Raw genomic sequence first — 230,686 nt, 5'->3', positions numbered from 1 at the left:
TCTGCGGAGGGCAATCCCTGTCGATGTTATGCGGATGGCCGCGATCAAGAAGATCCATAGGATGAATTCGAGGGTAAGACCCAGATACGGATACAAAGTAAATAAGCAGATCCCGATTAGTATCGTGTCGGCAGCAGAATCCAGCTTTGCTCCGAGATTACTTGTTGTGCCTGATTTTCGGGCAATTGGACCATCTATCAGATCGGTGACTCCGCAAAGGATATAAATTGCAAGAAAGGCCGAACTTAGCGGCTCGAAGAATAACAGCATTATTGCCAAAATAATTCTGCCAAGTGTAATACAGTTAGGTATAACTTTCAACTTCAATCCCACCTTTGTTCATGACCTCATTTAATTCTATTGTACCAGAGGAAGAGTATATGCTATTTGGAAAAGGATTATAAGATAGTATTGAAGAAGTAGTGAAGTAGAAGTATAGATTAGGATTCTAGCGGTAAATTAGGAGGGATTTTATGAAGCAGAATACAAACTTAAAGGTACATACATTAGCTGATATCGAACATCTGAAAATTCACGGCAGAACAACAGGTTTACTTTCTCCACTAACGTTATTTTGGACAGGCAGTGCGGTCGAATTAAATGTTAAAAGTTCTGAGCTATGGCTTGAAGTAGAAGCAGATTATGATGTTTATGAACCCTGGATTAGCATCCTGATCAATTCCGTTCCTGTTAGCAGACAAATGTTAGTAGCAGGCAGGTATTGGATTTGTGTATTTAGAGGCATGAATGATCGTGTTGTCAACAATATTCGTATTGTAAAAGATGTGCAGGCAATGAGTGGAGATCCTGGCTGCTCTTTGCAGATACATGCGGTGAAGATGGATGGAAAATTCCTGCCGGTTGCGGACAAACCCCACAAGATAGAGTTCATAGGTGACAGCATCACATCCGGAGAAGGAAGTATAGGTGCCAAGGCTGAAGAAGATTGGATTCCAATGTGGTTTAGCGCCATCAACAACTATACCAGAATGACAGCAGATGCTTTAAATGCAGAATATAGAGTTATTTCTCAAAGTGGCTGGGGAGTCCTTACTAGCTGGGATAATAATCCGCACGGTAATATCCCTGATTGTTATGAGCAGGTTTGTGGTCTTCTAACTGGAGCAAAAAACGAAGCTTTAGGAGCTTTTCAAGAACATTCTTTTGAAACCTGGCAGCCAGATGTTGTGGTAGTTAATCTAGGAACAAATGATGGGGGCGCCTTTCAATCGCCAGAATGGAAAGATGAGGTAAAAGGGGAGAGCCATAAACAACGCTTAAATGAAGACGGGACCTATCATGAGGATGATATACAAGCTTTTGTCGATGCCGCTGAGAAATTTCTGATGAAGCTTAGAAAAAATAATCAACATGCACATCTCGTATGGGCATATGGGATGCTTGGTATCCCGATGATGCCAGCGATCTACCGGGCGGTCGATGTTTATAGCAAGAAAACAGGGGACAAGCAGGTTTCTGTATTGCAGCTTCCAAATATGACGGATGAGACCATAGGGGCAAGAAGTCATCCGGGAGCATTAGCTCATGAACAAGCGGCAAAAGAGTTGACGGGGTATTTGAAAGGGATTCTAGCGGGCGAAAGTTAATGATAAATTCATAAAAAACAAGCCGGAGCGAAAGGATCACGCTCCGGCTTGTTTTTATTTACTTTAGTCTATTTGGTGGATACAGACTTGAACCATTCGTTAACTTCTTTGGTGATTTGATCACCACCATTTGCTTTCCAGTTGGAAACAAAGGAGTCAAAGGCATCTACAGGAAGCTTACCGTAAATGATTTTGTTGAAGGTTTCCATTTCGGATTGACGAAGCAGATTCCATTTGGATACCATCGTTGGTGTCGCAGCGCCAGTGAAATAGTTCTGTCTACGAATGTCTATTTGTGACATAACAACTTTTGCAGCGGCCCAGTTTTCCGGTTTACGGAACTCAGCCATTTGTTTTTCATAAGGAGTTACAGGGGTTTCACCATCAGCAAGTTTAACCAATGTCTTCATGAACAGATCAGGAATACGAGCCGGTCCAGTTAAGAAAGGAAACTCATTGGAGAAGTCTTTAATCTTCTCTTTATCACTAGTAGGCTTTCCATCAATCATGTCCCAATCGTAGCCTTTAGCAAAGCCGTATTCAAATTCACTACCAGCTGCTGGATTAGCTAGGTTATCAAGCAAGTAGTTGTAGTATAAGAAAATTGCTTCAGGGTGCTTAGCATCTTTGTTAATCATGATACTAGCGTTTACCCCAGAGTTCTGCCATTTGGTACCGATGAGTCCGTCTGGACCTGCTGGAACCGGATAAGCTTTGATCTTCGCTCCAGGTACATTTTTCATAAGATCGGGAGCCGGCCAGTCTGGAACCCAGTTTGCTCCTGGTAGAATACCTGCGGCGCCTTTTGTCCAGCTTTCAGCAGATTTACCTTCATCCCAAAGTGCAGAGTCTGTGTGAATATAACCTTTGTCCATCCACTCACTAAGCTTAGCAAGGGCTTGTTTAGCACCAGGGTTAATGGAACCGTATTCCAGATTGCCGTCGGCATCTTTATTCCATTGTTCCTCAATCGTACCGTAAGCACCGAATAACCAGTCGAGTTGGCCCATCCAGGTGTTTGTATTATTTTTCAAAGAAATCGCAAGTGGGAAAACATCTTTAGGTGCTAGACCATCAGGGTTTTCGTTCTTAAATTTGTCCATGATATTCTCAAGATCGGCGATTGTTTTTGGAGCCTGAAGGTTCAGCTTTTCCATCCAATCTTCACGTAACCAGAGAAGAGTATCGTCATTATCGGTATATTCAAGGATCGGCATATTGTATTTCTTACCGTCTTTTGTGAATGGATACCAAAGTTCTGGGTGTGCTGCAGCATGATCTTTTAGAATTTTATTAGCATACTTGTCAAACAACTCATCGATAGCAATGAACTGACCGGAATCAATCAGTTGATTGGTCAACACTGCATTGGTTGGTACAGAAACGAAGTCAGGCAGCTTTTCGCCAGAAGCAATGGCAAGCTGAAGCTTTTGTCTGTATTGATCGTCATTGGCAGGATACCAAGTATCTTTATGCTTCATGCCCAGTGTTTCCAGCATCCAGCGATCGTGAACATTGTTTTCTTTTGTATCGCCTTGAACATATTTCTTCGGCATCAATACCGAACTGAACTCGATGGGTGGATCGTATTTACCTTTTTCAAAAGCAGCATCTGCTTCAGATAAACTAGTCTCAGACGATGTGGTATTGTTTTGTTTGGCGTTTTCATTATTTCCGCCGCCACTGCCACAGGCTGTGAGTGTGATAAGTGCTGTGACCGTTAACAACGACCACATTTTTTTGAACTTGATCATTCTTTAATTCCCCCTACTGTGTATGATCTTTACAAGTGTAACTTTAACAACTAGTCGGGGATGGCATCTATATGAGATTTTTAGTTTCGATAGGACTCTATCATGCTATTTATTATTGTCTCGATATTCCTGCGGTGTTACTCCGAACTGTCGTTTGAATACTTTTATAAAATAAGCAGGGTCCATATAGCCAATCTCCATGCTGATTTCATAGACTTTTTTAGAAGTGTTTTTCAGCTTATGGCAGGCCCGATCCATGCGCAGGCGCGAGATATAATCGCTTATTCCTTCACCCGTTTCAATCTTATAAATTTTTGATAAATGAGTCGGATGGAGGTTTACATGGTCAGCCAGAACCCGTAATGAAACATCTAAATGCAGGTTTTTGTCTGTGAAATCTTGAATCTTTTTCACATATTCAGACCTGATGTCCTTAATTTCGTTAGACGTTCCTTCTTTCAATTTGCTCAGGATGCTGAGGGACCATTTTCTAAGTTTACCGATGGTCGAGAACGCTTCACCGCTTTGCAACCAACCGAGATCGTCTCCCACTAAGTTAGCTAGAGTATGTCCATTTCGGTGTGCGAGATTCGTGAAGGATGCAGTGATTAAAAAACCGGCCTCCATGCAATGCTCCCACGATTCAGACCATTTCTCATCCAGCTCCGCGCAGACAGCGAGTAGTTTCTCTTCCGCAGCATCCCAATGCCCACTTTCAAGCAGGTGAATTAGTGTCGGCGGGGTGTAAAGGGCATCCAAAGGTCCTTGGGTGGTGGAAGGTTCAAATTCGCTGACCCGCATTACGAATTCGCGCTCGTCTCCCACGATCTGCCGGAAATAAGCTGTAGCCTGACGGAAACGGCTCGACACCTTCTCGGGAAACTGGAACCACTCGGTGATTACTATGGACAGGGAACCTTTCAGAAATTGCTTAACCTTATACTGAAGCTGTAAAGAAAGCTTTTCTAGGATGGTTTCTTTGCCGATGTCGGATCCTTTCTCTTTAAGCTGAAGCAGAAACACAAGATATCCATGTTCTTCTTTAACGCCCCAGACCTGCATGAATTCACCCATAATCTCTTCAGCCATATTGATGATGGCATATTCAATTAAGGTTTGATCATTATTGTTATAATGGCTAAATTCTTCTTCCATGCGTACAAGCATCAAAGCGCAATCGCCAGAATGGAAGGGCAAATCATAATTTACGAGCTTCCGTTCCCATTCGCCAGCTTGAAATTGATGACCTTGCAAGGCATCAAGCAGCAGTTGACCACGTAAAAGCGGCAGATTTTCCCGTAGGGTAAACTGGGTTCGTTTAAGCGAACTGATAAGTTCCCATTCTGTGTTCAATTGCTCGATGGCAGTTTTGACTGCACCGATGATTTCATCATCGGTAGGTGGCTTAAGCAAATAATCGACAGCATTATGCTGGAGTGCTTTTTTGGCGTAATCGAACTCCGAATGGCCTGATAAAATAATGCATTTAATCTTTTTATCACGTTTTCTTATCCGCTCTATTAATTCAATTCCCGTCATTTCGGGCATTTGGATATCCGAGATCACAATATCAATCGGGTTGGTATCGATAATTTGTAGCGCCTCACGTGCCGAATACGCTTTATGCACCTGTTCAATTCCTAGCGTATGCCAGGGTTTAGTCATGGCAAGATTATCTACCCAGTGCGCTTCATCGTCTACTATAATCATTTGCATGTTGTTATTCTCCTTGATGATTCTTAAATTTAGAATATTCATCCTCAGTAGGGATTTCCCAGATAATCTCTGTTCGGAAACCTCCAAGAGGGGATGGTTTAAAGGTTAGACAGGATTGATTACCGAACAGGTGCATGATCCGCTGATTCGTATTCCAGAGCCCACAGCCCATTTCTTCCTGCAATGGCTCCTGCATTTTACGATTCAAAGCTTCTAACTGCTCCGGATTCAAGCCAGGCCCGTCGTCATCAATATAAATCTTGCAGAAGCCGTTCGAAATCTCACCACTAATGCTAATCTCACCCGATGAATACGATTTGGCCACTCCGTGAATGACTGAGTTCTCCACAATAGGCTGAAGCATTAGACGTGGCACAGACTGGCTTAACATGTTCTCAGGGATTTCGATATGATAATCAATTCTGGCATTGCGCAGCTTTTGAATATCCAAATAGTTGACGAGCAGCTTGATTTCTTCATCCAGTGACGCGGTTTCCCGTTCCATTCGGGTAGTATAACGATAGTAAGCACTTAAATTATAAGCCATTGAGACGACAGCGTCCTCATCCTTCATTTGGGCCATATTGATAATATAACCAAGGCAGTTATAGAGAAAATGTGGATTGATTTGCGCCTGCAGTTGCTTAAGTGTAGCTTCGCGGGCACGGATTTTCTCATTGAACACATTCTCTATCAGGTCTTGAATTTGATGGGACATATCATTAAAGCGATGGAATAGAAACGAAAACTCGTTCCGGCCCTCGTTATGAAGACGTACAGAATAATCTCCACGCTGCACGCGCCGTAAGCCTTTAATTAGCTTTTTGATAGGATATTGAACATTTCTGTATAGTAATATGGAAGCGGAAATTCCCATAACAAACAGCAAAATCATCGAGATATAGAACAAATCCTGACTGAGCGAAATGGGTTTTAGGATTTGATATAGAGGGACAACATCTATTAAATTCCAATCCAAATAGGAGGACTTCACAGAGCTGACCAGGTAGTTCTTGCCATTGAGTTTGACTACATCCTGGGTAGTGTTCTCAGGTGAGTGTTTATCCAGGTAAAGAATGAGTTCTTCAGATAACTGCTTGTCCGCACTGCGATTCAGAATTGGCGAGTTCCCTTTATGATAGAAAAAAGGATCACCTTGTCCACCTTCCTTGTACGTATCCAGCATGTTCTGAATATTCTCATAACTGAAGCTGGCTTCAATCACCAAGTTGCTTCCCGTCAACATCCCCGGCTGAGCTAAGGAATCCGTATAGAACCAGTAAAAGGATTTTAGCTCGTCTTTAGATTCCAAGCTATGATCGCCATACGTCCATTTTCCACTCATATTTCTTTTTAAGTAATCCTCATCATACCCAAATGTCCGGTTGTAGTTGGAGATGACATCTTTATTTTGCTGTGAATGTACGGCATATCTGGCAGGCCAAATATCTGCAACCCCGGATTGAAGCACCATCTTTTCCTGAATGACATACCGGGTCTGCATCTGATCATATCGATCCGCCCAAATGTTTAATCCGTTGAAGGCTCTGACATTGGGATCTCTAGAAAGGATAAGGGCGAAGTCCATCATCTGATTAATACGCGAATCAATTTGACTGGACAGAAAAGTGAGCTGCTTCGTATTGGACACCTGCAGCTCTTTGCTTACAACATCGTATGTGACGTTATTTGAAAAGGTATACATGATAATGATGGGGATGAACAAGAGTATGATCAGGCAGTTTATTTTGGCAAACAAACTAAACCGGGATTGTGTTAATTCTCTCAGGGATGTAAAGCGCTTCCAAATATTCATAAATGTACCCTCCAGATGATGTCCTAATAAAACCATATCAAGCCTAACAATGTTATATAGTCAAACCTGAGAAACGCCTGATACTATTTATAGCAGAGATCCCCATCACACACAAAATATTTTTTTTGGGAACAGGAGAGAGCTATGGAGGCTAATTCAATACAGCAGGTAGGCCTGGAAAATAAACCAAGTATAAAAAGAAAAAGAAAAAAAGGCTATAAACAACCATGGGTGCTCCACTTCATGGTATTACCAGCGGCAATTATGGTTTTTATTTTTTCTTATATCCCCATGTCAGGAATACTCATGGCATTTCAGGATTATAAGCCTGCATTAGGATTTTTTGATTCCGAATGGGTCGGACTTAAGCATTTTAGGTACATGTGGGAGAACGATTATTTCCTGCAAATCACCTGGAATACACTGTTTTTTGCTTGCTCCAAAATTGTTTTGAACCTGATTATTCCTTTTATATTCGCTTTGTTGCTCAATGAGGTAAGGAATATGGGTCTTAAAAGATCTATTCAAACACTCGTCTATCTACCGCATTTCTTGTCTTGGGTTACCCTTTCAGGAATTCTGATCGATATCCTAGCACAAACAGGGATCGTCAATCAGTTTATTTCGTCCGTTTTCGGCATAAAACCGATCTTTTTTCTAGGGGACGGCAATTGGTTCCGATTTACCATCATAGCCAGTGATGTTTGGAAAGAATTTGGTTTCAACACGATCATTTTCCTAGCTGCGCTATCCGGCATTAATCCATCACTTTATGAAGCTGCTGAAGTGGATGGGGCAGGTCGCTGGAAGCAAACGATGTATATTACCATACCAGCACTTATTCCAATTGCTATTGTAATTGCGACCTTGGCACTGGGCAATGTATTGAACGCCAACTTTGACCAGGTATTTAATCTATATAGTCCTTTGATCTATCAACAAGGGGATATCATTGATACCTTTGTGTACAGAGAAGGTCTTCTCAGCGGACAATTCAGCTTTGCGACCGCAGTTAATCTTTTTAAATCGGCAATTAGTTTAATTCTAATCGTTATTTCATACCGACTTGCCTATAGATTTGCAGGGTACAGAATTTTCTAGAAAGGATGACAACAAATGTACCATAAAACCCTTCCATATCGAATATTTAGCATATTCAACAATGTGCTCCTAACTATCCTTTCGGTGCTCTGCTTGCTGCCATTGTATCACTTACTCATGGTATCTCTTAGTGCGTCCGCCCCAGCCAATGCTGGTTTGGTCACCTTTTGGCCAATTGGCTTCACTTTGGAGGCCTATGCAAAAACTTTTAACAACACTAATTTTCTTACATCCCTGTGGGTGTCGGTAGAGCGGACAATCCTAGGAACAGCACTTGCACTGGTAGTAAATACGGTTGCAGCCTATGCTCTTTCTAAGGAAACTAGAGTTTTCCGGGCGCGTAATATCTACCTTTGGTATTTTGTCGTAACCATGCTGTTCAGTGGGGGTCTGATTCCGGGATATATCCTGATTCTAAAGCTCGGGCTGATGAATTCTTTGATGGCACTTATCCTACCTGGATTGGTAGCCGTATTTAACATCATTTTGCTGCTGAACTTCTTCCGTGGTGTACCTAAGGACCTTGAGGAAGCGGCCTTTATTGATGGGGCAGGACATTTTAAGACCTTTTTGAAAATATATTTACCAGTCTCCTTACCAGTCATTGCAACGGTTTCTCTATTCATGATGGTGGGTCATTGGAACTCTTATTTTGACGGTATAATCTATATCAGAGATTCGGATAAGCTGCCGCTGGCGACGTTTATGCAGACCATTATCGTTCAGGCAGATATGTCCAAGCTTGATCCGTCAGCCGTAGCTAACTTGTCTCAACGGACCATACGGGCTTCACAGATTTTCATAAGTGCGCTACCGATATTGTTGGTTTATCCATTCCTGCAACGTTATTTTGTGACAGGGATCGTAGTCGGCGCTGTAAAAGAATAGTCAAAAAAGAGGGAGTTACTGGACTAGTCCATGTAGCTCCCTTTTTTTGTAGGTATGGCATGAAAAATAGACACCCGAGATGAATTGCGCCTTCTAAAATACGGTGCTATACTTTTGGCATGAAATATGCTCGGAGGTGGTACAGTGCTAATGTTGAAATGCCCATTAGCTAGAAGTTCCTCACGCAAAGCCTAATATAGGGCGATACTTTGCGTGAGGTGCGATGGATGGATATATCGCCCAACTTAATTTTATCGTTTCTATAAATGGGCTTTGCACCTTATGAACTTTTAATATAAATAAGGGGCTGAAAAGCGATGTGTACACCATTTATTAGAAACCATCAATATAACTTAATTAAGAAACAAACGAAATTTGTTCTGCATACCCTGCGAACCGTTGCGGATCGCAGAGTCTTGGAGACTGTAAGATATAGTGCTGCTACGAACATTATTGAGGCATTTCCTTCTCTTACGGAGAATCACAAGCAGATGCTGGAACAAATATCGACCTTCGAAACTGCAGAAGATTTCCAGAGATATCTTAGTGAATTAGAACCATACCTAGAGTCATATCCGACGATTACGCTGAAGCAGATTCAGAAGCTATTCCCTAAGAATAAGAAACTGAAAGTACCTGATCTACAACTCATCGACTATCGCAACATAACGTATTTGAGTTGGATAGATATTGCCAGTAATAAATTATTCATTATCTATCCGTACGAAGGACAGTTCATTGGTATAGAGGGTAGAATTACACCAACGCACAAAAAAGGGTACTGCATGTTCTGCAATCGGCATCAAGAGCTTGCATTCTTTTATGTTAAGACCAAGAATGTGAACGTTTCGCCGGATAATATTTCTGCTGTGGGTCAATACGTATGTTTGGATAATCAGGAATGTAATCGGAGCATAACCGATACAGCTAAGCTTGAGAGGTTCATTCTCTCTGTCCGCAAATAATGTTTAGAAAAGGCTCCCTTAGTGGGAGCCTTTTTTGTTAAAAGATATCGTCAGGATATAGACAATTCGTTTCATTGAAGCAATGAGGCACGACATTAGTGGATATAATGAGAAAGGGGAGTTAGTAGTATAATTCTTCGTAAGATTCAGTGACTGAATAAACAATATAAGCGTTTACAAACAGAAAATTTGAGTAGTTATAAGAATAGTCAGAAAATTTCCATATGACGTGCTTTGTTACTTAAGCTATAATGAGGTCTAAAAAAGAAAACGGGGCGTTATAATGAATCAAATTAAGGGTAACAAAAATCTTCTCTCGGAGAAGGAGGAACGCTTCTCTTCCGCGGGCTTTATTTTTGCCGCCATTGGCAGCTCGGTTGGGCTAGGGAATATGTGGAAGTTTCCTTATATTACAGGGGAAAATGGGGGGGCAGCTTTTTTCCTTCTTTTCATCGTCTGTTTGGTGCTGATAGGGTTACCGGTGCTGTTGGCAGAACTGGCTATCGGACGCAGTGGGCGTGGTAGTGCGGCGACCTCTTTTATGCGGGCTGGAGGCGGGAAGAGTTGGTTTGCAGCTGGAATGTTGCAGGTGCTTGCGCCGTTTCTAATTCTCTCCTTTTATATTATTGTTGCTGGCTGGACGCTGAACTATTCGATGATTGCTTTTAATGGACAACTATTCAGCACTACTGATTATGCAGGCGAATTCAATTCGTTTGTCTCTGGATATATGCCAATCGTTTGGCAGGGGATAGCCATTCTGATTACGGCGGGTGTAGTCATCCTTGGTGTATCAGGCGGGATTGAGAAATTTAACAAAGTATTAATTCCTGGTATGGTCGTACTCCTTGTAGTGTTAATGATTCGCGCGGTAACCTTACCGGGTGCATCCGCAGGGGTATCCTTTTTCCTAAAACCGGACTTTTCAGTGTTGACAGCGGAATCTGCGCTAGTTGCATTGGGACATGCCTTCTTTTCATTATCGCTCGGGATGGGGATTCTCCTGACTTACGGATCTTATGTTGATAAAAAACAATCGCTGGGTACCGCTGCCATCGCAATCGGTGCAGGAGATTTGTTATATGCTTTTATCGCAGGCTTGATTATTTTTCCGACGACGTTCTCATTTGGTATTGCTCCTGATCAGGGGCCTTCGCTGATTTTTATCGCTTTGCCAGCCGCTTTCTCGGCTATGCCTTTTGGTGCGCTCTTCGGCGGTTTGTTCTTTATCTTGCTGGCGATTGCTGCTCTAACCTCAGCTGTATCGCTGCTTGAAGTGCCTGTATCCTTCACAATGGAGCGCTGGAATTGGAGCCGGAAACGTTCGGTTTGGATTTTGACGCTGATCTGTTTCCTTCTTAGTATTCCTTTAGCGATGTCACTGGGAATGTTCCCGGAGCTAACGATTGGTGGCAAATCTCTATTTGATGGGCTGGATTTTATCACCTCTAACATTATGCTGCCGCTTGGAGGTCTGCTGATTACCATCTTCGCCGGTTATTTCTGGAAAGGTGCAGCGGAAGCCGCTGGACTACAGGCGCGCTGGTTCCGTGTTTGGCTGTTTATGCTCCGTTATGTGGCGCCGATCCTAGTGTTCCTAGTGCTGCTCCATACCTCGGGAATTATTTCTTTCTAATTCTGAAATTTATTTATTCAAAAATAGCTCTACGACCCTTGTTGGTTGTAGGGTTTTTTTGTGTTGAAAAGAGGGGATTAGATTGATTTTTAATTCCTACTTGACTAGGTGGAATAATTGGAATATAGTATAAAAAAGCTTGAACGGTATGGAAGGGAATGTAACTAACTAATCAATCCTTAACTAATAATTGTATACAATTATACAAATATATTATTGGGGTTCGGACCCCATAGATTATCGATGAGGAGCAGTATAGAAATGGCGATACGATCACGAAGGTTATCAAAGGATAATACCTACTATGAATTAAAACAAAAAATTATTGATAGCGAGTTTGAACCGAATCAACCTGTAAATGAAGAAAATTTGGCGGCCTTGCTCGGAGTCAGCCGCACACCTCTAAGAGAGGCGATACAGAGACTGGAGAACGAGGATTTTCTGGTTCGACAGCCAAATGGAAGACTGCGGGTAGCTTCAGTAACCCGTAAAGAGGTTGAAGAAATATTTCTTATTCGCAGCATGCTTGAAGGCTATATTGCAAGAAGTGCAGCTAAGCATGCCACAGAGAAAGATATTGTTAACTTAACGACGATGATTACAAAAATGAAACACTCGTTCCAGCTTGGTGATAATCAGAATTTTGTTACTTATGGATTTGAGTTCCATGATTATTTATCAGAAATCAGTGAACTTAAAACCTTCGAGAAGGTTCTGAATCAATTAAGAGATCATTCGCTTCGTTATTGTCGATTCGTCTCTATGCATGGGGATTGGAACACACAAGCGGATGAAGAACATGATCTTATTTTACAAATGATCGCTGCTAAAAATGAAGATGGTGCTGAAAAAGCCATGCAAGATCATATTTTAAGCAGTCTATCGACTGCGCTTGATCGCATCAAAGGGATTGAAGAAAAGCTGGAAGCATAACGAAAGGGGAGTACATCAGCTATGAAACCACTAAATGAGGTTGAGCAAGCTTTAGCTAATCAATTAATAGAGGTTCGCAGAAACCTGCATCGTGAGCCTGAATTAGCGTATGAAGAGTTTAAAACCACAACAAAATTACGGGAATGGCTGACCCAAGCCAATATTCACATCCTTGACTTGCCTTTACAAACCGGACTCATCGCAGAGATCGGGCAGGGTCACGGACCCATAGTGGCCATTCGTTGTGATATTGATGCACTTCCCATAGAGGAACAAACTGAATTGTCCTTTGCCTCAGAGATCCCAGGAAAGATGCATGCCTGTGGTCACGATTTTCACACGGCTACTATTTTAGGTGCTGCATTATTATTAAAGGCTCGTGAAAGTGAATTACCTGGAAAGGTTAGAGTATTGTTTCAACCCGCGGAAGAAACAGGGCATGGGGCGGAAAGTGTCTTAGCCTCGGGAGGACTCCAGGATGTGGCGGCTATATTTGGTCTCCATAATTCACCTGACTTGCCTACAGGAGCTTTTGGAACAAGAACAGGAGCTTTAACAGCCGGTGTTGACCGGTTTGAAATTACAATAAAAGGTGTCGGCGCTCATGCTGCTTATCCTGAAAAAGGTGTGGATACGATTGTAACTGCGGCTCAAATCATTACCGCTCTACAAACCATCGTAAGTCGCCAAAACAGCACCACGGAACCAGTAGTGTTAAGTGTTACCCGAATTAATGGAGGCTTCACATGGAATGTATTGCCGGAAAAAGTCGAATTAGAAGGTACAGTAAGAACTTACAATGAAGAGATTCGCCGCAATATTCCGATACAAATGACTCGTCTTATCGAAGGGATTGCTGCGGGAGCTGGGGCAGAGGCACAGTTACATTGGTATCCAGGTCCACCCGCAACGATAAATCATGGGGAATGGGCGGACTTTACCAAAAAGATCGCCTCAGATTTCGGCTATGAAGTACATGATATTCCTCCACAGATGGGTGGAGAAGATTTCTCTTTTTATTTACAACAGATACCGGGTGCTTTTGTGAATATAGGATCAGGTCCAGCCTATCCCTTACATCACCCTCGTTTCGATGTTGATGAAGCTGCGATATTACCAGCTGCTAAGTATTTCGCTTTATTGGCAGAACAAGCGCTGGTGAAGCAGCAAGAGGAAGCTTAATCCTATATATGATTGAGGGGAATGGAAATGATTGAATTAAAGAATGTTTACAAATCGTTCACTCGGAAAGGGACCACTATTGATGCTCTTAAAGGGATTGATTTAAAGGTCGAAAAAGGCGATATATTTGGGGTTATCGGCTATAGCGGTGCTGGGAAAAGTACATTAATTCGTTTAGTCAATTATTTGGAAAGACCCACCAAAGGACAAGTTATGGTCGCTGGACGTGATTTGGGAACATACAACGATAAAGAGTTGCGTACCGCTAAGAAAAATATCGGAATGATTTTTCAACATTTTAATCTATTAGAATCTAAAAAAGTTTTTGATAATGTGGCGATCCCTCTAGTTCTCCTAAAAAAGAATAAAAATGAAATCCGCCAACGGGTAATGGAGCTGCTAGAGTTTGTTGGATTAAGTGACAAAGCGGGGAGTTACCCGAGTGAGTTATCAGGTGGTCAGAAGCAACGTGTCGGGATTGCCAGAGCGCTTGCCTCGAATCCGTCTATCCTTTTATGTGACGAAGCGACCTCTGCCTTAGATCCACAGACCACACATTCTATCTTACAGCTATTAAAAAAAATCAATGCTGAATACAACATTACCGTGATGATCATTACACATGAAATGTCCGTGATTCAAGAGATTTGTAACAAGGTAGCGGTCATGGAAGAAGGCCGGATTATTGAGCAAGGAAGTGTTCTAGATGTATTCGGAAGTCCAAAACATCTGACCACGCAAAATTTCGTGAAGACGGTTATTCAAAATAGCATGACCTCTAGCGTGCGGAAATCTATCAAAACAGAACCCGGAAGTCAGCTGTACAAGCTTAATTTTGTGGGAGCAAGTGCCTCTGAGCCTATCCTGTTTGAAATGATTCGCTCCTGCGATATAAAGGTCAATATTTTATTTGCGAATACGACGGAAATTCAAGAAACAACACTGGGAACAGTGATCATTCAATTCGATGGTGAGGCAGCAGAGATTAACAATGCATTATCTTTCTTAACAAGAAATGGAGTCGGTGTAGAGGAGGTAGAATCTAATGTTTTCGACCACAGTAACAGGTGATCAATTTCTGCAGGCGATTATAGAAACAATTCAAATGGTAGGGTTCTCCTTGTTTGTTGGCTCCCTGATTGGGATCCCATTTGGGATATTGCTTGTCATCACTCGTCCGGGTGGGGTTTTGGAGAACAAAGCGCTTTACGCCGTACTAAATCCGATTATCAACATCATTCGCTCATTGCCTTTTATTATTTTACTGGTTGCGATTGTGCCTTTCACACGATTGATTGTTCATACTTCAATTGGGACAAGCGCAGCGATCGTACCCTTGATTATCTATATCGCACCTTATATAGGGCGGTTGGTAGAGAACTCACTGCTTGAAGTGAATCCGGGAATCCTTGAAGCCGCTGAGGCGATGGGAGCCACTCCTTTTCAAGTCATTTGGTACTTTTTATTGCCAGAGGCGGTTGGATCCTTAATCCTGTCTCTTACAACAGCGACGATTGGTCTGATAGGTGCAACTGCAATGGCTGGAACGGTAGGGGGAGGGGGCGTGGGAGACTTGGCGATCGTATATGGATACCAACGCTTTGACACTGTTGTCGTAGTAGCCACCGTGATTATCCTCATTATTTTAGTGCAAGGGATTCAATCTTTAGGCAACACGCTAGCAAGAAAAATTCGCCGTTACTAGTTACTACATATTCTGGGAGGGACTCGACAGATGAGTGAATGGAGTAAGCAAGATCGTTTTAACGCATTATTATCAGGAGAACGGGCGGATCGTCCAATCGGAAGTGGTTGGCGCCATTTTATCGACAAAGAACAAACTGCAGATGATTTAGCAGCAACTACGATTTCTTTTACGAAAAAATATGATTGGGATTGGGTCAAGATTAATCCAAGAGCGACTTATCTGGCGGAAGCTTGGGGGAATCAATACGATTTTACGGATTATCAGACCGTATTTCCGAGACAGCAAACGACGGCTATTCCAACAGCGGCTAGTCTGTGGGATATCGATGTTAAAAAGGCAGTCCAGTCAGCCCCTTTGGCAGAGCATTTAGATGCGGTTAGAAAAATTCGCCAAGGGTTACCAGATACCCCACTAATCCAGACGGTATTTTCACCATTAACAGTGCTGCTATTTATTGTAGGACGTTCTGCTTACGTTACTAAAACGGTGTTTGGTATTGAGCACCCGGTAACTTTGGAATCCTTGTTTAAAGAACATCGAGCGGCAGCACACCATGCGCTACATGCGATTTCCTTAACTTTAGCCGATTATGTACAAGAGTTACAGCAAGCGGGCTCTGACGGTTTGTTCTACGCAGTGACGGGCACAGCTCACCCAGGATTATTTGATGAAGCAATGTTTGATGAGCTGTCCAGACCTTATGATTCTATTGTGTTAGAAGCAGCAAGCTATGGAAAAAACATTCTTCATACTTGTGGAGCTTACGCCCAGCCTGAGAAGTTCAACGATTATCGGATTGATGGGATCAGTTGGGATACGATAGCCGAGGGGAATCCAGGGTTAGAGGCAAATCTCAAAGCTACTAAAGTGGGGGGAGTCGATCATGGGTTGTTTGCGGTAAACGATATTGCCCAAATCAAGCAGCAGGCTGAAGATGCATTAAAGTTAATGAAAGACCAGCCGTTTATTCTATCTCCAAATTGCGCAATCCCACTCAATGTGACGGATGAGGCGTTGGCACAATTTAAAAAATCTATATTGGAATAGGGGAAGTAAGTATGAAAAAGTTAATGTTAGTGATGATGATAGGTGTTCTTGCAGTGTTGACGGCTTGTGGCAATAAAGAGGCGGGGGATTCTGGAGATAAGAAAAAGCTTACCGTTGGATTTGGTGTTGGAACCTATGAGGAACAATTCCGCCAATCGATTCTACCGATTTTAGAGAAACAAGGGTATTCCGTTGACATTAAAACCTTCTCGCAAAATATGCAGGTCAATCCAGCAATGAAAGAAGGCTCCATTGACGCAAGTATATTCCAAAGTACAGCCTATATGGAGGCCATTAACGAAGAAATCAATGCAGATATGGTCGGAATTGCTTATGTTCCAGGTGCTCCACAAGGTCTTTATTCTGTAAATCATACCACGCTAGACGATGTTAAAGACGGTACAACCGTAGCTGTTCCGAACGATCCGGTAAACCAAGAGCGTGCACTACGTATTCTGGAAGAATTGGGTTGGGTCAAAATTAAAGAAGGGGCGGGCGTAGCGGATTTCAATATTAATAGTATGGAACCGGATAAATATAATATTGATATTAAAATACTGGACCCCGCTCAAATCCTTGTCTCCCTTCAAGATGTTGATTATGGCGTTGTAAACGGTAATTATATTGCCAATTCGGACAGAAAGATTACGGATGCTTTGAAAATAGAAAACACACCTATGGAACACAGAATTATCGTATCGGTTAATAAAAAGGATGAAAATTCTCAGTGGGCTAAAGATTTGAAAGCTGCTTATGAATCCAAAGAGTTTGAAGAATATATTCTTGGATTAGAAAAATATGATGGTTTCATTCTACCTGAAGCTTGGGACAACAATTAATTAAGGAAGTGAACGGAGTGACCAAAGAAAAGATTCATTTTATTGGTGGCGGACAGATGGCGGAAGCGATCATCCGCGCATGTATAGCGAATAACACCTTGTCTGTAAATCAAATTAGTGTATCGGATATTAATGAAGCGCGTCTGCAGTTTTTGAATACCAAATACGGTGTGGATACGGAGAGTTCGCAAGAGCATAACCTGTCTACAGCAGATGTGATTGTAGTGGCAGTTCGCCCACAGGATGATTTAACTACACTTGGTCAAAACGTACAACAATTCGCTACAGCTTCTGCCGCAATCGTATCGATTGTGGCGGGTGTGACAAATGATCAATTAGCTGGGTATTTTGGAGCTGAACGGTCCATTATCCGGGTTATCCCCAATACTTTAACCGATACAGGATATGGATATAGTGGTGTAGCGTTAAATGCTTATGCTACTCGTGATCAAGTGGAGCATTTCTTACTTGGCTTTGGAAAAGTACAATATCTGGATGAGGCGTTAATGGATGTTTTCACTGGATTTGGTGTGGCGGGTCCTAACTATATCTATTATTTCATTGAATCTCTCGTGGATGCAGGTGTACTTGCCGGACTGCCGCGTGAGCAAGCCTGGAAGGTTGCATTGGAGAATATGATGGGATCGGTAGCAATGCTGCAACAAACAGGGCTGCATCCACGACAGCTGCTGGATATTAATAATTCACCTGGCGGTGTCGGCATGCATGGCTTGTACGAATTAAACAACAGTGATTTCGCAGCGGGCCTGCAAAGAAGTGTTCTGGCAGCCGTAAAACGTACTACTGAGCTGGGAGTGAAGTAATCATGGCAACGATGAAATGGGATCATTTAGTTCACTATGTCAATGATTTGGCCAAACCGGTTGAGATCTTTGGAGCTCATGGATTGGTTGCTTTTAAAGGAGGATCTCATAAAGATTGGGGAACCTATAATGCCTTAAGTTACTTTGGGCTAACCTATCTCGAGTTTCTGGGCATTGAGAATCTTGAGCTGGCAAAGGCAACTGAACATAATCTAGTGGTGAAAGATGCAGTTGAACTTTTACCAGAACATGAAGTTCTAAGTAGAGTAGTTATCCGGACGGATGATATTGAAGAAGTAGCGGCTTCCCTGAAAGCAGCAGGCTTATCATTATCTCCAATTATCGATGGTAAGCGACTAGATAACGAGGGCAGATTAATAGAGTGGCGGATGATGACCATTGCTGGTGACTTTGGGGGACTGGTCTATCCGTTCATCATTCAATGGAGCGGAACGGATACAGAGCGAGTGGAAAGATTAACATCATCTGGAGTCATTAAGCCTCATCCTGCGGGAGAAGTCGAAATCGTCCGTGCTGTATTTCATGTCTCCGATCCTGAAGCTGCAGCCAACCATTGGGGAACCATATTCGGACTGCCTGTTACGAAGTCAGAGGATGATACCTTCAGCCTTAAGATTGGCGATAGATCATTTGCTTTCGTGCAAGGAGACGAGAACCAATTCAAGCAGGTGGTTTTTGAAACGGATTCGTTAGAGCTGAAAGGGAAGACGATTCGGATTGGTGATGGGGAGTATGTTTTCGTTTAAGGGACTAGTATCTTTATAACTTTAGAAATAAAGACTTACTTGAAGGGATCGATACCTCGAGTAAGTCTTTTTGCTATTCACCGAAGGTACTAATGATGCTGGCATTTTTTTGTTTTAATCAATTTGTAAGATTTATTGAATTCCATTATATGGTACGATATCCATGGTATAAAAGGAATGAAGATAATTTCTCTTGCTTGGCACTATGGATTTTGATAAACATAATGGATAATTTAAATATTACATATGGAGGTAATTACGGATGAAAACTCACTATTACTTGGATTGGTTTTATGATAAGGGTTTTTCTGAGAAGTTAGTCAATGTGTTGCATGAGGATATAACAGACAGAAAATCGCTGGTTATGATTAGCGCTGAATCGTCTGATTTTAGTGATGAACAAGTTAATATTGATAGTGTTTTTGAAAGGACATGGTTTAATCAGGCTAACATTTATTTTGATGAATATCATTTCATTGATGACCGCACGCAGAAGGAAGATGCCCAGCGATTAATTCAAAACGCCTCTGTCGTTTTTTTATGTGGTGGAACCGCTCGGAACCAAAAGCACCTTTTGACGGAATATGAATTATCGGATTTGATTAAAAAAAGCAATGCTGTTGTAATGGGAACAAGTGCTGGTGGGATGAACATGTCTGATGAATATGTGGATGAATGCACTGTTTGTGAAGGTATGGCTCTTAATCACTTTTCTTTTGAAGCTCATTTTGATCATGATAACACCGCGATGATTGAGGAGCGTTTCCCTTTATCGAATAAAATGGATATTTATGTGGCGGCAGACAAAGATGGTGCTGTACGTGTGAAGGGCAGCAAAATCGACATTATAGGCAATGTATATTTAATTTCCCACTCAAAGATTCAGAAATTGGCTGAGACGCTCTAATTATGGTTGAGTGGTTGTGACACTGACGGTTAACTGAATGGTATTTGTTTTGAGTCCCTATTTGATGACAGCACCTTACGAGCAAATCGAGTTGATTACTCCTGCGAAAAAGGAAGATTACGCATAACGCGCATACATGTTCAAGCCATCAACATTCAATCTTGAATTTATATCATTCGAGATCCATGTAAAGTTATCGGAATCTGCGATGGTAAGGATATGAAGTTTTAAGTGAAGAAGCGTTTGATACAGTGAGAGGAGAAATCAAGTCTCTTTTCTTATGTACTGGGTCTAGAAAGGAGTGAATAAGCAATGGAGTGGAAAGGCGATGCAAATGCCAATAAAAAAAGAGAGTCTCAGTTCACTGAGGAACTATCGGAGTCACAATTATCGGCTTTAGAATATGTTACGAATTACGCGCGAACTCGAAAAAGTGAAGCAGTTCAGACCATCCATGAAATTCTTCAAATGTCTAATGTGGATCGGGAAGAGTTTGAAGATGCTGTGGTCAAAATAAAGTCACATGCGAAGATTGCTCTACATTTCCATCCAGATCGACTAGATCCGGTAAAGAAAAGTGTTGCAGAGGCGCTATTGGAGCAAGGCGTGTACAAGAGCCAATTTGAGACCTTGTTATCCAGTGGTAGTGTATCAGCCTATTCTGGTGGTCCACGTGATTTGTGGGAGGAAAGACTATTTGGAGGGGCATACCAACAAGAGGGTGTTTCGAATAGCGAACGCCCTAAATATGGCGCTCTTGATTTGATGCGTCATTCGGATGGGCCAGCTCCGCGCTTTGGCTCCTGCTATTTCCTCCTATCCCCTGAGGTTTCTTATCGTAGTACATACACCTATATGGATTCGCATCAAAACCCTGTACAGAAAGGAACATTTGCAGAATTTGATGATATGATGGCGGCATTACTAGAGGAGATTTTCTTAAGAGATTCCGCTCTAGGGGAAAAAGATCTTCGATCACAAAAATTAGTTGACCATCTTCGGGACAACCTCACAATGCCGTTTTCAGACTCTTCAAAATGTGAAGCTAAACGTAATCTTAACCACTATATTGAAGCGCAAGTTCATGGAAACATCCGTCTAAAGGAAGATGTGGAAATCTTAGTAGCCGATCCTTCATTCAAGGGTACTCCAACAGGGCAAGTCCTGGAGCAAATATGTTTACAGTATGCCATCCAACTCTATTGGCATATGGGATTCGCGATGTGGGTAGACGAAGTGCCTTCAGATTTTAGAGGGCCTACGATGCCTTCCTTGGCTGAGCGTATTGCTCATCACGGTTATATTGATGCGAGCATGATTGGATCTGCTGCTATGCACTTAAAGCATGATCCTGCAGCATGGCGGGACCGAGGAACCGATAAAGAAGTACTTCAAGAATTAAAACTCTTATGGCATGTTTTGGTACGGTACGGAAAGCCGCTCCGAAACTTTAAGTTGTAAGAAGAGTTGGTACGCTTGAAGTTATGGGCATTTAAGTAAACAAACAAATAAATAAATAAGCGAATTTCCCTCCTTATGGGATATTTGATTTGTCATTGATGAGTAGTTTGTATGAATCAATGTTATTTAACTCCTCCTAATAAATATTGGTGGGAGTTTTTTTACATGTGGAAATTTTCTCAATTTGGTAGATTTACAAAATATGGAATATATGCTATCTTATCTATGAAAGCGCATCCAAGAGATGGTATATTGAACTTTTATTTACCATATTTAACATAGGGAGGAAAGGTGGAAATGAAAAATTTGCTCAAGAAGGCAATCACAATGATGCTGGCATTTACTCTGCTACTTGGATTGATGACAGCGCCGCCCGTTCATGCAGACAACGCACTTTTCACAATTGAAAGCGAAAACGCTCAGCTCACCTCCGATCTTCAAGTGACGACCCAAATTTACGGACAGCCCAAACCCGGATACTCTGGAAGCGGATTTGTCTGGATGCAGAATTCCGGTACAATTTCCTTCACAGTGACTGTCCCAGAAACCGGCATGTATACGATCTCCACACGTTATATGCAGGAGCTCAGTGCTGATGGCAGGCTTCAATCTTTAGCCGTTAACGGCGTTACGAAGGGGTCGTATATGCTGCCCTATACGACCACATGGTCGAATTTCGATTTTGGCTATCACAAGCTGAATCAAGGCAGCAACACCATTCAACTGAAGGCTGGCTGGGGTTTCGCTTATTTTGATACCTTCACTGTGGATTATGCCGATCTTGATCCCCTGGATGTGCAACCTGTCCTCAGCGATACTCAAGCGACTCCGGAAACTCAGCTTCTGATGAATTATTTAACGGAGGTTTACGGCAATCATATGATCTCCGGCCAGCAGGAGATTTACGGAGGCGGAAATGACGGCAATTCCGAGCTGGAGTTTGATTGGATTCACAATTTAACGGGAAAGTATCCGGCGATCCGCGGATTTGATCTGATGAATTACAATCCGCTTTACGGCTGGGAGGATGGTACGACCGCCCGGATGATCGATTGGGTGAATAACCGGGGCGGGATCGCGACAAACAGCTGGCATATCACTGTGCCCCGAGATTTCACCGCCTATCAGCTCGGGGAATTTGTAGATTGGAAGAAAGCCACCTACAAGCCGACAGAAACCAATTTTAATACAGCCAATGCGGTAGTTCCAGGTACGAAAGAATACCAATATGTACAACTGGCCATTGGGGATTTGGCGGAGCAACTGCAGATTCTGCAAAATAACAATGTGCCGGTTATCTTCAGACCCTTCCATGAGGCGGAGGGCAACGGCGGATTGAATGGAGAAGGTGCATGGTTCTGGTGGGCTTCGGCAGGCTCGGAGGTATACAAGCAGTTGTGGGATCTGCTCTATACTGAACTTACAGAAACGTACGGTCTGCACAATTTGATCTGGACCTACAACAGCTATGTCTACAGCACTTCTCCCGCATGGTATCCCGGCGATGATCAGGTGGATATTGTAGGCTATGATAAATACAACACGATCTATAACCGCTATGACGGTTTGTCTGGTGTTCCCAATGAGGACGCGATTACCTCGATTTTCTATCAGCTTGTTGATTTAACCGGCGGTAAGAAAATGGTAGCCATGACGGAGAACGACACCGTTCCAAGCGTTCAGAATCTGACAGAGGAAAAATCGGGCTGGCTCTATTTCTTACCGTGGTATGGTGAGCATCTCATGAGTTCCGCCTTTAATTATCCGGCCACCTTAACAACGCTGTACCAAAGCAATTATGTAATCACGCTCGATGAGCTGCCTGATTTGAAGGTTAACAATCCAATTCCAAGTGCGTCTATCACACCTGCGAACGTCGAATTTGATAAAAATGCCTCCAATGAGAATGACAAAGCCATCACCGTGAATTCAAACGGCAATACGTTAACCGCTCTCCGGGCAGGCGCAAATACATTAATAGAGACTCAGGATTATACCTTGAGTGGAAATACGCTGCTGCTCAAAAAAGCATTTCTGGCGACACTGCCGGTTGGCGAGCATTCGATCATCTTTGATTTTAATAAAGGACAAGATCCCGTGTTAAAAGTGAAAATTGTCGATTCCACGCCAAGCGCATCCATTGCGCCCGTGAGCGCTGCATTTGATAAAGCGGCGAATCTAACCCAGGATATTTCCGTAGCCCTTACCTTAAATGGACACCAGCTTGCAAGTATCACAAATGGAAATTCCACACTTTTAGCGAGTCAGGATTATACGGCATCAAGCGCTGCTGTTGTTCTGAAAAAATCCTATCTTTCCACGCTTCCGCTGGGACAGAATACCATAACCTTTCATTTTAATGGAGGAAATAATGCTGTTCTTACAGTGAACGTAACGGATAGCAGTGTTCCAGTACCCACTGGAGATTTGACGGTCCAAGCTTTTAATGGCAACACAAGTGCCTCCACTAACGGGATTTCACCCAAAATCAAAGTAGTCAATACCGGTGATTCAGCGATTCAACTAAGTGATGTGAAGGTCCGGTATTACTATACGATTGATGGCGAGAAAGATCAGAGTTTCTGGATCGACTGGGCCAGCATCGGAAATGCGAATGTAACCGGCAATTTCATTAAGCTGGCGACTCCTGTTGCCAGTGCAGATTATGTTTTGGAAATTGGTTTCACGAGTTCGGCTGGAACACTTAATCCAGGTCAGAGCGCAGAAATTCAAACCCGTTTCTCCAAAAACGACTGGTCCAATTACAACCAGGCTAATGATTATTCGTTCAAGGCATCCAGCAGTCAGTTCATCAACAATGAACAGGTCACCGGGTATATGAATGGTCAGCTTGTGTGGGGGATTGAGCCATAAGCTTTTAATGAAAAAAGGTATCTTTGTGTAAAACAAAGATGCTTTTTTTCATTTTGGGAAGAAGCAGGGAGTGCAATGGGAGAACCATTTCTGAAGTAGCCAGATTGCTCGATGATCAGTTTCTGGAGAAGGAAAAGCTTGAATTGAGCGAGATTACCATCGACTGTGTTGGCTATTTTCAGAAAAGGAGCAAAGGAATTTTTGTTAAAATTAGGGATTTAGCTGCTTGTGTGGAATTTTTGTAGTCAGTCACGATTCTCCTGAGTCGTTCCTATGGTGTGCAATGTCGCATTAATCCGGCTGTAATGTCGCAAAAGTACATGGAAATAGAGTATGAAGATAGATTATACTCGCTTTATTGATCTGATAATGAAAATCATTATCATACATAAGGGGGAGTCAGCATGAAAAGAACAAAGAAGAGGCAAGCAACCGGTAGAAAGGTAGATGCTGCCCAAAAAGCAGGACTATTAATGATATGGATGATGGCGCTGGTACTTGTGCTAACGGCTTGCGGTACTGGAGGGGGAGCAAATGCGGGCACTGCCGCACTGCCATCTGCTTCAGCCGAGCCGTCACCTACATCTGAGACACAGGCTCAGACTGCAGCCTTCCCGGTTACCATCTCGCATATGAAGGGCGAATATACGCTGACTGAGAAGCCGAAGGTCATCGCCGCGCTTGATGTGAAATTCGTCGATCAATTGTTAGCGATAGGCGAGCATCCGGCAGGCAGCGTTGTAGCTGGAGCGAAAGATGCAAAGTTTCCAGAATATTTAAGTGAACAATTGGGTGATGTGAAGGTCCTGGGCACACGCGATGAGCCCAATCTTGAAGCTATTGTAGCGATGAATCCGGATCTTATATTGATGACGGACTTTCAGGAGCAGGTGTATGACAGCGTTAGTAAAATAGCGCCCACAATAGTACTCGACTTCTATGAAGATTGGCGGGATACATCGGCTACCATCGGTATGATAACGGGCAAGCAGGCGGAGGCGAAGGTAGTGCGTCAAGCCTACGAGGACAAAATCGTCGGACTGCGGGAACAGCTGTCGGCGAAGCTGGGTGACGAAACGGTAGCTCTGATTCGCCCAAGACCGGAAGGTATTCGCGTACACGGTCCCGAACATCGGACCGGAAGCATTCTTTATGAGGATTTGGGATTGAATATTCCTGCATTCGTTCAGGAGATCAAAGATGATACCTCCGTTGAAATTTCGATGGAGACCATCGCTGATATCGGAGCAGATCACTATTTCCTGTTATCGGATGAATTGTTTGCCAAAGAGGCAGAGGCAATGGCGAACAGTCCGGTCTGGAAATCTCATGATGCCGTTAAAAATAACCGCGTATACAATGTGAATTCAACGCTCTGGATCGCTTATTATGGGCCAATTGCCCTCAATATTATTGTAGATCAAACCGCGGAAGCGCTGTTGGGATCGCATTAAAATGGACAACTATCTGTCGTCTGCCACCTGGAAGCAAATGGCGGAGGAATACCGTCTGTGGGTAGGTGAACTACCTGAAGGCAACGTTCGTACAATTGCCCTTAGCCAGTTGCACGAAGAAGCTGCATGCCGCGAATATGTAAGCTGGCTTAAAGGTTATATCGGTGCGCCTGATATGCAGGTTGCCGCTTCCATGCTGGCCAAGCGGATCGGTTATCTGTGGATCGCGCCGATGCTGACCGCTATGACCCTTCATAACCGGGAAGTCTCCATCCCGCTGGAGAACTGCTTCCTCTATCATCCGGCTTCCCCAGCTTTTAAAGGGGATACGCGTTTTCCTTTCCTTGCGCTGAACGGGCTTCGAGCGACGGCGGCACCGGAAGACAGGGAAGCGTGGCGAGAAGAGATCGTAGAGGAAATTTTCGCGGAACGTCTTGCGCCGCTGCTGCACACGCTTGCTGCAATTGGTCCCGTCTCCATGGCAGTACTTTGGGAGAATATTATGGTACGCATTGCCCCGTTGTATTCTCCTGGAACAGGTGAATTTGGGCAAGAGAGGCAACGAATGCAAGCCGATTTTGCCTTCCTGACCCGGATAGCTCCCGGACAATTGTTCGGCGCAAGACGCAATCCGTTTACCCGGTTCACAGAGAACAATGACCTGGCTCCGGTTGCAAAAAACAAGCGTATCACCTGCTGTTTTTATTACAGGATGTCGGCGGAATATTGCGGAAAATGTCCGAAAATTGACAATGAGAATGAATCTCAATTAAAATGACAACAGCAACGCACTCACTTATGTTGCGGACGCGCTTTCACTAAAGCATGTAATCCTATTCGAGTGCGCCCGTTTAACAGAGGATGCTATTGTCAGGAGATGAGAGAAATGCCGCTGAAAGAACAGGCAAGTTTATGGAGTGATACAACGATCAAGATGCTTGATGTGCGTAGCGGTACTTTGCCACCCGGCGGCGTTATGAGCGAAACCGGATTAACAGCCAATGTGTTGCTGCTGGCAGGCGGCGGGGAAGGTAGGCTTGTGATGAATGGCGAAATTTGCCATATCCAGGCCTATTTCGCTTGTCACGCAGTCAAGGGATCAGCATTTACTTTGACTGCTGGATCAGAAACCATTCATTATACTGTTATTATATACAAGGCTTTTCCAATGTTGGGGGCTGCCCATGTTCTGTTTCCGCAGCGCAATCACCCATTACGAACTTCATTTGTTCACCGTCCTGTGCTCCTGGCTGAACTGCATCAGACTGCGGAACAAATCGAAGCCAAATGGAGCCGGGGCGAAGGGCTGGAGCGTTTCCATGCGAATGCGCTACTGCAAGGAATGCTTTACGAGCTTATTATGGAGTATGAATGTGGTCAGAAAGGCACAGAGGCGGATATGGTGGATGTTGTCGCTGCCTATATAGCGGGGCATTATCGTCAGGAGCTGGAGCTTAAGGAGCTGGCAGCGCTTGCCGGATGCAGTACAAGACAGTTACAGCGGCGATTCAAACAGGAGAAGTTACTAGGACCGATGGAATATGTAATCCAGCTGCGGATGGAGAGTGCCGAGCGGATGTTGCGTCATACGGATGCTCCCATCGGCGAAATTGCAGAAAAAACGGGCTATCGCGACATGTATTACTTTAGCAGGGCATTTAAGAAATATCATGGAGTTCCCCCGCAGATCTACAGGCGCACTGCCGCTTCAGGGATCGGTGCTCTCTCAGCATATTCTGGGCTGCCGGATCGCCTGGCCTCATCGTACGAGTCGCTGCAAGGCCCGGTAATTTGTCATATGCGAGGCGAATATTGCGTCACCGCTTCTCCGAGGCGTATCGCCGTACTCGACGTTCAATATGCAGACCATTTGCTTGCGCTTGGGATATCTCCGGCAGGGAGTGTAGGAACGGGCAGTGCAGCGTTAAAATTCCCCCAATATATCAGGGAAAGGCTTAAGACAACGGAAATGCTCGGAACTTATGAGTACCCGGACCTGCAAGCTGTCGAACGGCTGCGGCCGGATTTGATTGTCTGTACTGAGGTGCATGCCCAGCATTATGAACGGTTAAACCGGATTGCGCCAACCCTAATGTTTCAACGGAATGAGAGCTGGCAGACGATTTTGAGCCTGTTCGGTGAATTGACGGACAAGCGGACAGAGGTGGAGCGTATTATTGCGGATTACCTGCGCCGAACAGCATTGCTGTCTGAGCAGCTTGCAACGGCGCTGGCGGGTCAGAGCGTGGCCTTGATCCGTCCGCGTGAGTCGCTGGTACGGGTACATACTGCCTCCCATCGCACAGGTGCCGTGCTGTACCGTGATCTTGGTCTGCCTGCTCCGCTATTTGTCGCAGACACTTCCGACACGGCTTATCATATTACAGTTGATAGACTGCCAGCTGTGCATGCCAGCCATTATTTTTTACTTAGTAACGAGATGATGCAGGAGGGGGTATCTGCGACAGAGCAAAGCGTCCGAGGGATGTTGGATTCCGATGAGCGGCCGTATATATACCCGGTAGATGCCGCTACATGGATCGGCTGCTACGGACCGACAGGTATTAATTACATTGTGGATCAGGTAGCCCGTACCTTGCTGGCCTGAGCGGTATCTAAGAGCATCCCCTAATTTCAGGCTATTTTTAGCCTAAACGTGAACAGCTCCTGTGATTATCACAGGAGCTTGTTTGTGCTGCGGATTATTATTTGTTGGGATAGCATTTGGAATTATCTGTCTGACCTAAAATATAGTCGATGCTTACTTTTTAGAAATTAGCTAGCGTAATTAAAACGGCGCTCGGAACATCCAAATTTCCATTTTCATAGCGGGAGTAGGTGGCTTGTGTAATATATAAAAGCTCCTCTATTTGTTGCTGTGTCAGATCTTTGTCTTCGCGTAAATCACGGATTCCTGTGTACAATGCTCATCAGCATAAGGATGAAATCCTTTGAAAACTGCGATATCTACTCATTCTTTTAATTTAACTTTTAGAGTAAGGAGTTTTTTGGTTCGTTCTGTTTAGTAAATAGTCAGTACTCGTCTTATGATAATCTGCTAGCTTAATCAGAATAGCCGTGGGAATATCAACATCACCGCGTTCATAATTACTATAAATCCGCTGGCTGCATTGCAAATACTCTGCCATTTGGGTTTGAGTCAAATCTTTATCTTCACGTAAATCTCGGATACGTTGATACATACTAAACACCTCCAAGGCAAGCATATCTTAGCGAATTATTCGCTATTTATTTTTAGCGATAAATTCGCTAAAATGATTGAAGAGATGATTTGGGAGGGATGACTGGTGAGTCTTTTGGAGGATTTATATTACGGGAAAATCTGTCCAAGTGAACTTTTGTGTTTACGCGATCCCGAGTATATACAGAACTCCAAGCTAATCTCAGAGTTTATGGACATCCTAAAAGCAAAGTTATCTATAGAAGACTTTACTATGATTGAACAAGCCTTGGATCTGAGTGGCATGCAGAACTCTATCTCATCCGCTTCCGCCTATACTCTCGGATTCAGAACGGGGGCTGCTATGATAATAGAAGTATTAGAACATAAGGATGAACTTATACACTCTAAGGGAGAAGCTATGTCTTGAAAAAATAAAGATAGAGCTATTAGAGGGTAGAAATCGAGAAGAGGAGAACAAAAATTGAACAATATCATTCCAAACCGCATATGTTGATAGACGAACTTCTTCAGGCAGAAAGTTGGGGCATTATTCAAGCGAAGTTGGTTCCTGCTATTAAGGAAGCTATCGCTATGGGAGAGGTTGAAAAACTCTCTAAACTTAGGGCTAAGTTTCCATATTCTTTCGAAAATTCATTAAAGCATTTGAAAAAAGCGGAGCGGGAATTCATTCGAAACGGATGACGGAAGTGGGGGAACCTCTTAACATCCGCTGGTTTTATGAAAAAGATAATTTTGACGATCAGTTTTACCGTAGTGAGAAATTAAGCCAGTCGGAGGCGTAGTTGATATACCGATTAGCTCTCTTTCTTCGCTTAGGACGGATAAAAATATCGGTATCGGAAGCAGTGAAAAGGATATCATTGCAGCTATCCCTGAGGCATCCCGCAGCGAAAAGAAAGTAGATGGTGTTGTTAACTATTGGGTGAACGGTACCAAGCTTGACTAAGGATTCTATCATCCTTCCCTTGCCTTTGTCGTCAAAGAAGACAAGGTTGAAAATCTAGAGTTAACCAATTTACTTATTGATCCGAGTGATTCGAGTGAATAAAGAAGGCAGGCTCACATGGCCAGCCTTCTTTATTTAACTTAACAAGTCGACTTCTTTTTGAGACCAGCCGGATGCTCCAATTGCTTCATTGGCTACATAAATTCCCGTTAGAACTGATCCTCCTGTTTCTAAGCTACCCTGGTTGATTACCGGAAGCAGCTTATAGCCTAGGGTCTTTTTTTAGTGTCTATAAAATCGGGGCCTGACCATTATGGGCAGGGCCTTCTTTACGTTATTCCAGACCATTGACAATTATTGTAATGATGGTGTATTTTAAGTGATAAGTAGTAAGTAGTAAGTAGTAAGTAGTAAGTAAATCAAACGCTCACCATACGGAATAAATATCTTCCTGTAAATACGAATTAATGGATAGGGGTGGATGGTTATGATGGATCTTAAATTAGCACCAAGTTTTTCATTGATCGCGCTTAATGCTCAGAGAAGTCTTCAGATGACTACTGTCAAGAAAGTGTCTTTGCGCTGCATGGCAGCAGCGGTTATATTGGAGCTTTACTTAGAGGGATGTTTTACACAATCTGAGAACAAGTTAACTTTGCACAAGGAAGCACTTGATCAATCTCATTCAACACTCTATAGAGAAACTGTTCTACAATCCTTACTTCATAATAGTGCTGAGGTGAAGGGTGACCTAAATTGGTGGTTAAAGAAGGCTTCGAGGAAGTCTAACCATCAATTAAAAAAGTTCGAAACCGCGATTTCAGATGATCTTCAAGCCATGAATTTGCTTGAAGATATACCAAGCCTGATAGGGAGCGATATGTATTTTGATTCTGCTGAAGTTGAAATTAGAGCCTATCGAAGTAATATGGAGGCATACACGAGCATTACAGAGAATATGCGCGCAGAGATTTTGGAAGAGGGCCCAGTTACGGATGAGGTCATTTGTATGCTATGGCTACTTCGTGAATGTGGATGTATGCAAGATTTCTTCTCACTGAACGAATTAGAACAGGTGAATATCAAATTACATGATCTATACCAAAGTAACTTATGGGCAAAGGCATTGTTTCCTATACAAATCCGCCAGGGAGTTGAGTTAGGCATCAAACGTTTTTTAGCATTGAAGACAAAGTTTGCGAAGACCTTTATCGGCAGTAGTCTCAATCTTATCTTCCCTGCCCTAGAGCGATCACGAGCTGTCTTTATAGAAACAGAGTCTTGGTTTGATAATTCTAATCAAAGGTTAGACGCAGTTATTACAAGATTAATGTCCTATGGTCATGAAGTTAAGGTGCTGGAGAGAGGATCAATTGCGACCCTTAAAATTGATAATTTGCTCTACGATGCGATCCCACATTTTGTAATGATGAAAGTGCCAATTCAAGGTGTGCGTCTTATTCCGAAACGCCCGCTGTAAAGGAGTTGGTTATCAATGTCTAGACAACGATCCATGGAGAATATTATGGCGTCAGAATATGTATCGATAGGGGAATTAGTAAGAATCACAAATGCTCGTTATAGTACACTCAAACATTACACAGAAGAAGGCATGCTGCCCTTTGAACAGGCAGAGGAGAACTTAACACGCAGATATAAAAGAGAAGAAACCGTCGCGCGCATTCTTTGGATCAAAGAAATGAAAGCAAACGGTTTATCTATCCCACAAATTAAAGAAGCTTTAGGAATGAATTAAATTTCTCTTCACCTTGCAGTCAAATCTAAACCTAACTCCGCGGGAGCTTCCCCCCATACTGCGCGCGCAATTGCTGCAATTTATCCAGCTTGCTTAGACTACTGTCCCTGTTCGCTAATCCCACTCCAAGGATCAGATTCTCAATAATATAGGTGGGGCCAACCATGGAGTGGAACTCCCAAACCTCACCTCTCCCGGCATAAAGCACGATATCTGCATCTTGCGATCGCGGGTAGACGAGTCTATCTGTGATCAGGATGACCTGGTAATTTACTTCACGTGCATGGTTCAGTATGACTTCAATCTCAGGCAGTATTTGCACAAATCCAAAGACAAGCAAGACATCTTGTTTGTCAGCATGCATTAAGGTCTCTAGCAGCTCATGGCCGCTGGGGGCCATTTTTTTCATTTGAAGACCAAAACGCGCCATTCGATAGATCATTAGCTCTGCTAATCCGGCGCAAGGGCCAGGGCTGTATACATAAATAATCCGAGCTGTTGATATTGCATCTACTGCACGCTTTAGTACATCGTCACTTAAATAGCGGCGTGTTTCTTGCAAATGATGTGAACAATTGTCCAGCAGCAGTTGAGGGAGTGAGGTATCGTCTGATCGCTGCATGGCATCACGCATTTTTACAGAAGGTGTGGATTCAAAGCGGAAACGGAGCCGGTTTTTAAAATCTTTGGCATGTTTATACCCCGCAGCTTTCCAGAACCGTGAAACGGAGGCAATGCTCAAATGCAGCTCGTCTGCCATTTCTTGTTCGGTCATATAGACCACACGTTGCTCATTTTTCTGAATAAAGTCGGCAATTATCCGTTGATTAGGCGAAAAAGCGCGATGGTTCCAATCTTTATACAATCTCTCAATCCTCCTATGATGATGCGATAGATAGAATATAACGTGCGAATATGTTGTAAATATTTTTACAACGTTAAAAATATTGAAAAAAATATTACTCTCATTTAACAAATGAAAAAAGCTGTGATGACATGGCCTTCTTATAATGAAGATAAATTCTTATTGGGAGGCCAAATATTTCATGAGCACGATAAAAACGCGTTACACACTGACTCAGTCACAAAAAATGATGATTTTTGTACTGTCGATGTCGCTTTACGGGTTGTCCAATATGTTTACCGAGCTAGTGCCTGGGATCAAACTGGGCCCGATTGAATTATCCATTGAATATTTCGCCTTCATTCCTTTGACATTATGTATGTTGTTTCACCCCTTATATGCGGCGGTCGGAGCAGCTGTTGGTGAGGTAATCTTCGGGGAATTGATGTTAGGCCAATTTGGAGGTTTAGGGGAGCTGGAGAAATTCATTACCTTCTCACTGGCGATGTATACCGCAGGCCGCATGGTATCTGATCCGAAGAATCGTAGACAGGTTGGAGTGGCTGCGATTACCGGCGTGGCGATTCACCAGTTTTTTAGCTCCGTTATAGATATTGTGAAGGTATGGGTAGGGGTAGAAGAGCTAGAGGCTGTTAAAGGGCTGGCTGAAAGCATCGTTGTAATTGAGGGAGTAGGGTTCCTGAATGATGTACTCTTCTCCGGCATTTTGTTCGCGCTAATTCCTACTATGTATCTGGTTCCGCGTTTATATGGAAAAATTGAACCATTGCTTGGCATGAAGCCGCGTGAGCGGAATATGAAATATGCAACAGGAGCGTGGCTATCTCCTAAGCTGGTCATTGCCGGAACCTTTCTAGTGATGGTAGCGGTGGGGTCAGAATTGTTATCGGAATCGGGCTGGAACTTCGGTGATTTTGAGCTTGCAGGAGCGGAATCGAATGAAAAGACCTTGATTTGGCTCAGTATGTTGGTAGCGGCTGTTGTAGCGGCAACGGCGATTATTACACTGCTTCGGCGTTCGACACGAAAAAGACAGGAAGCGGGTCAAGCAGATGCGTAATACAATTCTTGAATTGAACAAAATTAACTTTACGTATCCGGGAGCTGAACAACCAGTACTGCAAGACGTAGACTTACGACTGGGAGAAGGAGATTTTATTGCGATCATCGGCAGTAATGGCTCCGGAAAATCTACTCTCTGCAAATGCTTTAACGGCTTAATTCCTCATTATTACACGGGTGATTTCAATGGAGAGGTGACAGTTTGCGGCCAATCTGCGGATGGAAAAAGTGTAGCAGAGCTGTCCAAACGTATCGGTTATGTTTATCAGGATTTCGAGAATCAATTGGTAAGGCCGACGGTGCTTGATGATGTGTCTTTTACACCTCTGAATTATGGGTTTACGGATTACAAGGAACGGGGAGAGCGTGCGCTGGCGTTAACCGGACTTAGTGATTTGAGGCATGAATTTATTTGGCAGTTAAGTGGTGGGCAAAAACACCTGCTCGCTCTGGCCGGAGCCCTAGCTATGGATCCGGAAATTCTGGTTATCGACGAACCCGTAGCCCAGCTGGATCCGCAGCATGCACGTCATATCTATGATATTTTGCAGCGTTTGAATGAAGAGCATGGAAAGACCATTGTAGTGATTGAGCATCATGCGGAATTTATTGCGGATTATTGTAAAAATGTTGTCCTGATGGATCAGGGTAAAATGCGCTGGCAGAAGCCTGTGCGTGAAGCTTTGTCATCTGTAGAAGAATTGCTAGAGCTGGGCATTTACCCACCGGATGTGACCCGGGCGGCTTGGCTGCTACAGCCTGATGATCAGAAGTCAAAGCTGCTTCCCTTAAATGCTGAGGAAGGCAGTACCCGCATGATGCTTCGTCAGGATGCTAATGTGGAGACACTTCCAATCGGACGAATTCAAGAGCAGCTCCCCATAGCAGCAAAAGAAGAAAGTTCTATCGTTCAGCTGGAGAATGTCCACCTCTCTTATCGTACGATTCATAAGGTGCCGCATCCTGTACTGAATGGAATTCAGCTAGAACTGCGGCAGGGAGAGTCCATTGCTCTTATTGGCAACAACGGAGCAGGTAAATCTTCATTAATGAAGCTGATTGCTGGTATTGTCAGACCTATAGCTGGAACCGTAAAGGTTAAAGAAATGACGGTGAACGGGCTGCCGCCTGAACGTCTCTCCGGTACGGTAGCTTATGTATTCCAGAATCCGGAGGAAATGTTTATCGAGGATTCTGTGCGTAAGGAAATCGCTTATTATCTGAAGGCGCGGAAACTACCAGATACGGATGAAAGAGTGGATGAGATGCTAAAGGCGTTTCGCTTAAGCGAGCTGGCTGAACGGGATGCCCGACTGTTAAGTGGAGGGCAGCAGCGCCGGGTATCCTTGGCGATTGGTGCCGCGGTTAGGCCCGCCATCATGCTGCTTGATGAACCGACAGCTAATCTGGACATTTCGACCAAACAAGAAATGGTACATGTGCTGGAGACGCTTCGTAATCATGTGAAGACGGTCGTCATCGCAACTCATGATATGCAGCTTGTCTCAGAATGGGCCAGCAGAATAATTGTAATGCATCAAGGGCGGATAATCGCGGATGGGACGAAGGATGAAATTTTCGCTGACGGCCTTCTTTTACGGCGTGCGGGTCTGGCTCAGACCCAATTGATGGAGCTAAGTCGTATGCTCGGTCTCCCTAGAATTTGCAGTAGCTTAGAAGAGTTTGTGAGTTTAGTGGAAAAGAAGGAGGTAGCTGCAATCCATGGAAGCCGTTAAACGGGCACTTGACCGTATATCTGTAGAACAAATCAAATTGGAGTTACTCGGGACCGCATATAACAGCAGCAGCACTTTTCTGGGCAGGCTGGACCCGCGAACCCTGCTGCTCTGGTATCTCTTTTTTGCCATCGTGCCTTGGTTTGTACATAACCGGACAATCCTGTTAGGGATGTTCGTGCTTATGGTTTTAACGACCGTCCTCTCCCGGGTCAGCCCTTATATTATTTTTATATTATGTCTCGGCTTAATCAGCCAGATTGGCTGGATGTTTATATTGTCGCTCTTTTTCGGCGGGGGGATTGAATCCTTGCTGCCTATGCTGACACTGACGCTTAAGCTTTCGGTGATTTCGCTGGCAAGTATTACGGTTTTCTCAAGTCTTGATCCGGAACGACTTAGTGACGGCTTACTATCTTTAGGAATCCCTGATACCTTTGCGTTCAGCTTATCTTATGGCTATCGTATTTTGCCTACTTTACTGGAGGAATTCCATCAAATTCTACTTTCCTTTAGATTGAGAGGGCAACGACCGCTTCAACATGGAATTTTCTACTGGCGAACAATAACGTATTATTTGCGAATCGTCATTCTGGCATTTTACCCGCTCATGTTGAACACAGCTAAACGTTCTCGAACAACGATTGAAGCTCTTGAGACTCGGGGATTTAGCTACGGGCTTAATAATAAGAAAGTGAAGAAGATCAAGTTATCTTATTTGAAAATGAAGCGGTCCGACTGGTACTTTTTATCCGGATCCATTGCTTATGTCATCTTGATATTCTGTATTGGTTATCTCTACCCTGAACTGGTGTATTAACATAACTTACAAGCTCAAAGGAGACGAATTAGACATGATGAATATTGATCTGCATACCCATGGTAAATTATCTAAGAAATCTACGTTTTCCCCCGAATATTTTGCGGAGATGATGTTCGAAGCCAAGGCAAATGGATTACAGGCTGTAGCATTGACCGAGCATTTTAATACTTCTAATTTCTTTGCGATGTATGATGCGCTGGATCAGACTTATCCCTATAACGGGCATTATTACGATGTGAACGGACTTAAACTGTTTCCAGGCATGGAAGTGGATATCGCGGAGACAGGTCACATCCTGTTGATCGGACTGAAGGAGAATGTTCTAGCTGTCCGCGCTTTACTAGATGAACATACACAGGAGGGGAATTTCATACCTTTTAAGCAGTTGCTTGATATGGCCGACGAACATAATCTTTGGAAAATCGGAGCCCACCCCTTCCGAACTTCTACGCCTTTACATCAACTGGATCCGGCATTGCTTCAGCGATTAGACGCTTTTGATTTCAACGCTAAGGATATTTACATGCAGGGGGTGGAGACTTATAAAAACTTGATCACGCCCTTTGCTGAGAAGCTGGGTATGCCTGTGATTGCTGGCAGTGACAGTCATCAGTGTTTGCAGTATGGCAGTGTTGTGAATCGACTGCAAGACTCCTGCTCAACTGTGGAAGAATTGAAGGAAGCTATCAAACAAGGGAACTATGAAATAGAGGTTTCTCCGTGTCTTCATACCAAAGTAAAAGCTTCGGTAATGATGAAAAAACTATTGAAGCAGTTAATTGGCGAAGCCCCCTCCAGAGATGAAGCGGAGTTAGGATATATGGCGTAGAAAGTAGAAGAGGGTTGTTCCATAAGCCATGAAATGATGAAATGGCTACTGGGACAACCCTTTTTGTTGTTCGCTGGATTTCATTACTTTTGCATGTACAAAGATAACTATCGGACACAGATGACTCTAAACGCAGTTTTATTCCAGATTTGGGATGCTAACGGACCGCATAGTCACTAATGGCACGAAAAACACCATATATGAACCTCTTTCAACGGAATAACGGCTCTGGAGTCCGAAACTCTGCTCAGAAGGCTGGGAATTTGCCAATAACGTCATCTGGGTCCTCAAATCTTAGAATGTATGAATTATCGTTTGTCTTTCGAATCTTTATTGCTGACTCGGGTGGGTCTGGTCACCCAATTCGTGCGATTCATCGGTTTTACAGTATCAATTCTTGAATTGGAAGGTTCCTTCGAAGGTTCTGTGGATTCAGTTTCAGTAGAAGCTGTACCCTCTTGATCTACGGTTTTTTTTCTCGATAGTCCTGTACCATCATGTTTGCCTCTGTTCCATACTCTTCCCTTACTCATACATACACTCCATTTCTATACGCTTATTTATAAACCATATCATATAAGGACAAGTTAAGGAAGAAAGACATAGCACAGATCGAAGAATTTTTCAAGTTATAAAGGTTACTGGAGATTTCATTTTATGGTGGCTATAATAGTACTGATATTGAAAGGAGAGTACTTATATTATGGCAATCAAGATCATAACAGACAGCGGTTCAGACCTGCCCCTTGACTACATGGAGAAGTATAATGTTTCCGTGATCCACCTACCGGTTCATTTTGGGCATGAGTTAATGCCGGCAGATACGGACACGAAAAGCTTTTATGCTCAAATGCGCGAATCCAAGGAGCTGCCTACCACAGCTAGTCCAAGTCCCAACGAATTCCTTGAGAAGTTCAAGCAAGTGGAGGAGGGAACTGACATTATGGTCATTTGTATGTCCTCTAATATTAGTAGCACTTATCAGACGGCTATGATTGCTATGGAAATGTATAAGGATGAAGGACATACCAATGCAATAGAGGTTATAGATTCCAAAAACTTCTCAGGCGGGCTGTCATTGATTGTCGGCCTGGCGGCGCAGTGGTCCTTAACTTGTTCAAGCTTGCAAGAGCTCAAGGAAAAGGTACTTCAGCAGATAGAGGAAGTTAACGCTTATTTTACGCTGGACACTCTGGAGAATGTAATGAAGGGCGGACGTCTAAGTCGGCTCTCGGGAGCCGTAGCGTCTGTACTCAATATAAAGTTGCTGCTCAAAATCAGCGAAGAAGGCACTGTCGAAGTAGTGGAGAAGACCCGGGGTCTTCCAAAAGCACTGAATCGTCTGCTTGCGCATTTGGATGAGAAGCAGCATGATTACGAGAAAGCGGTTATCGCTATTGTACACAGTAATTGTGAGAAGCTGGCACTCGAGATTAAAGAACGCATTTTACTAAAGCATCCCTTCAAAGAAGTCTTACTCTCAAGCATGGGTCCGGTAATGGGAACCTATGCTGGGGAAGGCGGAATTGGCGTAGCTTTTTAAAGTAGTGATCCTCACAATCCAGACAAATTACGATCGTACATGGGACGGTTTCCCGTGTGCGATTTTTATTTTATTCCTATGTGATAATTTAGCTATTCTTTAGATTGTGTTTAGGCTCTGTTAATAATCACAGAATATAGTTAGATGGGGGGATTATCATGTATACAATATTGATCGCTGATGATGAAGCAGAAATTGTGGAATTGCTAAGATTATATTTAGAGAAAGAGTACAACATTTTGGAAGCGAACAGTGGAACTGAAGCCTTAACGCAGGTGCAGAACCATAAGGTTGATTTGGCAATACTAGATATTATGATGCCGGGTCTGGATGGACTGCAATTATTGAAAAAGATCCGCGAGGTGCATCATTTTCCAGTGTTATTTTTATCCGCCAAAAGTGAACATCATGACAAGATTCTGGGTCTTGAACTAGGAGCCGACGATTATATTTCGAAACCGTTTAATCCATTAGAAATAGTAGCCCGTGTTGGAGCACTGCTGCGGCGTGTACATCATTTCGATGCGCAAGTCGTTGAGGAAAAAGAAGCTGAGCAGATCGTATTAGGTGAATTAATGCTGGATCAAAGCCAGTGTCTGCTCTATCGATCAGGTGAACCTGTGGTGCTTACTTCTACCGAGTACAAAATTTTGGAACTAATGATGAAGCAGCCTGGACGAGTCTTTACACGCAAAAAAATATATGAGGCCGTGTGGGAAGATTTCTATGTGTACGAAGATAATAGTATCATGGTACATATCAGCAATATCCGGGAAAAAATTGAGGAAGACTCCAAAAAGCCAGTATATTTAAAGACTATTAGAGGGCTGGGATACAAAATTGAAGCGCCTATGGAGCAATAGAGATCAACGACCTTTACAATCATCGCTGACGCTGGATTTTTTGTTGTTTATCTGTATTTTGTTTTTTCTTGTGATTGTATATTATTTGTTTATTAATCTTGATGTGACCCATATTTTCGAAAAAAATAAAATCGCTGATCCTGATTTGAAGGTGGAAGCTAGTGCTTATCGAGAAAATCTGGAGCATGGGGTAGAAACCAAACGTCTTCTGCGTAGCGGGGGATGGATCGAGGTCTTGGATCAAGACATGAAGGTCACCAAGGTTGTTGGAGAAAAAAAAGACGGTGTAACCCAATATACCAGTAACCAGCTTTTAAAAAGTTTGGAAAATGGAGAAGATCAAGCTTACTTTTACTCGTTGACCACGCTAAATGCTCAGAGCGAATCGGAGTGGCTGCTGCTGAAGCTGCCGCGGGAAGCTATCACCATCACCATTAATAGTGATCCCTTCGTGGCCTACTTTAATCATTCGCTTTCATACTACGTCTTTTTGGGTGTGGTAATGATTCTTTTGCTAATTATCGTGTACAGCTATTGGGTAGCGCGGCGAATCAGGAAGCCACTGCGTATCATCACGCTTGGGTTGAAGCAGATGATTCAGGGGAATTATGATACTCGAATCGCTTTATATGCAGAGAAGGAATTTTCGCAAATTGGAGAGACTTTTAATTATATGGCAGATGTAATTGAAAAGACGACCAAAGAAAAACGCCAGGCAGAGGAAAGTAAGAAACGGATGATGGTTGATCTGTCCCATGATCTGAAGACGCCGATAACGAGTATACAGGGCTTTGCACAGGCGCTTGTGGAAGGTAGAGGCGAGGATGAAGAGCGCCAAAAAAGATATCTAAGCTATATTTATAATAAATCCTCACAAGTTACTAAGCTGATTCAGAACATGCTGGAGCTGTTAAAGATAGATTCACCGGATTTCTTGCTACGAATGGAGCGTCAAGAACTGGGCGAATTTATTCGTGAAATCATTGCAGATACCTACGGAGAGATTGAACAAAAGAACTTTGTTTTGCATCTAAATGTTCCCGAAGAGGATGTGTTCTTGAACTTTGATGCGGAGCTGCTCTCGAGTGTGGTTCATAATTTGATCACCAATGCACTGATCTATAATCCTCCAGGTACACATTTGCGTGTGGAGGTGATCCCTTTGGAGAAAGAAGTCACGATTGAAATCGCTGATACTGGAGTGGGTATTCCAGAAGAGCTGTGGTCCACAATGTTTGATCCGTTTGTTCGGGGAGATAAAGCGCGGACAGCTTCGGGAGGAACAGGGCTAGGTCTCTCGATAGCTATGAAAAATACAGAGAAAATGGGTGGTACACTTCATCTCAGTCGCCGAAAGAAGGAACCTACGGTATTCGCCATCCGGATTCCGAAATAACGAGCTGGAAGACATCCAAATCAGAAGACGGGAGAGAAACTATGGCTAAACTGAACAATTTCATCAGAGTTTGTCTAGCGATCCTTTTAGTGTTAGGCATTGTATTTTTAGGCTCACGCGTAGATTTTTTATTCACACCGATCCTGTCTTTGTTCAGTGTCATTATAGTGCCTTTAATGCTGGCGGGTTTCTTTTATTACCTGCTGCGGCCACTGATCGATACCTTGGAGAAATATAAGCTGAATCGTTCTTTGGCGATTATCATCGTATATGTAGTTATTTTAGTGCTTCTGTTTGCTTTTATTATCGGCGTTTGGCCTTCACTTCGCACACAATTAGTTAATTTCGTCGATAATATGCCAAATCTCATTGCCTCCTTGAATCAACAGCTATTGAAACTAGAAGATAATGAATTTCTGTCTGCGTTGATCCCTGCTGATGCGAATCCAGCCTCCACATTGACGGACTATTTGAATAAAGGGTTTACGCTGTTAACGAATTACGTTTCAGGACTGTTCTCTTTTGTTTCGAATTTTGCGATCATTTTATTCACCTTTCCGATTATGTTATTCTACATGCTTAAGGAAGGTGGGAAATTCGGACGTAAGATTGTAAGTTTCTTCCCAAAGAAGTATCGTGAAGAAGGAACTACAATGATGACTGAAATCGACAGTGCGCTTAGTGGCTTTATCGTGGGCCGGGTGCTTGTTAATTTAGCCTTAGGCGTTCTGATGTATATTGGTTTCCTTATTATCGGCCTGCAATATGCATTGCTGTTGACTGTAATCGCAGTTGTGATGAACTTCGTGCCTTTTATTGGTGCGATACTGTCTAGTATCCCTATTTTCATCATCGGATTCATTCAATCGCCGTCTATAGCCGTCTGGTCCATCATCATTGTTCTGGTAGCGCAGCAGATACAGGATAATTTAATCGCTCCCTACATCTTTGGGAAAAAGCTCGATATTCATCCACTGACAACGATTATCCTGGTATTGGTTGGCGGGGATTTAGGCGGGATCATAGCGATATTGCTGATTATTCCGCTGTATATGATTGTTAAAATCGTCTTGACCAAGGCCTATTATTTGTTTGTCAAGCAACGACGGGTAGAGATAGAGGTAGAGGAGAGTCCTGATATCTCTTAAGGTAATAAAACATTATGGAGGGATTTCTATGAATGAAGGAACGGAGCAAGGACTAATTCATATTTCAGATGATGTGGTGACTTCGATCGTCGGGCAAGTGGTTCTGGACACACCGGGTATTGCCGGCATGTCAGGAAGCAGTATCTCGGACAACTGGGCTAAACGTCTAAGCGGTAAAAATGTAAAAAAAGGAATGTCCGTTGAAGTAAAAGAAGTGGATGTTGCCATCGATCTTCAGGTCATAGTTAATTACGGATGTGTGATTCAAGAGGTCTGCTATATGCTACAGCAAAATGTAAGAAATGCTGTTGAAAATATGATGGGACTGTCTCTAGTTTCCGTAAATGTTAAGGTTGAGAAGGTCGCTCTGCCATTCTAAGAATAGCCCATTTAATAGGCACCGTAATCTAGGCTTCTGCATAGAATGGAGCAAATCCATTTACGGAGGTCAGAACATCCATGTCGACATTTAACACTGGGCAGCAACAGAATGTGATTTATCAGGCCGATCCTGCTGTGATCCGGCACCTGCACGGTGTCCGTGATTCCTTACATCAATCTTGCAAGCCATACCTTAACCATAAGGTGAACGTACAGACAATTGATGGCTTTGTACATGAAGGCGTTATAGCCGGAGTAGATAATAAACACTTGTATCTGAACGTTGCGGCTAATGGGCAAATGCCCCGCGGGTTTTACAACCCTCATCAGCCTTATCATCCTCATCCGGGCCCGGGACCTGGCCCATATCCAGGACCTTATCCAGGTCCTCCATACAATAATAATGTGATTTTACCGCTTGTGTTGTTTGAACTGCTTGCTATCTCTTTAATCTAGTGTTTGGGTTTAATTGAAGAAGGACATGTGCAGGATTTGTGGTCATACGTTGACGCATCCCGCCAGGTCCTTTTTTTGTAGGCGTAAAGTATGTGTTAGAAGGAGGTGTTCTCATTATCACTTTAGGGATATAATGGGTACAAACTCTGGGAGGTGGCATATGATTAGATACCCTTTTTTGAAAAAAAATGCGACGATAGGCGTTACAGCACCTTCATCTGGAGTAGGCATTCAAAATGCAGAACTTCTTACACTGGCCTCCAGCCGGTTGAAGTCGCAAGGATTTAATGTCATTATCGGCGAAACGGCATGGAAGCAAGATAAGGCTAAATCTGCACCAGCCAATGTTCGTGGTCATGAGTTTAATGAGATGATCAATGATGACGGAATCGATGCCCTTATTCCGCCTTGGGGCGGGGAATTGTTAATTGAAGCTCTGGAATATATTGATTTTGATGCTTTGCAGGACAAATGGATCGTGGGATATTCAGATATAAGCGTCTTGCTGCTTGCGGTCACGCTGACAACCGGTCTGGCTACTGCCCACGGAGCGAATCTCATTGATTTACGGGGAGAGTATTCAGATGATACTACAGCCCTCTGGCAGGCGGTTCTAGAGACACCAGTGGGTGAGTCCATTGTCCAGCATTCATCTCTTAAATATCAGCGGGAATGGCAGCATGATGTGCCTTCGCCATGCGTTTTTCATTTGACAGAGGAGACTTATTGGAAGTCTCTAACTACAGATGCTGTAACGATGAAAGGACGTCTGTTGGGTGGTTGTATAGATGTAATTAGGCATTTAATCGGCACACCTTATGGAAAGCTCCAGCATTTTCAGCAAGAAATGATTAATGACGAACCAATTGTTTGGTATTTGGAAAATTGTGAATTGAACACAGCGGATTTACGCAGATCGCTAGTGCAGATGAAGCTGGCAGGGTGGTTTGAGAATTGTTCGGGGATTATGTTTGGCAGAAGTCCAGCTAATAGGCCTGTGGATAACTATACTGCCGAGGATATCTATGCTGAACTTTTTCAAGAGCTTAAGGTGCCGATCGTTTATGATATCGATTGTGGTCATGTCCCGCCGCAGGTTACTTTTATTAATGGAGCTTATGCAGAAATTGAAGTGGCAGACGGGGTAGGGACGGTAAAGCAATATTTCTATGAATAGCGTTATATCAAAAAAGGACAACCCCTTGGGTTGTCCCTTTTACTATTATTAGTTCCCTGTATTTACAATCGCTGTGATTTCCTCATCCAGGTCCAGTCTTACATCTTCACGATAGGCGCGAACACCATATTCGCTGAGCATGTAACGCAGGATCGCTTCAATCATATTGGACTCCACTAGAAATTGACTGCGGCCCTGTACCCAAACCTCTGCAGAGTAACCGGTATCTTCTTCCCAGCTCAGTTCCACCTGAACATCCTCTGGGCGAACAGCCTTTCGTTCCGCCATGTGCAGACAGAGGGCATTGATGATCTCATCCATGCTTAGAACGATTGTAGACATTAGTAACGACCATCCTGTTCTTCTAAGCGGCGACGTTCTTTTCTACGACGGAAGAAGGACATCACGAGCATAACCAGTACATAGATAGCTAACATATTAACGGCAAAGCCTAGAAAGTCACCAAAAGCTCCCATTCCACCAAACATTCCACCGAATAATAATCCGGCCAAACCACCGATCATCATGCCCTTCATTAAGCTGCCGCCGCTGAAGAATCCACGTTTCGTATTAGCAGCAGATCCTGCTGTGGAGCTTTTAGTGCTGTCACTTTTTTTGATGTTATTTGTTGTTGTTGATTTTTTTGGAGTTGTTGAATAGCTGCGAGTGCCGGATTTGAAACCGCCGCCACCTCGACGTGCATCGGCAAAGTCTGGAGCAGCCACTGCAAAAAATAGAGTGAAGGCCATTAGAATCATCATTACGCGTTTCATTGGTTTCATTTAGTACGAAAACCCTCCTGTGAGCATGAATTTTTGTGTATGGTCGGTAATACGCAGACTTGCCCCACAAGGTTTCAATTTTATTTATCATAATTTATACTTTTATGCACAAAAAAAGCGTGGATCCAGGATCCACGCAAACAGCAGTTAGAGAGTCGTCATTCGTTACTTATACCCATCAGCGACAAGCTCAAGCGCTCCGGTTGCCGGATCGATGATCATGCCATGGATAGGTACATTAGGGGGAAGCAGTGGATGACGTTTAATCAGGTCCACAGTTTGAATTACCCCTTCTTCGACATTGTCAAACCCACGCAGCCATTTTGTAAGTTTGATTCCGGAATTCTCCAGTGTAGACAGCACTTCTTCAGATACGCCACGTTCTTTAATGGAATTGATCATATGGTCCGCATTGAGGGAAGCCATGCCGCATTCATAGTGTCCAACCACGATTACTTCTTCAGCATCTAGTTCATACAGAGCTACCATTACACTACGCATAACACTACCGAAAGGCTGAGAAATAACCGCACCAGCATTTTTGATAATTTTGACATCACCGTTTTTGAAATTCATGGCTTTCGGCAATAATTCAACGAGTCTAGTGTCCATACAGGTGATGATCAGCATTTTTTTGTCAGGATAACGACTGGTTAAATAAGCTTCATAGTCCTTATTCTCTACAAAACTTTTATTAAAGTTAATAATTTCTGATACGTGGCTCATATTAGCTTCCTCCCTTAAAATCCTTGAATTGTACTTACGTTGCGCATATCTCTTACCATGATATTGTTGCCATAAATCTGAGAATCACTGACCAGCTTATAGGAAGAGAAACGTTCCTCTGCATCGAGTCGCATCTTGTCTTCATAAAAGATTTCCTGTTGCCGGCTTACGATAAAGGGAAGAGAATTCGTCTCTATCCTAGAATCGCCTTGCTCCACTTCTGAAACAATCAGTAACACATTAATTCCGTCACACCCGCAGCCTACCGTATCATAAAAGAGCTTGAAAAATCCTGGCTGATCTCCAAGCCTTTCCTTCAACTTCCTTTCTGCGAGAGGTGTAACTTGAATCATCATAGCCCTGTTCACGCTCCTTGATTTTTGTTCGAAGCATGCTCTGCTTCTTATGTAACTCATTAAATATTTAAAATTAGAGATGTAATCTCTGAAGTTGATTATACTCATTCAAAAAAGTATCATCAAGAGGAGTCTGTAAAACAGAGAAAGCAGGTGGAGTAGAATGGAACAACAAGTAAAGGAACGATGGGAACAATTCAGCGAGTTATTGGCAAAAATTAGTGGATATTCAGAGGCCATAGAATTAATGCACTGGGATTTGCGCACAGGTGCACCGCGTAAGGGAGTAGAAGTTCGTTCCGGTACGATTGGGATGCTGAGTGGAGAATTGTTCAGACTTGAGATTTCACAGGAGATGGGTGACTTTACAGCATTTTTCAGCCGTCCAGAAGTGTTGAGCCAGCTTACAGCTAATCAACAAAAGATCGTCAACGATTGCCGCAAAGAGTATGAGCGCAGTAAGAGTATTCCTTCCAAAAGATTCGAAGAGTACGCTGTCCTGTCTGCTCATTCCCAAACGATCTGGGAAGAAGCTAAGGAGAACAATGACTTTGCTACATTTGAACCTTATTTGAGCAAAATCGTAGCTCTGAAACAAGAGTTCATCGATTATTGGGGTGTAAATGGCACACGTTACGATACGCTACTAGATATGTATGAGCCTGATCTCACGGTAGAGAAGGTGGATGAAGTGTTCAGTCGCCTCCGCAGCCGCTTGGTTCCGTTAGTGGAAGCTATCGCTGCTTCACCTAATAAACCTGATACCAGCTTCTTGCAGCAGATTTTCCCTAAAGAGCAGCAACAAAAGTTTGGTAACTTTATTCTGAAACAAATGGGCTATGACTTCGACGCAGGCCGCTTGGATGAGAGTGTGCATCCTTTTGCTACAGGGCTGAATCCAGGTGACGTTCGTATTACGACCGCTTATTTACTTGATAACGTGACTAGCGCCGTCTTCAGCTCACTGCATGAAGGTGGACATGCGCTTTACGAACAAAATATCAGCCAAGATTTAGTGGGAACACCACTGGCTCAAGGCGCATCGATGGGGATTCATGAATCTCAGTCGAGACTATGGGAGAATATGATCGGCCGCAGCCGTGCGTTCTGGCAACGTTATTACGGTGATTTGCAGCAGCATTTCCCAGAGCAGCTTGCTAATGTAGATGTAGAGGATTTCTACCGGGCTATTAACAGTGTGGAAAATTCATTCATCCGAATTGAAGCAGATGAGCTTACATACAATCTGCACATTATTGTGCGTTACGAGATCGAAAAGCTTATTTTTAATGAAGGTCTATCTGTCAAAGATCTGCCTCAGGTATGGAATGCTAAATATCAAGAATATTTAGGTATTACACCGCCTAATGATGCGCTTGGTGTATTGCAGGACGTGCACTGGTCCGGTGGAGACTTCGGATATTTTGCATCCTACTCTTTGGGAAATATGTATGCTGCCCAAATTTTGAATACACTCCGCAAGGAGCTGCCGAACTACGATGAATTGATTGCTGCGGGAAATCTTTTGCCGATTAAAGAATGGTTAACAGAAAAAATCTACCGTTTCGGAAAAAGTCTGACCCCTTCGCAAATTATCGAACAAGTAACAGGTGAGCCGCTCAGTCCAGATTATCTGGCTGATTATTTGGAGGAGAAATACACGGAGATTTACAAACTGTAATCCAGTGAGGTCCGCGTGGTATAATAGAAAGAAAGCTTAGACGGAAGGATATGGATATGGCAAATACTCACACCTACACCCGGAGAGAAGAAGTCGCGAATGCGATTACGCACGGGATCGGAGCTGTATTAAGCGTCGCTGCACTTGTCCTGCTTGTTGTTTTTGCAAGTCTGAAAGGAACGGCATGGCATGTAGTCAGCTTCTCCATTTATGGAACGACAATGCTGCTTCTGTATCTCAATTCAACACTTGTGCATAGTCTCAAAGAGGGCAAGGCGAAGGATTTGTTCGAATTTTTCGATCACTCCTCTATTTATCTGTTTATCGCAGGCACGTATACACCCTTTTTGCTAGTAGCTATTCGGGGAACACTTGGCTGGAGTTTATTTGGTGTTATATGGGGAATCGCAGTATTTGGCGTTTTCTTCAAAGCGTTTTTTGTTAAAAAGTTCTTGTTCATGTCTACGGTGTTCTACATTGCTATGGGTTGGCTGATTGTTATCGCCTGGAATCCTCTTTCAGCAGTGGTAGCGGACGGTGGTATGATTCTGCTGATGGCTGGCGGAGTGCTTTATACTCTAGGCACAGTTTTTTATGTGTGGAGAGGGTTTCCGTTCCATCACGCGATCTGGCATGTATTTGTTCTTGCAGGCAGTGTCACACATTTCTTCGCCATATTGATTTATGTACTGCCAATCCAATAATTTCAAGCGGATTTATCGCGGAAAATATGGATTTTTAATAAAGAAAGAGATGACAAGCAAAAGTGCTTGACATCTCTCTTTCTTTTAGGTATCATAAGGGACGTTGTGAAGGTGTAAAGTGTTTTTCCTTGACGAAGGGGTTGTCCTTAATGAGTCAGGAGAATAGGCTCGAGAAAACGAATCGTATCAATTTGCTTTTTGCCTTCTATGAACGACTGCTTACAGATAAGCAGCAAACGTTTCTTAAATATTATTTTCACGATGATTTTTCCTTGGGAGAAATCGCCGCTGAATTTGAAATCAGCCGCCAAGCTGTTTATGAGCATATTAAGCGGGCTGAGCAAGTCCTTGAGAATTATGAAGAAAAACTTGGACTATTAGTGAAACATGAGAGTCGTACTAAATATTTAGAAGAGCTGCGCAGACTGCCGGAGAATGGGATGCTGCCTGAGCAATATAAACTTCGGTTCGCGGAGATCGTGGATCGCTTGCAGAGGTTAGAGTAGCACGAAGGGAGAAATCTGCATATGGCGTTTGAGGGTTTAACCGGAAGATTGCAGAATGTGTTCAGCAAGCTACGCGGTAAAGGTAAAGTATCCGAAGAAGACGTAAACGAAGCTATGCGTGAAGTGCGGTTAGCCCTTCTGGAAGCCGATGTTAACTTCAAGGTAGTTAAAGAATTCGTGGCTAAGGTGAAAGAAAAGTCCATCGGCAAGGAAGTCATGGACAGCTTTACGCCTGGCATGGTAATTATCGACATCGTCAACAAGGAACTAACCGAGCTGATGGGCGGAAGCCAAGCGAAGCTGGCCAAGTCGAACAAGCCACCGACCGTCATTATGATGGCGGGTCTACAAGGGGCTGGTAAGACAACCACTTCGGGTAAGCTAGCTAAGCTGTTACAGAAGGGCAATCATCGTCCGCTCCTGGTTGCGGGAGATATTTACCGGCCTGCTGCTATCAAGCAGCTGCAAGTGCTGGGAGAACAGATTAAGGTTCCGGTATTCTCGCTGGGTGATCAGACTAGTCCGGTAGAAATTGCCAGACAAGCCGTACAACATGCGAAGGATAACGGACTGGATTATGTTATTATCGATACTGCAGGCCGTCTGCATATTGATGAAGAACTAATGGAAGAACTCAAGCAGATTCACAATGTTGTAAATCCTGATGAAGTACTTCTTGTAGTAGATGCTATGACGGGTCAAGACGCCGTGAATGTAGCCGAGAGCTTTAATAAGCAGCTTGAGCTTACAGGGGTCGTATTGACGAAACTCGACGGCGACAGCCGTGGTGGTGCTGCACTGTCAGTAAAAGCTGTTACCGGTTGCCCGATCAAATTCGCCGCTTTAGGGGAGAAGATCGACGCGCTGGAGCCGTTCCATCCGGAACGTATGGCTTCGCGGATTCTGGGTATGGGCGACATGCTGTCGTTGATTGAGAAAGCCCAGGCGAATATTGATACTGACAAGGCTAAAGAAATGGAACGTAAGATGCGTAATGCAGAGTTTACGTTCGATGATTTTCTTGAGCAAATGGATCAGGTGAAGAAGCTAGGTCCTATCGATCAAATTCTTGATATGCTCCCGGGTATGAACAAAGCCAAGGGCATTAAAGATTTAAAGGTCGACGATAAGCAAATGGGACGCGTTGAAGCCATAGTTCATTCTATGACTAAGGCGGAGAAGCAACAGCCTGAGATCATTAACCATAACCGCCGCAAGCGTATTGCAACCGGCAGCGGAACCTCAGTCGCTGAGGTCAACCGCCTCATCAAACAATTTGATGAGATGCGTAAGATGATGAAGCAATTCTCCGGCATGATGGGCGGAGGCGGCAAAGCCTCCAAGAAAAATGCCATGAAGCAGCTTAAAGGTCTTGGTGGTGGAAAAGGGCTGAAATTCCCTTTTAAATGATCTTGAATGTCTGTCCAACTAATGTTGGAAACTATTATAAGGAGGTGATTTTTCGTGGCAGTACGTATTCGTCTAAAAAGAATGGGAGCGCATAAAGCGCCTTTCTATCGTGTAGTGGTTTCCGATTCCCGGTCCCCTCGTGACGGTCGTTTTATCGAGGAAATCGGTTATTATAATCCGATTGAACAACCGGCAGTAGTTAAGATCGATGAGGAAAAAGCTCTTAAATGGCTTCAAACAGGTGCGCAAGCATCTGATACCGTCCGCAACTTGCTTTCCAAAGCAGGCGTGATGAAGAAGTTTCATGAGCTTAAGCAACAGAAATAATGACTGATTGCGAGGGTCCTCTATGGAAGAATTAGTTGGAGTAATTGCTAAGGCTTTAGTGGATCATCCAGAAGATGTGACGGTACGGGCAGTGGAGAAAGAACACTTGATTGTCTATGAGCTGTCCGTACATCCAGATGATGTAGGAAAGGTCATCGGCAAGCAAGGCAGGATCGCCAAGGCGCTCCGTACAGTAGTCACATCTGCAGCAGTCAAGAGCGATAAACGCGTAACTGTAGATATTTTATCTTAAATAATGCGTACAATGAGGGGCTAGGGATAGTATATCCCGGCTCCTTTTTGTTCAAATATATAGATGAAGCTTGTAGAGGAGAGGGTTATATGACGGAAGAATTAACCGTAGGCCGGCTTGTGAATACACATGGAATTCGCGGGGAGATTAAAGTATTATCCCATACCGATTTTCCTGAGGTTCGTTTCGCTAAAGATAAGAAGCTGTTCGTCATCCCTGCGGATGGCAGTGCAAAATTCGAAGTGACTGTAGAATCCGCTCGAGAGCATAAGGGTATGTTTATCGTTAAGCTTAAGGGATATACCAATATTAACGAAGTGGAAAAGTATAAGGGAAGTTTGCTTAAGGTGCCAAGTAAAGATCTGGTTGATCTGCCAGAGAACGAATATTACTTCCACCAAATCGTTGGCTGTGAAGTTTATACGGATGATGCTGGAAGTGAACCGCTTGGCACAATTACGGAAATTTTACAGCCAGGTGCAAATGACGTTTGGGTTGTTAAGCCTGCTAAAGGTCAAGACATCCTTATCCCTGTAATTAACGATGTAGTGCTGAACGTCGACATTGAGGCCAAACGAATTACTGTTCACTTGATGGAAGGACTATTGCCATGATCAGAATTGATGTGCTAACGCTCTTTCCGGAGATGTGCGAAGGCGTATTTAGCACAAGTATTCTTGGTAAGGCACGCGAAAAAGGGATTGTATCTTTGAATGCTGTGAACTTTCGTGATTTCTCAGGCAATAAGCACAACAGTGTGGATGATACACCGTATGGCGGGGGTGGGGGCATGGTACTGAAGCCTGACCCGATCTTTGCAGCGGTAGAACATGTATTGGGGATCGAGGCTAGTCCTTTGGAGAATGGTTCTGAATCTGCAGTCCCGACGCCTTCCTCTGTGAAGCCGCGCATCATTCTTATGTGCCCGCAAGGAAAGACGTATAATCAGAAGATTGCTGAGGAACTGGCACAAGAGCAGCATCTAATCTTTATATGTGGTCATTATGAGGGCTACGATGAGCGGATACGGGAGCATCTGGTTACAGATGAACTGTCGATTGGCGATTACGTGTTAACAGGTGGAGAATTACCGGCACTGACGGTTATTGATTCAGTAGTTCGGCTACAGCCAGGAGCGCTTGGAAATGAAACCTCTGCGATCACGGATTCGTTCAGTACAGGGCTGTTGGAATATCCTCACTACACTCGACCCGCTGAATTTCGCGGCTGGAAGGTACCAGATATGTTGCTGAGTGGCCATCATGCCAACATCGAAGTATGGCGGAGAGAGCAAGCGTTACAGCGTACACTTGAACGTAGACCTGATTTGCTCGAAAGTGCAGAACTAACGTTGAAAGACAAGAAAACACTGGAACGTCTGAAAAATGAAATCAAGCCGGAGTAAAATTTTAATAAAACAGGCATATTTTACGTCTTTTTAACGTATCTTACGTTAAGGAGGCGTTTTTGTTATGTTTACTTAAATATAAGAAGGGCTATAATCTCGTATTTTTTTTGCGTAATTTCCAAAACAAATGAGCATAGGTGCGTTGAACTCTTCTATTTGGGGTAATAGATAGAGGTGGCGTAATACTATATGCAGCTTACGATGCAGCAAGCTTAACTATTGAAAGGAATGAACTGAAGTGACTACGAAGACGCGTGAAGAATTCAAGCCTAGCGTGGACACGATCCACAAAGAAGCGGAGCCGCTCCGCACCGTGAATGATATTATCGATTATTATACAAATCGCAAATCGTAATTCCCATTCGCCCTTTAAAGCTTGAACATATAAGATTAATAATTAAGTATGAATAAGCAAGTCCAATAAAACCATTAGAGTATAGCGAACGAAAGTTCACTACATCTAATGGTTTTATTGTTCCTGCTAAGAGAGGTCAAACCCTGTGACTCTGATCAGAATGTAAACACCCCCTCTTCAAGGAAAATTAAAAATTCTTTGGAAAGGGGGTGTTTGGTTAACTATAAAAATTCGTGGAGGCGCATTCTACTCTTTGCGAAAGAGGCGATATACTCCTGTAAGTAGAGCGTAAAGCGCAAAACATACGAGAACAGTAACTGCCCATGCATAGTTGCGAACGGTATAGGTAAGCGATGATAAAATAATAAAGATGGTAATACGCAGTACGCCTTCCTTAATAAACTGTTTACGTGCTACATTCATTCGATTGGCCTCCTTGAATGGATAGGATGGTACGGATAACAAGCCGAAAATATGTCTTTCCTTATATATAACCTTTGGGAATACAAAAAATGCAGAGAACGGAAAGTAAATATCGATCCAAACAAATGACCTATGTAACTTAGCCGTTACCGACCTGTACTCCTCACCATAGAGTATATCATTACGAATGAGGAGGAGTACACTAGTGGAGGCTTATTATAATTGCTTACGTTGTAAGAATAGAAGGGTACGTATCCTGACTACTGATGGCAGACAGCATGAAGGTGTGATTACAGATGTGGACAGATATAATGTTTACTTAAGAACAGGATCCAATGGACCTGTGCAGACTTCTGCATTTTTTGGTTACCCTTATGCTGCTGACAATATTTTAACTCTCAGCTTGTTCACGCTGTTGGCTATTGCCTTAATCTGATATGATGATGTAAAAACAGACCGTCCGCTCATCCGGACGGTCTGTTTATTAGTGGTTGGTTACTCTACTGTAATTGCGCCTATATCAGAGCTTAAGGACAACAATGGACCTCCTCCGTTAACATCACGTTTGCCACCCTCAACCCCGGTGATCTGGCCTAGATCACTTTTAGCCACCAAGCTACATTTCACGCCATCGGCTAGAACAGCATTGAGGCTACCCACATTTGTTGTCGCTTTAAGGCGGCTATCACTCTTCATTCCGGCTATATCCATGCGTATGCTTCCTGTATTAGACTCTAGAGTGGACTTACCGGTGATGTTCGCTCCTTCGATATCAATAGCACCAACGTTGCTGACGATGCGGTAGTTTCCGTCCAGATTGCGGAGACGAATTTGTCCGACATTATTGGTGATTTGATATTCATCCATACTGGTGGGGATCTCTATAGTATAGTTAATACTAAAATCCGAATAGCCGTATTTATCTTGAGCCCAAGTCCATAAATCCTTCTTCGGATTTGATTTGGAATTTGTAGATACCTTCAAAGTATCGCCACTAACGTCTATTGAAATCTCAGCGTCATCCAAGATTTTCTGACGGTCAGCTTTATGGGCAGAGCCGTTATGCGCTAAGATTGTTGCACTTACATTAATTTGATCACCCGTAGTTGATGTAACTTCAATTTCTCCCACTGCATTGTTCATGCTAAGCACTGAAGCAGAGCCGATCTCTTTTGATAAGGATAGTTCTTTGCTAATGCTGTTTGCTTTAACTTCGTCGACCACCTTGGTAGCTGTATCCTGAACGGCTTGCTCCACGCTTGCAGCGGCTTTACCTAACTCTTGCTTCACAGCCTCACCAATATTTTGCTGCACATCTTCAGTAATATTCTTTCCTAGTTCGTTATTAGCGGATTGCCTACCCGGTAACTCTGTGCATCCTGCCAGAAGTACGATGGACAAGACGGCTACAGCTGCCATTACGCTAGTTGTATTACTCTTTTTCATTGAATAAAATCCTCCTTATTTTTGGGTATATGTGTTTTTCCCTAAGCGCTACGTTATGTACGTACTTCTGTAAGTATAGCCTACGGGGATTTATTGTAAAAACGGCTGTAGACGGGTTAATATACTGGACCAAAGACTAGGTATTTAAAAAGTGTTCACTACACTTCAAATTTCAATTGTGCTAAAATGTAATATAGATCTTACGCTGACATTAAAATGGGTAAGGATACATATAAAAAGAGCGAAGATGCTCTCATATATAATCTTCAGCAGCTACTGAAAAGCGCTTTTTAAAGTGAGATGTGCTAGGGCTAGTTTGCGAATACGATATAGACCGTTGCCTTACTTGCATCACAGGGCGGTCTTTTTATTTTCTTACCTCAATTAAATCATGAAGAGCGGAGGGAGCCAGATGCAATATGTAGTTATTTTGCTTGCCTTGCTAGCGCTGGGTGTTGTGTATTATATAGCTCAGAAAAAGAAAACAAGCAGCTCAAGCAATCCTTTGCGCACCACTAGCAGTAATGTGATCTCAATGGACAGTCATCGCAAAGCCAAACAGAGTCCAGGGGAGCAGCCTTGCTCTTCTTGCAAGAAGAAGAATGGAAAGTTGATCTTCTATGCTCAAGACAACGGAACCGTGGTCGGCTTGTGTAAAGACTGCCAGTCTAAGGCAAAAAAAAGAGATATGTTGCCGTTATAAAATAGAAAAATAAGTTGTATTAGCCCGTCCTTTATGATATTATTAACTCTGTTGTGTGGAATACGGTGGTCCGCTGCGGATAATGAGGGAGAGCTTAGATCTCTCCGGAAGAGGCAAGAACACCTGTACGGAAGGAGGAAGTCCTTAATGAATATCCTACAAGCTATTACGCAAGAGCAACTTCGTAAAGATATCCCTAGTTTTCGTCCGGGTGACACTTTGAAGGTGCATGTAAAAGTTATCGAGGGAACTCGTGAGCGTATCCAGTTGTTCGAAGGCGTTGTAATCAAACGTCGTGGCGGTGGAATCAGTGAGACTTTTACGGTTCGTAAAATTTCTTACGGTGTTGGTGTGGAAAGAACATTCCCAATCAACTCGCCTAAACTCGAAAAAATCGAAGTGGCTCGTCGTGGTAAAGTGCGTCGTGCTAAGCTTTATTACCTTCGTGAACTACGTGGTAAAGCAGCGAGAATTAAAGAAATTCGTCGCTAGAATAGTGACAGAGGAGAGGGGCTTGAGTTCAAGCCCCTTTCGCTTTATTTTTTTTTGAAAATATAAGAAAAGCATAAGTTTTACGTTATACATTATTCTTAAATTTCTCGCATAAACGCTTACCGTCCTTAAAAGGACGCTGAGGGCGTTTTAGCTTGGTATACAATGCGTGTGACATATACGCTTGGGGATAAGCTTCTCCGAAAAGGCCTCCTGAAGGAGTATCTGTGGAGGGGTTTTTGGCAGGAGTTTTTTTGTGTTGTATAGTAAGAGTAGTATTAAGAGAGGACGGTGAACTATGCAGCAGGAACAAAGCGAAACTTTGGAATCAAGCGAGCAGAACCCACGTAAACAGAAAAATGAAGTGCTGGAATGGGTCAAGGCCATTGCGATTGCTTTAGTTCTGGTTATACTGATTCGCTGGCTTTTATTCAAGCCTTTTATTGTAGATGGACCTTCCATGCAGCCTAATTTCCATACGGGAGAACGTGTTATCGTTAATGAAATTTTATACGATATAAGATCACCGCAGCGGGGTGAGGTTATTGTATTCCACGTGCCATCTGAAGGCAGAGATTTTATTAAACGTGTAATTGGTGTGGCTGGAGATACTGTGAAAGTAGAAGGAGATGTAGTTACAGTTAACGGTGAGGTTGTTAACGAGACTTACATCCAAGGCGCTATTGATGCTGCGCATAGTAACAACGCTCTGTATAATAATAAAGATTTCCCAAATGAAAAATTCACGGATGGTACTGTACCAGAAGGACATATTTTCGTTATGGGGGATAATCGCTCGGATAGTACAGACAGCCGGATGATTGGCTATGTGCCGCTGGGTGATATTGTGGGTCGTGCAGATTTAATCTTCTGGCCGATAAAAGATATTACACTGATTAACCATTAAGTTGACAGAAGTCAAAGGAGGTGACGGCAATGGCCATTCATTGGTTTCCTGGTCATATGACGAAGGCTAGGCGGCAAATCGAGGATAAGCTGAAGCTGATTGATGTTGTTATAGAGTTGCTCGATTCCCGTCTGCCGCTTTCCAGCCGCAATCCGATGATTGACGATATTTTGCGGGACAAGCCGAGATTAATTATTTTGAACAAAGCGGATCTGGCGGATCCGGAAATTACTCGGAAGTGGCTGGCTTACTTTAAGGAACAAGGGCATGTTGCCCATCCTGTGGATGCATCTACTGGAACAGGCGTCAAGGAGATTCCGGAGCAGGTCAAGCTGCTGCTGAAGGAAAAAATTGATCGGCAGATCGCAAGAGGAATGAACCCACGAGCTATGCGCGCATTGATCGTCGGTATTCCTAACGTCGGTAAATCAACGCTGATTAATCGAATGGCTGGTAAGAGTATCGCTGCTACGGGTGACCGCCCGGGGGTTACTAAGGGCCAGCAGTGGATTAAAACAGGAGGTAATCTGGAGCTTCTGGATACTCCTGGTATCTTATGGCCGAAGTTTGAGGATCAAGACGTGGGTTACCGCTTGGCAGTGACGGGTGCGATCAAAGAAGAAATCCTGAACATTGAGGACATTGCTTTTTATGCAGTGAAGTATTTGGTGAAGGATTATGGTTCCAGATTTCAAGAACGCTTTGGTATTGAGAAGCTTCCTGAGGATCTTGAGAACCCTGATGAGATCGTCGCAGTTATGGAAGCCGTGGGCCGCAAACGCGGTTGTCTGATTAGCGGTGGACGTGTTGATCTGGAAAAAGCTTCACGTGCTTTGCTGCATGAGCTGCGGGCAGGTAAGCTTGGTCGTTTTACGCTGGAAACACCTTAAAGGCGTTTAAATGAATGGGTATGGAAGAGCCATCCGGAATTTTTCGGGGGCTCTTTTTTTTGCCGATTTGGATCAAATTGGAGTGGTTATTTGTACATGACCATGTGAGCTTTACTATGGTAAGCTGACTTATGTAGTTTATAGAATAAATTATAATTGGCGGTGACAGATTCGTGAGTACGATAGATATGTTGAGCTATGAAAAAGAGGGCTGGGAACAGTCTTATCGCCGTATAGCCGGCGTAGATGAAGTAGGCAGAGGTTGTTTGTTTGGGGATGTTGTTGCAGCAGCGGTGATTTTGCCGGAAGGGCTTATTATTGATGGCGTCAACGACTCTAAGAAGCTTACAGCGAAAAAAAGAGATGCCTTATTCGAGATTATTATGGAGCAGGCGATAGCTATTGGTGTAGGTTATGTGGATTCCCGCATGATTGATGAAATTAATATTAAGCAGGCTTCTCGTCTGGCGATGAAAAAAGCGGTAGAAGGTCTTAGTCATACCCCGGACTATATGTTAATCGATGCTGAAAAAGTAGATCTTCCGTTGCCGCAGCAGGCGATCATAAAAGGGGATGCTAACAGCCAGTCCATTGCGGCAGCTTCGATTATAGCTAAAGTAACAAGAGATAGACTGTGTGAAGGGGTGTGGGAGGAATTATACCCTGATTATGGGATTGCGATACATAAAGGTTATGCGACCAAGCTTCACAGGGAACAAATTACGGCGTTAGGTCCGACACCTATGCATCGGCGCAGCTTTATTGGGAAGATTCTTGCTGAACAGCAAACCCTTTTTTAAAATATCAGAATATAAAAGACGCCAAAGGCGCTTGAGCTTGGATAAATTCACCGCTCAAAAAAGTCGGATTAATACCGATATAGTAAGAAGAGAGAAAATGGAGGGAGGAGAAACGGTATGAATATCGGAACATTGATCCGCGGATTGCTCGGGGATAATAAACCGGGAGCGGCCAAGTCTTTGGAATTAAAAGAAGGGCAAGTTGTACGTGGTGTTGTTTTGTCTGTATCGGATTCGGGAAAAGAAGCCGTTGTGCAGATTCAAGGTACACCTGTTCGTGCGGAGTTGGAAACACCACTACTGCCAGGAGAGACCCTGAACTTGCAGGTTGGAGCACCCGGAGAAGGCGGATTGCCCGTATTGAAGCCGGTCTCCCTCGGCGAAATGGTGTTAGCTACGCCGCAAAACATGGGCGAGGCGTTGGAATCGCTTGGGCTTACTGACTCCAAAGCGGGTCGGGAAATTGTGTTGGCGATGCAGTCGGGTGGTATTCCGCTTACCAAAGAGACAGCGGCGATTCTGGATGCTGTAATGAGTGCGAAACCTGCGGGCGTGCCGACCTCAGAGTGGCTTGATGCAGCTGTCATTTCTGTAAAGCGGGGCCTGCCGGTTACCCCTGAAAGTGTGAAAGGATTGCAGCAGGCGGTTTTTGGTCCGCAGCTTCATCAGCTTTTGTCAGCGCTCGAAGAACAGATTACGATTTGGGCAGGTCAAGTCGCCGGTGAAGAAACAACAACAGCTGAAGCTAAAGCTGAAATGGGTACCCAAACCGGAAAGCTGAATGCTCCTGTAACGACAGGTACAGGCGCTGTGATTAACGGGGAAGCGGTATCAGCAGGTGATGCTGATGCGGAAATGGACCAGGTGGCGGTTAAAGGGACTGGACAACCTGTAAGTAAACCTGCTGAAGGTAGCACTGGTGTTACTACTACAAGCGGAAGTGCTGCTGCAACGGGAGGGGCAATGGGAGCCGGAGTTATTTCTGACGAACCTGCAATTCCTTTGAATTCAGTGAAATCAGAAATATCGGGAAGTGCAGCTGCGAGTACAGCTGAAGCTCCTGAGAATGAAACCGGTATTGTAACTGCCAAGCCACTGGTGCCCGAAGAGGCTGGTGAGGTTGTTCAGCTCTTGAAGAGTGGAAATACTGGTGAACCTTTGGCTGGGAAGACAACTTCTACGATTGCTGCCGGGACTCAGAGTAGTGCCGCTAACACGCAAGGGGACGGGATTGTAAACAATCAAAATAGTTCTAATGGGAGCGAAACTCATGGCAATGAAATGAGTCTAAATAAAGATAGAGCGCAGGGCAGTGTCAGTGGCGCGAATACAAGCGCCACTGGATCAGCTGGTGCAGATAGCCAAGCTGCTGCGGCAAACCAAGCTGGTGCAGCAAGCCAAGCTGCTGCGCTTAGCGGGGCTGCCCTGCTCGCGAAGCTGCAGGGCGTGCTCACCGAGCTGCGCGGCAGCATGCCGCAGCTCGCGAACGTTCCGCCCGCTGACGCGGCGGGACAAGATCCTGCCCCCGCGCCGGCAGCGCCGCGCGGGGAGACCACGGCTGCTGCGGCTTCGCCGGTGCAGCCAGACACCGCCCCACCCGCGGATGCGGAGTCGTGGGTGGGGCGGGTGTTGAAGCTGCTCGGTGCGGAGCACGAGCAGCAGGCCGTGCGCGGCGGTGCTTTGCCGGCCGCGGAGACGGCGCGAGCGGCAGCGGGGACAGCTGCAGCCGCGCTAGGCAGTGTCGGCGGGGAGCAAGCTGCCGACACGTTGAAGGGCGTGCTGCTGCAGCTTATGAGCAGCAGCGAGGTGCCGCCCGCGGTAAAAGATGCCGCGAGCGGGCTAGTGCAGCAGCTGACAGGCCAACAGCTGCTGCTGAATACAGACCGGACTGCTCCCTTCGCGCAGGTTACACTGTTCTTGCCGCTGCAAGGTCCAGATGGGCAGGAAACTGCATCGGTTCATATCCAGTCCAGGCGGGGCCGCAAAGGGGAGTTGGATGCAGCTAACTGTCGATTATGGTTCGATTTGGACATGAAGCAGCTAGGGCAGACATTGGTAGACGTGCAGGTTGTAGATCGAATCGTTAGTCTTAAGCTTCATAATGATCATCCGTGGGTGCTTGAGCTGCTGGAGACGCGGCGTGATGATATAAAAACTGCAGTAGAATCCATCGGTTATCAATTATCAGGTTTAAGAACCGAACCCTTGCCAGAATTGAATTTACCTAAAGAGCTTGCTGGTTCCAATACTAATAAGTTTGTTGATTATGTTCCTGAGGCTTACAAAGGAGTGGATTACCGTATATGAATGAGCCTGTACAGCCAATTTCACAAGGGCTCAAAAAAGCGGTCGCTCTCAAATATAGTCCCGGACAAAACGAGGCTCCTGTCGTAGTAGCCAAGGGACAAGGCGCGATAGCAGACCTTATTCTGCAAAAGGCTAAGGAGAGCGGGGTTGCTGTTCAGGAAGATGCAGCCCTCGTGGAGGTTCTTTCAAAGCTTGATCTGGACCAACAGATTCCGTCTGAGCTCTATCAGCTGGTGGCGGAAATCCTCAGCTTTGTGTATCAAAGCGATCGTTCTGCTGGTGAACGGGGACAAGAATGAAAGAGCCATATGTAAGAAAACACTATAACCGCAAAGAGAAAGGAACTGCTGCAGAGAACGGAGCTGTGCAGTACCTATCTTCTAGTGGATATATGATATTGGAACGGAATTGGCGTTGTCGTACTGGAGAGCTTGATATCATTGCGGAGCGTGAAGACTGTATTGTTGTTGTCGAAGTTCGTAGCCGCAGTGGAGAGCTGCTTCAGGGAACTCCAGAAGAATCGGTGAATGCTCGCAAAATAAACCAGGTTCGGAATACAACACAGGTTTATTTGCATATGAAGGGTTATGAGGAACGGCGGGTTTCTTTTGATGTAATTAGCGTCTTGTTAAATGACGATCTTAGCCTAGCTTCACTTAGTCATATTCGCGAGGCGTTTTAAGAGTAACTCACTTTTCTCATGCGATTCTTTATGAATTTACTGCTGTTCTGATAAAAAAGTCTTTACATACCTTCCGCACTGTGGGTCATTTCTCAAAAGAAATGGGTAAACATTAGGAGTAACTTTTTAATGTCATCATGAGGAGGGCTGTCTAGTGAAGAATAAACCTTCTGAAATGCAGGTTAGTTTTACATGCCAATATTGCCAGCAGAAGATTGAAGTGAAATTTAAAGCAGAGCCAATATCTGTCGTCTGTTGCGATAATTGCAATAAGACCTTCACGGTAATGCGGCCCACTATAGCGGAGGAAATATTAATAGATTGGGAAAATGAAGCGTTATTTCAAAAAATCCGGGCTGAAAAGTCGCAAAACAGCAATAGCAGTCTCTTAGCGCTTGTAATTAGAGTTATTGAACTGCTTACATGGCGTGACAAAGGCAATGGACAGGTGGAAGCGATCAAGGAGATGCGTGGCTGGCTTATTGACAATGAGGAGGCGCCTCCTTTAGCTGAACTGATTCAGAGTGATGTTAATAAACGTTCGAGTAAGCGGCGCGACTGGGAAAAGTAACATTAACAATAAAGAGGTATTCCGTCATCGCCTCATGACATAGAATGATACGTATAATTTCGTGAGAAATTAGGCGGAAAAGTCCTCGGGGCTCCGACTTTCCTAGGGTTTATGGGTAGTCGGAGCTTTTTTCATACATACTGTCATTAGAATAGGAACAAAGGGAGGGTGCAAATGGCTAAGGTTTTTTTCACATCAGATCATCATTTTGGGCATAAGTTGATCATTGATTTTGAATCCAGACCCTTCAACGATGTAGAGCAAATGAATGAAGTTATGATTGAAAGTTGGAATTCGGTAGTGAATCCGGACGATAAAGTATTTCATTTGGGAGACTTTTCTTTTTTTAATAAGGAGGCGACTCGTGCGATTGTGGCCAGGCTGCATGGATACAAAATCCTGATCCTTGGCAATCATGATCGCGGCCGCAGCCGAAGCTGGTGGCTTGAGGCAGGTTTTGATGAGGTTAGTGAATATCCTTTGATTTATAAGGATTTCTTTTTCCTCTCACATGAGCCTATGTACATGAATAAACATATGCCTTACGTAAATGTGCACGGCCATATTCATGGGCAAAAATATGAGGGAAACAATCATTTTAACATTTGTGTAGAGCATTGGAACTATAAACCGTTGACTTTTGAGCAGATTAGGGACTCGGTCGTAGTTAAAGAAGGAGATTGATGTAGGTCTTTAGAGATGCGCTTTCGCTTTTATGTAAAACTTGAATTTCTTATTCTAAAGATAAATTGCTCACAGATTGCGTTAGGACACAACTTCTATAATGTACTTAACAGCTAATATATATTTGGAAAATAAGGAAGCACCTTTTTTCTTGAAGCTATGACACCCCAAATTAGGGTGTATTTCAGGAGATGAGGTGTTTTTATTATGTATGGGAAAATGTTTAGCGCGTGTCTGTATGGGATTGAAGGGGTAATGATTGGTGTGGAAATCGATCTTGCAAATGGATTGCCGCAGACGAATATCATTGGCTTACCAGATTCAGCAATTCGCGAGGCTGTTGAACGAGTTAGGGCTGCCGTTAAAAATTGCGGTTACCGCTATCCACAGCAGCGTATTACGATCAATCTTGCCCCAGCTGACCTGCGTAAAGAAGGTTCCGCTTTTGATCTAGCGATTGCTTTAGGCATACTGATAACTAGTGGCCAGTTGATTATGCCTTCAGCTCAAGAGATGCTTTTAATTGGAGAGCTTGCGCTCGACGGCAGTCTGCGTCCGGTATCGGGTGTGCTGCCGATGGTTGAAGCAGCGCGTAAAAGCGGGTTTAAAGCCGTTCTGCTCCCGCAGGGCAATGCGGCAGAAGCTGCTTTAATCAGTGGCATGAATGTTTACACCCTCAACCATTTGCAAGCGTTAGTGAATGCTGCTGAACCTGTGGCCAGCTTTGGTCCGATTATAGATAAGCTAGTTCCTATAGAAGAATCTGAAGGATCACTACTTCCTTTTCCTGTATCCGTGAGTATGGGGGCGGGGGCAAAAGAACAACCTCCGGTGCTTGTTCTTTCTGTAGAGCATCTCAAATATAACCCTATATATTCTGATTCTGAGGCTGCTTCTTCCGAAGCGAATGAAATAATGGATGATTACAGTGATGTGCTTGGACAGCAACATGTGAAAAGAGCACTAACTATCGCGGCTGCAGGAATGCATAATATTATGCTCATCGGTCCACCTGGCACAGGCAAAACGATGCTGATCAAACGCCTTCCCAGTATCCTTCCGCAATTGTCGGACAGTGAGGCGCTTGAGGTAACCAAAATTTTTAGTGCGGCTGGAAATTTGAAGGATGCACACAACGGTTTGCTGCGAAGTCGTCCATTTCGTTCTCCACACCACACGATATCTTCTGCCGGATTAATTGGAGGGGGCGGTATTCCCAAGCCAGGTGAGGTAAGTCTTGCACATCGAGGTATTCTGTTTCTGGATGAATTGCCAGAATTCTCCCGGAATGTACTTGAAGTGCTGCGACAGCCCCTCGAAGATGGGGTGGTTACTATAAGTCGTGCCCGAGCTTCCTTTACTTTTCCTGCCAAATTCATGCTCGCTGCATCGATGAATCCGTGCAGCTGCGGCTTTTTTGGAAGCGGTATCTCCCAGCAAAATTGTACCTGTAGTCCTGCCAGGATTGCCCAATATCGGGCAAAAATATCTGGTCCTTTATTGGATCGGATCGACTTACAGGTTGATGTTCCCCGCCCGAAGGAATGGGATCGGCAGGGGCATGTTTTATCGTCAGCAGATATGCGTGCGGAGGTGTTGGCTGCTCAGGCCATCCAAGCTAAACGTTACAAACGACTGGCGATTTCATGGAACAGTGAACTTTCCGGTGCTTCCCTTCGGAAATATGCGAGCCTAAACCGAGAGAGTGCTCAAATGCTGTATGACATTTTGGAGAATTTAGGTCTAAGCATGCGAGCGCATGATCGGATTATTAAGCTATCCCGTACCATAGCTGATCTAGAGGGTGCACAGGATATTTCTTCTGCACATCTCGCGGAAGCTGTGCAATACCGTAATCTGGATCGGCAGGTAATAGCGGAGGAATAAAGATAAAAGAGCAGCGATTCCCGTTATGGGAGAATCGCTGCTCTATATTATGGACCGTTAGTTACGAACACCGCCGAATCATTATTATCCTCTGATGTTTACGGAACGGACCTAGAGGACGTTATTTGCAAGTTTTTAGCCCTTGGAGCGTAGGGTCGGACTCTGGAGACGCTATTCCTTTGGAAGAAGGTTATTTTGGGTGATTTTCATTCCAATAGCTTCCATGAAGTCCGATAGCATTCCAAATATGGGATTAAGTTGCGTTTAAGATCAACTGTGTCCGTTAGCTACTTCGAATGCGAAATGCCACGTATTCAAACGAAGGTTAGATCGTTTAGCAAATTTCACATACATTTTTCTCTATAATTTCTTACAGTACATTCAATTCTACTTCGATATTGCCACGAGTAGCACGGGAGTAAGGACATGCGCCATGGGCAGCTTCTACCAAAGATGCTGCGGTTTCTCTGTCAACGCCTTTAACCAGCACGTCAAGCTTAACCGCAATGCCGAACCCGCCATCTTCAACTTTACCAAAGCTAACAGTAGCCGTAACTTCGCTGCCTTCAATCTTCACTTTGCCAAGTCGAGCAACCATGTTTAGGGCACTGTCAAAACAAGCAGAGTAGCCAGCTGCGAATAATTGTTCAGGATTAGTACCTTCACCACCGGCGCCACCCATTTCGCGTGGTGTACTGATCGTAAGGTTGAGTTTAGGACTTTCTGATTCTATATAACCGTTTCTTCCCCCAACCGCTTTAACTGTTGTTTCATACATCTTTTGTTGAATTGTCATCATAATAAATCTCTCCTATTCATTAATTAGTTTGTGTACAATCTAATTTATCACAATTAATATAAAAGTCAAATTAATTTTTTGCTATTATTATGATGTATGAGTGAATTATGATAAAATAAAGAGATAAGGCGGGTGAATAAATATGAAAATGAGTGAAGAAGATATGCAGAAAATGACTACAACCCCAGAGCTGCTGATCGAAAATCAGCTCTGTTTTACCATTTATGCTTGCTCGCGTGAGATTACAAAGCTGTACCAACCGTATTTGGATAAGATCGGTTTAACTTACTCCCAATACCTAGTAATGCTTGTGTTATGGGAACGGCAGCAATGTACAGTGAAAGAGATTGGTGAGGCGTTATTTTTGGATTCAGGAACGCTGACTCCGCTATTGAAACGCTTGCAAGCCGCAGGCCTGATTATACGTGAACGCTCGATGCAGGATGAGCGAAAAGTATTAATCTCACTAACGAAACAAGGCTGGGCACTTCAAAGTGATGCCGTGTGTATTCCCGGCAAAATGATGGAAGAAACGACACTGACTAATAATGAATCCATAGAGCTACTTGATCAGTTTAAAGACTTACTGAATCGTGTTCACGAAGCTAATATCCAAGATAGTAAAAAGTAAGCGTAGTAAGGAGTCAATGCGATCGTTCGCATTTCGGCATGAAATCAAGCGAAAAAATGTGTACAAATCATGAATATATTTAAGGTAAGCGTTTTAAAAACATGTTACACTATTCTGGGTTCCTTTGTATGGCATATAGGTAAATATAAGCTTAGTCTTATAGATTTACACAATGTCTCTTGCAGAAATAGTGCCATTCTTTTTACGAGTGGTAGATCAGTTTCTGCTGGTTCCGGAATAGTGCTGCATGTATAACATCAGCCTATCCCTAACCCCGCGGCAATCAAAACGGAAAGCGAGATGACGACAGGCTGCCTGTTTAGTCACCACGCTACTTTAGGAGGCTACCGCTATGAATATCCACGAGTATCAGGGAAAAGAAGTGCTTAAGAAGTACGGTGTAGCCGTACCGAATGGAAAAGTAGCTTATACAGTGGAGGAAGCGGTAGAAGCCGCAGAGTCACTGAGCACACCGGTTGTTGTAGTTAAAGCTCAGATTCACGCAGGTGGACGCGGTAAAGCTGGAGGAGTAAAGGTTGCTAAGAATATCGATGAGGTGCGTAGTTACGCAACTGAGATTCTTGGAAAGACTCTAGTAACTCACCAGACTGGACCGGAGGGTAAGGTAGTAAAAAGACTGCTCATTGAAGAGGGTTGTCAAATTGTTAAGGAGTATTACATTGGTATCGTAGTTGACAGAGGAACTGGCCGAGTGGTCATGATGGCTTCTGAAGAAGGCGGTACTGAGATTGAAGAAGTAGCTGCAACACATCCGGAGAAAATTTTTAAAGAGATCATTGATCCGGCAGTGGGTTTGCAGACTTTCCAGGCGCGCAAGCTGGCTTACAGCATCTCTATTCCCAATGAGCTGGTAGGCAAAACTGTGAAATTCATGCAAGCGCTATATTTAGCTTTCGTGGATAAAGATTGCTCTATTGCCGAAATTAACCCATTGGTAGTGACTGCGGATGGGAATGTGATGGCACTGGATGCCAAACTGAATTTTGATTCCAATGCCTTGTTCCGTCATAAGGATATTCTAGAGCTGCGGGATTTGGATGAAGAGGATTTAAAGGAAATCGAAGCCTCGAAGTATGACCTTAGCTATATTGCGCTTGATGGCAATATTGGGTGCATGGTAAACGGTGCAGGTCTCGCGATGGCGACTATGGATATTATTAAGTATTATGGGGGCGAACCCGCCAACTTCCTGGATGTAGGGGGCGGTGCAACGACCGAGAAGGTAACAGAAGCCTTTAAAATCATTTTATCGGATGAAAAGGTGAACGGGATTTTTGTTAATATTTTCGGCGGTATTATGCGCTGTGATGTTATCGCTAACGGTGTTGTAGAAGCGGCTAGTCAACTGGGTTTGACCAAACCGCTGGTTGTGCGTCTTGAGGGAACAAATGTTGGATTAGGCAAGCAGATTTTGGCTGGATCGGGACTTAATATTGTTGCTGCTGATTCTATGGCGGACGGTGCCCGTAAGATTGTGTCTCTTGTGCAATAATGGCCTGATTTAGGAAGCCAGTTATCGTATTTGACAATATAAGTAGGGATGTGACTTAAGGCATGAGCATTCTTGTAGATAAAAATACGAAAGTTATCACGCAAGGAATTACAGGATCAACGGGTTTGTTCCATACTAAAGGTGCGCTGGATTATGGAACACAGATGGTTGGAGGGGTAACACCGGGTAAAGGTGGAACATATGTCAATATCACGCTTGAAAATGGCAGTGAGGTTAGCCTTCCGGTATTCGATACTGTTGTAGCTGCTAAGGCGGCTACAGGCGCAACCGCTAGTGTAATCTATGTACCGCCAGCATTCGCAGCAGACTCCATAATGGAAGCCGTGGACGCAGAACTCGACTTGGTGATTTGTATTACCGAAGGGATTCCAGTGCTTGATATGGTAAAGGTGTCCCGTTATATGGAGGGGCGCTCTACTGTATTGATCGGACCCAACTGTCCGGGAGTTATCACTCCTGGGGAATGCAAAATAGGAATTATGCCGGGTTATATTCATATGCCAGGGTATGTAGGTGTTGTCTCGCGCAGCGGAACTCTAACCTATGAGGCTGTTCATCAGCTGACCACGCGTGGAATCGGGCAATCTTCAGCTGTAGGTATTGGCGGAGACCCTGTTAAAGGCTCGGAGTTTATTGATATTCTGAAGCTTTTTAATGAGGATCCGGGTACAAAGGCAGTCATCATGATTGGTGAAATTGGCGGAACCGCAGAGGAAGAAGCAGCAGAGTGGATTCGTGAGCATATGACTAAGCCGGTTGTAGGGTTTATTGGCGGTGCTACTGCCCCTCCTGGCAAACGTATGGGGCATGCGGGTGCTATTATTTCCGGAGGCAAAGGAACAGCGAGTGAGAAAATTGCCGTACTTGAATCGTGCGGAATCAAGGTCGCTCCTACACCTGCCGAAATGGGCTCAACGCTTGTGAGTGTGCTTGAAGAACGCGGTATTCTTAGCGCATTTACAACGCATTAATTATTTTATATAATTGAAGGAATTCACTCTACGCGAGTGGGCTTCTTTCGTGTATAATTATTTCAGAGGTAAGCAACCTTTTGTTCCTATCCAAGGGATGAAAGGTTGCTTTTTTTGTTTTTTAATATAGAAAAATATTGAATTAAAAGAAAATATTGCATTCGTCAAATTCATGTTACAAATAGGGAAGGCTAACCCTTCCATTAAAGGAGAGTAAACTTATATGGAAGAAAAAGATCTGCTGTTTGGTTTTAATGAAGTGGAGGGGATTGGCTGGAAGAGTATCGACAAGATCCGCAGAGCCGGCTTAATGTCAGAACGAGCATTTTCCTGTAGTGCAAAAGATTGGGAAACGATCGGATTGAACAGAAAGCTGTCGAATTATCTTGCTTCCATATATACGTTAGAGTGGATCGCCAAAAGGCGCTTATTAATGGAAGAATGTGCAGTGAAGATGGTAACTGTGTTTGATGCGGCTTATCCTGTTTTGTTGAAGGAGACGACACAGCCACCGTGGATCCTTTATTATCGAGGTCGATTGGAACTGTTATCAACTCCTAGTGTGGCGATGGTTGGCACTCGTGTGCCAACAGCATATGGACGAAAGGTAGGGGAGATTCTCGCGGAGGAGCTTAGTGCAGCAGGTCTAACGGTGGTTAGCGGACTTGCGAGGGGGATCGATAGCATTTGTCATGAAGCGGCGCTAAGAAGCGGTGGAGGGACGATAGCGGTAGTGGCAACAGGGTTGGACAAAGTCTATCCAACTGAGAATATTGAGCTGGAGCGGCGTATCTCTCAAAAAGGGCTTGTCATCACAGAGTATCCTCTTGGAACTAAAAGTCATCCTGGATTATTTCCACAGCGTAATCGGATCATAGCAGGTTTATCACGGGGGACAGTGGTCGTGGAGGCTGACAGTCGCAGTGGATCACTTATTACAGCCGATGCTGCCTTGGAAGCTGGAAGGGATGTCTTCGCAGTTCCCGGACCTATCACATCACCTAAGAGCAGAGGGGCGTTAGAGCTTATCAAACAGGGTGCAAAGCTGGTAACCAGTGGATTAGATATTATAGAAGAATATACTTCTTATTTGCCGACAAACGTAATAAAAACAGGGAATAATAGCACTACCGAACAGACAGCAGACGACTTTATGATTGAAAAGAAATTGACAAATGAGGAGTCTCACCTATACCATATACTGCATCAAGGCCCTTTTATATTGGACGATCTGCTTGTAAGAACAGGATGGGATTTTGGACATTTGCATTCAGTTCTGTTATCTTTAATCATAAAAAAAGCGGTAACACAATTACCAGGAGCTATTTATAAGGTAATTTAATATAGAGGTGCGAGTGTTAACGAGGAGGAAGAGTCTATGGCAGATGCATTAGTTATTGTCGAGTCGCCTGCAAAAGCGAAGACAATTGGCAAATATCTAGGTAGTAAATATATTGTAAAGGCATCAATGGGACATATTAGAGATCTACCGAAGAGTCAAATTGGTGTTGAGGTGGAGAATGATTTCAGTCCCAAATATATTACTATCCGCGGTAAAGGATCTATATTGAAGGAATTGAAAGACGCTAGTAAAAAAGTTAAAAAAGTTTATCTCGCAGCTGACCCCGACCGCGAAGGGGAAGCAATTGCTTGGCATTTGGCGCATGCGCTGGATTTAGATAATACACAAGAATGCAGAGTTGTTTTTAATGAGATCACCAAACAAGCGGTAAAAGATGCTTTTAAGACACCGCGTAAGATTAATATGGATCTCGTGAATGCACAGCAGGCTAGACGTATTCTGGATCGACTGGTAGGGTACAAGATTAGCCCTCTATTATGGAAGAAAGTCAAAAAAGGTTTATCTGCTGGACGTGTACAATCCGTTGCCGTGAAGATCATTATGGATCGTGAGAATGAAATCTCCGCTTTTGTACCCACCGAATATTGGAGCATAACAGCCAAGCTTGGAATACGGGATTCCGTCTTTGAAGCTAAGTTTCATAAGCTGAATGGTGTGAAAAAAGAACTGAACCAGGAAAGTGATGTTCAGGAGGTTCTTGAAGCCATTAAGAACGCATCTTTTAAGGTGAGTGATGTGAAGGAGAAGGAAAGACAACGTCATCCTTCGGCTCCTTTTACCACCAGCTCCCTACAACAGGAAGCAGCCCGTAAGCTTGGATTCCGTGCCGCTAAGACAATGTCTGTTGCACAGCAGCTATACGAAGGTGTGGAACTCGGTAAAGAAGGTACCGTAGGTTTGATCACTTATATGCGTACAGACTCCACGCGTCTCTCTGTCACCGCTCAGGATGAAGCTAAAGAGCTTATAACAGCTAAGTATGGTGAGAAGTTCTTGCCAGAATCCCCACGGCAGTATTCTAAAAAGGCAGCTGGAGCACAGGAAGCGCATGAAGCGATTCGTCCTACCTCGGCATTACGCGAACCTGAAATGGTCAAAGAGTTCTTGAGCCGTGATCAATTCCGTCTCTACAAGCTAGTGTGGGAGCGGTTCGTATCAAGTCAGATGTCTTCTGCCCTGCTGGATACGCTTTCGGTCGATATTGCTGCAGGTACTGCTACATTCAGAGCTGTTGGTTCGAAGGTTTCATTCCCCGGGTTCATGAAGGTTTATGTAGAAGGCAACGATGACGGAACTACAGATGAAGACAAGTATTTGCCGCCGCTTCAAGCGGGAGATGCTTTAAATAAGCAGGAGATCGAGCCTAAGCAGCACTTTACACAACCGCCTCCACGATATACGGAAGCAAGACTTGTAAAGACGCTTGAGGAGCTGGGTATAGGCCGTCCAAGTACATATGCCCCAACGCTGGAAACCATCCAGAAGCGTGGGTATGTGGCTATTGAAGAGAAAAAATTCATGCCAACCGAACTTGGCGAGCTTGTTATAGAGCAGATGGAGCAATTTTTCCCGGAAATCCTAAACGTTGAGTTCACGGCGAACATGGAAGGGGATCTTGACCATGTGGAAGAGGGCTCAGAAGACTGGGTAAAGGTTCTTGCAGAGTTTTACGAATCGTTTGAGAAGCGTTTGGTGTTCGCGGAAGAAGAGATGAAAGAAATTGAGATTGAAGATGAAGTCTCTGATGAGATCTGTGAGAAATGCGGCAAACCTCTCGTGTATAAGCTGGGTCGCTTTGGAAAATTCCTAGCATGCTCTGGCTTTCCTGATTGCCGAAACACAAAACCGATTATCAAGGATATTGGCGTAACTTGTCCTAAATGTCATGAAGGTAAGGTTGTGGAGCGACGCAGTAAAAAAGGGCGTGTTTTCTATGGCTGCGATCAGTACCCTGGTTGTGATTTCGTTTCATGGGATAGACCTTCTATAAAACCATGTCCATCATGTGGATCTTGGATGATTGAGAAACGTAATAAGCAAGGAACCAAGCTACAATGTACGTCTTGTGATCATACAGAGGCGGTTCTAGACAACGAAGAAGAATTAGCAGATTAATAGTCTCTATGGGAGGAAAAAAGACAGTGTCAGATACAGCAAAAGTAACAGTAATTGGAGCGGGTCTCGCAGGAAGCGAAGCCGCTTGGCAAATAGCATCACTAGGAGTACCGGTAAGATTATATGAGATGAGACCCGTAGTAAAGACACCAGCCCATCACACGAATCAATTTGCTGAACTGGTATGCAGCAACTCCTTGCGTGCGAATGGACTAGGAAATGCTGTAGGTGTATTGAAGGAAGAAATGCGGCGTTTGAACTCTCTTGTATTAGGTGCTGCTGACCGACACGCGGTACCCGCAGGAGGAGCACTCGCCGTAGATCGTGACGGATTCTCAGGTGAGATCACCCATACTTTGCATAATCATCCGCTCGTTGAAGTCATAAATGAAGAACTTACGCATATACCGGAGGAAGGGATTGTTGTTATTGCAACGGGCCCTCTAACTTCACCGGCATTATCTGCTGAAATAAAAGGGCTGCTGGGTGAAGAGTATTTCTACTTCTATGATGCAGCAGCACCGATTGTTGAGAAAGACACCATTGATATGAACAAGGTGTATTTGGCTTCCCGTTATGATAAGGGAGAAGCGGCTTATCTGAACTGTCCGATGACAGAAGAGGAGTTCGACGTGTTTTATGATGCGTTGATTTCTGCTGAAACAGCAGCTCTCAAGGATTTTGAGAAAGAGATATACTTTGAAGGCTGTATGCCTATTGAAATCATGATGAAACGCGGTAAGCAAACAGCGTTATTTGGCCCAATGAAGCCAGTAGGACTTATCAATCCGCATACAGGTAAACTTCCTTACGCGGTTGTGCAACTCCGTCAGGATAACGCTGCCGGCACACTTTACAATCTTGTTGGTTTTCAGACCCATTTGAAATGGGGCGAGCAGAAGCGTGTATTCTCGCTGATCCCAGGTCTTGAGAATGCTGAATATGTTCGTTATGGTGTGATGCACAGAAATACATTTATTAATTCTCCTAAACTTCTGCACCCTACCTATCAGATGAAAGGCAAGGAAAGACTCTTTTTTGCTGGACAGATGACAGGTGTAGAAGGTTATGTTGAATCAGCTGCTTCCGGGCTCATAGCTGGTATTAATGCTGCACGGGCAGCACTCGGACAGGAAGGACTGATCTTCCCGCAGGATACTGTTCTAGGCAGCATGCCAGCTTATATTACTTCAGCCGATCCAGAGCATTTTCAGCCTATGAATGCCAATTTCGGTCTGTTGCCGAAGGTAGAGAAGAAGATCCGCAATAAGAAGGAAAAGAATGAAATGTTAGCTCATCGCGCTCTGGACAGTCTTGCCGAGTATGCCAACCGTACAGGACTCGCTTATTCGGAGCCGGAGGTTGTCGATATCGAACAAAGCCCATCTTAAGGAGGTAACTTACAATCATGGTACCCAGCTTTCATGCGACTACAATTTGTGCTGTAAGACATAACGGACAGGCAGCTATAGCAGGTGATGGACAGGTTACATTCGGAGAGAGTGTTATTATGAAGACGACGGCCAGAAAAGTCCGTCGCCTGTACAGAGGACAAGTAATAGCAGGTTTTGCGGGGTCCGTTGCGGATGCTATTACCCTATTCGAAAAATTCGAGGGCAAGCTGGAGGAGCATCATGGGAACCTGCAGCGGGCTGCAGTTGAATTAGCGAAGGACTGGCGTCAAGATCGTATTCTTCGGAAGCTTGAAGCTTTGATGATTGTTATGGATAAGGAAGGAATGCTCCTGATCTCCGGAAATGGTGAAATTATCGAACCGGATGATGACGTTCTTGCGATTGGTTCCGGTGGTAATTTTGCGCTGGCTTCAGGTCGAGCACTCAAACGTCATGCACCCAATCTTTCCGCTGCGGATATTGCTAGAGAATCGCTTCAGGTAGCATCTGAAATTTGTGTGTACACTAATTCCAACATTATTGTTGAACAATTATAGACTCAGTGCCATAGAGACAAGGAGGAATTCACGATGGTGAATCAATCGCTTACACCCCGTCAAATTGTAGCCGAATTGGATAAATATATCGTAGGTCAGAAGCAAGCCAAGAAATCGGTAGCTGTTGCGCTCCGTAATCGGTATCGGCGCAGTCTGCTAACAGAGGAACTGCGTGATGAAGTCGTCCCTAAGAACATCCTGATGATCGGACCTACAGGTGTGGGTAAGACAGAGATCGCCCGGCGTCTAGCAAAGCTTGTTAATGCACCGTTCATCAAAGTGGAGGCTACTAAATTCACTGAGGTCGGTTATGTAGGTCGAGATGTGGAATCTATGGTTCGTGATCTGGTAGAGACTTCTATTCGTATGGTCAAGCTTGAGCGTACGGAGAAGGTTAAGGATCGTGCGGAAGAACTGGCTAATGAGCGGATCGTTTCTATATTGGTCCCTTCCTCTTCCAAAAATAAATCACAAAAGAATCCTTTCGAGATGATTTTTGGAGGGAATTCTGCACAAGAGGACTCTAAAGAAGACACTGAGCAGGATGGAAGTTTAAGTGAACGCCGCCGTGGGGTTAGATTTAAGCTGTTAGCTGGTCAGCTGGAAGATGACATCATTGAAATTGATGTTGAGGATACAGCGCCAACTATGATGGATATGTTTGCAGGTCAAGGTAACGACCAAATGGGTATGAATATGCAAGAGATGTTCGGCAGTTTGCTGCCTAAGCGGACGAAGAAACGTAAGCTTCCTATTCGCGAAGCGCGCAAGGTACTCATTCAGGATGAGGCGGCTAAGCTGATTGATATGGATGATGTGATCCAGGAATCCGTGACTCGGGCTGAACAATCAGGCATTATTTTTATCGATGAAATCGATAAAGTAGCAAGTCAGGGAAAAGGGTCTGGACCGGATGTGTCGCGTGAAGGCGTGCAACGGGATATTTTGCCGATTGTAGAGGGTTCAACCATTATGACGAAATACGGTCCTGTGAAGACGGACTATGTACTCTTTATGGCTGCCGGAGCTTTCCATATTGCTAAGCCTTCAGATTTGATTCCAGAACTTCAAGGCCGTTTTCCGATTCGCGTAGAGCTGAGCAGTCTAACGTTAGAGGATTTCGTTTCTATTTTGACGGAACCAGAGAATGCTTTAACTAAACAATATGTGAATCTGCTTAAAACAGAAAATTTAGAAGTGGAATTCCAGAAGGATGCTATACATGAGATCGCCAAAATAGCGGCTTCAGTGAATCAAAATATGGAGAATATAGGTGCACGGCGTCTTCATACTATTTTGGAGAAGCTGTTAGAGGATCTTTCTTTTGAAGCCCCTGAGCTGACTTTGGAGAAAATGGTTATTACCCCAGAGTATGTGCGCGAGAAATTGGCAAGTATAGCTCAGGATCGTGATTTAAGTCAGTATATTCTTTAAAGCGACAAAAAAACAAAAAATCTATGTATTTTGAATTTGGGCATAACGGATTAGATAAATTACAAATTGGTGTCGTGAAAACGTAAAATTATGTCAAAACATGCAATTAAAAAGAAAAAAATGAGTTAGAAATGTAAATAAATAGTAATAAAGTGCTAAAAGCCCTGTCTTTTCTAAAAAGATAGGGCTTATTTCTTATTGTAATAATATACAAATTAAATGAAAATCAATGTATGTGAAAATGCTAAGTGTTGTTCATTGCGACAGCGTTCGACGGAATACCGTAAATTTAGAGTTTTTTTTCTTTATTTGTCGAAAGCAAGCAGGTTTTTTGATGGAAGTTGTGGAATTCTTTTCATTATGATAGCTTTGAAAGGAGGAATTGTCTTGGGATTGCTGAATAGTGTCAGTTTTCAACGATTGCAGGGAGGCATTGATGCTGCCTATAAACGACAAAGTGCTCTAGCAAATAATGTGGCTAATCAAGATACGCCCAATTTCAAACGTTCTGATGTTTCATTCGAAAGTATCCTGCAACAACAGGAAAGTGGAATCCAATCTACACTTAGAGCGAAAGTTTCGGATACCCGGCATTATCAATTTGGCAGCAACACAATTGTTCCCGCTGCTGTTGAAAATACTGATGAAACTACCTCTATGAACAATAACGACAACAATGTGGATGTAGATCGCGAAATGGCGTTAAGCGCAGAGAACCAGCTTAGGTATAGTTCTTATGTTGAACAGATTAACAGTCAGATTTCGATGATGCGAGCCGTAATTCAAGGAGGATAAGAGAGTATGAACTTTGGTAGTAGTTTTGGGATCAGCGCATCTGCATTAACGGCTCAACGGTTGCGGATGGATGTAATTTCTTCCAACGTAGCCAATGCTGAAACTACAAGAGCATCCGTGGTGGATGGCAAGGCTGTTCCTTACCGACGTAAGTTGGTTGTTTTGGAAACGAACGAAAGTAATAAATTCTCGAATATACTAAATTCGAAAATGAATAATAGCAATGAAGGGGTTAAGGTGCAGTCGATCATAGAAGACACTTCACCATTGAAGCCGGTATACAATCCGAGCCATCCCGATGCGGATGCTGAAGGATATGTCTATATGCCAAACGTAGACATTACCAAAGAAATGGTTGATATGTTATCTGCATCTCGCTCTTATGATGCCAATGTTACGATGCTTAATGCATCCAAAGCTATGGTAAGCAAGGCACTCGAAATTGGTAGATAAATGAATGTTAATTAACTTAAGGGGGGAAACAGTTGATACAGAATATATCTAATGGGGTTCAGGCTGTACAGCAGCTTGCAATGAAACCGACATCTTCCGAAGTTTCATCCACTCCTGCTAATTCGATGGAGAGCTTTGGCTCTTATCTTGAGGATGCGCTCAATAAAGTGGCTGATCAGGAACAACAAGCTAAGGATATGAGTAATAAATTTGTATTGGGAGAAGTGAACATTGACGAAGTGATGATTTCTTCCCAACAGGCTCTACTGAGTTTACAGTTGACTACACAAGTCCGGAACAAAGTGATTGAAGCCTATCAAGAAATTATGAGAACTCAAATATAATAAATCCTAGCTTAGTTTCGGATGGGGTGACACTGTGAATGAAAGATTTGCCCAATATCGGGAGAAGGTTCTCTTGTATTGGAACAGATTTAGTGGTAAACAGAAGATTTTATTCTTTTCAACATTGTTTATCATTCTAATAATAATCGTAGTTATGACCATGCAGCTTTCAAAAACAGAATATGAAGTAGCATTTCAAGATTTGGACAGTACGGATTCGGCTGGAGTAATGAAAGCCTTAGATTCAGCAGGTGTTTCATACCGATTAAGTCAAGATGGAAAGAGTATCTCTGTACCTAGTACAGAAGCAGCTCGGGTCAAGGTGGATATCGGTTCTCAGGGGATTGTTCAAGGTGGCTCTATCGGATATAAAGTCTTTGACGAAAATTCGTCAATGATAGGTACAACAGATAGCGAGTTTAACGTGAAGTACAATAATGCATTAAACGGTGAAGTTGAACAGTTAATGAGACGTATGCAAGGGATTAAAGATGCAAAAGTTCTGATTAATTTGCCTAAAGAGACAGTTTTTGCCTCACAGGCTGATCAGGAGCAGGCGTCTGCATCCGTTGTGCTTTCATTTGATCCGGGATTTAGACCTACCCAAGACAATATTGACGGGTATTTCAATCTTGTGAAAACTGCTGTGCCTAATTTACCAATTGACAACATTACCATTGCAAATAATGAAATTGAATTAATGCCAACAGCTAAAGGTGGACAGGCTGGTGTCACAAACCAAGTTGAAGAAAACTTCGCTCTTCAGAAGAAATTCGAAGAAGAAGTAAAGAAAAATGTGAAACAATTCCTTAGCACTCTTACCGGTCCTGATAAAGTGGATGTTCTTGTGTTCTCAAAGTTGAACTTTGACAAGGAAAACCGGAAGGAAGATCTTGTTACCCCTGTGGATACAGAGAACATGAAGGGGATTGAGATCAGTTCACAAATAATTAGTAATTCGTATTCGGGTCAAGGTAACACGACTGGCGGAGTGGCTGGCACTGGTTCTCAAGATGTTACGGGCTATCCTTCTAATGCGGGTGCGGATACTTCTACCTCGGAGGAATCTTCGGAAACGAGGAACTTCGAAGTTAACCGAATTACTAAAGATGTTATTGCTAGTCCGTATACTGTTAAAGACTTAACCATAAATGTTGCAGTTGAACCACCTTCAGGAGAAAAAAGTTTAGATGATGCAACATCAGCTGCAATTCAAAATATTTTGGTGAATATTGTTCGCGCTTCTCTTGCGGATTCAGGTACTACATATACAGACGCTGATTTGACCAAAAAGGTTTCGGTCTACTCGCAACAATTTGGTGGCGCCGATGCCAACACCGTTAAAGGTGGTCTCGCTTCTTGGATGATATGGGCTATCGGAGCAGCAGCATTGCTGGTTGGAGCAGGTGGAGGATATCTAATCTACCGGAGTCGTAAACAGACTGTGGAAGAGGAAGATGAAGACATTCCATTGCAGGTTCCTACTGAATTTCCTTCTATTAACTTGGAGAGCGTGACGAATGAAAGTCAAGTTCGTAAGCAATTGGAAAGTTTGGCCAAGAAGAAGCCAGACGAATTCGTAAATCTGCTGCGTACATGGCTTGCAGACGAACAGAGGTGAACTAATGGCAAAGGCTAGCCAGCAGGGACTTAGTGGCCGTCAAAAAGCTGCGATCCTGCTTATCACACTAGGGCCCGAGGTATCGGCGCAAATTTTCAAACATTTAAGAGACGAGGAAATTGAACAGCTGACTCTTGAAATTGCCAATGTTCGCAAAGTGGACAGCAGTGAAAAAGAGTCGATCATGTCTGAATTCCATCAGATATGCCTCGCCCAGGAATATATATCACAAGGCGGTATTAACTACGCTAAAGAAATTCTGGAGAAAGCGCTTGGGTCAACAAAAGCAATGGAGGTCATTAATCGTCTGACTGCAACATTGCAAGTAAGACCTTTCGATTTTGCACGAAAAGCGGATCCTAATCAGATTCTCAACTTTATCCAGAATGAAAATGTACAGACTATTGCACTTGTATTGTCTTATCTGCAATTTGAACAAGCTGCCGCAATCCTCTCCTCGCTTCCTCAAGAGAAGCAGGCAGAGGTGGCGAGAAGAATTGCTGTTATGGACAGCACCTCTCCGGAGGTAATTACGCAAATTGAACGTGTGCTGGAGCAGAAGCTTTCCGCTACAGTAACTCAGGATTATACAAATGCTGGTGGTATCGAATCGATTGTACAAATCTTGAATGGGGTTGACCGGGGGACAGAACGTACGATTCTGGATTCTCTCGAAATTCAAGATCCAGAGCTTGCCGAAGAGATCAAGAAACGGATGTTCGTATTCGAAGATATTGTCAATGTGGACAATCGTTCGATCCAACGCATTATCCGTGATATTGATAATGCGGATCTACAGCTTGCTCTCAAGGTTGCCAGCGAAGAAGTACGGGATGTTATTTTCAGAAATATGTCCAAGCGTATGGCAGAAACGTTCCGAGAAGAAATGGAATACATGGGTCCTGTGCGGCTGCGTGATGTTGAAGAAGCACAGACTCGTATTGTAGGCACGATCCGCAGACTCGAAGAGTCTGGTGAAATTATCATCGCTCGTGGCGGAGGAGATGACATCATTGTCTAAGCTGATCAAACACTCCCAGTATGTTCCGGTTGATGTCTTTAAAAGATTGGAACAGGCCCGGCAATATGCGGGCCTAACTGAGGAGCCCGTTCCCGAGGAGACTTTAAGCGAGACTGACTATCATGATCCCGCACGTGAAGAGGCAGAAGAGACGCGTAAGCAAATGCTTAAGGACGCTCAGGATTTTGCTGAAGAGCAGGTTCGGAATGCATCTCTTGAAGCGGAACAGATTGTAGAGTCCTCGAAAGCGGAGGCTGAAGAGTGGTGGAAACAACGGCGTGAGCAGGATGAACATCTGATCGAAGCTATCAAAGCTGAAGCTCATCAGCAAGGTTATGAGGAAGGTGTTTCTCAGGCTGAGGAAGAGATGAAGCATAAGATCGCAGAGATGATGGAAGAAGCGCGTGCTGTTTTGACTGAGGCGTATAAAGCAAGAGAAGTGATTATTCAGGAAGCGGAGCCTTTTTTAGTAGAGTTAAGCTGTGATATTGCAGAGAAAATTGTGGACAAGCAGTTAACGGTAGAACCACAATTCGCAATGGACTTAATTCGCAAAAATCTGGCTCGTAAGCGAGAACAGGGTTTGATATCACTTTGTGTATCCCCAGCGCAGTTCGCTTTTGTGAATGCTGCCCGGGAAGAATTATCACTAGCTGTTGATTCACAGGCTGAACTGCAAATCTTGCCCGACTCAACGGTAAAAGACCAAGGATGTGTTATCCGCTCTTCCTTTGGCAGCATTGATGCTCGAATCGACACTCAGCTCGCAGAGATCAAGAAAGAGCTGGTAAGAATTGCGCTGGACACCGATGAGCAGAGAAATGGGGAAGACGATGCTTAATAGCAACCGTTATAAGGAGCAACTTCGTAATCTCGATCCGGTGAGGATCAATGGGAAAGTGACGCAGGTAATCGGTCTAATGGTTGAATCGGAAGGTCCTGACGCAAGTATAGGTGATGTATGCTACATCTACCCTTCTAAAGGAAACAAACCGCTGCAAGCTGAGGTCGTTGGTTTCCGTGATAACAAGGTACTATTGATGCCACTTGGTGAACTGCAGGCGATTGGACCTGGTTGTGATGTAGTGGGCACTGGTAAGCCGCTTAGCGTGCAAGTAGGTTCTGAATTGTTAGGAAAAGTACTGGATGGTCTGGGGCAGCCGCTTGATGGCTCTCTCATTCCAGCACGAATGCCACATAGCTCTACCTTTAATATTCCTTCCAATCCACTTAATAGACCGCGGGTGCAGGAACCCATCAGTATTGGTGTGAGAGCGATTGACGGTTTGCTTACGATTGGCAAGGGACAGCGGGTCGGTATTTTTGCTGGCTCGGGGGTCGGCAAGAGTACTTTGATGGGGATGATTGCCCGGAATACATCGGCTGACGTAAATGTTATTGCTCTGATTGGTGAGCGTGGCAGAGAAGTATTGGATTTCATTGAACGGGATTTGGGACCAGAGGGCTTGCAGCGATCCGTAGTCATTGTTGCTACCTCAGACCAACCTGCATTGATTCGCATAAAAGGTGCGCTTATCGCTACAACGATTGCCGAGTATTTCCGCGATCGCGGCCTTAATGTAATGCTGATGATGGATTCGGTCACCCGTTATGCTATGGCCCAACGTGAAGTTGGACTTGCAGTTGGAGAGCCGCCAGCCATGCGGGGATATACACCTTCGGTGTTTGCAAGCTTACCCAAACTGCTGGAACGTGCCGGTACAGGTCCTACAGGCTCTATAACAGCCTTCTATACGGTACTGGTTGATGGTGATGATATGAACGAACCAATCGCAGATGCAGTCAGAGGAATACTTGACGGACATATTGTACTCAATCGAAATATTGCTAACAAAGGACACTTTCCAGCAATAGATGTTCTTTCCAGCATAAGTCGAGTAATGAAGGATATTGCTCCAGAAGAACAGATTGCAGCAGCCGAGAATGTGAAGCGCCTTATGGCCGTTTACAAGGATTCAGAGGATTTGATTAATATTGGAGCTTATCAGAGAGGCTCTAATGCTCAAATCGACGAGTCGATGGAATTTATCGACAGTATATGGGATTTCACCAAACAAAAGGTGAATGAAAAAGTTACGCTGGCTGAAGTTCAACAGTCTTTAATTTCACAGTTCTCAAGGAGTTGATTCGGTATTATGAGGTTTCATTATACTTTTCAAAAAGTCGTTGACTTGAAGGGCAATGAGAAGACACAGGCAGAATGGATGCTCTCAAGCGCGCTTGGAGAATTGCAGGCACAGGAAAGAAGCCTGGATGAACTCATCTTTCAGCGGAGTGCTATCATGCTATCCTTACAAAATGCCGCAGAGCAAAAGACACCTATGGTTAAGATTCGTGAAATGCAGGAGTATGCGGAATATCTGGATAAATGCATTGCCCGTAAGCATACGGACATTAGCCGTGCACATCAAGAAGTCCAGAAGAAACAAGATCAGTTAAGCACTAAGGTTTTAGATGAAAAAGTATGGTTGAAGGCAAAAGACAAGGCTGAGACATTGTTTCAGCAAAGTATGATTTTACGGGAACAAAACGAACTGGATGAGATGGCAACCGTCCGCTTCGCGATGAAATCCCTCTAACCCGGGAGGTTTCCGCTAGTGGCTAATATTGATAATGATATGGAACTTGAAAATGAAGGGTCAGCGGGGAAATTTGAGCGGTTCTTATTCTTAATGATACCGATTATCTTCACGCTAGTACTGCTTGGAGTACTGTTGACGCTTTTTAATATGGACATTCGTAATAATGTGCTTGAAGTTGCGAATAAAATTCCTATCCTGGAAAAATGGGTTCCTGATCCGCCTGCAGATCCTTCTAAACCGAAGGAAGAAAGCAAAAAGCAGGAAGTGAGCTCAGCGACAACGATTAAGGAGCTTAAAGCTCAGCTCGCCCAGCAGGAAGAAAACCTGAAGAAGGTTACAGATGAAAAAACAGCCCAGGATACCAAGGTTCAGGCGCTAGAGTCACAGATTGAAGGAATGAAGAAGGAAGCTGAAACCACAGAGGCAAGCACAGAAGAAGCTGAGGATCCTTATCAGAAACAGGTTTCTGATTTGGCTAAGCTGTATGCAGGCATGAAAGCTTCGAAGGCTGCACCGATCATGGAGAATTTAACTACAGAAGAAATGGTGCAGATCTTCAGTGTCATGAGTAAAGCGAGTAAAACTGCGATTTTGGAAAAAATGGATCCGCAAAAAGCTGCAGATGTAACAATAAAGTTAAAAGAAACTACATCTTCGAGTGACATGGCGATTGCAGCTCTTCAATCTAGATTGAAGAAAGACGCCGGTACAACAGCAAATGCGACAACCAGTACGAATTTGGATAAGGAAAAGTTGAATCAGACCTTCAGTTCAATGACTCCTGCTAATGCAGCATCGTTACTAGGAGAAATGTACAAGATTAGCCCTGATAAGGTTGTGACGATTATGAATACCGTAAGTGATAGTGTTCGTTCATCTATTTTGGGAGAAATGACTAAAAATGATAGCGCGCAAACTGCGAAAATTGTTAATCGTCTGATGGGTGCTAAATAGATAGGGAAAGGAGGTGAAAAATAAATGAGTTTAGTCGTTCAATCGCTTGTGAGTGCAAACGCAACTGCAGTAAATGGGAGTTCATCGACTACAACGGGCACAACAACGACGGCTGCACCATTTGCTCAAACCCTGGTACAAACCATGGGAGGCAATGCCAACACCTCGTCGACTCCAGCTGAACCCCTATTGGGAAATCTAGCTTCTTTGCTGCAAGGCCTGTTAAAGGAAGTGCAGCCGACTGGAGAAGAGCAAGCAGGGCAAGACACTCAGAAGGGTGATCTCCTTGAAAAACTTGCTGCTGATGTTGAGAAGCTGGATGAAAGTATCAGTAGTGATCCTGCTCTGTTGGTAGCCTTACAGGCTTGGATTCTTCAGGTATCTGCACTTTTATCTGGAAGCCATGCCGCAGAGGATGGCACTGCTACAACGGAAGCAGAAGTGGCTGGAAGCTTGTCCCCATTGGCACAGAATGCTGATACATTGAGATTTGCAGTTCAAGACGACCTGCAAAGTTTAGTTTCTATAATTCAGGAAGCTGCAGTGAGTGGCAATGAGGAAGTAGCAACTAAGGGAATCAGTTTATTGAATAATTTCACAGCGCTTTTAGAAGAGTCCTCCTCTAACACTAATAAAGGGAAGGGAAAGACGAGCAATGTGAATGCTGCTTCTGTTTCTTCCGTAGAACAGCCCGCTATCACTGAAAGCAAAAATAATCCAACGGATAAAACACTTCAGAATGTGAGCAATCGTTCCGGAGAAGCTGTTGTAGTGAAAAATGATACGGTTGTCAGCTCGCCAGTGACCTCAGGAACTGTGCAAGAAGCTGAAGCAGAGACTGCGAACACGCCGTTAATCAAGACAGGTGTAACCGGGGAAACGAAGTCAACAGAATCCACTCTAGATTCCACGCTAGGAATTACAGCTAACGAAGGGGATCATGAGGTTGTTACTGCGGGTCAGTTATCTCTGCGCGGAGGAATTACAGCACCCCTGAAGGCTGAAGTGCCAGCAACACCTGTTCCGGTTCAGCAATTTGCTCAGGAAATGACAGGCTTCATTACAGGCAAATTAGAGATTGTGCAAAAAGGTGGGATCGCTGAAGCGACTATATCCCTTTTTCCAGAAAATCTCGGACAAGTTGATGTTAAGATCACCATGCAAAATGGTCATTTAGTTGCCCAGTTCATGACTGAACATACCGGTGCTAAAGATATGCTGGAGCAACAAATGAACCAGCTTCGCGCTGCATTGCAATCTCAGGGTCTTCAAGTGGAGAAGCTGGAAGTTACGCAAAATAATACCCCACTTAATTCGCAATGGGGGCAGGAAGGACGCCAACCTAATTCCGGAAGTGGACAGCAGGGTAGACGTTCCAAAGAAAGCAGAGAGGAAGCCAGTGATGCCGTTCTTGCCGCAGAGCTGAATGGTGAATGGAAGGACTGGGTTTCAAATGCGGGACAAGAAGATCAGTCCCAAGGTGGATCTTTTTCTGCTAAGGCTTAACTCTAATAACAAACGAAAGAGAGGTGAGTGGTTATGGCGACAACAGTTCCGGTCTCTACTAAAGATCAGTGGAATTATACAACTCCCGACTCTAGTGCACGGACAACGGGTAATTCTACTTTAGGTAAGGATCAGTTTTTGAAGATTTTGATTACTCAGCTGCAAAATCAAGATCCGATGCAACCGATGGAAGATAAAGAATTTATTGCGCAAATGGCCCAGTTTACATCCGTGGAGCAATTGATGAATATCTCTACTCAGCTTAATGCTATGAATCAGTCCCTTGGATCTGTATCCGGGTTGATTGGTAAAGATATTACTTGGACAGACACCGCCACAAAGCTGCCTAAGACAGGTAATGTTGAATCTATCGTTGTTAGCAATGGTATTCAATATGCGGTTGTGGGAAAAGACAGAATTGCTTTAACCGATATTACACAAATTCAGAATGCCGCAGCAACGCCAGAAAGCGGTTCTGGTACAGATAGTAATACTCCGGAGAATAGCGGAGGAAGCGGGGCGAGCATATGAGTGACAGGCTTACTATAGGCCAGCTGTATCCTGCGTCCCTGCATTCTACAACGTTACAACGATCTTCGCTGCCTAAGCAGTCTGTGGCGGGGGAAGCTTCTTTTGAGAGTTTGCTGCAACAGAAACTATTAAAATTCAGCAATCATGCTGCTAAGCGCCTAGAACAAAGAGGGATAGAGCTTGGAAGCGGTCAGCTGGATCAAATTTCATCTGCTGTGGACAAAGCTGCTGCTAAAGGAAGTAAAGAATCCTTGATATTAATGAAGGATTTGGCGTTTATCGTTAGCGTTCCTAATCGCACAGTAGTTACTGCTATGGATGGTAACTCGATCAAAGATAATGTATTTACACAAATCGATAGTGCAATAGTGATTTCATAATAGGCTGGTCCTAACGGAAAGCCGAGGCGGCCGCTGACCGACTGACGCGGTCCCAATTCACTTGGAAAGTTATTAGGACTCTATAATCTGGGAGGACATTAAACATGTTAAGATCAATGTATTCAGGGGTTTCAGGAATGAGAGGCTTTCAAACTAAGCTTGATGTAATCGGTAATAATATTGCTAACGTCAACACTATCGGGTTTAAATCCGGACGTGTTATGTTCAAGGATATTATGAGCCAAACCGTTTCTGGTGTTACTGCACCGGGTGAGGATGGTCAAGGTGGGGTAAATGCGAAACAAGTTGGACTAGGTGTTAGTATTGCTTCTATAGATACCCTACATTTGGCTGGTAGTGCTCAAACCACCAACAACCCAACAGATTTACGTATCGATGGAGATGGTTTTTTTCTGGTTAAGCTTACTGAGGATCAAGATACTGCATTTTTGACCCGCGCCGGAGATTTCCACATTGACGCTGCGCGTAATCTTGTTACCGCTGACGGACTTCATGTTTTAGATTCCGACGGTGGGATCATTCAATTAGGTGACGATGTAACGGCGTTTTCTATCTCTAATGATGGAACAATTGTTCAGACCATGGAAGATGGAACGACTGGAGCTGGGGTGAAGATTGGTGTAGCCAAGGTTACTAACCCATCTGGTCTGGAGAAAATCGGAGGCAATCTGTATCGTATGACACTTAATGCGAATGCAGAAGGCGAACTAGTTCCGACTACAGCGAACAATACAGAAGATGGCACCGGGGCAATCATCTCTGGACAGCTGGAAATGTCCAATGTGGATCTTACCAATGAATTTACAGAAATGATCGTATCACAGCGTGGATTCCAGGCGAATTCCCGTATCATCACAACTTCTGATGAAGTGCTGCAGGAAGTAGTAAACCTGAAGCGTTAATTTAATCAATAAATTCTATATTTTCTTAAATGGTTCATGCGGAGTCGTGGGGGAGTTACTCCTCCCCCTATTTTGTTAGGAGGCCTGTTATGATATCGGTAACAAGATTAAATGGAACACCGATGTGGATCAATGCCCTACTGGTCGAAATGGTAGAAGAAAGCCCGGATACATACATTACGCTCGTAACCGGAAAAAGACTGATCGTTCTCGAAAAAGCCGATGAGGTTATTACGAAGATCCGGGATTATAACAGGGACATAGGCACATATGCTGCCACCATTAAAATCCAGTCAATGGAGGAGCTAACATGAAAAAGATGATGCCGTGGCTCATCACGATATTACTAGCGATTACTCTGATCGTGGTCGCCGCATTTTTACTATTGGACAGGATCTTTCCGAAAGATACGAACGAGGTAAGTGCTGCTGTTCAAAATGTGGAAACAAAACATTTAACTGCAGATGAAATCGTCGAATTGACGGCAGAGATCATTGATATCAAAACAAATCTTGCTGATCCCGATTTTATCCTTCAAGTAGATTTCGCCTTCCAACTGAGTTCTGCGAAATCAAAGGAAGAATTCGAAAAAATAAAAGAGATCAAAATCAAACCAATAATTATCAAGACGCTTGCAGATACCAAACCTGAGGACCTTAATGGAGCGAATGGAAAAGATCAGCTTAGCAGTAAGCTTATTAATCTGATCAATAAGACATTGACTGAGGGCCAAATTACTCAGATCGAAATCACCAAATTCCTTTTGGCTTCTGTGTAGCTTTATTCCTGATAATTCTTTGATAGGGGGGTGATTGAATTGGTTGATGTACTATCACAAAACGAAATTGATGCTCTGCTTGCTGCACTTTCTTCAGGTGAGATGGACGCCGATGAACTTAAAAAGGAAGAAACTCAGAAGAAAATCCGCTCTTATGACTTTAAACGGGCTGTCCGCTTTTCCAAAGATCATATCCGCAGTCTTACACGGATACATGACAATTTCGCCCGTTATCTTACAACGTATTTTTCAGCCCAATTGCGCACCTTCGTTCAGATTAATGTCGTTCAAGTAGAGCAGCTCCCTTATGATGAATTTATTCGCTCCATACCGAAAATGACGATATTGAACATTTTTGAAGCTGAACCTTTAGAGGGCCGCATGGTAATGGAAGTTCATCCAAACATTGCTTTTGCTATGCTGGACAGGTTGCTTGGGGGCTTTGGAACTGCACCTTCTAAGATTAATGCTCTAACTGAGATCGAAACAACGATTATGGAGCGTATCTTTAGTAGATGTTTTGAGAGTCTGCAGGAGGCTTGGAAAACGGTGCTGGATATTCATCCGCGGATGGAAGCTCTTGAGACGAACCCGCAGTTCATGCAGATTGTATCGCCCAATGAGACCATTGCATTAATCTCTCTAAGTACCAAAATTGGAGATACAACAGGCATGATCAATCTTTGTATACCGCATGTCGTTCTAGAGCCTATCATGTCCAGACTTTCTGTTCACCAATGGTTTGTGACAGAGAAGAAGACGCGGGATGAAGATGAGCTACTGGCCATTAGAGCTAGAGTTCATAAAGCGAAGCTGCCGATTGTTGCTGAACTTGGAGAATCGAGCTTATCCATATCTGAATTCCTAGGGCTTAGTGTCGGTGACGTGATTTCTCTCAACAGAAACGTAGATTCTGGACTGTCAATTAAGGTAGGGGAGAAGCTTAAGTTCATCGGAAGTCCCGGAATGGTTAAAGATCGGGTAGCCGTGCAAATAGACGAAATTGTCAATGAAGGAGTTGAAGAATTTGACGAGTAAAGATTATTTATCCCAAGAAGAAATCGACGCCCTTCTGAGACAATCTGCGGAGGGCTCATTAGCTCCTACGGAGAAAACGGTAGATGACTATCTAACACCGTTTGAACAGGATGCTTTGGGCGAAATTGGTAATATAACGTTTGGCAGTGCAGCAACAGCACTTTCCACTTTACTAGGGAAAAAAGTAGATATTACAACCCCTCAAGTTTCGATCATTACACGCGGGGAGTTTGAAATTGCTTTTCCTAAACCGCATGTAGCTGTTCACGTTCAATATGTGGATGGGTTTCAAGGGATTAACTCACTTGTTATTAAGATTAGGGATGCACAGGTCATTGCCGATCTGATGCTTGGCGGTGCCGGCGAACCTAAGGATGAAGAGTTGAATGAAATTCATATTAGCGCTGTGCAAGAAGCTATGAATCAAATGATGGGTTCTTCTGCTACATCGATGTCTACGATTTTTAATCGTTTTGTTAATATCTCGCCTCCGGGTATCGACATTTTGAATATGTCCAGCGGAGAAGGAGTAGGCAGTCTGCCAGACGATGAAACCCTAATTCGTATTTCGTTCCGGCTTAAAATTGGTGATTTGATAGATTCTACTATTATGCAGCTCTTGCCTGTTCAGTTCGCAAAAGATATGGTATCCATGCTACTTGGTGATGTTAGTCCGGCAGAGGAGGAGGCAGCGGTCACAATGGCTGAAACACCTGCTATGACTAATTCTGCGGAGACACCACCTCCAGCACCTCCGGTGCAACAGGCGCCCTCACAGCCCGCAGGAGGAACGCAACCACCATATCCACCGCAGGGTATGCCAGCGTATCCAGGGATGCCAGAAGGCGGGTATTATTATCCTCCAGCGGGTATGCCAGCGTACGGAATGCCTGGGATGCCACCATACGGTATGCCACCGCAAGGGATGCCATATGGACAGACACCACCGCTTAATTCTGAGGCAAATCGCAATGTAAATGTACAGCCTGTGCAATTTGCAAATCTGAATGGTGGGGCCTTTGGTCATATTGATGAAAATAATTTAAATTTATTGATGGACATACCGCTTAGAGTAACCGTAGAATTAGGAAGGACCCAGAAGCAGATCAAAGATATTTTAGAAATGTCACAAGGCTCAATTATTGAGCTGGACAAGCTCGCAGGTGAGCCTGTAGATATTTTGGTTAACAACAAGCTTATTGCCAAAGGTGAAGTCGTTGTTATCGACGAAAACTTTGGCGTACGCGTTACGGATATCGTCAGCCAGTGGGACCGAATTCAGAAATTACAATAAGCATACTTAGGGAGGATTTTGTAAAAATGGCTAACCGAATTCTAATCGTGGACGATGCAGCATTTATGAGAATGATGATCCGTGACATTTTGTCGAAAAACGGATTTGAAGTAGTGGGCGAAGCTCAGGACGGTTCTCAAGCGATAGAAAAATTCAAGGAACTGCGTCCGGACCTCATCACGATGGATATTACTATGCCTGAGATGGACGGAATCGCCGCCCTGAAAGAAATCAAAAAAGTAGATCCGGCTGCAAAGGTTATTATGTGTTCAGCCATGGGCCAGCAGGCTATGGTTATCGATGCAATCCAAGCAGGAGCTAAAGACTTTATAGTGAAGCCTTTCCAAGCTGACCGGGTTATCGAAGCTATTAACAAAACGTTGGGCGTGTAGGATAAAGTCATGTTATATTCCGAAACGCTCGGAAGCAGTAACACCCTGCTGAATTTGTTTAAAGTTATTATTGTCCTGGCGATAATCATTGTACTTATAGTGGTACTGATTCGTTTTCTTGGACGACGTAATCAGACCTTTATGAGCAACCGTTCTATAAGAACGCTTGGTGCAATAGGGCTTGGACCTAATAAGTCGATGCAGGTTATCGAACTGGGAAGCAGTCTTTACTTAATCGGGATTGGTGAAAATATATCCATTTTGGATAAAGTCACCGATCCGGATGAGGTAGCATTGATCATTGCGGCATTTGAGGATCAGTCCTCTAACCAGAATAATTTCCTCGCACCGCTTATTGCCAAGGTAAAGGTAAAGCTGCGTGGGGAGGTTCCATCTCAGGAAATTGAACTTAGTGAAACATCATCTTTTTACGAGACTCTGCAATCCAAGCTTCGTTCTGCACCAGAGCGTAAAGAGAAAATGGAAGAGCTGCTTCGGGATGATGTTACTAAGGATGAGTCGAGGAATATATGAAAAAGAAGCTAATTCTTGCTATTCTGCTGTTCGGTATTATCAGTGTGGTTATGATGACGCCGATACATGCTGATCCTATACCTAATGTTAATATTCAGGTCGGTAATGAAGGTTCAAGCAGTGGTACCAGTTCCATATCAATTCTTCTTCTTGTAACGGTTCTGAGTATTGCTCCGGCGTTTCTGGTTCTTATGACTAGCTTTACTAGAATTGTAATCGTATTAGGCTTTGTGAGAACCTCGCTGGGTACTCAGGCTATGCCTCCAAACCAGGTGCTGGTAGGACTTGCTCTGTTTCTGACCCTGTTCATTATGTCACCAACGCTGGCCACAGTGAATGAAAATGCGTTGCAGCCGTATATGAAGGGGACAATCACACAAACTGAGGCTTTTGATAAAGCTGCTGATCCGATGAAAGAATTTATGTTTAAACAGACGAACACCAAAGATCTTCTGTTATTTATGAAATACACCGGTTATACCGGATCTACTAAACCGGCTACATACAGTGATATTCCACTGACGGTGATGGTGCCAGCTTTTGCAATTGGCGAATTGAAAAAGGCTTTTACAATGGGCTTCTTAATTTTCATACCATTCCTGATTATTGATATTGTTGTGGCGAGCACACTGATGGCCATGGGGATGATGATGCTTCCCCCGGTTATGATTTCATTACCTTTTAAAATAATGCTCTTCGTACTGGTAGACGGCTGGTACTTAGTCATTAAATCACTACTTCTTAGTTTTAACACCTGACCTAAAGAGGAGGCATGAGGGATGAGTACGGAGTTTATAATCGGGCTAGCAAGCCAAGCCGTATATTTAGTGCTGGAAGTCAGCGCACCCATGCTGATTCTTGGTCTGGTGGTAGGGCTAATAATCAGTATTTTTCAGGCTACGACACAGATTCAGGAACAGACGCTAGCGTTTGTTCCCAAAATCGTCGCAGTGCTATTGGCTTTATTGCTATTTGGTCCGTGGATCATCACGAAGCTGATTGACTTTACAAGCCAAATTTTGGGTAATCTCTATATGTATATTGGTTAATCAATGAACATGGAGACCATACTGCAAAGTTTACCCGTCTTTTTGCTTATTTTTTGTCGAATAACCGCTTTTTTTGTTGTCGTTCCTGTATTTTCTTCACAAGGAGTCCCGACAACCTTTAAGATTGGCATTTCTTTTTTTGTAGCATTGGTTGTCTTTAGTGCTAACGGAACAGGGCTTACGATCCCGCAGGATTTCAGTTATATTTTGCTGATTGCCAGAGAGGTATTAATAGGATTATTGCTAGGTTTCGTTGGATATTTGATGTTTATGGCGATTCAGACAGCAGGTTCATTTATTGATATTCAGATTGGCTTCGGTATTGCTAATGTTATCGATCCTATGACTGGAACGTCTGCACCAATTCTTGGTAATTTCAAATATATGATAGCCCTGCTAATGTTTCTGAGCATGAATGGTCATCACCATCTGCTAGATGCTATTGTGTACAGTTATAAATGGGTTCCTATGAATAACGATTTATTTCTAGGCATGATTGACGGTAGTTTATCAGAGTTTCTGGTTCGAACATTTGCTCAGTCCTTTGTACTCGCTTTTCAAATGTCGGCTCCTTTAGTAACTGCGCTGTTTCTGACTGATGTTGGCCTTGCTTTCTTGGCGAGAACGGCTCCGCAATATAATGTATTTGTTATTGGGGTTCCGCTCAAAATCATTATAGGTCTTGCACTGCTTTTAGTGCTGATGCCTGGTCTGGCTGTGCTGTTTCAGAATCTCTTCGATATCATGTTCGAATCCATGGAGAATTTATTGAATCTCATGGGGAAGAGTCCGTAGGTGACCGTAAGGGGAGCGTATTATGCCTAAGACGAAGCGGTATAGACTGGATCTTCAACAATTCGCCGGTGAAAAGACGGAAAAAGCAACCCCGAAGAAACGGCAAGATGCTCGTAAAAAGGGTCAAGTAGCCAAAAGTGCTGAGCTATCCGGTGCAGTTGTATTGTTATCAGCAGTAGTTAGCTTGATGATGTTTGGTGGTTTTATGAAAGAACGCTTCATGAAGCTATATATGGATGTATTTCAGAATCAAATGACACTGGAGGTTACTCCTGAGAATATAACGCTGCTATTTAATCAATATGGACTACAAATACTGATTTTGCTAGCTCCATTACTTGGAATAGTTTTTGTTATGGCGCTGGTAAGCAATCTGGCGCAGGTGGGCTTTATGACCACGGGAGAGGGGATCACCCCTAAATTCAGCAAGCTTAATCCGATAAAAGGGTTCAAAAATATTTTCTCCATGCGTTCGTTTGTCGAGTTCCTGAAATCCATATTTAAGCTTCTAATTATTGCTTATCTGGTATATAGCACTTTATGGGGAGAAAAGAAGAACTTTGCATCCCTGTCGCATATCAGTGCGGAGGGGATTTTTAAATTTGCGGCCAAGCTGACGATGAGTCTTGGTTTGAAAATCGGGGCTGCCCTATTGGCTATGGCTTTTCTGGACTACATGTATCAGAAGTACGAGCATGAAAAAAGCCTGAAAATGTCCAAGCAGGATATCAAGGATGAATACAAAAAAATGGAGGGTGACCCTCTAATCAAAGGTAAGATCAGGGAACGCCAACGTAGAATGGCCATGCAGCGTATGATGCAGGAAGTTCCAAATGCGGATGTAATCATTACGAATCCTACGCACTTTGCTGTTGCGCTTAAATATGACGGTACCAAGATGGAAGCGCCGCAGATTATAGCAAAGGGTCAGGATTATGTAGCACTTCGCATCCGGGAGCTGGCTAAAGAGCACGGCGTCGTGACTATGGAAAACAAACCGCTGGCACGGGCATTATTCCAAAGGGCAGAGATTGGAGATGTCGTTCCAAATGATCTGTTCCAGGCTGTGGCTGAAGTGCTGGCATATGTATATAAGCTTAAAGGTAAGAGGAGATAAGGCGGGGGGGTTAGGACATTGAAAGCTAAAGATTTAACAGTTTTGCTAGGCATCATCGGGATCGTGCTTATGATGATTCTGCCTATCCCGTCCTGGCTATTGGACGTTTTGCTTGTTATTAACATCTCAATCGCATTAATTATCATTCTGGTTGCTATGAATACGAAAAATGCACTCGAATTTTCAATTTTTCCTTCACTGCTCCTAGTAACCACACTTTTTCGTCTGTCACTTAACATCTCGACTACAAAACTGATCCTGACTTACGGAGATGCCGGTTCAGTGGTATCTACTTTCGGTAGCTGGATCGCTGGCGGACAGATTGCGGTTGGATTTATCGTGTTTCTGATTTTGGTAGTAGTACAGTTTATTGTTATTACCAAAGGTTCAGAGCGCGTAGCTGAGGTAGGCGCTAGATTTACCTTGGATGCGATGCCCGGTAAACAAATGAGTATTGATGCCGATCTTAACGCAGGCATGATTAACGAAACCCAGGCACGTGAGCGCCGGCGTAACGTAGAACGCGAAGCGGATTTTTTCGGAGCCATGGACGGTGCAAGTAAATTCGTTAAAGGAGACGCGATTGCGAGTATTATCATCTTGCTGATCAATCTCATCGGTGGATTTATTATCGGTATGATGGTTCACGGGATGGACTTTGCTACTGCGTTATCCACTTATTCTGTATTGACCATCGGGGACGGTCTTGTCAGTCAAATTCCAGCTTTGCTTATTTCGACAGCAGCCGGCTTGATTGTTACTAGAGCTTCTTCGGAAGGTAATCTTGCAGAAGAGCTGACAGGACAGTTGTTGTCCTATCCGAAATTGTTGTATATTGTCGCAGTTACGGTAGCTTTTCTTGGACTCTTTACACCCATACATATGATTACAACGCTCCCATTGGCCGGATTGCTGGCTTTTGCAGCCTACCGTATGGGACAAAATTTAAATAAGAAACAGATTGCCGAAGAGCAACTTGTTGAAGAGAAGCAGATTGAAGAGGTACGAAGTCCGGAAAGTGTCATTAATTTGCTGTCAGTTGATCCCATTGAATTCGAGTTTGGTTATGGTCTTATTCCTTTGGCGGATACAGGTCAGGGAGGCGATCTGCTAGATCGTATCATCATGATTCGACGGCAATGTGCCCTAGAAATGGGTCTTGTAGTACCTGTTATTCGCATTCGCGACAATATTCAACTAAAACCGAATGAATATGTCATAAAAATTAAAGGAAATACAGTTGGCGGTGGTGAATTATTACTTAATCATTACCTTGCAATGAGTCCAGGATATGATGATGAATCTATAAACGGTATTGAGACCATCGAACCATCCTTTGGGCTTCCAGCATTATGGATTGATGAATCGGTTAAAGAGCGGGCTGAATTGTCCGGCTATACTGTAGTAGACCCTCCATCTGTTGTCGCAACACATCTGACGGAGTTAATCAAACGTCATGGACATGAGCTGATAGGAAGACAAGAAACTAAGATGCTGGTGGACAACCTTAGGGATAATTATCCAGTGCTCGTCGACGATCTTATTCCTTCCGTATTGGCGATTGGGGATGTGCAGAAGGTTCTTGCTAAGCTGCTTCGTGAAAAAATATCGATCAGAGATTTGGTTACGATTTTTGAGACATTGGCGGATTATGGGACATACACCAAGGATCCTGATATTCTCACTGAATATGTTCGTCAGTCCTTGTCCAGACAGATTACCCAGCAATTCTCACAAGTAGGAGAGACGCTGAAAGTCATCACGGTGGGGCCTAATCTTGAAAAGAAAATTTCCGAGAGTGTGCAGCAATCTGAACAGGGAAGTTATTTGGCACTAGATCCAACTTCGACACAAACGATCTATCAGCGGTTAAGTGAACAGATTAATCGATTGCTGCAGACAGGGCAACAGCCAATAGTGCTCACATCACCAACCATTCGTATGTATTTGCGGCAGGTGATTGAACGAACGATGCAGGATATTCCTGTACTGTCTTATAGCGAGCTAGAGCCTAACATTGAAATACAAAGCGTCGGAGTGGTGAATTTATGAGAGTGAAGCGTTACGTGGTCGATTCGATGCCTGACGCCATGCTTTCCATTCGCAACGAGCTTGGGAGCGAGGCCGTCATTTTAAGTACAAAGGAAATCAAAATCGGCGGATTTTTAGGGTTATTTAAGAAGAAAAAAATAGAAGTTGTAGCAGCAGTAGAAAAGGCAGAGAAGAATAATGTTCCAAAAAAGCCGGCTGCGCCAGCGATGAACATTCCACGGAGTGCAGTACCACAGGCTTATCAAAAAGCTTCATCTGCTTCCACTACACCTTCTATACCTTCCGTACCTTCTGTTTCATTAGAAAAGCCAGAAGAGTCACGGACGTTTGCAGAGATTGCTGCAGCCTTATCGGAAGCTATCAATGTACAAGAATCGATAGCCAAGCATCCGGAGCCAGAACCTGAGCAAAAACTTCCTGAATTAAATCTGGAAGATGCACCTTCTATATCAGCGTTGTATGAATCATTAGGATTAGAACAATCGCCAGAGGTTGCCACTGCTCTCGAAAATGATGTTCTTCGTGAGATTAGAGATATGAAGCTCTGGATGGAGCGAATTGCCAGACAATCCTCAGGTGGAAGAGAACTGCCAGACAGTCTGCAGGAGCTACGGGATCTTTTATTAGAGCAAGAAATGGATGCTGTGCTTGTTGAGGAATGGATCAGTAACATCTCGGAACGTTGGGTGGATGAAGGGCGTACTTGGGGACCAGAGAAATTTATGGGATCTCTTAAAGAACAGATTGATGGTTTCCTGACGGGACGAATTGCTGATGGAATTGCCCGGGATACTCAAATTGTATATATTGCCGGACCCACTGGAGTTGGAAAGACCACAACCATAGCTAAGCTTGCGGCAGAACAGCTATTTAAGCACGGACGCAAGGTAGGTTTTATCACCTCCGATACGTATAGAATCTCAGCTGTGGAACAGTTGCGAACCTACGCTGCTATTCTCAATGTTCCATTGGAGGTTGTCCAATCGCCAGGAGATTTGCAAAGAGCACTCTTTCGCTTGGAGAGTTGTGATCTAGTATTAATGGATACAGCTGGCCGAAATTATCGTAATGATATGCTAGTAGCCGAACTGCAAAGCTTGCTTGCGAAGGAATTGAGAAGTGAAACTTATCTTGTGCTTAGCTTGACCTCGAAAAGCCGTGATATGAAACTTATTGCAGAGCATTTCGGCAGATATAGGCTGGATAAGGTTATTTTCACAAAGCTGGATGAGACGGGGAGTTACGGCCCGCTCTTTAATGTCCTGAATGACTTCCCGCTTACCTTGTCTTATATGACCGATGGTCAAAATGTTCCTGATGACCTGCTTATGGCTACCAAAGGACAGCTGAGTGAGTTGCTTCTTGGAACAGGTGAAACATGATGGATCAGGCACAATCCTTAAGACAGCTTGTATCCAGTCAGGATTCTAAAGTAGCTGTAAGAGGGGGATCATCCGCCAGGATCATTACGGTGTGTAGTGGTAAAGGGGGCGTTGGTAAGTCGAATTTTACACTTAACTTCGCTCTAACTTTAAAGGCTATGGGCAAACGGGTTTTGCTGTTCGATGCAGATATCGGCATGGCTAATATAGACGTGTTGATGGGCGTATCGGCGAGATATAATCTTTATCATTTGTTAAAAAGAGAAGCGGATATCGAGCAGATTATTCAATACGGTCCGAATTCGCTCCCTTTTATAGCAGGTGGCTCTGGAATGGATGAGCTATTCACGCTTTCAGAGTCTGATCTTGATTATTTCACAAATCAGATAACACTTATCGCGGACAGCATGGATTTTATTTTGTTCGATACAGGCGCTGGTTTATCTAAGGAAACGATGAAGTTTATAACTTCTGCCGACGATTGCCTAGTGGTTACTACACCAGAACCAACAGCTATCACAGATGCATACGCATTAATGAAGGTTGTGAATCGTTCCTATCCTGAGACTTCCTTTAAATTGATTGTGAACCAGGCAGGTGATGAAAGGGAAGCCATAGCGACAAGCGACAAGATCCGAATGGCCGCCAGTCGTTTTTTGCAATTAGATATTTCTTATCTTGGTCATATAAGCTCAGATGCCCATGTAGTGCAAGCTGTCAAAAGGCAAACGCCATTCACATTGGCTTTTCCAAACAGTATTGCTGCAAAAGATATACATCGGCTTGCCCTAAGTTATTTGACCATTGATTCTAAAAAGAGCACAAAAGTCCAAGGGATTAAAGGCTTTATCCATAAATGGTTAAAGCGGAGTAAATAGTTGTTCTGAATTTGGGACAGAGGTGGAAATGATATGAAGCCATATAAAGTATTGGTTGTTGATGATTCGGCATTTATGCGCAAGATCATTTCCGATTTAATTGAAAATGACGCTGACTTTCAGGTGACGGCAACAGCAAAAAACGGTCGTGAGGCTATCGAAAAAATCAATGAGCTTCGTCCAGATCTGGTTACTATGGATGTAGAAATGCCAGAAATGAACGGCCTGGAAGCGCTGAAAATAATAATGGCCTCAGACCCTCTGCCAGTGATTATGCTGTCAGGGATCAATGAAGAGGGTATGAAGGAAACCATTCTTGCACTGGAATGGGGCGCTTTTGACTTTATTCGTAAACCTTCGATTACCAACTCTCAGGATATCATGGGAGTGGGAGAATCCTTAAGGGAACAAATGAAAGAGGCTATGATGGCCCGGGAGCAGCGCGAAGCACGTGCTTCTGCATTTAAGTTGCCAGACATACCGCCAGTAGAAGTCGCACCGCCAACTGTACCGAGAGTGATGCCCGGCAAACCCAAGGTAGAACCTAAAGCTTCACTCAAAAATGAAGTGATCAAAAAACCGCGGGTGAAGCAGCCGTTAGATCATACTGTTCCTAAAAGAGCAGCCAAACCATTAATCTCTACTCCACCACCTTTATCAGAAAAGAGTAATGCAAGGTCAAGAGTAGAGAATAACGCTACCCCACCAAAACCGTTGCCTAAACCTAAAGTGGAAGTGTCTTCTGACGCTCCTGCAAATCCTCAGGTCCGGAAGTATGGGAGTAATGATCTGCAAAAGTTGGTTGCCGTGGGGTGCTCTACAGGTGGACCACGTGCTCTAAAGGTATTTCTGGAGAAGATTCCTGCGGATTTTCCAGCGCCTATTGTTATCGTGCAGCATATGCCGCCTAACTTTACCAAATCACTAGCCCAGCGACTGAATACCTTTAGCCCGCTAGAAGTGATTGAAGCTGAGCAGGGGATGATATTGCAAAAAGGAACTGCTTATATAGCACCTGGAGGCTATCATTTACAAGTTGTCCCATCCTCTAGAGGGCAATATGCGGTTGTACTCACAAAGGAGGAGGCGCGTAATGGCCATCGACCTTCTGTGGATGTTTTATTTGAATCATTGCTGCCGCTCACATCGTTAGAACGTCATTTGTTACTAATGACAGGGATGGGTAGTGACGGGGCAAGAATGATGAAATCCTTATACGACTCTGGGGTAACCTCAACCTTTGCTGAAAGCGAAGAAACTTGTGTCGTATATGGAATGCCGCGATCTGCGGTGGAATTACAGTGCGTCCAGCACGTACTGCCTTTGCAAGAAATTGCTCCAAGGCTGGTGCAAGCTGTTAAATAACAGAAAAGCGAACTCAAAGGGGAGGTGCTCACTGATGGACATGAACCAATATTTATCCATGTTTATTGATGAGTCGAACGATCATCTGCAGTCATTGAACGAGAGCATGATGGGGCTGGAAGCGAATCCTGAGGACATTAGTATTGTACAGGTAATATTCCGCTCTGCGCATACCTTAAAAGGTATGGCAGCAACTATGGGCTTTGAAGATTTGGCTTCACTCACACACCAAATGGAAAATGTTCTTGATTTGGTACGCAACAACAAACTGCGCATGCAGGATTTCATTTTTGATACGTTGTTCAAAAGTTTGGATGCCTTGGAGTCTATGGTTGAGGATATTACGGGAGGAGGCGAGGGTAAAGCGGATGTTTCGTCTATCGTCTCCTCCTTACAGGCTATAGTCCGGGGAGAGATTCCTGTTGCGGGTGGTGAGGCAGCTTCTGTCTCAGGACCTGCTGCACAAGCGGTTGAAACCCCGATTCATTTAGATGAGTTTCAATTTTCTGTTCTAGAACAGTCGATTCAAGAAGGACATCAAGTATTATATGTGGACGTAACCATTCGCAAGGATTGTCAGCTTAAGGCAGTACGTGCATATATGGTGTTTGATCTTTTGGAGCGTTCAGGTGAAGTGGTTAAATCCTTCCCATCCGTTCAGGATATTGAACAAGAGAAATTTGATCAAAGCTTCTCTCTATATTACATAACTCAAAAAAGTGCTGATCAAATTCAGGCTATGATACTAAATCTGTCTGAGATTGATAAGGTATCGGCAGTAGCGTTGGATCAAGACTCTCTGCAACAGCTAGGTCAAGAAACAGCAGCAGCCTCTGAAGTGGCAGCCACGACTACTGAGGCGCCAGCAGCAGCTGCACCTGCGGCTTCTGCCGCTAAACCCCTGCCAACCAAAGAAGAGGGCAACAAACCGGCAGCTCACAAAACAGGTGGTGCACCATCACGTACCATTCGTGTAGATATTGAACGTTTGGACGTGTTGATGAATTTATTCAGTGAACTTCTTATCGACCGTGTCCGATTGGAACAGCTGGCTTCTGAGGTTCAAAATGGTGATCTTACAGAAACGGTTGAGCATATGGGCCGGGTAAGCGGAGATCTCCAGAATATTGTAATGAAGCTGCGGATGGTTCCAGTAGATACAGTATTTAACCGATTCCCACGTATGATTCGTGATCTAGCCAAGTCACTAGACAAAAAAGTAGATCTTATCATCACAGGAGCAGAAACTGAGCTAGACCGAACGGTCATTGACGAAATCGGGGATCCGCTGGTGCATTTATTGCGTAATGCAGTTGACCATGGTATCGAATCCATTGCGGATCGTGTTGCTGCTGGTAAGCCGGAGACCGGAACGGTCTATTTGCGGGCTTTCCACAGTGGTAATCACGTCTTCATTGAGATCGAAGAAGATGGAACAGGGATTTATCCAGAGAAGGTTCTGAAATCTGCTGTGAAGAAGGGTGTTATAACACAAGAGCAGGCAGCCAGTATGTCGGACGATGAAGCTTTTCAGTTGTTATTTGCCCCAGGCTTCAGTACAGCAGAGGTCATTTCTGATGTTTCAGGGCGCGGGGTAGGGCTAGATGTTGTGAAATCTAAGATTTCTTCTTTGGGCGGCAATGTAACGATTTATTCTGCTCCAGGTAAAGGAACAAATTTCTCAGTACAACTGCCTCTAACTCTATCTATCATTGCTGCAATGCTTATCCGTTTAGGTTCTGAGAAGTATGCCATTCCTTTGACCTCTATAGTGGAAACCGGAATCGTGAAGCAATCTCAGATCCGTACAATCCATGGCAATAAAATGGTAGAATTCCGTGATTCACATATTCCTCTGGTTTCGCTAAGTCGTCTCTTTTCAGTACCAGATTATGATGAGAGTACCGAAGAAGAAACAGAAATCGTAGTTGTGCGCAAGGGAGAAAGATTAGTTGCCTTAGCAGTACAGGATTTTATTGGCCAGAACGAGGTTGTGATTAAGAATCTGGGTAAATATTTGCCTGATGTACAAGGAATATCTGGCGCAACCATTCTTGGTGATGGTCAAGTAGCACTTATTATTGATCCCAACGCTTTTATTAAATAACTAGGATAGAACAGGGAGGTTCATTCCATGGCTGAAGATATTAAAGTGATAGTGTTCAAATTAGGCGTAGAGGAATATGGAATTGAAGTTGAGAAGGTACAAACTATTGAGCGCATGATGCCCATTACTCGTGTACCTAAGACCTATTCATTTATCAAAGGTGTAATTAATTTACGTGGTGTTGTTATTCCTGTAATTGATTTACGGGGCCGTTTCGGCATCGAAGAGGCTGAACACACCGATCAGACAAGAATCATCATCGTATCTGTTAATGAAATGGAAGTAGGCTTCATTGTAGACTCTGCAAATGATGTTATAGATCTGAACAGAGATTCTATTGATACACCTCCTGATGTTGTTGGCGGCATCAAGGCGAAGTATTTGGATGGGGTGGCCAAGATTGGAGACGAGCGCTTACTGATTATGCTCAACTTGTCAGAAGTGCTTAACAAAAGCGAAATCGTTCAATTAGAAAGCCTAGAGGGCTAACCTGTGGAACTATTTAAGCACTATAAGGATTTCAAAATGGATGTGCTTAAGGAAGTTGGGAACATTGGAGCTGGAAATGCAGCCACCGCATTATCACAGCTCTTGAACAAGCCGATAGATATGGCTGTTCCTAAGGTACAGCTCCTTAACTTTGAAGAAATTACTGATAAAGTTGGCGGAGCCGAAGAACTAGTATATGCGGTGTTTCTACGTGTGGAGGGTGAAGCTCCAGGTAACCTGTTTTTCATTCTGTCACCAGAAGCGGCAATGAACTTGCTTAGTCGTATTGCAGGCATTGAGCTGTCGAGTGATGAAGAGCTTGGAGAAATGGAACTTTCTGCGCTAAGCGAAATTGGCAATATTTTGGCAGGTTCGTATCTTTCTTCTCTAGCAGACTTCACCTCACTTTCTATGTATCCAACGGTTCCGGCCCTTGCTATGGACATGGCTGGCGCCATCCTTAGCTACGGTCTGCTGCAATTCGGGCAGATGGGGGACGATGCATTGTTGATCGACACTACCTTCTTTGAGGGGAAAAACGAAATTGAAGGGCAATTTTTCCTTATTCCCGATCCGGAATCATTCCCGAAAATCTTCAAATCGCTAGGAGTTCCTTTTGAAAATGATTGAAGAACAAAGCATTATTAAAGTAGGGATGGCGGATCTTAACGTTGGCAGCCAAGATAGTTTAATTCGTACCACAGGTCTTGGCTCCTGCGTGGGATTAACATTGTTTGACCCTGGAAAAAAGCTCGCAGGGATGGCGCATGTGATGCTCCCATCATCTGAGATTGCTAGGGAAGGGCAGTTAAACATCGCTAAGTTTGCAGATACCGCAGTGCCGGAGCTCTTATCCCGTCTGCTAGAGCTTGGGGCGGTTCGGAGCCGGATCGTAGCCAAGATGGCCGGAGGTTCACAAATGTTTGCCTTTGCCGGGGGGAGCGACACCATGAGGATCGGGCCTCGTAATGTTGAATCTTGTAAACTAGCACTTGAAAATTTAAAAATTCCGTTAATCGCAGAAGACACAGGCGGCAATTATGGCCGTACGATAGAAATAGCCTGCAACACTGGTATATTGTTTATTCGCAGTGTGCAAAAAGGCGCTAAGGAACTATAATTATGAATATGATTGGAAACATTTTGATAAACTTGGTGTCGGGTTTGGTAGGTTTCATATTTACCTTTTTTGTAACCTACAGTAACAATGTATTGGGTACTAGTTTATTAAGAAGCCTAATTGCATTTATCATCTGGTTTCTGCTTGCTTTTCTCTTAAGATGGGTATTGGGTTTTATTATGATTCAAACATCGCCTCCGGATGAAGTGGACACTGGCGGTGAAGAACTTGGGGCGAAGCTGGACATCAGCACCCCTAATGAGGATGAAGAATTAATCAATCTACTAAAACCGAAGCCAGGACAAGGAAACGAAAATAGCGAGGGATTTAAGCCTCTTACACCTCCTAAGCTAGTTTCGATGAAGGATCCTGAAGAATTGGCCAAGGCCGTTCGTCACCTGAAAGAAGAATAAGTGAGGGCTGAGGCGGAATCGGTGATCTTATTGGAAGGTACATTTCGCCGCGAATGCTCGCTGACTAAACTTTGGGAAGGGTGAAAGCTATTGAACGAGCGTAAAGCTTCTCAATTGGAAACTGACGAGCTATGGGAACAGTGGAAAGAACACAGAGACCCTGAAGCCAAAAAGAAGCTGATAGAGAGTTATCTCCATATTGTTGATTATGTATCCAGTCGTTTGGCTGTGGGATTACCCAAAAATGTATCCAAAGATGATTTAGCCAGCAATGGGGTTATGGGACTAATTGATGCGATTGAGAAATTCGACTACAAACGAGGATTGCAATTTCAGACCTATGCGTCCTGGCGTGTGCGTGGTGCGATATTAGATTCATTACGCCAAAGTGATTGGGTACCTAGATCCGTTAGGGAAAAAGCTAAAAAAATTGAGGACGCTTATCAGCAGCTGGAGCAGAAGCACTTAAGGTCAGTTAGTGACGAGGAAATGAGCCAATACCTTAATATTAGTGAACTGGAATTTCAAAATATGTTGCAGGATGTGGCTGTGATGTCACTTTGCTCACTGGAAGACCCGATTCGTGAAGAGGAATCAGAGACCCGAATGTCCATACTGGTGGACGATAAAGCTAAGAATCCGGATAGCAAGGTAAATGAATTCTACTTGCGCGAAGCGCTCACCAAAGGTATTGAGAAATTAACGGTGAAAGAAAGGACCGTTGTGTCCCTTTTATATTATGAAGATTTATCTTTAAGTGAGATTGCTGAGGTCATGTCGTTATCTCCTTCAAGAATTTCGCAGTTGCATTCCAAAGCTATTTTGCGGCTGAGGGGAACGCTCGAGAAGAACCGTGATCTCCTTATGCAGAACGATTAACCGTTAGCGGTGACAAGGGGGAGCAAAATTTGATCGGTCAATATGCTTTGAATCAGTACTTGAGTATAACTTTTTCGGAGGACAAAGGAATCGCGTATTTGCAGTTCTCCAAAAAGGATGAGAATTTTTCCTGCTCATCTACAGAACTGGAAGCCTTCCTGCACAGTCACAATATTCGCTACGGTATCAAGAGTGATGTTGTCGAACGTATTAGTAGTCATCCTGAGGAGTTTTTTTGGAGTAAAGTTCCGATTGCTGCAGGTTATCCTGCTGTGCATGGCACGGATGGACGAGTTATGCTTACAGTTGATCTGGAAGAGGACCGCAAACCGCTTGAGAAAGCGGATGGTAAGGTCGACTACAAGGACTTGGTCCGGCTTCGTAATGTGCTTAAAGGAAAGTTAATAGCTAAAATTATCCCTGCCCAGCCTGGAAAGCTAGGGATGACTGTAACTGGTGATGAGCTTGCTTTCAAGGCTGGAAAGGAAGCTCATTTTAAAATCGGGAAAAATGTACTCATTGATAACGATGGCACTTCGATGTACGCAGCGATTGATGGACTGGTCACGTTAACTGATAACGGGAAAATCAATGTGTTTCCTGTATATGAAGTGAATGGTGATGTCGATTACGGCACTGGAAATATTGATTTTGTAGGTACAGTCGTCATACGTGGGAATGTCCTTTCAGGCTTTACGGTAAAGTCTGCCGGTGATATTCGGGTTGTAGGCGGCGTTGAAGGTGCAGAGTTAATCTCTGGGGGCTCCATTGAAATTACTGGTGGAATTATCGGATATAACAAAGGTCAAGTTACCGCTGGAAAAAGTGTGAAGGTTTCTTTCATTCAAGATGGAAACGTAACCGCTGGGGAAGATGTAATTGTTTCTCAGAGTATTATGCACTCCAATATACGTGCTGGTAGAGATGTTATCTGTAACGGCTCTAAAGGTTTGATAGTGGGTGGAATCGTTCAGTCTGGAGAAAGAGTTGTAGCAAGAACTATAGGTAACACCATGTCCACTGCGACTGTGATTGAGGTAGGCGTGGTTCCAGAGCTTAGAAATGAGATTAACGAACTTCGTCAAGAGCTGCGGCAGCTGCTGGAGAACGAGGATAAAACCTCTAAAGCTTTGTATCTATTAAATCAATTGGCTACTAACGGTCAGCTCCCTGCGGATAAAGTGGCGCTTCGCGTCAAATTAAATGCTACTAAACAATCCCATCAACGTGAAGAAAAAAGAATTAAAGAACGAGTGCTAGAGATAGAAAGAATGTTAGAAGATACAGGTAGAGCGAGAGTTGAGGTTATCAAAACCATTTATGGCGGTTCAAAGATCATGATCGGCAGATATACCCGATTTGTTAAGGATGCTACGGAGCGGGTTGTGTTTATTTACAGTGATGGGGATATATCTTTAACGCCGTACAATTAATCGGGCGGGCAGCATTTGCGGCCGGCCATTACTTGTGAGAGAAGGGTTAAGATGAGCCTAAAACCGGTGGAACTGCAAATTGCTTTGCCTCGCACCACGGAGGCGGGCAAGCTTCAGAATGAATCTCAGCAACGTCCTGCTATCGACCAACATCAATTGGCTGGGCAAAATGTAAAACAAAGTCAGGAATTGGCCATGCGGAGCACTGAAGTGGATGAGTCTTCTGAATCAGCTTTACGGGATGGCGGTGGAAAAGGCAATCCTCATTCAGGTGGAAATTCTTCTTCAGATAAACACTCGAACTCGCCTGCAACCCGTGATGCCGAGCATCCTTACAAAGGCCAACGCATTGATCTAAGTCTTTAATAAGAATCCACATGAATCTACATCTGAAATGTAAAAGGAGATAAGGCACTTGCAACCATGGGTTTATATTGTGCTAGTAGGTGTCGCTGCTATTCTTTATGCCCTTTTACTTCCCGCACGTGTAAAGGAAGGAAAAGCTAATCAGCAAAGCCTCAAGGAAACAGAGGCTGCGCTTGAGCTATATATGGCAGACATAGAGCGCGAGAATGAGGAACTGGTACAATTAGTTAGTAGTATTAAACAACAATCGCAAACTAATCATAATGTACTGCAGGGACAGGTTAATGAATTACAGAGTCAAGTGGTAGAGTTGCAGAACAGCTCTTTAAAGCTAGAAGCACGAGTGGCCGAGGAAGAGAAGAGTTTGAAAGAACTTGCAGTGTCGGTTGAACAAGGTTCGAAGGTTAAAGTTGGTGTTAACGAAGATCCGTCTCTCCAAGCAGAGATGAGTTCAGTGTCGCCAGATGTGAAAGCGAAACCTATTAGTTCGATAAAATTACGTTACCCAAGATTGTTTGAACTGCATGAGCAGGGCAAATCGATAGACTCCATTGCCAAGACAGCTGGACTTCAGCGAGGGGAAGTGCAACTGATTCTGCAACTTGCCAAACAGGAGGAATCGGTATGATTAAGAACCGTTCATTCTTGTTCGGGCTAGGCACTGGACTAATTAGTGGCGCTTTATTACTTCAATTAATGATCTCCGGTGGAGCGGCTCCACTTACCAAAGAACAAGTTCTACAGGGTGCGGAGAAACTGAATATGAAAGTCATCGATGAAGCTGCAGTACTTTCCTCAGGGGAAACTGAGAATGATAATAAAGAGGAAGTCACAGAGACCGGGGGGCCGACAGCAGAAAGCAAGGAGAATGTCAGCCCCTCTGCGCCGGCAGCTGCAGCCTCCCCCACGCCGGAAGTGTCACCTACAACGCCTGAGAGCTCTGATAAAGCCATTGCGCCGAACAAGCCATCTACGCCTACTAATGGCAAGGTTGAGCAGCCAAAGGTCACTCCAAAGGCCAGTGCCGCTCCAACCGCTGTAGCTCCTGTAACGCCTAAAGTCACAGCAAATGCTAGTGTTTCTGTTCGAATTCCATCTGGCAGCACATTGACCGCAACAACAGATATTTTAGCGAAGGCTGGCGTCATTAAAGATAAGTCTACTTTTCTAGAGGCTGCAAACAAACGTAAGATTAATACCAAAATTCAATCCGGTTCTTATAGCTTTAATAAGGGAGAAAGTATTGACTCCATAATAGAGAAGTTAATAACTTTAAAGTGATCGTTGCATACACTGAGATAATATGGTATAGTAATTGACGGTGTTAAAACACACGCCGGTTGATTTCGACAAGGGGTGCTTTCTTCTGAAGAAAGTCTTGCTGAAAGATGACGCATGGCGGAGGAGACACACAATAAACCAAACTTAGGAGGTGTGTGAAGATGGCAGTAATCTCCATGAAACAGCTTCTAGAAGCTGGGGTACACTTCGGTCACCAGACTCGTCGTTGGAACCCAAAGATGGATCGTTATATCTTCACTGAAAGAAACGGAATTTACATTATTGACTTGCAAAAAACAGTCAAAAAGGTAGAGGAAGCTTACAACTTTGTAAAAAGCGTCGCTGGTGACAACGGCACAATCCTATTCGTAGGAACAAAGAAACAAGCTCAAGATTCCGTAAAAGAAGAAGCAGAACGTTCCGGTATGTTCTTCATTAACCAACGTTGGTTGGGCGGAACGCTTACTAACTTCCAAACTATTCAAAAGCGTATTGATCGCTTGAAGAAATTGGAATCTTGGGAAGAAGACGGTACTTTTGAAGTACTACCTAAGAAAGAAGTTATCCTTCTTCGCAAAGAGAAAGATCGTCTTGAAAAATTCTTGGGCGGTATCAAGAACATGAAAGGTCTTCCAAGCGCGTTGTTCATCATTGACCCGCGTAAAGAGCGTATTGCAGTTGCAGAAGCTCGCAAATTGGGTATTCCAATCGTAGCTATCGTTGATACTAACTGTGATCCAGACGAAATCGACTACGTAATTCCAGGTAACGACGACGCTATCCGCGCTGTTAAATTGTTGACTGGTAAAATGGCAGACGCTGTTGTTGAAGCTCACCAAGGCGAAGACACAACTACTGCTTAAGTAGCGACTAGCACATACAAGAACTTAAATGAAAAGGGTGGTTGGCAGGTGGATAACCTCTCACTGCCCTTTTTTTAGGATAAAGGCCTTGAATAATGTAAGAAAACGACAATTACCTGGAGGGAATAAACAATGGCAGTTGATGCAAAAGCAGTAAAAGAACTTCGTGAAAGAACAGGCGCTGGTATGCTTGATTGTAAAAAAGCGCTTGAAGAAGCTAATAACGATATTACTAAAGCAGCAGAATTGCTTCGTGAAAAAGGTCTGTCCGCAGCAGCAAACAAAGCAGGACGTATTGCTACTGAAGGCGTTGTAGAATCTTACATCCACGCTGGCGGCCGCATTGGTGTACTTGTAGAAATCAACTGCGAAACTGACTTTGTTGGTAAAACAGATTCCTTCAAGGAATTTGCTCGCGATATCGCTATGCAAATCGCTGCAGCAAACCCTCGTTATGTTCGTCGTGAAGAAGTACCACAAGAAGATGTTGAAAAAGAAAAAGAAATCCTGAAAGCTCAAGCTTTGAACGAAGGTAAGCCTGAGAAAATCATTGAAAAAATGGTTGAAGGACGTATTGGTAAATATTACGAAGAATATTGCTTGCTTGAGCAAACTTTCGTTAAAGACCCAGACAAAACAATCTCCCAATTGTTGAATGAAAAAATCAGCACCATCGGAGAAAACATCTCGATCCGTCGTTTTGCTCGTTTTGAACTAGGCGAAGGTTTGGAAAAGAAAGTGGATAACTTTGTTGAAGAAGTTATGGCACAAGTTAATCAATAATAGCTTCATCATAAATATGAAGAATTGAATAAAGGCAAGCATCAGAAGAGCGGAACACGTACACGTAGTGTTCCGTCTTTTGCAGAAAGTGAGGGTATACATTTGGAACAGCCGGTATTTAAGAGAGTAGTCCTTAAGGTAAGTGGAGAGTCTTTGGCAGGACAAAACGGATATGGTATTGATGCCGACATGATTATTTCCATCGCTGAACAGATCAAGGAAGTTGTAGAACTTGGCGTTCAGGTTGCAATTGTTTGTGGCGGGGGTAACATTTGGCGCGGGATCGCGGGCAGCGCAAGCGGCATAGATCGCGCTACTGCAGATTATATGGGCATGCTGGCAACAGTAATGAACTCACTTGCTCTTCAGGACGCATTGGAGCAAATTGATGTGCCAACAAGAGTGCAGACTTCGATCTCGATGCAGCAAATTGCTGAACCATATATTCGTCGTCGTGCGATTCGCCACTTGGAGAAGGGCCGGGTTGTTATTTTTGCAGCAGGCACAGGTAACCCATTCTTCTCAACAGATACTACTGCAGCACTTAGAGCGGCAGAGATCGAAGCAGAAGTTATTCTGATGGCGAAAAATAAGGTTGACGGAGTATATTCTGCTGATCCGTTCAAAGATAGTACAGCTGAGAAATTCGAACAGCTTACTTATATGGATGTTCTGAATAAAAACCTCGGTGTTATGGATTCAACAGCTTCATCTTTATGCATGGATAACAATATACCGCTCATTGTATTCGCCATTACAGAACAAGGCAATATCAAACGTGTCGTTCTCGGTGAGAAGATCGGAACGATTGTTAAAGGGAGTGTAGATTAATGCCACAATCGGTCAAAAAAAATGCCGAAGAGCGTATGGACAAAGCGATTTCATCGCTGAAACGTGACTTGGCAACATTACGTGCAGGACGTGCAACAACATCGCTTCTCGATCGTATTCAAGTTGAATATTACGGAGCACCTACTCCAATTAATCAGCTGGCCAACATAAGTACTCCGGATTCCCGGACACTGTTGATTCAGCCGTGGGACAAAACATCGATGTCTGATATTGAACGGGCGATCATGAAATCCGATATCGGATTGACGCCAGCCAATGACGGCACCATTATTCGTCTTTCTATCCCTCCGCTGACTGAAGAGCGTCGGACGGACTTGGTTAAGCTGACTAAGAAGTTTGGTGAAGAAGCGAAAGTAGCGATCCGCAACATTCGCCGTGATGCCAACGATGATATTAAAAAGATGGAGAAAAACGGTATCTCTGAAGATGAGTCCCGTGGCCATCAGGAAGACATTCAAAAAACAACGGATAAGTTCATAGCCGAAGTTGACAAAGTGCTTGTCTCCAAAGAAAAAGAGATTATGGAAGTTTAATGATATTCAAGAGACTTAAGGCCCCTCCGTTAATGGTGGGGTTTGTCTCTTTCTGATAAGAGCTTGGAGGAAACGGAAATGATCAAACGGATTCAAGCGTGGCTGAGCCGTAAAGACAGGCAACAGTCAGTCGAGATTTCACCGGATAACATTCCCCGGCATGTGGCTGTGATTATGGATGGTAATGGACGCTGGGCTAAACGGCGCGGCTTACCGCGCGTTATGGGTCATCAAAACGGCATGAAGGCTGTCAAACGTGCTACGATCGCTGCAGACGAATTAGGTATTAAATACTTAACGATGTATGCGTTCTCGACAGAAAACTGGATACGCCCGAAAGAAGAAGTCGATTACTTGATGCGTTTGCCTGGGGAGTTTCTGGCGATTGAGCTTGATGAGCTAATCGAGAAGAATGTTCAAGTACGCATGATGGGTGACGCTGACGCTTTACCTTCATATACCCGTAAGGCTATGGAAGAGGCGGTAGCTCGAACAAAAGAGAATACTGGATTGATCTTAAATTTTGCTCTTAACTATGGTGGACGCAATGAAATAGAAGGCTGTATGCGCAGTTTAGGGAAAGATATCCAAGCTGGTATATTGTCGCCAGAAGAAATTACATCAGAGTTGATTAACAACAGACTATTAACTGCTGGTTTACCCGATCCTGATTTGTTGATACGAACAAGTGGAGAAATTCGGCTTAGCAATTTTATGTTATGGCAGATTGCCTATAGTGAATTGTGGTTTACTGATGTGTACTGGCCTGAGTTCGACAAAGAGCATTTGCATCAGGCCGTTGCTGAATATCAACGACGAACACGCCGTTATGGTGGACTGAAGTAGCTTGTTAGGAGATGGAACCTTTGAAGCAGCGATTGATTACCGGAATTGTTGCCGGAGTATTATTTTTAGGGTTATGTGTACTGGGAAACTGGCCGTATCAGGTTCTGCTTATTGCTATGGCTCTTATAGGTTTTTATGAATTTGTCAAAATGATAGGTATTCCTACGCTTTCCGGTACTACTTTTCTGGGTTACGCAGCTATTCTAAGCTTCATGATCCCATGGAATTTGCTTGGTGTTTCTGAGCCGCTGTCCTGGGAGCAAGGGATTTGGATTCTGCTGTTATTGTTCCTTCTGGTCACCGTTTTCACTAAAAATAAATTAGATATTCGAGTAACAGCCTTGCTGTTTACTGGTATTGTATACATTGGAATGGGCTTCTCTTATATGGCCGAGGCTCGTGCATCGGATGACGGACATGGTTTGTTCTGGACTTTTTTGCTCCTGTTCTGCATTTGGGGCAGTGATGCGGGGGCATATTTTGTAGGCAGAAGCTTTGGCAAGAACAAGCTCTGGCCGGCCATCAGTCCTAACAAAACGGTGGAAGGTGCTGTTGGCGGGGTACTGATCTCGATGCTTATTTCTATCGTGTTTGCGCTGCTTGCTCCTGAACACTTGGCGATAGGACGAGCATTGCTTATTGGGCTTTCTTGTGCGATATTAGGACAGCTTGGAGATCTTGTGCAGTCAGCTTATAAACGTGCGTATGGCATTAAAGACTCAGGTACACTTTTGCCAGGGCATGGCGGTATTCTTGATCGATGTGACAGCTGGATTATCGTATTTCCATTCGTACATATTGTAATGCTTATGCCTTACTATTAAACGAAGGGAGAGAGAGTATAACTATGAAAAAAATAAGTGTTCTAGGTTCGACGGGTTCGATCGGCACTCAGACTCTAGATGTCATCGCAATGCACCCAGACTCTTTTGAAGTAGATGGCTTGGCGGCCGGAACAAATACAGCATTATTACTGGAACAAGTTCGTCGTTTTAACCCGCGTAGAGTCTCTGTGGCAACGAAAGAGCTGGCAGATGAGATTAGATCCAGCCTACCTTCTGGTATAGAGCTTTACAGCGGGAATGAAGGGCTTGTTGAAGTGGCGGCTGGCGGCGATGCCGAAATGGTCGTAACGGCTGTTATGGGAAGCGTAGGGCTTCAATCAACACTAGCGGCAATTGAAGCCGGCAAACATATTGGACTCGCCAATAAGGAGACATTAGTAACGGCCGGACATTTGGTCACTGATCTTGCTAATCGTAAGGGAGTTAAGCTGTTGCCGATTGATAGTGAGCATTCAGCTATATATCAATGTCTCAATGGCGAGAATATCTCAGATATTGCCTACATCACTTTAACAGCATCCGGCGGCTCATTCCGTGACTTTACGCGTGATCAGCTTAAGGATGTGACGGTAGAAGATGCGCTTCGTCATCCGAATTGGAGCATGGGCGCGAAAATAACGATAGATTCTGCTACAATGGTGAACAAGGGCTTAGAGGTTATTGAAGCGCATTGGTTATTCGGTCTTCCGTATGAACAAGTGAATGTGCTGCTTCACCCGGAGAGCATCATTCACTCTTATGTTGAATTCCGTGACAGCAGTATTATTGCCCAGCTTGGCAATCCCGATATGCGTGTCCCGATTCAATATGCACTTACTTATCCAGATCGTTGGGAATCTCCGGCACAGCGTTTGTCGTTAGCTGAGATAGGACGTTTGACCTTCCGTGAAATGGACTTTGAACGTTACCCTGCACTGAAGCTAGCGATAGATTGCGGAAAAGCTGGTGGAACGGCGACTACTGCTTTCAACGCTGCGAACGAAATAGCAGTTGCTCGATTCTTAAGTCATGAGATCTCGTTCCTGCGTATTGAGGAGATTATCGGAGAAGTGCTAGATTGTCATAATAACGAGCATAATCCGAATCTGGAACAAATTGAATCCTGTGATAGACGTGTTCGAGAGCTGGCAGCTACGCTGTAGAACGTAGAAAGATCTCCTTTTAAAAATATAAGAAAGTATAAGTTTCACTTTATACATTATCCTTATATTTCTCGCGTAAACGCGTACCGTCTCCTTAAGGAACACTGATGGCGTTATTGCTTGACTGGAAATACTTACTTTGCCCTAAAAATAGGTTGGGACAGTTGATTCTCTTGTGCCTGATCGGAGAATAATGATAAATTAAGAGGACATACTTCGGTCTTACACCTAAAGGGGGATGATACGTTTGGAAATGGTTCAGGTCGTTTTTTTAACGGTGCTCATGTTTTTTGTACTTGTGACTGTACACGAATGGGGTCACTATTATTTTGCCAAACGCGCCGGTATTCTCGTGAGGGAATTTGCTATCGGTTTCGGTCCGAAACTGTTTTCTTATAAACGGAATGAGACTCAGTTCACTCTTCGCTTACTGCCTTTTGGCGGTTATGCCCGCATGGCTGGTGAAGATCCTGAGATTGTCGAGATTGGTTCTGGACAGACCATTGCGGTAAGGCTCGGACAAGACAATAAAGTTAAAAACATTTATCTGGATGCACTAGATACCCGTAGAAATGTTATCCGTGGTGAGGCGCTGAGTACCGATCTCGAAGATAAATTGCAGATTACCTTAGATGTGGACGGAGAAGTTACTACTTATGATGTCCATCCGCAAGCGATGATGATTAAAGGGACGCAACAGACACAAATTGCACCTAAAGATCGTCAATTCGGCAGCAAGACCGTGGGTCAGCGTGCGTTGGCTATCGTTGCGGGTCCTGTGATGAACTTTCTGTTAGCTTTTGTACTCTTCGCCATTCATTTGCAAATGGTCGGGATTCAAGTTGAAAATCCTACTTTTGTTAAGATTGGCGACGTCTCCGAAGGAATGCCGGCGCAAGAAGCAGGACTCCAAAAGGGCGACATCATTGTCTCCATCAATGGTGAGAAAATCGGTGCTGATTACCAAAAAATGATTAGCTTGACCTCGGAGTCCAAAGGTAAAGAAATGAACTGGACGCTGCAACGGGGAGAAGAAACCCTTAACGTTAAGCTAGTTCCTCGTAGTATGGAAGGACAAGAAGGCGGTAAAATAGGCATCACTCCTGAGCTACCTACTCGTAAAGCTGGTTTTGGCGAGACGATAACAGGTTCAGGAAAAGCTATGGTCGATACGACAGAAGCTATCTTTTTGGGCTTTAAACAATTGATCAATAAATTCAATATGGATGATATTGGAGGTCCGGTTCGTACGTTTGAGGTAACCGGTCAAATTGCTCAACAAGGTATTCAGTATCTTACATACTGGGCCGCTATTTTGAGTCTATATCTGGGGATATTTAACCTCTTGCCGATACCGGCACTCGATGGAAGCCGTCTGGCATTCCTAGGTGTTGAGGCACTGCGTGGCAAACCTGTGGATCCGGGTCATGAAGGCATGGTTCACTTTGTAGGTTTTGCACTGCTATTTTTATTAATGATTGCTGTTACGTATAATGATATTTTACGTTTGATCAGCGGCTAATTTTCTTCGGGAGGCATTCCATTACATGGCTAAAGATAAACAATTCGTTACGGAAATCACGCCGCAAAGCGAGGATTTCTCACGCTGGTATATTGATGTTATTAAAAAAGGAGACTTGATGGATTACTCTCCTGTTCGTGGCTGTATTGTATTTAAGCCAGAAGGCTATGAAATATGGGAGCATATTCAGGAGGAAATGAACCGTCGCCTCAAGGAAACTGGGCATCGAAACGCTTATTTTCCAGTGTTCATTCCAGAGAGTTTCTTTCAGAAGGAAAAGGATCATATTGAAGGCTTTAATCCAGAGCTGCCATGGGTAACAGAAGCGGGTGGTGACGTACTTGAGGAACGTCTCGCAGTTCGTCCTACTTCAGAGACCATGTTCGGCCACATGTACTCTAAATGGATTCAATCTTATCGTGACCTTCCTGTACTTATCAATCAATGGGCGAACGTGGTTCGTTGGGAGAAACGTACATTACCATTTATCCGCACGACTGAGTTTCTTTGGCAAGAAGGGCATACCGCGCATGAGAATGAAGCGGAAGCTCGCGAAGAAACTATGCGGATGCTGGATAACTACCGTGATTTTGTCGAGACCTATCTTGCCATTCCGGTTATTACTGGACAAAAGACACCTTCCGAGCGTTTTGCCGGTGCGGTAGATACGTATTCTATTGAAGCGATGATGAAGGATGGACGCGCTGTTCAGGCTGCTACTTCACATTACCTCGGCACCAAGTTTGCCACAGCTTTTGAGATTCAATATTTAAGCCGTGACAATAATTTGGAGTATGTACACACTACTTCATGGGGCTCAACCACTCGCTTGATTGGCTCCTTGATTATGGTACATGGAGATGACCGCGGTCTTGTTCTGCCGCCTAAGGTAGCTCCAACGCAAGTTATTATGATTCCTATCGGACCTCCTAAGACCCGCGAAGCTGTGATTGGGCGGACGGACGAGCTGTTCAAGGAATTGAAGAATGCTGGCGTTCGTGTACGTGTGGATGATCGTTCAGATGTTACTCCAGGCTGGAAGTTTAATGAATATGAAATGCGTGGAGTGCCAGTACGTTTGGAGCTTGGACCACGCGACATGGAGAATGGCGTCTGCGTTCTCGTCTCACGTGTCACCGGTGAGAAGAAGGTTATTCAACAGGAAAACCTCGTAGAAGAGGTTCAAACAATGCTTGAACAGGTTCACAACGAAATGTTCGAACGTGCCCTGAAATTCCGCGAGGACCACTTCTATTCTGTGGATTCCTTGGAGGAAATGAAGGCTTCGATGGATGAAAAACGTGGATTTGCTCTAGCTGGATGGTGTGGTTCCGAAGAATGCGAGTCCAAAGTTAAGGAAGAGACAGGTGCGGGTAGCCGCAATATTCCTTTTGATCCAGCGGAGACTAAGCAAGTCTGCATTTGCTGTGGCCAACCAGCCAAGCATACTGTGGTTTTTGCAAAGGCATATTAATCTTTAGGCACCGATCAACAGTCTTGTAGTATTTTAATTTAGCTTCTGGAGAGAGGAGTCGGCGGGCCGTAAGAACCCAATGCTTTTTGAAACCAGAAGCTTTTTAAAATATAAGAATTTATAGGAATTCGCTATAAATTATCCTTATATTTTTACGAGAAACAGTTATCGTCTTTAAAAGGCGACAACATCGTTTCTTCTTATCATATTGTACTTTCACTGTATATCATGGATAGTTTTAACTGGGTTATTAAAGGTGGGAGGAAAGCATGGAACAAAACCAGGAGAGAAGAAAAAGGTTCGAGCTCTTGATGAAGCAGGGTGAAATTCCGCCTGCAATCATGGATCCCTACTTTTTAGACGGGTATATAGAACGTGTTGAGATCAGTCGCGGCAACCGGGACTGGCAAATCGTTATTACGAAAGAAAGTCTGGTTCCAGCACAGGTATATCGGACATTTAGCCTTAGAATGCGGGAGAAGCTACAGCATATAGCTAAAGTAAGCTTTTTGTTCCTATATGATGAGAAGGTTAGTAGAGCGGAGCTTGTCCAAGAATATTGGGGACTGTTTCTGGAGTGGGTGCATCGGGAGATTCCATCGGTAAACGGCTGGCTGACCCGCTCCTCACAGGAGCTTAAAGAGGATACTTTAATGTTAACGATGAGTGATTCCACTTCGATGGAGCTGGCTCGCAAAAAAGGCATCGATGGAGCAATTATTAAATTTTATGATAAGTATTTCGGTCTCTCCTTAAAAGTTAAATTACTAATGGCGGAGAACGAAAATAATAATGTTGAAGCATTCGAAGAATTTCAGCAAAAGCTTCAGCAAGAACAACGCGAGATTGTTGAGCAGATGATGACTGCTGTGGAAACAGAAGCTCCTGCTGATGATAGCGATCCTAATGAAGTAATTAAGCTTCAAGTGGGGTATGAAATTAAGGAACAGGCTGTGCCGATTCTTGAAATTCAAGATGAAGAGAAGAAAATTACAATTCAGGGTACCATTTTTGGTCTGGATCGTAAGGAGCTTCGCAATGGCAGTACCTTGTTCACTTTCAGTCTGACCGATTTTACGGATTCTCTACAAATGAAGATGTTCGCGAAGACTAAAGATGATCTGAAGGTTATGAGTCAGCTAGCTAATGGCAAATGGGTAAGAGCACGCGGAAAAGTAGAATATGACCGTTTTATGCAGATTCCTGAGCTCGTGATGATCCCTTCGGATTTAACGGAAGTTAAGGCACCGCCTGCACGTAAAGATACTGCTCCTAAGAAACGGGTGGAATTCCACCTTCACACTACGATGAGTACGATGGATGCGGTCACTCCGATCACTACCTATGTCAAAACAGCTGCCCAGTGGGGTCATCCTGCGATTGCTATTTCTGATCATGGTGGCGTTCAGGCTTTTCCTGATGCAAACCATGCAGCTCATAAGCATAAGATAAAAATGATTTATGGTGTGGAAGCTAATGTTGTGAATGACTCTGTGAATATTGTCGAGAATGCTCAGCCTTTGGACTTGAAGACAGCTACCTATGTAGTGTTTGATATAGAAACCACGGGTTTATCGATTACCCGCAATAATATTACGGAGCTGGCGGCCATTAAAATGTGCGAAGGCAAAGAAGTAGACCGTTATTCTACTTTTGTTAATCCGCATGAGAAAATCCCTTATCATATTCAGCAATTGACCAATATTACGGATGAAATGGTAAAAGATGCTCCTGATCTTGAACCAGTACTGCGTAAGTTTGTTGAATTTGTGGGTGACAGTATCCTTGTAGCTCATAACGCCAGGTTTGATATGGGTTTTATTCAGGCCTCGTTACGTAAAATAGGTGAACCTGATCTTCCGAATCCATCTCTTGATACGCTTGAGCTCGCTCGCTTACTATATCCAAGCATGAAGAATCACAGGCTGAACACATTAGCCGATAAATATAAAGTTCTTCTGGAAAGCCATCACCGTGCGATTGATGATACCATAGCACTCGGCGGTATATTAACAGGATTGCTCGCAGATGCTGAAAAGATGAAGGGCATGACCCGCCTTGATCGACTAAACGATTATGTGGGTAATGATCTTTCGAACACAAGACCGTTCCACTGTAATATTTATGCACTTAATCAAATAGGCAAAAAAAATCTTTATAAGCTCATTTCCATGTCACATACGGAATATTTCAAACGTGTACCTTGTATTCCAAAATCCAAGCTGGAAGAGCATAGAGATGGACTGCTAGTGATTTCCGGTTGTGAACGTGGAGAGTTTTTTGAAGCAGTACTCAACAAAACGACTGAGGAAGCCATGGAGGTTGCTCATTTTTATGATGTGCTGGAGATTCAGCCATTGACCATGTACATGCACTTGGTGGACAAGGGTTTTGTAGCAGGCCCTGATGAGCTTCGCGATGTAGTCCGCAAGGTTTGCGAAATAGGGGAACAGTTAAATAAACCTGTTATCGCAACGGGGAATGTGCATTATCTTGAACCCCGGGACAAGCTGTATCGTGATATTACGATTAATGGGATCACAGGCTTTAGTCCGCTTAAAGACCAACGCAAACCGGATGCACACTTCCGCACAACGGATGAAATGCTGTCTGAATTCGAATTTCTCGGTGCTGAAAAAGCGATGGAAGTCGTTGTCACAAATACAGTTGAGCTGGCGGAGCGTTTTGAAGAACTGGAGCTATTTCCAGATAAGCTATTTACACCAATTATTGACGGGGCGGACGAAGAAATTCGCGAGACCTGCTACAATACAGCCAAATCCATTTACGGTGAAGAGCTGCCTGAAGTAGTTATTGCCCGTTTGGAGAAAGAGCTTGCACCGATTATTAAATACGGGTTCTCTGCCAACTATTTGATTTCTGAACGTCTCGTAAAAAAATCAAATCAGGATGGGTATCTCGTAGGCTCGCGGGGTTCCGTAGGTTCTTCTGTAGTCGCTACATTTCTTGGGATTTCAGAAGTTAATCCGTTGCCTGCGCATTATATTTGCCTAGATCCCGAGTGTCGCCATAGTGAATGGTTCCTGGACGGTAGTGTGCGGAGCGGATTCGATTTACCAGATAAAGTCTGTCCGGATTGCGGTCAGAAGCTCAAAGGTGAAGGCCAGGATATTCCGTTCGAGACCTTCCTTGGATTTAAAGGGGATAAAGTTCCCGATATCGACTTGAACTTCTCAGGGGAATATCAGCCGAATGCACATAACTTTACCAAAGAAATGTTTGGTGAGAAAAATGTATTCCGTGCCGGAACGATTGGTACCGTAGCTGAGAAGACAGCCTTCGGATTTGCAAAAAAATACGAAGAACTTCACCAGAAACGTTGGCGTGGAGCTGAAGTTGGCCGTCTGGCGGCTGGCTGTACAGGTGTTAAACGTAGTACGGGACAGCATCCGGGTGGTATAGTCGTTGTTCCAGACTATATGGAGGTAGAAGATATTACGCCAGTACAATTCCCGGCGGATGATGTCAATGCTGAATGGAAGACCACGCACTTTGATTATCACGCCTTTGACGCGAATTTGCTGAAGCTTGATATTCTGGGTCATGATGATCCGACGATGATGCGGATGCTTCAGGATTTGACAGGTGTGGATCCAACTTCTATCCCGATGAATGATCCGAAAGTTATGAGCATGTTTAACTCTACAGATGCACTTGGAGTGAGACCTGACGAAATCAGATCACCGGTTGCGACCTATGGTGTGCCCGAAATGGGGACCAAGTTCGTACGTCAAATGCTTATTGAGTCGAAACCGTCCAGCTTTGCTGACTTACTGCAAATATCAGGTTTGTCTCATGGTACTGGAGTTTGGCTTGGTAACGCTCAAGAGCTTATAAAGAATAACACGTGTAACATTAAGACCGTTATCGGTTGTCGTGATGACATCATGCTCTTCTTAATTTATAAAGCGGGAATGGATGCGAGCTTGGCCTTTAAAATTACCGAGAGTGTTCGTAAAGGTAAAGGTTTGTCTGACGAATGGATCGAGGAAATGAAAAAGTGCAAGGTCCCACAATGGTATATTGATTCTTGTCTGAAGATTCAATACATGTTCCCGAAGGCGCATGCTGCTGCATACGTAATTTCTGCAGTACGTACCGCCTACTTCAAGCTGTATCATCCTATTGAATATTATGCGACTTATTTCTCTGTACGTGCAGCAGATTTTGATATTGAATTGTGCTGTAAGGGGTATGAAGCCATCAACCGTCAGATCGTAGAAATCGAGCAAAAAGGATTTCAGGCTTTGCCTAAGGAAAAGGCTATGTTGCCTGTCCTTGAGATGGCTTTGGAGATGACGGCACGTGGGTTTACATTCAAAAACATTGATCTTTACCGCTCAGAAGCGAATAAGTTTATTGTTGATGACAAGAGTTTGATTCCTCCGTTTTCCGCATTAGCGGGAATTGGTGAGAATGCTGCTATCAACATAGCTGCTGCGAAAGATGCTGGAGAGTTCCTGTCTATTGAAGATTTCCAGCAGAAATCAAAGGCAAGTAAGACGGTTATTGAGCTGCTGACTGGCATGGGCTGCTTCCGCGGCTTACCGGAAAGCAATCAACTTTCCCTATTTTAAAGGCTTTAACAACACTTATTTCATGGCTAGAAAAGAGTGCTCCAAAGGGGGAGTCAAGGGCTAGCACTTGTCAGTCCAGTTTCCCTATGGTATAATTTCTTTGGTAATAATGAGATAAGTCCGTTGTGTAAAGAGTGGGGAAACCCACTCTTTATCTTTGGTATATAGCAAAAGACAAGTTCGTGGAGGTAATTTTCTTTTGAGCACACCCAAATCTAAAATTAAACAAACGGTAGAGCAGATGCTCGGGCCCTATCTCGACGACAATGGTTTCGAACTGGTGGACGTTGAATACGTGAAGGAAGGCTCCAATTGGTTTCTGCGTATATTCGTAGATAAAGAAGGCGGCATTGATATTGATGACTGCGGGATCATTAGCGAATATTTCAGTCAGAAGTTAGATGAGAATGATCCTATTCCTGAGGCATATTTCCTTGAGGTTTCCTCGCCGGGAGCAGAGCGTCCTCTCAAAAAAGCTGCGGATGTAGCTAAAGCGGTAGGTAAGGACGTGTATGTGACTGTTTATGAGCCGATTCAAGGACTCAAAGAATTTGAAGGTCGTTTGCTCTCGTTCGAGAACGAGGAACTGCTCATCTCCGCGGGCAAAAAAGAACATGTAGTACCGTACGCCAAGGTCGCAAGTGCGAGATTGGCCATTATTTTTTAACGTCTTGAAAGGGGGGCCGGAAATTCATGAGTATGGAGTTTATTGAAGCAATGAATGAGCTGGAGAGGGAGAGAGGCATCAGTAAAGATGTGCTGTTTGAAGCGATTGAAGCGGCGCTGATCTCTAGTTATAAACGTAATTTCAATGCAGCACAGAACGTGCGTGTTGACATGAATCGCAATACAGGTGTCATTAAAGTGTTTGCCCGCAAGTTAATTGTTGAGGAGGTCCTGGATACAAGGACTGAAATCTCATTGCCGGCAGCCAGAGAAATTAACCCGCATTTCCAGCTGGAAGATATCGCTGAGCTTGAAGTGACACCGCGTGATTTTGGACGTATTGCCGCACAGACTGCTAAGCAGGTTGTAACTCAACGGATTCGCGAAGCAGAGCGTGGACTTATCTATAATGCTTTTATCGACAAAGAAGATGATATCGTTACTGGACTAGTTCAACGTCAAGATATGCGGAACATATACATTGATCTTGGTAAAATCGAAGCGGTTCTTCCGCTTAGCGAATTGATGCCAGGTGAAAAGTTCAAACAAAGCGAACGCATCAAGGCTTATATCACAAAAGTTGAGAATACAACAAAAGGTCCGCAGATTATGCTCTCCCGCAGTCATCCTGGATTACTGAAGCGTCTGTTCGAGCTTGAAGTTCCTGAAATATTTGACGGTGTAGTTGAGATTCGTTCTGTAGCTCGTGAAGCTGGCTTCCGCTCGAAGATTGCTGTGTATTCCCGCAATCCAGAAGTAGATCCCGTTGGTTCTTGCGTAGGTCCAAGAGGCACACGCGTTCAGACCATCGTTACTGAGCTTCGCGGTGAGAAGATCGATATCGTCCGTTATTCTGATCTGGTGCAGGAATATGTTGCGAATGCACTAAGCCCTTCCAAGGTTCTTGAAGTTCAAGTCTTTGAAGCGGAGAAGATGGCGAGAGTTATCGTTCCTGACTATCAATTATCACTGGCTATCGGTATTAAAGGGCAAAATGCACGTCTTGCCGCTAAACTTACCGGCTGGAAGATTGATATCAAGAGTGAAACTCAAGCGGAGCAGGAATACGGCAGACCGAAATCTTCTATTGATGAAATGCATCAGGATTCCGTCTCCATAGATTAATTAACCTGCTTGACGGGAGGCGTTTGGTATGAAACAAAAAAAGGTGCCGCTGCGTAAATGCGTTGCTACCCAAGAGATGATGCCTAAAAAAGAGCTGATTCGTGTGGTAAGAACGCCTGAAGGTGAAGTGCTGATTGATCTGACGGGTAAGAAGTCAGGCCGTGGTGCTTACATATGCGGCAAGCTTGAATGCTTTCAGCTGGCACAAAAGAACAAAGCACTTGACCGTGCATTGAAATGTCAAGTGAGTCCTGAAATCTACGCCCAGCTAGCCCGGGAGTTTACATCCGTGGAAGAGCAGTTTCTAGCAGCAAAGGATAGTGAGGATAATGAGTAAGGCGCTTTCTTATTTAGGGCTTGCCATGAGAGCAGGCAAGATAGTCACCGGTGACGAGGCTGTACTCAAAGCTGTACGGTCTTCAGAGGCGAAGCTGGTCGTTCTGGCAGGTGACGCTTCAGATAATACCCAAAAAAAGTTCCGTGATAAATGCGGAACTTACGATATTCCACTAGTAATCGCATTTCACCGGGATGAACTCGGTGCAAGTATTGGTAAAGACCAGCGTGTAGTACTGGCCATTACGGATAAAGGATTCGCGGAAATGATCTCCAAGCAACTCGGAGATACTGTCGGAGGTGGATTTATTGACTAAAGAAGAGAACAAAGATAAATTGCGCGTGTACGAATACGCAAAGTCACTAAACATGAGCAGTAAAGAAATTATTACTATTCTGAAGCGTTTGAATGTCCCCGTGAATAATCATATGAGTGTCATGGAGAATGGATCCGTGAACAAAGTTGAACAGTTCTTTAAGGATATCAAATCAAACGCTGCAGCCAAGCGGGATACCGGCACCAGCAGCCGGCCGGTAACAACCGGTGCGGTAACAGCCGAACCTCAAAGTGCTCAGAATGCCAACAAAAATCAACAGGAAAAGCAGGTAGGTATGAACAGTAACCAAAACAACAACCAATCGACGACGTCCCCAAGGCCCCAAAGCGGACAAGATTCCCGCAGAACACAAACAGGTTCAACGCAGAATGCACGTCCGCAACAAAGCGGTGCTCCACGTACTAACAGTACTAACAGTACTAGTAGCAGCCGCCCGCAAAGCAGCACTACCGGCGGCAATCGCCCACAAGGTAGCAATACCGGTGGCAGCCGTCCGCAAGGCAGTAATACTGGCGGCAACCGTCCACAAGGTAGCAATACCGGTGGCAGCCGTCCGCAAGGCAGCAATACTGGTGGTAGCCGCCCACAAGGCAGCAACACCGGTGGAAGCCGTCCACAAGGAAGCAACACAAGTGGCAGCCGTCCGCAAGGACAAAACAGTGCACCACGCACTGACAGCCGTCCACAAGGTCAATCTGGCACAGGCGGAGGTTTCACACGCGGTGATGACAGAGGTCCTAAAAAGAACACAACTGGTGGCAGACCAAATAATAATCAAAGACGTTTTGATGATGGTAAAGGTGGTAACTACCGCGGTCGTGGTGGTAAGAATGGTCGTGGCAAGAACCAGCCAATGGTACACCGCGAGAAGATCGATAACACACCTAAGAAAATCATCGTTCGTGGCAGCATGACCGTTGGTGAAACAGCGAAATTGCTTCACAAGGATGCTTCTGAAGTAATCAAAAAGCTGATTTCAATGGGTGTTATGGCTACCATCAACCAAGAACTTGATATCGACACCATTTTGCTACTCGCTGCTGAATTTGGCGTAGAAGTAGAAGTGAAGATTCCTGTTGATGAGGACAGCTTCGAAACAGTGGAAGAGAATGACAATGAAGAGGATCTTCAGACTCGTCCTCCAGTAGTTACTATTATGGGTCACGTTGACCATGGTAAAACTACACTGCTTGATGCTATTCGTTCGACAAATGTGACTCTAGGCGAAGCCGGCGGAATCACTCAGCACATCGGTGCTTATCAAGTCGAAATCAATCAAAAGAAAATCACGTTCCTTGATACACCTGGTCACGAAGCATTTACTGCTATGCGTGCTCGTGGTGCACAGGTTACGGATATGACAATTATCGTAGTTGCTGCTGATGACGGTGTTATGCCTCAGACCGTTGAAGCTATTGCGCACGCTAAGGCTGCTGGACTTCCGATTATTGTCGCTGTTAATAAAATCGACAAGCCGGGCGCAGATCCTGACAAGGTGAAGCAAGAGCTTACAAGTTATGAACTTGTTCCTGAAGAGTGGGGTGGAGATACCATCTTCGTTAACCTCTCTGCGAAACAACGTATTAACTTGGAAGAACTGCTGGAAATGATCCTGCTCGTAGCTGAAGTTAATGAGTACAAAGCGAACCCTGACAAACGGGCACGCGGTACTGTTATAGAAGCTGAGCTTGATAAATCCCGTGGACCAGTTGCTCGTATACTCGTTCAGAACGGTACGTTGAAAGTCGGCGATGCCTTTGTAGCAGGTAACTGCTTCGGACGTGTACGTGCGATGGTCAATGATAAAGGTCGTAAGATTAAAGAAGCTGGACCATCTACTCCAGTAGAAATTACTGGTTTGACTGAGGTGCCACAAGCTGGCGATCCGTTTATGGCATTCGAAGACGAGCGTAAAGCCCGTGCGATTGCTGATAGACGTTCCACTTCCCAACGTCAATCTGAGCTGAATACGAACACCCGTGTAACTTTGGATGATCTGTTCCAGCACATTAAAGATGGCGAGATCAAAGACCTTAACGTGATTATCAAAGCTGACGTACAAGGTTCAGTCGAGGCGCTTAAAGGTTCCTTGGCTAAGATCGAAGTAGAAGGCGTACGCGTGAAGATCATTCACAGCGGTGCTGGTGCGATTACTGAATCCGATATTACGCTTGCAGCAGCATCTAATGCTATCGTTATCGGCTTTAACGTTCGTCCAGACGCACAGACCAAAGCAGCTGCTGAGCAAGAAAAAGTAGATGTTCGTCTGCACAACATTATCTACAACGTAATTGAAGAAATCGAAAGTGCCATGAAAGGCATGCTCGATCCTATCTATAAAGAGAATGTTATCGGTCACGCCGAAGTTCGCAGCGTGTTCAAAATCAGCAAAGTGGGTACCATTGCAGGATGTATGGTTACTTCTGGTAAAATTACCCGTAATGCTGAAATGCGCTTGATCCGTAGCGGAATCGTAGTGTTCACAGGTAAGGTTGATACTTTGAAACGTTTCAAAGATGATGCCAAAGAAGTGGCGCAAGGTTATGAATGTGGCATAACTTTGGAACGCTATAATGACGTCCAAGAGGGCGACATTATCGAAGCGTTTCTTATGGAAACTGTAGAGCGCTAAGCGAAGAGGTGAATATAGATGTCTAAAATTAGAGCAGGACGAGTCGGCGAGCAGATCAAGAAAGAGCTTAGTCAACTTATCCAAAGCGGTCTGAAAGACCCTCGAATCGGTTTTGTAACTGTAACTGGCGTAGATGTGACTAACGATCTATCGCAAGCCAAGGTATACTTAAGCGTGTTCGGGGATGAAGAGCAGAAGGCAGACTCGCTTAAAGCGATTGAGAAAGCCAATGGTTTTCTTCGCTCAGAGCTTGGCAAGGCCATTCGCCTTCGGCATACACCGGAGCTGATCTTCAAGATCGACGAATCTGTCGCTTATGGCAGTCATATTGAGAAGCTTCTTGGAGAGCTTCATAAGAACGATTAGAAATAAGTGATTAAAGTGGGGTTCAAAATAGCGTTATGCTATTTTGAACAACCTTTAAAAAGGAGACGGCGAATGCAGAGCTATGAACAAAGTCTCCAGCAGACCCGTGAGTTTCTGCTGGAACACGACGATTACCTTGTAGTGTCGCATGTTCAGCCGGACGGAGATGCAGTCAGCTCCACCCTTGCGGTGGGCTGGCTTCTCTCATGTCTGGGCAAAAAATACACTATGCTGAATGAAGGACCGATCCCGAAGCGAATGGAATACCTATGGCATTCGGATGAAATCATCAATATGGCCTCTAGTGAACCGCCCCGTCAATACAGCAACGTCATCTGTGTGGATTGTGCGGATTTTCAGCGAGTAGGGCTGACAAACTGCTATTTTGCGAATGAGGCTCTTATCCTGAACATTGATCACCATCCAACAAATAACGGTTATGGATTCGTTAATTTAATCAAACCGGATGCAGCTGCGACAGCGGAAATATTGTTCGACCTGCTGAAGACATTCGAGATCGAATGGGATATTGATATCGCCACAGCTATATATACGGGTCTGTTAACAGATACCGGTGGTTTTCGTTATACCAACACATCACCAAAAGTAATGGCAGCTGTATCTGAGCTATTATCCCTTGGAGTTAACGGTCCTGAACTCGCTGAGACATTGCTTGAAGAAATGACGCTGCCACAGGTTAAAATATTAAATAAAGCCTTAAATACGCTGGAATTATCTCCTGAAGGGGATATTGCCTGGCTATATGTTACACCCGAGCATATGATCGAATGTGCTGCTGCTAATGAAGATTTGGAAGGAATCGTAAACTACCCTCGTAATATACGGGGCGTGGAAGTAGGCATTCTTTTTAAAGTTATTCATGAACATGCGGTCAAGGTTAGCCTACGTTCTGCCGGTAAAGTAGACGTGGCTGCATTGGCGCAAACGTTTGGCGGCGGCGGTCATACCCGTGCTGCAGGTGCGCGTATAGAAGCTACGCTTGAAGAGGCAATAACTCAGGTGCTTGAGGAGGTAAGACGTCATTTATGAGTGAATTAGAAGGTGTTCTGGCGGTTTATAAACCGGCAGGCTTCACTTCACATGATGTTGTAGCCAAGGCACGCCGTATTCTCGGCATGAAACGGATTGGTCATACGGGGACACTAGATCCCCAAGTGACTGGTGTATTGCCGCTTTGTCTGGGACGTGCGACTCGCGTTGTGGAGTATATTCAGGAGCTGCCCAAAGAATATGTGGCAACACTGAGACTGGGGATGTCCAGTGATACTGAAGACTTAACTGGAACCATTACGGAAACTGTAGATGAGGTTCATGTATCTGAGGAAGAGATTCTTGCAGTGCTTGCCTCTTTCAAAGGTGTAATTTCTCAGGTTCCTCCCATGTACTCTGCGGTGAAAGTGGATGGCAAACGTCTTTATGAATTGGCTAGAGAAGGCAAGACCGTTGAACGAAAAAGTCGTGAAGTAGAGATTTATGAAATCGAAATGACGGATATGACTTGGGAAGGTAATCATCCCGACATCACTTTCCGGGTATTATGCTCCAAAGGCACGTATATTCGAACACTTTGTGTTGATATCGGTCGTGCGCTTGGACTGCCGGGTGTAATGGTGAAGCTGGAGAGAACAATGTCGGCAGGAATTTCTGCCAGCCATTGTTTATCCCTTGAGGATATTGCCGCGCACAAGGAAGCCGGAACATTAGAAGATCATTTAATCGCTGCTGATGAGGCAATTTCGCATTTGCCTAAGCATACCGTTATGGATGAGAAGAAGAAGGCAGCACTGCAGGGTCAACGTTTGTCTTCGCGGTTCATTGCTCCAGAAGTGAAGACAGCAGGTCAAATTCGGCTATACGATCTTCAGGGATTGTTTCTTGGCATTTATGAGCTGGAAGAGACAGGTGCTATTGCCCCAGTAAAAGTGTTTGCACAAGCTTAAATCAATTTTACCAAGTGAATTGTAGGTGAGAAACAGCGTGAGAACCGTAACGTTAACCTATCCGATGTCGCCGGAGACTGCTGCCGAATGGGCACAACCTCAAGTGGCTGCTCTAGGGCAGTTTGACGGCCTGCATCGTGGACATGCCAGTGTCATTACATCCGCTGTGGCCTTAGCCCGTAAACAAGGTGTGCCGGCTGCAGTCCTTACATTTCATCCTCATCCCAAAGATGTTATGGGTAAGGGGGATTATGAAGGGTACTTGACGCCACCCTTTGAAAAGCAAGAGATTCTTGCCAGCATGGGTGTAGATATCCTGTATGTTATTGAATTTAATGAGCAGCTTTCCCGGGTTAGTCCACAGAATTTTGTCTCTGTTATGCTTTTGCCGCTACATATTGTAACTGCAGTTGTTGGCTTTGACTTTCGCTTTGGCTACCAAGGTGAAGGCGATGTTGAGATGCTTCGTAAGCTGGGTGAAGGTGTTATGAATGTGGAAGTTGCTCCTCCTTTTCTGCTTGAAGGCGAAAAGGTTAGCAGCTCCGGCATTCGCAAAAGTCTCCAAAATGGAGATCTGGGACTGGCAAACTCCTGGTTCGGACGTTGCTATCATCTGCGTGGTGAAGTGGGGCATGGTGAGAAGAGAGGCCGCACAATTGGTTTTCCAACTGCCAATTTGAAGCTCAGTGATCATTTTGTCATTCCAACCAAAGGTGTATATGCGGTTCGAGTCTTTTATAAGGATAAAGTTCTGTACGGGGTTATGAATGTGGGCGTTAAACCAACCTTTCATGAGGGTGTGTTGACTCCGAGCTTTGAGGTACATCTGTTTGACTTCGAGGGTGACCTGTATGATCAAGAGCTTAAGGTAGAATTGGTATCTTACATTCGTCCAGAACGGAAGTTTGACTCCATTGGGGCATTGATTACTCAGATTGGCGAGGATGCAGAAACCGCGAAGAAGATTCTGGAGTATAATTTATAGTCATCCCGGACAAGCCGTTTACTTTTGTTAATGGAGATGCTATACTAAGTAACGTTGCTGGCTTACAGCATCATAACCTTAGCTTGGTTGCACGTTCTCACCGACGGTGACGAGGCTAGTGGCGATTATATTGAAGGAGGTGAACAGGATGGCATTAACTCAAGAACGTAAACATCAATTGATCGACGAGCACAAAACTCACGAATCCGATACTGGATCCCCTGAGGTGCAAGTTGCTATCCTAACGGAGAACATCGTTAATTTGACTGACCACTTGCGTACGCACAAGAAAGATCATCACTCCCGTCGCGGATTGTTGAAAATGGTTGGACAACGTCGTAAACTTCTGGCGTATTTGAAAAACAAAGACATCAGACGTTACAGCGCCCTGATCGAAAGACTGGGATTGCGTCGTTAATTTTCCATAAGATTACTCTTAAAGCAGCCTGGTTGTATACCGTATGTCCTTCTCGGAGCGACAGCGGGACAGCTGGGTTGCTTTTTGAAAATTTAGGGAAAACTTAATATTAGGATCGATGAGATTATTCGCAAAAACGGCGACTTTACTTTTCAGTAAGGCCCAGCCGTTTCTTCTTATATGCATACAGAATAGGTAGCCTCCCTTTGGGACAAGCCTTTCCAATTCATTTAGATCGATATGTGAACCTGCTATTTTAGACTGCGGGTCTACTACTATTCAAGGAGGTATTTATGGAAAAACGTGTAGAAATGCAGCTGGGTGGAAGACGCCTTGTGCTGGAAACGGGCCGCCTGGCTAAACAAGCAAATGCAGCTGTTATGGTGCGTTACGGGGATACTTCGGTATTATGTACCGTTACGGCTTCGAAAGAGCCTAAGGATCTGGATTTTTTCCCGCTTACAGTTAACTATGAGGAAAGATTATATGCGGTAGGTAAAATTCCTGGCGGATTTATTAAACGGGAAGGTAGACCGAGTGAGAAAGCGATTCTGTCAAGTCGTTTGACAGACCGTCCAATCAGACCACTGTTCCCTGAAGGATTTCGTAACGATGTTCAGGTATTGAACATGGTAATGAGTGTGGATCAGGACTGCGCACCAGATATTGCTGCTATGATCGGTACTTCAGCTGCACTTAGTATTTCCGATGTGCCTTTTGATGGACCCATCGGCGGCGTTGCTGTAGGTCGGATTAATGGAGAGTTTGTGATCAATCCGGATATGTCTCAGCAAGCAATCAGTGATGTTTATGTAGTGGTTGCTGGAACGAAGGATGCAATCATGATGGTTGAAGCAGAAGCGAACGAAGTGACGGAAGATGTGATGCTCGAAGCGATTATGTTCGGTCATGATGAAATCCGCAAGATCGTTGCAACCATTGAAGAACTGGTTAAAGTGGCTGGTAAAGAAAAAATGGCTGTGAAGCTGCATACAGTGAATGCTGACGTGAATACTGAGGTCCGTGCATTTGCTGAGGCTCGTCTGGTGGAAGCCGTTAAAATAGCTGAAAAACATGCGCGTCAGGAAGCGATTGATGTCGTTAATGATGAAGCGGTTGCGTATTTCGTAGAGAAGTACATAGAAGCACCGGAGCTTCTGAAAGATGTTAAAGAAGTCCTACATGATATCGTGAAGGATGAAGTAAGACGTCTAATCACACATGATAAGGTTCGTCCAGATGGACGTAAACTTGATGAAATCCGTCCGATTGAATGTGATACAAGTCTGTTACCGCGTACACACGGTTCCGGTCTGTTTACACGTGGACAAACACAAATCCTTAGCGTTTGTACCCTTGGAGCACTAGGTGATGTACAAATTCTCGACGGAATCGATCCTACTGAAACAAAACGTTTCATGCACCATTACAACTTCCCGCCGTTCAGCGTAGGGGAAGCTCGTCCGCTTAGAGCACCAGGACGCCGTGAAATCGGTCATGGAGCACTTGGAGAACGTGCATTATCCAAGGTTATTCCTAGTGAAACTGAATTCCCGTACACGATTCGTCTAGTATCAGAAGCGATTGAATCTAACGGTTCTACTTCCCAGGCAAGTATCTGTGCCAGCATTCTGGCTATGATGGACGCTGGTGTGCCAATCAAAGCACCAGTAGCCGGAGTAGCAATGGGTCTGATCAAAGACGGAGAGCATGTCTCCATCCTGACGGATATTCAAGGTATGGAAGATCACCTCGGAGATATGGACTTCAAGGTAGCTGGTACAGCAGAAGGTGTTACAGCTATTCAAATGGACATTAAGATTGCCGGTATCGACCGCAACATTCTTCAGGATGCACTTCAGCAGGCTAAAGAAGGCCGTCTGTTCATCTTGGACAAAATGAATGAAGCGATCTCTGCGCCAAGACCTAATCTGTCCAAATATGCTCCAAAAATTATTATTATCAACATCAATCCGGATAAAATCCGTGATGTTATCGGTGCTGGTGGTAAGATTATCAATAAAATTATTGAAGAAACCGGCGTAAAAATCGACATCGAACAAGATGGCCGTGTCTTTATCGGTTCTTCAGATGAAGAGATGATCCAAAAGGCACGTTCGATTATCGAAGGACTAGTGCGTGAAGTACAAGTCGGAGAAATCTATGTGGGTACAGTTAGACGTATTGAGAAATTCGGAGCATTTGTTGAACTAATTCCGGGTAAAGACGGATTGGTACACATTTCCCAATTGTCCACTGAGCGCGTAGCTAAGGTTGAAGATGTTGTAGCTGTCGGGGATACAATTACCGTTAAAGTTACCGAAATCGACCAACAAGGCCGGGTTAACCTGTCGCGTAAAGCGGTATTGACTTCGGAAACTGGAGCTAAAGCTTAAGTTTCAATTGTAGAGGTACCTTTTCTAAAGTACCTAATAGCATAATAAAAGGAGACAGAAGCGATTGCGTTCTGGCTCTTTTTTTATATGAAATAAAGTAAAGTGCATCACTATCACGCCTCTTGCCTCTGTTCTTATGACATAAATTCCTCTCTTGTCTCATAGATTGGGACAAAGTGTCTTTGTATTCGTGTGGAACGGACTACAAGTCGTTTCTGCCGGGGAGGAAGTCGTCATGAAGACGGAAAAAGTGGCTTTAGTGGTTGCTTGTATTGCGATCGTGATAGGAATTGGCAGCACTCAGGGACCGGTAAAGGACATGCTTGCGCAATTGAAGCCGCAGGATGACCTAGCTGTGTGGAAGGATATTTCTAAGCCGGAGAACAATGATCTTCGGACACGGATTGAGACCGCCGCAGCCAAACTTAATGCCCCTCCAGTGAATGCCGTGGTTGATCGGGTATGGAAGGCGATTCCGGGTTATAACGGACTTGAGATTGATGTAGAGAGTACATATCGGAATGCTCTTTTGGCGCCAAAAGAACCTATAAAATTTATGTATCGGCAGATTGAACCACAGATATCACTGAATCAACTGGGAGCTGAACCCATATATCGTGGGAATCCGGCCAAACCGATGGTATCGTTGATGATTAATGTGGCGTGGGGAAATGAGTACATTGTGCCAATGTTGGATGTTTTGGATGAAGAGAACGTTAAAGTTACGTTTTTTCTGGATGGGAGCTGGCTGAGTAAAAATCCGGAGCTGGCTAAAGAAATGCTAAAACGTGGTCATGAGATGGAGAATCATGCTTATACCCACCCTAATATGAGTACTTTAAGTCGTGCGCGAGCTACTGTAGAAATTGAGAAGACACAAAAGCTGTTAAAGGAATCGCTTGGAGTCACTAATAAATGGTTCGCACCCCCTTCTGGTGATTTCGATCAGGAGACAGTAGAAATTGCCAGCAGTTTAGGGCTCAAGACCGTACTATGGACCGTGGATACCGTGGATTGGCGTAATCCTTCTCCTGAATCTGTAGTTGCCAAAATCACAAGCAAAGCGGAACCAGGCACTCTAGTCTTAATGCATCCCACAGCCTCATCCTCCAAAGCTCTGAGGGCCATGATACGTGGAATCAAAGCAAAAGGGTTGCAGTTAGGTACAGTTAGTCAAACGCTCTCAGCAGAGCGGCTGATCCCCTCTAATGTTGAGTGAGAGCTGTATTTCTGGTAGGATTATAGGCACGTGTAATTAAATTAGATAGAACATGGCTATTTGCCAGGAGGACTTGAAGTGGAAAAAATAGTGTTATCCAATGGTTTACGAGTGGTAATGGAGAAAATCCCGACTGGCCGGTCCGTTTCTTTCGGAATCTGGGTAAAGACAGGCTCTCGGAATGAACACCCTGGAAACAACGGGATATCCCATTTTGTAGAACATATGCTTTTTAAAGGTACGGATCGGTACAGCGCCAAGGATATTGCTGAGCAGTTTGACGCCATCGGGGGCAATGTAAATGCGTTTACCTCAAAGGAATATACATGTTATTATGCTAAAGTACTGGATGAGCATCTGCCCATCGCTGTAGATGTATTAGCGGATATGTTCTTCCGTTCACGGATGGACGCTGAAGAGCTGGAGAAAGAAAAGAATGTCATCCTTGAGGAAATCTCCATGTGCGAAGACACGCCGGATGATCTTGTACATGATTTGATGTGTGCTGCTGCCTACAAGGACCATCCGCTAGCGTATTCCATCCTTGGCTTGAAGGAACGGCTGATGGAGATGAAGCCGGATGATCTTCGGGCGTATATGAAGGAACAATACACGATTGAGAATACGGTTATAAGTGTAGCCGGCAACATTAGTGATGGATTGATCGAACTGCTGGAACAGCATTTTGGTTCTTTTGATAATCATGGTACAAGTGCGCCGCTGACTCCACCAGATTACTATGGAGAACTCTTATTTCACCGCAAGAAAACAGAGCAGAATCACATCTGTCTTTCCTTGCCTGGCGTACGTTCTGGCGATCCCTTGCAATATGCTATGGTGCTGATCAATAATGCCGTAGGCGGAGGGATGAGCTCCCGTATGTTCCAGGAAATTCGTGAAAAACGCGGATTAGCTTATTCGGTGTATTCCTATCACAGCTCCCAGGCAGATTCTGGTCTGTTTACGGTCTATGCCGGTACAGCGCCCAAGCAAACAAAAGATGTCATGGAGTTAATCAAGGAAATGATGTACGAACTTGCTACCAACGGCCTCAGTGAAGATGAGCTGAGAAAAGGCAAGGAGCAGCTTAAAGGCAGTCTCATTCTTAGTCTCGAAAGCACTAGCAGCCGAATGAACCGTATCGGAAAAAATGAACTTATGCTCGGAAGACATAATACATTGGACGATATGATCGCCAAAATTCAGCTAGTGACGATGGACAATATCAACAGTGTGCTGGACCATATGTTCGCGGAGCCGCTTTCTTTAGCGATGGTAGGCTCATCAGATAAAGCTATTGCAAATGTTAGGAGAGATGATCTTGTCTTATTACGTACAAATCAATAAACTTACTGGAAACGAGGATGTAAATCTTCCTTGTAAAATGTCGGAGCAAGCTTCCGGTTATGATCTTTATGCTGCAGTTGCGGGTGAAATTGTACTTGCACCAGGAGAGCGTGCTTTAATTCCAACAGGGATTTCACTGGCTATGCCAGAGGGGCTTGAAGCGCAGATCCGTCCGCGTAGTGGACTGGCCTTGAAGCACGGGATTACCTGCTTGAATACACCTGGAACTATAGACGCTGATTACCGCGGAGAGATCAAAGTACTCTTGATCAATCTGGGGCAGGAGCCGTTTGCTATCGCTCGCAATGAGCGGATTGCCCAAATGGTATTTCAAGCTGTTCCAGTGGTTAATTTGGTGGAAGTGGAAGAGTTGTCCGAAACACAACGCGGAGCCGGAGGCTTTGGTCATACTGGCAAATAAGATTGTTGATATAATTCATTTAAAAAGCTTACGAATTCATGCCCAAGGCATGATTCGTGAGCTTTTTTTGTTATGCAGAGTTAATTATCAAAAACATTATTTTCTTCGATTGTTATGCAGATAGCATTTTATAAAGTGCTATCTGCTACTCCAACTACATCCGATTTCCCCATCGAATAAACTCAGCATTTTCATTGGCGCTCTGCCACAACTCTAACCCTACCGTCAAATTAAAAACGAAGCCCCTATCGGACCTCAGCGCTCTTATTAACAACAAATCTTCTTAATTTGGCTGTTTTCGGACCCCAGTGTCACTATTGGATAAAAACACCTGATATCGAACCTGTTTATGTCGAATAAGAGCTCTCCAGTCCGAAACTCCTCCTAAAAGACAAAAAATACACAAATAGTTGCATCTCGGTCCGTAACTCATCAGCCGTAAGCCATCTGCTCATCAGCCATCAGCCATGCGTGCCGGGGATTTCATTTCCGCTCTTCACCCATTAACTATGCCCAGCATAAGATGCTTTATAGTCGATAGTGTATGTTGAAAGGAGCGTCATCCCTATGCTTACTGGCGTCAGGATCGTGTTCCTGGGCGGGGACGCGAGACAGCTTGAAGTGATTCGGAAATGTGTGGAATTGGATGCGACGGTAAGCGCTGCCGGGTTCGATAAGTGGGAGACCCCTAGCCCAGGGGTGAGCCTGGAACAATTGACGGTAGAGCTGCTAAGTAATGCAGATGTATTAGTGTTGCCTACGGTAGGCTGTGATGATGAAGGAAATATTAGTGCTCTATTTTCTTCTGAGCGTTTAACGATTCTGGAGGAGCATTTCACTGCGCTGCCATCCGATTGTTTAGTGTATACCGGTATGGCTAAAAGTTACTTGCGCGGGATGTGTACCAAGCACTCACTAAAGTTAATCGAACTGCTTAATCGTGATGATGTGGCTATTTACAACTCTATCCCGACAGCGGAGGGAGCGCTGGTAATGGCCATTCAGAACACGGATTTTACGATTCACAGCTCGAAATCAATGGTGCTTGGTTTAGGTAGAACTGGATTTACAATGGCTCGAAGTCTACAGGGACTGGGGGCTAGTGTAAAGGTTGGTGTCAGAAAACAAGAACATTATGCACGTGCTGAGGAAATGGGCTGGAAGCCTTTTATGACCAGTGAGCTGCTGCTTCACGTACCGGATGTGGATCTTATATTTAATACGATACCAAGTATGATCATCACCGCTCAGGTGCTCTCGCGGCTTGCGCCGCATTGCGTAATTATTGATCTGGCATCTGCACCAGGCGGTTGTGACTTTCGTTATGCTGAAAAACGTGGGATTAAGGCGATGCTGGCTCCAGGACTCCCTGGCATTGTAGCTCCAAAAAGCGCTGGGATTATTATGGCAAATGCGCTGGTACAGTCGATTTCGGACGAGGCTTTAATCAAGGGGGACGAATAAAATGGATTGGCACGGAAAAACAGTAGGGTATGCGATCACTGGATCTCATTGCACTTTTGCTGAGGTAATGCCACAAATTCAGCGCTTCGTAGACGGGGGAGCAAACGTAGTACCTATAGTTTCAGCATCTGTACTAGGAACAGACACCCGCTTTGGGACATCGCAAAATTGGTTAAAACAGTTGAAAGATATAACAGGGAATGATATCATTTCTACAATTGTTGAAGCGGAGCCGCTGGGTCCTTCCAAGCTGCTGGATGTGCTGACAATAGCACCTTGCACAGGAAATACAACGAGTAAACTGGCTAATGCCATGACGGATAGTCCCGTGCTAATGGCAGCTAAATCGCAGATGCGCAACGGACGTCCACTAGTTCTAGCGATATCTACAAATGATGGATTGGGCCTAAATGCCGCAAATATTGCTAAGCTTCTGGTGGCTAAACATATTTATTTTGTACCATTCGGTCAAGATAACCCTGAGGGTAAACCTAACTCGCTCGTGGCACGCATGGATCTTATCCCGGAAGCTTGCTATGCCGCTTTGCAAGGTAAACAACTACAGCCGATGATCATCGAACGGTTTCATTCAGCATAGAAAATTAACAGAGCTCGGCTGATTTTGTTGTGGACAATAAAAGGGGAGATGCACCAAATGAGCAATGAGAAGTGCCAAGATAACGTAGTGGAAACAGCTAAGTTCATTGCTATCAAAAAAATATAAGCAATATTGCTACCGTCCTCAGGTTCGAGGGCGGTACAGCCATTTAACAACTTACTTAACGAATAAGCTCACGTACCGTAATCTTTTCACGAATGATTAGTGTGTTTGCTTTGATAATAATGGGGGAATTATACATGGGTATTCTGGTACAAAAATTCGGAGGAACATCGCTATCCACACCGCAAGCTAGAGAACACGTAATCCGCAATGTCAAAAGAGAGCTGGCAAGTGGCTACAGTCTTGTTATTGTTGTATCGGCCATGGGCCGTCGCGGAGAGCCTTACGCAACAGACACTTTGCTGGATTGGGCCGTGCAGAACGGAGATGCACTTCCTGACCGGGAAAAAGATCTCCTGATGTGCTGCGGTGAAATTATTTCAGCTACTACTCTATGTGGGCTGTTGGAGAATGAAGGTATCGCTTCTACAGTATTAACGGGAGCTCAGGCAGGATTTCTGACAGACAGCAACTATGGCAATGCCAGAATTCTGGATGTACGTCCGGAACGCATTCTCCGTGAGCTGCGTGAGGATAAAGTGGTTATTGTTACCGGGTTCCAGGGCCAGACTGAAGCGGGTGATTTAACAACTTTAGGCCGTGGCGGTAGTGATACCTCTGCTACAGCACTTGGTGCTGCTCTTCATGCTGATATGGTGGATATTTATACGGATGTTAACGGGATACTTACAGCTGATCCACGGATCGTTGAAGATGCTAAGCCATTAACTTACGTTAGTTATACAGAAATTTGCAATATGGCTCATCAGGGAGCAAAAGTCATTCATCCACGTGCGGTTGAGATTGCTATGCAGGCACAGATTCCAGTTCGTGTTCGTTCAACCTTTTCAGAAGCTGAAGGTACGCTGGTTACGAATCCAGAAGGATTTAACGATATCCAAGCAGGGGGTATTGTGGATCGATTCGTTACAGGGATTGCTTATGTCAGCAACGTTACACAGATTTCTGTGGAATGCCCGGACGGTAACGGAACCGGAGTGCAATTGCAAATCTTTAAGAGTATGGCAGATAACGGGATAAGCGTTGATTTTATTAATGTAACACCTACGGAAGCTCTTTATACGGTTTTTGATGACAAATCAGAGAAGGCTATTTCTGCTCTGCAACAGCTGGGTTTGCGACCTAAGAGTTTATCGGGTTGTGCCAAAGTTTCTGTTATCGGGGGAGGAATTAACGGTGTGCCTGGTATTATGGCGCGCATCGTTGAGGCGCTTAGCTCGCAAAACATTCAAATTCTACAATCCGCAGATTCGAATACAACGATATGGGTGCTTGTGAAAAAAGAAGATATGGTGCAGTCCTTGCGTTCGCTGCATGCTATGTTTGAATTGCACCGCTGACAAGGAGGAATTCAAAGTGGATTTCGGAAGATTAATAACAGCCATGGTAACCCCTTTTGATGGGGATGGAGAAATCAACTGGGATGTAACTTCACAGCTTGTCGATTATTTAATTGAGGTACAGAAATCAGAGGCTTTGGTTGTCTGCGGAACGACAGGGGAATCGCCTACGTTAAGCGATGAGGAAAAGCTGCAGCTGTTTTCTTTTGTGCTGGAAAAGGCGAATGGACGTTGTAAAGTTATTGCTGGAACTGGCAGCAATAACACGAAACATTCCATTCATCTGACGAAGGAAGCAGAGAAAATAGGTGTAGATGGAGTGCTTTTGGTCGTTCCTTATTATAATAAACCGAATCAGGAAGGTCTTTATCAGCATTTTTCCACGATTGCTTCAGAGACTTCATTACCAGTGATTCTATATAATGTTCCAGGTCGAACAGGTGTAAGTATGAGCGTGGCCACTACCCTGCGACTTGCTGAGATTCCGAACATCATTGCTACGAAAGAATGCGCGTCTGTGGATCAGGTAACACTTATTGCCTCTGCTTGTTCAGATGATTTCCGTGTATATACAGGTGATGATGCCTCGGGTCTTGCCAGTCTGGCTGTTGGTGGATACGGAATTATAAGTGTATCTAGCCATGTGGTTGGTGCGCAGATGTCAGAAATGATTTACGCTTATACCTCCGGCAATGTTCAGCTTGCTGGAGAGATTCATCGCCAGCTGTTCCCGATTTTTAAAGGAATGTTTGAATGCCCACAACCGCTGCCCAATCCATCAGCAGTAAAATATGCTTTAGGACTCAAGGGGATCCCTGTGGGCGGAGTCAGATTGCCACTTATTTCGCCAACGGAAGCGGAAGCGGCTTTTATTGAAGGACTATTTCACTAAGAATTAATCATTGATGATGAACGTTCTAAACCGGCTACTCTATTGGGGAAGCCGGTTTTTGCATTTATATTTTTTTTCTGAAATATTGAGGCGAATTTAAGGAAAGAATTTGGATACGAGGCGGATGACTTGTCTTTTGCCAAAAAAATCATGTATAATGATCTTAAGTGACTGGGTGCGGTTAAAATTAAATATGCGGTAATCTTCCGTCAATGTAATACATTGTGAGACAGGATAGGTCCCAAGATGAGTCTGTTTAAATAAATGACATGTCTTCGCGCGAGGGGCGCGACGGTGAATTTTGACGGCGTTTGTCCGCTTCAATATGAACTTTACTGCCCGGAATCGGGAGCTTTCGCATTGCGCATTTTACAGATTTCAGGAATTTCCTTGTTGATTGGAAGTTATTAGCTGTTTGAAGAATGTGTTCAGCGCCGCTGAAATAATCGAAGTTCGATATTTACCAATAAAAGTATGACGTCCAACATCATAGGAGGGTTAGATTCATTTGTCCAAAAAAAACAACAACGATAAATTGACGATTTTCGCATTGGGCGGAGTCGGAGAAATCGGGAAAAACATGTATGTTATTCAATACGGAGCTGACATTGTAGTCGTGGATTCGGGACTCAAGTTTCCGGAAGAGGATATGCTCGGTATTGACATCGTAATTCCTGATATCTCGTATTTGACAGAGAACCGTGACAAGGTAAGAGGTATTGTGCTTACTCACGGACACGAGGATCACATCGGTGGTCTGCCTTATGTCCTGAAGAATTTGAATGTTCCAGTCTATGGAACAAGATTAACTTTAGGCCTTGTAGAGAACAAATTGAAGGAAGCGAACCTGCTGGGTGACACCAAACGGATTCTGATCAACGAAGATTCAGAAATTCAATTGGGGAACTCACTTAAGGTAACTTTCTTTAGAACCAATCACAGCATTCCTGATTCCGTGGGTGTATGCATTGAGACTCCGGAAGGAAATGTTGTTCATACGGGCGATTTCAAATTTGACCACACCCCAGTCAACGGTCAATTTGCAAATCTGCATCGGATGGCAGAGATTGGCCAAAAGGGCGTGCTTGCTCTTTTGTCGGATAGTACGAATGCTGAGAAACCAGGCTTTACCCCTTCTGAGAAGAATGTCGGTATTGTGCTGGAAGATATTTTCCGCAAAGCTGAGCAACGTGTCGTTGTAGCAACTTTTGCTTCCAATGTGCACCGTATTCAGCAAGTGGTTAATGCAGCAGAATCCACGGGTCGTAAGATTACAGTAATTGGCCGTAGTATGGTTAACGTTGTATCTATCGCTTCTGAGCTTGGGTATCTGAACGTACCTGACGGTATGCTGATCGAACCAGAAGAAATGAATAGAATGGCAGCTAATCGTGTCGTTGTTCTTTGCACAGGCAGCCAAGGCGAGCCAATGTCTGCATTGACACGTATGGCGCGTTCCAGTCATCGTAAAGTAGATATCCTGCCAGGCGATACCGTTATTATTGCGGCAACACCTGTACCAGGTAATGAGAAATATGTAGGCCGTACCATCGATGAATTGTTCCGTCTTGGTGCTGATGTGATTTACAGCGGTTCCAACTCCGGCGTTCACGTATCCGGTCACGGTAGCCAAGAAGAACTTAAGCTTATGCTCAACCTCATGAAGCCGAAATTCTTCATTCCGATCCACGGTGAATTCCGCATGCAACGCAAACATGCTTTGCTGGCAGAATCCGTTGGCGTAGATCCACAGAACATTTTCATCACTGAAATCGGTGAAATTGTTGAGATCCAAGGCGGTGCCGCTCGTAAAGCTGGTAAAGTAACGGCTGGTAACGTATTGATTGACGGACTAGGTGTAGGCGATGTGGGTAACATTGTATTGCGTGACCGTAAGCTGCTGTCTCAAGACGGTATCTTGGTTGTCGTGGTTACACTTAGCAAACAGAATGGTGCCATTGTTTCTGGACCTGACATCATTTCACGTGGTTTCGTTTATGTTCGGGAGTCCGAAGGACTGCTCGACGAAGCTAACCGAATTGTATCCAGTACATTGCAACGCCTGATGAGTGAAAAAGTAAATGAGTGGGCTTCCCTAAAAACAAGCGTAAAAGATTCGCTGGGCCGTTTCTTATATGAACAAACGCGCCGCAGACCGATGATTTTGCCAATTATCATGGAAGTGTAAGGAGAGTTTCTCCTTCAAAGAATATATAGCTAGGGCTGAGCCCCTTTTCCCCGGAAATATTGGACGGTTTCCTCGGGAGAAGGGGTTTTTGCATGTCATAATTACTTCATAAGCTGAAAATTGCATAAGGCAGCACCCTGAAATGTCATACTAAGGATTGTTAGTAAGGCAACAGCAGACTAGAGCTGCATATGACAAGGGAGAGCTGCGAAGATGAACTACATCGAAGGATCAAATGGAGCAAAAAATGAGGAAGTTGTCCCAGGAGAAACTAATCCGAATCCTAATGAAAATATGCCGCCCACTGCAATGGGAGCGATTAAGGAGCTTGGACAAACGGTAGTCCCAAGTGGAGAGCCTGATATTTTTTGCTTAACGATTATTGGTCAGATTGAAGGACATATTGTAATGCCTCCACAGAACAAAACAACAAAGTATGAGCATATCATTCCACAGCTGGTGGCTGCTGAGCAGAATAAAAACATCAAAGGTCTGCTTATCATTTTAAATACGGTAGGTGGAGATGTAGAAGCGGGATTAGCAATTGCGGAAATGATTGCATCCCTCTCCAAGCCAACGGTAACCGTGGTCATTGGAGGCGGGCATAGTATCGGGGTGCCGATTGCAGTTTCCTCCACTTATTCGATCATTGCCGAAAGTGCAACGATGACGATTCATCCGATTCGTATGAATGGTTTAGTGATCGGAGTGCCGCAAACGTTCGAGTATATGGAGAAAATGCAGGAACGTGTCGTTAAATTTGTGACTTCCCATTCGCGTATTTCTGAAGAACAGTTCCGTGATCTCATGTTTAAGACAGGTGAGCTCAATCGTGATATCGGGACGGCTGTGGGGGGCTTGGATGCCGTTAAATATGGCCTTATGGATGAGGTCGGCGGGATCGGAGCGGCTCTAGCGCATCTCAACCGAATGATCGGCGGAGATTTCTCTGCATCGACTCCAGGAGGGATTACGCAATGACACTGTACACAGTAGTTGCAATGGAACAGGTGTGGGAGGGGGCATTTAACAATTATGCAACAACCCGAGAAGTGAGTGTGCAGGGCATGCTGATGCAGGTAGAACCGATGGAGGAAGGGCGTGCGCGGATCGTGAGATTATTGGATTGTCCACTGAACCGTTATCTAGATCCGGCGTTCTCTCCAGGTGCGATAATTACATTAACATAAAGATTCAATTTCTGACAAAAGAGAACATAGGTACGCCACGCCATTATATGGTATAATGTTGTTCCGGGGGTGGCTGGCGTGGCTAAACGAAAAAAGAAGAAGAAAAAAGCGCTGCTCGGCAGCGTTTTAAAATATGAAATATATGGAATTTTATTAATAACTATTTCCGTCATTGCACTGTCTGGTGAAGCAGCCGTAGGGCGCTCACTTTCAAGTATGGCGGGTTACTTATTAGGGAGATTTTATTTTGTGTTGCCGCTTGTCGGCATTTTTTATGGACTTATGGTTATGATCCATCGAAGATGGCCTTCCTCGTGGAACAGCAGGCATACTGGCGTGCTTCTGCTTCTGTTGTCTATGTGCCTTATGAGCACAATATCTGCAATGGAGCAGAAGCTTGGCCCGTTGTCTTTGTTACATCCTGGCAATGTAATGACACAAATACATAATGATCTTTCGGGATCACTTTCACCTGGCTCGAACGACAGCAATGTCTATATGCTGGGTAAGGATATAAGCGGAGGTTACATCGGCGGGTTGGAGTATGCAGCGCTGTTATGGCTTTTTGGCAGTCTGGGCGCTAAGCTGCTTATGATCGTCATGCTGGCGATCAGCTTTATGCTAATTACCAACTTGTCATATGTGGAGATTTTTACGCTTTTGCGAGTGCGATCGGTTAAGTTTGTGGAGGGGATTCGTCTCCATGCTGCAAATCGCCCGAAGGCGGTCCCAGTAGCGGCGAGACCATCTAGAGCCGCTGCTCCAGCTAAAGCTCGGCAGGTGAAGCAGCCTGTCTATGATGACGAGGATGAAGAAGACGAAGACGATCGGTATCTGCCTAATCGCAAACAACCTGTCCTTTTGAAAAAAATATCTGGCTGGTTCTCAGGTTCCACGCGTTCACAGGTGGAAGCAGATCCTGAGGATGACGATCAGGGTCCAATTGTGACAAGTGCTTCGAGCGGTCCGATTATTTCGGGATTAACACCAGATAGCCGTGTAATTCCATTAGAGGATATCGATCATGATTTTGACGATGCGGATCTGGATATTGAACCTGTGACGCCTATTATTCGAGATTTCTTTGAACATATCCGTTCAGAAGGTTTAAACGAAGAAGATCGGGAAGAGTGGAGTGAATTCTCACCCGCAGCTCGTGGTGAAGCAGCTAAACCTGCTGTAGCCGGAGCTAATGCCGCTAAGCAGCAGCCTACGGATGAGTCTGAGGAGAATGTAAGTATTGACTTGGAAGGCCTGCTAGGTGCTTCTCCAGATGGAGAGATTATTCCCGCTCCTCCAGCACCACCGCCACCGAAGCCATATAAGCTGCCATCGTTCCGTCTTTTAGCCAAACCTAACAATGGTGGCAAAGCTGGAGATCAGAATGATTATATGCAGACAGCCCGTAAATTAGAAGCAACACTTGAAAGCTTTGGGGTACGAGCTAAAGTGCTGGAGGTAGTAAGAGGCCCAGCTGTTACAAGATATGAGATACAACCGGATATTGGGGTTAAGGTTAGCCGTATTGTAAATCTGACGGATGACATTGCCCTTGCACTTGCAGCCAAAGACATTCGGATGGAAGCACCGATTCCGGGTAAATCTGCGATCGGGATAGAAGTTCCGAACTCTGAAGTGTCTATTGTTACCATGCGCGAAGTTATGGAAACACAGATTTTTCAGGAGGCTGAATCCAGATTATCGATTGCTTTTGGCCGTGATATTTCCGGCCAGACCATTATCGGCAATCTGGCTAAGATGCCCCATTTATTGGTGGCCGGTGCAACTGGCTCCGGTAAATCAGTCTGTATCAACGGGATTATAACAAGCATCTTATACAAAGCTAAACCTGATGAGGTCAAATTCCTCATGGTCGATCCTAAGATGGTCGAGCTGAATGTGTATAACGGAATTCCCCATCTTTTGGCTCCGGTTGTCACAGATCCAAAGCGGGCAAGCCTAGCCTTGAAGAAGATCGTAGTCGAAATGGAGAAGCGTTATGAGCTATTCTCCAAATCGGGAACACGGAATATGGAAGGTTATAATAAGCTAATGGCTGAGAATCCAGCGGCTATTCTACCGTATATCGTTGTTATTGTGGACGAGCTTGCGGATTTGATGATGGTTGCAGCCAATGATGTTGAGGATGCGATTTGCCGACTTGCACAAATGGCGCGGGCGGCAGGGATTCATCTAATTATCGCTACACAACGTCCTTCAGTAGATGTCATCACAGGTTTAATTAAAGCTAATATTCCATCCCGGATCGCTTTTGGCGTATCGTCCAATGTGGATTCACGTACCATTCTGGATATGCCCGGTGCAGAGAAGTTGTTAGGCCGAGGTGATATGTTGTTCTTACCAATGGGCGCATCTAAGCCTATTCGTGTACAGGGAGCTTTTATGAGTGACCAAGAAGTAGAGACTATTGTTCAATATGTCAGCAGTCAAGGTGAAGCCGAATACGATGAGTCCATCGTTCCTGAAGTGGATGATACAATCACTGAGGATCAGGAGCCACAGGATGAATTATACGAGCAAGCCGTACAAATTGTACTAGAGGCTAAGCAGGCTTCAGTGTCGCTGCTGCAGCGTCGTATGCGGGTCGGTTATACCCGTGCAGCCCGGTTGATTGACTCTATGGAGGCTCGTGGGGTCATCGGTCCTTATGAGGGCAGTAAGCCGCGTGAGGTGCTGATGTCACTTGAGCAATATCAGCATAACAAGATCAGCTCCTAAGCTGGAGAAGCCCGTCGAAACCTTCAATAGACAGTAAAAGAGATGGCCACTTTTGAACTGCACCCCGTCAAGTAGACAGCACAAAAAATAAAAGTAGTTTAAGCGGCCTTAGTCCTAAATTCAATGGGACTGAGGCCGTTTAGTTTTGCCTGTAACCGTTCGTTATTATAAAAGTGAATGTAGGTATCAATATCTGTTTGGAGTTCTTCAAAGGTCTGGTAGGTATGTAAGTAGTACTTCTCACATTTCAATGTTCCCCAGAAGGATTCCATCGGCGAATTGTCAATGCAGCAGCCTACTCGGGACATGCTTTGCTTCAGTTCTGCATCGTCCAGCATCTTCTTAAAATGCAGAGAGGTATACTGGAAACCACGGTCGCTATGGAGTAAGGTTCGGCTCTCCGGTGCTGCCTGCAAAGCTAATTCCAGTGTGTTAAAAACTAGCGAATTATTATTGGAATGACCCAGAACGTAAGCAACAATGGACTTGTCATACAGATCTTTTATTGCACTTAAATACGCCTTCTTGCCGTTGCCGTATTTGAATTCCGTTACATCCGTTACCCATTTTTGGTTTGGAGCTTCAGCCTCAAAATTACGGTTCAGCACATTCTCTGCAACCTGCTGAGGCGTGGAGCCTACATACTTCTTTCTCTTTCTGCGGATGACTGACTGGATACCTTGGCATCTCATCAGCCGGTACACTCGCTTTGCGTTAATAGATTTATCCATTTGTCTGCGCAAATGCAGGGTCAATTGGCGATACCCAAAGGTTCGTTCCACCTTCTCATACAAGAGGAGCATGGCCTCTGTCAGTTTCTCGTTGTCAGCCTCTCGAAAACTGGGTTTGCGATTCAACCATTTGTAATAACTTGACCGTGAAATCCCTGCGATGTCACACAAAAGCCGAATGGAGCAAGACTGTTCCTGCTGAACAGCCTGAATGGCCAGGTAGATATTCACCTGGCGAATGGTTCTTAACGCCTCCTCTTTTCGAGTTCCTCTAACTTTTTTAGAAAAGCATTCTCCGCACGCAGGCGTGCATTCTCGTATTCCAGCTTTTGCATCGCGAGTTTGTGGCGATCTGCTTCCGTAAGTTCTTCAGGCGCTTTGGTGCGTCCTCTACCGTCTCGTAATGCCTCTTCACCACCTGCTTCGTACTTCTTTACCCAGCTATATACTTGTTGGTAAGACACGTGAAAATGGCTTGCCGCCTTCGCATAGTCTTCTCCGTTCGAAAGGCAGTACAGCACGATATTTATCCGTTCCTGCCAAGTGGTTACGCGTCCTTTGGTCATAGCTTTAGTTCCTCCTGAATGAGCTGTTAAGCTGTTGCTATGACCATTATACTTCCTAATCCAGTTGGCGAGTTGGGTTGCACTTGCAATCTTATACTTGCAGATGATTTGGTTTTGCGACAATCCTCCCTCGAGATAATCCTTAACGGCATAGAGTTTAAGTTCTGCAGAATACGTACGATTGTAGCTTCGGACTTCCAGCCCTTCGTATCCATACAATTGATAACGTTGCCGCCACTTCACTATAGAGTTTTTGGATATTCCATACTTCCGGGCCGCAGCTTTCAAACCAATGTCGCCCCGTTCAATTTCTTGGAGAATCGTTAACTTTTCCAGTGCTGTATACTTCTTTTGTTCCATAAAAATGCTCCCCATACAGCGACAGGTTTTTATTATTTCACCTGTCTACTATATGGGGAGCATATCACTTTATGAAGTGGACCATCTCTTTTTTTGTATCTTGAGTACTTATTTGACTCTTGGCGCAGCAAGCAAAGCTTCAACAATATAATCCAGTTGCACATTTAGAGAATAGATATCACTGTAATAACCTAAGCCAAAATCGATCTCCATCAAACGGCCTTCTTTCACGGCAGGGATATTGTTCCAAATTGGGTTTTGGGTCAGATCAGCCATACCATCATAAGAGGAGCGGAAGATATAGTCACCACTGTATTTGCCAAGGACTTCAAAGGATACGGATTCCCCATCCGCACCAGTCGCCGTATCTATTTTCTGTTGAATGATGTCCGGCGCCTTCATGCCTAAATATTCATAAATGATTTGTGAACCACGTCCGAATTGTTTGCTCGCCACAACAGCCATGCTGTTGTCTTTTCCACCTTCCATGATGGATATTGTGTGATCAAGAATACCAGCTTCTTGCAGCTTTTGTTTGCTGACCTCAACTTTTTTATGGAAATCAGTAAATAATTCTTTTGCTTGATCTTCTTTGCCTACGACTTGTCCAATAAAGGACACCCGTTCTTCTGTTGACATTTTTTCATACGGAACTAAGACTGTTGGCGCAATTTGGTGAAGGGCTTCATAAGTTTCCTCTGACGGCACAATGATAAGATCGGGATTAAGAGCAAGGATTGCTTCAGGGCTAGCCTCAAACCAGGTGCCAAGCTTTTGCACATCTTTTAGCTCATCTTCAAATGCTGCACCCTCGGATACATCGGATACACCTATAGGTTTAATGCCGAGAGCCAGTACATCACCGAGCAAATAAAGAACTACAACTCTTTGTGGACTAGCGGGAACGGCAATGTCTCCTTTAACTGTGGAAATTATCCGGGTTTGTGCTTCGACAGCAGCTTTGTCTGTATTTGCCCCTGTACTTGTTTCTGCTGAGGGGGGGTGGGTTTCCTATTGCTTGATGCATTTGAATTTGTGGTTCCCGTGGAACAAGCGCTTAACACTATGGTAAAGCATAATAACAGGGTGAGCAGTAATGATGGTTTGGCATTTCTAAACATTGGTAATTCCCCTTCTCCGTTATATTGATAATGATTATCATAATCAATATAACGGAGAGGTTGTGTTCGGGCAATGTCAATTTGTGCACCTTGAGATGGCATATCACGCCAACTGGAGTGGGTGATAACTTTATTTTTGTATCGGACAGGGGAGATTCCGTAATATTTTTTAAACATTTTTCCTAGATAATAGCCATCAGGATAACCTACTGCAATTGCGATGTCATGCAAGCTAGCCTCTGTGTTCAGGAGCAATATTTTCGATTTTTCCATGCGGATGTTGATTAAGTACTGAGCAGGGCTAGTCTGCAGCTGTGTTCTGAATAATCTGGATAATGTTCTAGGGCTGCTGTTTACCGCTTTAGCTAATTTTTCAAGAGAGAAGGTTTCCTTATAATAAGTCTGCATATAGCGAATTGCTTGATCTAGCGGATCAGGTTGAATTAACTGTGTTTCCAGCGTATGCAGCTGCCTAAGCATCTCATAAATCCATTGATAAAAAAGTGTTTTGACATACAGCCGATCCAAAATCCCTGTTTTGCTCCAATCAGTAAACATGTTCTCCATCTTATCAAATAAGGGCAGTGGACTAGTAGGCGTAAATCCATATTGGAGATTAAAGGGATTATTGTGTTCCATGATTGCTTTTAGATTGTTGCGTGAGGCGAGTGAAAGGTTTGCTTTATATAAAATTAAGTAATACTCCAGTAGTTCATCCATGCGTAAAAATTGAATGTTCATTCCTTTTCCACCATGAAGGATATGAAAGTTGCTGATCTCGTGCGGGACCTCGTCAATTAGTATTTCGGCCTTGCCGTTTATGATCAACAAGAATGCACTTGAGGGCAGCTGATAATGTGAATTCAGATCACCTGATCGTTGAAAAGTATGGCGTATATCAATAATTTCTATTAATGCGTGGTTCCACAATAACATGTGGTCCTTTAAATTCATGATTAATATCAACTCCAACGTTTTCTTATTTCGATTATAGTTGATAATCATTCTCAATTACAATGAAATGCTATTACTTCTTTTTTAGTAATGCATAGGATGTCCTGACAGTCGTCATAATAACTTTAGCCATTCATGCAGAACTCACAAAAGAAAGGTAGAGCGAACCCCTATGAAGAAACATAAGTTGTGGATCTTTGCTTCTTTAACCCTTGCACTTGCTGCCGCACCGTTTGCAGGAATGTTGCTCCAGGGTAATGGCATAGTACAGACCAAGCAAAGTGCTGCTGCGTCATTTGTCCATGAACTAAATCATCCTGAAGAAGAGGCCTTGCCTGCCTTCAGCACGACTCCGATTAAACTCGGTTCTTCTGGTCAGGATGTTTATGAGTTGCAAGGACGTTTAAAACATCTGGGCTTTTATGAAGGGAAAATAGACAGTCAGTTTGGTCCGAAAACGAAAAATTCAGTAACGTGGTTTCAATGGAAGTTTGGAATGAAGTCTGATGGCATCGTAGGCGCTAAGACTAAGTTGAAATTGTATAACGCAACTAAGAACTGGAAGCCGACAGAGTCGGCTTCAGCAACCGGAAATAATACAGCAAACAACAACACCGGTAACAAAACAAATACAACCAATAATTCGGATTCAGCGTCTCTGTCTTCAGGGAATACGATGGGATTATCAGAAAATGATCTCAAAATTATGGCTAATGCCGTCTATGGTGAATCAAGAGGTGAACCTTTCGAAGGTCAAGTTGCTGTTGCTGCAGTAATCTTGAACCGGGTAAAATCTCCGAGCTTTCCTAATACACCGTCTGGCGTTATTTTTCAGCCGGGAGCTTTTACAGCTGTAGCTGACGGGCAGATTTATTTAGAGCCAAATGAGCAGGCACGAAAAGCAGTGCAGCAAGCGCTGAATGGCTGGGACCCTTCGGGTGGATGTTTGTATTATTTCAACCCTAAAACGGCGACCTCCAAATGGATTTGGACTCGTCCACAGGTCAAGACTATCGGCCAGCATATTTTCTGTATGTAGATAAGTAAAGAAGTAAATCCAGAGAGCAACCGGGAAGAGGCATCCGGTTGCTTCCTTACTTTGGAATGGTTTAGAATGGTTATTAATTCATAAACATGTTAATGAGCAACTATCCACGCGGTAAAGGAGTTTTGGACTTGACTAATAATGTATTTCAGCATGGCAACGTTGCAGGTATGCGTATTCACGTGATGCCTACCAAGGCGTTCAAGACCTACGCCATCTCACTTTATGCCGGCGTCCCACTTAATGAGGATATGGTCACCCCTACAGCACTTGCTCCATTTGTGCTCCGCAGAGGTACCGCTTCTTATCCAGAGACTACTCAATTCCGCGAGCGTTTGGAGGAGCTGTATGGCGCTGGATTTGGTTTTGATATTTATAAAAGAGGCGATTATCAGATTGTTCAGTTTCGCATGGACACCATTAATGACTCCTTCGTGCAGAGTCAGGAGAGCTTGCTTGAACAATCCTTTGCTTTTCTAGGAGAAGTCCTGACCCGTCCATTGGTCGAGGATGGAAGCTTCCGTCCTTCCTATGTTGCAACAGAGCGTGAAACAGTGCGCAAGAAGCTGGAATCTATCGTAAATGATAAGATTCGTTATGCAGCGGAGCGCTGTATCGAAGAAATGTGCCGTAACGAGCCCTATCGTCTTCATCCACTGGGTCAAAGAGCGGATTTGGACCGGATTACCCCAAAAAGTTTGTACGAATCCTATAATTCATGGCTGGATGGAGCTATTTTGGATCTCTATGTAGTGGGAGATACGACTACTGAGGAAGTTGAAAAGCTTGTGCAGCATCACTTCGGACGCATTCAGTCGGAGGTGGGCTTATATAGCTCCAAGTTTGTCCCAGTATCCGTCAGCGAGGTAAGGACGGTAGAGGAGAAGCTGGATGTCAGTCAGGGCAAGTTGAACATGGGTCTGCGCACATCAATTACGTATAAGGACGATACATATGCGTCCGCACTTATGTACAACGGAATATTAGGAGGGTATCCACACTCCAAACTCTTCGTCAATGTACGAGAGAAGGCCAGTCTTGCATATTATGCTTCTTCACGCTATGACGGTCACAAGGGGATTGGAACGATACAATCAGGCATCGAAACGCAAAATTACAACAAAGCTGTTGAAATTATAGAGAAACAATTGGAAGAGATGAAAGCTGGCAACATCAGTGATCTGGAGTTAAGCCAGACCAAAGCCATGATCCGCAATCAGCTTTCCGAGATTCCGGATTCTGCTTTTGAGATGATCTCTTACGACTTCAACCGCCAGTTGTCAGGAAAAGAACGGACAGCGGATCAGCTGCTAGAAGAGGTGGAACAAATCGGTGCAGGGGAAGTAAAAGCCGCAGCGGAGACCTTTCAGCTGGATACGATTTATTTCTTGACAGGGAAGGAGGAATAGAGATGGAACAGATTCAATACGACAGACTTCAAGAGACCCTTTATCATGAGGTGATGGATAATGGGCTTCAGGTTTATGTATTGCCAAAACCAACATTCAAAAAAACTTACGCCACATTTGCAACTAAATACGGTTCTGTAGATAACCATTTTCATGTCGCAGGTGGAGAAGAGACCACTGTTCCTGATGGTATAGCTCACTTTTTGGAGCACAAAATGTTTGAAGAGCCAGAAGGCGATATTTTTGCCACTTTTGCCTCAAATGGAGCTTCAGCTAACGCTTTTACAAGTTTCGATCAGACGGTTTATCTTTTCTCGGCAACAGAAAACATAGAGACCAACCTTAGTACACTCGTTGATTTTGTGCAACGACCTTATTTTACGGATGAGAATGTAGAAAAGGAAAAAGGGATCATTGGTCAAGAAATCAATATGTATGCAGATAATCCAGACTGGCGTGTGTACTTTGGCCTTATTGAGGCGATGTATTCGAAACATCCGGTTCGGATTGATATTGCCGGAACTATAGAATCAATTAGTACGATTACGAAAGAAACACTGTACACTTGTTACAACTCTTTTTATCATCCCAGCAATATGCTGTTGTTCGTAGTAGGTGGTGTGGATCCGGAGAAGGTATTCTCCTTGATTCGCAGCAATCAGCAGGGTAAATCTTATGGTAAACAAGGTGAGATTAAGCGTATTTTTGAAGAGGAGCCGGAACAAGTCGCTACGAAGCGCTTGGAAAGTAAACTCGCCGTTTCGATGCCTAAGATTATGTTTGGATTTAAGGAAAAAGTTGATGGTCTTACAGGTGAAGCTGCGCTTAAGCGTGATCTGGCCACTAAGCTTATGCTTGATTTGCTGGTTGGCAGCAGCACAGCGTTGTACCAAAAGCTCTATGATGAAGAACTGATCTCTGACAGCTTTGGTCATGAATTTAATAGTTCAGAACAATATGCTTTTTCAGCTATGGGTGGAGATACCAAGGACCCTGATTTGCTTCTAAAACGAATAAAAGAAGAAGTAGATCAGATCTTAAAGTCTGGCTTTGCTGAGAAGGATTTCGAGCGGGCACGGAAAAAGAAAATAGGCGGATATTTGCGCATGCTGAACTCCCCTGAAAGTATCGCACATGAATTTACACGTTACCAATTCCGCGGTGGTGACCTGTTTGAAGTTCTGCCTATTTACGAATCGATTACTTTAGCTGAAGTGAATGAGCGTTTACATGCCCATGTAAATTGGGAGCAGCTCGCTGTTTCACTAGTGGTGAGTCCTTAAATGGCGCTTTTGGGAGAGAGCAACAAACCTTTAGGAGAAATGACAGTTCTGGTGACAGGGGGCAGCGGGGGAATCGGTGGCGCCATTGCTGAACGGTTTGCCTCTGTAGGCATGAATATTGTTATTCACTACAAGCACTCACATGAAGCTGCTAATGATGTCGCTCGGCGTTGTATGGCCCTTGGAGCAAAGGTAATGACTGTAAATGCGGATATGAAGGATCGCAGTCAGATTGTACGAATGGCGGAGAAGCTTGAAAGTAATGGAATGCAGCCAGATATTCTTGTTAACAATGCCGGTAAATCTCATTACGGGATGCTGGCTGATGTGAGTGAAGAGGAATGGGACGATATTATGGCCATTAACTTGAAAGGTACCTTTATGTGCAGCCAGATTTTTATGCCGTACATGGTATCCCAGCGTTATGGCCGAATCATCAACGTTTCTTCCGTGTGGGGAATATCGGGAGCCTCTTGTGAGGTCGCTTATTCAGCCAGTAAAGGCGGAGTAAATGCTTTTACTAAGGCGTTAGCCAAAGAATTAGCACCTTCTGGCGTAACTGTGAACGCGGTAGCTCCAGGAGCGGTTAATACGAATATGTTGTCTAACCTACAGGAGGATGAAGTCCGGATGCTGGAGGATGAGATTCCGGCGGGACGTTTGGCTACTCCGAACGAAATCTCTTCATTGATTTACTTTTTGGCACTGCCAGAATCCGGGTATATTACTGGGCAGATCATTAGCCCTAACGGTGGCTGGATTACGTAATGCTTAACTTGGAGAAAAGCTCCAGCATAAGAAGCTATCGTCTGAGACATATTATAAGTGTTGTTTTTTAATCTCTCGTAAGGCGGCTTACAGCCTGTATGCAGGTGTTCGACCGTAAACATGAAGGAGGATTTAAGATGACACAAGACGATAGCGTAATCAAAAATTTTGACACCTGGAAGAAATTCCTAGGTAAACGGGTTGTACAGGCGGAGAAACTTGGGATGAGTCAAGACACAATCTCAAAGCTGGCTTTTGAAATCGGGGAATTCCTTGATGAAAAAGTGGATCCAGCAAACACTCAAAACCGTGCGATCAAAGAGCTATGGGATGTCGGCAACGATGAAGAAAAGCAAACGATTGCTAAACTCATGGTCAAGTTGGCGAAAGACAACGCCTAAGCTTGCGGAAAAGCTCCCCCTGTGGGAGCTTTTCTGCAATTATTACAGGACTGACCTTGCCTTTCATTTTTATTTTATATATCATTAACATGACCCGTGTAAAAGACCGCTTTGCCGGGGCAGCTTTTTTTGCTGTATTGGCAAAGGGTAGGGAAAAGGAATCTATGAGGTGTACAAGTGGAATATAAACAGTGGTATATGGAATACAAGATTCACAAGAACAGACCCGGTCTGCTTGGTGATATCGCTTCAATGTTAGGGATGCTGGAAGTTAACATTCTGACGATTAATGGAGTTGAAGGAAAAACTCGCGGAATGTTGCTGGAGACCAATGATGATGAGAAAATTATGCTGATGGGCGAAATGCTCAAAAAAGTTGATAATATTACAGTTTCAGCTCTGCGGTCTCCTAGGCTCGTGGACAAGCTGGCTGTGCGCCATGGGCGATATATTGAACGGGATTCAGATGATCGGAAGACGTTTCGTTTCACCCGTGATGAGTTAGGTCTATTGGTTGATTTTCTCGGTGAGCTGTTTAAAAAAGATGGGAATCAGGTTATAGGACTGCGTGGTATGCCCCGTGTAGGAAAGACGGAATCCATTATAGCTGGCAGTGTCTGTGCTATGAAACGCTGGACATTTGTCTCGTCCACACTGTTGCGGCAGACGGTGCGGAGTCAATTGGCTGAAGATGAGATGAACCCACATAATGTATTTATTATTGATGGTATAGTTAGTACGATCCGCTCTAATGAGAAACATTATAATTTATTACAAAATGTTATGAGCATGCCAAGCACAAAGGTTATAGAGCATCCAGATATTTTCGTACGCGAATCTGAGTACAGTTATGATGACTTTGATATTATTATTGAGCTGCGGAATAATCCAACTGAAGAAATCTTGTACGAGTCGTTTACGACGAGCTACAGTGATGATTTATAGAACACAAACAATGAAGAATACACTTCCGAGCATGTTTATTTATAAAGCTGGTTAAGGAAGTTTACATTCATAGAACTTACAGGAGGTGATGGTATGTCGGAACTGGGCCGGCAATTGAAAGAGGCACGTCTGCAAAAAGGGATGAGTCTTGACGATGTCCAGGAAGTAACAAAAATTCGCAAAAAGTATTTGGAAGCCATCGAGTCTGGAGACTACAAGGTGCTTCCAGGAAGTTTTTATGTGAGGGCGTTTATCAAAACGTATGCAGAAGCAGTAGGCATGAGTCCTGACGAACTGCTCGAGGAGCATGGGAACGTACCTGCACCACCCGCAGACACGACCATGGAGACGGTGATTCAAAAGCGCAGCCGTAGACCCGAAACCGAACGGAATGCAAAATGGCTGCCAACGGTGCTAATGTGGACATTCCCTATATTGATTATTGTAGTGATTTACATTTATGCTTCTAGTTTAAACAAAGCAGACCCTGATCAAGTTGATCAAACAAATATCACCAATAATGTGCAGGATCCTAATACAGCACAAACTTCTCCACCCGCATCAGGAGGCGGTGTTGTAGCACCTACTTCCTCGGCAGGTGCTGAAGCAACTACAGAGCCAACTACGGAGCCAACACCGACACCAACGCCGACTCCTCAATCTATCACGGTTACACCAGATGGGAAGTCAGGCAAAACAACGAAATTTAAGGTCACAGCTCCTGCCGGAAGCGAAGTTAAGGTTGAGATTGTTGCATCCGGAGTAAGCTGGCTTGAAGTTTACAAAGGCGAGAACTCTAAAGGTGAAAAACTCTCCTTCGGAAATACAGCTGCAGGAGAAACTATGAGCTTCGTTCTTGGTAGTGAGGGCATGTATATTAAGTCTGGGTATTCCCCAGCAACTGAGATTACCGTAAATGGTCAAGTAATCACGGATGAGAAGACTTCTTCACGTCTCCTGCTTAATCTTGACGACGGTTCTGGAAGTGAAGGTACCCAAAGTGAAGGGACAGGCGAATAACAAATAGGATGTATAGACTTTGGCTTTAGGGAGAACATAAGACTGTTTTCAGTTTTAGCCAAAGTGAGGTGTACATCTTATGACAGTTAGCTGGATTGTAGCTGGCCTTGGGGTTGTTGTCAGTCTCATCGGATACTATTTGACACCAGGTGCTTGGGGATACGGAATTCTCGGATTCGGTATTGCACATATTGTGCTAGGAATTCTGGATATGTTTCGTAATCCGGTCCGAAGCAGATAGAAGCTGTAGAAATGAACGTCTCCAACGGCGTACTTCCGGTGGAGACGTGTTTCTACCCTTTGAACCAAACTCACTCGAAGGAAAAGCTCCACTTAGTGGGGCTGTTTTCTATGTCGGGTGAGCTACATAATGATTTATCCAAAATTAGACTTAATAGTACCATTCTCTTATAATAGTAGCAGACTAATTGTATAAAGGACGTGGAGTTTAATGAGTTCAGAATGTTCATTTGATATTGTATCCAAAATGGATATGCAGGAGTTAACGAATGCTATTCACCAAACAGAGAAAGAGATCGACAACCGCTTTGATTTTAAGAACAGCAAAAGCAGTCTGAAGATGGAGAAAGACGCACTTATAATCGCCTCTGAAGACGAATATAAGCTAAACGCTGTTATTGATATTTTACAATCAAAGATGGTGAAAAGAGGCATCACCCTAAAGAATCTGGACTTTGGTAAAGTAGAACCGGCTTCCCTGGGATCTGTACGTCAACGTTTAGGGCTTAAGCAAGGCATTGATCAGGAGAATGCGAAAAAGATTAATATTCTGATCCGTGATTCAAAATTAAAGGTGAAGAGCCAGATCCAAGGGGATCAAATTCGTGTAACCGGCAAGAGCCGCGATGATTTGCAGCAGATTATTCAGATTTTGCGTAAAGCTGATTTGCCGCTGGATCTACAATTCATGAACATGAAATAGAATTTTGTGCCCCGCAGTGCTTATTAGCACTAACAACGCGGGGTGCTTTCTGTTTTTTTGACACCTATTTATTGCTATAATATACTTGCTTAAGTAGAAATGGATTAGCCTGATTTAGGCAATTTGTATGAACGATTTAGGGGAGGAAAACTTCAGTGAATTTGCCCAACCGCATCACGCTAGCTCGTATTTGCCTGATCCCGATTATGATGTTTTTTTTACTGGTGGATTTCAGTTTTTATCCAGAACCGATACATTGGGGCTCGTTTCAGCTATCTGTTAATCATTTGGTAGCAGCTGTAATCTTTTTGCTTGCGGCCAGCACGGATGGAATAGACGGCTACATTGCTAGGAAATATAATATGGTCACCAATCTCGGTAAACTCCTTGATCCACTTGCGGACAAACTGCTGGTATCTGCAGTTCTGATTTCACTTGTGGAGCTGGGCAGATGCGATTCATGGATTGCTATTGTAATCATCAGTCGTGAGTTTGCAGTCACCGGACTTCGCCAGATTGCATTGCTAGAGGGAAAAGTGGTTGCCGCCAGCAAATGGGGCAAGATAAAGACGGTTGTACAAATTGTTGCGATCTCACTGCTGTTGTTGAATAATTTCCCATTTCAATTTGTCAGTATTCCTGTAGACGATATTGCTATTTGGGCCGCAGCGCTGATCACTATTTATTCTGGAATTGATTATTTTGTGAAGAATAAGGATCTGCTACAGCTGCATAATGCGTAAGAATGTAAGCTGGACATACAAGGAAAGGTAATAGGTGAAGCACCTATTACCTTTTTTGAAATCTAAAAGCAGTGTACCTACATTATAACTAGGAGGCGAAAGCCAGGTATGAAAGCGGAGATTATTGCAGTAGGGACAGAGCTTTTGCTCGGTCAAATCGTGAATAGTAATGCCCAGTTTTTGTCTATAGAGCTAGCTGCCATCGGGATCGATGTATACTTTCAAACTGTTGTCGGTGATAACAGCAGCCGCCTGCAGCAAGCCATCGAGATCGCTCAGAGTCGGGCCGACGTTATTATCTTTACAGGCGGAATTGGCCCCACTGAGGATGATCTGACTAAAGACGCACTGGCTGCATCGCTAGGTAGAACGCTCCACATTGATCGTTTGGCGATGGATCATGTACAACGTTTCTTTGATGATCGTAAGATCGTTATGACCGAAAATAACCGCAAACAGGCACTTATAATTGAAGGAACTACACCGTTGCCGAATGAAATCGGTCTTGCGGTTGGGATTGCTTTTGAGCATGAGAAGAAATATTATATTGTGCTTCCAGGTCCACCTCGTGAGATGAAACCGATGTTCGTAGATAAAGCAGTACCGTGGCTACAGCAGCACGCCTTGACGAACGAAACACCGCTTTATTCAAAAATGCTCAAATTTGCCGGCATCGGAGAATCACTGCTGGAGGACAAGCTCATTGAGCTGATTCGCAGTCAGACTGATCCAACGATTGCTCCGTATGCCAAAGAGGGAGAGGTAACTGTTCGTATTTCGACAAAGGCCCCTTCTGAGCATGAAGCTACAAAAAAGCTGGAGATACTGGAACAACAAATCAAGGAGATTTTGCCGGAACATTTGTATGCGAACATTGATGTGCCGCTAGAGCAATTGATAGTGGATTGGATGGCGGATGCCGGCCTGACCTTAAGTGCGGCAGAGAGCTGCACCGGAGGTTTGCTGATGGAGAGTATAACAAATATTCCAGGCAGTGCTTCGATGTTTGCCGGCGGAATCGTCTGCTATTCAAATGACTTAAAGAAAAAGCTGCTGAATGTGCCAAGTGCTTATTTGGAGGGACCCAATGCCCCTGGAGCCGTAAGCCGAGAAGTTGCCGAGGTGTTGGCTGACCAAGTGAGAATGATTGCAGACAGCGATTTCGGCTTATCTGTTACAGGTGTAGCTGGACCGGGTTATTCTGAACGAAAGCCTGTTGGACTTGTATTTATCGGCTTGGCTGAACGGGGACGTAAGACAGAGGTTTATGAGCTTAATCTTAAAGGTACGCGGGAAAATATCCGCTTACGAACAGTTAAGGCTTTGCTGTATCGTCTCTGGCGGAGACTTGAGGAACGCAAGGTGGAGACACCTCTTGAGGGTTCAGACTTGTAATGGGAGATTAGCCCAGTTATAATAAACACATACGGAAGAACCGTGGCACTGAGATTTCTTTGCTGCGGTTTTTTGTATATTTGCAGAGATTTTGATCACGATGCTTTCTCATGATCATAAGTCGTTGATGTCCGGTGAAGTGGAGAATTTAATTAACTTCTATCTCCGGAGGGAGGCTTACAATAAAAGGGATAAATAACGCCCAAGACAAAAAAAACGAATGTATGTTCGAAAAAAAGCTTGGCAAGACCTTAAAAACACGTTATTATATTACTATAAACAGTGAAGGAAGTGGTCTGATTGTCAGATCGTCGTGCAGCGCTTGATATGGCGCTTCGTCAAATAGAAAAACAATTTGGTAAAGGTTCGGTAATGAAACTGGGAGAATCCACGCATATGCAAGTGGAAGTTGTACCTAGCGGATCTTTGGCACTTGATATTGCGTTAGGTATAGGCGGACTTCCAAAGGGACGTATTATTGAAGTATACGGACCGGAATCTTCAGGTAAAACAACAGTTGCTCTTCATGCTATTGCAGAAGTGCAAAGACAAGGCGGACAAGCTGCTTTTATCGATGCCGAGCATGCGCTTGATCCGAAATATGCACGTAACTTGGGCGTAAACATCGATGAATTGCTGCTTTCTCAGCCAGATACGGGTGAACAAGCGCTGGAAATCGCCGAAGCACTTGTTCGTAGTGGAGCCGTTGACATTATTGTCGTTGACTCCGTTGCTGCTTTGGTACCTAAGGCTGAAATTGAAGGCGATATGGGTGATTCCCACGTCGGACTGCAAGCTCGTTTGATGTCTCAAGCACTTCGTAAGCTTTCTGGTGCCATTAGCAAATCGAATACGATTGCTATCTTTATCAACCAGCTTCGTGAGAAGATCGGTGTTATGTTCGGTAACCCTGAGACAACTCCGGGTGGTCGTGCATTGAAATTCTACTCCTCTGTACGTTTAGATGTACGTCGCGTAGAGAGCATCAAGATGGGGAACGATGTGGTTGGTAACCGTACTAAGATCAAGATTGTGAAGAATAAAGTAGCCCCTCCATTTAAACAGGCTGATGTTGATATCATGTATGGTGAAGGGATTTCCAAAGAGGGAAGTCTTGTAGATATCGGTACTGAAATGGATATCGTGAATAAGAGTGGTGCATGGTATTCCTACGAAGGCGAGCGTCTCGGCCAAGGTCGTGAGAATGCTAAGCAGTTTTTGAAGGAACATCAGGATATTGCCCTTATTATTGAGAATAAGATCCGTGAAGCAAGTAATTTATCCACTATTGTTGCTGCGCCGAATAATGATGAGATTGTTGCAGAGCAAGAGGAAGAAGAAAAATTGCTCCTCGAAATCGAATAGTATATTAAACAATAGGACGCCCTGTGATTGATTGTTGCAGGGTGTCTTTTCTTAACAAGTATTGAAAGTAAGACGATAACTGATCTATTGCTATGAGGTGACAAACAACTATGGTAATACAACTGGATTTTGAAGCAGAAGAACAAGATGAGCAGGTGTTATCTGATTTTCCTGAAGGAGAACTCTTAGAGATCACTAAAGTAGAACGTCAAAAGAAATCTGACCACCGTTATATCATACATTTCGGAGCATATAACATGACTGTGCACGAGGACGTCATGATTAAATATCGAATGATTACTGGTAATTCTTTTATGAAGGCTGATTTGGAAGAAATTGTTGTAGCTGATGAGCGTCAACGAGCTTATGTGGAAGGCCTCCGTTATCTTGAACGTAAACCACGCACCGCTATGGAAATGACTCGCCGTTTACGCCAGAAGGAAATAGGAGAGACTATTATTGCGGAAGTGGTGCAGCGGCTACAGCAGGAAAGATTTCTTGATGACCCTTTATATGCTAAGCAATGGGCGGAGCAACGAATAGCGAACCAGCGGAAAGGGAAGATGTGGATTCGACAAGAGTTACGTGAGAAGGGGATTGACAAAACCCTTATATCGGAAGCTTTGGAGAATATTACTCCTGAACAAGAGCTGGAGAGTGCACTCGAAACAGGGCGCAAGAAATGGAATCTCATCCGTGGAGACGCTTCAGATAAGCGAAGAAAGACTGGAGCCTTCCTTATGCGCCGTGGATTCTCGGGCGATATGGTTCGCCAAGTGATCAATACTTTACTTGCGGAAGACAATTATGAAGGTGAAGATGAGGAGTTTTACTAGAATCACTGATTCTCTTGACATTAATGCGTATATCGACTCTCTTGACAATGTCTTTTTATAAATAATAAAATATAACATGAATCGGCATAAAATTAGAATCCTTTTTCCTTCCCAAAAAGGAGACTGTTTTAAACGGTTCACGTACAACTCATATGAAATGTAATCGCCGGATAAGGCGGGCAGTGTGCATGTGCAGCATGTGCAGTATGGCAATCGGTTGTTTACCGGTTTTTTGTATGGTGATGAACGGATAGTTAAACAACTGCACAATTCCCAGGGATATACCTTGGAGAGGAACCAACGAGGAGGTGAACAGATGCTGGAATCATGGATCTGGGTCATTATCGTTCTCGTTGTAGCTGCAATATTCTTTGGGTTCGGTTATTTTATTCGTAAATCCCTTGCAGAAGCTAAAATCCAAAGCGCAGAAAGAGAAGCCGTTGTCATCGTTGAGAATGCGAAGAAGGACGCTGAGGCGCTGAAGAAAGAAACAGTATTGGAAGCTAAGGACGAAGTCCATAGAATCCGTACTGAAGCTGAGAAAGAAACTCGTGAACGTCGGAATGAAATCCAACGGCAAGAGAGACGTTTGCTGCAAAAGGAAGAATCTCTGGATAAAAAAATGGAATCGCTTGAAAGAAAAGAAGAACAAGTAGCTAACAAAGAGAAACGAATTGATGAAACCCAACAGCAAATTGATGTTATTTACAAAAACCAAGTCACTGAATTGGAACGTATCTCCAATTTAAGCATCGAAGATGCAAGAAGTATCATTCTTAGCAATGTTGAGCAAGAAGTTCGCCATGAAACGGCACAAATGATCAAAGAAATTGAACAGCAGGCGAAAGAAGAAGCGGATAAGAAATCCCGTGAAATCATTACACTCGCTATCCAACGCTGTGCAGCTGATCACGTGGCGGAAACAACGGTTTCAGTTGTTACGTTGCCGAATGAAGAGATGAAGGGTCGGATTATTGGTCGTGAAGGCCGTAATATTCGTGCGTTGGAAACTCTTACAGGTATCGACCTCATTATTGATGATACGCCGGAAGCAGTTATTTTGTCGGGATTTGATCCAATCCGCCGTGAAGTGGCCCGTACGGCACTTGAGAAATTGGTGGCTGATGGACGTATTCACCCCGCTCGTATTGAAGAGATGGTGGAGAAATCCCGCAAAGAAGTGGACGAACGGATTCGGGAATATGGTGAGCAAGCTACTTTCGAAGTGGGCGTTCACGGTTTGCATCCAGATTTGATCAAGATTCTGGGGCGTCTGAAATTCCGTACAAGCTATGGTCAAAATGTATTGAAGCACTCCATGGAGGTTGCTTATTTAACAGGACTGATGGCCGGTGAGCTTGGGGAAGACATCGTGCTTGCAAAACGTGCAGGATTACTTCATGATATCGGCAAAGCGCTGGATCATGAAGTGGAAGGTTCGCACGTTGAGATCGGCGTTGAACTAGCGAAGAAATATAAGGAACATCCGGTTGTTATCAACAGTATCGCATCTCATCATGGAGACTGCGAAGCTACCTCGGTTATTGCTATGTTGGTTGGCGCCGCTGACGCATTGTCGGCTGCTAGACCTGGTGCTCGCCGTGAAACACTGGAAACGTATATTAAACGTCTAGAGAAACTGGAAGAAATCTCAGAGTCATTCGAAGGCGTTGAGAAATCATTTGCTATTCAAGCGGGCCGTGAGGTGCGCGTGATGGTACAGCCAGAGAAGATTGACGATGCAGAGGCATTCCGTCTTGCTCGCGATATTACGAAGATGATTGAAAGTGAACTGGATTATCCAGGACATATCAAGGTTACCGTTATTCGTGAGACACGGGCTGTTGAATACGCTAAATAGGCAATAAGTAGATAACATACGCTTCGGAAATAACGATATTTATGATTGTTTCCTGGTACATGTTTCTGCTAGGAATATAAGGTTAAAGGATAAGATATAACTTATACTTTCTTATATTTGATGAAAATTGGCCCCTAAGCGGGGCCTTTTTTCTTTTAAATATGAAGACTTATCCGTTAGATGAAGAGGTTAAGATTAGGAGGAGAGAAACATTAAAGTACTATTCATTGGAGATATCGTAGGTAGTGTAGGTAGGAAGGCACTTCGGGAGATGTTGCCCTCATTAAAAAGCAAATATCAACCACATATAATCATAGTTAACGGTGAAAATTCTGCTGCCGGTAGAGGGATTACTAAAGCGATCGCAAATGAATTTTTTAACTGGGGCGTTCACGGAATCACCATGGGTAATCACACATGGGACAACAAGGATATCTTCGAGTTTATCGACGATGAGGCCCGGATTATCCGTCCTGCTAATTTTCCTCCAGGAACACCAGGAAGAGGATATACGGTTGTTAAAGGTAACGGGAAAGAGCTGGCTATAGTTAACCTGCAAGGCCGTACATTTTTGCCTGCGATTGATTGCCCTTTCCGTGTGGGTGAAGAAATTGTGGAAGAGCTACGTAGAGATCATAAATGCATTCTCGTTGATTTCCATGCAGAGGTTACCTCTGAAAAAATCGCCATGGGCTATTTCATGGATGGTCGCGCATCAATTGTAGTTGGGACCCACACTCACGTGCAGACGAATGATGATGTGATTTTGCCAGGTGGAACGGCTTACTTGACCGATGCGGGTATGGTTGGTTCAAGCGAAGGGATTCTGGGTATGGAAAGAGATGCAGTACTTTATAAGTTCACTACACAGCTTCCAGCACGATTTGTTGTTGATGAAGGCAAATGGCAGCTTCACGGTTTATTTGCAGAATTAGACGAGAATACTGGCGCGGCTACCCGTCTGGAGAAAATACGGCTACGTGAAGATGAATGGGTAATGAGCTAGTAGTAGGATAAGATAAGTGATTTTCTGGGTAATTTCGCCGAATAAGGGTAAAGTGTGATATTTATTATATCGAAAAAGAGTATCTATTGTACCATTTTCTCCAGAGTAGTCCGCAAAAAGAAGGAATTATTTCTTCTCTCGCGAATAACATCTAAAGTAGTGGAAGAACACCATTATTTTCCCAGGGGAGGTACTTACTATGGATGTATTAAAAGTATCAGCTAAATCCAATCCAAATTCCGTCGCCGGCGCTTTAGCAGGTGTTCTTCGTGAACGTGGATCGGCCGAATTACAAGCTATTGGAGCTGGAGCACTGAATCAAGCAGTCAAAGCAGTTGCCATTGCCCGGGGATTTGTTGCACCAAGCGGAGTAGATTTGATCTGCATTCCGGCATTTACAGACATTGTGATTGATGGAGAGGATCGAACCGCGATTAAATTGATTGTAGAACCCAGATAATAGAAGCATAGAACGATGAACCTGTTTACTTATGTAAACAGGTTTTTTGCTTTTGGTATATAGTCTGGCGTTTTTAAGCATAGAATCTGGAATAGGGCTGCATGAAAGCGAGGGCTTGGGATGAGAACCGATAAGCTACAGGTTGCGGATTTTCATTGTGATGTGCTGAGTAAAATGCAAGCATCACCGGATATGGATTTTAAGAATGATCCCCGGTTGGATGTTACCGGAGAGCGGTTGGTAGCGGGCGGTGTAGAATTGCAGATTTTTGCGATCTACCTTTCGGCAAGTAGAGGTAGACCTAGCTTTGAGAATGTTTTAGGACAAATTGATTTGTTCCGGAAAAAAATATTAGGCGCAGAGAGCCTTCAGTGGCTGCGTTGGAAGGAGGAGGTAGGTAAACGAGCAGTTGGAGCACCTCCATGGGGAATGCTCTCTCTGGAGGGTGTAGACGGTCTAGAAGGGAACCTATTTTATGCACAGCTCTGCTTTGAGCTTGGCGTGCGGTTTTTGGGGATCACTTGGAATTATGCCAATTGGGCAGCGGACGGAGTATTGGAGCAGCGCAACGGCGGATTTACGGAAAAAGGGCGAAAGCTGATCGAATGGTGCAACGACAGTGGAATGTTGCTTGATGTGTCACATTTGTCTCAAGCAGGTTTTTGGGAGCTAGCCGACTTAAGCACACGTCCGTTTATAGCTTCCCATTCGAACGCCGCAAAGATCTGCGGGCATGTTAGAAATTTAAATGATGAACAGATTAAAGCATTAATTGCAATGGACGGAAGAATGGGCCTGACCTTTTATCCGTGGTTTGTATGTGATGATGGAAAAGCTCGTATAGATGATTTGTTTAAGCATATTGATCATGTATGTAGTCTGGGTGGGGAGAAACATATGATGTTTGGTTCGGACTTTGACGGCATTGACACTTGGGTAGAGAATATGGAACATCCGGGAAAATACCCTGAGCTTGCCGAGCACCTGCTTCGTTACTATCCAGAAGCTTCCGTTAAAGGTTGGTTATATGAGAATGCGGTCTCCTACTTGCGTACAAACTTACCTTCACAGGTGTCTAAATCATGACAATCCTGTTCTAAAAGTATGAATTGTCGAAAAAAAGGCCCTCGTTATGATGTGGGGCTTTTTATTTTTGGTTAAGAAGATGTATAATGGTTAATGGCTTGTACAGATACTAGAGAAAATACAAGGAGTGACTTTACTATGAGTAAGACTGTACCCGTAGGTGTGTCGGCTAGACATATTCACCTTACGCAAGAGCATGTGGAGGCTTTGTTTGGCCCAGGATATCAACTAACGGAGTTCAAACCCCTCTCTCAACCAGGACAGTTTGCAGCAAATGAGCAAGTAGCAGTTATCGGCAGCAAAGGTAAATTTGACAAAGTAAGAATTTTGGGACCTGCTCGTCCGGCTTCCCAATTAGAAATTTCCCGTACTGACTCCTTCGCACTTGGCGTGAAAGCTCCAGTTCGCGAATCTGGAAATATTGATGGAACACCTGGCATTACGCTTAAAGGACCTGCTGGCGAAGTAGAATTGGAACAAGGCGTTATCATCGCCGCTCGTCACATTCACTTCCATACTTCTGAAGCTGAAGCTTGGGGCATTGCTGATAAGCAATTGCTTAAAGTTCGTCTCGGAGGCGATCGTGGTCTCGTATTGGAGAACGTAATTGCACGCGTATCAGACAGCTTTAAACTGGATATGCATATTGACACTGACGAAGCTAACGCTGCAGGTGCCAACAACGGCGATACTGCTGAAATCGTAGAATAGTCATCATAGTTATAGCAAAGATAAGGAGCGGGGGAGAAATCCTCCGCTTTTTTGTGCGTGTCTGATCCGCGTGCTGTAAGGATTGCGTGTCTGATCCGCGTGCTGTAAGGATTGCGTGTCTGATCCGCGTGCTGTAAAGATTGTGTGTCTGATCTGAGTGCTGTAAGGATTGTGTGTCTGATCCGCGTGCTGTAAGGATTGCGTGTCTGATCCGCGTGCTGTAAGGATTGCGTGTCTGATCTGCGTGCTGTAAAGATTGCGTGTCTGATCCGCGTGCTGTAAGGATTGCGTGTCTGATCCGAGTGCTGTAAGGATTGCGTGTCTGATCCGCGTGCTGTAAGGATTGCGTGTCTGATCTGCGTGCTGTAAGGATTGTGTGTCTGATCTGCGTGCTGTAAGGATTGTGTGTCTGATCCGCGTGCTGTAAAGTTTGCGTGGTTTACCCGACCGCTTGTACATATCGGACTGTATCGCAGCTATTTCAGCATTTTGATCTATTTTGCCAAGGTATCGGACCGCATAGCTCTTATTGCCTTATATTTGTACTGAATTGGGCTTCGAAGGTGTGAATAAGTGCATCTGAGTCCGATAGCATCGCCAAAAACCATGAATCTTCAAAATAAGGGCGTCTGAGTCCGATGGATCAACAGGATCAACAGGATCAACAGGATCAACAGGATCAACAAATGATACGCCCCAGGATAAATTGAGGAGGAGTATTTTACGGTTAGCAAAATATTTCTGTACGAGCAGAACGAATAGTATCCTGAAATGGATTTTTAATGAAAATTGGTGTGATGATAAAGAAAATCTATTATTATGTAACTTATTGTGTTATGATTATGGTTTATGACGTGACAAAAGGATTTATTGTTAAGAATATATGTATTAGAAATTAAGGAGACCCAATGACATTTAATGAACTGAATATTGTGCCTGCAATTTTGAAGGCTTTAAGCAAAGAAAACTATACATCACCTACACCAATACAGGAGCAGTCGATTCCAGCTGTATTAGCGGGTAGAGATTTACTTGGATGCGCACAAACGGGAACAGGAAAAACAGCTGCATTTTCCGTGCCTATTATTCAATTGTTAAGCGAACAATCCAACCCAAACAAATCCAATAATGTGCGACGCATTCGCTCGTTGATTTTAACACCGACAAGAGAACTAGCGATTCAAATTGCTGATAACATAAAAGCGTATAGCCAATATACAGATATCCGCTCTGCTGCCATTGTTGGCGGTGTGTCACAGAAAGTGCAAGAACGCGCACTGAATCAAGGTGCCGATATTCTTATTGCTACCCCTGGTAGACTTATCGACCTGATCAATCAGAAACGTGTAGATCTGCAATATGTACAAATTTTAGTTCTGGATGAAGCTGACCGGATGCTGGATATGGGCTTTATTCATGATGTGAAACGAATCATCGCCAAAATGCCTACGAAGAAGCAAACTCTGTTTTTCTCGGCAACGATGCCAACTGAAATTTCTAAATTGATCAAAACATTGCTTGTGAATCCAGTGAAGGTAGAAATCACACCCGTGTCATCTACTGCGGATAGAATCAATCAATCGATCTATTTATTAGAGAACGGAAATAAGCAAAACCAGTTGAACCTGCTATTACAGGATAAATCCATCGTTTCAGCTTTGGTGTTTACTCGTACCAAACGTGGTGCGGACCGTGTTACCCGCGATCTGGCTAAAGTGAACATTGCTGCTCAAGCCATACACGGCAATAAATCTCAAAATGATCGCCAGAACGCCTTGCGGAATTTTAAAAGCGGTGCGACTCGTGTTCTCGTAGCTACGGATATAGCTGCCCGGGGAATTGATATTGATGAGCTGTCTCACGTAATTAACTTCAACTTACCGAACATTCCGGAAACCTATGTGCACCGGATCGGTCGTACAGGCAGAGCGGGATTGAGCGGAACGGCAATTTCTTTTTGCGAAGCTGAAGAGCTTCCTTTCCTTAAAGATATTGAAAAATTGATTGGAAAATCGATTCCGGAAGTTAAGGATCATCCTTATCCGATGTCTCGTAAAACGCAAATGAAGACAGATCGTTCGGCGAAACCGTCAGGTTCGAAAGCAGCAGCTTCGAGACCATCGTCTTCCAGACCGTCGAATTCCAAACCAGCAACTGCTAAACCTGCGGCAACAAAACCGGCAGCAACAAAATCAGCGGCATCCAAACCAGCTAAAGCAAAACCTAAGTCTAACCCTCCATTGAAGCCAAAGTCCGAGTGGTTCACAAAAGGAAGACAAAAAACGAGCAGCAGATAAGTAAGTTTGAATGCGTATCGTTTCTATAGCAAAATAAAAAAACGTCAGAGTAAATTGAACTGCACCCCAATTGTTAGCACAACTAACATTTGGAGGTGCAGTTTTTTATGTTTTATGTCCTGATGATTTACAACAAAAAACAGCCGCTAAACAGTTCCTCACTGTACAACGGCTGTTGTTATTTCATTTATGCGGTTGCTTCAATTGTATTGTCCTGAACATAGGGGCTCAGTTCTTGCTGAAGTCCTGTGCTGATGGAAGTCATAGGGAGGCGAAGCGTATCCGAGGATAGTAGGCCGTTTTGGTTAAGCATCCATTTAATTGGAGCGGGATTCGATTCCTTGAACAATAGGCGGATGATCGGCAGTAGTTGTTCAAAGCTTTCTTTAGCGAAGTCCACTTGACCAGATGTAAAGGCTTCAAAGATACGAAGGCATTCTGCCGGATAAACGTTGGCAGTAGCGAGCATACCCCCAGCTGCTCCGCAGCTAAGCATTTCATAAAAGAGGGAATCATCGCCGCCAAGCACAGGTTTAGCACCTGTACGGACTAACTCTGTAACCATTTTTGTACTGCCTGAGCAGTCTTTTAAACCGACAACATTATTCATTTCTAGGATTGTACGTGCAGTATCTACCGTCATGGCGGTACCTGTACGACTTGGAATATCATAAGCCATGATAGGTATGCCTACTTCTGCTGCTTTGCGGAAATGGGCAATGATACCCTCTTGTGAAGGACGACTATAATAAGGTACGACTACTAGTGCACAATCAGCACCAAGGTTTGCAGCAATTTCCGTGCGTGCAACCGTAGAGGCTGTATCATTGGTACCTGTACCAACTACTAAGGGGATTGATGTGGATTGTAGAAGCTCACGGGAAGTGTTTACTAGAAGCTGCATTTCATTTACGGTTACAGTGGGCGATTCTCCGGTGGTTCCATTAACGACCAGACCTTGTATGCTGTTGTTAATAATGTTCTTTACATAACGCTGATACGAATCCAAATCAACTTCACCAGCAGCATTGAACGGGGTGACCACGGGGACATAAACTCCATAAATCTGTTGTTCTGTAAGCATAAATTATCGGCCTCCAAAATATTTTAATTCCTCTACATACACTTTACCATGGAAAGTAGCATCGTCGTTAGCTATAATAAATGATATGGATCATCAAAAATATTGATGTTAGGGTGAGGTAATGGATTTAACCTATTTACGAACCTTCCGCGAGGTGGCTAAACGTCAGAGCTTTACGCGAGCTGCTGAAGAATTGGGATATGCACAATCAAGTGTGACGATGCAGATACAGAAGATAGAGAAGGAATATGGAGTACCTTTAATAGAGAGGCATGGCCGTCAGCTGCGGCTTACCCCGCCAGGAGAAGAGTTATTGAAGCTGTTCGTGGAGATTTTGGATTTGTATGATCGTTCAAAAGAAACCATCGCCCAGCAAATCGGAGGAACGATAACTATTGGGACGATAGATTCTTTAGCGGCCTTTTATTTACCTCCTTACCTGCAGCAGCTAAGGACTAAATTTCCGAAGCTGGATATTCATCTGCAAACGATGCAGGAAGCTAATCTTCTTGCCAAAATAAAAGATGGCGAAGTAGATCTAGGCTTAATGTTGGATCGCACCACTGCGGATTCCATCCTTGAGCGTACGATCGTCAGAGATGAGCCGCTTGTATTGATAGCCCCCATTCATCATCCGCTTGCCCAGATGGATACGGTAACCCTAAACGATCTGAATAACTGTGAGCTAATAGTCTCGGAGGAAAGCTGTATTTACCGCAGTCTGTTCGAGAATTTGTTAAAAGAGCACGGGATCATATTCCGCATAGGTTTTGAGCTTTCGAATCTGGAGGCCATCAAACGTTGTGTAATGAATGGTCTTGGAATTGCTTTGTTACCAAAAATCGTGGCAGAGGAAGAAATTGAACGAGGAAGCTTGGCGGAGCTGTCCTTTATTCATCCCGAAATTCACTTTGATCTGCAGCTTCTGATGCACCCTAAGAAGTGGAAATCACAACCGCTGCAATTTTTAATCCAAATGTTGCTTGCAAATCATTAATTTATTCCCATCAGGATCTTTCACAACAAACCAATGCTCATCTTGAATTTCAGTTACTAGCTCTACACCGAGAGCCTTCACATAATTGAAAGAGGCTTGCAAATCATCGGTCAGTAACAAAAAAGCTGGTGTTGTAATGGGCGGTGTTCCTTCAGGTTCTAAGCCGCCCCACAACGGCATGGTATCCAGGATGATTCCAGTGTTTCCCTGCATAGGCAGCGGGCATAAATGACCGTTCATGATCTTACAATCTGTCTCTGGAAGCCCCAGGACTTGGCAATACCAGCGACGGGATTTTTCAATATCATGTACGGGAATGAATACACTGCCAATTAAGTTCTTTACGGGGCTTTTTATTGTGGAATTTAAAGCGGACATTGCTTGTTCATTCATTTAAAGACCTCCCAAATCCGAAATGTATAAACCTTTATTTGGAAATTATGTATCTAATCTATTTAAATCATACAATCAATAGGATTGCAAGGGAATTGTAAATGGTTATATTTTCATATGAAAGTAGCCAAAAAATTTGACATTGAAAATCAGTTTATGTTATATAAAAAGAAGAATTAGCACTCATCTAAGAAGAGTGCTAATCACGGAATGATGAATAATAAGGTTATTTTGAAAGGAGATTTATTTATTCATGGCCAAAAAAGAGTTTAAAGCCGAATCGAAAAGATTGCTGGAAATGATGATTAACTCCATTTATACTCAACGGGAAATTTTCCTGCGTGAACTGATTTCCAATGCAAGTGATGCGATTGATAAGATCTATTACAAAGCCTTAGCTGATGAAGGCCTGGTCTTCAATAAAGAGGATTATTATATTAAAGTGACCGCCGATAAGGCGAACAGAACCTTGACGATTTCCGATACAGGTATCGGGATGACACAAGAGGAGCTGGAGAATAACTTAGGTACAATCGCGAAGAGTGGATCTCTTGCTTTTAAGAAAGAGAACGAAGCTAAAGATGGCCACAATATCATCGGACAGTTCGGAGTGGGCTTCTACGCTGCGTTTATGGTGGCTGATGACGTTATAGTGATCAGTAAGGCATTAGGCAGCGACGAGGCCTTTAAATGGGAGTCTAAGGGCGCTGACGGCTATACCATCGAGACTGTTGAGAAGGATTCTGTCGGCACTGATGTGATTTTGAAGATTAAAGAGAATACTGAAGAAGATCAATATGATGAATATTTGGAAGAATATCGCCTGAAATCCATCATTAAAAAATACTCCGACTTCATCCGTTTCCCAATCAAAATGGACTTGAAGGAACAAAAGCCAAAAGAAGGCACGGAGAATGAGTTCGAAGAAGTTGTTCAAGAACAAACCGTAAACAGCATGGTGCCAATCTGGCGCAAGAACAAAAGCGAGCTGACTACAGAAGATTACGATAACTTCTATGCAGAGAAACGTTACGGCTTCGATAAGCCGCTTAAACATATTCATATCAGTGCTGATGGTGCTGTAGTGTACAATGCGATTTTGTTCATCCCAGAAAATACACCGTTTGACTATTACACAAAGGAATATGAAAAAGGTCTTGAGCTCTATTCCAACGGTGTGTTGATCATGAACAAATGTGCGGATCTGCTGCCTGATTACTTCAGTTTTGTAAAAGGTATGGTGGACTCAGAGGATCTTTCCTTGAACATTTCCAGAGAGATGCTCCAGCATGACCGTCAGCTGACTTTGATCGCTAAGAATATTAAGAATAAAGTGAAAAGCCAACTGCAAAGCCTGCTGAAGGATGAAAGAGAGAAATATGAGCAGTTCTATAATGCTTTTGGCAGACAGCTTAAGTTTGGTGTTTATAACGATTATGGGATGCACAAAGACACCCTCCAAGATTTACTGATGTTCTACTCCTCCAAGGAGAAGAAGCTGGTTACGCTGGACGAATACGTCTCAAGAATGCCAGAAGATCAGAAGTATATCTACTATGCTTCCGGAGAGTCGATCGACAGAATCGAGAAGCTCCCGCAAACCGAGCTTGTATCGGATAAAGGGTATGAAATTCTCTACTTCACTGATGATATTGATGAATTTGCGATCAAGATGATTCAGTCTTATAAGGAAAAAGAATTTAAATCCGTATCCAGCGGAGATCTGGGGATCGAAGCCGACGAAGCGGACAAGCCAACGGAAGCGGAAGAGAACGAAAACAAGGAGCTTTTTGAAGCGATGAAGGACATCCTGTCCGGCAAAGTGAAAAATGTTAAAGCTTCCAAACGTTTAAAGACTCATCCGGTATGTCTCTCTGCAGAAGGTGAGCTGACGATCGAGATGGAGAAAATTCTGAAATCGATGCCGAATGGCCAAGAGGTGCAAGCGGATAAGGTACTTGAAATCAACATCCATCACGAAGTATTCCAGTCCTTGAAGGCGGCAGCAGAGAACGACAAAGAAAAGCTCGGTTTATACACGAACCTACTGTACAACCAAGCCCTGTTGATCGAAGGTCTACAGGTTAGTGATCCAGTTCAATTCACCAATGATATTTGCAAAATCATGAAATAATATGAAGTAACGAGACCATCCAATTGTATTATGATTGGGTGGTCTTTTTTATTTCAGCATTTCATTTTGTTGTGCGAAAAAGGTAGTAATCAATTTCAGAGTCATTATTTGTGCAACCGCTGATCGAATAGATAATTTCACCTTGTGTGCTTTTTTTACTCGTCACTTCGGAGCAGGTATCGGTTCTGACTCCTGTGTTGCTTCCACCGAATGCATCATTAGAGGTATCATAGCTATAATTAATCACGTTACCGTCAAATTTCAAATCCTTAAATATAGGATCGCCTTCATCTGTGTAACTTGTAACGCGTATATTGTCTGCTTTTTTGCTGGAGAGATTCGTTATAAATTGCTCGAATTTATCGAGGTTGTACACTTTTTCCCAAGAAACAATATCCCCTCTACTGATGGCTTCTTTGGAAGTATAGGGCTCACTTTTAGGTACAGAATTGACTTGATTATCGGAGCAACCCCATACCCCTGCTAGTAAAAGAACAGAGAGTGTAAGCAAATTTACCTTTTTCACTGAGGGACCTCCTTGTAACGTATTTATATAAAAGACGGAGATTAACTGGAAAAGTTACAGTGAGCTTGATTTTTCACATTGACAATAAACAACAAATTGATTATTATTTTCTCTAACTTGAATATGTAAAAGCAAAGAAGAGAAAGAGTACCACGGCAATTCTTTCAACAGAGAGCTCCGGTCGCTGAAAAGGAGTAAAGAAAACCCTTGGGAATATGGTCTCAGAGCTGCGCATCGAAACCTTATGGGTTGTAGGCTGCGCCGGAACCTGCATCCGTTACAGTGCTAGGGTATAAACGTTAATTAACGTCGTACCTGAAGAGGTAAATGTCATGAGGCATTTATAAAATTAGGTGGTAACACGTGAGTAGAACTCTCGTCCTTTGTGGATGGGAGTTTTTTTGTTGTCAAAAAAAGGAGGAGAAGGTTAATGAGTAATGTGTTTATAGGTGGTGCTTGGCCGTATGCGAATGGATCTTTACATCTTGGGAGATTATCAAGTGTGTTGCCTGGGGATGTGCTGGCACGATATTTTCGCTCCAAAGGGGATAACGTATTATATGTATCAGGCAGTGATTGCCATGGCACACCCGTAGCGGTTCAGGCTGCGAATGAAGGGATTACACCCGGAGCTTTTGCAAGCAGATATCATGAGGAGTTTCTGAAGTGTTTTAAACAGCTGGGATTTAGTTATGATCTATATACTCGAACGGATCAACCGCAGCATCATAAGGTCGTGCAAGAGTTGTTTACAAAGCTACTAGAGAATGGTCATTTATATAAAAAAACCATTGCGCAATGTTACTGCGAGGTGGATCAGCGCTTTTTGCCAGACAGATATGTGGAAGGGACTTGTCCGGTATGTGGCCAGCGGGCGCGAGGGGATCAATGTGATTATTGTTCTACGATTCTAGATCCTGCCGATTTGTTAGACAGAGTCTGCAAATTATGTGGTAATACACCATCAGAAAGGCCGACAGAACATTATTATCTTAGCTTATCTAATTTTCAGTCTGAATTAACGGAATATGTAGAGGAAGCACAATTTTGGAGAGATAACGCTATAAAACTGACCAAACGTTATTTACAAGAAGAGCTGCAGGACCGCGCGGTAACAAGAGACTTGTCTTGGGGTGTAGATGTTCCTGTGGCTGGATTTGAAGATAAAAAGATTTATGTTTGGATTGAGGCGGTAAGTGGTTATTTATCAGCCAGTAAGCAGTGGGCTGCACAGTCCGGAGGAAGCTGGGAGGATTTTTGGTTAGAGGAAAAAGGGGAGATTACTGCTTATTATGTGCATGGTAAAGACAATATTCCTTTTCACACTTTAATATGGCCGGCTGTGTTATTAGGAGCTGGAGGTCTGCATTTACCGGACAGGATTATATCTAGCGAATATTTAACCCTTGAAGGGCAGAAGTTCTCCACTAGCCGAAACTGGGCGGTCTGGGTACCTGATATTTTAGAGCGGTATCAGCCAGATTCTATTCGTTATTTCTTAATTGCCAATGGACCCGAGAAGCGGGACACGGATTTTTCCTGGAGAGAGTTTATTTATAGCCATAATGGAGAGCTGCTTGGAGCATTTGGTAACTTTGTGAATCGTTCATTGGCTTTTGTAGATAAGTTTTATGAAGGGAAAGTGCCGAATGGGCAATTGGATAAGGGGTGGAATGACAACATTGACCTCTTGTATCTCGAATCAGGGCGGCTTATTGAGGCTGGGAATCTAAAAGATGCGCTGGAGTATATTTTTTCTTATGTGCGCAAGGCAAACCAGTATTTCGACCTGCAAAAACCATGGATACAGATAAAAGAGGATCAGGTTTCTTGTGATTCTGCAATATACACATGTGTGCAGATTATTGCGAACCTAGCGAATTTGTTACATCCGTTTCTGCCGTTCTCTTGTGACAAGATCAGGGGGTTCCTGTCGTTAGAACTACCGAATTGGCAGCCTTGCTCGGTACCCCCTTACCAACAGGTTACTGAATTACAATTATTGTTTGAACGAATTGATATTAACCGTATTAAAGAAGAAGAGGATAGGCTCGTTCAACAACAAGTGAATAAATAGATCTGGTATTATCCATTCTTGAAACTCTCAATAAACTTTGAAGCCAATGATGACAAGTATTTATCCTTAATCCAGACGGCGGCGACCCGCGTGCGTAGTGATTCACTACTGATTTCTTTATAGATCAAATTACTGTTACTCGTTAATTCGAAAGCGGATTTGGGGATGATTCCGATGCCAAGACCAGCGTTTGCCCAGAGCAGTGTTGTTCTAGCATCATCATTCATGCAGAAAATCAGCGGATCAAAGCCGTTCTCAAGACATGTTTCCCGGATAAGCTGCTCAAAACGGCGGTAGATAATAAGCGGCTTATCCTTTAGCTCACCGATCTCAATAAAGTTTTCATCCGTTTTCCAGTCATACTCAGGTGTCATTACGGCAATCATAGGTTCAGCTTGTGTGTAAAGACATTCTAAATTTGTACCATTAAAGGGTGTCCTTACAATTCCGACTTCGACAATGCCTTTATTCAAGAGGTCAATGATTCTAAAGGTATTTCCTTCATGAATCTCAAACTTCACACCTTTATAGGTTTTGTGAAATTCACATAGCCGATCTTGAAGCAACGTAGCTCCAGAGGAAGAAACTGTACCAATGGCTAGGGTTCCTTTTAAACCTTTGACAAAATCAGTGAGCTCACGGGCAGTGGAATCTGCCAGCTCCAGAATTTGTTGGGCACGGTCCCGCAAAATGGCTCCAGCTTCAGTGAGCTGCACGCTGCGTGGACCTCGTTCCACTAGCTTTACACCGAGTTCTTCCTCCAGGAGCTTTAGCTGCTGGCTCAGTGGAGGCTGGGCCATTTGCAGTTTTTTGGCTGCAGATGTGATCTGTCCTTCCTCAGCTATCGCCATAAAATATTTAAGCTGTCTAATATCCATATAAAAATCCTCCGAACTTGAGATATGCTAATCGTATGGGAGCGATACGAATCCAATATTATTAATATGTGAGTAGATATGCCATAATCATAACTGTTCTTATACATATTTCAAGTGGTTAAATACTTCTTATGTTGGGTGTGGATAAATTTGTTCAAAATTGCAGTATATTTAAAGCCGTACAAAAAAGAAGCGATCATTGGACCGATCTTCAAACTGATGGAAGCGATTCTGGAGCTGATTTTGCCTACCATTGTCGCATTGATCATCAACAACGGGGTTGGCAATCATGACAGCGCCTATGTTTACCGCATGGGTGGCCTAATGGTTCTGATGTCACTGCTTGGCTTCGGCTGCTCCATGGTATGCCAATACTATGCAGCCCGGGCTTCACAGGGATTCGGTACGACACTACGCAATAAGATGTTTAGACATATTACATCCTTGTCGTATGCTGAACTGGATACCTTAGGTACGCCTACACTGATTAATCGGATTACCAATGACGTAAACCAGCTGCAAATTGCTGTGGCCATGCTGATTCGTCTAGTTATTCGTGCACCGTTTATCTGCATCGGGGCTATCCTAATGTCCATGATTTTGGATTTTAGATTATCGCTGATTCTAATAGCGGCAACACCGGTTTTTGGCATTATTTTATATTTTATTATCACCCGCAGTGCTCCTTTGTACCGAAAATACCAGCAGAAGCTGGATGCCCTTGCGCTCGTACTGAGTGAGAATTTATCGGGGATTCGAGTGATTCGTGCTTTTGCCAAAAGACGTACAGAAAAAGAACGTTTTGATGCCTCATCTGATGATTTGACTACTACGGCGATCCGGGTTTCGCGGATTTCTGCTTTGCTTGGGCCGATGACTACACTTGTAGTAAATGCGGCGATCATAGCTATTTTGTGGGTAGGCGGAATTCATATCGATGGGGGCCGATTGTCTCAAGGGGAGATCATTGCCTTCATCAATTACATCACTCAGATCTTGCTGGCGCTGATAGTGGTCTCCAACTTGGTTATTATTTTTACAAAAGCCTCATCCTCAGCGAATCGTGTGAATGAAGTGCTTGGTGTTAAGGTATCCGTGTCCGAGGAAGGAAATGCATTGATTGCAGAACCTGCCCCTGCTGCCCCTGCTATACAATTCGATCACGTATCCTTTGGGTATAATACGACAGGTGAATCGGCATTAGAGGATATATCTTTAGTAATTAATCGCGGAGAGACCGTGGGCCTGATTGGCAGTACGGGTTCAGGTAAGTCTACTTTTGTGAATTTGATCCCTCGTTTTTATGATGTGGTGCAAGGTGAAGTGAAAGTGGATGGTGTGGATGTCAGAGATTACAAGCTGCACCAGCTTCGTGAGAAAATAGGGATTGTACCGCAAAAAGCTGTGCTGTTTACAGGAACAATCGCTGAGAATATACGTTGGGGTAAGGAAGATGCAACTGAGGAAGAAATCATGCAGGCAGCCTCTATCGCTCAAGCGGAGGAGTTTATACGTAAATTACCCGAAGGCTTGAATACGCAAGTATCTCGTGGTGGATTAAATTTATCCGGTGGACAAAAGCAGCGCTTAACCATAGCTCGTGCAGTAGTAGGTAAGCCATCGATTCTTATTTTGGATGACTCCTCCAGTGCGCTGGATTTCTCCACAGATGCGGCACTTCGAAAGGCTCTTAAAGAGAGCAGCCAGGAAATGACCGTGCTCCTTGTCTCGCAGAGGGTAAGCACTGTAAGACAAGCGGATAAAATAATGGTATTTGAGGAAGGGCGGATCGCCGGTGTCGGAACCCATGAGGAGCTGATGCGGGGTTGTGAAGAGTATAAAGAAATCTGCCTGTCCCAGCTATCAAGTGAGGAGTCGGGCCAATGAACAAAAACAACATTTGGAAAAGACTTATTGTATACACAGGGCATTATAAAAAAATAGCTATAGGTGCAGTAATCTGCGCAATACTCAGTGTGATTGCCAGTCTAATTGGCCCGTTGCTTATCGGCAGCGCCATCGATTTTATGATCGGGCCGGGAGAGGTTGATTTTGACGCCGTACTTAGACTGCTTTTGATTCTGGCAGGGGTGTATATTGTCGGCAGCTTTTTCGGATGGCTTCTTACCTACCTGACTAATCGAATTGCCTACCGGACTGTATATGACTTACGGCGGGAGCTTTTTGATAAATTAAATGTTTTGCCGTTAAAATTTCATGATAACCACCCGCAAGGGGACAGCATCAGCCGGTTTGTTAATGACATGGATGCGGTCTCTGATGGACTGCTGCAAGGCTTCTCAACACTGCTCACGGGGATCATCACCATCGTGGGGGCAATTGCACTCATGTTGTACATTAGTCCTTTAATGACCTTAGTTGTTCTTCTGTCAGCACCCGTTACATTTTTTGTGGCAAGATTCATTACGATGCGCTCCCAGAAGATGTTTAAGGAGCAGGCTAAAATTCTGGGCGGTCTCAACGGATACGTGGAGGAAATGATCGGCGGACAAAAAGTGGTCACTGCTTATCATTATGAAGACCGTGCACTGACCCAGTTTGAAGAACGAAACGAGACTTTGTACCAGACTGGCGTGAAATCACAATTTTACGGTTCTTTGTCTAATCCGACAACACGGTTAGTAAATAATATTACCTTCTCTGTTATCGCGATGATCGGAAGTGTTATGGTGATTCGCGGGCTTATGACGGTAGGGGATTTGTCCAGCTTTTTGATCTTCTCCAACTTGTTCGCTAAGCCGTTTAATGAAATTACAGGTGTGATTACGCAGCTTCAATCGGCAACAGCATCAGCGCAGCGGATTTTCGCCATTCTAGACCTATCGCCAGAACCAGCTGATGCAACAGACGCCAAAATTATGAATACAAGCCAAGGAACAATTACCTTTGAAAAAGTATCCTTTGCTTATAATCCTGAACGTCCACTGATTAATGATTTCAGTCTGGAAGTGAAACCAGGTACCCGGGTTGCAATTGTAGGGCAGACGGGAGCGGGGAAGACGACACTGGTTAATCTGCTTATGCGTTTTTATGATGTGGATAGGGGTTCCATCAAGATTGACGGCGTGGATATCAAGACGATTACCCGGGACAGTCTGCGGCGTAATTTCGGGATGGTGTTGCAGGACACTTGGCTGTTTGGCGGCACAATTAGAGAAAATATTGCCTACGGCAAACCTGAGGCTACCGAAGAAGAGGTCATCGCTGCTGCTAAGGCTGCTAATGCTCATAGCTTCATTAAACGCCTGCCTGAGGGATATGATACGAAGATCAGTGGCTCAGGAGATAATTTGTCGCAAGGACAAAAGCAGCTGCTAACCATAGCACGAGTGATGCTCGTAGATCCACCTATGCTCATTTTGGATGAAGCCACCAGCAGTATTGATACGCTGACTGAGGTACGGATTCAGAAGGCTTTTCTAAAAATGATCGCAGGCCGGACCAGCTTTGTAATTGCCCACCGTTTGTCAACGATTCGAGAATCGGATCTCATTCTTTTCATGAAGGACGGAGACATTGTGGAGAGTGGTACGCATGACCAACTCCTAGCTAGCGGTGGATATTACGCCAGATTATATAACAGTCAGTTCGCATCAGCGTAGACTTTGCATTTAGAAAAAAGAGCATTCAATCCCGAATTTGGGGATGAATGCTCTTTTTGTCGGGTGGGTTAGTTTTGTTTGGCTTACCTTACCTTACCTTACCTTACCCTTGCGGACCGTATTGCAGCTAAATTGTGTTTTTGGCGCCTTTCCCCAAAGTAACGGACTGCATAGCACTTATTCGGCTGATTTTGCAGCAAAAAGGAGCGGATATGGCACAATAGCTGCATCTGAGTCCGAACGGAGTGGAAAAGGGTGGGATTTTGCGAAATAAGGGCGCCTCGGTCCAATACGTTGCAATGGCAGCCATCGCCAAAGGTAGATTGCTTCTGTTCCGGAGTAGAATGCTTAGAAATTCGATTGCCTAGCGTTCCAAAGTAGTTAGCTTAGCGTCTCCAAAGTAATTTGCTTAACGTTCCAAAGGAGCTAACTCATCGTCCCCAAAGTAGTTTGGATAGCGTTCCAAAGTTAGTTATCTCACCGTCCCCAAAGTAATTTGCTTAGCGTTCCAAAGTAGCTATCACATCGTCAGCAAAGTAGTTTGTTTACCCTTGCGGACCGTATTGCAGCTAAATTGTGTTTTTGGCTCCTTTCCCCAAAGTAACGGACTGCATAGCACTTATTCGGCTGATTTTGCAGCAAAAAGGAGCGGATATGGCACAATAGCTGCATCTGAGTCCGAACGAAGTGGAAAAAGGCATGATTTTGTGAAATTAGGGCGCCTCGGTCCAATACGTAGGAATGGCAGCCATCGCCAAAGGTAAATTGCTTCTGTTCCAGTGTAGAATGCTTAGACAGTAGTTCGCTTACGTGCCAAGGTAGTTAGCTCATCGTCCCCAAAGTAGTTTGCTTAGCGTTCAAAGTAGTTAGCTCATCGTCCCCAAAGTAGTTTGGATAGCGTTCCAAAGTTAGTTATCTCACCGTCCCCAAAGTAATTTGCTTAGCGTTCCAAAGTAGCTATCACATCGTCAGCAAAGTAGTTAGTTTACCCTTGCGGACCGTATTGCAGCTAAATAGTGTCTTTGGCGCCTTTTTTCAAAATAACGGATTGCATAGTGCTTATTCGGCTGATTTTGCAGCAAAAAGGAGCAGAAATGGCACAATAGCTGCATCTGAGTCCGAACGGAGTGGAAAAAGGCATGATTTTGTGAAATAAGGGCGCCTCGGTCCTATACATCGTGGCACCAACGAAGTCGATTGTTTAGCGTTCAAAAGTAAATTGCTTACCCTTACGGACCCGGTTACTATTCACCTCGCGCGCTATAGGGTGGGAATTTCCGATAAAAATATTTGTGAATGAATGAACTATCTGGACGGGCTAAACGTATTATAGGAAACGTATATTGAAGACGACGAAGCTATAGTAAATATGGCTTGTCGAGAGTGTTATGAGATTGGAAGGGGAGTGGCAAGATGTTGACAATCAAACATTTTACCAAGAGCTACAAGGGTGGTAAGAAGGCGGTAAATGATCTGAATTTGGTGGTCGAAAAAGGTGACATCTATGGCTTTATCGGTCATAACGGTGCGGGGAAAACAACAACTATCCGAGCAGTGGTCGGAGTTTTAGATTTTGAGGAGGGAGATATCGAGATTGGTGGGTACTCCATTAAAAAAGATCCCTTAGCCTGCAAAGCGATTACTGCGTATATTCCAGATAATCCGGATCTATACGATCATCTGACGGGCATTCAGTACTTGAATTTTATTGGTGATCTTTTTAGTGTATCGAAAGCGGATCGGGAGTTATTGATAAAGAAGTATAGCGATGAATTTGAGATTACCTCTAATCTGGGGGATTTAATCTCCGCATATTCTCATGGTATGAAACAGAAACTCGCGATTATCTCCGCGCTTATTCATAAACCGAAGCTACTCGTTCTGGATGAACCCTTTGTGGGACTTGATCCAAAAGCGGCACATACGCTCAAGAGAATCATGGCGGAGATTTGCAGCCAGGGCAGTGCGATCTTTTTTTCGACGCATGTACTGGATGTGGCCGAGAAGCTCTGCAATAAGATTGCCATTATCAAAGCGGGTGAATTGATCACTCATGGGAAAACAGAAGAGGTGAAGGGTGACAGCAGCCTTGAAGATGTGTTTTTGGAGTTGATTAAACATGATTAATATCTGGCGATTGACGAAAATTCAGCTGATCTCATCGTTTGGGTTAAATAAGGCTTTGCATACAAGGGATATGAAAGAAAGACGAAAAATGCTTTTGCTGAGCATCGGTATCTTAATAGGGATTGTCATGATGGCAGTAGTTTCATTTGGATATAGCTTCATGATAGCAGAGACCCTTGAACAGATAGGCCGGCCAGAGCTGCTGCTTGCGATTATGATGGCTGTTACTTGCTTGATTGGATTTTTTACAACGATCTATAAGGCGAGTGGGGTATTATTTGGCTCCAAAGATTACGATCTCGTAATGTCGTTGCCTATCAAAACGAGCCATATCGTAGCAAGCCGTGTAGTTCAGCTCTATGTGCTGAATATACTGTTCTCATTGATGGTGATGGTGCCAGCAGGTGTAGTTTATGCTATAAAGGTAAATCCGGCAGTAGTATATTATTTATTTTTCATGATAACGCTGCTATTTATCCCATTAGTGCCGATCATTGCTGCAACAATTATAGGGGCATTGATTAGTTGGATTTCCTCACGTTTTAAAGGAAGTCGTTTAATAAGTCTCATTCTGACTTTTGCCGTAATCATTGTTATTATTTTGGGTTCAGGCCAAATGAATGGGAATGACCCGCAGTTACTTGCGGATATGAGCACACAAATTGCCGATCAAATCTTCAACTTATATCCTTTGACGGTTATGTATGTAGATGCTGTCTGCTCGTATCAGGTAGCTCCTTTACTATTATTTATAGGGATTTCGTTACTTTCTTTTATGTTGTTTACCCTTATTCTTGGCAGCAAATATAAAGCAATACACACAGGCCTTACGACTTCTTACTCAAAGAATAAGTATCAAATGAGGTCACTTGAAGTCTCTTCACCGCTTTACACATTGTATAAAAAAGAGCTGCGCCGCTATTTCAGTTCTTCTATATATGTGCTAAATACGAGTATCGGTATGGTTATGTTACTTGTCATGGCGATTACCTTACTGTTTGTTAGCTCAGAGCAATTAGGACAAATTATGGAAATACCAGAACTCTCTAACTATCTAAGCAGATTGGCGCCACTATTTGTTTCCCTCTTTGTTGCATTAAGCTGTACGACATCGAGTTCGATTTCGCTTGAAGGTAACCATATTTGGATTTTAAAAAGCGCCCCCGTTCCGACAAAAACCATATTATTAAGTAAAATCGTAGTGAATCTCACCATTACAGTACCGATTGTGATTGTTAGTAGTGTGCTTCTAATGATTTCTCTGGGCACAGGCTGGATGGAGAGCTTGTTATTGCTAATAATCCCCGTCCTATACGCTTGTCTTACTGCAATGGTAGGTGTGATCGTTAACTTGAAGCTTCCTAAACTGGAGTGGACTAACGAAGTCTCAGTAATTAAACAAAGTGCTTCGGTCCTTGTAGCGATGATTATAGGATTTATCAGCTTGCTGATTCCATTTGGTTTGAGTTTTCTTTTATCCGATCTAAATGGTAATCTCGTTATGTTAGGTATTGGTGTGGTGATATTTGTGGCCTGTGGAGTGATGTATAGATACATTCAGTCCAAAGGAGAACTTTTATTTCGGGCTCTTTAAAAAAGGGCATTCCAAAAGCCGAAATCGGCTGCTGGGATGCCCTTTATTTGTGCCAAGATTTATTGTCGTGAAAAATCCCCTAAGCTCTACTGTCGCTCATTAGCTAACTGTTCAATTCCACTCACCATTATTTTTAGACCTGTATAGAACATCTTATCGGAGCCAATTTCATTAAAGATATTGTTTTCGTACATTCGTTTTATAACATTAGGTCCATCCCCTGATAAGTGCTCAAGCGATTGTTTAAATACCTCTCTAGCATCTCCATTAGGTTCATTTTTCATGGCTAAGTCAATTCGATCCTGCTCATATTTGTCCAATTCGAAAGAGATTACATAGTTTAACACGCAAGCAATTAAGGAGAATTTGTCACTATCGCTTAAAGGAAGATGATCCACGATCTGAAGCAAAGTATTCAGTAAAGATAGATAATTAGGTTCAGAAGGCAAGGTTCTCATCATCAGCTGAGCCGAGCAAGGATACTTATGTAAAACCCCGCGGATTCGATCTGCAAAATGAAAAAGCTGTTCTTGCCAATCACCTTCGAGATTCGCAGTTTCGAGGGCTTCTTTGGCGATCTCATTAGCCAGTGTCTGGAAAATACTCTGTTTACTCTTAAAATGCCAATAGAGAGAGGCGGCTTGTATATTTAATAGTTCTGCTAATTTACGCATACTAAATGCCTCTATGCCGATATCATCCAGCAGCTCCCAAGAAGCTTTTATTATATCTTGTTCAGTGATTTGCAGATTTTTGATTCTCATCGAAACGACCTCCTGTTACTGTCTTCTTTTATCATAAGCGAAGATGGATGGCTGGTCTACCATCGTTAGATTACCGGTTTATCTTACACTGTTAGATATTTTTATTTACAAGCAAATAAACGGGTGCTATATTAATCTTACACTGTTAGTTTAACGGTGCGATTTTTTAAAAAGGAGGCAGCGGTTAGCTATTTTATTAGTAAAAATTAAAAAGGATGTGTATAGACCCATGAGTAATCTACAAGTGGAACAATCCCAACCAGTCACCAAAGAATTTTCTATAAAAGCAATACTTCCCGTAATACTGGCACTTATAACAGGAATGTTGCTGGTTATGCTCGACAGTACAATTATGAATGTAGCGATCCCGCAGCTTGAAAAAACCTTTGATGCTAGCCTAAAAACAATACAGTGGGCCATCACGGGTTATACGCTGGCTTTATCCGTAATTATCCCATTGGCCGGTTGGTTCTCGGATAAGTTTACTGCCAAACATGTTTTTTTAGCTTCGATCGTATTGTTTACCATAGGTTCTTTATTATGCTCAATGGCACAATCCACAACAGAGCTGATAATCTTTCGTATTTTGCAGGGATTAGGCGGAGGGATGATTGCTCCAATTGGTATGGCTATGTCATTCAAAATCGCACCTCCCGATAAAAGAGGTTCAATCATGGGATTGCTTGGACTACCGATGTTAATTGCGCCTGTTCTTGGTCCTGTACTGTCAGGATGGCTGTTGGAATATGCAAGCTGGCACTGGATTTTTCTGATTAATGTCCCCATTGGTATTATTGCAATGATTGTTGGAGTGAAATTTCTTCCGGTAATAGAGAAGGGGAATAAAGCTAAATTGGATATTTGGGGTGTGATTTTATCACCACTCGCTTTCTCCAGCTTGGTATTTGGGGTGCATAGAGGGGGAGTGGACGGCTGGGGGGATCGTATAACGATTATATCTCTTGCGTTCAGCTTCATTGCTTTAGCCTTGTTTATTTTCGTGGAATTGCGCCAAAAAGAACCGTTATTGGAACTTCGCTCTTTTCGATCTCTAGAATTTAGTAAAGGTATGATTTTGACCTGGATTAATCAGTTCGCCTTATTTGGTTCGATTCTGTTAATTCCAATTTTTTTGCAGCAGGTCAGAGGTTTTTCTTCCTTTGAATCGGGACTTTTAGTTATTCCTCAAGCTTTAATATCCTTTGCTGGCATGATTATTGGAGGAAAATTATTTGATAAGTATGGAGCTCGGCCCGTTGTGTTCTCTGGACTTGTGCTGCTGTCCACCGGACTCTTTCTTTTGTCACGTTTACAAAATGATACAAGTGTATACGTTATGATCAGTTATTTTGCCATTATGGGACTTGGCCAAGGATTAACTACTATGCAGCTCGGTACACATGTGCTTAAGGCCGCTCCGAAGGATTTGATCAGCCGTGTGACCCCACTTACTGCCTCTGCACAACAAATTGTGGGTTCCTTTGCTGTCGCTATAATGTCGGGCTTATTGACTTCGAATATAGCTACTCAAATGAGTCAAGGAAATCAGAAGCTACCTTTAGAGGCTATGGTTGCAGGATTTCACGACACGTTCCTAGTTTCATTGGGCTTGGCGCTGTGTGGTGTGGTTCTTAGTCTCTTTTTGCATAATCCGAAGAGCTGATCCTATCGTACTCTACCAATATTTTAGCGATGTTTATGGATTGTATCCTTGGTATAATTCAAAGATTGATAACCAAGGGGGAATCTCTTAACCCGTGAAGAATATATTTGCTAGATTTACTATAATGACCCTCGCTGTCGTGCTATACGCCGGAGTATTTATTCAGCATATATCGGCCGATAACGGGGTTCCTTTTGAGGATATAAACACTAGTTATGCAAAAAAAGAAATCATAGATTTATATAACCGGAATATATTAACTGGCACCTCGAATACTAAATTTTCACCTACTCAATCGATTACTAGAGCTGAATTTATTACAGTTCTTGATCGTCTGTTGAAGCTTGATCCAGCGTTGAGTCCGGTATCTCCTTATACCGACGTAGCCAAAAGCGCTTGGTATTACGGCTGGATACAGGCAGCAATTCAGCTTGAACTGGCGAACGGCACTTCGGCAACTACTTTTGCACCCGCAAAAGCAGTTACTCGGCAGGAAGCGGCTGTGTGGATAGCCAAAGCGCTAAAGCAAACAAACACTGCAACTACCGCACAAACCAATTTTAAAGATCGGCAACAAATTGCTAGCTGGGCAAGTGCTGCTGTAGCCAAGGTTAATGATCGCGGATTAATGAAGGGCGATAATAGCGGAAATTTTCGACCCACGGACCCGATAACCAGGCAAGAGACGGCAGTGCTGATGGATCGGGTGCTGCAACATACAAGCTGGGCGGCAGAGCTGGAAAGTGATCCGGACAAACGTATTGTTATAGGCTGGCAGTATGGTCTCACGACGTCACAATTTGAGAATCATGTTTTGCAATCGAACGTCAACACACTCTCACCACGTTGGTATTATGTTGGAAAAACAGGGACAGTAACGGATTCGACAGATGTCTCGCTGGTAACTTGGGCAAAAAAGAATAAAAGGCAAGTCTGGGCGATGGTTGGCAATCGATCGGATCAAGAAGCGACGCATCAAATGCTGTTGAGTACAACCGCAAGGAATACGGCAGTCAAACAATTAGCTGCTTTAGTGAGTAAATATGGATTAGATGGACTAAATATAGATTTTGAAAATGTAGCGGCCGAAGATCGTGTGTATTTGACTTCGTTTATTACTTTATTGGCCGAGAAAATGCATTCGCTCAATGTTATTCTGTCGATGGATGTATCCCCTGATCTTGGAACGGATTGGACAGAAGCTTTTGACTATGCTGCCCTAGGCAAGCAAGTGAATTACATGGTGATGATGGGGTATGATGAGCATTATGACGGGAGTCAAGTTCCGGGGTCCAATGCTTCGCTTTCTTATGATCAAAAGGCTGTGAATACAATCCTAAAAGTTGTACCTAGTCAAAAAGTTATATTGGCATTGCCCTTATATAATCGGGATTGGACACTGAACCAGAAGGGAACGGTTTTATCCTCTGAATATATTACGCTTCCGGAGCAAAATCAGATCATCAGCAGCTATGCATCGAAACCTGTGTGGAATTCTACTCTGGGACAATATGTCGCGAGCTACTCGAAACAAGCTATAAAACATACGATTTGGATTGAGGATGGGCGTTCATTAATAACTAAATACAACTTAGCGGTTACTAAAAAACTAGCTGGAGTAGCTTATTGGTATATAGGCGGAGAAAGCTCTGATATATGGGCTAGTTTAAGGAATGCAGAGAAATTTTTCGATTACACTTTTTAAAAATATGAAAGACTGGATGCGAATAGCCGCTTAGCTAATTGCTGTCCAGTCTTTTTATTGGGTTACTAAGTCGCAACTGCTAGAATGAGTTTGATTAAATCAGCCTCGAGTTACGTATTTTTTGAAGTTTTTTACCTTTAGAACTTTAACATTTTGAGCTAGAAGTTTCTTGTCACTAACGATCCATGTGTGATCTTTGGAGTTTTTTCTACGAACCGCAGCGAAGTTATACTTATTTCCTGCATAAATCTTAAAGCCCTGTGCAGCGCAATCCGCACAAAACTTAACACATTCACCTTTATTCCAATCTGGAAAAGAAATCTGCTGGAAGACATTTCGTTTTACGAGTAGGGTGGCACCCTGAACATTGGTTACCTGTTTATTTTCCATATTAAGATAACGAAGCAAGAGTAGCTTCTTATCATTTAAATACATATAGTGAGCTCGTTTTCCAAAGATATCAGCTTTAGTTTTATGGAGGATTTTCATACTATCCGTTAAATAGTTGGCAGAGTAATAATCGTCGTCATCAAATTTAGCGATACAACTATAATTCGCTAAGTGCACACCAAAATTCAGACAAAACCCGAGTGAACGATATTCTGGTAGTTTATAGATCCGTACGTTTTTATGTTTTTTTGCAGCATGTATATAATCTTCAATTCTCAAGCTATCATTATTTATGATCACGATAAGTTCTTTAGATTTGAAATTCTGTCGTTGATAGTTATCAAACATGGTTTTAATACAATCAAGTCGTTTCGTACAAGTTAGAATAGACACAGCAGATGAAGTAGATTCAGCAGTTAACTTCATAACGGAATCTTTGGACTGCGTCCAACAAAATTCCTGTAGTTTTTAATATTCCGGATGATCTTATGGTTAGCTATTAACGTACTATCACTGATAATCCATGTATGTTTTGAAGAGTTTTTTCTACGTATGGCAACGAAGTTATTTTTACTCGCAGAATAAACCTTATAACCTTTCTTTCTGCTTCTGCTGCAAAAGAGATCATCCTCACCTACGTTTTTATTAGGAAATTTCACATGATCGAATACTTTTCGTTTGAAGACGAGCGTAGCGCCAGGGAGATGGGTAACCGTCCGGTGTTCATCATTTGCAAAACGAAGAATCAAAGTATTTGAACCTAGTAAATACATATAGTGAGCCCGTTTTCCAAGGATATCAGCTTTAGTTCTTTGTAAGGTCAGATTACTTTCCGTCAAATAATGAGGGGCATAATAATCGTCGTCATCAAATTTGGCGATGGTATGATATTTGCATTTTGTTACGGCATAGTTTAAGCATGAACCGAGAGATTTATGTTCAGGTTTACGAAATATCTTAATATTTTTGTGTTTTTTAGCTAAGGTTAGGTAGGGGGATAGTGGAATTTTATTATTATTGATAATAATGATAAGTTCTTTATTTGCATATTTTTGTCTGCTGTAATTTTGAAATAGGTTGTTTAAATAATTATGGCGATTGGTACAGGTAATAATGGAAATACCTTGTTGGTTCGCCTTGTAGTGAGGTACAGCACTCATTTAACCAACCCCTCATATGCATTTTTGGGAAAAGTCTCATTTATACGATATGTCCAAGTTAGGATAGAGTCACGGCATATCAACCTCTTAAAAGCAAAATGGACTTGTTTAGAGAACACAAAACCCACAGTGATAGCTGTGGGTTTTGTAAGAGAGACACATCATATGAAACGCTTTGGATGTTTGTTCAGAAATAAGACTCAATGATGGAAATACCATTCTCAATTCTCGCCTTACTCTGCGTTAAATAATCTTTGGTCCAATCATCTAGGTTAGACATATCAAAACTCCGGTACATCCCTGTATAAACAATAATCTCTCTTAATCGAAGAAAAAGAGGAATTAGCTTCAGCTCATTTTCTGAAATACTGTTCTCTTTAACGTAGCCTTTTAGAAAGTGCTCCATAAAACGCTGACATTGAAGCTGCCTGTCCTCCATACTATCATCCCCGTAAACGTAGACTAGATAATACAGTTGAATGGCGATATCTTCTACAAACCAGCTGTACTGAGCTTCATCAAAATCAAACAAGGTCAGCTTACCATTGTCGACCAAAAAGTTGCCTACATTGATATCCCCATGGATGAGACCATAGGTATTTATATCAGCGTCGAGATGCTTTAGCCGATCCATAAGCGCCTTACAGCTTTCTAAAACGCCACTTTGGGATGAAGGAATAAACCTGGTTACATTCTGCAGGTAGTAGTTCTGATGCCACGCATGTCTTTTGGTGTGTGGTTTATAAGATTTTGCTAATCTGTGCATTTGTCCAGTGATCATGCCACACTGCTCATAGAGCTCTACATCTTTCAGGCAGTCTGGGTAACCTATTCGTTTCCCTTGTGCTTTTTCAAAGGAAGATACCCTAAAGCACGAATCACCGATCTCTATTTGCTCAACTAAATTACCCTGAAGAGAACATACGGGTCTTGATACTGAAACGCCATGATCTGCTATGTATAGAATCCATTCAAGTTCAGCCGCCAACAAATCCTTACTACGTAGCGAGCTATGAGTAAATCTTAGAATATATTGATGGTTACTAAGTTGGTATTCATAAACAAAATTTTGAAATCCGCCAATGAACGTTAGCTCATCTATGGGGATACCATATTTCGTACAGGCGGCACTTACAATCTGGTCATTAAATAAGGACTTAATCTTTTGTTCCAAGGGTTCTACTCCGTTCTACATTACAATGATTTTATCGAAATCGTTCTGGAGCTTTCCTGGATCTCAATAAGCAGCGGCCGTTCTTGTGGGTTGAGATTTGGGGCATGAATAGCCAGCATAAGTCTGCCCGTCAAATCACGAAACAACATTCCATGTCCACCATCTTTGGCATAAAGAGGCTCAGGATCATGTTGCCAAGGTCCACTAATGTCACCGCTGATGGATCGGGCTAAACCCATGGCATAACCACCGGCTCCACTGCTAGACCACAACATAAGCAGCTCACCACTGCTAGTCTGATGCATAAAAGGACCGTCAGTTACGTACTGCCCTTCTTTGCCACCTACCGTCCAAGGAGCTTGTGAAGCCTGGAAAAGCAGCACGGGTTCACCAATACTAGCGCTTAAATCCTCCTTCAGCCGAACGGCATACATTTCTCCATCCGTCACTTCAATCCATTCACGGCAAAAGATCATCCAAGGTTTGTCTTCTTTATCTACATATAACGTTCCGTCAAGGCACTCCCAAGAAGCAGGGGTAATCGGATGATTGCTGATAGGGAGATAAGGACCCTCAGGTGTTTCCGCGCTTAATATTTGTGTCCCCCGTGGAACCCCATGTCTTTTAAAAGAAGCGAACATATAATATTTTCCGTTGTAGCGGTGAACCTCTGGTGCCCAGAAATGATGATCAGCCCAAAAATTAGGATCTGGACGAAAGGCAGCAATGGGTTCGGACCATTCCTGAAGATCTGAGCTGATATATACATCGAAGCCGTGAGGTGTGCCACTCCAAGCTGTTAGGCCATCTGTGGTGCCCCCAATTCACAAGCTATCATCTGCTTAATTTTACAATATCTTCATTAGGCTTGGAAGCGTTACTTCATTTGCTCGCCTAGTAGCAAACGTATTTTCATTACTCCTGGTGTACAGCCGTAGTTTTTTCGGAAGACACGTATAAAATAATTAGTCTCCATGCCCAGCTGAAGCGCAATATCTTGAACGGGGATCTCCACATCCTCCGTCATTAATTGCAGCGCCCGCTCCAGCCGCAGATTCTGCAAATACTTATGCGGAGTGACCCCGTATTCCTGCACGAATAAACGCTGGAAATGCTGCACGGAGTAGCCGACTGCTGCTGCAAGATTGGAGATCAGAAGCGGTTCTGTGTAATGCTCGTTGATCAGCCCGACGGCTGTAGTTAGGGCTTCATTTCGGACAGACTCGAAGGCTAGACGATTAGCGGAGCTTTGTGAACTCTTGGCAGGGCGCAGCATTAAGAGCAGTCTATAGAGCGTGATAGACAACTCCTGCATCCACATCTCGTCTTGCCGATTGGAGGCAGGAGAATTCACCGTATGCCAAATTTGGCCGATTTCTTCCCAGCATTGTTCAAAACGCTCCGGTCGATAAGGAGCAGAAGGGAGCAGTTCAAGCGCTTCCAGCAATCCTTGAGCTTGACTGCCTTGAAAACCGATAAAGCCAACATGCCACGGTTCATGAGAGGTAGGATAATATTCATGACCTCGATCTGGTGGGAAGGCAAAAGCCATCCCCGGTTCCAGTATGATTTCTGTGCCATTTTCCAGATCACGAAATAAACCGGTTCCGGTCCGGATCAAAAAGATTTGATACACAGGAAATCCTGCTGGGCGCACATGATGGAATTGGATATGACGACCTACAGAGTAGGGGGATAGGGGTAACGTTCCAGAGTCGCGTGGTAATTCAATCAGAGAAAAAGGCAGCAGGTTCATCACCTCATCTTCATTTTGTGCTATCACTTCGAGACTATATTCCTACTGATTGAAATGACTTTTCTTATATTATAAATAGTATAAATGATGATTCCTGAATTAGATAGCTTACGCTTCTAGCCTGTCATCAGAGAATAGTCCCATTCCATAAATGGGCAGAATTGAGAGGATGATCGTACACAATGAATAAAAAACATTCCCCGATAAGCAGTAAAGCTGGTGTCATGCTGCACGGTGCTGATTATAATCCTGAACAATGGCTTAAATATCCGGAAGTATTGCGTGAGGATATCCGATTAATGAAGCTGGCGGGCTGCAATGTCATGTCCGTAGGCATTTTCTCGTGGGTATCTCTTGAACCAGAAGAGGGTGTGTTCACTTTCGAATGGTTGGATGGTGTACTTGATTCTTTTGCAGAGAATGGGATTTACGCTATCTTGGCAACGCCAAGTGGTGCCCGCCCAGCATGGATGTCGCAAAAATATCCAGAAGTCTTAAGAGTGGAGCGTAACCGTGTTCACAATTTGCATGGCTTCCGTCATAACCATTGCTATACCTCACCAGTGTACCGTGAGAAAACTGCAATTCTAAATGCAAAGCTAGCGGAACGGTACAGCCAGCATCCAGCCATTATCGGGTGGCATATTTCGAATGAGTTCGGTGGGGAGTGTCACTGTGAGCTCTGCCAGGATGCTTTTAGAGAATGGCTGAAGGTGAAATATAATAACAGTTTGGATGAGGTGAATCATGCTTGGTGGGCTACTTTTTGGAGCCATACCTATACTTCATGGTCACAGGTTGAATCCCCAGCTCCACATGGTGAGACACAAGTACACGGCTTGAATCTTGACTGGCGGCGTTTTGTTAGTGAACGGACGATTGACTTCTGCCAGCACGAGATCAATACGGTTCGTCCGTACAATCTAGAGCTGCCTATTACGACGAATATGCATATGATCGATGGTATTGATTACCGCGAGCTGGCCAAAATCTTGGATGTGGTCTCATGGGACGCTTATCCAGACTGGCATTATACCGAAGACGGTGACGATACTAGATTGGCAGCATGGACGGCGATGCACTACGACTTAATGCGCTCTTTTAAAAAGAAACCGTTCTTGCTGATGGAAAGCACGCCATCCCTTACGAACTGGCAATCGGTCAGTAAGCTAAAACGTCCCGGAATGCACAAGCTGTCTTCCTTGCAAGCGGTAGCGCATGGTTCGGATTCTGTGCAGTATTTCCAATGGCGCAAAAGCCGCGGATCAAGTGAGAAGTTCCACGGTGCAGTTGTAGACCACAGTGGCCACTCCGAGACTCGAGTATTCCAAGATGTAGCGGAAGTAGGAAAGACGCTGGCGGGAATGACGGAAGTAGTGGGTACGTCCACTCCGGCGCAGACGGCGATTATTTTCGATTGGGACAACCGCTGGGCGATAAAGGATGCGCAAGGCATCCGTAATTCCGGATTACGTTATGAGGAGACGGTGCTGCAGCATTATCGTGCACTTTGGGAGCTGGGCATTCCAGTTGATATTATAGGCTCTGGAGATGATTTGTCTGCCTACAAGCTGGTTGTTGCACCTATGTTATATCTGATTAGTGAAGAGAATGGAAAGCGAATTGAGAAATATGTGGAGCAAGGCGGCACATTCCTCGCAACCTATTGGTCAGGAGTAGTTAACGAAACGGATTTATGTCATCTGGGAGGATTCCCTGGTCCACTGCGCAGAACACTGGGGATTTGGGCAGAGGAGACAGAAGGGCTGCACAGCCGTGATCTGAACGGGTTAGTAATGGAGGCAGGTAATAAACTTAAGCTAAGCGGTGACTACGATGCGCATGAGATTGCCGAGCTGATTCATTTGGAAGGTGCAGAGGCTTTGGGGCATTATCGCAACGATTTCTATGCGGGCCGTCCAGCGCTTACAGTCAATCGTTTCGGTGAAGGAAATGGGTACCATCTTGCTACCCGGGTGAAAGAGACTTCATTCTATGTTGAGCTATACGCAGCGATCACATCTAAGGCAGGAATTACCCGTGCGATGGATAGTGAGCTTCCAGCAGGTGTGACTGCACAACTTCGCACAGATGGCGAAAGTGATTATGTTTTTGTGCAAAATTTCAGCGGCAGTCCGCAAACGGTAGAGCTGGATGGAGCGGAATACACAGACTTGGAATCAGGTCTTTCAGCTCCGGTCCTATTGAATCTAGCGGTGAATGGACTCGTGATGTTGAAGCGTAAAGCATTAGTATAATAAAAAGGCAGGACCTGAGATTCAGGTTCTGCCTTTTTTTTGAATAGAATCAGTTCTTAACTCTTCCCATCATAATGGTGTTATACAATTTGCCGTCCGATAGAAGTTTATCTTTCTTTAAAATCCCTTCGATTTCAAAGCCAAGCTTTTGATAAAGCTTAATAGCATTGGTGTTCGTTTCCAGCACATTTAGGGTGATCTTTTGAATACCGTTAGTGTCAGCCCAGGCAATCGATTCGCCAAGAAGATTTTTTCCAATACCATATCCCCAATACTCCTGCAGCACACATACTCCGAATTCTACTTTATGAGCGAATCTTTTTAAGGGATAACCTTCGCATCTGGAGAACGCAACGATTTGATCATCCACTACTGCGACTAGAAAGAGGTTATTATTTTTCTCTGAATCGGCTTGAATAAGCTGTTCAAATCCTTCTTCGTCAATAAAGGCTTCGCCTGGTTCCCGATCTAAATTCTCAGTCTCTCCATCGATACGTACTCTTAATTCAGACAACACCTTAGCGTCTTTTGAGGCAGCAGATCTAATGCTGTATTGGATTCCATTCACTGTAGATGTTTGAGGATTAATGATCATATGTCCTCCGTGACGATGGTTGATGTTAGAATTATTGCTTCGATGCCCTCAATGATCCGAGTGAAATAAGCTGCTTCATGAGGCACAAAATGAGTCCGATCCACACTCTGTTGAATGTTGATTTTCTGCCCGTTTGAATCGACTTTGAAACCATTGATTTGTAGACTATGTATTTCTCCCTGCCAAAAGCTTCGGAAGTCCGCAAACTTTGTGATAACAATTCCTGCGACCTCTTCTTCTTGCAGCTTAAAATCGTCCAGTGGATAAGGATTGTTATAAACAAAAACATGCGCTCGTTCTTTATCGATTAGATTTTCTTTGATCATACAGTAAGGAATTGTACCTAAGGGAATCAGCTCATCAAAAGCTAGCTCCAAACCGAGTTCTTCTTGAACCTCGCGAATCCCGTCCTCTACCGTTTCGTGTGTCAGCAAATGTCCAGCGGCCGTGATGTCCAGCAATCCTGCATATTCTTGTTTCTGCTCACTACGAAGCTGTAAATAAATATAGGGGATTTCTTGGGTTTTGCTTATAAACCAGCAGTGGAAGGTCTCGTGCCAATGTCCTAACCGGTGTACTTCTTTCCGTGGAGCTGTACCGATTCGGTGACCGCCTTCATCAAATATAGTAAGTATCTCATTATGCATAGAAAAGCTCCTTCGTGAAAATATCTACTGCCTAAAGCGTATCATAAAAACGATCGAATTGCTTCATGTGCCCAAGCGATTTTTATTGACATCGTTAAGAAAGATATGTATATTTTTGGATGTTAATCAAAGGAGGAGTTAAATGAATTTAGTAGCCATGAAGCAGGAAGACTTGGACACTTTAAGTGATGAAAGGTTAGGATGGGCCTGTATGGAGCCTACCTTTCAGCTGATTCGCGGAAAATCGCCATCGACCAAATCAGAAGTGATCTCGAAGCTCACAGAGGGGCAACAAGCATTATGTATGTTCAGAGTGCTATATGGTCACAGCTGTAATTCCGAAGGGGAGTATTATGCTTGGATTTCCTACATGCAAGACCTGCCAGGGTATTGGACAGGGGTGATAGGAGGCATACGATTTTTTGACGATTCACCCATGATTCTTTTGCTTCAGGAAACAAAGACATTTCTCGAGGAAAGAAATCATCGACTGGGTAAAGAGTGGGCGGATGCTGCCATCACGGATTTGGATCGAGACCCTCAGCTGTTAGAAGTAATTACTGGGTTATTCGAACGATATAAGAACCTGACACCAAATACGCATAGAATAATTGGCGAATATATTCGCTCTCATCCAGAGGAGTTTGTAGAAATAGGGTGTTCATAATTATGAATATGAAGAAACGTTATGTATTTCTCGTACTTATTTTTTTATTGATCGAAATCCCAGTAATCATTAATCTCTACCATAGTTATAATTCATTTGAGAATTTAGTGTTGGATCAAATCGACGAAACAGAAATCACCTCTATCGAGATTGAGAAATACTCAGTGGATGAAAAGGTAGTGATTGAAGATCCGAAGGAAATTGAAAAGATCATTTATGCTTTTTCAGATGTAAAATTGAGAAGAAGTAGTGCTTTGGACAAATCTACGGAGACCTACTGGATAAGTATTATTGTGAATAACAGCTTGAGGTTTGGCATGAATCTTACGGATACTAACTTCCTGTATGTGACGGATCTTGATAAGAAGGACAAATACAGTTCGGGAAACTTTAGAATGACTAGTGATTTTGATGTGAATTGCATTGCAAGCTTATTTAAATGACGCAGAAGGATCAACCACCACTGGTACTGAGATTTTCGGACCCAGATGCCCCTATTTGCGAATTTAACGCCTATTAAGCAGGTTTTCGGACTCCAGCGTCGCTATAGCTCAGGAAGGAGCTTATAATTAGCTTTTTTTGCACCAATAGCGGCTATGAGGTCCGATAGCTATCCAAATAGCGGATAAAACGGTGTATAAGGTCAGCTGAGTCCTTTAGCTTCTGCATGTGCAGATTGTTCAGTTGAGTCCTTTAGCTGCTGCGTATGCAGATCGGTTAGTTGAGTCCTTTAGCTGCTGCGTGTGCAGATTGTTCAGTTGAGTCTTTTAACTGCTGCGTATGGAGATAGGTCTGCTGAGTCCTTTAAGCTGCTGCGTATGGAGATCGGTCAACTGTGTCCTCTAGCTGCTGCATGTGCAGATCGGTCAGCTGAGTCCTTTAGCTTCTGCGTGTGCAGATCGGTTAGTTGAATCCTTTAAGCTACTGCGTATGTAGATGGGTCAGCTGAGTCAAAAAAAATGGGTGCCCCTATGGGACACCCATTTTTGTATGGATTATCTAGCCATCCATCCGCCATCCACATTAAGAACGTGACCGTTCAGGTAGTCAGATGCTGCGGAAGCCAAGAATACGGCAGGACCTTTAACATCATCAGGCGTTCCCCAACGTGCTGCAGGGATACGGTCTAAGATAGAGTCCGAACGACTTTGGTCGGCACGGATTGGAGCGGTATTTTCAGTAGCCATATAACCTGGTGCAATTGCATTGATGTTCAGACCGGAGCCTGCCCATTCATTGGCAAAAGCTTTAGTAAGACCAGCAACCCCGTGTTTACTCGCAGTGTAACCAGGGACATTGATTCCGCCTTGATAGGAGAGCATGGAGGCGATGTTAATGATTTTGCCGGATCCTCTTTCCAGGAAGTGGCGGCCTGCAATTTGCGACAGAAGGAACACTGTGTTCAGGTTCAAATTGATTACATCAAACCAGTCTTTTTCACTATGATCTTTTGCCGGTGCACGGCGGATCATTCCGGCGCAGTTTACGAGAATGTCAACATGTCCGGTCAGCTCTAGCGCTTGGTCAAAAGTGCTTTGCAGCTTGCTATGATCACTTAAGTCAGATTCGATACTAACTGCTTTTACTCCAAAAGCTTTTGCTGCATTTACAGTTTCTTCACTCGAATTAAGGGAGACTGATGCAACATCTGCACCGGCTTCTGCAAATGCAAGCGCGATTCCTTGTCCAAGACCTTGAGCTGCGCCTGTTACAATAGCTGTTTTACCTGCCAAGCTGAATAATGATGACATATAAATTACGCCCCTTTATTGTAAATGGATTGTTATTCCGGGTTTTTACCCGCATTCAATTGTAACGCCTGCACTGCGGAACTGTTCTGCCGTTTCGGGGGAGAGCCCTTTGTCCGTCAGGATCACGTCAACTTCTTGTAGGGAAGCGAAGGTACGCAGTGCAGTATGGCCGAATTTATGATGATCTACAACCGCGAATACCTTACGGGCTGTAGATACAAGGGCTTGCTTGAACTCAATTAAATCTCCTGTATAAATGGAGAGTCCATGCTCTATATGAATAGCAGTCGAAGAAAGGAATGCTTTTTGAATATTAAGCTTTTGTACATAGGAGACGGCTTCAGGACCAGCCAACATATTACGGACACGATAACCACCGGGAACGACCAGACGGATGTTATCTTTGGGAACCAGTTCGCTGATGATGTATACATCATTGGTGACTACCGTTAGTGGCATATTGTCCAGACGCCGAGCAATTTCAAGCGTGGTGCTACCGCCGTCAAGAGCGATAATATCGTCCGGTTCAATATGAGCAAGCGCACGCAAGGCAATCTCCGTCTTCTCGTCAGAGTATTTATCCAGCGGGTCCTTGGAGGGCAAAATACCAAACTGGTCGCTTTGTGCCAGCACAGCTCCGCCATGTACACGTACGATCAGTCCTTGTTCCTCCAGCCTACTTAAATCCTCGCGTATTGTTTTTCCAGTAACCTGAAGCTTATCGCTCAGTTCATTCACCGTTACATCTTTTTGGTTCAGCATAACTTCCATAATCATCTCGTGTCGTCGTATCGGGTTCATCCGCCTGCCTCATCTTTCCGTAATTGATTTATCTCTATTGTAATTCTTTCATGGATACGGGGTCCATATCATCATATCTTTTATTATCGCCAGCCATACTCCAGATAAAAGTATAGTTATGAGTGCCGACACCACTGTGGATGGACCAGCTTGGAGAAATAACCGCTTGTTCGTTATGCATTACGATATGGCGGGTTTCGTCAGGTTCTCCCATCAAGTGGAATACAACGGAATCGTCCGGAAGATCAAAATAGAAATAGGCTTCCATCCGGCGTGGATGGGTATGTGCTGGCATTGTGTTCCACATGCTGCCTGGTTTCAGTTGGGTCATACCCATAACCAGTTGGGCACTTTGCACACCATTTGTGTGAATGAAGCGGTGGATTGTCCGCTCGTTAGAGTTCTCCAGACCACCCATCGCACCGGATTCAGAATCGGCCAGTGTGGTTTTGGTAGTAGGGTAGGACTGATGGGCAGGAGCAGAATTCAAATAGAATTTAGCAGGTTTGGAAGCGTCTGCACTTTTGAAGACTACATCTTTAGAACCTTGACCTACATAAAGACATTCTTTGAAATCTACTTCATATTCTGTGCCATCTACAACCACGGAGCCTTTACCACCGACATTGATGATGCCCAGTTCACGGCGTTCCAAGAAATAAGTAACCCCAAGTTCTTTAAGGTCAGTAGTAAGCGCAACCTCTTCTTTTACAGGATTAGCTCCACCAACGATCATACGATCTTCATGGGTTAGGACAAGCTTTAGCTCATCTGGTGCAAAAATAACGGGAATGTGGAATTCCTTACGGAGGCGCTCAGTGTCAAATTGTTTTACTTCATTAGGATGGGATGCGAAACGTCTTTCCATTGAATGTTCAATCTCCTTTGTGTACATATTATCGTTCGTATAGGTACACTTTAGTCCATTTATGTTCATTTTACAAGTACTAATCTTTTCTCTTTCGTTTATTTATGTTTATTTATTGGTTTTTCCAATTGCAAAATGAACGGAAAGTGTGCACAATAGAGCTATTATGCTCGATTTTCATGAATGCCGGAAGATGATATAAAACTGAAATGATGGAGGTTGAAAAGTAATGCCGGGGTTGAAAAATATCCAGAGTACTTATAAGGAACGTCAGCAAGAAATTATTTTTAATATAGCACTGGAAGCGGAGCAACGCTCTTTATTGGAAAGTGGACTCTGGTTCCATGATGATGTGCGAAATAACTTTTATTATGCTTCGTATCTTTTTGCAGCGGCTGTTGATGATTCATTTGAGCTGCCTTTTGATCGTGAGCAAGCGAAACAGAAAGCACAGGATGTGCTGCTGGAGATCTTAATGCTTCAGAACCGGCAGCCTGGCACGGAGTTATACGGCCATTGGCCACTCGGATTAAATCCAGTGCCGCGAGATGCGTCACCGCATGAGTTACCAGTGGAGCTTATGGGCAACCTGCTGGCGTATTTTTGCAAAAGATACGGAGAAGCATTAAACGCTCAACTTCGCATAGTTCTGAATACAGCGTTTGGACATATTTATCGCAGTGATTTCTACCGTAAGCCGGTGGTTACTATTGGGCATCATGAAGCTAAATATACAGCTGCTAAGCTGATTTTTGGCACCATGTTTGCGGATGAAATATTGCTTGAGGATGGCCGGCAGAGTCTGAAGGATACACTGGCTTATATTCGTACTAAAGGGATGCCGGAATACGGCAGTCTTCCGTGGTTTTGGCATTGGGTGCAGGCATTCACCTGTGCGTTGGAACTTGTCCCGCCTGAGGATACGGAGCTTACTACAAGCCTTAAAGAAATGCTTGACCATTTATGGAATGTACGAGCTGAATTCTATCTGCGTGGCGCTTGGGTTGGTGCGCATTCTAGAGGCTGGCCGCATGATGTTCCCGGCGATGCTAATGTGCTTCATGATTATGTTCAGTTTGGAGATTTCCAGCTGCCTGAGATGATGCCGCGCACGGAGTATGCCGGTTTATTATTCTATCAAGCATCCGATGAAATATTAGCCGCAGCCATGAATCACCAGTCACCAGTGGAAGTAAGGAAGATTACTCAGAAGGTTGTCCCAACGGATCCACAGCCGCAGCCTTTGCTTCATTCCTATGCTTATATTACAGAAGAGTTTGCAGCAGGCGGGATGTGGGAGCGGGTTGAGGAATTCGATAATGAGCAGCTTCGCTGGGCTTTTTCGTTACCTGTGAGTGGAGAGGGAGGCGCAAATCAGCTGTATTTCTTCCACCCGGGACAAGGCTACAATGAGGGAGATCCCCGCCATCAAAGCCGTTATATGGAGGTTCTCTATCACAAGAATGTCATCATTTCTCTATTCCCAATCCCCCAGGGTGAAAAGAATACGATCATCGGTGTACTTCCCCAAGGGGAATGGAAACAAGAGCCTAACACATTGTACGGGCAGGTTGGTGAGACGTATGTTGTTATTTATTTATCTCACTCTTATCAGCTGCAGGAACGGTCTAGATTCATAGAGGTATCAGTCGCAGGGATGCCGGGTGGTGTGATCGTTGAAGCATTGGGCATTAAGAAAGCGGCTGAATGTGGTATTATTGGTTTAGAGGCTTTTGCCGCAGCTATGGCTCATAAAGAAAGGAATTTCGAAGTGGGAGAGGTATTAGCAGCGAATTATACCAACATGGATGGTGAAAGCTTAGTTCTGAGTATTAGTAGGGAGTCAGAATTACCGCAAGCTCAGCTTAATGGAATCCAGATCTCATTAGATCATTATTCAGTATAAAAAATACACAATTGCTGTGATAAATAGTAATCCAAGTCGGCCTTTTTGGCCGGCTTCTTTAATAAGGAGGTACATGAAAGGATGTGATGCCCCATTGCACAGCCCGCAATAGATACCTAAGTATCCGTAAACGTGATTTTGTCCAAAATACTTATAATTGGGGTGAGCGACAATTTATCTGGATAAACTAGACCTAACGATTTGGTAATTCAATCCTCCCTAAGCACATTTCCCTTTAGAATAGCGGTATTAGGTTACTAAATAGTAATTAATTACATTAAACCCTATTTTTCTGAGAGACATTTGTCACAATAAAGGTTAATATCTAAGTGAGATAGAAATGATTGCGCTTACTTATTTTCTAATAAACCTAATCATAATGAATGCGAGGGATATAACAGTGATTGAAACTGAATTTCGTGTAGAAAATGACTTTCTAGGCAGTAAACAGGTAGATAAGAACGCTTATTATGGGATTCAGACACTACGCGCAGTCGAGAACTTTCCTATTACGGGCTATCGGGTTCACAAAGAGTTAATCAAAGCGATGGGGATTGTAAAAAAAGCCGCTGCGCTTGCAAATATGGAAGTTGGCCGTCTCTATCGAGGGCTTGGAGAAGTTGTAGTGAAAGCAGCAGAAGAAATCATCGAGGGTCAGTGGCATGAGCAATTTATTGTAGATCCTATTCAGGGTGGTGCGGGTACCTCGTTAAATATGAATGCGAATGAGGTTATTGCTAACCGTGCTTTAGAACTGCTTGGCCATGAAAAAGGAGACTATCGTCACTTAAGCCCCAATTCACATGTAAATATGGCGCAGTCTACAAATGATGCGTTCCCGACGGCAATTCATATTGCCACACTTTCACTGCTGGAGCAGCTGCTTGTAACGATGCACAGAATGCATGATGTGTTTGCGGTAAAAGCGGATGAATTCGATCCTGTGATAAAAATGGGTCGGACACATCTTCAAGATGCAGTGCCGATTCGTCTGGGTCAAGAATTCGAGGCTTATCGCAGAGTGCTGGAAAGAGATATCAAACGTATTGAACATACACGCCATCATCTGTATGAAGTCAATATGGGGGCAACAGCAGTAGGTACAGGATTAAATGCTGATCCTCGTTATATTGAATTGGTTGTAGAGCACTTAGCTGAGATCAGTGAATTGCCGCTCGTAACGGCAGATCATCTCGTCGATGCCACCCAAAATACGGACGCCTATACAGAAGTGTCTGCTGCCCTAAAAGTATGCATGATGAACATGTCCAAGATCGCTAATGATCTGCGGTTGATGGCCTCCGGTCCGCGGACTGGGTTTAATGAGATCTCATTGCCTGCACGCCAGCCTGGATCTTCAATTATGCCGGGCAAAGTTAATCCGGTTATGGCAGAGGTCATTAATCAGGTGGCTTTTCAAGTCATAGGGAACGATCATACGATCTGTCTGGCTTCCCAAGCGGGTCAACTGGAGCTGAATGTTATGGAGCCTGTGCTTGTGTTCAATCTCATTCAGTCCATCAGTATCATGAACAATTCCTTCCAAGTCTTCACAGACTTCTGTCTGGCTGGGATTGAAGCCAATAAGGAAAAGCTTGAGCGGGACGTGGAGCGGAGTGTCGGAATCATTACAGCTGTGAACCCGCATCTGGGGTATGAAGTGGTATCGCGGATTGCTAGAGAGGCGATTTTGACTGGGGAATCTGTACGGGAATTGTGCATTAAATATAATGTGCTAACCGAAGAAGAGCTTAATCTGATTCTGGATCCTTACGAAATGACACATCCGGGGATTGCAGGAGCAGCTTTATTGCATAAAGAGTAGAATGTTCCGGAGGATCGAGCTTATTGTTAGGAAAAAGCAAACCCCCCGCCACCGTTTAGGGTGACAGGGGGAGATCCTAAATATGTTTTTACTTATATGAATCTACTTCGGGATTGTCTGAAGTAGGTTCTTTTTTTACATTTCAGGCTTAAAAGAAAAATAAAGAACGTAACAGGCCGCGTTTTCTTGGCGGAGCCGTTAGCCTGGTAGTGGCAGTGGACTGGGAATTTTCATAAGAGGTGAGCGGTTTGCCGTTAGACACTTGCAACGGTTCTATGGATGCCGCTATTTGCTTGATCATTATTCGTAGATCCTCAAGCTCCTCACGCTGCTGTAGCAGTTGTATCAATACTACTTCGTCGGCTTTTTGATCGAGTGCACGTTCAACATTGTTGATGCGAGACAAGATATCCTTCATAGGCTCAGCATCTGTGTGCTGTAGTGGATTTTCCTGTTGTGATGTGGAAATTTGCTGCTCATTCGTGAGTGTGAGTTGTATACATTCCAAGGCTTCTCCGTGATTAATACGGTCTTTAATATGATTGAGCAGGCCGATTTGCTGCTCTGAGAACACATAATGGCCAAATCGGTCTTTTGGAAAAAAATCAGGGAACATGGCAGCCCAACGTTTAATTGTGGTTAGACTAACTGACAGCAGCTCTGCGGCATCTTTTGTTTTTAGAATATCCAATTTCGATTCCTCCAGTTCACGTAGTCATGTTATGAGTAATATTCGTTGTCCAGCAGCGGCTCCCTGCACGGTTGACAAAGGTAGTGCGTATTCGCTAAACAAAGTGTAATTACGAGCAATCTCACCCTTTTGGATTTCACTATCTTGCTTTTCCATTCCAAATTGAGTACAGATGAGCCTGCTCAGGGGTATAATTGCATTAGAGGTGAAGGCGATGAACAAGATTGAAGATGAGGAACAAATGACTGAGGAGCAATGGCAGGCTATTTTGCAAAACGATGTTGCTTATAACGACATATTTTTTTATGCGGTGAAGACTACAGGGATTTTTTGTCGACCCTCTTGCAAATCCAAAGCACCCAATCGGGAGAATGCGTGTGTTTTTCAGAATGCTGAACAAGCGCTGGCTGCCGGATTTCGTCCTTGCAAAAGATGTAAACCGACAGGTGAGCGTCTTCCTGATAAGGAATGGGTAGCTGTGATGACGGAATACATTGATCATAATTATATGGCCCCCCTCTCCCTTGAAACGTTAGCTGAGGTATGTCATGGCAGTCCTTATCATTTACATCGAACCTTTAAAAAAGTAACAGGAATCACTCCCGTGGATTATATACAGCAAAAGAGAATCGCTAAGGCCTCTGAGTATTTGCTTACTACAGAGCAGGCAGTTGCTGAGATTGCATTACGCGTGGGTTTGCCCAATACATCATATTTTATTACTTTATATAAGAAAAAAACGGGGTATACGCCCACACAGTTTCGTCAGCTTAACAAACAGAAAGTAACGTTGGCTTCTGATTTTATTTTGGAGGGACCGAATCATGGAGAATAAAACAAATGCTATTCTATACTGGACATTATTAACCGATAAGGACTGGAGTTTTTATATTGCAGCCACAGAAAAGGGGTTAAGTTATGTGGGTTCACAGCAGCAACCCTTTGAGGAATTAAGCGAATGGGTTAGACGTCGTTTTCCGGGGAGTGAACTGGTGCAGGACGATGAGAAGATGGCGCCATATGTGAAGGAGCTTAGCGAATATTTGCAAGGGAATCGGCAGAGCTTCGGCATTCCTTTTGATTATCAGGGTACTCCTTTTCAGCTTGCGGTATGGAAGGCGTTATGTGAAATTCCATATGGGCAAACCTGGTCCTATTCGGATATTGCTACACATATTCAAAAACCAGCTGCGGTGCGCGCGGTAGGGACTGCCATTGGTGCGAATCCGATTCTGATTACGGTGCCCTGCCACCGGGTTATTGGTAAGAATGGGACATTAACAGGATACCGGGGTGGTTTGGATATGAAGACCAAGCTACTTCAATTGGAGAGAGGAGAGTATACAGCAGATATATGAAAATAGAGTCCAATTACACCTCCCCAAAAACCTTGCTGAATAAAGGAACAGGTTATCTGTCAGGCTACAGTCATTCCTTAAATCCATATACGGGCTGCACTTATGGCTGTTCCTATTGTTATGTACGCCAGATGCCTGTCTCGCTGTTCCGCAAAGAGGAGTGGGGGACGTGGGTAGATGTTAAACAAGAAGCGGCTGTGATTTTACAAAAAGAACTGCACAAAGCGAAGGCGAAAGGCCCCGTCTCTATTTTTATGTCGTCAAGTACAGATCCCTATCAACCGGTAGAGCACAAGGAACAGGTGACGAGATCTTTACTGGAGGTTATGGTACAAGACCCGCCCGATTTCCTATTCGTGCAGACCCGTAGTCCGCTGGTTCGCAGAGATATAGATTTATTATTACGTTTAGAGGATAAGGTTCGAGTAAGTATAACTGTAGAAACAGACCGTGAAGATATTCGGCAAAAATTCACACCAAGCGCTCCACCCATTGCGGCAAGACTGAAGACGTTACAGCTTCTGCGTGAAGCTGGCATCCCCGTTCAAGCTACTATAGCGCCAGTACTGCCAAGCAGTCCAGCTTTTCCAGCGACCTTAAGGGCTCTGGTGGATAGAGTCTGTGTGGATGACTATTTTATGGGCGACGGCAGCGGCGGCAAACGCACACGGAGATTAGGGATTTATTCCCTATATGAAGAGCTGCAACTGGAAGATTGGTATGATCCTGCAGCATATCGCAGAGTGTATGAAGGACTTCAGCAAGTTTTTTCCGAAGAGGAGCTATTCTTGAGCCAGAAGGGGTTCGAGCCTTAATCTGAAACATGGTATAATAAATGAGAGCATTCATACTTAGTATTTAATATACTTAATATCCGTAATAGCTTATTGGAGGATTAGTGTGGCAAAAGCAAAGGTGGCCAAGCGGCCCACAAGAGATGAATTTGTGCTTGAGGAGTTAGGTAATCAGTTAGTTGAAGCTAAGCAAGAAGGTTCTGAGATTTTATTGACCGTATGGGGAAAAGAAGAAGAGGTACGCGGCATGATCGTGGAAATGGATTCGCGAACCGGGAAAGTACACCTCAGTAACCATGAAGAAATCATAAAAGTTCCTTTTATGGATATCATGCAGGTTAATTATCCCAGAGATTAATGGGCACGGCAGCAACAGGAGGTCCTGAAAGCTATATTAGCTTTGGGGCCTCTTTGATCATAAAGTTAAGGAATAGAGGATATTGAAAGGTAGGTCAACAATGCAAGTAACCAAAACCAACGCAATGCGAATGCTGGATGCCAAAAAAATCGGCTATAAAGTGTTCGCTTATGACAATGAAGATGGACTCATCCATGGCACGGCTGTGGCTGAGAAGATTGGAAAGGCGGCAGAGACGGTTTTTAAAACGTTGGTCGCTCATAGCGGTGCGAATCTTTATGTATTTGTTATCCCGGTTGCCGAAGAGCTGGATCTCAAAAAGGCGGCCAAAGCCGCCGGAGAGAAAAAAATTGAGATGCTGCCAGTGAAGGATCTGCAGAAATGGACAGGCTATATCCGCGGTGGTTGTTCACCTGTTGGAATGAAAAAGCTGTACCCCACGTTCATTGACAGCAGTGCAGAAGGGCTGGACACGATGGCTGTCAGCGCTGGGAAGATTGGCCAGCAAATGGACGTAGCCCCACAGTTACTCGCTGAGGTTGTGCATGCGAAGTTTACAGAACTAATCAAATAGCCGAGCAGCAAGCTGGCCTAAATATTCCTTCAATGCTAACCCTGTTGTGGAAATCGCTCCTGGGGAGGGACTGAACTTGGCGGGCTGCAGTGCAATATCAGCGCTGGCGATATAATCCGTAGGATAGGCTTGCGCTGTTAGCCCCGCATTCTTAAAGTGCAACATCGCTCGGGACATATGAAAACCTGAAGTAACTATTATAGGTTTTTTAAGTCCGGTTTGTTGCAGGATGGCTGCGGTATTTACAGCGTTTTGCTCCGTGTTGAGGGATTGATTCTCGATCAGGATATCCTCTTCGGGTATGCCGAGACCCAGTAGTTGTCTTTGCGCGATATCCGCTTCATTACCACTGTCGGAGAATACTTGTCCGCCAGAAAATAAGATTGGCAGACCTGTCTGCCGATGGAGGCGAACAGCAGTAAGCAGGCGATTTGCTGCTGATCCGTATAAATTGCCCTCGCCATCTACATCCGGTGTGCCAGAGCTGGCGCCCCCGCCGAGTACGACGATGACATCTCCTTGCAAAGTATTCGGCTGCGGATATTTCCGTTCTAGACTGCCGATCAGCGCATCGCTGACTAAGGGTGTCATGGAGAAATACATTAATAGTGTAACCCCGAGTAGAACTAGTGCTGGCCGGCGGTTTTTTTTCCATAACCAAATGACTAGACCTAGCAGAAGCACGATAAACAGGCCGGGAGGAAGCACAAAGCTGTATACAAATTTGATGATGTAAATCAACAGTATCAACCGCCTTCTAAAAATATAAGTTCAGGTTGTATTGTAACATGAGATTGCAAGATTACATATTTACACGCGTATCCTTATACAAAACGGATATTGCCGCAGCTATCAGGATCATCCCCATAAAAGCGGGTGCGGCATGACCAAGTGATACATAAATTTGACCTCCAATGACAGGTCCAATCATTCTGGCTAAAGCCTGAATAGATTGGCTACCTCCTTGAATCCTTCCTTGTTCACTAGAATCGACAGACTTGGAGAGCATCCCATTGAATGAAGGCCCAAAAATCGAATCCCCAAAACCAAATATAAACATTCCAGCGATAAAAAGCGGATAGTATGAGAACAAAGCAGATAGCGCAATGAGACTGTAGCCTATAATCTCCGAAACCATTCCAAGAATTGCTATCTGTTTATCACTAAGTTTCAGCAAAAGCTTAGGCATGATGAAACCCTGTGAAAGGATGTCTTGGAAGCCCATAATTGAAAACATCAGTCCGATTAGTGCAGGCTTCCAGCTGAAAGTATCCATTGTGAATTGTGAAAAAACAGCCTGTAAAGATCCGTTGGGTATCCAGAGTAAGAATGCTGAGACCAGTAGTCTTTTTAAGTTTTTTATGGACAATATGCTTGCAAGCTGTGTAAATGGATTCAGTCTTACCAAGGTAATTTCTTTCAGTCTATTGTTCTTGTCAAGGCTCTCAGGCATAAAAAAGAATCCGTAAACAACATTTAATAAAGTTATTATTGCTCCAAAATACATAGGTACAGAATAACCAAACTTGGCAAGTAATCCGCCTAGCGTTGGACCAATGACGGTGCCTACACCTACAACCGCACTCACCCAGCCAAAGTATTTGGTTCTCTGTTCTGGAGGAATGATGTCAGCAAAATAGGCGAAGATAGTACCTATGCTTCCGCCGGTTATACCTTCTATTATGCGTCCAACAAAGAGAACCCATAACGCTCCTCCTATCCCAAAAACTAAGTATCCAATTGCAGAACCCAAAAGGCATACCAAAAGTAATGGACGACGCCCATATTTGTCGCTCAAAGCTCCAAGTGCAGGGGCTGCAAAAAATACGCAGACTGCATAAACAGAGGTTAGCAGCGTGACAACTATAGCCTGTTCTCCCGGATTGCTTATATAAGGCTGCACTAAAAATGGGACAACGGGCATGATGATACTGAAGCCTATTCCGCACAGAAACACAGAGATCAAACCGAAGATTAGAGCGTGTTTATCTACGGATTGTTCTGTGTTCTGTTCATTATGTGATCTGAATTTGAACATTAAATTCTCTCCTCAAAAGTTGATGTTTTGATTCCTTGGAAACAAATTTGGCACATCACCATTTTTATCATGGTTTTGTTTCCTTGTCAACAAAATAATGACCATAAAAATGCAGCCTTTCTCATAAGAGCCCGGCTGCATGGAGTTTCATTTTCATTATTCGAATTTATTCGGATTAAAATCTATACCCTGTTTCTTTATTTCTGCATCCAAATGCCTACTATACTTTTCTACGAAGCTAAGCATACTGTCAAATTGCTCCTCAGTTACCTGCTCAAATACGGCTTTATCCCGCTCTTGGAACTCTTTGTGCAGGTCCTCATGGATGTTATAAATTACTTTCCCTTGCTCAGTAAGCTTAAAATAGATTTCTTTTTTGTTATCCGATTTTTGGTAGCTTTCGATGAGGCCCTTTTGGATGAGCTTCTTAGTTAATTTACTTATGGCACCGCGAGTCATATAAAAGGACTCTGCAAGTTTTGTGACGTTGGAATCTGCATTTTTTTCAATGTATTCGATGCAATGTACTTCAGAAGGTTTATAACCCTTAAGACTGTCTTCCATCTTATCCTTATTAAGCCAAACCATCTTGTTATATACGTCCCTGAAACCCATCATGACCTGTTCTTCTTTGTTCATGGCCTGTCCTCCCAGCGCTCTTACATTAACAAATTATATTGATTTTTTGTTTCTATTTCAACAATATTAAAGTAGAGGATAGTTTGTTTTATTGAACTTTAGATAAAAATAACAGGTGAGCAGTAACGGCGGAAGTCCAAACATTCCCCGCAGTTACGCCCGCCACCTTTTTAAGCTTAGATAAATTAATCTTAAGAAACTGCGGTTTCTTCTTAAGAAAGTTCATCCGCTTGAAGCTGCACCAAAGATTGTTTGTCTGTTATCATAAGATTAAGATGATTGGACAGCTGTGGGATGATTTCTCGAAGGTAGGAGGACTGCATAATGAAGAGTATCCGGGTACTGCTCGCAGATGATGAACCGGTGATTTTGCGAGGCCTAAAAAAACTGATTTCATGGGAGAAGCTTGGACTTACCATTGTTGGAGAGGCCAGTGATGGAATCGAGCTGAAACAACAGATCGAGGATTGTGATCCTGATCTGATTATTAGTGATATAAGCATGCCAGGATATACAGGGATTGATATTATCCGTGAAATTCATGAAGCTGGCAGAGCGGTGAAGGTTATTTTTATAAGCGCTTATCAAGAGTTTACGTATGCCCGTCAAGCACTGCAATATGGTGCGCTGGATTATTTGGTGAAGCCCGTGAACAAAAACCAGCTGGAACAGGTTGTGAGCAAAGCCGTTTCCCTTATTCGTCAAGAAACAGAAGGCGAGCGCAACAAAGAGAAGCTGAACCATTATGAACAGAGAAACCGCAGATTAACGATCGAAGAATTGCTCGACAAGCTGACGGACGGCAATAAGGGGACAGCAGACACCTTGCTTGATATGGGGATTATTGCGCTAAGTCGCTACGTCAGTATTTGTTTGGTAGAGACGGACGAATCGTCGGGGCAGCCTTCCAGATGGGAAGAACGCGAACGTAAGCTGATTGATTTTGCACTGTCTAACATTATTAAAGAAACCGTGGAGCAAAGCGATAATAGTTATATGTTCCGTAAAGGGGAACGTTTTTGTATCCTGCTCCAGCATGAGCATGCTGAGGAACCAGCGGGAATTGCCTTAGATCTCCATGACAAAATCACAAGTTTTCTGAAATTAAAGGTGACCCTTGGAGTAGGCAATCCTGTTGACGGTATGGATGATGCTGATGAATCTTATCGTCAAGCTTTGAAAGCGCTAAATTATAAATATTTTACAGGGCCTAATCGTGTGATTTCTGTTAAAGAGAGCAGGTATGAGAGTGAATCATTGATTCAAACTCCGCTGCATGAAATCCAGTCCGCCCTTGGGATTGCCATGAAATCACAACATAAAGAGCAAATTGAGCAGGAGTGCCTGCGATTATTTCAGACGATCCGGCAGATGGCAGACGGAAATAGAAACCAAGCCGTTTCTACCGTATACAATACATTTTTGCAGCTTGAACAGGAGCTTATTCAATTTGGTGTGGAGGCAGGGCCCTCACTTCAGGATACAAATCCGATTCTTGAACGATTGGCTAATTATTCTACCTTTCAAGAGGTGGAGGAAGATTTCCGTGTGCTTTTGAGCAAAATGTCTGGACAAATTGCCAGTCGCATGGGCAATAAGGAACTGAAGCAGCTTTCCCAGGTGAAGGCTTATATTGAGGAGCATTATCCAGAAAATATTACACTGGAATCTATGGCAGGGATGATGTTTATGAATTCCTATTATTTCAGCAGCTTTTTCAAAAAACATACCGGACAGAACTTTAAGAATTATGTCACTGAGGTGAGGATGAATCATGCCCTTCGTTTATTGCTGCAAAGCGATATGATGGTTTATGAGATTGCCGATAGTGTAGGCTACAACAATGCCCGGCATTTTAGCGATATGTTTAAGAAGAAATATGGCAAGCTGCCACAAGAATATAAGCAATCCTTCAAAAGCCAATAGTCAGATGGATAGCAAAGGGGATGCCTTCATTCATGTTTATCTGGGGCCGAAGATCCAAAAGTATATTTGTTAAATTCTCCGCTTCCTTTTTATTAGTCGGCTTAATTCCGCTTTTTGCACTTAGTTACATTTCTGTGCAGACTTTTTCCGGATATGTCGAGCGTTACACAACAAGTAATTTGCAGCAAATGGTACTATATATGAGCTATAATCTGAATTCTGCCTTCAATCAGTACAATGAGGTCTCTAAGCTGATGTATACGGGACGATATGAAGGTTTTATCGAGAGTTATTCACAGAATCAAACCTATAATGTAAATGAGCTGGAGCAGATCAATACGATTCCTATTGAAACCTTTCTAAAAACAGTTCTCTACAGTGATTCCTACATCACCAGTGTTTATTTTCATAGGGAGTCAGACGATAAGCTCTACTATCAGGAAAAAGAAAACAGAGGGGTCAACTTTGATCTGCTGCCTTATCAAGAGTGGTTAACTAAAATGGCTCCAAATCCTTCACAAGTGGCAATTTTCCCTACCCATTCCGAAGAATATTACACAGGTTCAAAGCGCAGTGTGTTCACTATCGGCCGTACTTTAATTGATATTTCTGGGCGTGTCACCAAAGATCCCAAGATAGTAGGGACCTTATTTATGGACGTGGATGTTTCGTTATTTAATCAGTTCTTCAGAGAATTAAATCTGGGGGGACAGGATGAATTATTTCTGCTGGATGGCGACGGAAATGTATATTTCACGAATGAGACAAGGTCAGCGAATGGAGAGGCTTTTCGGGCTAAAAAGGACGAGGAGATGATCGTTCTCAGTGAAGAGATTCCTTTTCTTAAAGGCACGGTGACTGCCAGAATTCATCGGGCGAATTTATTCGATCAGCTTTTTTCAGCCCGTACGACGGTGTTTATAGCGATGTTTATTTGTGCGATTGCAATGATCATCATGGGTGTCTGGTTCTCAAGGCGGCTGGCTGCTCCGATTCGGAACTTAATTAAGCAAATGGCTATCGTAGAATCCGGTAATTTGGATACCCAGATGGTCGTGAACAGCAATGATGAAATGGGTAGACTTAGCCATGGTTTTAACCGAATGGTCGAGCGTTTACAAGCCTATATCGATGAAGCTTACGTTGCCCAGATCAAGCAGAAGCAAACGGAGTTAAATGCTCTGAAAAGCCAGATTCGTCCGCATTATTTATACAACACCCTGGAAGTCATTCGAATGAATGCGGTGGATAAAGATAATGATGAGGTCGCAGATATGATTTTATCGCTCTCTAACCAGTTGAAATATGTAATCGACTATGGAGAGGATAGGGTAAGCATACGACAGGAGCTGGAGCATCTACGGGATTATTTCTATATTATCTCTGTGCGGTATGAGAATAAATTTGAGCTTGTAGTCGATCTCTCACCCGAAGTGGATCTGAACTGGTACATTCTGAAATTGTCACTTCAGCCGATAGTTGAAAATGCTATCCAGCATGGCTTGCGCAGTCAAGGCAGAGGGACAGTTGGATTGACGATCGAAAAGAAAGATGAAATGTTGTTGGTTACGATCTATGATGATGGAATCGGTATGAGCAAGGAAAAGGTACAGCAGTTGGCTGAAACCTTGGAAGAGCCTAGTTCGCCTAGCAAAAATGTTGGACTAAAAAATGTACATGAACGAATTCGTACAGTGTACGGTGCAGAATACGGATTATCCATCAGCAGCCGGGAGCATATTGGGACATCGATTCTATTGTTGCTTCCGATTGTAGAGGACCCTTATAAAATCTCAGATTCGGAGAATGCGTAAAGGATGGACGATGAACGGAAGACTGCGGTCTTTCGTTCTTTTTTTACTTATTCTTAAATTCACCGCATATCCCGCTTAAAAAAGTTCATTCTAACTATTTATAAGGAATGCTATTCTATTAGCAACGGAAACGCTTTCGAGAGATGATGCGCACATCTTGCTTCAGTTTCCACGGTTCACTAAAAGGGGAGGCTATTATGATATGTACAAAAAAACAATGATGAAACTATCCGTATTGTTACTCGCCACTACAACAGTTTTGACTGCTTGCGGTGGAAATAATAATAATGCAGGGAGTAAGGCAACCGATACGCCAGCATCCGAAACGCCTTCAAATACACCACAAGAGACCAAAAAAGAGGTTAGCTTTACGATAGGTTACGCCTCCGGAGATCCGGCCACTAAAAAGGCTATCTCAGATACGGTCAAAAAGTTTACAACAGCTAATCCGAATGTCACTATTAAAGATTTGAGCGAAACTTCATCCGCTGCCTATCTTGATTGGCTTAAAACAAAGGATGCTGTGGGTGAATTCCCGGACCTGGTGGAAATGCGTGATACAGAAGTTTTTGCCGATGCGGGTAAGATTGTAGAGCTGCCTTCCGATCTGCTAGATTTGTTCGAAGCCCCACCACAAGTGGATGGTAAGGTGTGGAACGCACCGCTGCAAGTGAACGCTCCCCAAGGGATTATCTACAGCAAAAAAGCATATGCGGATGCAGGGATCACCGAGCTTCCAAAAACCTATGACGAATTCATCGCCATCCAAGAAAAATTGAAAACATCGGGCATTACTCCGATTGTAGTAGGTGGAAAAGATATTTTCCATATGGGTTTCTGGGTTAACAAATTCCTGATTGATGAGGTCTACTCGAAAGATGCAGATTGGAATTCCAAACGTACCGCTAAAACGGTCAGCTTCACAGATGCTAATGTAGTTCAAGGCATAACGGACTTCAAAGAATTGTTCAAGAATTATGTAGATAAAGGTTGGCTCAGCACGGGCGACAATCAGACCGCTTCGATTCTTGTTTCTGGCAAAGCAGCACAATTGTACTCCGGTACGTGGATGTTTACACAAATCGCTGAAGCGGACCCGAACTTTGAATTTGGCTTCTATGCTCTTCCTGACCGTGAAGGGAAAATCAATGTCATAGGTCTTCCGTCACCTGCAGGCTGGTCTTTATCGGCTGAAGCCGCTAAGGATGCAGACAAAACAGAAGCCATCAAAGACTTTATCCGTTTCTTCTTCGCCCCAGAACAGTATTCGAACTATTTAGCAACCATAAATGCGATTCCTTCAACAAAAGAGAAAGTAACCTATGACACAAGTGAACAAATGCAAGTGGCTTTGGATCTTATTGCTGACCCGAATGTAGTGAAATCCTTGGCGATCAATAACTGGTGGGGAGACAATCTAATCCCTCCACAGTTCCGTAACTGGTACTACAAACTGTTGCAGGATCTCGTGGTAAAAGATGGAGATGTAGCGAAGTACATGAAAGATGCGGATACAGAGTATGACAACCAAGTGAAAGCTAATCAGATGTAAGAGCAGCGCCTGATCGAGCAACCTCTGCTGCTGCAGAGGTTCTCTTTTTAACAAGCACGGTCTTTAAGGGAGGGAGAGTAGCCATGGCTACATCCGCAGTAAATGCTGACAAGTCATTGATAGGCACTGTGCAGCAGAAAAAGAAAAAGAAAAAATGGCAGTCCTACGCTCTGCTGTTCATATTACCATCATTTATTTTGTACACCTTGTTCGTTATCGTCCCAACGGTTGGGAGTGTCTATTTAAGCTTCACCTCATGGGATGGCATTAGCGACAACGTAAGGTATATCGGCTTCGCTAACTTTGTGGAAATTTGGAATAGTCCAAGGGTGCATAACGCACTGAAAAATACGATGATCATGACCATTTCACTTGTTGTTCTAGAGAATATTGCAGCAATTGCAATGGCTATGATGGTCGATAAGGTACGCTGGTTCCGGAATTTATTCAGAAGTGTATTTTATTTCCCTACGTTGCTTAGTGGGATCGTAATGGGTTTCGTCTGGGCGATGATCCTGAATTACAACTTTGGTGTATTTAATCAGATCCTGGAGTCTGTTGGACTCGGAAGCTGGATTGTGGATTGGTTGGGCAATCCTAAATATGCGATGCTGTCGATTATTTTGTCTACCGTTTGGAAAGGCGCGGGTTATTATATGATCATTTACCTCGCTGGATTGCAAGGCATTCCGCAGGAATTAAATGAGGCGGCCAGTATTGATGGGGCAGGGGGCTGGCAACAGTTCCGGCATATTACCTTTCCGCTGCTTGCGGGGTCAATGACTGTATGTATGGTATTATCGATGATCAGCGCCTTGAAGATTTTTGATCAGATTGCCGTCATGACCGATGGTGGTCCGGGCTTTGAGACGGAGACATTAACTTATATTATTTATAAAGTCGGGTTTGGTGAATTAAGACAAGGTTTTGGTACTGCACTGGCGATGGTCTTGTTCTTAATCATACTCATCATTACAGTCTTCCAAGTGAAGGTTCTCCAGAAGCGGGAGGTGCAGCTCTAAGATGACGATGCAGACACGCAAAAGAGTTGGGCAAATCGCACTTTTCATTGTTACATTATTAGTGGCTATTATCTTTTTCTTTCCTATTTTCTTTAATTTAATGTCAGCCTTCAAGAGTAATGCAGAGATTATGAAGGATGCAATCGCTTTTCCGAAAACCCTTTATCTGGACAGCTTTAAATATCTGTTAACCGAAACAGAGTTTCCACGGGCTATTCTGAATAGTCTGATTTTGACAGCAGTTTCTATTGCGGCACAGGTCTTGATTATTCCGATGGCGGGCTACGCAATTGAACGCAGAAATGCCAGATGGACTCGGTTCATGTTCGTTTACTTTTTAGCAGGAATGATGATCCCTTTTCAGGCGTATATGATTCCTCTGTTTAAAGAGCTTAGAATGCTGGGGTTATACGGCAGCCTTGCCGGCCCAATTCTAATTTATGTAGCCGGTGCGGTGGGCTTTGGATGCCTGCTGTATACAAGCTTTGTCAAAGGCATTCCTAGAGAAATTGAAGAAGCGGCGGAGATCGACGGATGTTCTCGTTATGCGATATTCTGGAAAATTGTTTTCCCGCTGCTAGGACCCGTCACAGCCAGTATGGTGGTCTTAAACGGACTTGGAATCTGGAATGATTTCCTGATGCCGATGCTGGTATTGCCTTCAGGACAGGCTAAAACTATGGTCGTGGAAATTTACCGTTATATCGGAGAATTCTCCTCACGTTGGGATATGATTTTTGCAGGAACAGCAATGTCGGTTGTACCTGTGCTGATTGTGTTTATCGCCTTGCAGAAGTATTTTGTTAAGGGGATTGCGTCTGGTGCAACGAAGGGTTAATTCATAAAAGGGATATATCCTGTAATCACTTAGTGGGCTGCGGTGTACATCCCTTTTTTTGTAAGCGAAACAATCACTAAAGCGTATTTGGATTCGCGGTTAAACGGCGGTAGCCCATTGGCGGGAGACCTGTCCAGCGTTTGAATTGCTTGCTGAAATGGGACACATCCCGGTACCCCAGCCGGTGGGCGACCGATTCGACAGATAGGTTATTATCCATTAGCAGCAGTTTGGCGTGACGAATGATCAAGCGGGATAAATATTGTCTTGGCGCCATGCCATAAATTTGGTGAAAAACACGATTGCAGTGAGTTGTACTGTATCCAAGCTTTGCCGCAATGTGCTCAATACCGCAGCCTCTTTCGCCTGTGCTTGCAGCGGTGGAGACAGATTCTTGCAGCAGTCCTTCGATCGCGTTAGCTAGAGCGACGGTATTTTCCGTAGCCTCTGTATCTGTCAGAAGGGGCATTTCCGAAAGTACCCAGCCGCTGAGCGCGGTTAGAAGTTGCAGCGAAGCATGCAATGTAATCAGACGATTTCTGTGTGTGTCCTTTGACTCTGACAGAATGGAAGAATTAATGATCACATCTAGAGCGGAACGAATGGCTCGCAGCTCCGGGGTATTCCCACTTAGACTAACAGCGTCTGCTGTTAATAATGCTCGCCGTAAAATCAGATCATCAATATCAAAATGCAGGCAGTAATAAGTCATGTCACGACTAGCATTCGAACCGAGGCTGCTATGTTCTACACCGGGACGAATGAATAAAATATCACCGCTTTGCTGGATAAAAGATTTATTGCCGACCGTCATATGTTGCTCACCCTGCAGTACAACGTTAATCTCAAACATGGGATGAGTGTGTACGGGATATTGCCAATCCGGATTTACTTTTCTCCAATGCGCGGCGAAGATATGGAAAGCTGCTTGAATGTCTGGAGCCATCTGGCCATCAATAGAATTATGAAAAGCGGGATCATTCGAGATCATTTCAATCCTCTTTTACTGTAAAGTTTGGCTTCATTATAACATAGGTTTTTGTTGATGTTTGATTTGCCCAAATAATAGAAGGCTTTAACCCTGTTGCACTTCCGGAAAGATCGATAACATGGAGATATAGCCCGGTAGTATCCGGGACCATGCTGGAAGGAGTGTTATTATTAATGTCGTATAATCAATTTTTTAATGCCCATCATTCACCGATCGGTGCATTTGCGAGTTTCACTTTAGGATTCAAAGGAGCTAGTGGAGGTTTCGATCTGGAGATTGGAAAACCACCTAGACAAAATATATTCATAGGATTAGAACGTGCTGATGGGAAGGGATATGACACACTGCCATTTCATGAGATCGGAGGAGAGGACGAGAGCAAACGCTATGATATCGAGAATCCGGATCCTAATCCTGACAAGGAGAATATTCTGTTCCCTTTTCAAGAGCGTGAGATTTCCAGAGATTTTCATGTAGCCACAGACAGCTGGAGTGCGGGTGATTTGACCTTCCGGATTCTGTCCCCCGTTCGTTCTGTACCCGATCCAGAAACTGCCTCTATAGAAGAAATGAAGGATGTACTGCTGCCTGCAGTGCTAATTGAACTCGAAGTGGACAACACCTCATCCGCAACCTCGCGCCGTGCATTCTTTGGTTTTCAGGGAACAGATGTGTATAGCGGAATGAGAAGACTGGATGATGTATCATCGGAGATTACTGGCGTTGGCCAAGGAAGATTTATTGCAATTGCTGCGGAAAAAGGAACTGCAAAGTCCGCACTGCACTTCACAATGGAGGATATTCTAACGGAGGAGCTGCAGGAGAATTGGACCTTTGGGCTGGGACGAGTCGGTGCTTTGATCATGGATGTTCCAGCCAGAGTAAAAGAAACTTACCGCTTTGCTATCTGTTTTCACCGTTCAGGTTATGTCACCTCAGGAATTGATGCTTCTTATTACTACAATCATTATTTCAACAATATAGAGGCAGTGGCTGAATATGCATTATCCAGATTTGATATCCTTAAGCAAGAAGCGGAGCAAGCTAACGATAGATTTACTCATGATGACCTATCCGCAGATCAAACCTTTATGTTAGCGCATGCGATTCGTAGTTATTATGGCTCCACGCAATTGCTGGACTACAAGAATAAGCCATTTTGGATCGTCAACGAAGGCGAATACCGGATGATGAATACCTTCGATCTTACCGTCGATCAGTTATTTTATGAGCTGCGTTTGAATCCTTGGACTGTACGTAATGAACTGGATATGTTCGTGGAAAGATTCAGCTACGAAGATACGGTGCGTTTCCCGGGTGATGATACAGAGTATCCAGGTGGAATTAGCTTCACACATGATATGGGTGTAGCCAACGTAGTTTCACGTCCGGGATATTCTGCTTATGAGGTCTATGGCATTGATGGTTGTTTCTCACATATGACACATGAACAATTGGTTAACTGGGTGCTGAGTGCAGCAACTTATGTAGAGCATACAGGCGACCGGGGTTGGATGGAACGTAATCTCAGTATTATGGAGAAATGCCTGAATAGCATGGTAAATCGCGATCATCCAGATCCTGAACAAAGAAATGGTGTCATGGGGCTTGATAGCTCACGTACGATGGGCGGAGCAGAAATTACTACGTATGACAGTCTGGATGTGTCTTTAGGTCAGGCTCGTAACAATATTTATCTGGCAGGAAAATGCTGGGCTGCTTACTTGGCTATGGAGAAAATATTTGCAGAGCTTGGGCGTGCGGAACAGTCCAAAACAGCAGGTGATCAGGCTGAAAAATGCGCCGCAACAATGGTGGCAAGTGTTACAGCAGACGGGTATATTCCGGCTGTCATTGGAGAAGGCAATGACTCTAAGATCATTCCGGCTATCGAAGGCCTTGTGTTCCCTTACTTTACAGGCTGCAAAGAAGCTCTTGATCGTAATGGACGGTTCGCCGCCTATATTGGCGCACTCGACAAGCATCTGCATGCGGTGTTACAGCCGGGAGTATGCTTATTCGAAGACGGAGGCTGGAAAATCTCCTCAACTAGCAACAATAGCTGGCTCAGCAAAATCTATCTCTCCCAGTTCATCGCCCGCAGCATTCTGGGATTGGAATGGGAGGAACGGGGAGCGGCAGCGGATCGTGCTCACGTAGCTTGGCTTACCCATCCGGAGTTGTCGATTTGGAGCTGGAGCGATCAGATTATTTCCGGTGAGATCACGGGCAGTAAATATTATCCGCGTGGCGTTACAGCGATTTTGTGGTTAGATGAGAAATAAGAGTAGATAGTTTCAATAAGTAGAAACGGAATATGCAAAAATACTAAGAGGGGGCTACCCCTCTTTTTTGCTGTGTCGACGCTCCCTCCTTGATTCAATCTACCCCCTACTGAAGGGTCTTCATTCAAGAATTAACTTGTCGATAGATCTAATTGCTGCTATAGTCATACTGACTTATTAAATGCGTTTAATAAGTCAGTATGACTATAGGTGGGAGAGCCATGGCGAGTGAGAAACGACTTCCTTCACTGCAAATGAAATCTGAAATTATCCGAAATATTCGAACAGCATTATTAGAACTAGGAAGAGCAACGAAGGCAGAGTTAAGCCATAAATTACAATATAGTTTCCCGACGATAAGTAAATTTCTAATGCAGATGGAAGAGGCAGGGGAAATAACGGTCAGCGGTCTGGATGAGTCAAGTGGTGGAAGAAGGGCAATAAGATATGCCTACAATCCTAATTATCGGTTAGGTATGGCTATTTTTTTGGAAAAAAATGAAACGAATTATACCATCTATAATTGCATTGGTGAGGTAATCAAAGAAGGGAGTTTGCCCAGTATTCTTGAGGAAGATGTTAGTAAACTGGTCACGCTTATTGAAGATGAAAAAAAGGACAATCCTAAAATCCATTCTGTGGCTATTGGAGTTCCAGGTGCGGTGAATCATGGGCAGATTTTTCTGATTCCGGGTTATGAGAAATATCAGAATTTAGATTTGAGAAAACACATAGAAGATCAACTATCCATTCCGACAATCGTGGAAAATGATATGAATGCGGCTGTAATCGGCTATATGACGCAACGAAATTTGAAAGAGAATACTTCTCTAATGTATCTGTATTTAGGGAAAAATGGTCCGGGAGCTGGGATCGCGGTCAATGGTGAAATTGTGCGAGGAAAGACGTTTTTTTCAGGGGAAGTTCAATTCTTGCCCCAGTATGACAATAGAAATTTCATAGAGGCATTAACTGGAGATCCTGGTGGATCAAATATGCAATCGAATCAAAGCGTGGATGCGATTAGTCGATTAGTGGCTACTATGACTTCTATTTTGAATCCGCATTATATTATTTTTTGTGAGGATGAATTAGCTCCAGCTATGCTTAATCAAATCGCTGAGCGAAGTGGCACATACGTTCCGAAGGAGCATCTTCCTGCGTTAGCGGTGAGTAACTTGAAGCGTGATTATCTGAATGGATTACAAAGTCTTGGATTAGGATTATTAGTTTCACAACAAATAGATGAGAACAATTAAGGAGATAACTATGGCAACTTTTTTTCTTATTATTATTTATTTAGCCTTTATTAGTTTAGGCTTGCCAGATTCATTGCTTGGATCCGCTTGGCCAGTGATGAGAATGGACTTAAATGCTTCATTAGGTACGGCTGGAATTCTTTCGATGGTCATTGCAGTAGGCACAATAGTGTCCAGTTTGATGAGTGGCATTATCCTTAAACGTTTTGGTACGGGGAAAGTGACTCTTGTTAGCTGCATCATGACTGCTGTAGCGTTGCTTGGTTTTGCATGGTCACCTTCGTTAGTGTGGTTAATTGTTGCTGCGATTCCACTCGGTTTAGGTGCGGGATCTGTAGATGCCGGATTAAATAGTTATGTTGCTACGCACTATAAAGCCCATCATATGAGTTGGTTACATTGTTTCTGGGGAGTGGGCGCCACGCTGGGTCCTATTATTATGGGCTCTTTTATCTCTGGTGAAGGTCTATGGCGGCAAGGTTATCTTACGGTTGCTTACATACAATTGAGCTTAGTCATTATTCTATTCGTTACACTGCCTTTATGGGATAGAGTGGCTGGGAGTAATAACCACCCGAATGCTGAAAGTGATCCCGAGTTCAATCATCCGGAGCTAGAGCATGCCGGAGAGAACACAAAACCTTGGAAATTAAGAGGGGTGAAGCTAGCGATGTTAACCTTTTTATTTTATTCTGCCATAGAAACGAGTATGGGGTTATGGGGGAGCAGCTTTCTTGTAAACATTAAAGATATTCCTGCATCAACTGCAGCGACATGGGTATCGTTTTTTTATCTAGGGATTACTTTTGGTAGAATGGTGACGGGTTTCATTACTTTTAAAATGAGTAATAAACAGCTTATTCGATATGGTCAACTCATTGCTTTAATCGGTACGGTGCTGTTAGTATTGCCGCTTCCAACTATAGTTTCACTTGTAGGATTTATGATTATAGGTTTAGGGTTAGCCCCCATTTTTCCGTGTATGCTACATGAAACCCCTGAACGATTCGGGAAGAGACATGCTCAGTCAATTATGGGCTTTCAGATGGCAACAGCTTATACCGGCACCACGCTGATGCCGCCTTTTATCGGCTTATTAGCTTCGAAATTCACGCTGGGTATTTTTCCTGCGATGATCGTTTTTTTTGCCATCGTTATGCTCTTGTGTACAGAAAAGCTTAATCATTACTCAGCAAAAGTAAATGTCGGTTAAATTTGAATTGAATATATTACGGACTAACCCTTCATATATATATAGCTATAGGAGGGGGGAGCTGTACATGTGGTTGTTAATTATTATAGGTGTTGGATGTCTCTCCGGTTTTATATTGTTTAGAAAGAATATATTGGCCGCTGATCAAGAATATTTTCAAGGACCGGAGAAATTGTCCATCATCATCCCCGCAAGGAATGAAGAATATAATTTGCGTTTTCTGCTCGACTCACTCCAGCTCCAAACCATTACCCCCTATGAAATTATTGTTGTGGATGACTTCTCGGAGGATCGGACCAAGGAAATTGCTGAAAGCTATGGAGTTAAGGTTATTGCAAATAGCAGTCTCCCTGAGGGATGGGCGGGCAAGAGCTGGGCAGTATGGAATGGATATTTGCAAGCCTCGGGCGATATTTTTGCTTTTCTGGATGCAGATATCCGGTTAAAGCCTAACGCTCTGGCCTCATTATTAAAAGCAAGGGAGCTATCGAAAGGTGTCATTTCGGTAGTTCCTTTTCATCATACAGAAAAGCTGTTTGAGAAACTTGCCTTAATTATGAATATGCTGGGGATCTTCACATTCACATCTATTTTTGAAAAGAATAACGCCAAAAAAGGATTATACGGTTCGTGTATTCTAGCTTTAAGGCAGGATTATGAAAGAGTTAATGGACATCAAAGCATTAAATCTGAAGTGCTGGATGATTTGTCTTTAGGAGAGAAGTTTATCGCGGCAGGTGTTCCCATTAGGAATTTTATCGGTTATGGCTTAGTATCTTTTCGTATGTATCCGAAGGGGATAAAAAGTGAAATTGAAGGCTTCAGTAAAGGGGCTGTCTTAAGCACCTCAACCTTAAGCCCGCGGACGATTATTCCAATTGCACTTTGGGTGGTGGGACTCATCGTCTCAGAAACCGTGTTTATTTTTGCGAATACTTCTTTGGGATTGCCATTACTTATTGGTTATCTCCTTTATATGTTCCAGCTCTTTTATTTTATTAAATATGTAGGGGTTTTTGGCATCGTCATTCCAGTATTTCACGTGGTTGCTACTCTTTTCTTTATCTTTATTATGCTTTATTCAATATATCAGGTCGTTTTTCTGAGGCATGTAAGCTGGAAAGGAAGGCATATCCAGGTGGGAGGCCATAAGGACTAATGATCATATTGTGGATCGCGGGTTTATTTTTGTCGGGATCTCTTATGTTTTCCTATTGGCTTGGGTTAGCGCGTAAAAAGAATTTAAAGGTCATAGGCGACGGTAATCCGGGGGCTTTGAATCTCTGGAAGTCATCTGGGTATAGATTCGGAATTTTTGGGGTGTTGTTGGATTTTTTAAAAGGATATCTGCCTCTTTTATGGGTAATGGGAAGCCATTATAGTCAGGGTTATTTCATTATTCCGCTTGCCTTAGCTCCTGTTGCGGGTCATGCCTTCTCTCCATTTCTTAAAGGAAAAGGAGGGAAGGCGATTGCCGTAACCTTTGGGGTATGGAGTGCATTGACAGGATTCAAAGCCTCTTTAGCGTTAGCAGTCATCCTGGCAGTGTTGAAAGTGCTCGGCAGCGGGTACAAAAGCAGAGGAAATTCACCTGTCTCGGATGGTGTGCAAGTGGTTAGCGGAATGCTGCTCCTTTTTGTCTATTTGTGCATCAGTAAGTGGTCTGCTCCTATCCTATGGGTATGGCTTGGGAGCTTTGTAATCCTTGTGTATACGCACAGGTTAGAATGGATTGCATGGGTGAAGGAATATTTAAAAAGGGAGCGGGGGCATTGAAGTTACTTTTATCTCGTATAGGTTAATAAACAGGTTTCCAGCGATTAATTTCGGGGAAGCCTGTTTTTTTCGGTTTTATAAGATGCGTTATCTTTAAACAGAAGATTTTATAATGGCTAAAGTTGGTGTATTTTAGTATCTTTAATTATAAATGCTTTCAATTTAGAAAGTTACAGAGATAGGGTTATGAACTAAAGGGGGGCTTGTGATGAAGATCGGCGGCAGACTAAGAAATGGAGGCACATTGTTTACCCATCTGATTTTTTCATTCACATTATTAGCCGTTGTTTTAATCGGACTTGTGGGCAGTTATCTGTATGTTCAGGCTAATCGCTTAATGGTGGATGAGATTGCCAGAGACAGCAAGCAACGACTGATGACTTCAAGTGATTTTGTGGAAAATACACTGCTGCAAAAATACGAAAACAGTATCCGCAACCGAGCAGTGTCTACCTTGTCGTTAGAGAATCAATCTATGCTGAATTATTTACTGGACAGTGAATGGGAAGGTAATACGAGCAGAATATTAGCTTTTCGCAAGGATCTCGAAATTTTCAAGCTTACTAATGAAGGCGTTTACAAAATATCCACATACTTCGAGAAAGGTAATTATATCATCGATAACAGCCAGTTTTATTCGAAGCTGGACAATTCTCCAGATGCTTCCTTCTTAAAAACATCAGTTACACCAGCCTTAAACCGCTGGACTTATAGAACGTTATCGGATAAAGAAGAGGTGTTGACTTACGCAATCGCCCTTCCCTATGGCGCTTTATCAAAAACATCAACCGGAACCATGTATATTGACGTTAGCTTAGAATACATCAATAAAATGATTTCCAGCACGATGAGCTCGCCGATGGAAAAGCTATATGCTTTTGATGAAAAGGGCAGCCCTATTATCCATACGGGCTCGAACGTCGAAGAGGGGCTTAAGACTGCTAAGCAATGGATGGAGTCAGCGGGGAATAATAAGGAAATTCATTATAATAAACGCGACAAATATGTGTTGTCTTTTAAAAATGACCAAACCTCGAATAATCAATGGAAATACGTATTAATACGGCCTATGAATTCATTTGTATCCTCATCAAAGCAGCTGAAGAGTCAAATATTTATCAGCTGTATCCTGGTATTGTTAATTGGGCTTCTATTCGCTTATTTGATCTCCAAACGTGTATATGTTCCTATGAAGAAGCTTGTAAACAATGTTCGCAGCTTTTATCATCCAGGCACCGTAAACTATTCGCAAAATGAGTTTGCTATTATTGGTAGTACAATCTCAAAGCTAGGTCAAAAAATCGAAACCTTAGAATCTAAAGCTAAAGTGAATGAACTAAAAAATCTGGTATTAGGTGCAGGTGTTGGCTCGGATTACTACGATTATATACCTTTGCAATGTTATTACATGACTAGCTATATTCGTATAACCAAGGGAGATTGCGAGGAATTCAGGGCTTTTTATGAACAGCATGCTGCCTATAGCTTTTATAAATTCGTCAGCTTGAATACGCAGGAAGCGGCGATTATCTATTTCAGTGAGTTGAACAAGGATCCCGAAGAGCTGGAGCTTTTATTATTGAAGGAGCTGGAGCTTATAAAAAATGGGTTACCCGAGCAACTACACTTTGGAGCTGCGCTTGGATCGAAGGTTCAGGCACCTGAAGAAATCCCCTTTTCGTATCAAAATGCCTTACATGCCTATCGTTATCGGTTTATCTATGGTTCGGAAGCTATTGTGCGGTATTCACATATCCCGCTCAACGATGTTACGCCACACTTATTCTCTTTTGATCTTTATAAAAATGCATTAAAGGCAGGCAATGACGTTACGATGAACAGGTTTATGGACGATTTCCAGAGGGTCCTGGAGAAAGGTGATGTCCAATTGGAGACGGTTGAGTTAGGCTTGCTTCAGTTGGTTACGGTTCTGTATCAGACCATTATTGAGCTTGATCTGCAACAAATCGTTTCGCCTTCCAGTCTGTTCGATGAGTTCAAAAAGGAAACGTTGGCCGAAACACTTGATTCCATTCGTGATTTATCAGCACAAATTACAGCTTATATTCAAGAGTCAGGTAATCACGCACATACGGAGATCATTCATAAATTAAAAATCTTTATCGATGATAATATTCAAGAGGATTTATCGCTAAATAAATTATCTGAGGTTGCTTCGTTGGCGCCATCGTATATTTCTACCTTGTTCGGAACCGTTATGAATGAATCATTCACTGAATATGTAACCCGAGTGCGGTTGGAGAAGGCGGCTGATTTATTAAGAGAAAAAAAGCAGCTGTCCGTGGCTGAGATTTCTGCTCAGGTGGGTTATCGTAACCCGCAATATTTTCACAACAAATTCAAAACACGTTACGGAGTTACACCGGTCCAGTATAGGAATGCAGGCAATGCAAACCATTCGAGCCATTCAAGTGCATAATTCTCCAATCCATGTGGAAAAGGCAATCGTCTCGCGATTGTCTTTTCTTTTGTTTGAAAAATTATAGCCCCAATACGAAGATAATTTACTGATTTTAATGAATTTACAATAGAAAAAGCGCTTACAATACCCTAACGTAAGGGGTGTTCAGACACAGTCTTAACGCAAAATCGTATTCGGAAGGAGAAAACAACTATGAACCCGGCAAGCACTGCTGGCATTCAAAAACAGGGAGAGAATCTTAAGCCGAAAGTCTCGAGGTGGACACATACTTGGCGCCAATACAAAAAAAACAAATATTTATTCTTATTACTAGCTCCCGTGATCATCTGGTATACCGTATTTGCTTATGGCCCGATGTATGGCATTCAACTGGCTTTTAAAGATTATTTTATTCGTGATGGAATTTGGGGAAGTCCTTGGGTCGGCTTTAAGCATTTCGAATATTTGTTCACAGCTTCACCCGACTTTTGGAAAATTATTAAGAACACGCTTATTATCAGTTTTTACCATATCATCTTTGGTTTTCCTGCACCGATTATATTGGCGCTGTTATTTAACGAACTTAGGTTTTCTTTCTTCAAGAAGGTTGCACAGACGATATCCTATTTACCCCATTTCTTATCCTGGATCGTTATTGGAGGGATATTGATCACTTTGTTATCTCCGAATTCGGGTGTGGTCAATTATATTATTCAGTGGCTCGGCTTTGATCCCATTTACTTTTTAGGCAGCGAGAAATATTTCCGCTTTACGCTCGTTATGTCAGGAATATGGAAGGAAATCGGCTGGGGAACGATTATATACTTAGCTGCATTAGCAAGTATTGATTCCCAAATGTACGAAGCTGCAGTTCTGGACGGAGCCAATCGCTGGAAACAAACGTTATTTATCACCATTCCTTCGATCCTGCCGGTGATTGCTATTCTGCTTATTCTTCGGGTAGGGAGTGTGCTGGATGCTGGCTTCGATCAAGTCTTAACACTTTATTCACCAGCAGTATATGGAGTGGCGGATACGTTAGATACTTATGTGTACCGGATAGGTCTGCAAAACTTTCAGTTCAGTCTAACGACGGCTGTTGGATTATTTAAAAATGTGGTGGGTCTTATCCTGGTGTTATTTGCAAACTTCATAACGAAAAAAATGGGGCAGGAAGGTCTTTATTAATGAATGAATGTAAGGAAGGAGTAACTACAATTGAAGCTATCCACTGGTGAAAAAGTATTCCAAGTCTTTCTAATCCTATTTGTAATCATTCTTTGTATTACGATGATTTATCCCTTCTTGCATGTGCTCTCTATATCATTTAGCACACCTGCGGAAGCCCTTCGGCCGGGAATTCATTTCTATCCTAAAGAAGTTTCCTTCTTTGCTTGGAAGCGTGTACTGACAACTGATACGGTCTGGCAAACGATGGGGAATACGGTTTTTCGCACAGTTGTAGGAACGGCTCTGACACTGGTGTTTCTGTCACTGGGAGCATATCCGCTGTCTCGCAAATATTTGCCGCACCGGGGATTTTATACAATGTTCATTGTTGTAACGATGTTTTTTGGCGGCGGGCTTATCCCTACCTATCTGCTAATCAAAAGTCTGGGACTTATAAATTCGTTATGGGTTTATATTGTCCCCGGCCTGCTCAGCACGTTTAATCTTCTGCTCCTGCGAAATTTCTTTATGGGTATACCGGAGGAACTGGAGGATTCAGCTAAAATAGATGGGGCTAATGATATGCGGATCTTATTTACGATTGTTATTCCGCTGTCGAAGCCTGTTCTAGCAACATTAGCCCTATGGACTGCAGTAGGGCACTGGAACGCTTGGTTTGATGCAATGTTATATATGCAGGATCAATCAAAGATTGTACTGCAGCTCTTCTTAAGACGGCTTGTTATTTCAGCCGAAGGAGATCCGATGTTACCACTTCCTACTAATGAGCAGGCTCCTGAAATGGTCAAAGCAGCTATTATTATGTTTACAGCGCTGCCTATATTAATGATCTATCCATTCCTGCAACGTTTCTTCGTCAAAGGAATTATGGTTGGATCACTTAAGGGTTAGAAGACTCAGAATGGTTTAAACAGTCCGCTATATCCGCGAGCTGTCTAAATATATAGATGAACAAGAAAAGGGAGGAAATAAAAGAATATGAGGCATACATCCAAGAAATGGTTGGAAATTGCTGCGATAGCCCTATCGGCTTCACTTGTCATGAGTGGTTGTGGCGGGAATGCGGCGAATAATAGCACTAACGAAGCTAAGCCGACGAATCAAGGTCAAGGGGGGACATCAGCAGCTGAAGCTCCGATTGAAATTATTTGGGCGAACAACTTTAATACGCCAGAAGAAGACGGTAACTATGTGCAAACCGAGCTAGAGAAGAAATTTAATGTAAAAATCAAAAATATTAAATTGGAACGTGGAACTTGGAAAGAACAATTTTCGGTGCTTCTAGCTTCTGGAGATATTCCTGATATCTTCCCGGTCGATGCAAACGAAACGGATATGGTGCAATGGGCAGATCAAGGGATCATTGCGACAATTGATAAGGCTGAAATTGAATCCCTGATGCCGAAATATGCAGCAGCATTGGATTCCGTTGATTCCGGGGCATGGGGCGTAGGCTTATACAACGAAAAAAACTGGGGGATCCCGAAAATTTGGCCAGGTGGTCTTGATGGATTTATTCCGGGCTATAATGAAGCCTGGCTGAAAAATATTGGCTACTCAGAACCACCCAAGACATTGGAAGAGCTTGAAGATGTACTCACCAAATTTGTTAATGAAGATCCGGACAAAAATGGGAAGAAAGATACTTACGGCTTAATCGGCCGCGGCAAGCTTCCAGAACAATTGTTCACAAGTGTGTTCTCAGCCTATGCTGTTTCCCCTTATCAATTCAAGAAGGATGCTTCCGGGAACGTAGTTTATGGAGGCGTTACAGAAGAGACACGATCAGCATTGGCGTTATTGAGCAAATGGTACAAAGCGGGTCTGATTGATCCTGAATTCATAACTAGTGATAATAACGAAATCAATATTAAATTTGCTGATCAAAAAGTGGGTATGGTGGATAACGGGAAGTGGGGCAATTTTTATAAAGAATCTGGGTTTGTCGCAAAACCTGGTCTAGAGAAAGGTCAAATATTCGTGCCTGGCAAGCCGTTTACAGCTCCAGATGGCGTTGCTTATTCATTCGCGTATGGTGCAAGACAGGCGCCAGTATTGTTCGGTGTTCAACTCGAAAAGGATGAGAAAAAACGCCATAAAATTATGGAAATTCTTGAATATGTGTCTACGGATTCCGAAGGTTTTCTGCTGACAGGTTTCGGTCAATTGGGGGTGAGCTATGATATGGAAGGGGACCTTGCCATTCCAAAAGCGGATGAAGAGGTTAGTGCTCCGAAGATGGGAGCGGGCAATTTCTATAATCCACTTAGCTCCACAGACACTTCAATGGAAAAACATACGGTAAAACAAGAATTGCTAGATTTGAGAGACAAGATCACTCCAGGTGTTACACCATTGCTTGATGTACTAGGCCCAGCGGTATTGACAAGCAAACCC

222 protein-coding genes and 1 other annotated feature (2 of these 223 only partly in view) are annotated in these 230,686 nt (G+C 43.7%); of the genes, 183 read left to right on the top strand and 39 right to left on the bottom strand.

The genetic code is table 11. The features are described from left to right. Positions 1–321 carry the 5' portion of a CDP-alcohol phosphatidyltransferase family protein gene (locus tag NSQ50_RS18935; protein WP_076223154.1) on the bottom strand. 225 nt of this gene lie to the left of the window's left edge, so the window shows 321 of its 546 coding nt (coding positions 1–321); the start codon lies at positions 319–321; the stop codon falls past the left edge of the window. A gap of 152 nt (positions 322–473) precedes the next feature. On the opposite strand from NSQ50_RS18935, the gene NSQ50_RS18930 reads away from it, so the two are divergent. After that, entirely contained in the window at positions 474–1,607 is a 1,134-nt protein-coding gene (locus NSQ50_RS18930) for an SGNH/GDSL hydrolase family protein (RefSeq protein ID WP_076223157.1), read from the top strand. A gap of 68 nt (positions 1,608–1,675) precedes the next feature. Here the strand turns inward: NSQ50_RS18930 and NSQ50_RS18925 are convergent, their stop codons facing one another. The 3 genes from NSQ50_RS18925 to NSQ50_RS18915 form a co-directional block, all read right to left on the bottom strand. Beyond that, the gene (locus NSQ50_RS18925; RefSeq protein WP_076127158.1) at positions 1,676–3,361 is read right to left on the bottom strand and encodes an ABC transporter substrate-binding protein; all 1,686 of its coding nucleotides are present in this window, start codon (positions 3,359–3,361) and stop codon (positions 1,676–1,678) included. A 105-nt stretch (positions 3,362–3,466) separates the two neighbouring features. Then, complete coding sequence (locus NSQ50_RS18920; protein ID WP_076141015.1) at positions 3,467–5,077, bottom strand: response regulator transcription factor; 1,611 nt, start codon at positions 5,075–5,077, stop codon at positions 3,467–3,469. 4 nt (positions 5,078–5,081) lie between these two features. Next, positions 5,082–6,893 carry a sensor histidine kinase gene (locus NSQ50_RS18915; RefSeq protein ID WP_076141014.1) on the bottom strand — a complete coding sequence of 604 codons (1,812 nt, stop codon included), beginning with the start codon at positions 6,891–6,893 and terminating at the stop codon, positions 5,082–5,084. Positions 6,894–7,037: 144 nt separating this feature from the next. Here NSQ50_RS18915 and NSQ50_RS18910 point away from each other — a divergent pair, with 144 nt between their 5' ends. The 18 genes from NSQ50_RS18910 (at position 7,038) to NSQ50_RS18825 (ending at position 28,087) form a co-directional block, all read left to right on the top strand. Beyond that, the gene (locus tag NSQ50_RS18910) at positions 7,038–7,994 is read left to right on the top strand and encodes an ABC transporter permease (protein WP_036688682.1); all 957 of its coding nucleotides are present in this window, start codon (positions 7,038–7,040) and stop codon (positions 7,992–7,994) included. A gap of 15 nt (positions 7,995–8,009) precedes the next feature. Beyond that, entirely contained in the window at positions 8,010–8,882 is an 873-nt protein-coding gene (locus tag NSQ50_RS18905) for a carbohydrate ABC transporter permease (RefSeq protein ID WP_036688680.1), read from the top strand. Positions 8,883–9,199: 317 nt separating this feature from the next. After that, positions 9,200–9,847 (top strand): FusB/FusC family EF-G-binding protein, encoded by a 648-nt coding sequence (locus NSQ50_RS18900; protein WP_036688678.1) that lies wholly within the window; start codon positions 9,200–9,202, stop codon positions 9,845–9,847. Positions 9,848–10,130: 283 nt separating this feature from the next. Beyond that, entirely contained in the window at positions 10,131–11,483 is a 1,353-nt protein-coding gene (locus tag NSQ50_RS18895; RefSeq protein WP_036688675.1) for a sodium-dependent transporter, read from the top strand. 261 nt (positions 11,484–11,744) lie between these two features. Further along, on the top strand, positions 11,745–12,416 hold the full coding sequence (locus NSQ50_RS18890; RefSeq protein WP_036688673.1) for a GntR family transcriptional regulator: 672 nt from the start codon (positions 11,745–11,747) through the stop codon (positions 12,414–12,416). A 21-nt stretch (positions 12,417–12,437) separates the two neighbouring features. Continuing rightward, complete coding sequence (locus tag NSQ50_RS18885; protein WP_076141013.1) at positions 12,438–13,598, top strand: amidohydrolase; 1,161 nt, start codon at positions 12,438–12,440, stop codon at positions 13,596–13,598. Between the two features lie 27 nt (positions 13,599–13,625). After that, on the top strand, positions 13,626–14,669 hold the full coding sequence (locus NSQ50_RS18880; RefSeq protein WP_036688670.1) for a methionine ABC transporter ATP-binding protein: 1,044 nt from the start codon (positions 13,626–13,628) through the stop codon (positions 14,667–14,669). After that, positions 14,644–15,303, top strand: coding sequence for a methionine ABC transporter permease (locus NSQ50_RS18875; protein ID WP_036688669.1), 660 nt, complete (start codon positions 14,644–14,646; stop codon positions 15,301–15,303). The genes NSQ50_RS18880 and NSQ50_RS18875 overlap by 26 nt, the downstream gene beginning before the upstream one ends. Before the next feature lie 30 nt (positions 15,304–15,333). Continuing rightward, on the top strand, positions 15,334–16,353 hold the full coding sequence (locus NSQ50_RS18870) for a uroporphyrinogen decarboxylase family protein (RefSeq protein WP_076223162.1): 1,020 nt from the start codon (positions 15,334–15,336) through the stop codon (positions 16,351–16,353). An 11-nt stretch (positions 16,354–16,364) separates the two neighbouring features. Next, the gene (locus NSQ50_RS18865) at positions 16,365–17,192 is read left to right on the top strand and encodes a MetQ/NlpA family ABC transporter substrate-binding protein (protein ID WP_076141012.1); all 828 of its coding nucleotides are present in this window, start codon (positions 16,365–16,367) and stop codon (positions 17,190–17,192) included. Next, positions 17,177–18,016, top strand: a complete 840-nt coding sequence (gene proC / locus NSQ50_RS18860; RefSeq protein ID WP_340949663.1) for a pyrroline-5-carboxylate reductase — start codon at positions 17,177–17,179, stop codon at positions 18,014–18,016. Before NSQ50_RS18865 ends, proC begins: the two co-directional genes overlap by 16 nt. A 2-nt stretch (positions 18,017–18,018) precedes the next feature. Continuing rightward, positions 18,019–18,783 (top strand): VOC family protein, encoded by a 765-nt coding sequence (locus NSQ50_RS18855; RefSeq protein WP_076223167.1) that lies wholly within the window; start codon positions 18,019–18,021, stop codon positions 18,781–18,783. 262 nt (positions 18,784–19,045) lie between these two features. After that, on the top strand, positions 19,046–19,690 hold the full coding sequence (locus NSQ50_RS18850) for a Type 1 glutamine amidotransferase-like domain-containing protein (RefSeq protein WP_036688655.1): 645 nt from the start codon (positions 19,046–19,048) through the stop codon (positions 19,688–19,690). Between the two features lie 312 nt (positions 19,691–20,002). Continuing rightward, the gene (locus tag NSQ50_RS18845; protein WP_076100329.1) at positions 20,003–21,151 is read left to right on the top strand and encodes a DUF3626 domain-containing protein; all 1,149 of its coding nucleotides are present in this window, start codon (positions 20,003–20,005) and stop codon (positions 21,149–21,151) included. 297 nt (positions 21,152–21,448) lie between these two features. After that, the gene (locus tag NSQ50_RS18840; RefSeq protein ID WP_076223170.1) at positions 21,449–24,025 is read left to right on the top strand and encodes a glycosyl hydrolase; all 2,577 of its coding nucleotides are present in this window, start codon (positions 21,449–21,451) and stop codon (positions 24,023–24,025) included. Positions 24,026–24,429: 404 nt separating this feature from the next. Further along, complete coding sequence (locus tag NSQ50_RS18835; RefSeq protein WP_038572027.1) at positions 24,430–25,479, top strand: ABC transporter substrate-binding protein; 1,050 nt, start codon at positions 24,430–24,432, stop codon at positions 25,477–25,479. Between the two features lies 1 nt (position 25,480). Beyond that, the gene (locus NSQ50_RS18830) at positions 25,481–26,257 is read left to right on the top strand and encodes an IucA/IucC family C-terminal-domain containing protein (RefSeq protein ID WP_076100332.1); all 777 of its coding nucleotides are present in this window, start codon (positions 25,481–25,483) and stop codon (positions 26,255–26,257) included. Between the two features lie 108 nt (positions 26,258–26,365). After that, entirely contained in the window at positions 26,366–28,087 is a 1,722-nt protein-coding gene (locus NSQ50_RS18825; protein ID WP_076100334.1) for a helix-turn-helix domain-containing protein, read from the top strand. 160 nt (positions 28,088–28,247) lie between these two features. Here NSQ50_RS18825 and NSQ50_RS18820 read toward each other — a convergent pair whose 3' ends face one another. Further along, a complete protein-coding gene (locus NSQ50_RS18820) occupies positions 28,248–28,403 on the bottom strand; it encodes a helix-turn-helix domain-containing protein (RefSeq protein ID WP_076100336.1) in 156 nt (51 codons plus the stop codon). Between the two features lie 60 nt (positions 28,404–28,463). Next, positions 28,464–28,682, bottom strand: a complete 219-nt coding sequence (locus NSQ50_RS18815) for a helix-turn-helix domain-containing protein (protein ID WP_076100339.1) — start codon at positions 28,680–28,682, stop codon at positions 28,464–28,466. Positions 28,683–28,787: 105 nt separating this feature from the next. On the opposite strand from NSQ50_RS18815, the gene NSQ50_RS18810 reads away from it, so the two are divergent. The 4 genes from NSQ50_RS18810 (at position 28,788) to NSQ50_RS18795 (ending at position 31,386) form a co-directional block, all read left to right on the top strand. Continuing rightward, the gene (locus NSQ50_RS18810; RefSeq protein WP_076100341.1) at positions 28,788–29,090 is read left to right on the top strand and encodes a DUF6809 family protein; all 303 of its coding nucleotides are present in this window, start codon (positions 28,788–28,790) and stop codon (positions 29,088–29,090) included. Between the two features lie 80 nt (positions 29,091–29,170). Continuing rightward, positions 29,171–29,365 (top strand): hypothetical protein, encoded by a 195-nt coding sequence (locus tag NSQ50_RS18805; protein WP_076100343.1) that lies wholly within the window; start codon positions 29,171–29,173, stop codon positions 29,363–29,365. Positions 29,366–30,117: 752 nt separating this feature from the next. After that, positions 30,118–31,110, top strand: a complete 993-nt coding sequence (locus NSQ50_RS18800; protein WP_076100345.1) for a hypothetical protein — start codon at positions 30,118–30,120, stop codon at positions 31,108–31,110. A gap of 15 nt (positions 31,111–31,125) precedes the next feature. Beyond that, positions 31,126–31,386, top strand: a complete 261-nt coding sequence (locus tag NSQ50_RS18795) for a helix-turn-helix domain-containing protein (protein WP_036688642.1) — start codon at positions 31,126–31,128, stop codon at positions 31,384–31,386. 31 nt (positions 31,387–31,417) lie between these two features. Here the strand turns inward: NSQ50_RS18795 and NSQ50_RS18790 are convergent, their stop codons facing one another. Beyond that, the gene (locus tag NSQ50_RS18790) at positions 31,418–32,251 is read right to left on the bottom strand and encodes a MurR/RpiR family transcriptional regulator (protein ID WP_036688639.1); all 834 of its coding nucleotides are present in this window, start codon (positions 32,249–32,251) and stop codon (positions 31,418–31,420) included. 181 nt (positions 32,252–32,432) lie between these two features. Between NSQ50_RS18790 and NSQ50_RS18785 the strand changes: the two genes are divergently transcribed. The 4 genes from NSQ50_RS18785 to NSQ50_RS18770 are packed head-to-tail and all read left to right on the top strand — an operon-like array spanning position 32,433 to position 36,701. Further along, a complete protein-coding gene (locus tag NSQ50_RS18785; protein ID WP_076100347.1) occupies positions 32,433–33,311 on the top strand; it encodes a cell division protein FtsQ in 879 nt (292 codons plus the stop codon). 13 nt (positions 33,312–33,324) lie between these two features. Further along, complete coding sequence (locus NSQ50_RS18780) at positions 33,325–35,049, top strand: ABC transporter ATP-binding protein (RefSeq protein ID WP_445670417.1); 1,725 nt, start codon at positions 33,325–33,327, stop codon at positions 35,047–35,049. Then, positions 35,036–35,869, top strand: coding sequence for an energy-coupling factor transporter transmembrane component T family protein (locus NSQ50_RS18775; RefSeq protein WP_038572018.1), 834 nt, complete (start codon positions 35,036–35,038; stop codon positions 35,867–35,869). Before NSQ50_RS18780 ends, NSQ50_RS18775 begins: the two co-directional genes overlap by 14 nt. A 34-nt stretch (positions 35,870–35,903) precedes the next feature. Further along, entirely contained in the window at positions 35,904–36,701 is a 798-nt protein-coding gene (locus NSQ50_RS18770) for a PHP domain-containing protein (protein ID WP_306068376.1), read from the top strand. Between the two features lie 308 nt (positions 36,702–37,009). On the opposite strand, the gene NSQ50_RS18765 is transcribed toward NSQ50_RS18770, so the two are convergent. After that, positions 37,010–37,234, bottom strand: a complete 225-nt coding sequence (locus NSQ50_RS18765) for a hypothetical protein (protein ID WP_076100352.1) — start codon at positions 37,232–37,234, stop codon at positions 37,010–37,012. A 170-nt stretch (positions 37,235–37,404) separates the two neighbouring features. On the opposite strand from NSQ50_RS18765, the gene NSQ50_RS18760 reads away from it, so the two are divergent. The 7 genes from NSQ50_RS18760 to NSQ50_RS18730 all read left to right on the top strand — a co-directional run bounded on the left by NSQ50_RS18760 (position 37,405) and on the right by NSQ50_RS18730 (position 43,665). Further along, a complete protein-coding gene (locus NSQ50_RS18760; RefSeq protein WP_036688632.1) occupies positions 37,405–38,244 on the top strand; it encodes a DegV family protein in 840 nt (279 codons plus the stop codon). A gap of 155 nt (positions 38,245–38,399) precedes the next feature. After that, positions 38,400–39,107: a response regulator transcription factor gene (locus NSQ50_RS18755; RefSeq protein ID WP_170914177.1), complete on the top strand. Its 708-nt coding sequence runs from the start codon at positions 38,400–38,402 to the stop codon at positions 39,105–39,107. Beyond that, on the top strand, positions 39,085–40,503 hold the full coding sequence (locus NSQ50_RS18750) for a sensor histidine kinase (RefSeq protein ID WP_076223176.1): 1,419 nt from the start codon (positions 39,085–39,087) through the stop codon (positions 40,501–40,503). Before NSQ50_RS18755 ends, NSQ50_RS18750 begins: the two co-directional genes overlap by 23 nt. A 41-nt stretch (positions 40,504–40,544) precedes the next feature. Beyond that, complete coding sequence (locus NSQ50_RS18745) at positions 40,545–41,651, top strand: AI-2E family transporter (RefSeq protein ID WP_036688627.1); 1,107 nt, start codon at positions 40,545–40,547, stop codon at positions 41,649–41,651. A gap of 28 nt (positions 41,652–41,679) precedes the next feature. Next, a complete protein-coding gene (locus NSQ50_RS18740; protein WP_036688625.1) occupies positions 41,680–42,030 on the top strand; it encodes an Asp23/Gls24 family envelope stress response protein in 351 nt (116 codons plus the stop codon). 80 nt (positions 42,031–42,110) lie between these two features. Further along, positions 42,111–42,488, top strand: a complete 378-nt coding sequence (locus NSQ50_RS18735) for a hypothetical protein (protein ID WP_036688624.1) — start codon at positions 42,111–42,113, stop codon at positions 42,486–42,488. Between the two features lie 160 nt (positions 42,489–42,648). Then, positions 42,649–43,665, top strand: coding sequence for a S66 family peptidase (locus NSQ50_RS18730; protein ID WP_076223179.1), 1,017 nt, complete (start codon positions 42,649–42,651; stop codon positions 43,663–43,665). A 48-nt stretch (positions 43,666–43,713) separates the two neighbouring features. Here the strand turns inward: NSQ50_RS18730 and NSQ50_RS18725 are convergent, their stop codons facing one another. The 4 genes from NSQ50_RS18725 to NSQ50_RS18710 all read right to left on the bottom strand — a co-directional run bounded on the left by NSQ50_RS18725 (position 43,714) and on the right by NSQ50_RS18710 (position 45,529). Further along, a complete protein-coding gene (locus tag NSQ50_RS18725) occupies positions 43,714–43,998 on the bottom strand; it encodes a YxcD family protein (protein ID WP_036689115.1) in 285 nt (94 codons plus the stop codon). A gap of 8 nt (positions 43,999–44,006) precedes the next feature. Next, positions 44,007–44,438, bottom strand: coding sequence for a hypothetical protein (locus NSQ50_RS18720; RefSeq protein WP_076100426.1), 432 nt, complete (start codon positions 44,436–44,438; stop codon positions 44,007–44,009). Between the two features lie 174 nt (positions 44,439–44,612). Then, positions 44,613–45,173, bottom strand: coding sequence for a beta-class carbonic anhydrase (locus NSQ50_RS18715; RefSeq protein WP_036688619.1), 561 nt, complete (start codon positions 45,171–45,173; stop codon positions 44,613–44,615). A 14-nt stretch (positions 45,174–45,187) separates the two neighbouring features. Further along, complete coding sequence (locus tag NSQ50_RS18710) at positions 45,188–45,529, bottom strand: iron-sulfur cluster biosynthesis family protein (RefSeq protein WP_036688616.1); 342 nt, start codon at positions 45,527–45,529, stop codon at positions 45,188–45,190. A gap of 163 nt (positions 45,530–45,692) precedes the next feature. Between NSQ50_RS18710 and NSQ50_RS18705 the strand changes: the two genes are divergently transcribed. The 8 genes from NSQ50_RS18705 (at position 45,693) to trmD (ending at position 51,815) form a co-directional block, all read left to right on the top strand. Beyond that, positions 45,693–47,210 (top strand): carboxypeptidase M32, encoded by a 1,518-nt coding sequence (locus tag NSQ50_RS18705; protein WP_036688614.1) that lies wholly within the window; start codon positions 45,693–45,695, stop codon positions 47,208–47,210. 56 nt (positions 47,211–47,266) lie between these two features. Beyond that, positions 47,267–47,914 (top strand): PAQR family membrane homeostasis protein TrhA, encoded by a 648-nt coding sequence (trhA, locus tag NSQ50_RS18700; protein WP_036688612.1) that lies wholly within the window; start codon positions 47,267–47,269, stop codon positions 47,912–47,914. A gap of 149 nt (positions 47,915–48,063) precedes the next feature. Beyond that, a complete protein-coding gene (gene ylxM, locus NSQ50_RS18695; protein ID WP_036688609.1) occupies positions 48,064–48,420 on the top strand; it encodes a YlxM family DNA-binding protein in 357 nt (118 codons plus the stop codon). A 21-nt stretch (positions 48,421–48,441) separates the two neighbouring features. Beyond that, the gene (ffh, locus tag NSQ50_RS18690; RefSeq protein WP_036688607.1) at positions 48,442–49,830 is read left to right on the top strand and encodes a signal recognition particle protein; all 1,389 of its coding nucleotides are present in this window, start codon (positions 48,442–48,444) and stop codon (positions 49,828–49,830) included. Positions 49,831–49,884: 54 nt separating this feature from the next. After that, positions 49,885–50,157 carry a 30S ribosomal protein S16 gene (gene rpsP / locus NSQ50_RS18685; protein WP_036688604.1) on the top strand — a complete coding sequence of 91 codons (273 nt, stop codon included), beginning with the start codon at positions 49,885–49,887 and terminating at the stop codon, positions 50,155–50,157. Positions 50,158–50,179: 22 nt separating this feature from the next. Continuing rightward, a complete protein-coding gene (locus NSQ50_RS18680) occupies positions 50,180–50,410 on the top strand; it encodes a KH domain-containing protein (RefSeq protein ID WP_036688600.1) in 231 nt (76 codons plus the stop codon). Between the two features lie 89 nt (positions 50,411–50,499). Continuing rightward, a complete protein-coding gene (gene rimM / locus NSQ50_RS18675) occupies positions 50,500–51,024 on the top strand; it encodes a ribosome maturation factor RimM (protein ID WP_076223182.1) in 525 nt (174 codons plus the stop codon). Further along, complete coding sequence (trmD, locus tag NSQ50_RS18670; RefSeq protein ID WP_076100428.1) at positions 51,024–51,815, top strand: tRNA (guanosine(37)-N1)-methyltransferase TrmD; 792 nt, start codon at positions 51,024–51,026, stop codon at positions 51,813–51,815. The genes rimM and trmD overlap by 1 nt, the downstream gene beginning before the upstream one ends. 604 nt (positions 51,816–52,419) lie before the next feature. Here the strand turns inward: trmD and NSQ50_RS18665 are convergent. Beyond that, complete coding sequence (locus tag NSQ50_RS18665) at positions 52,420–52,596, bottom strand: hypothetical protein (RefSeq protein WP_155288145.1); 177 nt, start codon at positions 52,594–52,596, stop codon at positions 52,420–52,422. Positions 52,597–52,801: 205 nt separating this feature from the next. On the opposite strand from NSQ50_RS18665, the gene NSQ50_RS18660 reads away from it, so the two are divergent. Then, positions 52,802–53,032, top strand: a complete 231-nt coding sequence (locus NSQ50_RS18660; RefSeq protein WP_036688596.1) for a hypothetical protein — start codon at positions 52,802–52,804, stop codon at positions 53,030–53,032. A 59-nt stretch (positions 53,033–53,091) separates the two neighbouring features. On the opposite strand, the gene NSQ50_RS18655 is transcribed toward NSQ50_RS18660, so the two are convergent. Continuing rightward, positions 53,092–54,042 carry a hypothetical protein gene (locus NSQ50_RS18655; protein WP_038572002.1) on the bottom strand — a complete coding sequence of 317 codons (951 nt, stop codon included), beginning with the start codon at positions 54,040–54,042 and terminating at the stop codon, positions 53,092–53,094. A 412-nt stretch (positions 54,043–54,454) separates the two neighbouring features. Here NSQ50_RS18655 and NSQ50_RS18650 point away from each other — a divergent pair, with 412 nt between their 5' ends. The 11 genes from NSQ50_RS18650 to NSQ50_RS18600 all read left to right on the top strand — a co-directional run bounded on the left by NSQ50_RS18650 (position 54,455) and on the right by NSQ50_RS18600 (position 63,965). After that, positions 54,455–54,745 carry a hypothetical protein gene (locus NSQ50_RS18650; protein WP_038571998.1) on the top strand — a complete coding sequence of 97 codons (291 nt, stop codon included), beginning with the start codon at positions 54,455–54,457 and terminating at the stop codon, positions 54,743–54,745. 147 nt (positions 54,746–54,892) lie between these two features. Continuing rightward, positions 54,893–55,237: a 50S ribosomal protein L19 gene (gene rplS / locus NSQ50_RS18645; protein WP_036688590.1), complete on the top strand. Its 345-nt coding sequence runs from the start codon at positions 54,893–54,895 to the stop codon at positions 55,235–55,237. Positions 55,238–55,535: 298 nt separating this feature from the next. Further along, the gene (lepB, locus tag NSQ50_RS18640; protein ID WP_036688589.1) at positions 55,536–56,144 is read left to right on the top strand and encodes a signal peptidase I; all 609 of its coding nucleotides are present in this window, start codon (positions 55,536–55,538) and stop codon (positions 56,142–56,144) included. 29 nt (positions 56,145–56,173) lie between these two features. Further along, positions 56,174–57,034: a ribosome biogenesis GTPase YlqF gene (gene ylqF, locus NSQ50_RS18635; protein ID WP_036688587.1), complete on the top strand. Its 861-nt coding sequence runs from the start codon at positions 56,174–56,176 to the stop codon at positions 57,032–57,034. Between the two features lie 188 nt (positions 57,035–57,222). Next, positions 57,223–57,834, top strand: coding sequence for a ribonuclease HII (locus tag NSQ50_RS18630; RefSeq protein ID WP_076100429.1), 612 nt, complete (start codon positions 57,223–57,225; stop codon positions 57,832–57,834). A gap of 117 nt (positions 57,835–57,951) precedes the next feature. Beyond that, positions 57,952–60,141, top strand: a complete 2,190-nt coding sequence (locus tag NSQ50_RS18625; protein ID WP_076100361.1) for a hypothetical protein — start codon at positions 57,952–57,954, stop codon at positions 60,139–60,141. Next, positions 60,138–60,440 carry an EscU/YscU/HrcU family type III secretion system export apparatus switch protein gene (locus tag NSQ50_RS18620; RefSeq protein ID WP_038571992.1) on the top strand — a complete coding sequence of 101 codons (303 nt, stop codon included), beginning with the start codon at positions 60,138–60,140 and terminating at the stop codon, positions 60,438–60,440. Before NSQ50_RS18625 ends, NSQ50_RS18620 begins: the two co-directional genes overlap by 4 nt. Then, the gene (locus NSQ50_RS18615) at positions 60,437–60,823 is read left to right on the top strand and encodes a YraN family protein (protein WP_038571990.1); all 387 of its coding nucleotides are present in this window, start codon (positions 60,437–60,439) and stop codon (positions 60,821–60,823) included. Before NSQ50_RS18620 ends, NSQ50_RS18615 begins: the two co-directional genes overlap by 4 nt. 154 nt (positions 60,824–60,977) lie before the next feature. Continuing rightward, positions 60,978–61,394, top strand: a complete 417-nt coding sequence (locus NSQ50_RS18610) for a hypothetical protein (RefSeq protein ID WP_051491578.1) — start codon at positions 60,978–60,980, stop codon at positions 61,392–61,394. A 174-nt stretch (positions 61,395–61,568) separates the two neighbouring features. Next, a complete protein-coding gene (locus NSQ50_RS18605) occupies positions 61,569–62,078 on the top strand; it encodes a metallophosphoesterase (protein WP_076100363.1) in 510 nt (169 codons plus the stop codon). 207 nt (positions 62,079–62,285) lie between these two features. Next, a complete protein-coding gene (locus NSQ50_RS18600) occupies positions 62,286–63,965 on the top strand; it encodes a YifB family Mg chelatase-like AAA ATPase (RefSeq protein ID WP_076106367.1) in 1,680 nt (559 codons plus the stop codon). 370 nt (positions 63,966–64,335) lie between these two features. Here NSQ50_RS18600 and NSQ50_RS18595 read toward each other — a convergent pair whose 3' ends face one another. After that, positions 64,336–64,764, bottom strand: coding sequence for an organic hydroperoxide resistance protein (locus tag NSQ50_RS18595; protein ID WP_036688575.1), 429 nt, complete (start codon positions 64,762–64,764; stop codon positions 64,336–64,338). Between the two features lie 142 nt (positions 64,765–64,906). Between NSQ50_RS18595 and NSQ50_RS18590 the strand changes: the two genes are divergently transcribed. The 77 genes from NSQ50_RS18590 (at position 64,907) to NSQ50_RS18210 (ending at position 144,879) form a co-directional block, all read left to right on the top strand. Next, complete coding sequence (locus NSQ50_RS18590; RefSeq protein ID WP_235219564.1) at positions 64,907–65,395, top strand: MarR family winged helix-turn-helix transcriptional regulator; 489 nt, start codon at positions 64,907–64,909, stop codon at positions 65,393–65,395. A gap of 352 nt (positions 65,396–65,747) precedes the next feature. Further along, positions 65,748–66,908: an ADP-forming succinate--CoA ligase subunit beta gene (gene sucC, locus NSQ50_RS18585; RefSeq protein WP_038571984.1), complete on the top strand. Its 1,161-nt coding sequence runs from the start codon at positions 65,748–65,750 to the stop codon at positions 66,906–66,908. Positions 66,909–66,970: 62 nt separating this feature from the next. Next, complete coding sequence (gene sucD, locus NSQ50_RS18580) at positions 66,971–67,900, top strand: succinate--CoA ligase subunit alpha (RefSeq protein WP_076223184.1); 930 nt, start codon at positions 66,971–66,973, stop codon at positions 67,898–67,900. 223 nt (positions 67,901–68,123) lie between these two features. Then, entirely contained in the window at positions 68,124–69,242 is a 1,119-nt protein-coding gene (gene dprA, locus NSQ50_RS18575) for a DNA-processing protein DprA (RefSeq protein WP_076143838.1), read from the top strand. 36 nt (positions 69,243–69,278) lie between these two features. Further along, entirely contained in the window at positions 69,279–71,378 is a 2,100-nt protein-coding gene (topA, locus tag NSQ50_RS18570; RefSeq protein WP_036688567.1) for a type I DNA topoisomerase, read from the top strand. An 8-nt stretch (positions 71,379–71,386) separates the two neighbouring features. Next, a complete protein-coding gene (gene trmFO, locus NSQ50_RS18565) occupies positions 71,387–72,769 on the top strand; it encodes an FADH(2)-oxidizing methylenetetrahydrofolate--tRNA-(uracil(54)-C(5))-methyltransferase TrmFO (RefSeq protein WP_076141003.1) in 1,383 nt (460 codons plus the stop codon). A 17-nt stretch (positions 72,770–72,786) separates the two neighbouring features. Beyond that, complete coding sequence (hslV, locus tag NSQ50_RS18560; RefSeq protein WP_036688562.1) at positions 72,787–73,329, top strand: ATP-dependent protease subunit HslV; 543 nt, start codon at positions 72,787–72,789, stop codon at positions 73,327–73,329. Between the two features lie 33 nt (positions 73,330–73,362). After that, positions 73,363–74,763, top strand: coding sequence for an ATP-dependent protease ATPase subunit HslU (hslU, locus tag NSQ50_RS18555; RefSeq protein ID WP_076141002.1), 1,401 nt, complete (start codon positions 73,363–73,365; stop codon positions 74,761–74,763). Between the two features lie 387 nt (positions 74,764–75,150). Then, the gene (gene flgB, locus NSQ50_RS18550; RefSeq protein ID WP_038571975.1) at positions 75,151–75,558 is read left to right on the top strand and encodes a flagellar basal body rod protein FlgB; all 408 of its coding nucleotides are present in this window, start codon (positions 75,151–75,153) and stop codon (positions 75,556–75,558) included. A gap of 6 nt (positions 75,559–75,564) precedes the next feature. Next, positions 75,565–76,011: a flagellar basal body rod protein FlgC gene (flgC, locus tag NSQ50_RS18545; RefSeq protein ID WP_036688555.1), complete on the top strand. Its 447-nt coding sequence runs from the start codon at positions 75,565–75,567 to the stop codon at positions 76,009–76,011. Positions 76,012–76,043: 32 nt separating this feature from the next. Next, positions 76,044–76,355, top strand: a complete 312-nt coding sequence (gene fliE, locus NSQ50_RS18540; RefSeq protein ID WP_036688553.1) for a flagellar hook-basal body complex protein FliE — start codon at positions 76,044–76,046, stop codon at positions 76,353–76,355. 34 nt (positions 76,356–76,389) lie between these two features. After that, positions 76,390–77,976 (top strand): flagellar basal-body MS-ring/collar protein FliF, encoded by a 1,587-nt coding sequence (fliF, locus tag NSQ50_RS18535; protein ID WP_076143842.1) that lies wholly within the window; start codon positions 76,390–76,392, stop codon positions 77,974–77,976. Between the two features lie 4 nt (positions 77,977–77,980). Further along, positions 77,981–78,997, top strand: a complete 1,017-nt coding sequence (gene fliG, locus NSQ50_RS18530) for a flagellar motor switch protein FliG (RefSeq protein ID WP_038571969.1) — start codon at positions 77,981–77,983, stop codon at positions 78,995–78,997. Further along, positions 78,990–79,838, top strand: coding sequence for a FliH/SctL family protein (locus NSQ50_RS18525; RefSeq protein WP_036688548.1), 849 nt, complete (start codon positions 78,990–78,992; stop codon positions 79,836–79,838). Before fliG ends, NSQ50_RS18525 begins: the two co-directional genes overlap by 8 nt. Further along, on the top strand, positions 79,831–81,144 hold the full coding sequence (gene fliI, locus NSQ50_RS18520) for a flagellar protein export ATPase FliI (RefSeq protein WP_036688546.1): 1,314 nt from the start codon (positions 79,831–79,833) through the stop codon (positions 81,142–81,144). Before NSQ50_RS18525 ends, fliI begins: the two co-directional genes overlap by 8 nt. Before the next feature lie 9 nt (positions 81,145–81,153). Further along, positions 81,154–81,597 (top strand): flagellar export protein FliJ, encoded by a 444-nt coding sequence (fliJ, locus tag NSQ50_RS18515; protein WP_076143844.1) that lies wholly within the window; start codon positions 81,154–81,156, stop codon positions 81,595–81,597. A 39-nt stretch (positions 81,598–81,636) separates the two neighbouring features. Beyond that, on the top strand, positions 81,637–82,554 hold the full coding sequence (locus NSQ50_RS18510; RefSeq protein ID WP_076143875.1) for a MotE family protein: 918 nt from the start codon (positions 81,637–81,639) through the stop codon (positions 82,552–82,554). A 24-nt stretch (positions 82,555–82,578) separates the two neighbouring features. Next, a complete protein-coding gene (locus tag NSQ50_RS18505; RefSeq protein WP_076223187.1) occupies positions 82,579–84,060 on the top strand; it encodes a flagellar hook-length control protein FliK in 1,482 nt (493 codons plus the stop codon). Between the two features lie 33 nt (positions 84,061–84,093). After that, the gene (locus tag NSQ50_RS18500) at positions 84,094–84,591 is read left to right on the top strand and encodes a flagellar hook capping FlgD N-terminal domain-containing protein (protein WP_036688543.1); all 498 of its coding nucleotides are present in this window, start codon (positions 84,094–84,096) and stop codon (positions 84,589–84,591) included. Further along, the gene (locus NSQ50_RS18495) at positions 84,588–84,971 is read left to right on the top strand and encodes a TIGR02530 family flagellar biosynthesis protein (RefSeq protein WP_036688541.1); all 384 of its coding nucleotides are present in this window, start codon (positions 84,588–84,590) and stop codon (positions 84,969–84,971) included. Before NSQ50_RS18500 ends, NSQ50_RS18495 begins: the two co-directional genes overlap by 4 nt. Positions 84,972–85,075: 104 nt before the next feature. Beyond that, positions 85,076–85,894 carry a flagellar basal body rod protein FlgG gene (flgG, locus tag NSQ50_RS18490; protein ID WP_036688538.1) on the top strand — a complete coding sequence of 273 codons (819 nt, stop codon included), beginning with the start codon at positions 85,076–85,078 and terminating at the stop codon, positions 85,892–85,894. A gap of 89 nt (positions 85,895–85,983) precedes the next feature. After that, the gene (locus NSQ50_RS18485; RefSeq protein WP_036688535.1) at positions 85,984–86,208 is read left to right on the top strand and encodes a flagellar FlbD family protein; all 225 of its coding nucleotides are present in this window, start codon (positions 85,984–85,986) and stop codon (positions 86,206–86,208) included. Beyond that, positions 86,205–86,672 (top strand): flagellar basal body-associated FliL family protein, encoded by a 468-nt coding sequence (locus tag NSQ50_RS18480; protein WP_036688532.1) that lies wholly within the window; start codon positions 86,205–86,207, stop codon positions 86,670–86,672. Before NSQ50_RS18485 ends, NSQ50_RS18480 begins: the two co-directional genes overlap by 4 nt. Before the next feature lie 39 nt (positions 86,673–86,711). Then, a complete protein-coding gene (gene fliM, locus NSQ50_RS18475) occupies positions 86,712–87,710 on the top strand; it encodes a flagellar motor switch protein FliM (RefSeq protein WP_036688529.1) in 999 nt (332 codons plus the stop codon). Next, positions 87,700–89,004 carry a flagellar motor switch phosphatase FliY gene (gene fliY, locus NSQ50_RS18470; RefSeq protein WP_036688526.1) on the top strand — a complete coding sequence of 435 codons (1,305 nt, stop codon included), beginning with the start codon at positions 87,700–87,702 and terminating at the stop codon, positions 89,002–89,004. The genes fliM and fliY overlap by 11 nt, the downstream gene beginning before the upstream one ends. Before the next feature lie 26 nt (positions 89,005–89,030). After that, positions 89,031–89,396, top strand: coding sequence for a response regulator (locus NSQ50_RS18465; RefSeq protein WP_036688523.1), 366 nt, complete (start codon positions 89,031–89,033; stop codon positions 89,394–89,396). Between the two features lie 9 nt (positions 89,397–89,405). Then, a complete protein-coding gene (locus tag NSQ50_RS18460) occupies positions 89,406–89,930 on the top strand; it encodes a flagellar biosynthetic protein FliO (protein ID WP_036688521.1) in 525 nt (174 codons plus the stop codon). Beyond that, on the top strand, positions 89,927–90,688 hold the full coding sequence (fliP, locus tag NSQ50_RS18455; protein WP_036688518.1) for a flagellar type III secretion system pore protein FliP: 762 nt from the start codon (positions 89,927–89,929) through the stop codon (positions 90,686–90,688). The genes NSQ50_RS18460 and fliP overlap by 4 nt, the downstream gene beginning before the upstream one ends. 21 nt (positions 90,689–90,709) lie before the next feature. Beyond that, positions 90,710–90,979, top strand: a complete 270-nt coding sequence (gene fliQ / locus NSQ50_RS18450; protein WP_036688516.1) for a flagellar biosynthesis protein FliQ — start codon at positions 90,710–90,712, stop codon at positions 90,977–90,979. A 9-nt stretch (positions 90,980–90,988) separates the two neighbouring features. Next, a complete protein-coding gene (gene fliR, locus NSQ50_RS18445; RefSeq protein ID WP_036688514.1) occupies positions 90,989–91,774 on the top strand; it encodes a flagellar biosynthetic protein FliR in 786 nt (261 codons plus the stop codon). A 22-nt stretch (positions 91,775–91,796) separates the two neighbouring features. Further along, positions 91,797–92,891, top strand: a complete 1,095-nt coding sequence (gene flhB / locus NSQ50_RS18440) for a flagellar biosynthesis protein FlhB (protein WP_036688512.1) — start codon at positions 91,797–91,799, stop codon at positions 92,889–92,891. Positions 92,892–92,909: 18 nt separating this feature from the next. Beyond that, on the top strand, positions 92,910–94,943 hold the full coding sequence (gene flhA / locus NSQ50_RS18435) for a flagellar biosynthesis protein FlhA (protein WP_036688509.1): 2,034 nt from the start codon (positions 92,910–92,912) through the stop codon (positions 94,941–94,943). Further along, positions 94,940–96,325, top strand: a complete 1,386-nt coding sequence (flhF, locus tag NSQ50_RS18430) for a flagellar biosynthesis protein FlhF (RefSeq protein WP_036688507.1) — start codon at positions 94,940–94,942, stop codon at positions 96,323–96,325. The genes flhA and flhF overlap by 4 nt, the downstream gene beginning before the upstream one ends. Continuing rightward, positions 96,322–97,203 carry a MinD/ParA family protein gene (locus NSQ50_RS18425; RefSeq protein WP_036688505.1) on the top strand — a complete coding sequence of 294 codons (882 nt, stop codon included), beginning with the start codon at positions 96,322–96,324 and terminating at the stop codon, positions 97,201–97,203. The genes flhF and NSQ50_RS18425 overlap by 4 nt, the downstream gene beginning before the upstream one ends. A gap of 33 nt (positions 97,204–97,236) precedes the next feature. Further along, positions 97,237–98,568 carry a protein-glutamate methylesterase/protein-glutamine glutaminase gene (locus tag NSQ50_RS18420; protein ID WP_076223190.1) on the top strand — a complete coding sequence of 444 codons (1,332 nt, stop codon included), beginning with the start codon at positions 97,237–97,239 and terminating at the stop codon, positions 98,566–98,568. A 34-nt stretch (positions 98,569–98,602) separates the two neighbouring features. After that, positions 98,603–100,675 (top strand): chemotaxis protein CheA, encoded by a 2,073-nt coding sequence (locus NSQ50_RS18415; protein WP_076140998.1) that lies wholly within the window; start codon positions 98,603–98,605, stop codon positions 100,673–100,675. Between the two features lie 27 nt (positions 100,676–100,702). Beyond that, complete coding sequence (locus NSQ50_RS18410; RefSeq protein WP_036688501.1) at positions 100,703–101,164, top strand: chemotaxis protein CheW; 462 nt, start codon at positions 100,703–100,705, stop codon at positions 101,162–101,164. A 36-nt stretch (positions 101,165–101,200) separates the two neighbouring features. Then, entirely contained in the window at positions 101,201–101,794 is a 594-nt protein-coding gene (locus NSQ50_RS18405; RefSeq protein ID WP_370510568.1) for a chemotaxis protein CheC, read from the top strand. Beyond that, the gene (locus NSQ50_RS18400; RefSeq protein WP_036688499.1) at positions 101,787–102,284 is read left to right on the top strand and encodes a chemotaxis protein CheD; all 498 of its coding nucleotides are present in this window, start codon (positions 101,787–101,789) and stop codon (positions 102,282–102,284) included. The genes NSQ50_RS18405 and NSQ50_RS18400 overlap by 8 nt, the downstream gene beginning before the upstream one ends. A 2-nt stretch (positions 102,285–102,286) precedes the next feature. Then, positions 102,287–102,697 (top strand): hypothetical protein, encoded by a 411-nt coding sequence (locus NSQ50_RS18395; RefSeq protein ID WP_370510564.1) that lies wholly within the window; start codon positions 102,287–102,289, stop codon positions 102,695–102,697. 90 nt (positions 102,698–102,787) lie between these two features. Beyond that, complete coding sequence (locus NSQ50_RS18390) at positions 102,788–103,576, top strand: FliA/WhiG family RNA polymerase sigma factor (protein ID WP_036688498.1); 789 nt, start codon at positions 102,788–102,790, stop codon at positions 103,574–103,576. Positions 103,577–103,605: 29 nt separating this feature from the next. Beyond that, the gene (locus NSQ50_RS18385) at positions 103,606–105,009 is read left to right on the top strand and encodes a DUF342 domain-containing protein (protein WP_036688497.1); all 1,404 of its coding nucleotides are present in this window, start codon (positions 103,606–103,608) and stop codon (positions 105,007–105,009) included. 51 nt (positions 105,010–105,060) lie between these two features. After that, positions 105,061–105,375 carry a hypothetical protein gene (locus NSQ50_RS18380; RefSeq protein WP_036688496.1) on the top strand — a complete coding sequence of 105 codons (315 nt, stop codon included), beginning with the start codon at positions 105,061–105,063 and terminating at the stop codon, positions 105,373–105,375. 49 nt (positions 105,376–105,424) lie between these two features. After that, a complete protein-coding gene (locus tag NSQ50_RS18375) occupies positions 105,425–106,003 on the top strand; it encodes a hypothetical protein (RefSeq protein ID WP_076223193.1) in 579 nt (192 codons plus the stop codon). After that, complete coding sequence (locus NSQ50_RS18370; protein ID WP_076223195.1) at positions 106,000–106,656, top strand: endolytic transglycosylase MltG; 657 nt, start codon at positions 106,000–106,002, stop codon at positions 106,654–106,656. Before NSQ50_RS18375 ends, NSQ50_RS18370 begins: the two co-directional genes overlap by 4 nt. Positions 106,657–106,817: 161 nt before the next feature. Then, positions 106,818–107,519 carry a 30S ribosomal protein S2 gene (gene rpsB, locus NSQ50_RS18365; protein ID WP_036688493.1) on the top strand — a complete coding sequence of 234 codons (702 nt, stop codon included), beginning with the start codon at positions 106,818–106,820 and terminating at the stop codon, positions 107,517–107,519. A 132-nt stretch (positions 107,520–107,651) separates the two neighbouring features. After that, positions 107,652–108,302, top strand: coding sequence for a translation elongation factor Ts (tsf, locus tag NSQ50_RS18360; protein ID WP_036688492.1), 651 nt, complete (start codon positions 107,652–107,654; stop codon positions 108,300–108,302). Between the two features lie 102 nt (positions 108,303–108,404). After that, entirely contained in the window at positions 108,405–109,133 is a 729-nt protein-coding gene (gene pyrH, locus NSQ50_RS18355; RefSeq protein WP_036688491.1) for a UMP kinase, read from the top strand. Continuing rightward, positions 109,133–109,687 carry a ribosome recycling factor gene (frr, locus tag NSQ50_RS18350; protein ID WP_036688489.1) on the top strand — a complete coding sequence of 185 codons (555 nt, stop codon included), beginning with the start codon at positions 109,133–109,135 and terminating at the stop codon, positions 109,685–109,687. Before pyrH ends, frr begins: the two co-directional genes overlap by 1 nt. 78 nt (positions 109,688–109,765) lie before the next feature. Then, on the top strand, positions 109,766–110,533 hold the full coding sequence (locus NSQ50_RS18345; RefSeq protein WP_036688488.1) for an isoprenyl transferase: 768 nt from the start codon (positions 109,766–109,768) through the stop codon (positions 110,531–110,533). A gap of 20 nt (positions 110,534–110,553) precedes the next feature. Beyond that, complete coding sequence (locus NSQ50_RS18340) at positions 110,554–111,357, top strand: phosphatidate cytidylyltransferase (RefSeq protein WP_076100390.1); 804 nt, start codon at positions 110,554–110,556, stop codon at positions 111,355–111,357. Between the two features lie 23 nt (positions 111,358–111,380). Beyond that, on the top strand, positions 111,381–112,520 hold the full coding sequence (locus tag NSQ50_RS18335; protein ID WP_036688483.1) for a 1-deoxy-D-xylulose-5-phosphate reductoisomerase: 1,140 nt from the start codon (positions 111,381–111,383) through the stop codon (positions 112,518–112,520). A 247-nt stretch (positions 112,521–112,767) separates the two neighbouring features. Beyond that, entirely contained in the window at positions 112,768–114,042 is a 1,275-nt protein-coding gene (rseP, locus tag NSQ50_RS18330; protein ID WP_036688480.1) for an RIP metalloprotease RseP, read from the top strand. 25 nt (positions 114,043–114,067) lie between these two features. Next, entirely contained in the window at positions 114,068–115,516 is a 1,449-nt protein-coding gene (gene proS / locus NSQ50_RS18325; RefSeq protein ID WP_036688477.1) for a proline--tRNA ligase, read from the top strand. A 269-nt stretch (positions 115,517–115,785) separates the two neighbouring features. Further along, a complete protein-coding gene (locus NSQ50_RS18320; protein WP_076100393.1) occupies positions 115,786–120,114 on the top strand; it encodes a PolC-type DNA polymerase III in 4,329 nt (1,442 codons plus the stop codon). 199 nt (positions 120,115–120,313) lie between these two features. Continuing rightward, positions 120,314–120,781 carry a ribosome maturation factor RimP gene (rimP, locus tag NSQ50_RS18315; protein WP_076127842.1) on the top strand — a complete coding sequence of 156 codons (468 nt, stop codon included), beginning with the start codon at positions 120,314–120,316 and terminating at the stop codon, positions 120,779–120,781. A 26-nt stretch (positions 120,782–120,807) separates the two neighbouring features. Then, positions 120,808–121,905, top strand: coding sequence for a transcription termination factor NusA (gene nusA / locus NSQ50_RS18310; protein WP_036688470.1), 1,098 nt, complete (start codon positions 120,808–120,810; stop codon positions 121,903–121,905). 28 nt (positions 121,906–121,933) lie between these two features. Then, a complete protein-coding gene (gene rnpM, locus NSQ50_RS18305) occupies positions 121,934–122,242 on the top strand; it encodes an RNase P modulator RnpM (protein WP_036688467.1) in 309 nt (102 codons plus the stop codon). Continuing rightward, a complete protein-coding gene (locus NSQ50_RS18300) occupies positions 122,235–122,558 on the top strand; it encodes a YlxQ family RNA-binding protein (RefSeq protein WP_036688466.1) in 324 nt (107 codons plus the stop codon). The genes rnpM and NSQ50_RS18300 overlap by 8 nt, the downstream gene beginning before the upstream one ends. Further along, positions 122,551–125,211 carry a translation initiation factor IF-2 gene (gene infB, locus NSQ50_RS18295; RefSeq protein WP_076143852.1) on the top strand — a complete coding sequence of 887 codons (2,661 nt, stop codon included), beginning with the start codon at positions 122,551–122,553 and terminating at the stop codon, positions 125,209–125,211. Before NSQ50_RS18300 ends, infB begins: the two co-directional genes overlap by 8 nt. Before the next feature lie 18 nt (positions 125,212–125,229). Further along, complete coding sequence (gene rbfA / locus NSQ50_RS18290) at positions 125,230–125,577, top strand: 30S ribosome-binding factor RbfA (protein ID WP_036688461.1); 348 nt, start codon at positions 125,230–125,232, stop codon at positions 125,575–125,577. 72 nt (positions 125,578–125,649) lie between these two features. Next, the gene (locus tag NSQ50_RS18285) at positions 125,650–126,627 is read left to right on the top strand and encodes a DHH family phosphoesterase (RefSeq protein WP_076140994.1); all 978 of its coding nucleotides are present in this window, start codon (positions 125,650–125,652) and stop codon (positions 126,625–126,627) included. Further along, entirely contained in the window at positions 126,624–127,538 is a 915-nt protein-coding gene (gene truB / locus NSQ50_RS18280) for a tRNA pseudouridine(55) synthase TruB (RefSeq protein ID WP_076140993.1), read from the top strand. The genes NSQ50_RS18285 and truB overlap by 4 nt, the downstream gene beginning before the upstream one ends. 37 nt (positions 127,539–127,575) lie before the next feature. Continuing rightward, a complete protein-coding gene (locus NSQ50_RS18275) occupies positions 127,576–128,523 on the top strand; it encodes a bifunctional riboflavin kinase/FAD synthetase (protein WP_038571921.1) in 948 nt (315 codons plus the stop codon). A gap of 148 nt (positions 128,524–128,671) precedes the next feature. Next, the gene (rpsO, locus tag NSQ50_RS18270; RefSeq protein WP_036656390.1) at positions 128,672–128,941 is read left to right on the top strand and encodes a 30S ribosomal protein S15; all 270 of its coding nucleotides are present in this window, start codon (positions 128,672–128,674) and stop codon (positions 128,939–128,941) included. Between the two features lie 293 nt (positions 128,942–129,234). Further along, positions 129,235–131,337 carry a polyribonucleotide nucleotidyltransferase gene (gene pnp, locus NSQ50_RS18265; protein WP_036688453.1) on the top strand — a complete coding sequence of 701 codons (2,103 nt, stop codon included), beginning with the start codon at positions 129,235–129,237 and terminating at the stop codon, positions 131,335–131,337. Positions 131,338–131,572: 235 nt separating this feature from the next. Then, entirely contained in the window at positions 131,573–132,556 is a 984-nt protein-coding gene (locus NSQ50_RS18260; protein WP_076106339.1) for a polysaccharide deacetylase family protein, read from the top strand. A 78-nt stretch (positions 132,557–132,634) separates the two neighbouring features. Further along, positions 132,635–133,903, top strand: a complete 1,269-nt coding sequence (locus NSQ50_RS18255; protein ID WP_036688449.1) for a M16 family metallopeptidase — start codon at positions 132,635–132,637, stop codon at positions 133,901–133,903. Then, positions 133,878–134,324, top strand: a complete 447-nt coding sequence (gene dut, locus NSQ50_RS18250) for a dUTP diphosphatase (protein ID WP_170914171.1) — start codon at positions 133,878–133,880, stop codon at positions 134,322–134,324. The genes NSQ50_RS18255 and dut overlap by 26 nt, the downstream gene beginning before the upstream one ends. A 567-nt stretch (positions 134,325–134,891) precedes the next feature. Further along, entirely contained in the window at positions 134,892–135,788 is an 897-nt protein-coding gene (gene dpsA / locus NSQ50_RS18245) for a dipicolinate synthase subunit DpsA (protein WP_036688445.1), read from the top strand. A gap of 1 nt (position 135,789) precedes the next feature. Continuing rightward, the gene (locus NSQ50_RS18240) at positions 135,790–136,386 is read left to right on the top strand and encodes a dipicolinate synthase subunit B (protein WP_036688443.1); all 597 of its coding nucleotides are present in this window, start codon (positions 135,790–135,792) and stop codon (positions 136,384–136,386) included. Positions 136,387–136,646: 260 nt separating this feature from the next. Beyond that, entirely contained in the window at positions 136,647–137,870 is a 1,224-nt protein-coding gene (dapG, locus tag NSQ50_RS18235; RefSeq protein ID WP_036688442.1) for an aspartate kinase, read from the top strand. Between the two features lie 16 nt (positions 137,871–137,886). After that, on the top strand, positions 137,887–138,762 hold the full coding sequence (dapA, locus tag NSQ50_RS18230; protein ID WP_036688439.1) for a 4-hydroxy-tetrahydrodipicolinate synthase: 876 nt from the start codon (positions 137,887–137,889) through the stop codon (positions 138,760–138,762). A gap of 508 nt (positions 138,763–139,270) precedes the next feature. Further along, entirely contained in the window at positions 139,271–140,950 is a 1,680-nt protein-coding gene (locus NSQ50_RS18225; protein ID WP_036688436.1) for a ribonuclease J, read from the top strand. 213 nt (positions 140,951–141,163) lie between these two features. Next, on the top strand, positions 141,164–141,931 hold the full coding sequence (locus NSQ50_RS18220) for a ClpP family protease (protein WP_076140992.1): 768 nt from the start codon (positions 141,164–141,166) through the stop codon (positions 141,929–141,931). Beyond that, the gene (locus NSQ50_RS18215) at positions 141,928–142,140 is read left to right on the top strand and encodes a YlzJ-like family protein (RefSeq protein WP_036688432.1); all 213 of its coding nucleotides are present in this window, start codon (positions 141,928–141,930) and stop codon (positions 142,138–142,140) included. Before NSQ50_RS18220 ends, NSQ50_RS18215 begins: the two co-directional genes overlap by 4 nt. 78 nt (positions 142,141–142,218) lie before the next feature. Further along, positions 142,219–144,879, top strand: a complete 2,661-nt coding sequence (locus tag NSQ50_RS18210) for an FtsK/SpoIIIE family DNA translocase (protein WP_076223198.1) — start codon at positions 142,219–142,221, stop codon at positions 144,877–144,879. Between the two features lie 98 nt (positions 144,880–144,977). Here NSQ50_RS18210 and NSQ50_RS18205 read toward each other — a convergent pair. The 3 genes from NSQ50_RS18205 to NSQ50_RS18195 form a co-directional block, all read right to left on the bottom strand. Continuing rightward, positions 144,978–146,536, bottom strand: a protein-coding gene (locus NSQ50_RS18205) for an IS3 family transposase (RefSeq protein ID WP_094903917.1) whose coding sequence is annotated in 2 segments (ribosomal slippage) — positions 144,978–145,903 and positions 145,903–146,536 — 1,560 coding nt in all. Because the reading frame shifts where the segments join, the coding sequence is not laid out codon by codon here. 108 nt (positions 146,537–146,644) lie between these two features. Then, complete coding sequence (locus NSQ50_RS18200; RefSeq protein WP_256717130.1) at positions 146,645–147,406, bottom strand: ABC transporter substrate-binding protein; 762 nt, start codon at positions 147,404–147,406, stop codon at positions 146,645–146,647. A 62-nt stretch (positions 147,407–147,468) separates the two neighbouring features. Further along, positions 147,469–148,662 (bottom strand): AraC family transcriptional regulator, encoded by a 1,194-nt coding sequence (locus NSQ50_RS18195; RefSeq protein ID WP_340949649.1) that lies wholly within the window; start codon positions 148,660–148,662, stop codon positions 147,469–147,471. Positions 148,663–148,783: 121 nt separating this feature from the next. On the opposite strand from NSQ50_RS18195, the gene sleB reads away from it, so the two are divergent. The 19 genes from sleB (at position 148,784) to NSQ50_RS18100 (ending at position 168,185) form a co-directional block, all read left to right on the top strand. Next, a complete protein-coding gene (gene sleB / locus NSQ50_RS18190) occupies positions 148,784–149,650 on the top strand; it encodes a spore cortex-lytic enzyme (protein ID WP_036688421.1) in 867 nt (288 codons plus the stop codon). Positions 149,651–149,826: 176 nt separating this feature from the next. Further along, on the top strand, positions 149,827–151,065 hold the full coding sequence (gene yfmF, locus NSQ50_RS18185; RefSeq protein ID WP_235219574.1) for an EF-P 5-aminopentanol modification-associated protein YfmF: 1,239 nt from the start codon (positions 149,827–149,829) through the stop codon (positions 151,063–151,065). 2 nt (positions 151,066–151,067) lie between these two features. After that, the gene (yfmH, locus tag NSQ50_RS18180) at positions 151,068–152,348 is read left to right on the top strand and encodes an EF-P 5-aminopentanol modification-associated protein YfmH (RefSeq protein WP_038571902.1); all 1,281 of its coding nucleotides are present in this window, start codon (positions 151,068–151,070) and stop codon (positions 152,346–152,348) included. Continuing rightward, the gene (gene ymfI, locus NSQ50_RS18175; protein ID WP_036688412.1) at positions 152,349–153,116 is read left to right on the top strand and encodes an elongation factor P 5-aminopentanone reductase; all 768 of its coding nucleotides are present in this window, start codon (positions 152,349–152,351) and stop codon (positions 153,114–153,116) included. Positions 153,117–153,253: 137 nt separating this feature from the next. Next, positions 153,254–153,517: a DUF3243 domain-containing protein gene (locus NSQ50_RS18170; RefSeq protein ID WP_036688409.1), complete on the top strand. Its 264-nt coding sequence runs from the start codon at positions 153,254–153,256 to the stop codon at positions 153,515–153,517. Positions 153,518–153,694: 177 nt separating this feature from the next. Further along, positions 153,695–154,462, top strand: a complete 768-nt coding sequence (locus NSQ50_RS18165; protein ID WP_036688406.1) for a DUF3388 domain-containing protein — start codon at positions 153,695–153,697, stop codon at positions 154,460–154,462. Positions 154,463–154,555: 93 nt separating this feature from the next. Continuing rightward, a complete protein-coding gene (locus tag NSQ50_RS18160) occupies positions 154,556–155,482 on the top strand; it encodes a helix-turn-helix domain-containing protein (protein WP_076225235.1) in 927 nt (308 codons plus the stop codon). A 79-nt stretch (positions 155,483–155,561) separates the two neighbouring features. Next, on the top strand, positions 155,562–155,723 hold the full coding sequence (locus NSQ50_RS18155; protein WP_169744781.1) for a hypothetical protein: 162 nt from the start codon (positions 155,562–155,564) through the stop codon (positions 155,721–155,723). 210 nt (positions 155,724–155,933) lie between these two features. Then, positions 155,934–156,425 (top strand): YajQ family cyclic di-GMP-binding protein, encoded by a 492-nt coding sequence (locus tag NSQ50_RS18150; RefSeq protein WP_036688400.1) that lies wholly within the window; start codon positions 155,934–155,936, stop codon positions 156,423–156,425. 155 nt (positions 156,426–156,580) lie between these two features. Then, positions 156,581–157,168 (top strand): CDP-diacylglycerol--glycerol-3-phosphate 3-phosphatidyltransferase, encoded by a 588-nt coding sequence (gene pgsA / locus NSQ50_RS18145; protein WP_036688397.1) that lies wholly within the window; start codon positions 156,581–156,583, stop codon positions 157,166–157,168. Between the two features lie 108 nt (positions 157,169–157,276). Then, complete coding sequence (locus NSQ50_RS18140) at positions 157,277–158,563, top strand: competence/damage-inducible protein A (RefSeq protein ID WP_036688393.1); 1,287 nt, start codon at positions 157,277–157,279, stop codon at positions 158,561–158,563. Between the two features lie 300 nt (positions 158,564–158,863). Then, positions 158,864–159,928, top strand: coding sequence for a recombinase RecA (gene recA / locus NSQ50_RS18135; RefSeq protein WP_036688391.1), 1,065 nt, complete (start codon positions 158,864–158,866; stop codon positions 159,926–159,928). Between the two features lie 110 nt (positions 159,929–160,038). After that, the gene (locus NSQ50_RS18130; RefSeq protein WP_051491576.1) at positions 160,039–160,764 is read left to right on the top strand and encodes a regulatory protein RecX; all 726 of its coding nucleotides are present in this window, start codon (positions 160,039–160,041) and stop codon (positions 160,762–160,764) included. A 316-nt stretch (positions 160,765–161,080) separates the two neighbouring features. Then, positions 161,081–162,625 (top strand): ribonuclease Y, encoded by a 1,545-nt coding sequence (gene rny, locus NSQ50_RS18125; protein ID WP_370510565.1) that lies wholly within the window; start codon positions 161,081–161,083, stop codon positions 162,623–162,625. 211 nt (positions 162,626–162,836) lie between these two features. After that, positions 162,837–163,631, top strand: coding sequence for a TIGR00282 family metallophosphoesterase (locus NSQ50_RS18120; protein ID WP_076100408.1), 795 nt, complete (start codon positions 162,837–162,839; stop codon positions 163,629–163,631). Positions 163,632–163,830: 199 nt separating this feature from the next. After that, positions 163,831–164,091 carry a stage V sporulation protein S gene (locus tag NSQ50_RS18115; protein ID WP_019910496.1) on the top strand — a complete coding sequence of 87 codons (261 nt, stop codon included), beginning with the start codon at positions 163,831–163,833 and terminating at the stop codon, positions 164,089–164,091. Between the two features lie 120 nt (positions 164,092–164,211). Then, positions 164,212–165,177: a dipeptidase gene (locus tag NSQ50_RS18110; RefSeq protein ID WP_076225234.1), complete on the top strand. Its 966-nt coding sequence runs from the start codon at positions 164,212–164,214 to the stop codon at positions 165,175–165,177. A 138-nt stretch (positions 165,178–165,315) separates the two neighbouring features. After that, a complete protein-coding gene (gene pduL / locus NSQ50_RS18105; protein ID WP_036688383.1) occupies positions 165,316–165,888 on the top strand; it encodes a phosphate propanoyltransferase in 573 nt (190 codons plus the stop codon). Between the two features lie 908 nt (positions 165,889–166,796). Further along, positions 166,797–168,185, top strand: a complete 1,389-nt coding sequence (locus NSQ50_RS18100; protein ID WP_081387015.1) for a DEAD/DEAH box helicase — start codon at positions 166,797–166,799, stop codon at positions 168,183–168,185. 187 nt (positions 168,186–168,372) lie between these two features. Here the strand turns inward: NSQ50_RS18100 and dapA (NSQ50_RS18095) are convergent, their stop codons facing one another. Beyond that, a complete protein-coding gene (dapA, locus tag NSQ50_RS18095; protein WP_036688378.1) occupies positions 168,373–169,269 on the bottom strand; it encodes a 4-hydroxy-tetrahydrodipicolinate synthase in 897 nt (298 codons plus the stop codon). Positions 169,270–169,390: 121 nt separating this feature from the next. Between dapA (NSQ50_RS18095) and NSQ50_RS18090 the strand changes: the two genes are divergently transcribed. Beyond that, a complete protein-coding gene (locus tag NSQ50_RS18090) occupies positions 169,391–170,266 on the top strand; it encodes a LysR family transcriptional regulator (protein ID WP_036688377.1) in 876 nt (291 codons plus the stop codon). On the opposite strand, the gene NSQ50_RS18085 is transcribed toward NSQ50_RS18090, so the two are convergent. Then, positions 170,237–170,659, bottom strand: a complete 423-nt coding sequence (locus NSQ50_RS18085) for a VOC family protein (RefSeq protein WP_051491575.1) — start codon at positions 170,657–170,659, stop codon at positions 170,237–170,239. The two genes, NSQ50_RS18090 and NSQ50_RS18085, sit on opposite strands and share 30 nt — an antisense overlap. A gap of 253 nt (positions 170,660–170,912) precedes the next feature. On the opposite strand from NSQ50_RS18085, the gene htpG reads away from it, so the two are divergent. Next, the gene (gene htpG, locus NSQ50_RS18080; protein ID WP_038571886.1) at positions 170,913–172,793 is read left to right on the top strand and encodes a molecular chaperone HtpG; all 1,881 of its coding nucleotides are present in this window, start codon (positions 170,913–170,915) and stop codon (positions 172,791–172,793) included. 61 nt (positions 172,794–172,854) lie between these two features. Here the strand turns inward: htpG and NSQ50_RS18075 are convergent, their stop codons facing one another. Beyond that, positions 172,855–173,319, bottom strand: coding sequence for a DUF4362 domain-containing protein (locus NSQ50_RS18075; protein ID WP_051491574.1), 465 nt, complete (start codon positions 173,317–173,319; stop codon positions 172,855–172,857). Positions 173,320–173,444: 125 nt separating this feature from the next. After that, positions 173,445–173,706, top strand: a binding site (T-box leader). A gap of 43 nt (positions 173,707–173,749) precedes the next feature. On the opposite strand from NSQ50_RS18075, the gene metG reads away from it, so the two are divergent. Further along, complete coding sequence (gene metG, locus NSQ50_RS18070) at positions 173,750–175,396, top strand: methionine--tRNA ligase (RefSeq protein WP_036688372.1); 1,647 nt, start codon at positions 173,750–173,752, stop codon at positions 175,394–175,396. An 8-nt stretch (positions 175,397–175,404) separates the two neighbouring features. Here metG and NSQ50_RS18065 read toward each other — a convergent pair whose 3' ends face one another. Next, positions 175,405–176,274: a LysR family transcriptional regulator gene (locus NSQ50_RS18065; protein ID WP_036688370.1), complete on the bottom strand. Its 870-nt coding sequence runs from the start codon at positions 176,272–176,274 to the stop codon at positions 175,405–175,407. A 150-nt stretch (positions 176,275–176,424) separates the two neighbouring features. Here NSQ50_RS18065 and NSQ50_RS18060 point away from each other — a divergent pair, with 150 nt between their 5' ends. From NSQ50_RS18060 to NSQ50_RS18045, 4 genes are all read left to right on the top strand, one after another. Beyond that, the gene (locus NSQ50_RS18060) at positions 176,425–178,161 is read left to right on the top strand and encodes an ABC transporter ATP-binding protein (protein WP_076106321.1); all 1,737 of its coding nucleotides are present in this window, start codon (positions 176,425–176,427) and stop codon (positions 178,159–178,161) included. Continuing rightward, positions 178,158–179,897 carry an ABC transporter ATP-binding protein gene (locus NSQ50_RS18055; RefSeq protein WP_076225233.1) on the top strand — a complete coding sequence of 580 codons (1,740 nt, stop codon included), beginning with the start codon at positions 178,158–178,160 and terminating at the stop codon, positions 179,895–179,897. The genes NSQ50_RS18060 and NSQ50_RS18055 overlap by 4 nt, the downstream gene beginning before the upstream one ends. A 1,413-nt stretch (positions 179,898–181,310) precedes the next feature. Then, positions 181,311–182,024, top strand: a complete 714-nt coding sequence (locus NSQ50_RS18050; RefSeq protein ID WP_036688363.1) for an ABC transporter ATP-binding protein — start codon at positions 181,311–181,313, stop codon at positions 182,022–182,024. Beyond that, positions 182,017–183,618: a hypothetical protein gene (locus tag NSQ50_RS18045; RefSeq protein ID WP_076225154.1), complete on the top strand. Its 1,602-nt coding sequence runs from the start codon at positions 182,017–182,019 to the stop codon at positions 183,616–183,618. The genes NSQ50_RS18050 and NSQ50_RS18045 overlap by 8 nt, the downstream gene beginning before the upstream one ends. 86 nt (positions 183,619–183,704) lie before the next feature. Here the strand turns inward: NSQ50_RS18045 and NSQ50_RS18040 are convergent, their stop codons facing one another. After that, the gene (locus tag NSQ50_RS18040; RefSeq protein WP_038571872.1) at positions 183,705–184,382 is read right to left on the bottom strand and encodes a TetR/AcrR family transcriptional regulator; all 678 of its coding nucleotides are present in this window, start codon (positions 184,380–184,382) and stop codon (positions 183,705–183,707) included. A gap of 229 nt (positions 184,383–184,611) precedes the next feature. On the opposite strand from NSQ50_RS18040, the gene NSQ50_RS18035 reads away from it, so the two are divergent. After that, on the top strand, positions 184,612–186,045 hold the full coding sequence (locus NSQ50_RS18035; RefSeq protein ID WP_076225153.1) for an MDR family MFS transporter: 1,434 nt from the start codon (positions 184,612–184,614) through the stop codon (positions 186,043–186,045). 94 nt (positions 186,046–186,139) lie between these two features. After that, complete coding sequence (locus NSQ50_RS18030; RefSeq protein WP_036688356.1) at positions 186,140–187,750, top strand: S-layer homology domain-containing protein; 1,611 nt, start codon at positions 186,140–186,142, stop codon at positions 187,748–187,750. Positions 187,751–187,849: 99 nt separating this feature from the next. Here the strand turns inward: NSQ50_RS18030 and NSQ50_RS18025 are convergent, their stop codons facing one another. The 5 genes from NSQ50_RS18025 to NSQ50_RS18005 all read right to left on the bottom strand — a co-directional run bounded on the left by NSQ50_RS18025 (position 187,850) and on the right by NSQ50_RS18005 (position 192,257). Continuing rightward, positions 187,850–188,566, bottom strand: coding sequence for a glycosyltransferase family 2 protein (locus NSQ50_RS18025; RefSeq protein WP_076146502.1), 717 nt, complete (start codon positions 188,564–188,566; stop codon positions 187,850–187,852). Next, positions 188,563–189,300: a glycosyltransferase gene (locus NSQ50_RS18020; RefSeq protein WP_076225152.1), complete on the bottom strand. Its 738-nt coding sequence runs from the start codon at positions 189,298–189,300 to the stop codon at positions 188,563–188,565. The genes NSQ50_RS18025 and NSQ50_RS18020 overlap by 4 nt, the downstream gene beginning before the upstream one ends. A 187-nt stretch (positions 189,301–189,487) precedes the next feature. Beyond that, the gene (locus NSQ50_RS18015) at positions 189,488–190,474 is read right to left on the bottom strand and encodes a phosphotransferase enzyme family protein (RefSeq protein WP_038571862.1); all 987 of its coding nucleotides are present in this window, start codon (positions 190,472–190,474) and stop codon (positions 189,488–189,490) included. Between the two features lie 20 nt (positions 190,475–190,494). Further along, a complete protein-coding gene (locus NSQ50_RS18010; protein WP_143760578.1) occupies positions 190,495–191,298 on the bottom strand; it encodes a glycoside hydrolase family 43 protein in 804 nt (267 codons plus the stop codon). A gap of 53 nt (positions 191,299–191,351) precedes the next feature. Then, positions 191,352–192,257: a helix-turn-helix domain-containing protein gene (locus NSQ50_RS18005; RefSeq protein WP_256717122.1), complete on the bottom strand. Its 906-nt coding sequence runs from the start codon at positions 192,255–192,257 to the stop codon at positions 191,352–191,354. A gap of 155 nt (positions 192,258–192,412) precedes the next feature. On the opposite strand from NSQ50_RS18005, the gene NSQ50_RS18000 reads away from it, so the two are divergent. Beyond that, positions 192,413–194,488: a beta-galactosidase gene (locus NSQ50_RS18000; protein ID WP_076225151.1), complete on the top strand. Its 2,076-nt coding sequence runs from the start codon at positions 192,413–192,415 to the stop codon at positions 194,486–194,488. Between the two features lie 49 nt (positions 194,489–194,537). Here the strand turns inward: NSQ50_RS18000 and NSQ50_RS17995 are convergent, their stop codons facing one another. After that, entirely contained in the window at positions 194,538–195,083 is a 546-nt protein-coding gene (locus NSQ50_RS17995; protein ID WP_076098930.1) for a GNAT family N-acetyltransferase, read from the bottom strand. Beyond that, on the bottom strand, positions 195,080–195,730 hold the full coding sequence (locus NSQ50_RS17990) for an NUDIX hydrolase (RefSeq protein WP_076146498.1): 651 nt from the start codon (positions 195,728–195,730) through the stop codon (positions 195,080–195,082). The genes NSQ50_RS17995 and NSQ50_RS17990 overlap by 4 nt, the downstream gene beginning before the upstream one ends. A gap of 142 nt (positions 195,731–195,872) precedes the next feature. Between NSQ50_RS17990 and NSQ50_RS17985 the strand changes: the two genes are divergently transcribed. Together NSQ50_RS17985 and NSQ50_RS17980 are read left to right on the top strand one after the other, a co-directional pair. Continuing rightward, on the top strand, positions 195,873–196,397 hold the full coding sequence (locus NSQ50_RS17985; RefSeq protein WP_076146496.1) for a hypothetical protein: 525 nt from the start codon (positions 195,873–195,875) through the stop codon (positions 196,395–196,397). A gap of 2 nt (positions 196,398–196,399) precedes the next feature. Then, the gene (locus NSQ50_RS17980) at positions 196,400–196,840 is read left to right on the top strand and encodes a hypothetical protein (protein ID WP_076146493.1); all 441 of its coding nucleotides are present in this window, start codon (positions 196,400–196,402) and stop codon (positions 196,838–196,840) included. A gap of 552 nt (positions 196,841–197,392) precedes the next feature. Here the strand turns inward: NSQ50_RS17980 and kduD are convergent. Genes kduD through kduI form a run of 3 tightly spaced genes read right to left on the bottom strand, consistent with a single transcriptional unit; the run spans position 197,393 to position 199,817 of the window. Next, a complete protein-coding gene (gene kduD, locus NSQ50_RS17975; RefSeq protein WP_036688326.1) occupies positions 197,393–198,148 on the bottom strand; it encodes a 2-dehydro-3-deoxy-D-gluconate 5-dehydrogenase KduD in 756 nt (251 codons plus the stop codon). Positions 198,149–198,193: 45 nt separating this feature from the next. Beyond that, positions 198,194–198,949 (bottom strand): DeoR/GlpR family DNA-binding transcription regulator, encoded by a 756-nt coding sequence (locus tag NSQ50_RS17970; protein ID WP_038571843.1) that lies wholly within the window; start codon positions 198,947–198,949, stop codon positions 198,194–198,196. A 34-nt stretch (positions 198,950–198,983) separates the two neighbouring features. After that, entirely contained in the window at positions 198,984–199,817 is an 834-nt protein-coding gene (gene kduI, locus NSQ50_RS17965) for a 5-dehydro-4-deoxy-D-glucuronate isomerase (protein WP_036688322.1), read from the bottom strand. A 229-nt stretch (positions 199,818–200,046) separates the two neighbouring features. Between kduI and NSQ50_RS17960 the strand changes: the two genes are divergently transcribed. Both NSQ50_RS17960 and aspA read left to right on the top strand, forming a co-directional pair. After that, positions 200,047–201,723 (top strand): hypothetical protein, encoded by a 1,677-nt coding sequence (locus tag NSQ50_RS17960; RefSeq protein ID WP_076146491.1) that lies wholly within the window; start codon positions 200,047–200,049, stop codon positions 201,721–201,723. 400 nt (positions 201,724–202,123) lie between these two features. Then, positions 202,124–203,548, top strand: coding sequence for an aspartate ammonia-lyase (gene aspA / locus NSQ50_RS17955; RefSeq protein ID WP_036689072.1), 1,425 nt, complete (start codon positions 202,124–202,126; stop codon positions 203,546–203,548). 148 nt (positions 203,549–203,696) lie between these two features. On the opposite strand, the gene NSQ50_RS17950 is transcribed toward aspA, so the two are convergent. Both NSQ50_RS17950 and NSQ50_RS17945 read right to left on the bottom strand, forming a co-directional pair. Further along, positions 203,697–204,239 carry a MerR family transcriptional regulator gene (locus tag NSQ50_RS17950; protein WP_076146489.1) on the bottom strand — a complete coding sequence of 181 codons (543 nt, stop codon included), beginning with the start codon at positions 204,237–204,239 and terminating at the stop codon, positions 203,697–203,699. Positions 204,240–204,263: 24 nt separating this feature from the next. Next, the gene (locus NSQ50_RS17945; protein WP_256716016.1) at positions 204,264–204,395 is read right to left on the bottom strand and encodes a hypothetical protein; all 132 of its coding nucleotides are present in this window, start codon (positions 204,393–204,395) and stop codon (positions 204,264–204,266) included. Positions 204,396–204,453: 58 nt separating this feature from the next. Here NSQ50_RS17945 and NSQ50_RS17940 point away from each other — a divergent pair, with 58 nt between their 5' ends. From NSQ50_RS17940 to ybaK, 5 genes are all read left to right on the top strand, one after another. After that, positions 204,454–205,074 (top strand): bifunctional transcriptional activator/DNA repair enzyme AdaA, encoded by a 621-nt coding sequence (locus tag NSQ50_RS17940; protein WP_256717121.1) that lies wholly within the window; start codon positions 204,454–204,456, stop codon positions 205,072–205,074. After that, positions 205,064–205,597 carry a methylated-DNA--[protein]-cysteine S-methyltransferase gene (locus NSQ50_RS17935; RefSeq protein WP_076146485.1) on the top strand — a complete coding sequence of 178 codons (534 nt, stop codon included), beginning with the start codon at positions 205,064–205,066 and terminating at the stop codon, positions 205,595–205,597. Before NSQ50_RS17940 ends, NSQ50_RS17935 begins: the two co-directional genes overlap by 11 nt. Beyond that, positions 205,594–206,412 (top strand): SPL family radical SAM protein, encoded by an 819-nt coding sequence (locus NSQ50_RS17930; RefSeq protein WP_076146483.1) that lies wholly within the window; start codon positions 205,594–205,596, stop codon positions 206,410–206,412. Before NSQ50_RS17935 ends, NSQ50_RS17930 begins: the two co-directional genes overlap by 4 nt. An 85-nt stretch (positions 206,413–206,497) precedes the next feature. Then, positions 206,498–206,749, top strand: a complete 252-nt coding sequence (locus NSQ50_RS17925; RefSeq protein ID WP_036688306.1) for a YolD-like family protein — start codon at positions 206,498–206,500, stop codon at positions 206,747–206,749. Positions 206,750–206,849: 100 nt separating this feature from the next. Next, positions 206,850–207,323, top strand: a complete 474-nt coding sequence (ybaK, locus tag NSQ50_RS17920) for a Cys-tRNA(Pro) deacylase (protein ID WP_036688304.1) — start codon at positions 206,850–206,852, stop codon at positions 207,321–207,323. Here the strand turns inward: ybaK and NSQ50_RS17915 are convergent. The 3 genes from NSQ50_RS17915 to NSQ50_RS17905 form a co-directional block, all read right to left on the bottom strand. Next, a complete protein-coding gene (locus NSQ50_RS17915) occupies positions 207,312–208,064 on the bottom strand; it encodes a YdcF family protein (protein WP_076225150.1) in 753 nt (250 codons plus the stop codon). The two genes, ybaK and NSQ50_RS17915, sit on opposite strands and share 12 nt — an antisense overlap. 61 nt (positions 208,065–208,125) lie before the next feature. After that, on the bottom strand, positions 208,126–209,361 hold the full coding sequence (locus NSQ50_RS17910; protein WP_076225149.1) for an MFS transporter: 1,236 nt from the start codon (positions 209,359–209,361) through the stop codon (positions 208,126–208,128). Positions 209,362–209,517: 156 nt separating this feature from the next. Further along, a complete protein-coding gene (locus tag NSQ50_RS17905) occupies positions 209,518–210,000 on the bottom strand; it encodes a MarR family transcriptional regulator (RefSeq protein ID WP_076225148.1) in 483 nt (160 codons plus the stop codon). Positions 210,001–210,324: 324 nt separating this feature from the next. Here NSQ50_RS17905 and NSQ50_RS17900 point away from each other — a divergent pair, with 324 nt between their 5' ends. From NSQ50_RS17900 to NSQ50_RS17880, 5 genes are all read left to right on the top strand, one after another. Further along, entirely contained in the window at positions 210,325–211,926 is a 1,602-nt protein-coding gene (locus tag NSQ50_RS17900) for a response regulator (protein ID WP_076098939.1), read from the top strand. 32 nt (positions 211,927–211,958) lie between these two features. After that, on the top strand, positions 211,959–213,740 hold the full coding sequence (locus tag NSQ50_RS17895) for a cache domain-containing sensor histidine kinase (RefSeq protein WP_076098940.1): 1,782 nt from the start codon (positions 211,959–211,961) through the stop codon (positions 213,738–213,740). Between the two features lie 202 nt (positions 213,741–213,942). Continuing rightward, entirely contained in the window at positions 213,943–215,292 is a 1,350-nt protein-coding gene (locus NSQ50_RS17890; protein WP_076098941.1) for an ABC transporter substrate-binding protein, read from the top strand. A gap of 83 nt (positions 215,293–215,375) precedes the next feature. Next, positions 215,376–216,314: a carbohydrate ABC transporter permease gene (locus NSQ50_RS17885; RefSeq protein ID WP_036688288.1), complete on the top strand. Its 939-nt coding sequence runs from the start codon at positions 215,376–215,378 to the stop codon at positions 216,312–216,314. 1 nt (position 216,315) lies between these two features. Then, positions 216,316–217,152 carry a carbohydrate ABC transporter permease gene (locus NSQ50_RS17880; RefSeq protein WP_170914270.1) on the top strand — a complete coding sequence of 279 codons (837 nt, stop codon included), beginning with the start codon at positions 216,316–216,318 and terminating at the stop codon, positions 217,150–217,152. A gap of 76 nt (positions 217,153–217,228) precedes the next feature. On the opposite strand, the gene NSQ50_RS17875 is transcribed toward NSQ50_RS17880, so the two are convergent. Then, the gene (locus NSQ50_RS17875) at positions 217,229–218,143 is read right to left on the bottom strand and encodes a helix-turn-helix domain-containing protein (RefSeq protein WP_076225147.1); all 915 of its coding nucleotides are present in this window, start codon (positions 218,141–218,143) and stop codon (positions 217,229–217,231) included. A 173-nt stretch (positions 218,144–218,316) separates the two neighbouring features. On the opposite strand from NSQ50_RS17875, the gene NSQ50_RS17870 reads away from it, so the two are divergent. The 9 genes from NSQ50_RS17870 to NSQ50_RS17830 all read left to right on the top strand — a co-directional run. Further along, a complete protein-coding gene (locus NSQ50_RS17870; protein ID WP_076225146.1) occupies positions 218,317–220,428 on the top strand; it encodes a glycoside hydrolase family 52 protein in 2,112 nt (703 codons plus the stop codon). Between the two features lie 221 nt (positions 220,429–220,649). Then, the gene (locus NSQ50_RS17865) at positions 220,650–221,687 is read left to right on the top strand and encodes an ROK family transcriptional regulator (RefSeq protein ID WP_076225145.1); all 1,038 of its coding nucleotides are present in this window, start codon (positions 220,650–220,652) and stop codon (positions 221,685–221,687) included. Positions 221,688–221,697: 10 nt separating this feature from the next. Further along, positions 221,698–222,900: an MFS transporter gene (locus tag NSQ50_RS17860; protein WP_036688277.1), complete on the top strand. Its 1,203-nt coding sequence runs from the start codon at positions 221,698–221,700 to the stop codon at positions 222,898–222,900. Positions 222,901–222,967: 67 nt separating this feature from the next. Further along, entirely contained in the window at positions 222,968–224,059 is a 1,092-nt protein-coding gene (locus tag NSQ50_RS17855; RefSeq protein WP_036688275.1) for a glycosyltransferase, read from the top strand. Further along, entirely contained in the window at positions 224,059–224,676 is a 618-nt protein-coding gene (locus NSQ50_RS17850; RefSeq protein WP_036688272.1) for a glycerol-3-phosphate acyltransferase, read from the top strand. The genes NSQ50_RS17855 and NSQ50_RS17850 overlap by 1 nt, the downstream gene beginning before the upstream one ends. Before the next feature lie 208 nt (positions 224,677–224,884). Next, the gene (locus NSQ50_RS17845) at positions 224,885–227,116 is read left to right on the top strand and encodes an AraC family transcriptional regulator (RefSeq protein WP_076225144.1); all 2,232 of its coding nucleotides are present in this window, start codon (positions 224,885–224,887) and stop codon (positions 227,114–227,116) included. Positions 227,117–227,311: 195 nt separating this feature from the next. Further along, positions 227,312–228,286 carry an ABC transporter permease gene (locus tag NSQ50_RS17840; RefSeq protein WP_036688267.1) on the top strand — a complete coding sequence of 325 codons (975 nt, stop codon included), beginning with the start codon at positions 227,312–227,314 and terminating at the stop codon, positions 228,284–228,286. 30 nt (positions 228,287–228,316) lie between these two features. Continuing rightward, a complete protein-coding gene (locus NSQ50_RS17835; protein WP_036688266.1) occupies positions 228,317–229,180 on the top strand; it encodes a carbohydrate ABC transporter permease in 864 nt (287 codons plus the stop codon). Between the two features lie 87 nt (positions 229,181–229,267). Further along, on the top strand, positions 229,268–230,686 hold the 5' portion of the coding sequence (locus NSQ50_RS17830) for an extracellular solute-binding protein (protein WP_036688263.1). The gene runs 168 nt beyond the window's last position; only the first 1,419 of its 1,587 coding nucleotides appear in the window; the start codon lies at positions 229,268–229,270; the stop codon falls past the right edge of the window.

The sequence above is a fragment of the Paenibacillus sp. FSL R10-2788 genome (assembly GCF_038003885.1).
Taxonomy (GTDB): Bacteria; Bacillota; Bacilli; order Paenibacillales; family Paenibacillaceae; genus Paenibacillus_AQ; species Paenibacillus_AQ odorifer.
This window is presented reverse-complemented; position numbering and strand designations above follow the sequence as displayed.

What these genes read in the sequence shown, in the direction of transcription:
- NSQ50_RS18930 (WP_076223157.1), top strand. Translation starts at nt 474, where the DNA reads ATGAAGCAGAATACAAACTTAAAGGTACATACATTAGCTGATATCGAA.
- NSQ50_RS18925 (WP_076127158.1), bottom strand. Translation starts at nt 3,361, where the DNA reads ATGATCAAGTTCAAAAAAATGTGGTCGTTGTTAACGGTCACAGCACTT.
- NSQ50_RS18920 (WP_076141015.1), bottom strand. Translation starts at nt 5,077, where the DNA reads ATGCAAATGATTATAGTAGACGATGAAGCGCACTGGGTAGATAATCTT.
- NSQ50_RS18915 (WP_076141014.1), bottom strand. Translation starts at nt 6,893, where the DNA reads ATGAATATTTGGAAGCGCTTTACATCCCTGAGAGAATTAACACAATCC.
- NSQ50_RS18910 (WP_036688682.1), top strand. Translation starts at nt 7,038, where the DNA reads ATGGAGGCTAATTCAATACAGCAGGTAGGCCTGGAAAATAAACCAAGT.
- NSQ50_RS18905 (WP_036688680.1), top strand. Translation starts at nt 8,010, where the DNA reads ATGTACCATAAAACCCTTCCATATCGAATATTTAGCATATTCAACAAT.
- NSQ50_RS18900 (WP_036688678.1), top strand. Translation starts at nt 9,200, where the DNA reads ATGTGTACACCATTTATTAGAAACCATCAATATAACTTAATTAAGAAA.
- NSQ50_RS18895 (WP_036688675.1), top strand. Translation starts at nt 10,131, where the DNA reads ATGAATCAAATTAAGGGTAACAAAAATCTTCTCTCGGAGAAGGAGGAA.
- NSQ50_RS18890 (WP_036688673.1), top strand. Translation starts at nt 11,745, where the DNA reads ATGGCGATACGATCACGAAGGTTATCAAAGGATAATACCTACTATGAA.
- NSQ50_RS18885 (WP_076141013.1), top strand. Translation starts at nt 12,438, where the DNA reads ATGAAACCACTAAATGAGGTTGAGCAAGCTTTAGCTAATCAATTAATA.
- NSQ50_RS18880 (WP_036688670.1), top strand. Translation starts at nt 13,626, where the DNA reads ATGATTGAATTAAAGAATGTTTACAAATCGTTCACTCGGAAAGGGACC.
- NSQ50_RS18875 (WP_036688669.1), top strand. Translation starts at nt 14,644, where the DNA reads ATGTTTTCGACCACAGTAACAGGTGATCAATTTCTGCAGGCGATTATA.
- NSQ50_RS18870 (WP_076223162.1), top strand. Translation starts at nt 15,334, where the DNA reads ATGAGTGAATGGAGTAAGCAAGATCGTTTTAACGCATTATTATCAGGA.
- NSQ50_RS18865 (WP_076141012.1), top strand. Translation starts at nt 16,365, where the DNA reads ATGAAAAAGTTAATGTTAGTGATGATGATAGGTGTTCTTGCAGTGTTG.
- NSQ50_RS18855 (WP_076223167.1), top strand. Translation starts at nt 18,019, where the DNA reads ATGGCAACGATGAAATGGGATCATTTAGTTCACTATGTCAATGATTTG.
- NSQ50_RS18850 (WP_036688655.1), top strand. Translation starts at nt 19,046, where the DNA reads ATGAAAACTCACTATTACTTGGATTGGTTTTATGATAAGGGTTTTTCT.
- NSQ50_RS18845 (WP_076100329.1), top strand. Translation starts at nt 20,003, where the DNA reads ATGGAGTGGAAAGGCGATGCAAATGCCAATAAAAAAAGAGAGTCTCAG.
- NSQ50_RS18840 (WP_076223170.1), top strand. Translation starts at nt 21,449, where the DNA reads ATGAAAAATTTGCTCAAGAAGGCAATCACAATGATGCTGGCATTTACT.
- NSQ50_RS18835 (WP_038572027.1), top strand. Translation starts at nt 24,430, where the DNA reads ATGAAAAGAACAAAGAAGAGGCAAGCAACCGGTAGAAAGGTAGATGCT.
- NSQ50_RS18830 (WP_076100332.1), top strand. Translation starts at nt 25,481, where the DNA reads ATGGACAACTATCTGTCGTCTGCCACCTGGAAGCAAATGGCGGAGGAA.
- NSQ50_RS18825 (WP_076100334.1), top strand. Translation starts at nt 26,366, where the DNA reads ATGCCGCTGAAAGAACAGGCAAGTTTATGGAGTGATACAACGATCAAG.
- NSQ50_RS18815 (WP_076100339.1), bottom strand. Translation starts at nt 28,682, where the DNA reads ATGTATCAACGTATCCGAGATTTACGTGAAGATAAAGATTTGACTCAA.
- NSQ50_RS18805 (WP_076100343.1), top strand. Translation starts at nt 29,171, where the DNA reads ATGTTGATAGACGAACTTCTTCAGGCAGAAAGTTGGGGCATTATTCAA.
- NSQ50_RS18800 (WP_076100345.1), top strand. Translation starts at nt 30,118, where the DNA reads ATGATGGATCTTAAATTAGCACCAAGTTTTTCATTGATCGCGCTTAAT.
- NSQ50_RS18795 (WP_036688642.1), top strand. Translation starts at nt 31,126, where the DNA reads ATGTCTAGACAACGATCCATGGAGAATATTATGGCGTCAGAATATGTA.
- NSQ50_RS18785 (WP_076100347.1), top strand. Translation starts at nt 32,433, where the DNA reads ATGAGCACGATAAAAACGCGTTACACACTGACTCAGTCACAAAAAATG.
- NSQ50_RS18775 (WP_038572018.1), top strand. Translation starts at nt 35,036, where the DNA reads ATGGAAGCCGTTAAACGGGCACTTGACCGTATATCTGTAGAACAAATC.
- NSQ50_RS18770 (WP_306068376.1), top strand. Translation starts at nt 35,904, where the DNA reads ATGATGAATATTGATCTGCATACCCATGGTAAATTATCTAAGAAATCT.
- NSQ50_RS18765 (WP_076100352.1), bottom strand. Translation starts at nt 37,234, where the DNA reads ATGAGTAAGGGAAGAGTATGGAACAGAGGCAAACATGATGGTACAGGA.
- NSQ50_RS18760 (WP_036688632.1), top strand. Translation starts at nt 37,405, where the DNA reads ATGGCAATCAAGATCATAACAGACAGCGGTTCAGACCTGCCCCTTGAC.
- NSQ50_RS18745 (WP_036688627.1), top strand. Translation starts at nt 40,545, where the DNA reads ATGGCTAAACTGAACAATTTCATCAGAGTTTGTCTAGCGATCCTTTTA.
- NSQ50_RS18740 (WP_036688625.1), top strand. Translation starts at nt 41,680, where the DNA reads ATGAATGAAGGAACGGAGCAAGGACTAATTCATATTTCAGATGATGTG.
- NSQ50_RS18735 (WP_036688624.1), top strand. Translation starts at nt 42,111, where the DNA reads ATGTCGACATTTAACACTGGGCAGCAACAGAATGTGATTTATCAGGCC.
- NSQ50_RS18730 (WP_076223179.1), top strand. Translation starts at nt 42,649, where the DNA reads ATGATTAGATACCCTTTTTTGAAAAAAAATGCGACGATAGGCGTTACA.
- NSQ50_RS18720 (WP_076100426.1), bottom strand. Translation starts at nt 44,438, where the DNA reads ATGAAACGCGTAATGATGATTCTAATGGCCTTCACTCTATTTTTTGCA.
- NSQ50_RS18715 (WP_036688619.1), bottom strand. Translation starts at nt 45,173, where the DNA reads ATGAGCCACGTATCAGAAATTATTAACTTTAATAAAAGTTTTGTAGAG.
- NSQ50_RS18710 (WP_036688616.1), bottom strand. Translation starts at nt 45,529, where the DNA reads ATGATGATTCAAGTTACACCTCTCGCAGAAAGGAAGTTGAAGGAAAGG.
- NSQ50_RS18705 (WP_036688614.1), top strand. Translation starts at nt 45,693, where the DNA reads ATGGAACAACAAGTAAAGGAACGATGGGAACAATTCAGCGAGTTATTG.
- trhA (WP_036688612.1), top strand. Translation starts at nt 47,267, where the DNA reads ATGGCAAATACTCACACCTACACCCGGAGAGAAGAAGTCGCGAATGCG.
- ylxM (WP_036688609.1), top strand. Translation starts at nt 48,064, where the DNA reads ATGAGTCAGGAGAATAGGCTCGAGAAAACGAATCGTATCAATTTGCTT.
- ffh (WP_036688607.1), top strand. Translation starts at nt 48,442, where the DNA reads ATGGCGTTTGAGGGTTTAACCGGAAGATTGCAGAATGTGTTCAGCAAG.
- NSQ50_RS18680 (WP_036688600.1), top strand. Translation starts at nt 50,180, where the DNA reads ATGGAAGAATTAGTTGGAGTAATTGCTAAGGCTTTAGTGGATCATCCA.
- rimM (WP_076223182.1), top strand. Translation starts at nt 50,500, where the DNA reads ATGACGGAAGAATTAACCGTAGGCCGGCTTGTGAATACACATGGAATT.
- NSQ50_RS18665 (WP_155288145.1), bottom strand. Translation starts at nt 52,596, where the DNA reads ATGAATGTAGCACGTAAACAGTTTATTAAGGAAGGCGTACTGCGTATT.
- NSQ50_RS18655 (WP_038572002.1), bottom strand. Translation starts at nt 54,042, where the DNA reads ATGAAAAAGAGTAATACAACTAGCGTAATGGCAGCTGTAGCCGTCTTG.
- NSQ50_RS18650 (WP_038571998.1), top strand. Translation starts at nt 54,455, where the DNA reads ATGCAATATGTAGTTATTTTGCTTGCCTTGCTAGCGCTGGGTGTTGTG.
- rplS (WP_036688590.1), top strand. Translation starts at nt 54,893, where the DNA reads ATGAATATCCTACAAGCTATTACGCAAGAGCAACTTCGTAAAGATATC.
- lepB (WP_036688589.1), top strand. Translation starts at nt 55,536, where the DNA reads ATGCAGCAGGAACAAAGCGAAACTTTGGAATCAAGCGAGCAGAACCCA.
- ylqF (WP_036688587.1), top strand. Translation starts at nt 56,174, where the DNA reads ATGGCCATTCATTGGTTTCCTGGTCATATGACGAAGGCTAGGCGGCAA.
- NSQ50_RS18630 (WP_076100429.1), top strand. Translation starts at nt 57,223, where the DNA reads ATGTTGAGCTATGAAAAAGAGGGCTGGGAACAGTCTTATCGCCGTATA.
- NSQ50_RS18625 (WP_076100361.1), top strand. Translation starts at nt 57,952, where the DNA reads ATGAATATCGGAACATTGATCCGCGGATTGCTCGGGGATAATAAACCG.
- NSQ50_RS18620 (WP_038571992.1), top strand. Translation starts at nt 60,138, where the DNA reads ATGAATGAGCCTGTACAGCCAATTTCACAAGGGCTCAAAAAAGCGGTC.
- NSQ50_RS18615 (WP_038571990.1), top strand. Translation starts at nt 60,437, where the DNA reads ATGAAAGAGCCATATGTAAGAAAACACTATAACCGCAAAGAGAAAGGA.
- NSQ50_RS18605 (WP_076100363.1), top strand. Translation starts at nt 61,569, where the DNA reads ATGGCTAAGGTTTTTTTCACATCAGATCATCATTTTGGGCATAAGTTG.
- NSQ50_RS18600 (WP_076106367.1), top strand. Translation starts at nt 62,286, where the DNA reads ATGTATGGGAAAATGTTTAGCGCGTGTCTGTATGGGATTGAAGGGGTA.
- NSQ50_RS18595 (WP_036688575.1), bottom strand. Translation starts at nt 64,764, where the DNA reads ATGATGACAATTCAACAAAAGATGTATGAAACAACAGTTAAAGCGGTT.
- NSQ50_RS18590 (WP_235219564.1), top strand. Translation starts at nt 64,907, where the DNA reads ATGAAAATGAGTGAAGAAGATATGCAGAAAATGACTACAACCCCAGAG.
- sucC (WP_038571984.1), top strand. Translation starts at nt 65,748, where the DNA reads ATGAATATCCACGAGTATCAGGGAAAAGAAGTGCTTAAGAAGTACGGT.
- sucD (WP_076223184.1), top strand. Translation starts at nt 66,971, where the DNA reads ATGAGCATTCTTGTAGATAAAAATACGAAAGTTATCACGCAAGGAATT.
- dprA (WP_076143838.1), top strand. Translation starts at nt 68,124, where the DNA reads ATGGAAGAAAAAGATCTGCTGTTTGGTTTTAATGAAGTGGAGGGGATT.
- topA (WP_036688567.1), top strand. Translation starts at nt 69,279, where the DNA reads ATGGCAGATGCATTAGTTATTGTCGAGTCGCCTGCAAAAGCGAAGACA.
- trmFO (WP_076141003.1), top strand. Translation starts at nt 71,387, where the DNA reads ATGGGAGGAAAAAAGACAGTGTCAGATACAGCAAAAGTAACAGTAATT.
- hslV (WP_036688562.1), top strand. Translation starts at nt 72,787, where the DNA reads ATGGTACCCAGCTTTCATGCGACTACAATTTGTGCTGTAAGACATAAC.
- hslU (WP_076141002.1), top strand. Translation starts at nt 73,363, where the DNA reads ATGGTGAATCAATCGCTTACACCCCGTCAAATTGTAGCCGAATTGGAT.
- flgC (WP_036688555.1), top strand. Translation starts at nt 75,565, where the DNA reads ATGAACTTTGGTAGTAGTTTTGGGATCAGCGCATCTGCATTAACGGCT.
- fliG (WP_038571969.1), top strand. Translation starts at nt 77,981, where the DNA reads ATGGCAAAGGCTAGCCAGCAGGGACTTAGTGGCCGTCAAAAAGCTGCG.
- fliI (WP_036688546.1), top strand. Translation starts at nt 79,831, where the DNA reads ATGCTTAATAGCAACCGTTATAAGGAGCAACTTCGTAATCTCGATCCG.
- fliJ (WP_076143844.1), top strand. Translation starts at nt 81,154, where the DNA reads ATGAGGTTTCATTATACTTTTCAAAAAGTCGTTGACTTGAAGGGCAAT.
- NSQ50_RS18510 (WP_076143875.1), top strand. Translation starts at nt 81,637, where the DNA reads ATGGAACTTGAAAATGAAGGGTCAGCGGGGAAATTTGAGCGGTTCTTA.
- NSQ50_RS18505 (WP_076223187.1), top strand. Translation starts at nt 82,579, where the DNA reads ATGAGTTTAGTCGTTCAATCGCTTGTGAGTGCAAACGCAACTGCAGTA.
- NSQ50_RS18500 (WP_036688543.1), top strand. Translation starts at nt 84,094, where the DNA reads ATGGCGACAACAGTTCCGGTCTCTACTAAAGATCAGTGGAATTATACA.
- NSQ50_RS18495 (WP_036688541.1), top strand. Translation starts at nt 84,588, where the DNA reads ATGAGTGACAGGCTTACTATAGGCCAGCTGTATCCTGCGTCCCTGCAT.
- flgG (WP_036688538.1), top strand. Translation starts at nt 85,076, where the DNA reads ATGTTAAGATCAATGTATTCAGGGGTTTCAGGAATGAGAGGCTTTCAA.
- NSQ50_RS18485 (WP_036688535.1), top strand. Translation starts at nt 85,984, where the DNA reads ATGATATCGGTAACAAGATTAAATGGAACACCGATGTGGATCAATGCC.
- NSQ50_RS18480 (WP_036688532.1), top strand. Translation starts at nt 86,205, where the DNA reads ATGAAAAAGATGATGCCGTGGCTCATCACGATATTACTAGCGATTACT.
- NSQ50_RS18465 (WP_036688523.1), top strand. Translation starts at nt 89,031, where the DNA reads ATGGCTAACCGAATTCTAATCGTGGACGATGCAGCATTTATGAGAATG.
- NSQ50_RS18460 (WP_036688521.1), top strand. Translation starts at nt 89,406, where the DNA reads ATGTTATATTCCGAAACGCTCGGAAGCAGTAACACCCTGCTGAATTTG.
- fliP (WP_036688518.1), top strand. Translation starts at nt 89,927, where the DNA reads ATGAAAAAGAAGCTAATTCTTGCTATTCTGCTGTTCGGTATTATCAGT.
- fliQ (WP_036688516.1), top strand. Translation starts at nt 90,710, where the DNA reads ATGAGTACGGAGTTTATAATCGGGCTAGCAAGCCAAGCCGTATATTTA.
- fliR (WP_036688514.1), top strand. Translation starts at nt 90,989, where the DNA reads ATGGAGACCATACTGCAAAGTTTACCCGTCTTTTTGCTTATTTTTTGT.
- flhB (WP_036688512.1), top strand. Translation starts at nt 91,797, where the DNA reads ATGCCTAAGACGAAGCGGTATAGACTGGATCTTCAACAATTCGCCGGT.
- flhF (WP_036688507.1), top strand. Translation starts at nt 94,940, where the DNA reads ATGAGAGTGAAGCGTTACGTGGTCGATTCGATGCCTGACGCCATGCTT.
- NSQ50_RS18425 (WP_036688505.1), top strand. Translation starts at nt 96,322, where the DNA reads ATGATGGATCAGGCACAATCCTTAAGACAGCTTGTATCCAGTCAGGAT.
- NSQ50_RS18420 (WP_076223190.1), top strand. Translation starts at nt 97,237, where the DNA reads ATGAAGCCATATAAAGTATTGGTTGTTGATGATTCGGCATTTATGCGC.
- NSQ50_RS18415 (WP_076140998.1), top strand. Translation starts at nt 98,603, where the DNA reads ATGGACATGAACCAATATTTATCCATGTTTATTGATGAGTCGAACGAT.
- NSQ50_RS18410 (WP_036688501.1), top strand. Translation starts at nt 100,703, where the DNA reads ATGGCTGAAGATATTAAAGTGATAGTGTTCAAATTAGGCGTAGAGGAA.
- NSQ50_RS18405 (WP_370510568.1), top strand. Translation starts at nt 101,201, where the DNA reads ATGGATGTGCTTAAGGAAGTTGGGAACATTGGAGCTGGAAATGCAGCC.
- NSQ50_RS18400 (WP_036688499.1), top strand. Translation starts at nt 101,787, where the DNA reads ATGATTGAAGAACAAAGCATTATTAAAGTAGGGATGGCGGATCTTAAC.
- NSQ50_RS18395 (WP_370510564.1), top strand. Translation starts at nt 102,287, where the DNA reads ATGAATATGATTGGAAACATTTTGATAAACTTGGTGTCGGGTTTGGTA.
- NSQ50_RS18380 (WP_036688496.1), top strand. Translation starts at nt 105,061, where the DNA reads ATGAGCCTAAAACCGGTGGAACTGCAAATTGCTTTGCCTCGCACCACG.
- NSQ50_RS18370 (WP_076223195.1), top strand. Translation starts at nt 106,000, where the DNA reads ATGATTAAGAACCGTTCATTCTTGTTCGGGCTAGGCACTGGACTAATT.
- rpsB (WP_036688493.1), top strand. Translation starts at nt 106,818, where the DNA reads ATGGCAGTAATCTCCATGAAACAGCTTCTAGAAGCTGGGGTACACTTC.
- tsf (WP_036688492.1), top strand. Translation starts at nt 107,652, where the DNA reads ATGGCAGTTGATGCAAAAGCAGTAAAAGAACTTCGTGAAAGAACAGGC.
- frr (WP_036688489.1), top strand. Translation starts at nt 109,133, where the DNA reads ATGCCACAATCGGTCAAAAAAAATGCCGAAGAGCGTATGGACAAAGCG.
- NSQ50_RS18345 (WP_036688488.1), top strand. Translation starts at nt 109,766, where the DNA reads ATGATCAAACGGATTCAAGCGTGGCTGAGCCGTAAAGACAGGCAACAG.
- NSQ50_RS18335 (WP_036688483.1), top strand. Translation starts at nt 111,381, where the DNA reads ATGAAAAAAATAAGTGTTCTAGGTTCGACGGGTTCGATCGGCACTCAG.
- proS (WP_036688477.1), top strand. Translation starts at nt 114,068, where the DNA reads ATGGCTAAAGATAAACAATTCGTTACGGAAATCACGCCGCAAAGCGAG.
- NSQ50_RS18320 (WP_076100393.1), top strand. Translation starts at nt 115,786, where the DNA reads ATGGAACAAAACCAGGAGAGAAGAAAAAGGTTCGAGCTCTTGATGAAG.
- nusA (WP_036688470.1), top strand. Translation starts at nt 120,808, where the DNA reads ATGAGTATGGAGTTTATTGAAGCAATGAATGAGCTGGAGAGGGAGAGA.
- rnpM (WP_036688467.1), top strand. Translation starts at nt 121,934, where the DNA reads ATGAAACAAAAAAAGGTGCCGCTGCGTAAATGCGTTGCTACCCAAGAG.
- NSQ50_RS18300 (WP_036688466.1), top strand. Translation starts at nt 122,235, where the DNA reads ATGAGTAAGGCGCTTTCTTATTTAGGGCTTGCCATGAGAGCAGGCAAG.
- rbfA (WP_036688461.1), top strand. Translation starts at nt 125,230, where the DNA reads ATGTCTAAAATTAGAGCAGGACGAGTCGGCGAGCAGATCAAGAAAGAG.
- NSQ50_RS18285 (WP_076140994.1), top strand. Translation starts at nt 125,650, where the DNA reads ATGCAGAGCTATGAACAAAGTCTCCAGCAGACCCGTGAGTTTCTGCTG.
- truB (WP_076140993.1), top strand. Translation starts at nt 126,624, where the DNA reads ATGAGTGAATTAGAAGGTGTTCTGGCGGTTTATAAACCGGCAGGCTTC.
- rpsO (WP_036656390.1), top strand. Translation starts at nt 128,672, where the DNA reads ATGGCATTAACTCAAGAACGTAAACATCAATTGATCGACGAGCACAAA.
- pnp (WP_036688453.1), top strand. Translation starts at nt 129,235, where the DNA reads ATGGAAAAACGTGTAGAAATGCAGCTGGGTGGAAGACGCCTTGTGCTG.
- NSQ50_RS18260 (WP_076106339.1), top strand. Translation starts at nt 131,573, where the DNA reads ATGAAGACGGAAAAAGTGGCTTTAGTGGTTGCTTGTATTGCGATCGTG.
- dpsA (WP_036688445.1), top strand. Translation starts at nt 134,892, where the DNA reads ATGCTTACTGGCGTCAGGATCGTGTTCCTGGGCGGGGACGCGAGACAG.
- NSQ50_RS18240 (WP_036688443.1), top strand. Translation starts at nt 135,790, where the DNA reads ATGGATTGGCACGGAAAAACAGTAGGGTATGCGATCACTGGATCTCAT.
- dapG (WP_036688442.1), top strand. Translation starts at nt 136,647, where the DNA reads ATGGGTATTCTGGTACAAAAATTCGGAGGAACATCGCTATCCACACCG.
- NSQ50_RS18220 (WP_076140992.1), top strand. Translation starts at nt 141,164, where the DNA reads ATGAACTACATCGAAGGATCAAATGGAGCAAAAAATGAGGAAGTTGTC.
- NSQ50_RS18215 (WP_036688432.1), top strand. Translation starts at nt 141,928, where the DNA reads ATGACACTGTACACAGTAGTTGCAATGGAACAGGTGTGGGAGGGGGCA.
- NSQ50_RS18195 (WP_340949649.1), bottom strand. Translation starts at nt 148,662, where the DNA reads ATGATTATCAACTATAATCGAAATAAGAAAACGTTGGAGTTGATATTA.
- sleB (WP_036688421.1), top strand. Translation starts at nt 148,784, where the DNA reads ATGAAGAAACATAAGTTGTGGATCTTTGCTTCTTTAACCCTTGCACTT.
- yfmF (WP_235219574.1), top strand. Translation starts at nt 149,827, where the DNA reads ATGCGTATTCACGTGATGCCTACCAAGGCGTTCAAGACCTACGCCATC.
- yfmH (WP_038571902.1), top strand. Translation starts at nt 151,068, where the DNA reads ATGGAACAGATTCAATACGACAGACTTCAAGAGACCCTTTATCATGAG.
- ymfI (WP_036688412.1), top strand. Translation starts at nt 152,349, where the DNA reads ATGGCGCTTTTGGGAGAGAGCAACAAACCTTTAGGAGAAATGACAGTT.
- NSQ50_RS18170 (WP_036688409.1), top strand. Translation starts at nt 153,254, where the DNA reads ATGACACAAGACGATAGCGTAATCAAAAATTTTGACACCTGGAAGAAA.
- NSQ50_RS18160 (WP_076225235.1), top strand. Translation starts at nt 154,556, where the DNA reads ATGTCGGAACTGGGCCGGCAATTGAAAGAGGCACGTCTGCAAAAAGGG.
- NSQ50_RS18155 (WP_169744781.1), top strand. Translation starts at nt 155,562, where the DNA reads ATGACAGTTAGCTGGATTGTAGCTGGCCTTGGGGTTGTTGTCAGTCTC.
- NSQ50_RS18150 (WP_036688400.1), top strand. Translation starts at nt 155,934, where the DNA reads ATGAGTTCAGAATGTTCATTTGATATTGTATCCAAAATGGATATGCAG.
- NSQ50_RS18140 (WP_036688393.1), top strand. Translation starts at nt 157,277, where the DNA reads ATGAAAGCGGAGATTATTGCAGTAGGGACAGAGCTTTTGCTCGGTCAA.
- NSQ50_RS18130 (WP_051491576.1), top strand. Translation starts at nt 160,039, where the DNA reads ATGGTAATACAACTGGATTTTGAAGCAGAAGAACAAGATGAGCAGGTG.
- rny (WP_370510565.1), top strand. Translation starts at nt 161,081, where the DNA reads ATGCTGGAATCATGGATCTGGGTCATTATCGTTCTCGTTGTAGCTGCA.
- NSQ50_RS18115 (WP_019910496.1), top strand. Translation starts at nt 163,831, where the DNA reads ATGGATGTATTAAAAGTATCAGCTAAATCCAATCCAAATTCCGTCGCC.
- NSQ50_RS18110 (WP_076225234.1), top strand. Translation starts at nt 164,212, where the DNA reads ATGAGAACCGATAAGCTACAGGTTGCGGATTTTCATTGTGATGTGCTG.
- pduL (WP_036688383.1), top strand. Translation starts at nt 165,316, where the DNA reads ATGAGTAAGACTGTACCCGTAGGTGTGTCGGCTAGACATATTCACCTT.
- NSQ50_RS18100 (WP_081387015.1), top strand. Translation starts at nt 166,797, where the DNA reads ATGACATTTAATGAACTGAATATTGTGCCTGCAATTTTGAAGGCTTTA.
- dapA (WP_036688378.1), bottom strand. Translation starts at nt 169,269, where the DNA reads ATGCTTACAGAACAACAGATTTATGGAGTTTATGTCCCCGTGGTCACC.
- NSQ50_RS18090 (WP_036688377.1), top strand. Translation starts at nt 169,391, where the DNA reads ATGGATTTAACCTATTTACGAACCTTCCGCGAGGTGGCTAAACGTCAG.
- NSQ50_RS18085 (WP_051491575.1), bottom strand. Translation starts at nt 170,659, where the DNA reads ATGAATGAACAAGCAATGTCCGCTTTAAATTCCACAATAAAAAGCCCC.
- htpG (WP_038571886.1), top strand. Translation starts at nt 170,913, where the DNA reads ATGGCCAAAAAAGAGTTTAAAGCCGAATCGAAAAGATTGCTGGAAATG.
- metG (WP_036688372.1), top strand. Translation starts at nt 173,750, where the DNA reads ATGAGTAATGTGTTTATAGGTGGTGCTTGGCCGTATGCGAATGGATCT.
- NSQ50_RS18065 (WP_036688370.1), bottom strand. Translation starts at nt 176,274, where the DNA reads ATGGATATTAGACAGCTTAAATATTTTATGGCGATAGCTGAGGAAGGA.
- NSQ50_RS18055 (WP_076225233.1), top strand. Translation starts at nt 178,158, where the DNA reads ATGAACAAAAACAACATTTGGAAAAGACTTATTGTATACACAGGGCAT.
- NSQ50_RS18050 (WP_036688363.1), top strand. Translation starts at nt 181,311, where the DNA reads ATGTTGACAATCAAACATTTTACCAAGAGCTACAAGGGTGGTAAGAAG.
- NSQ50_RS18045 (WP_076225154.1), top strand. Translation starts at nt 182,017, where the DNA reads ATGATTAATATCTGGCGATTGACGAAAATTCAGCTGATCTCATCGTTT.
- NSQ50_RS18040 (WP_038571872.1), bottom strand. Translation starts at nt 184,382, where the DNA reads ATGAGAATCAAAAATCTGCAAATCACTGAACAAGATATAATAAAAGCT.
- NSQ50_RS18035 (WP_076225153.1), top strand. Translation starts at nt 184,612, where the DNA reads ATGAGTAATCTACAAGTGGAACAATCCCAACCAGTCACCAAAGAATTT.
- NSQ50_RS18025 (WP_076146502.1), bottom strand. Translation starts at nt 188,566, where the DNA reads ATGAAGTTAACTGCTGAATCTACTTCATCTGCTGTGTCTATTCTAACT.
- NSQ50_RS18020 (WP_076225152.1), bottom strand. Translation starts at nt 189,300, where the DNA reads ATGAGTGCTGTACCTCACTACAAGGCGAACCAACAAGGTATTTCCATT.
- NSQ50_RS18000 (WP_076225151.1), top strand. Translation starts at nt 192,413, where the DNA reads ATGAATAAAAAACATTCCCCGATAAGCAGTAAAGCTGGTGTCATGCTG.
- NSQ50_RS17995 (WP_076098930.1), bottom strand. Translation starts at nt 195,083, where the DNA reads ATGATCATTAATCCTCAAACATCTACAGTGAATGGAATCCAATACAGC.
- NSQ50_RS17990 (WP_076146498.1), bottom strand. Translation starts at nt 195,730, where the DNA reads ATGCATAATGAGATACTTACTATATTTGATGAAGGCGGTCACCGAATC.
- NSQ50_RS17985 (WP_076146496.1), top strand. Translation starts at nt 195,873, where the DNA reads ATGAATTTAGTAGCCATGAAGCAGGAAGACTTGGACACTTTAAGTGAT.
- NSQ50_RS17980 (WP_076146493.1), top strand. Translation starts at nt 196,400, where the DNA reads ATGAATATGAAGAAACGTTATGTATTTCTCGTACTTATTTTTTTATTG.
- kduD (WP_036688326.1), bottom strand. Translation starts at nt 198,148, where the DNA reads ATGTCATCATTATTCAGCTTGGCAGGTAAAACAGCTATTGTAACAGGC.
- NSQ50_RS17970 (WP_038571843.1), bottom strand. Translation starts at nt 198,949, where the DNA reads ATGAACCCGATACGACGACACGAGATGATTATGGAAGTTATGCTGAAC.
- kduI (WP_036688322.1), bottom strand. Translation starts at nt 199,817, where the DNA reads ATGGAAAGACGTTTCGCATCCCATCCTAATGAAGTAAAACAATTTGAC.
- NSQ50_RS17960 (WP_076146491.1), top strand. Translation starts at nt 200,047, where the DNA reads ATGCCGGGGTTGAAAAATATCCAGAGTACTTATAAGGAACGTCAGCAA.
- NSQ50_RS17945 (WP_256716016.1), bottom strand. Translation starts at nt 204,395, where the DNA reads ATGGAAAAGCAAGATAGTGAAATCCAAAAGGGTGAGATTGCTCGTAAT.
- NSQ50_RS17940 (WP_256717121.1), top strand. Translation starts at nt 204,454, where the DNA reads ATGAACAAGATTGAAGATGAGGAACAAATGACTGAGGAGCAATGGCAG.
- NSQ50_RS17935 (WP_076146485.1), top strand. Translation starts at nt 205,064, where the DNA reads ATGGAGAATAAAACAAATGCTATTCTATACTGGACATTATTAACCGAT.
- NSQ50_RS17930 (WP_076146483.1), top strand. Translation starts at nt 205,594, where the DNA reads ATGAAAATAGAGTCCAATTACACCTCCCCAAAAACCTTGCTGAATAAA.
- ybaK (WP_036688304.1), top strand. Translation starts at nt 206,850, where the DNA reads ATGCAAGTAACCAAAACCAACGCAATGCGAATGCTGGATGCCAAAAAA.
- NSQ50_RS17910 (WP_076225149.1), bottom strand. Translation starts at nt 209,361, where the DNA reads ATGTTCAAATTCAGATCACATAATGAACAGAACACAGAACAATCCGTA.
- NSQ50_RS17905 (WP_076225148.1), bottom strand. Translation starts at nt 210,000, where the DNA reads ATGAACAAAGAAGAACAGGTCATGATGGGTTTCAGGGACGTATATAAC.
- NSQ50_RS17900 (WP_076098939.1), top strand. Translation starts at nt 210,325, where the DNA reads ATGAAGAGTATCCGGGTACTGCTCGCAGATGATGAACCGGTGATTTTG.
- NSQ50_RS17895 (WP_076098940.1), top strand. Translation starts at nt 211,959, where the DNA reads ATGTTTATCTGGGGCCGAAGATCCAAAAGTATATTTGTTAAATTCTCC.
- NSQ50_RS17890 (WP_076098941.1), top strand. Translation starts at nt 213,943, where the DNA reads ATGTACAAAAAAACAATGATGAAACTATCCGTATTGTTACTCGCCACT.
- NSQ50_RS17885 (WP_036688288.1), top strand. Translation starts at nt 215,376, where the DNA reads ATGGCTACATCCGCAGTAAATGCTGACAAGTCATTGATAGGCACTGTG.
- NSQ50_RS17880 (WP_170914270.1), top strand. Translation starts at nt 216,316, where the DNA reads ATGACGATGCAGACACGCAAAAGAGTTGGGCAAATCGCACTTTTCATT.
- NSQ50_RS17875 (WP_076225147.1), bottom strand. Translation starts at nt 218,143, where the DNA reads ATGATCTCGAATGATCCCGCTTTTCATAATTCTATTGATGGCCAGATG.
- NSQ50_RS17870 (WP_076225146.1), top strand. Translation starts at nt 218,317, where the DNA reads ATGTCGTATAATCAATTTTTTAATGCCCATCATTCACCGATCGGTGCA.
- NSQ50_RS17865 (WP_076225145.1), top strand. Translation starts at nt 220,650, where the DNA reads ATGGCGAGTGAGAAACGACTTCCTTCACTGCAAATGAAATCTGAAATT.
- NSQ50_RS17860 (WP_036688277.1), top strand. Translation starts at nt 221,698, where the DNA reads ATGGCAACTTTTTTTCTTATTATTATTTATTTAGCCTTTATTAGTTTA.
- NSQ50_RS17855 (WP_036688275.1), top strand. Translation starts at nt 222,968, where the DNA reads ATGTGGTTGTTAATTATTATAGGTGTTGGATGTCTCTCCGGTTTTATA.
- NSQ50_RS17850 (WP_036688272.1), top strand. Translation starts at nt 224,059, where the DNA reads ATGATCATATTGTGGATCGCGGGTTTATTTTTGTCGGGATCTCTTATG.
- NSQ50_RS17845 (WP_076225144.1), top strand. Translation starts at nt 224,885, where the DNA reads ATGAAGATCGGCGGCAGACTAAGAAATGGAGGCACATTGTTTACCCAT.
- NSQ50_RS17840 (WP_036688267.1), top strand. Translation starts at nt 227,312, where the DNA reads ATGAACCCGGCAAGCACTGCTGGCATTCAAAAACAGGGAGAGAATCTT.